This is a genomic window from Nocardia sp. SYP-A9097, assembly GCF_009649815.1.
In the GTDB taxonomy this organism is placed as follows: domain Bacteria; phylum Actinomycetota; class Actinomycetes; order Mycobacteriales; family Mycobacteriaceae; genus Nocardia.
This window is the reverse complement of record NZ_WJIC01000016.1, coordinates 1-184,108: the sequence shown is the minus strand read 5'-3', so window position 1 is coordinate 184,108 and position 184,108 is coordinate 1. Positions and strand designations below refer to the sequence as shown.

Below are 184,108 nucleotides of genomic sequence, written 5' to 3'. Positions count from 1 at the left end.
CAACGCGGTAGCGAGGTCGCCCACCGGGCCGACCCCCTCCACACTCACAGCTCCCACGCTCGAACTCATGTGCTAATTCTACCAACGAAGATCACCCCACGGAACCCGAAAACCCTTCTGAACTGCAAGTTTTCAGAGTATGTTCTGTCCGTTCCGTCCAGTTACCCACGGCTGTAATGGAATTGGACGGGCACTTACCGGGCTCCGAGTTGGCCTGGGGTGACAGCTTCGATCAGAGGCCAGGCTTGGTCCAAGGGGATATCGATCACGTGGTAGCGCTTCTTGCCCGCTGCGGTGGCAGCGGTAATGGTGGCCAGACCGACGCGGCGCTGGAACCAGGACTGGCGGACGGTCCAGCCGATAATGCCGGGGCCTTCCAGGCAATCGCGGTCGCGATCCAGGGAGCCGCTGCGGGTGATCAGCCAGGTTGGGTTGTCCCCGCTGGAGGGCACGACGGTGTGGCCGAGGCCGCGGGCGCGGTCCCAGGCCAATGCGGTAGCTATGACGGTCGCGATCGCCCCAAGGATCCAGGTCCAGGTCGGAATCGATTCTCCCGCAATGGAAAACGCGATGAGAATTGCTGCGGTGATCAGCGGCAGGCTCAGTGCGCGGGTGTATCGGCGGCGGGTGGCGGCGGGTCCGTGATGACGCAGCGCCGCCGTGACGATCGACGGGATGGTGAGGTGGGCTTCGTTCGATGCGGTGCCGGAGTTCGCCGAGGTGGCCGCGCGATCGGTGGCGGAATCTATTGCGGCACTGGTGTCGAGGAGGTGGGCCAGGGTGTGGTCCACGGCGGCGCGCGGGGCCTGGGGGACGATCTTCTGCCGGGATTTGGTGCCCGTCATGATGGTTTCGAGTTCTGCCGCGCCCGCCAGGCGGAGTAGGAGGGGTTCGTTCACTGTCGCGCCGCGCAGGCGGGCCAGGTCGAGGGTGATCTGGCGGGTGGTGAACAGGCCATGGCGGATGTGCAGGGTGGTGCCGTCGTCTATGACCTGTAGGCCGAAGTAGGTGGTGAGGTAGCGGGCGCAGGCGGCCAGGCTGACGAAGGTCACCAGGAAGATGATCAGCAGGAGTACGGCCAGCGCGATGGCTTGTGCGCCACCGTCTTCCACGCCTTGGACGGCACTGGAGTCGAAGATGATGCGGGCGAAACCGTATTGGAACAGCAGGCCGACGATCGGCGTGATGATGGCGAATCCGGTGAGGGAGAGTGGGGCGTAGCGCACCCACTTCGCTTGCCAGTGCGCGATTTCCACCGGTGGGCGGGTGGGCTGCACGGGGGCATCGGTCACCGGCTCGGTGAGCGTGATGCCGTTGTCAGCCGCTGTATCTGCCTGTGGTGCAGTGGATTCCGCACCATTGGGGATTTGCTCGCGGGTGTGCTCCAGCAGTGTGGTGCGCAGTGCGGGTACCAGGCTGGCGTCCAGGGAGTCGAGTTTGAAGCGGTCGCCGCGCTCGGCCTGCTGGCCGGTGCCGATGGACAGTACCGCCAGTCCGAGTGCCCGATGCAGTAGATCGGCTTGGACATCCACCGAGCGAACTCGATTGCGTGGCACCGAGAGTCGCTTGCGCTGAATCAGTCCGGTGCGCAATTCCACATTGTCGGGGGTGATGCGATATGTGGTGGTGAACCAGCGCGTGATGGCGAGTACGACGATGATGCCGACCACGCTCAGGCTCCACATGGGGCTGTCGCTGCGCGCTCCCGCGATGAGGGTGGCCAGTAGCACCGGGATGAAGCGGATCAGTTCGGTAATGGGATGTACCAGTAGCATTCGCCGATCGAGGCGCTGCCAGGACTCGGCCTCGGGCGGACCGGGCATCGGATCGGGTTGTCGCACATCGGAATCCGGGTGGAACGGGTCGGTCACGTGGCGTCCCCTCGATGCCGGGCGGTGATCTCGGTCAGCTGCGTCACCGTCCGCCGGGCATCATCGAGGGCCAGCGCGCTGATATGCACGGCCCCGGCCGAGGACGCGGTGGTGACCGTGACGGTGGCCAGGCCGAGCAGTCGCTCCAACGGTCCGCGATAGGTGTCCACCGTCTGGATGCGGCTGATCGGCGCGACTCGGCTCTCCTGCGTGAACCATCCGGTGCGGGTGTACACCGCCTCGGCGGTGATCTCCCACCGGTGTACCGCGTATCGCCACAGCGGTACCACCAGAATGCTGAATGCCGCTGCCAGCAAGGCGATTACGAGGATGATGCCCTGCCAGTTCCGCCGATGCGGATCCACGATCATCCAGATGATCAGCACGAGAAATGGAAACACCCACGACAGTGCGGCACCGATCGCCCACAGCAGTTTCGCGCGTGGGCTGGGGTGCCAGGCAGGGTCCGCCATGATGCCGCCGGGGGCGGTGCGGAGTTCGCCGGAGGCGGAACGCTCGGACATGCCTGCCAGCTTTGCACGATTCGGGCCTGAATCCCCGGCTATCCCGGCTGAACGGCCTTCGCCATCCCGGCATGCTTTTGGGCCGGGATCCACTGACCGGGGTGGATCCCGGCCAAAAGCGCGCCGGGATGACGAGCGGGTGTGCGGGATGACGAGAAGGTGCGTGCTGCAGGTGCGATGCTTCTTACCGCGGGTGCCCTATTGCGGGGTGATTCGGAAGAGGCCGCTCAAAGTGCCTTGGTACTGCACTCGACCCCGGGCGATTGTGCCGACCATTTGCAACGTGTCGTGAATCGTGGTCGCGCCGATCTGCTGTTCGGTGTCTACCTTGCCGGTGGCGGCGTCGATGACCGTGTACTTGTACGTGTCGGTGACGCCACCGCTGCCGCTGGGCAGGCCCGCGCTACCGGAACCGAAACTGCCGGAGCCGCCGCTGCCGGAGCCCAGGAGCGTGTGGCGGGCGATGGTGTAGATCTTGCCGTCGGCGACCGAGAGGCGGGGGACCGCTGCGGAGGGGACGTTGTCGGTCCACACCACATTGCAACCCGATCCGGTGACATCGATGCGGGTCATGCCGCCGGTGAAGGAGGCGCTGGCGGGTTGGCTGGGTCCGGCGTTCGCGGGGAGTTGCGGGTAGGGGTAGCCGTAGGTGCTGGCCAGGAAGAGGCTGTTGCCCGCGCCGATGGGGGAGTTCTCGGTGCCGTCGATGGCGGGGATCGAGCAGACGGTATTGCCGGTGGCGGTGTCGAAGACCAGCAGTTTTTCCTTGGTGGCGGCATTGTCGGTGATGGCGAGGTATTCGGTGCCGCTGCCGGGGCCGAAGAAGGTCGGGGTCGCGCCGGTGCCCCAGCTCAGCTGGCCGGGTTTGCGCGCCGGTCCGCGATCGTAGGCTTGCCGCCACACCACGTACGGGTTGCCGGTGGGGTCGGCACGCAGTAGGTACAGCGCGTGATCGGTGGCGACGGCGACACCCTGCGGTGCGCTCGAAATGCTGTTGGCCACCGATTCCCCGGGGGCGAGCTCCACGGCCCGTGCGATTCCCGTTGCGGGATCGGCGAATCCGGCCGCACCGTTGTCGGTGGCGAACCAGACGCGGCCGTCGAAGTCCGGCAGTACCGAGGCGACGTGATCGCAGTCCCCGCCGCCGCAGTGGGCCGTAACCGCCTGTGCGATAGGCGTTCTCGACACGATGGAGAGCTTCCACCCGTCACCGCTGCGCTCATGCCCGATGCGCAGCAGTTCTCCGCTGCCGTCCACGGTGACCATGCGGTTCTGCTCGTCGAGGTAGGCGTACACGCCGCCGAGCAGGCTGCCCTTGGTGAGATCCAGTGTGGCGAGGGTGTTTCCGCTGTTCGGATCGAGCAGCAGTAGCTCGGGCGCCCGGTCGGTGATCTTGGTGCACAGTGCCTGTGGAAAGCCGTCCGCGCCCTGCAGAATCGTCGGGCAGGCGGCGGCCTCCTCGTGGAAGTCGGCGCGGATGTTCCCGGTGCCGGGTCCGGCGAGGGGAGTGGCGTCGGAGGATTCGGCGTCGCCGTGCATGGTCGCGGTGCCCACCGGCCCGAGATACGGATTGGCGGGTGGCAGCCCGAAGGCCGCCGAGGCGGAGCTGGTGGCGATGGTCAGCATGAGCGTTGCGCCCGCCGCGGCCGTAATGCCGGCGCGGCCGAATCTCTCGAACACGGGTTCCCCATCTCACGAAACATGATGTGTGTCGTCCTCGGCGGCGATGCCGGGAGTGCTGCATATGAAGGTGAATGCGAATATTCGAATCAAGCGATGCGAGTAATCGTGGCGGATCACCCTAGACACGCCACCGCTGCCCCGCAAGGGTTTGACCCATCAGGCGCATCACCGCGCGCGATCACCACCGGGGTGCGCCAGAATATTCGTGTGCCGCCGGTGGAATAGCCTGCCGTAGCGCCCGGTTGCCCGTTCTTATGGCACCCGAGTCGGATCAGTCGGATGGATGGCGCATGATCGAGGACGTGACGGATCTAGCGAACCCGAGTCTCCCCCCGGCTCCACCCAGTCCCTCGGGTATGCGCCGGGCGTTGCGGCGGGCGCGTGACGGCGCGACGCTCAACCTCGACGAGGCGGTGGTACTGCTCCAGGCGCGGGGTGCTGACCTGGAGGATCTCGCGAAGTCCGCCGCGCGGGTACGCGATGCGGGACTCCGCGAAACCGGTTACGCCGGTGAGACCCTGCCGATCACCTACTCGCGCAAGGTATTCATTCCGCTCACCCACCTGTGCCGCGACAAGTGTCACTACTGCACCTTCGTCACCGTGCCCGGCAAGCTGCGCGCCGAGGGCAAGGGCATGTACCTCGAACCCGACGAGGTTCTCGAAATCGCCCGCAAGGGCGCTGAACTGGGTTGCAAGGAAGCGCTTTTCACCCTGGGCGACCGCCCGGAGGAGCGCTGGCCCGAGGCCCGGCAGTGGCTGGACGAGCGCGGCTACGACTCCACCCTGGACTACGTGCGCGCCATGTCGATTCGCGTGCTGGAGGAGACCGGCCTACTGCCGCATCTGAATCCGGGTGTGATGAGCTGGGCCGAACTCTCCCGGCTCAAGCCGGTGGCCCCGTCCATGGGCATGATGCTGGAGACCACCTCCACCCGCCTGTTCACCGAACCGGGTCAGGCGCATTACGGCAGCCCGGACAAGGATCCGGCGGTGCGCCTGCGCGCGCTCACCGACGCCGGCCGCCTCTCCGTTCCGTTCACCACCGGCATTCTGGTCGGTATCGGCGAGAACCTCACCGAGCGCGCCGAGTCGATCATGGCGATTCGCAAGTCGCACAAGGCATTCGGGCATGTGCAGGAGGTGATCGTGCAGAACTTCCTGGCCAAGCACGACACCGCCATGCGCAATACCCCGGACGCCGATCTGGAGGAGTTCCGCGCGACCATCGCCGTCGCGCGACTGCTGCTCGGGCCGAAGATGCGAATTCAGGCCCCGCCCAATCTCGTATCCCTGGACGAATGCCGCGCGCTCATCGACGCCGGAATCGACGACTGGGGCGGCGTCTCACCGCTCACCCCCGATCATGTGAATCCGGAGCGGCCCTGGCCGAACCTGGACACCCTCGCACAGGTCACCGCCGACGCCGGGTACGTGCTCACCGAGCGGCTCACCGCGCACCCGAAATACGTGCTGGCGGGCCATCCGTGGATCGATCCGCGCGTCTCCCGGCATGTGGCCGCGCTCTCCGATCCGGTCACCGGTCTGGCGCGCGACGTGAATCCCACGGGCTTGCCGTGGCAGGAGCCGGACCATGATTGGGAGTCGGTCGGCCGCATCGATCTCAATACCGCCATCGACTCCGAGGGCCGAAATACCGAGTCCCGCAGCGATTCCGCGCTCGCCAGTGACGGCCTGGGCGCGTTCGGCGACTGGGAGACCATTCGCGAACAGGTGAAGGAACTCGCGGTCGCCGCGCCCGAGCGCTTCGACTCCGATGTGCTCGCCGCCCTGCACGCCGCCGAGCGCGATCCCGCCGGGCTCACCGACGACCAGTACCTGGCCCTGGCCACCGCGGACGGCCCTGCGCTGGAAGCGATTACGGCACTCGCCGATCAGCTGCGCCGCGATACCGTCGGCGATGACGTCACCTACATCGTCAACCGGAATATCAATTTCACCAATATCTGCTATACCGGCTGCCGCTTCTGCGCCTTCGCGCAGCGCAAAGGTGACGCGGACGCCTTCACCCTGAGCGCCTCCGAGGTCGCCGACCGCGCCTGGGAGGCGCATGTCGAGGGCGCGACCGAGATCTGCATGCAGGGCGGTATCGACCCGGAACTCCCCGTCACCGGCTACGCCGATCTGGTGCGCGCCATCAAGCAGCGCGTCCCCGGTATGCATGTGCACGCCTTCAGCCCCATGGAGGTTGTCAATGGGGCTTCTCGCGGTGGTCAGTCCATTCACGACTGGCTGTCCGCGCTGAAAGAGGCTGGGCTGGACACCATTCCGGGCACCGCCGCGGAGATCCTGGACGATGAGGTGCGCTGGGTGCTCACCAAGGGCAAACTGCCCACCTCGGCCTGGGTGGAGGTCATCACCACCGCGCACAAACTGGGTATCCGCTCCAGTTCGACCATGATGTACGGGCATGTGGACAACCCCAAGCACTGGGTCGGCCACCTGCGCGTACTGCGTGGAATCCAGGACGAGACAGGCGGTTTCACCGAATTCGTACTGCTCCCGTTCGTGCACCAGAGTGCCCCGTTGTACCTGGCGGGAGCCTCGCGCCCCGGCCCCACCGTCCGCGACAATCGCGCCGCCCATGCCCTCTCGCGCATCATGCTGCACGGCCGCATCGACAATATTCAGACCAGCTGGGTCAAGCTCGGGATCAAGGGCACCCAGCTGATGCTGAACGGTGGCGCGAACGATCTGGGCGGAACGCTCATGGAGGAGACCATCTCCCGGATGGCGGGTTCGGAACACGGTTCGGCCAAGACGGTCGAGGAGATCACCGAGATCGCCACCGGCATCGGCCGGCCGGTCCGCCAGCGCACCACCACCTACGGTGTGCCGGCGCATCATTCGGCGGCGGTTCCGCTCGCGCTGGGATAGTCCGGCGTGGCGGCCTACGGTGGAGTGCGTGGCGCGGGCCAGAATTAACACGGCCAGCCGAGTTAGGGCAGGCTGCCGGTAGTAATGTTGGCGGGCCGGGATACTGTTTCGCGGGGTATCCCGCAGGTGAGGACAGACTAGGAGAGCGGCAGTGCCGTACATCATCGCTGAACCGTGCGTTGACGTGAAGGACAAGGCGTGCATCGAGGAGTGCCCCGTGGATTGCATCTACGAGGGTGGCCGCATGCTGTACATCCAACCGGACGAGTGCGTGGACTGTGGTGCGTGTGAACCGGTCTGCCCGGTGGAGGCGATCTTCTACGAGGACGACACCCCGGATCAGTGGATCGGCTACGTGAACGCGAACGTCGACTTCTTCAATGAACTGGGTTCGCCGGGCGGCGCCACCAAGATCGGCGTGGTCGATTACGACCCGCCGTTCATTGCCGCGCTACCCCCGATGGCCGCGGAGTAATCTGTGACCGCGCGTGGCCGGGTGAGTGCACTACTACCCGATTTTCCTTGGGACACAATTACTTCCGTGAAGGCGAAGGCCGCTTCGCATCCGGGCGGGCTGGTGGATCTGTCCGTCGGCACCCCGGTCGATCCGGTGGATCCGCTGATCCAGCGGGCGCTTACGGCGGTGGCGGCGGTACCGGGTTACCCGACCACGCACGGCACCCCCGAATTGCGGGAAAGCGTTGTGGCAGCGCTGAAACGGCGCTTCGGGATTACCGGCATCTCACCGGACGCGGTACTGCCGGTGATCGGCACCAAAGAACTGATCGCCGGACTGCCGCGCACGCTCGGACTGGGCGCGGACGATCTGGTGGTGATTCCCGAGGTCGCCTACCCGACCTACGAGGTCGGCGGTTTGCTGGCCGGTACCCGAATCCTGCGCGCGGACAGCGTGATTCAGCTGGGGCCGGAGAAGCCCGCGCTGATCTTCCTGAATTCGCCGTCCAATCCGACCGGCAAGGTGCTCGGCGTCGAACACCTGCGCAAGGTGGTCGAATTCGCCCGCGAGCGCGGCGCGATTCTTGCCTCGGACGAGTGCTATCTGGGCCTGCCCTGGGAGGGCCGGGCCATTTCGGTACTCGATCCCGAGGTGTGCGATGGCGATCACACCGGACTGCTGGCCATCCATTCCCTCTCCAAGACTTCGAATCTCGCGAGCTACCGCGCGGGTTTCGTCACCGGTGATCCGGCACTGGTCGCGGAGCTGCTGGAGGTGCGCAAGCACTCCGGCATGATGCTGCCCTTCCCGATCCAAGCCGCCATGACCGCCGCCCTCGGCGATGACACGCACGAGGCCGAGCAGCGTGAGCGCTACCGCGCCCGCCGCGAGGTACTGCGAAATGCCTTGCTGGCGGCCGGGTTCCGCATCGACGACTCCGAGGCCGGCCTGTACCTCTGGTCGACCCGTGGCGAGCCGTGCCGCACCACCCTGGACTGGCTGGCCGAACGCGGCATCCTGGCCGCCCCCGGCGAGTTCTACGGACCCCGTGGCGCACAACATGTGCGGCTCGCGCTGACCGCCACGGACGAGCGCATCGCGGCGGCCGCTGAACGCCTGACCAGCTGATTTAACCTCCAGCCCCGGGCCGTGATAACGTCTACCGCGTCGCCAGGCCCGATGGTCCGGCTTCGATTATGGCCCTGTAGCGCAGTTGGTTAGCGCGCCGCCCTGTCACGGCGGAGGTCGCGGGTTCGAGTCCCGTCAGGGTCGCAGAAATTTGGAAGGGCGCGAGCATTGCTCGCGCCCTTCCTTTTTGCTGTCTTCAGGTTGCTGTACTTTTTCCTGATTTCCTCAAAAGTGACACACTCATGCTTCACATTCTCTATAACAGGTTCTCATCTGAGTCTCGATGAGGAGCCTGGTCCATGCGCGGTTTTGTGTACGAAAACACTGGTAACAGCAAGTACGGCAGCGGCGTCAGCCGTCGCGGGTTTCTAGCTGCAACAGGTGTCATTTTGGGGACGGCAGTGCTAGCCCGGAAGGTACCCGCGCAAGCGTTGCCGACCAAGCAGCTCGCCGATGGGGACAAGGTGCCGGTGCTCGTCATCGGCTCCGGCTACGGCGGGGCGGTGGCGGCGCTGCGACTGGCTCAGGCCGGGATCGATGTGGCCATCGTGGAGATGGGCATGTCGTGGTCGCAGCCCGGCTCGGACGGCAAGATCTTCTGCAACATGCTCAAGCCGGACGGCCGGAGCTTCTGGTTGCGGACCGAGACCGATCAGCCGGTCAATCACTTCATGGGCGCGCCCTACAACAAGTCCATCTCCAAGTACACCGGTGTGCTGGATTCGGAGCAGTTCAGCGGGATTCGCATCTACCAGGGCCGCGGTGTCGGCGGTGGTTCGCTCGTCAACGGCGGTATGGCGGTCACGCCCAAGCAGGCGAACTTCGCCAGCATCCTGCCGTCCGTGGACGCGGGCGAGATGTACAGCACGTACTACCCGCGCGCCAATACCGGGCTGGGCGTGAACAATATCGACCAGACCTGGTTCGACAGCGCGGAGTGCTATCAATTCGCCCGCGTCGGCCGCAAACAGGCTGAGCGGTCCGGGTTTTCGTGGACCTTCGTCCCGAACGTCTACGACTTCGACTACATGAAACAGGAGCAGGCCAAGACCGCCACCCGCTCCGCGCTGGACGCCGAGGTCATCTACGGCAACAACCACGGCAAGAAGTCCCTGGACAAGACCTATCTCGCCGCTGCCGTCGGCACCGGCAAGGTGGGCATTACGCCCCTGCACGTCGTCACCGCCGTCTCGCCCACCGACGGCGGGTACAAGGTCGAGATGAAGCAGATCGACACCAGTGGCAATACCGTGGCGAGCAAATCCGTTGTGGCACAGAAGGTCTTCTTCGCCGCCGGCAGTGTCGGCACCAGCAAGCTGCTGGTCTCGATGAAGGCCACCGGCAAGCTCGGCAATCTGCCGGACTCCGTCGGCACCGGCTGGGGCAACAACGGCAATGTCATGGTGGCCCGGCAGAACCAGGCCTGGGACGCCACCGGCAGCCTGCAATCGTGTATCCCCACCCTCGGCATCGACAACTGGGCGGACAGCGGCGGCCCGGCCTTCGCCGAGGTGTCGCCCTTCCCGGCGGGCCTGGAAACCTTCGCGAGCCTGTACCTGGCCATCACCAAGAACACCAACCGCGGCAAGTTCACCTACAACTCCGGCACCGGCGGCGTCGACCTGAACTGGCAGACGGCCTGGAATCAGCAGAGCATCGACGCGGCCAAGCGGATCTTCGACAAGATCAACCAGAAGGAAGCCACCATCTATCGCACCGACCTGTTCGGCACCTACAAGACCTGGGGCGATGACCTGGCCTACCATCCGCTCGGCGGTTGCGTGCTCAACCAGAGCACCGACAACTACGGGCGACTGACCGCGTACAAGGGCCTGTACGTCATCGACGGATCGCTTATCCCGGGTATGACCACCGTCAACCCGTTCGTCACGATTACCGCTCTGGCGGAACGCAATATCGAGAACATCATCGCCAACGATCTCGGCTAGCCGGAAGAATTTCGGTGCGTCTACCCCACGGCAGTGGTCTTGCTCGCGTTAGCCTGGGATATGGACGCTGTCACGGTTGTCCCTGCTCCCGCGAACGAACCGGTGCACAGCTACGCACCCGGCTCTCGTGAACGCGCACTGCTGACGGGCAGGCTCGCCGAAATCTCCGCAGGCTCGCTCGACATACCGCTGGTGATCGGCGGCAAACATCAACCCGGAACCGGTGAACGCGCCGACATCGTGATGCCACACCGGCATCGACAGGTGCTCGGCACGTACACCGACACCACCCACGAGGAGGCTGGCGCGGCCATCGCGGCCGCGACCGCCGCCGCCCCGGCCTGGCGGGCGCTACCGTTCGAAGAACGCGCGGCCGTCCTGCTGCGGGCGGCGGACCTGCTCGCCGGGCCCTGGCGCGAAACCATAGCCGCCGCCACCATGCTCGGACAGTCGAAGACGGTGCAGCAGGCCGAAATCGACGCACCCTGCGAGCTGGTGGACTTCTGGCGATTCAATGTGGCGTTCGCCCGGCAGATTCTGGCCGAACAACCGGAATCCTCTGCGGGCGTATGGAATCGGATGGACTACCGGCCCCTGGAAGGGTTCGTGTACGCCATCACACCGTTCAACTTCACCGCCATCGCCGGGAATCTGCCCACCGCACCGGCGCTGATGGGCAATACCGTGGTGTGGAAACCCTCACCTACGCAGACGCTTTCGGCGTATTACACGATGAAGCTGCTGGAAGCCGCCGGTATGCCACCCGGGGTGATCAATATGGTCACCGGCGATGGTGTGCGCTTATCCGAAGTGGCGCTGCGGGATCCGCGCTTGGCGGGCATCCACTTCACCGGGTCCACCGGGACCTTCCAGTACCTGTGGCAGCAGGTCGGGGCGAATATCGGCCGGTATCACGGGTATCCGCGCATTGTGGGGGAGACCGGCGGCAAGGATTTCATCGTCGCGCACTCCTCCGCCGATCCGGATTCGCTGCGCATAGCCATGATTCGCGGGGCCTACGAGTATCAGGGGCAGAAGTGCTCGGCGGCCTCACGCGCGTACATCGCGAAATCCGTCTGGCGGCAAATGGGTGACGAGTTCCTGGCGCAGGTCGGCGAACTCACCTACGGCGATGTGGCCGATCTGACGAATTTCGGTGGGGCGGTGATCGATCGGCGTTCCTACGACAAGAATGTCGCCGCGATCGTTCGCGCGCGGGACAAGGGTCTCGGGATACCCGCCGGAGGCGTGTACGACGATGCCGAGGGCTTCTTCATCCGGCCGACCGTCCTGCTCGGCGATGATCCGAGCGATGAAGCCTTCGCCACCGAGTACTTCGGCCCCATCCTGTCGGTGCACGTCTACGACGACAGCCGCCCGGACGCCTTCACCGATCTGCTCACCACCGTCGACGCCACCTCGCCCTACGGTTTGACCGGCGCCATCTTCGCCCGCGACCGCCAAGCCGTCGAACAGGCAACCACCGCACTGCGATTCGCGGCCGGGAACTTCTATATCAATGACAAACCCACCGGCGCGGTGGTCGGCCAGCAACCCTTCGGCGGGGCGCGCGCGTCCGGCACCGACGACAAGGCCGGGTCCCATCTCAACCTGCTGCGCTGGGTCGCACCGCGCACGCTGAAGGAAACCTTCGTTCCACCAACCGATTACCGCTACCCGCATATGGAGGCGTGATGAACCCGTTGCGACCGGCAATCCTCGCCGCGGCCGATTCACCGCGGTTGAAGCAGGCGGTGACCAGGACCCCGATCACCGCCGCGGTGGTGCGGCGATTCGTGGCGGGGGAGAACCGCGCCGAACTCGCACCGGTGGTACGGGAACTCCTGGACAGCGGGCGCATGGTCAGCGTCGACTTCCTGGGCGAGTACACCACCGATCCGGCCATGGCCGATGCGGCTGTGGCCGAATACATTTCGCTCATCGACCAGCTGGCCGAACTCGATCGGTCACCCGATACCGAGGTGCCGCCGGTGGAGGTCTCGGTCAAACTATCCGCGCTCGGACAATCCCTCGGCGCGGACGGGCCCGCCATCGCCGGCGAGAACCTGCACAAACTCTGCGCCAAGGCCGTCGAATCCCGGGTATGGGTGACCGTGGACGCCGAGGACCACACCACCACCTTCGACACCCTGGCGGCGGTCGAGCAGGCGCGCGCCGAATTCCCGTGGCTGGCGGTTGCCATGCAGACGTATCTGCGTACCGCCGAGGACAATTGCCGGGCCGCGGCGGCCTCGGACACCCGGGTGCGGCTGTGCAAGGGCGCGTATCAGGAACCCGAGACGGTGGCCTATCGCAAGCGGGCGGAGGTGGATGCCTCCTATCTGCGCTGCCTGGATGTGCTCATGCGCGGAGCCTGGCATCCCATGATCGCCTCGCATGATCCGGCCATGGTGGTGGCGGCCCTGACCCTCGCGGCCGAACATCGCCGCAGCCCAGGGGATTTCGAATTCCAGATGCTCTACGGGATTCGCGATGCCGAACAGCGGCGGCTGGTGGACGACGGGCATGCCCTGCGCGTCTACATCCCGTACGGCACCCAGTGGTACGGGTACCTGATGCGGCGTCTCGCCGAGCGGCCCGCCAATCTGGGGTTTTTCCTGCGCGCACTTGCCGGGCGAAGTTGAATTGATACCGCCCCCATAGTCCTGGGCACCGAATTCTTCGGCTCGCGAGCGCTCGTCGGACGGGCTACGGTCGGTCGGTACAGACCGGCTGGTCTTAGGTCACGAGTGGGGGAACATTATGTGCCGCAACGCCTTACTCTCGCCGAGGTAAGGGCGGTGCCATGGCGAGCGTTCCCCGCAAAGCGCACGGAAACCGTCGCCGCCGCTCGGGTAGTCCACTACTGGGGCAACTGCTCACCGCCTCGGTAGAAGCGGCGGCGGATACCGTCGCCATCCGGTTCAACCCCACCGGCACACCCGCCGACCAGCGCGAAATCAGCTACCGGGAACTCGACGCACGCTCCTCGCAATTGGCCCGGGAACTCATCGGGCGCGGGGCCGGACCCGGGGATATGGTCGCGATCGGGATCACCCGATCCATCGAATCGGTACTCGCGGTGTGGGCCGTTGCCAAGACCGGTGCGGCCTATCTGCCCGTCGACCCCGCCTACCCCGCCGATCGGATCGAGTATCTACTCGCCGACTCCGGTGCGACACTGGGGCTGACCATCGGGGCATGCCGGGCCGCACTCGGGGATACCGCGCACTGGATCGAAATCGATGATGCGTTGGCAGCCAAGAGAATTGGGCGATATCCCGCGCATACCATCTCCTACACGGACCGGGTGCGGGCGCTCACCGAACAGCATCCGGCATATGTCATCTACACCTCAGGGTCCACCGGCCAACCCAAAGGCGCGGTCGTCACTCACACCGGGCTGGGCGGATTCGTCACCGCCGGCCACCGGCACTTCGGCATTACGTCGGCCGCGCGGATACCGCAGGTCTGCTCGCCCAGCTTCGACTTCTCGCTGCTCATCGAATTATTGACATTCAATGCCGGAGCGACACTGGTGATCGCGCCACCCGGCGTATTCGGCGGTGCGGAGCTCGCCGAACTGCTGTGGCGGGAACATGTCACCCATGTGCTGATCACGCCCGGCGCACTGGAATCGGTGGACCCGGCCGGGCTCGGCGAGGTCACCAGCCTGGCGGTCGGCGGTGAGGCGCTACCGCCGGAGCTCATTACGCGCTGGGATGCGCCACATCGGAGCTTCCGCAATATCTACGGGCCCACCGAGGCCACCATGATCGTCACCAGCAGTGCGGCATTGACACCGGGCGGGCCGATCGATATCGGCTCCACCTTCGCCGGGGTGGGGTCGTACATTCTGGACGCGCGACTGCGGCTGGTACCGGATGGCCTGGTAGGGGAGCTGTACCTGTCGGGGCCGGCACTCGCGCAGGGATACCACCGGCGGCCGGGACTCACCGCCGGGCGATTCATCGCCAGTCCATTCGCGGTGGAGAACGGGATGGCGGGGCAGCGGTTGTATCGGACCGGGGATCTGGTGCGGCGCAATGAATCCGGGAACATCGAGTATGTGGGGCGCGCGGATCATCAGGTGAAGATTCGCGGGCTGCGCATCGAACTCGGCGAGATCGACAGTGCGCTCATGGCGCACGGGGGTGTGGATTACGCGGCGACCCTGGGCAGGACAATGCCCTCGGGAGACACCGGGCTGGTTTCGTATGTGCTGCTGAGTCCTGGAAGTGATGTCAGCACAGGAGAATTGGCGGCATTCGTGGGGCAATCGCTGCCCGCGTACATAGTGCCCGCCGCCATCGTCGTGCTCGATGAGATTCCGCTGACGCCCGTCGGCAAACTGGATCGGGCCGCACTACCTGAGCCGGTCTTCGCCGGCCGTAAGTTTCGCGCCCCCGCAACCCGCGCGGAAGTCGCTGTGGCACAGGTCTTCGCGGAACTGCTCCGGCCCGATGATCCGGCGGCGCGGGTCGGCGCGGACGACGACTTCTTCGAGCTCGGCGGCAATTCCCTGCTCGCCACCCGTGCCGTGGCGCGCATCGGCAGTGCATTGGGAATGCGGGTGCCGGTGCATCTGCTGTTCGAGGCATCCTCGGTAGCCGCTCTCGCGGAACGGATTTCGAAGGAAGGGGAGCGGGAGCAGTGGCCGGAGCTCGGTTCACTGCCGCGCCCGGAACGGGTGCCGCTGTCCTTCGCACAGCAACGGATGTGGTTTCTCAACCGGTTCGATCCCGAGAATGCCGTCGACAATATTCCGCTCGCGGTGCGATTGACCGGGGCCCTCGATATCGAGGCGCTGCGGGACGCGGCAGGGGATCTCGTTGCACGGCACGAGGTTTTGCGGACCATCTACCCGGATGTCGACGGCGAGGGATACCAGCTCGTGCTGCCGCTCGGGGATTCGCGTGCCGTTCCGGAGCTTTCGCTGGAAGAGGCAGCGGCCGCGGAGATCCCGGGGCGGGTCGCCGCCGTCGCGGCCGCAGGGTTCGATATCACTGTGGCACCGCCAATTCGACTGCGGCTCTTTGGGATTGGTGCTGCCGAGCATGTGCTGGTCGCGGTCATCCACCACATTGCCGGTGACGGCGTCTCTATGGGGCCGCTCACCCGCGATCTGATGACCGCGTACGCCCGGCGCGCTCGCGGCCTGGCACCCGAATGGGCTCCGCTCGCCGTGCAGTACGCCGACTACGCGGTCTGGCAGCGCGAAATCCTCGGCAGCGAGGACGATCCGGACTCGCCGCTGGCGCGGCAGATCGGCTTCTGGCGCGACACCCTCGCCGATCTGCCCGATGAACTCGCACTGCCCTGCGACCGGAACCGGCCGCCGGTCGCCACCTATCGGGGTGGCACCTTCGCCTTCCGGATCGACGACGAAATCTATGCGGCGACACGCCTATTCGCCGAGTCCCGCAATATCACCCTGTTCATGCTGGTGCACGCTGCCTTGGCGGTACTGCTCGCCCGGCTGTCCGGCACCCGCGATATCGCCATCGGCACACCGGTGGCCGGGCGCGGTGCGGCCGAACTCGATGATCTCATCGGCATGTTCGTCAACACCCTCGTACTGCGCACCGCCGTCGACCCGCACTCGGTTTCGAGGACCTGCTCGGAAAGGTCCGTGACGCCGATATCCGCGCCTTCGGGCAGACGGACGTGCCATTCGAACGACTGGTGCAGCTGCTCGACCCGCCCCGCTCACAGGCCCGCAACCCGCTCTTCCAGGTCATGCTCGCCTTCCAGAACATGGCCCCCACCCGGCTCGAACTCCCAGGCCTGAGCGTCACCGGCGCGGACCTCGAGATCCCCTTCGCCAAATTCGACCTGCAACTGACCATGCAGGAGACCTACGACAGCGCCGGCACGGCCGAGGGTTTGGCGGCCGAATTCTCCTACGCCCTGGACCTTTTCGACGAGTCGACCATTGCCGCGTTCGCGCAGCGCTTCCAACGGATCCTCGCCCAGGTGACCGCCGATCCGGACCGCCCGGTGGGGGACCTGGAACTTCTCACCAATGTCGACCGCCACCAGGTGCTGGACAACTGGAATGCCACCGATTTCGACATAGCTGCCATCGCGGGACTCCCGGAAAACGCGCCGCTGAAGCTGGTTTCACTATTCGAAGCGCAAGCGGCGGCCACACCCGAAGCCACCGCTCTCATCTACGAACAACAGCGGCTCACCTACCTTGAACTGTCCCAACGCTCCAACCGCCTGGCCCGCCGTCTGATCGCGGCGGGCATCGGCCCGGAATCCACTGTTGCGCTGGCAATTCGCCGGTCCACCGAGCTGGTAGTGGCCATCTACGCCACCATTCAAGCCGGTGCGGCATATCTGCCCCTCGACCGGGACCAGCCCGCGGACCGTATCAACCACATCCTCGATACCGCACAGCCGCGCATACTTCTGACCGCTGAGGGCGACTTCGCCTCCGGGCGCACCGCGCTGGATATGACGGAGTTGGAACAGGCCGCACAGGATCTGAGCGGTACACCGATTGCCGGCACCGAGCGCAATCATCCACTGCGACCGGACAATACGGCCTACGTAATCTTCACCTCCGGCTCCACCGGCAAACCCAAAGGCGTAGCCGTCACCCACCGCGCCATAGTGAACCGCCTCATCTGGATGCAGGCGCAATACCGCCTTACCCCCGAAGGCGCTGTCCTGCAAAAGACTTCAGCTACTTTCGATGTGTCGGTCTGGGAATTCTTCTGGCCCTTGCAAACCGGCGCACGCCTGGTACTCGCCACACCGGACGGCCACCGCGACCCCGCCTACCTGGCCCGGCTCATGGCCGAAGAACGCATCACCACATCCCATTTCGTGCCGTCGATGCTCGCGGCATTCGTGGTCACGCTGAACAGCGGAACCAATCCCGTCATCCCGGCGCGTTTTTGGCCGGGATCCACTGATGGGGGTGGATCCCGGCCAAAAGCATGCCGGGATGACGAGGGGAAGCCGCCGCCGCAGCAGCTGTCTCAGCTACTTCAACTGCGGCGGGTGTTCGCCTCGGGGGAGGCGCTGTCCGCCGTGACCGCGCGGCAATTCCGTGAGCTCACCGGAGCGCGGCTGCACAATCTGTACGGCCCCACCGAGGCGGCGGTCGATATCACCTATCACGAGGTGGACGACCTCGATACCTCGTCGGTGCCTATCGGTTTGCCCGTCTTCAATACCCGGGTGTACGTGCTGGATTCGCGGCTGCACCCCGTCGCACCGGGGATGGCGGGGGAGCTGTATCTGGCGGGTGTGCAGCTCGCCACCGGCTATCTGGCCAGGCCGGATCTGACGGCGGACCGCTTTGTCGCCAACCCCTTCGCGGTCGGTGCGCGCATGTACCGCACGGGTGACCTGGTGAAGTGGACCGCCTCCGGTGAACTGGAATACCTGGGACGCACCGACTTCCAGGTGAAATTGCGCGGCCAGCGTATCGAACTCGGCGAGATCGAAGCGGCGTTGCTTGCGCGACCGGGCGTCACGCAGGCCGTTGTCATGATGCGCGCGGATTCGCATGCGGGCGATCAACTGGTCGGCTACGTGGTTGCCGGCAACGGTGGCCCGCTGGACGACAACGATCGCGCTGCCCTCCCGGATGAGCTGAAGACAGCTCTGGCACAGTCGCTTCCGTCGTATATGGTCCCGGCGGTGGTGCTCGTGCTGGACGAGTTCCCGCTCAATGCCTCCGGAAAGCTGGATCGGAAGGCGTTGCCCGCGCTGGTCCTCGCCACCAAGGTATTCCGTGCCCCATCGACCCCCATAGCGGAGATCGTGGCGGGCGTATTCGGCGACCTACTCGGCGTCGACCGGGCCGGGGGCGGTGGCGCGGTCGGCGCGGACGACGATTTCTTCGCCCTGGGCGGCAACTCCCTGACCGCCACCCGTGCAGTCTCCCGTATCAATGCGGCCCTCGACACCACTCTCTCGGTGCGCGAATTATTCGAGACGGCAACGGTTTCCGCGCTCGCCGCGCGCATCACGCCGGGTACCGGCGCATCTTCCCGGCCGTCACTGCTCGCCTACGCGCGAGACAACACCGCGACCTCGGTACCATTGTCTCTCCCGCAGCAGCGCATGTGGATTCTCAACCAATTGGACACCGGCTCACCGGCATACAACATTCCCCTGGTCATCCGCCTCACCGGGGACCTGGACTTCGCCGCATTGGGCCGCGCGGCCGAGGACGTCCTGACCCGCCACGAAACCTTGCGCACCCGCTACCCCGAATCCACCCCTGGCGGAGCACCTTTCCAGGAGATCCTCCCGTTCGCCGAGGCATTCCCTGACGGGCTGCGACTGGAGGTGGGTTCCGCCTCGATCGGCTCGCGGGACGATGTGTTCCCTGGCGGCCTGCGGCTCGCGGATCCGAATAGCGTGCGGGCTCGGGTCGCGGCGCTGGTCGGTGCGGGATTCGATGTGGCGGTGGATGTTCCGGTGCGGCTGGCGCTGATCGCCGGTGCCGCCACGGACGAGTATTTGCTGGTGGTGGTCGCGCATCACATTGTGGCAGACGGCGCATCCATGGCCCCGCTCGCTCGGGACCTGATGACCGCGTATCTGGCGCGCACCGCCGGGCAGGAGCCGGCCTGGACCCCGCTGCCGGTGCGGTACGCGGACTACGCCGGGTGGCAGCGGGCCGTTATCGGGGACGCAACCGAGGCGGATTCCATTGCGGCACAGCAGTTTGGGTACTGGCGGGAACAACTGTCCAGCCTGCCCGGCGGGCCGGTGCTGCGGCCGGATCGGCCACGCCCGGCGATCGCGTCGATGGCGGGGGCGACGGTGGAGTTCACCGTAGTCGCGGAGGTGCACGCCGGGCTGAATCGAATCGCCCGCCGCCACCACGCATCACTGTTCATGGTCGTGCATGCCGCGATCGCGGTGCTGCTGGCCCGGGAATCGGGGGAATCCGACATTGTGATCGGCACCGCCATCGCCGGGCGTGGAGAGCGGGCGCTCGACGATCTGGTCGGGATGTTCGTGAATACGCTCGCACTGCGCACCACGGTGGCCGGCTCGGCCTCCTTCGATGATCTGGTCGAGCAGGCCCGCGATGTCGACCTGTCGGCGTTCGCGCACTCCGATGTGCCATTCGAATCGGTGGCCGCGGCCGTCCTGGCCGGTCGATCGTCACCGGAGCCGTTGCTGCAGGTCGCTTTCGGGCTGCAGCACACCGAGCCCGCCGCCCTCGAATTGCCGGGACTGACCGTCGCCGCGCTGCACACCGGACTGACCGCCGCCAAATTCGATCTGCAGATCGGTGTGGAACCACTGCGCGCGGCGAATGGCGCACCGGACAAGCTCGCCGTGGTGTTCTCCTATGCGACAGACCTTTTCGACGCACGAACCATGCGCGAGCTGAGCGATCGCCTGCACCGAATTCTCACCGCCGTCGCCGCCGACCCGCACATTCGGGTCGGTGAACTCGACTTCACAGACGCATTCGAATATGAACCCGTTCAACCGAATACAGCCGACCCGCAGGTTCGAACGCGCGGTGCCACGCTACCGCAGCTGCTGTTCGTGGCAGTGGAGGACGAGCCTGATGATCCGGCCCTGGTTCGAGGTGAGTGGGCGCTGACCTATGCCGAACTCGACGCGCGCTCTTCGCGATTGGCGCGACTACTCGTGGGTCGAGGATGTGGTCCGGGGGCCGGCATCGCGGTCCGCATCGATGGTGGCGTCGAACAGGCCGTGGCCTGGTGGGCCGTGCTCAAGGCCGGTGTGGCGCTGGTTCCGCAGCATCCGGCCGACGAGCTACCGCCGACCGGAGTCGACGTGAAATTCGGTGTGACGGTGGGTGATCCGATATTCACTCCGGGGCTGGACTGGCTGTCTCTGGACGATGCGGGGATCATCGCCGAGCTGTCGGCGCAGTCGGCTCGCCCGGTCACGCACGCGCATCGCACCGAGGTGCTGCACGGTGCTCACACCGCGTTAGCGACTCCCGGCACGCTCGCCCTCACCTATGACGAATTGGCCGACCTGGCCGATCGCATGCGGGTCGAATCCGCGCTGACCTTCGAATCCCGCATCCGTCACACGGGTGACGCGCACGATCGGCTCGCGGTCATCGAACTGGTTGCCGCCGCCGCGGCGGGTGCGGCAATAGTGTTGCCGGACAACGGCATCGACGCACCGCCCGACTAGACCAGCGGGCGGCCGAGGCGACGGCGCCGGCGGGTATCGGCGAGGTAGAAGTTGTAGGGGAACAGCCGGATCACAGTGGGTAGGCGGGTCCAGACGGCGCAGATCAGGCGCAGGAAACCGCTGAAGAAACGTTCGTCGCGGGCCGACCATGTCATGCCCATCTCGTCTCGGAGATGTTGTGGGAGAAGGGCGGTCACGATGAAGCGGTGCAGGCCGCCGAACAGGAATTGCAGCGGATAGGGGAGCATCTTCAGGTCGGTGAGGACATTGAAATACGCACGGGTCGGCTCGTCGATGTGCTTGGTGGCGAGATTCTCCTCCCAGTACGCGTAGAAGGCGTCGCGGGTGGGCGGCCACATCTCCGCGCGCATCTGCAGGGTGGTGCCCAGTCGCGCGCCGTAGCGGTAGAAGGCCTCCGCCACTTCGGGATTCATCGGGCCGCGCATACGGTGGTAGAGGTCGTCCATGCCCCAGTACAGGCAGGCAGCCACCCACAATTGCAGCTTGGGGTCGAAGGCGTTGTACTTCACCGGGCTGGCCGGCTTGGTGTGCACGGTGCGATGGGATTCATTGACGGCCTCGCGGTAGGCGGCGCGGTCGTCCTCGTCGCCGAGCATGGCGACGGCAATATAGGTGAGGGTGGTCCGCAGCCGTTTGATCGGCCGCACCATCACGCTGCCGCTCTTGACGTCGCTCTCCATCACGCCGTATCCAACCGGTTTCAGCGACAGCTGCATGATCACATTGGCCGCGCCGCCGAGGAAGGCGGCCGGCCCGTCGATGTAGTCGCGGACCTGGTCCGGAGTGAGCTCCGCGGGAAGGGGTTCCGGAAACTCGTCGAACTTGCGCAGCGGGGCGGTCATCGTTGACTCGACTCCTCGTTGTCACTCCTCGGACGAGGAGAGTGTGAGAAATTTCTATCCTCACCTTCTCATCGCGGAGTGAGGGTGTCAATGTGCGATGATTGGAGCCTCATCGTATCTTCGCGACTCGAAAGGGGCCGGGACCATGGCCAAGCTGGCCAAACTCCTGCCGCTCGTGCGCGGATCCGGTCCGGAGGACCACAATCAGGCGAAGGTGCTCGACGCCGCACTGGTGGCCTTCCTCGACTTCGGAATCAAACGCACCAGCATGGTCGAGGTCGCCCGCCGCGGCGGCCTCTCCCTCGCCACACTGTATCGGCGATTCGCCGGCAAATCCGATCTGATCGAGGCCGTCGGCCTGCGCCAGGCACGCCAGTTCATCGCCGACGCCGATGCCGCCGTACAGGCCGAGATAGAACGCGACGCCAGCGCCCAGGATCAGATCGTCGCCCTGTTCATCGCCTTCATCGAGGGCCTGCGCGGGAATCAGCTGCTGGAGCGGCTGCTCAAGACCGAACCCGAGACGGTACTGCCGTACCTGACCGTGCAGGGCGCACCCGTCATCGAATTGGGCCGCGATTACCTCGCCGAGTTCATCGCCCGCCTGCAAGCGGAAGGCAAATTGCCGCAATACGATCCGCTGCCACTGGCCGAGATGATCGCCCGCAGCGCGCTGTCCCTGGCGCTGACGCCGCAGACCGTGATCCCCCTGGACGATGAGGCCGCGCTGCGGCGCTTCGCCATCGACCACGTGCTACCGGGATTTCGTATTTTCTGAATCGAATCTGCTGGGCTGCAAAGGTTTTCACACCAGCCGCAGGCCCAGGCGGCGACGCAGTCGCATATCAATGAGATACGCGTTGATCGGGAAGACCCGCACCGGCGTGGGCAACAGCTGCTCGGCCGCGCCGACCGTGCGCAGGATCCGCGCCAGCGCGCGATCCTGCCGGGGCGACCAGGACATCCCCATCTCATCCCGAAGATGTTGCGGCAGTAGGCCGGTGACGAAGAAGCGGTGGACACCGCCGAAGGCCAACCGGGCCGGGCGCGGCAGCATCTTCAAATCGATCAGGTCTTCGAAATAGGAACGTACTCGCGGGTCGATGGAGGTCGCGGCCAGATTCTCGGCCCAATACCGTTCGAACGCAGCATGATTCGCGGGCCACAGCTCGGGCCGCATCTGCAGCGTGGTGCCGAAGCGGGCCGAATACCGATAGAACGCCTCCGCATCGGCCTCGTCCATCGGCCCGTGCATGCGCTCATAGAGATCCGCCGCGCCCCAGTACAGGCAGGCCGCCACCCACAACTGCAGTTTCGGGTCGAAGGCGTTGTATTTCACCGGACTTCCCGCGCGCGACCGCACCTGCTGGTGCGCGGTATCCACGGCCTCGCGATAGGTCGCGCGATCCTCCTCGGTGCCCATCATGGCGACCGCGAGATAGGTGATGGTGGTGCGCAACCGTTTGATCGGATGCACCATCACCTGACCACTGGTCACCGTCGACTCGATCACCCCGTACCCGACCGGCGGATGCGCCAGCTGCATGATCACATTCGCGGCCCCGCCGAGCAGGCCCGCCGCACCATCGACGAACTGCCGGATATCGATGTCCGCCGTACTCGGCTCGCTACCGAACTCCCGCACGGGTATTGGCCTGGTCATCGTCGACCACATCCTCTGGAGTGAGAAGGTTATGCATAAACTGTCTTACCCACTCACCTCGCCTGTCAACCGACTTGCCCACTTCGCACCCGATTCGTGTCCTGTCCGCTCCGGTACCGTTGGCGCGTGTCTTACAGGTCGCCGCTATTGCTGAGCTCGCTGAATCCGGCCGCCGTCGCCGCCGGAATCGATATCCCCGATGCCGTCACCATCGACGGAGTGACCTTGTCGCGCAGTGATCTGCTGGGCGCGGCCACCTCCGTCGCCGAGCGTGTCGCACAGGCCCGGCGGGTCGCGGTACTGGCCCGGCCGACCGTGAAGACCGTGCTCGCGGTGGTCGGCTGCCTGATCGCGGGGGTCACCGTGGTGCCGGTGCCGCCGGACGCGGGCAGCGCGGAACTCGCACACATACTGCGGGATTCGGGCGCGCAGGCTTGGCTGGGCGAGGCTCCCGAGGGGAGTGAACTGCCGGTGGTGCCGGTGCGGGCGCACGCGCGTTCCTGGCACACCTATGCCGAACCCGCGCCCGAGGCAATCGCTTTCATTCTCTACACCTCCGGAACCACCGGGGCGCCCAAGGGCGTGATGCTCAGCCGCCGGGCCATTGCGGCCGGGCTGGACGCGCTCGCGCAGGCGTGGGGGTGGACATCGAATGACGTTCTGGTACACGGACTTCCGCTGTTCCATGTGCACGGCCTCATTCTCGGAGTGCTGGGTCCGCTGCGCGTCGGCAGCCCGCTCGTGCACACCGGCAAGCCGACCCCCGAGGCATACGCCGCCGCACCCGGCACCATGTACTTCGGAGTGCCGACGGTATGGTCGCGAATCGCCGAGACACCGGATGCCGCAAAGGAATTGGCGAAGGCGCGGATTCTCGTCTCGGGCAGCGCACCGCTGCCGGTGCCGGTATTCGAGCGGCTGCGCGAACTCACCGGGCAGGCTCCGCTGGAGCGGTACGGCATGAGCGAAACCATGATCACGCTGTCCACTCGGCCCGATGGGGAGCGGCGGCCGGGATGGGTGGGTACACCGGTGGCCGGAGTGGAGACACGACTGGTGGACGAGTCCGGTCGGACGCTGCCACATGACGGGGAAAGTGTCGGCGGGCTACAGGTTCGGGGGCCGATGCTGTTCGACGGCTACCTGAACAAACCGGAGGTCACCGCCGAGAACTGGACCGAGGACGGATGGTTCAAGACCGGGGATGTGGCCGTTATCGACGCCGGGGGATTCCATCGGATCGTCGGACGCGAATCGGTGGACCTCATCAAATCCGGTGGGTACCGAATCGGGGCGGGGGAGATCGAGACCTCGCTGCTGGGGCATCCCGCCGTCGCCGAAACCGCCGTTATCGGGGTGCCCGATGCCGATCTGGGGCAGCGCATCGTCGCCTACGTCGTATTGCGGGACGGTGCGGACGATGCCGTGCATCAGCAGCTGATCGACCATGTGGCAGGCGAGCTCTCGGTACACAAGCGGCCCCGCGAGGTGCGCGTGGTGGACGCGCTGCCGCGCAATGCCATGGGCAAGGTGCAGAAGAAGCTGCTCGGCTGAGCAATCGCTTGACCTGAACCGCACTCGAGGTCATAACGTCGGGTCCATGATCGCAACATTGACGCCCGCGCAGATCGACTACCTCGGCAGTCAGCGGCTCGGACGGCTCGCCACCATCCGGCCGGACGGGTCACCGCAGAACAATCCGGTCGGCTTCCGCTACAACGCCGACCTCGGCACCATCGATATCGCCGGACACAATATGGGCGCGTCGCAGAAGTTCCGGAACCTCGGCAAAGAGGAACGGATCGCCTTCGTCGTCGACGATGTGCCCTCGGTCAACCCGTGGACCGTGCGGTGCCTCGAAATCCGCGGCACCGCACAGGCTTTGCGCGGCGTCGAAACCTACATCCCCGGCGGCTCACCGGAGCTGATCCGCATCACCCCGGAGCGGATCATCGCCTTCGGCATCGACTAGTCGTTGGCGTGCAGCGCGGCATTCAGCTCGATGCCGGTGCCCTTGCGTGCCACCACTTCCACCGCACCGGTCACCGAATTACGGCGGAACAGCAGATTGTCCCGACCGCTCAACTCGGACGCCTTGATGACCGCGCCGTCCGGCAGCTTCACCTTGGTGCCCGCGGTGACATACAGTCCCGCCTCCACCACACAATCGTTGCCCAGCGAAATACCCAGACCCGAATTCGCGCCCAGCAGGCAGCGTTCACCCAGCGAGATGACCTGCTTACCGCCACCGGACAGCGTGCCCATGATCGACGCGCCACCACCCACATCGGAGCCGTCACCGACCAGCACACCGGCCGAAATACGGCCCTCCACCATGGAATTGCCGAGCGTCCCGGCATTGAAGTTCACGAAACCCTCGTGCATGACCGTGGTGCCCGAAGCCAGATGCGCACCCAGGCGCACCCGATCGGCGTCCGCGATCCGCACACCCGACGGCACCACGTAATCGACCATGCGCGGGAACTTGTCCACCCCGTACACGGTGACCGGGCCACGAGCACGCAGCTTCATACGGGTCAGCTCGAACTCCTCCGGCGAGCACGGACCGAAATTCGTCCACACCACATTCGCGAGCATGCCGAACACACCCTCGAGATTTAGACCGTGCGGGCGCACCAGACGGTGCGAAAGCAACTGCAGACGCAGATAGACATCGTGTGTATCGACCGGCTCGGCGGCCAGATCGGCGATGCTGGTGCGCACCACGACCACCTCGACCCGACGGGCATCATCGGCCCCGGCGGCACCGGCGAACTTGTCGTACTCGATATCGGAGGCGTCCAGACGCTTGGTGCCGGTATCGGTCACCACCCCCAGTTCGGGGTACGGGTACCAGGTGTCCAGGACCGTTCCATTGGAAGTGATGGTGGCAAGGCCGACCGCGACTGCTCCCTGAGTGCTCACGGCAGTAAAGATTACCGGCCGCAGAAATTCGCCCTGAACGGTGCCTTTTTGTGCCATGACGGGCGACATAACGAGAGCGGAGATTACCCTTCCTTTAAGGTGGAGTGGGTGACCATCGATCTGAGCGCCGACCCGATCAACCTCGCTGCCGCTCTGGTGGACATTCCCAGCGTTTCCAGGGACGAAACCCGCATCGCCGATATCGTCGAAAAAGCACTGCGCGAGCAGACCACCGGGTTCGAGATACTGCGGCACGGCAATACCGTGCTCGCCCGCACCACTCGCGGCCTGCCCACCCGGGTCATCCTCGCCGGACACCTCGACACCGTCCCGATCGCCGACAATGTGCCCAGCCGCTTCGAGGTCACCGAGGCCGGCGAAAGACAGTTGTGGGGTTGCGGCACAGTCGATATGAAGTCCGGCGACGCGGTCTTCCTCAACCTGGCCGCCACCGTCGCCGAACCGGTACACGATCTGACACTCATCTTCTACGACTGCGAGGAGATCGCCGCCGAGTTCAACGGACTCGGCCGCATCGAACGCGAACTCCCCGAATGGCTCGAAGGCGATCTCGCCATTCTCGGCGAACCCTCCGGCGGCTGGATCGAAGCGGGTTGCCAAGGGACACTGCGCATTCGACTCACCACCTCCGGCGTGCGCGCACACACCGCACGAGCGTGGCTGGGCGACAACGCAATTCACCGGCTCGCGCCGATTCTGGAACGACTCGCGAATTATCAAGCGCGCGAAGTGGATCTCGACGGCTGCGTATATCGCGAGGGCCTGTCCGCCGTGCGCGTCTCCGGCGGTGTCGCGGGCAATGTGGTGCCCGATATCGCCGAGGTCGACGTGAACTTCCGCTTCGCCCCCGACCGCACCCTCGACGAGGCCACCGAGCATGTGCGCGAAGTCTTTTCGGGCCTCGAACTCGGCTTCGAACGCACCGACGGCGCACCCGGAGCCCTGCCCGGCCTGTCCGCCCCGGCCGCCAAGGACCTCATCGAAATCGTGCACGCGCACGGCAGCGGCGGCGTCCGCGCCAAATACGGCTGGACCGACGTCTCCCGCTTCGCCGCCCGCGGCATTCCCGCCGTCAACTTCGGCCCCGGCAACCCCAACCTCGCCCACAAGCGAGACGAACACCTCCCGGTCGACCAGATCACCCAGGTAACCTCAATGCTCCGCAGCTACCTCACAGGCGACAAAGCCTGACCTCCGGTCCCAATACCGCGAACTCCCGTTACCTTTTTAGTAGTCCTTGAACGAGGGCTACGGTCGCCAGGCCCGGTATGACTTCTTGCCCCTGTCGCTCGCATGATCCGGGGGGTGGTGTCGCCGGCGGAGGCCAAAGACAGGGATGAAAGAAGTGGGGCTGAGAGGGTCGCGCCCCGCCGGAGCGGAATTCCCCCGAGCTCGGAATGACATTCACCCCATGGCGCGGCCCGCCCCGTTTCTGGACTGAGTGGAGCGGGGGAGCGAAGCGGAGGAGCGGAGGGAGGGAAGCGGAGGAGCGGAGGGAGGGAAGAAGCGGGGCTAAGGGGGCCGCGCCCCGCCGGAGCGAAGCGGAGGCCAAAGACACAGTACGGTGGCTGCATGTCTGCTGAGGCTGATATCCCCGGGTCGAAGAATCAACGGTTTCGTGGTCCGATAAGGCTGCGGCGGGATCGGGCGGTCGGGATCGGGACCACCGATCAACACCTCCTGGATGAGCGGGGACCTGCGGATTGGGTGCATACCGATCCGTGGCGGGTGCTGCGTATCCAAGCCGAATTCGTCGAGGGCTTCGGCGCTTTGGCGGAGGTGCCGCGGGCGGTCGCGGTGTTCGGGTCGGCGCGCACCGTGCCGGAGTCGCCGGAGTATCACGCGGGTGTCGCGATCGGTGGCGCGCTGGCGCGGTCAGGGTTCGCGGTCATTACCGGTGGCGGTCCGGGGGCCATGGAGGCGGCCAATCGGGGTGCGTCCGAGTCGGGCGGGTACTCCATCGGGCTCGGTATCGAGTTGCCGTTCGAACAGCATTTGAACGAGTGGGTGGATCTCGGTATCAATTTCCGGTACTTCTTCGCGCGCAAGACCATGTTCGTGAAGTACGCGCAGGCATTCGTCTGTCTGCCGGGCGGTTTCGGCACCCTGGACGAGCTGTTCGAGGCGCTCACGCTGGTGCAGACTCATAAGATCAATCAGTTCCCGATCATCCTGTTCGGCACCAAATACTGGGCGGGACTGGTGGATTGGCTGCGCGAGTCACTGCTCGGCACCGCCAAGATCGCACCCGGTGATATGAATCTGGTGCACGTCACCGACAGTGTGGACGAGGTGGTGAGCCTGGTGCTCGCGGCCGCGGAGCAGCGTGCGGAGATGGATGCCGCCGGAGCTAGGGGAGATCAGTGGTGAGCGAACCGTATTCGGTGTGCGTGTACTGCTCGGCCAGCGTCGCCGATCCCGCCGCACTGGAGCTCGCCAGCCTGGTCGGGGCCGAAATCGGCCGCCGCGGTTGGCAATTGGTCTCCGGTGGCGGACACGTCTCCATGATGGGCGCGGTCGCCACGGCCGCGCGTGCGGCTGGCGCGAAGACCGTCGGCGTCATTCCCAAGAAGCTCGTACACCGCGAAATGGCGGATGTGGAGTCCGATGAGCTGATCGTCACCGACTCCATGCGGGAGCGGAAGCAGGTCATGGATGAGCGTGCCGACGCCTTCCTGACCCTGCCCGGCGGCCTCGGCACCCTCGAGGAGCTCTTCGAGACCTGGACCGGGGCCTACCTGGGCATGCACGACAAGCCGGTGGTCGTCCTCGATCCGGACGGGCACTATCGCGGCCTGTTCGCCTGGTTGGAGGAGTTGCGCGAGCGCGGTTTCGCCGGTCGCGAAGTACTCGACCGGGTGGTGGTGACCGGGGAATTGGCCGCGGCCTTCGAGGCACTGGACCCCGAGCTGTGAACAACGACGCCCGTTCGAAGGTGCGCCTGCTGGATCTGGCGCTCAGCCTGCCCGGTATGACGACGCAGCTGCCGGGTATGGCGCGCAATGCGGTGCACATGCTGGTGAAATCCGATTCGAGGGCGTCGATCGGATTGTTCTTCCAGCGTGCCGCCGCCCGGCACCCCGAGCGCCCGTTCCTGCGTTTCGAGGGTCGCGAATACCGTTGGGGTGAAGCCAATTCCGAGGTCAACCGGTACGCGCGCGTGCTGGCCGAGCGTGGCGTCCAGCGCGGTGATGTGGTCGGCATCCTCATGGCCAATCGCCCCGAGGCGCTGTTCACCGTGCTGGCGGTGGTGAAACTCGGTGCGACGGCCGGACTTCTGAACAGCAATCAGCGAGATGCCGTGCTGCAGCACAGTTTCGGACTGCTGAACTCGGCCCTGGCTGTGATCGGCGAGGAGTGCGCCGACACCCTGGACACCCTCACGGGTCCGCGCCCCGCGGTGCTGTGGTCCAAGGAGCTGGCGACGGCCGCCCGCACCGCCGACGACTCGAATCCGCCTGTGTGCGAACAGATCCGGGGCGGGGAACGCGCCTATCTGATCTTCACCTCCGGCACCACCGGCCTACCCAAGGCCAGCGTCATGACCCATATGCGCTGGACCAAGTCCATGGCGGGTATCGGCGGCCTGGGGGTGCGCCTGAACGGCGGCGACACCCTGTACTGCTGCCTGCCGCTCTATCACAACAACGCGCTCACGGTGGCGCTGTCCTCGGTCATCTCCGGTGGCGCGACACTCGCACTGGGACGCAAGTTCTCGGCGTCGCGGTTCTGGGAGGAGGCCATCGCCAATCAGGCCACCGCCTTCATCTATATCGGTGAACTCTGCCGCTACCTGCTCAATCAGCCCGCCCACCGCACCGACCGCGAGCACACCGTCCGTCTCGCGGTGGGTAACGGGCTGCGCCCGGAGATCTGGGACGAATTCCGAAATCGCTTCGGTATCAAGCGAATCGTCGAGTTCTACGGTGCGAGCGAAGGCAATGTCGCCTTCATCAACGCGTTCACCCTGGACCGCACCGCGGGTTTCACGCCGCTGCCATTCGCGGTGGTCGAATACGACGATGCCACCGGTAGGGCAAAGCGAGCCCCGGACGGCAAGCTCCGCCGGGTGCGCACCGGCGGCGTCGGCCTGCTGCTGGCCAAGGTCACGGCCAGTTCCCCGTTCGACGGCTATACCGACAGTGCCGCAACGGAATCCAAGCTCGTCCGGGACGGGTTCACCGCCGGCGACTGCTGGTTCGACACCGGCGACCTGGTTCGCGATCAGGGCTGGGGCCATATCGCCTTCGTCGATCGTCTCGGCGACACCTTCCGCTGGAAGGGCGAGAACGTCGCCACCACCGAGGTCGAAGGCGCTTTCGACGGTATAGACGCGGTGGTCCAAGCGGTCGTCTACGGCGTGGATATCCCCGGCGCGGACGGCAAAGCGGGCATGGCCGCGATCACTCTTGCCGAGGACGCGGTCTTCGACGGTCGGGTCGCCGCGAAAACCCTCTACGACCGTCTCCCCAGTTACGCTGTGCCCCTGCTTATTCGGATAGTTCCCGAGCTCGAACAGACCTCGACGTTCAAGTCCCGCAAGGTGGAACTCCGCAATCAGGGTTTCACCCCCGACGGCACCAGCACCCTCTACGTCCTGGCGGGCCGCACCGACGGCTACGTTCCCGCCTACGACGGCTACACCGGCGAGGTCGCGGCGGGACGAGCCCCGCGTAGCTGAACGGTCGCGGTCCCGGTCGGCTGCCCAGCAGGGGAGTGACAGCGGTCGGTACAGTCGGGGTCATGTGTGCGCCGTTGCCGACATTGTGCGGGAAGCCGGTGGCGACGGATCGGGCGCTCGTGATGGCGATCGTGAACCGGACGCCGGACTCGTTCTATGACAAGGGTGCGACCTTCAGCGATGAGGCCGCCATGGCCGCCGTCGCGCGCGCGGTCGGCGAGGGCGCCGATCTGGTCGATATCGGCGGGGTGAAGGCCGGACCCGGTAGCGATGTGGATGCCGCGGAGGAGTCCCGGCGGGTGGTGCCGTTCGTGGCGGCTATCCGGCAGCGATTCCCGGACCTGCTGATCAGTATCGACACCTGGCGGGCGGATGTGGCGCGGGCCGCGGTATGCGCCGGCGCGGATCTGATCAATGACACCTGGGCCGGGGCGGATCCCGGACTGGTCGATGTCGCCGCCGAGTTGAACGCCGGAATTGTGTGCAGTCACACCGGCGGCGCAATTCCGCGGACCCGGCCGCATCGGGTGCGCTATGACGATGTTGTGGCGCAGGTCACTGAAACCGTTGTCGCGGCGGCCGAGAATGCGGTCGCCGCCGGGGTTTCGAAAGATTCGATTCTGATAGATCCCACGCATGATTTCGGCAAGAACACGTATCACGGGCTCGATTTGTTGCGGTCTGTGGACGTTCTTGTGAATACCGGATGGCCTGTCTTGATGGCGCTGAGTAATAAGGATTTCATCGGAGAGACTCTTGGTGTCGAGCTATCCGAGCGATTGGAGGGCACATTGGCAGCGACTGCATGGTCGGCCGCCGCGGGTGCTCGAGTTTTCCGGGTACATGAAGTGGCAGCCACCCGACGCGTTGTGGACATGATCGCCGCGATACAGGGCACGCGCCCACCCGCCCGCACCCTGCGAGGTCTGGCATGAACAGCATGAATAGTTGGGTAACGACCAATACCTGGGATCGTCCCGAATGGACCGTCGAGGAGCTGGTGGCCGCCAAGGGCGACCGCACCGTCTCGGTGGTTCTGCCCGCACTCAATGAAGAAGCCACGGTCGCGACCGTGGTGGCCAGCATTCGGCCGCTGCTGGGCACGCTGGTGGACGAACTCGTGGTCTTGGACTCCGGTTCCACCGATGCCACCGCCGAGCTGGCAGCGGCGGCGGGAGCCCGCGTGGTCACCCGCGAACAGGCGGTGCCCGAACTCGATCCCGTACCGGGCAAGGGTGAGGTGCTGTGGCGGTCATTGGCCGTCACATCCGGTGATCTGGTGGCGTTCGTGGACTCCGACCTGATCGACCCGGACCCCCTGTTCGTGCCGAAACTGCTCGGGCCGCTGCTCACGGTCGACGGAATGCACCTGGTGAAGGCGTATTACCGGCGGCCGCTGCGGCAGGGCGCGACCATCGACGACAATGGCGGCGGTCGCGTCACGGAATTGGTGGCCCGGCCACTGCTCTCGGCGCTGCGGCCCGCGCTCTCGAATGTGCTGCAGCCCTTGGGCGGCGAGTACGCGGGCACCAGGGAGCTGCTCACCGCTGTGCCGTTCGCACCCGGCTACGGCGTGGAGATCGGGTTGCTGCTCGATACCCACGACATGCTGGGGCTCGCGGCCATCGGTCAGGTGAATCTCGGTGTGCGCCAACACCGTAACCGCCCGCTATCCGAACTCGGTGTGATGAGCCGGCAGATCCTGGGCACGGTTCTGGGTCGCGCGGGTGTCTCCGACTCGGGTGCGGCGCTGACCCAATTCCCGCTGATCAGTGGTGAATTCACGGCTCAGGCCACGGAAGTCTCACTGGCAGACCGGCCCCCGATGAATACACTCCGGCCCGAATGGGCCGCGGCGTAACAACCTCTCGCCATACCGGCGTAGCCCAACCCGTCATACCGGCGTAGCCCACGAGGGAGTCCGTGCCGGGGTGACGGTCGCGCGCGCCGTTTTCCTCGGTCGGCTATCGGTCGTGGCGGTATATCGGGGTGAGCAGGTCGGCCTCGATGGGCTCGCCGGTGTTGCGGTCGTAGCGGACGCCGACCACCGCCGAGAAGGGGTGGGTGGCCGCGCGTTCGTGCAGGGTCGCCAACCTTGTTGCCAGTAGCCGGATTGCGCCGAGGGAGGCCGGCGGGTGCAGGCCGTCTATGACAAGGACGGTTCCCTTGCCGTCGGGGCGGGGGAGTCTGGCCAGGTATGCGATGTCGTAGGGTTCGGTGCCGCCAGGGCGGTAGACGCGGCGTGCGGCGCGGTCCTCGATGCCGCGGCGAACGCGTCCGGCGCGGGCGACGGTGCGGCGCAGGCGGGGGTCGGCGGCGACCAGATAGCGCAGGCTGGGTGACAATTCGGGTCCGCCGAGCACGATGAGGCCGTCGCGGTCCAGGTCCAGGGGGCGGCCGGGCAGGAATCGCTGGACGGTCGCGGTGAAGCCGAGTTCGCGCAGTAGCTCCACGAGCCGGTGTGGTGCGGCGGCGTCCGGCGCGCCGACCAGGGCGATGGCTCGGGTGGTGCTGCGCACGTCGGGGGTGAGAATCGTGAGTGGCCCGTGTCCGAAGAAGAGTCCTTCGGGTACGGGTCCCTGGGTGCTCACCTGATGGATGCGGGCGCGGGATAGTCCGGCGGCCGCGCCGATTCTGGCGAACGTCCAGCCCTCGGCGTGTAGTTCGCGGATTACGGCGCGGCGGATTCGCGTCAGCTCATTGATCTGCTGCTGCGCCGCCGCCACGCCATCGGTGGCGGCTTTGAGGCGCTCGACCTTGTCTTCGATCGCGAACACCCGTGCCACCTCGTCGGCCGACATGAGCGCAGTCTAGATACCTGAACAGCTCCTGGTGTCTAGACCGCTTGACGTAGTTGGTCTAGGTGGCGTCCGGATCGACCGGTGGACGTTCGTTGCGTTCCAGCGGTTTCTGCGGCTTCGGCATGGCGGATGCTTCGAAACCGCTGCTCGTGGAGCTGACGGGCTTGTCGAAATTGCCCGAGAGGAATGAATCGTCGCCATTGAGGAGGTGTTTGGTGACCAGCGTCTTGGGATTCATACCGCGGAGTTCGTTCAACTGCTCCAGCGGCTTACGGATCTCGTCGAACTCCGGACCCAGCTCATCCTTGAGTTGCTGGGTCGCGCCACTGGCGTAATCACGCACCTGCCGCAGGCTCTGGGTAGTCCAGCGCACGGCCCCGGGTAAACGTTCGGGACCGAGAATCACCAGGGCGGCGACGAGCAGAATCAACAACTCGCCCCAGCTGATATTGCTGAACACAGGTTTATTCTGCCTTATCCGATTCCAGGGTGACCGGCACGTCGACCTCGCGCCCGTCTCGAATCAGTCGCACATTCACTGTCTGCCCGATTTCGTTGGACTGCACCGCGACTGTCAATTCCTCCGGGCCGGACACATCGCGATCGCCGACCTTCACGATCACATCGCCCTCGACAATGCCCGCCTTGGCGGCCGGGCTACCGGCCTGCACATCGGCGACCGCGGCACCGCTCATCACATCATTGGCGACAATCTTGGTCTTGGCGCTCACGCCCAGGCGCGGGTGGAACACCCGGCCGTCGTGAATCAGCGCCTGCGAAATCCGTTTCACCTGATCCACCGGAATCGCGAAGCCCAGCCCCACCGATCCGCCGCTCTCGGACTTGATAGCCGAGTTGATGCCGATCAGCCGGCCCTGCATATCCACAAGCGCGCCACCGGAGTTGCCGTGATTGATGGCGGCATCGGTCTGTACGGCATCGAGGGTGGCATTGGTGTCGGTGCCCTCGCCGCCGACCTTCACCGGTCGGTGCAGCGCCGAGACGATACCGGAGGTGACGGTCTTCTCCAGGCCCAGCGGTGAGCCGATGGCCAGCACATCGTCGCCGACCTTCACATCATCGGAATTGCCGAGCTGAATCACCGACAGGTTCTTCACATCGACCTTGAGCACGGCCAGATCGGATTTGATATCGCGCCCGACAATGCTGGTCGGCACCCGCGTGCCGTCCGAGAAGACCACCTGCAGTTGGGCTTTGCCGCTCTTGTCATTGGCGGCGAGGGAGATCACGTGATTATTGGTGACGATGTAGCCCTGCCCGTCGATCACCACACCCGAACCGGTGGAGCCGGAATCGCCGACCCAGGCGCGCACGGTGACCATCGCGGGCATGACCGCGTCCACGACCTTGGAAATCTGCCCGTGCGACGCATTCGTCGAATCCGTCGACTGCAGCGCCACTTTGCGCGAGGTCAGCGCCGAGGTGGATTCGGCGGTGAGCCGTCCCACCAGGCCACCGGCCAAGCCGATCACCAGCGCGATACCGGTGAGAATGACCAGTGCCTTGGGTGCGACCTTGCTGCCGAACAGCACATCGCGGGCGGAGAGCAGCCGACCCGGCGTGAACGGCTGGGCCACCGGCGTGCTCACGGCGGGGGAGCCCAGGCGCGCAGCGGAATTCGGGTCCCGCCACGGATCGGCGGGTGCGGCGGCCGCGGCCGCTTCGGCCTTGGCCTCGGGATCGCGCTGCAGCACCTCCTCGGATCCGGCGGGGCGGCCGAATGCCTCGGCGAGTACCGCGTCCGGCGGGCGGTTCTGTACCTGCGGGCCGTCCTGTGCGGCGGCCGCGGCAGCGGCGGCGGCCGTGCGCGGGGAGAACGATCCGTGCTGCCCACTCGGGCGGCGGAAGGCGCGCGCGGTGTGCGTGTCGACCTGCGGCCGATAAACCGGTCGCGGCCCCAGGACCGGTGCGTCCGACGGCCTCAGGTTCCCCCGATCGGCCGCCGAATCCGAAGCCTGCGCAGAATTCGGCAGGGTGTTCGCCGCGGGCCCCTCACCCGGAACCGGGCCCGTGTTCTTCGATTCGGTGGTCACCCGATGAACTCTACTTGCGCCACCAGGATGTCCACCGTTTGCTGTCGAACGAATCTTGGCGCAGCCCGACGAAGTTCGCTCCGCGAGCGAAGGTTCCGCGCTCGGTATTCAGCGTTTCCGCCACGGGAAGTTCCGAAAGCGGGATACGGCTGAGTGAATCGTGCAGGCGCATGGGCGCGGAAATCTGATCGGAGGACTGCCGTAGCGCAATGCGGGCCTGTTGCTGGGCGTCCACCTCCGCCGCGCATTCGATGCACACGGAAAGATGATGAGCGGCACGTAGATACGCGTTCATCCGCAATTCGCCGTCGACATACGCGGCAATGGCCTCACTGGCCAGATGCTCGGTCGGGGCGAAACGAGGCGGACGCGGCGTTCTGTCCTCGCCACTCATAAGCTGCACACCCTTCCGGACCACCTCGGCTGCATCGGGAATGCCGGTGCGCGGGCCCACTGCCCGCTCGCTCACCCGGCGTTCTCGGCGGCGGCGAAACGCCGCTCCACTCCATTATGCGCAAGGTGTTCTTTGAGTGCCTGACGTCCTCGGTGGATCCGGCTGCGCACGGTACCCAGCTTGACGCCGAGCGTCGCGCCGATCTCCTCGTACGACAGACCTTCGATATCGCAGAGCACCACCGCGGCACGGAACTCCGGCGCGAGTGAATCGAGCGCGGCCTGTAGTTCCGGGTCGAGGTTGGCGTCGTGATAGACCTGCTCGGGGCCGGGGCCCTCGGACGGCACTCGGTCGTAATCCTCGGGCAGTGCTTCCATACGAATCCGGTTGCGGCGGCGCACCATATCCAGGAACAGGTTCGTGGTGATGCGGTGCAACCAGCCCTCGAAGGTGCCCGGCTGATAGTTCTGCAGCGAGCGGAACACCCGGATGAAGGTTTCCTGGGTCAGATCCTCGGCGTCCTGCTGATCGCCGGTGAGACGGTAGGCCAGGCGGTACACGCGGTCGGCGTGTTCCCGGACCAGTTCGTCCCAGGTGGGCATCATGGTGCGGTCACCGGTGGCATCGAAGGCAGCGGTGCCGCTGAGGGCAGCCGCGTCGAGATCCTCGTCGAACACTGTGGTGCCGTCCAAGGTGATGTCCTGCACGGGCAGGATTGCGGGTTCGCGTGCCGCGTCGACCATGTGGATGGGATTACCTCCTACTCGGGACCTCAATCCCGGTTTTCGTGTACAACCGACCTGGTGGGTCGCGTTGTTCCCGATCGCCGGGGCCGAAGTCGCTGGCCTGACTTGGCAATACTCTTGCCGGTCCCGATGTGGCCGGCATATGTGCTGGCTGAGGGACACCTGAGAAAAATCGCCACACCGGCCGGTCACCGCCGGGCTTTCCCGGTCCCGCGCCATTAGCCTCATAGCCGTGAGCCAGACTCCCGCGGCATCGAACCTGCAGCGCAACCTCGCCTACGTGGAGGAATCCGTCGCCGAGGACGAGATACTCATCGGCGCGCGCGAACGCGCCGTCGAACTCGGCGCGGCCCCTGTACCCCCTTCGGTGGGGGCACTGCTGAGTATGTACAGCCAATTGCTCGGCGCCCGGGCGGTGGTCGAGGTCGGCACCGGGGCCGGGGTGAGCGGTCTCTGGCTGCTCGACGGCATGCGCGAGGACGGCACGCTCACCACCATCGACTCCGAACCCGAGCATCAGCGGGCCGCGCGCGAGGCGTTTCGGTCGGCCGAGATCGCGCCCGCGCGCACCCGGCTGATCAACGGCCGCGCGCTGGATGTATTGCCGCGCTTGGCCGATGGGGCCTACGACCTGGTGTTCATCGATGCCGCGCCGCTGGAGCATCCGCAGTATGTGGCGCAGGCGGTGCGATTACTACGCGAGGGTGGCGCGATTCTGCTGCACAACGCGCTGCTCGGCGGGCGGGTGCCCGATCCGGCGCAGCGTGATCCACAGACGCAGGCCGTGCGCGCGGCGACCCGGGCGATTGCCGAGGATCCGGCGCTGACGAGTGTGCTGATCCCGGTCGGTGACGGGCTGCTCTGCGCCTCGCGCGGGTAGAAAGCGCAGTGCCTCGCGGGTAGAAGGCACGGTGCCTCGCGAGGTCGAAAGTACTGTGCCTCGAAGGGCTGAAAGCGCGTCTGAGCTGCGTTGATTGTTCTCCCCGCGGGGAATTTCCGCATCGCAGTATGCGGTGTCGGAGAAGTCTTCCGCGCGTGTATTTTCCGCGCTCACGTGTATTTCGCAAGCTTTGCGATTTTTATACGGCGCGGGTCTTGCCTTCGGATTGAACGAGTGTTTAATCTATTGAACATGCGTTCAGCCTCTGAGGATCTGACCACCCGGGCCCGGATTCGCGATGCCGCGATCACCACCTTCGGGGAGCAGGGCTTCGGGGTGGGGGTGCGGGCCATTGCCGCCGCGGCGGGAGTGTCGCCCGGTCTGGTCAATCACCACTTCGGGTCCAAGGAAGGGCTGCGCGCAGCGTGCGATGAGCATGTCCGGGAGGTGGTGCGGGCCGCGAAAGTCGAATTCGCACAGCGTCCTTCACCCAATGGGCTGTTGGAACAGATGGCGGAGATCGAGGAATTCGCGCCGCATATGGCCTACCTGCTACGCAGCTTCCAATCCGGCGGGGATCTGCTGATCAGCTTCTTCGAGCACATGGTCGAGGACGTGGAAGGGTACCTGCGCGCCGGGATAGCCGCCGGAACCTACCGGGCCCCAAGGGATTTGAAGGCCACCGCCCGATATATCGCCACCACCAACGGTGGCGGCATGGTGATGTTCCTGCAGCTGTACGCGGCTCAGCACGAAGGCCGCATCGATTATCGAAAAGCCTTGCGCGAGTATGCCGATCACATGACGCTGCCCGCGCTCGAGATCTACACCAATGGACTGCTCACCGACTCCATGATGCTGGACACCCTCACACAGGAGACTCCATGAACGCTCCGGCCACCCCGGCCATCTCGGTCCGGGATCTGCACAAGAACTTCGGCCAGGTGCATGCCCTCGACGGACTCGACCTGGAGGTCGCCGAGGGGGAGGTGCACGGCTTTCTCGGACCCAATGGTTCGGGCAAGTCCACCACCATTCGGGTACTGCTCGGGATCCTGTCCCGCACCTCCGGCGAGGCCGTGGTGCTCGGGCGCGATCCGTGGACCGACGCGGTCGCCCTGCACCGCGATATCGCTTATGTCCCAGGCGATGTCACGCTGTGGCCGTCGCTGAGCGGTGGCGAGACCATCGATCTGCTGGCGCGTATGCGCGGCGGGCTGGATCAGCAGCGCCGCGCCGAGCTCATCGAACGGTTCGAGCTCGATCCGCGTAAGAAGGCGCGCACCTACTCCAAGGGCAATCGGCAGAAGGTGGCGCTGGTTTCGGCCTTCTCGTCCAATGCCCGGCTGTTCCTACTCGATGAGCCCACCTCGGGTCTGGATCCTTTGATGGAGCAGACATTTCGTGAATGTGTGCACGAGGCGTCGCAGCGCGGGTGCACGGTGCTGCTCTCCAGTCATATCCTCTCCGAGGTGGAGGCGCTGTGCCAGCGGGTCACCATTATTCGCGCGGGGCGCACGGTGGAGTCCGGGACGCTCGCGTCCATGCGGCATCTGAGCCGCACCTCCATCACCGCCGAAATGATCGGTGACCCAGGCGATCTCAGCCGGATTCCGGGTGTCGCCGATATCGGCTTCGAGGATCACACGCTGCACTGCCAGGTGGACAGTGAACACCTCGGCGAGCTCATCAGGGTGCTCGGCGATGCCGGGGTGCGCAGCCTGGTCAGTGCGCCGCCGACGCTGGAAGAGCTTTTCCTGCGCCATTATTCGCTCAATGGCGAAGACGCCGCCGCAGCCGGCCGGGACTCCGCCGAATTGCAGAAGGCCGCGAAATGACCACCATCACCGCGCCACGCGCCATCGAAAGGCCGTTGCGGTCAACCGAATTCACCGGCACCGGGCAGATGCTGCGACTGTATCTGCGGCGCGACCGGATAGTGCTGCCCCTGTGGATACTGCTGCTCTCGTTGCCGCTGGGCAGCGTCTATATCAACAGCATTGTCAGCGTGTACCCGAGCGAGGCCGATCGTGCGAGCTTCGCCGATTCGATTCTCTCCAGTCCGGCCCAGTTGGCCATGTACGGGCCGGTGTACAACACCAGTCTCGGGGCGGTGGGCATCTGGAAGGCGGGGATGTTCTACACCCTCGTCGCCATCGCCACGATTCTCACCCTCATCCGGCACACCCGCGCCGAGGAGGAAACGGGCCGTGGGGAATTGGTGGCCGCCACCCGGGTCGGGCGCTACGCGGGGCTCACCGCGGCGCTCATCGTCGGCTACGGCGGTGCGCTGGCCACCGGAGTGATCGGCTTCCTGAGCCTGTCCGGCAGCAAGCTCACCGGCGATGACGCCCGTGCCGGATCGCTGGCCTTCGGACTGGCCCTGGCCGGATCGGGCGCGGTCTTCGCGGCGGTGGCCGCGGTGTGCGCGCAATTGACCACCAGCGCGCGATCGGCGCGCGGTATGGCCTTCGCGGTGCTGGGCGGGACCTTCACCCTGCGCGCCATCGGCGATGCCCGTGCCGGAGCCGGACCCACCAGTCCGCTGGTCTGGTTGTCGCCGCAGGGTTGGTCTCTCCAGGTGCGGCCGTTCGCGGGTAATCACTTCGCGGTACTGCTGCTGCATGTGGCCGTGGTCGTCCTGCTCACGCTGCTCGCGTATTCGCTACTGCGGCACCGGGATCTGGGTGCGGGTCTGATCGCGGAGCGGCCCGGCGCGGCTGCCGCCGGACCGGCGCTGAGCGGTCCGTTCGGGCTCGCCTGGCGATTGCAGCGCGGCACCCTCATCGCCTGGACGGTGGGTCTCGGGTTGTACGGGTTGATCATCGGCAGTGTGGTGCACGGGATCGGCGACGAATTGGGCAGCAGTCAGTCCATCAAGGATCTGATCACCCGGATGGGTGGTTCTGCCTCGCTGGAGAATTCGATGATCACCTACGCGTTCACCATGATCGGTGTGGCGGCGGCCGCGTACTCGGTGTCGGCGGCGCTGCGGCTGTATTCGGAGGAGACCGCCGATCACGCCGAGGCTCTGCTCACCGGTGCGGTGTCGCGAACGCGCTGGGTCGCTTCGCATTTGGTGTTCGCGCTCGCGGGACCGGCACTGGCACTGCTGGTTTCGGGACTGCTCGGTGGAATCGTATACGGGCGCGCGGCCGGTGATATCGGCGGGAAGCTGCCGGGAGTGCTCGGTGCGGCGCTCGTCCAGCTGCCCGCGGTGTGGATTTTCACCGGAATCACGGTGGCGCTGTTCGGTCTGGCACCGCGCTGGACGTCGGTGGCGTGGGGTGTGCTGACCGCCGCCATCGCGGTCTTCCTGCTCGGCGCGATCTCCGGTGCCCCGCAATGGCTCCGCGATCTCGAACCGTTCGAGCATCTGCCCAAGGTGCCCGGTGCCGGGTTCGATGCCGTCCCGGTGCTGATCCTGCTGGTCATCGCCGCCGCGCTGATTGTGCTGGGGCTCATCGGATTCCGCCGGCGCGACCTGCGCTGAACCGTCTCCGGCGGCCGCGAACCGTTGCCCGCGGTTCGCGGCCGCCGTGTGATTTCGGTCAGGGGCAGTGCTGAGGCAGTCGCAGGGGTGGCTTCGGGTGCGCCGCGGGTGGTACCACGAGAGGAGACCGATTTAAGGAGGTGGGGGATGGGACTCGAGGGACTGGTTCTCGGTGTACATCTACCGGCCGGATGGCTGTGGCCCGCGCTGGTGATTTTCGGCCTGGTGGTCTGCACGGCCCTGCTGGTGCTACTGCTGGTCAGCGGCGCGCGATTCGACGATCAATCGCATACGGTGCCTTCGACGCCGGGGCCGTGCGAACCGTTCTGTGGCGCTCGTACCGTCGCGCCGGTGTACTCGAACTGAACGCTCCTGCGCCACAGGAAGATTACAACGGGGCCGCCGCGGATACTCCAGGGAAAAGTGCTATGAGCGAGGTTTTCCATGAGCCAGCGGACTCCGGCGGTGGTCGGTCTGTATCTGCGTGAGTCCGGACAGTGGCGGCGCATTGCCGAATTCCGGCTCACCGCCGACGGTCACGCCAGTTTCCGCGTGGTCGATCCGGTCGAGGGCCTGGTCGCGCGGGTCTGGTATCACCAGGGTGTCGACATTATCGGCGAGGAACGCACCGTCAGGCCGGAGGACAGCCCGGCATTCCTGCGGGCCCTGTTGCAGCCCTTCGGATTCCGTGACTACCGCTTCCGGGACGACACCCACTCCGGACGGCACTCCGCGAATATGCCGCCGCGCAACGGTCATGCCCCGGAGCGGCACGATATCGCCCCTGCCGCAACGGATTCCGACTGCGAGCGCCGCCCCGCCCGTCCCGCCGCCTGGCGCTCCCTCGACGCCGACATCATCCGCTTCTGAGCCCCCGTCATCCCGGCATGCTTTTGGCCGGGATCCACCGCCGCCCATCTACAAACTATTGGCCAGCAGTACGTACTCCGCCGTCGCCTTCTTCCGCACCTGGTCCTGGCTGTCGGCGGTCACCACGCCCACATAGCGTTTGTAAACCACATAGCACCGGTAGGACCCGCTGTGCTGCACGCATTTGGTGTCCGGCACCTTGTCCGGTGCGCTGATCGCGGTCTCGCCGAGGCTGCTGATCAACCCGGCCGTGAGATCGATCCCGCCGCGCGCGTCGCGGGTGCGGAACAGGTATCCGTCCTCGGTGAGCGCCATGGCATCCATCCCGGTATCGGTGACCAGTCGCTGGCGCAGCGCCTCGTCTCCGGCGGGATGGATGAGCATATTCGCGCCGTACACCGCGAAGTTGTCCGGATCGGGTGTGTGATTTTCCCTGTCGGGCACCAGGATTCGAGCCAGCAGCCGATCGGGGTCGACCGGTAGCGCATCGATCTTGTCGGCGGGTGTCGGGGTGAACGCGTCCACCGCCGGTACCTCGGCGTCGAGGGATTTCTTGGCCCAGGACAGCAGATCCGCCTGATCCGCCTTGGGTCGTGAGGCGAAGATGGAGATCACGAACTCCTTGCGCGCCATGACAACACCGATGCTTCCCACACCGGGTCGCCAGTGCGAGAAGGCATCCGGATAGTCCGCGAGGGTCAGTTTCTTGTTCTGGTCCAGCGCCACATTGAAGTCGGCGTCCTCCAACTCCTTCGCCGCCAGCTTGGCATTGTCCGAGGAGGGGAAGCGCAGCAGTCGGATGGTCACGGTGGTACCGGCCGGGTCCGGGGCGTTCGATCCGGCGGGATCGGGCAGATCGGAACCGCTGATGGCGAATCCGGCGATGAAGCCGCGATTCTGCAGTACCGGTTTGGCCGAGGAGGACAGGTGGCTGACGCTCACCACATCGGCGATCTCGGTCAGCACGATGCCACCGCGGCCGACCTTGAGACTCGGATCGACTTTCACCGTCGGGGTCACCGCATCGGCCATCCGCATGGCCTCCAGCATCGGGCCCTTACCGTTCGAATTGCGGTCGTAGGTGTACCGATTCACCGGATAGGTGCCCGCGTCCAGGGTGCGTACATCCATCTCCCCGGCGACGGCGGTCCCCTGCTGCGCGCATCCCGCCAGCGTGGCCGTCAGGGCCAGACAGGTGACCGTGGTGATGACCCTCGTTGCGCGGTTCATGCTCATCCCTCCCGCGCGGCCCGGCGGGGCGGCGCTCCACCCACCGATTTTCGGACCCGGAGAGACCGCTGTCCACCGTTATCCGCGCGTCGCGGACCGGCTCACACCCAGATGCCCTTACCGACCGTGACGACGCCGCCATTGCTGACCGCGAACCGGTCCCGATCGCGATCCAGATCCACCCCGATGATCTCGCCCGCGGAGACGACCACGTTCTTGTCCAGGATCGCGTGCCGCACCACCGCGCCCCGGCCGATCCGCGTGCCGGGCATGAGCACACTGCCTTCGACGGTCGCGCCGTCCTCCACCATCACATTGGAGAAGAGCACCGAATTGCGGACCGTGGCCGCGGACAGAATGCTGCCCGCGCCGATGATCGATTCCTGTGCGAGTCCGCCGTGACCGAATTTGGCGGGCGGCAGGTTTTCGGCCGCGCCGCGAATCGGCCAGTGCCGGTTGTAGAGATCGAAGACCGGGTCCACCGACACCAGATCCATATGCGCCTCGTAGAAGGCGTCGATGGTGCCCACATCGCGCCAGTAGCCGCGACTGCGGTCGGTCGCGCCGGGCACCTCGTTGCCGCCGAAGTCGTAGACGGCGGCCGCGCCCGCGCGCACCAGACTCGGAATGATGTCGCCGCCCATATCGTGGTCGGAGTCATTGTCGTCGGCGTCCGCGCGAATCGCGTCCACCAGCACCTTGGTGGAGAAGACGTAATTGCCCATCGAGGCGAAGGTGACATCCGGATCGTCCGGCGTGCCGGGCGGCTGCAGGGGCTTCTCCAGAAAGCCGGTGATACGCCCGGATTCGTCGGTATCGATACAGCCGAACGCGCTCGCGGTACTGCGCGGCACGCGAATGCCCGCCACGGTGACGCCCGCACCGGATTCGATATGCGCCTGCACCATCTGCTCGGGATCCATCCGATACACATGGTCCGCGCCGAAGACCACGATGTATTCGGGGTCCTCGTCGTAGATCAGATTCAGCGACTGCATGATTGCGTCCGCACTGCCGGTGTACCAGCGCGGGCCCAAACGCTGCTGTGCGGGCACCGGGGTGATGTACTCGCCGCCGAAACCCGAGAGCCGCCAGGTCTGCGAAATATGCCGGTCCAGCGAGTGCGATTTGTACTGGGTGAGGACGCAGATCCGCAGATATCCCGCGTTCACCAGATTCGACAGCACGAAATCGATGAGCCGGTAAGCGCCCCCGAACGGCACCGCCGGCTTGGCGCGATCCTTGGTGAGCGGAAAGAGTCGCTTGCCCTCGCCACCGGCGAGCACGATTCCGAGTACGTGCGGCTGGCTCCTCACACTCGCCAAACTACCGCTCTCGGGAGAACCCCGAATGAACTGTGCCTATCTGCGCCGCCTGCGGCGTCGCGGTTCGCGGCCCTTTCAGGCTCGCTTCCTCACTCCTCCACTCGGCCGCTCCAGGACCGAACCGGGCCGCGAACTGAGTGGGATGCTCTCCGACGGGCTCCGTGCGGGGCGGTGCGGGGCCGTGCGAAGTCCGGCGTCAGCACCGTGGGAGCGGCCGCAGGCTGTAGTTTGAGTCGGTGAGTTACGGCGTGGACAGCGGGCGCGGACTACGAGTCGCGATGATGACCCGCGAGTACCCGCCGGAGGTGTACGGCGGGGCGGGTGTGCATGTCACCGAACTGGTGCCGCGATTGCGGCGACTGTGCGATGTGACCGTGCACTGTATGGGTGTGCCGCGCCCGGATGCCGTGGTGCACCAGGCGGATCCGATGTTGTATGCCGCGAATTCGGCGTTGCAGATGATGTCCGCGCAATTGCGGATGGCCGATGCCTCCGGTGGCTCGGATGTGGTGCACTCGCATACCTGGTACACCGGCCTCGCCGGGCATCTCGCGGCCGAGCTGTACGGGATTCCGCATGTGCTGACCGCACATTCGCTGGAACCGCGACGGCCCTGGAAGGCCGAGCAACTCGGCGGCGGCTACCGGCTCTCCTCCTGGTCCGAGCTCAATGCCATGACCTACGCCGATGCCGTGATCGCGGTGAGCGCGGGTATGCGCGCCGATGTGCTCGCGGCGTATCCGGATATCGATCCCGCGAAAGTGCATGTGGTGCACAACGGAATCGACGCCGAGGTCTGGCATCCGGGTGGACCCGCGGCCGATGCCCGCGACATTCTCGGCGAACTGGGTGTGCGGCGGGATCGTCCGATGGCCGCGTTCGTGGGGCGCATCACCCGGCAGAAGGGCGTCTCACACCTGCTCGGCGCCGCCCGGCATCTGGACCCGGATATCCAGCTGGTGCTGGTGGCCGGGGCCGCCGACACGCCCGCCATGGAGGCCGAGGTGGCCGGTGCGGTGCGCGAACTACGCGATACCCGGGACGGCGTGTACTGGGTGCGGGAAATGCTGCCCACCGAACTGGTGCGGCAAGTATTAGCCGCCGCAACGGTTTTCGTCTGCCCCTCGGTGTACGAACCGCTCGGCATCGTGAATCTGGAGGCCATGGCCTGCGGTACCGCCGTGGTGGCCTCGGATGTCGGCGGTATTCCGGAGGTGGTCGCCGAGGGCGAGACCGGCCGGCTCGTGCACTACGACGAGCACGCCCCCGACGCCTTCGAACGCGCGCTGGCGCACACTGTCAGCCGGGTCGCCGCCGATCCTGTTGCCGCCGCCGATATGGGTGCGGCCGGCCGGGCGCGCGCCATCGCCGATTTCGACTGGAATCAGATCGCCGCGCAGACCGCGAAGATCTACGACGAGGTCCGCAAAATCTAGCGCGGGCGGTAGCTCGAAACAGTCACCGACGCGGTTACTTCGAATGGTTCGGGCAGTGCCGCGATCCGTTCGGCGCGCTGCTGTGCGGCATGGAAAGCCGAGGGGCCCATGGCCGACACATTCGCGATATCGATGTGTGTCAGCGACATTCGATACTCGGCCGGGGTGCGGTCGAGAAGTTCGAAGCGATCACCCAGCGAACCGGCCAGGCGATCTTCTTTTGCCGCATCGACACTCACCATGCCGAGCGGTTCGATCAACTCCGCCAAATGCCGCGGGGTGGGGGTGACGACAATGAAACGGCCATCGGCGGCGAGCACCCGCGCGACCTCTTCGGCATTGCGCGGCGCGAAAATCGACAGCACCGTATCCACCGCGGCATCGCGCAATGGCAGCCCGCGCCAGGCATCGGCGAGCACCGCACCCGCGCGGTCATGTGCGCGAGCGCTGCGCCGGGCAGCCGGTTTCGAGACGTCCAGCGCGATGCCACGGGCCCGTGACACCGCATCCAGAACGGCTGCCAGGTAGTAGCCGGTGCCCGCGCCGATCTCCAGGACGGCGTTCGCGGAGGCCGGGACCGCCCGTGTGATCGCGGTGGCGATCGGCCGGAAGTGATCCGCCTGCTGGAAGGCCGCGCGGGCGTCGAGCATGTCGGGGGTGTCGCCGGTCATCTTGGTGGAAGCGCCGGTGAGCAGGCTGACATAGCCCTGTTTGGCGATGTCGAAACTATGGCCGCGGGGGCAGCGCAGGCTGCGCTCGCGAGCGGTCAGGTCCTGTCCGCACTCCGGGCAGGACAGTAGATCGGCACAGGCGATCAAACGATCGGCCGGGCCGCGGGGGTGTCCGGTCTGAACCGATGCGCCGGTGAGCCGCGACTCCTCGCGTCCTCGACCCGGGGGTTCGGGCGTGCAGCTCCCGAGCGCCCCGAGAGGCGGATTACTCACCGGCACTGGCAAGTCTGGCAACTAGCTGGTGACACTCTTGAGTTCGTCACCCAGTGCCGCAGCTTCCTCCGGTGTGAGCTCGACGACCAAACGCCCGCCACCCTCGAGTGGAACCCGCATGACGATTCCACGCCCTTCCTTGGTTGCCTCGAGGGGACCGTCCCCGGTGCGGGGCTTCATGGCCGCCATCCTCTGCTCCCTCCAGATCTGCGCGGATTTCTGCGCACTTTCATGGAACTCCAGTTGTCACCAACCAGGCAGCCCGCCGACATGTGGCGGGCTACACCATGACCATTCTTCCCTATCGCGGATCGGGGCGGGTACCTGAGTTCCAAAAACCGACCGTTGTGGCGCTCAGGGAGTCCCGACATTCACCCAGCAATCGGCGATGTGATCGTCTACCATCCCGGTCGCCTGCATGAGTGCGTACGCAGTGGTGGGCCCGACGAACTTGAATCCGCGTCGCTTCAGTTCTTTTGCGAGAGCGGTGGATTCGGCAGTGACGGCGGGCACATCGGCCATCGCGCGTGGCCGCTTTCCATGCGTCGGGGCGAAGGACCAGAGCAGCTCGTCCAGGGGTTTGCCGAGATCCTGTGTGACCCGCGCATTGTGGATGCTGGCGTGGATTTTGGCGCTATTGCGAACTATGCCCGGATCGGCCATGAGGCGTTCCACGTCCGCGTCACCGAAACGCGCCACCCGCTCGATCACGAAGTCGTCGAAGGCCGCGCGGAAGGCCGGGCGTTTCCTGAGAATCGTGATCCACGACAGACCCGACTGGAATGCCTCCAGACACACCCGCTCGAACAGCGCGTCATCCCCGTGCACCGGGCGGCCCCACTCCCGATCGTGATAGTCCCGGTACAGCTGTGACCCGTCGGCCCAGCCGCAGCGGATCTTGCCGTCGCTCGGCTCGGTCATCGGGCACCCGGCTCGGCGGAGGCGTCGTCGGTGTGCCCCGGCAGCACCTCCGGCAATGGCGCGGCCACATCGGAGGTCGGCTCCGGTGCCACGCGGCGGGGTACGGGCGTCTCAGCGGGCAATGCCGCACCATTGGAGACGACGACCTCCAACCGCTGATCGCCGGAGACCGCGTGCGCCAGCTGCGATTCGAGTTCGTCGATTCGCGCCGCGAGCCGAGTCAGCGCCCAATCGACCTCACCGGCCTTGTAACCGCGCACCACCTGCTGGAAGCGCAGGGCCCGCACATCCGCACCGCTGATCCGCTCGGCCGGCAGCACGGTGGCCGTGGTTCCCTCCGGTAGCGGCCCGAGCTCCTCCGACCGTCCGAACAGCGCACTGACGACCAGGAACAGCAATGCGGCCACCAAGCCGACGATCAGCACATACAGAAGCAGCGTGAGCATGCTCCCGAGCTTAGGTGCCGACCCGGGCGCGGACACAGTTCGGCCCGGCGGAATTCAGTCGTTTAAATCGAACTGCGAGGACTGATTTCGGCCGGGCCGGGTCTGTTTGTTTACAGGTGGCGGGTGGTGTCGATGCTCAGGGACATGCCTGCCAGGCCGCGGCGGCGGACCGCCAGTTTGTCGGCGATCTCCAGGAGGGCTTTGCCGGAGGCGCTTTCGGGGGCGCTCAGGACGATGGGGGTGCCCTTGTCGCCGGATTCGCGGAGTTCCTGTTCGATCGGAATCTGGCCCAGCAGGGGCACATTCGCGCCGACCGCGCGGGTCAGGTTGTCCGCCACGGTTTGTCCGCCGCCGGAGCCGTACAGCTCCATGCGGGAACCGTCGGGCAGGTCCAGCCAGGACATGTTCTCCACCACGCCCACGATGCGCTGACGAGTTTGCAGCGCAATGGAACCCGCGCGCTCGGCGACCTCGGCGGCGGCCAGCTGCGGGGTGGTGACGACCAGGATCTCCGCGTTCGGGATCAACTGGGCCAGGGAGATGGCGACGTCACCGGTGCCGGGCGGCAGGTCCAGCAGCAGGATGTCCAGATCGCCCCAGAACACGTCGGCGAGGAACTGCTGCAGTGCGCGGTGCAGCATCGGCCCGCGCCACACCACGGGGGTGTTGCCCTGGGTGAACATGGAGATCGAGATGACCTTCACGTCATGGGCGACGGGCGGCATGATCATTCGCTCCACCTGGGTGGGGCGCTGTTCGGTGCCCAGCATGCGCGGTACCGAGTGACCGTAGATATCGGCGTCCAGCACGCCGACCGACAGGCCCTTGGCGGCCATGGCGGCCGCGAGATTCACGGTGACACTGGACTTTCCGACGCCACCCTTACCGGAGGCGACGGCGTACACGCGGGTGAGCGAACCGGGCTGGGCGAAGGGGATGACCGGTTCGGCATTGTCGCCGCGCAGCTTCTTGCGGAGCTCGGTGCGCTGCTCGTCGTTCATCACATCGAGGGTCACATTGATCGCACCCACGCCGGGTACGTCATTGACGGCCTTGGTGACCCGCTCGGTGATCGCGCCCTTCATCGGGCACGCCGAGGTGGTCAGGTAGACCACGATCTCGACCCTGCCGTCCGCGCCGACCTCGACACTCTTCACCATGCCCAATTCGGTGATCGGTTTCCGGATCTCCGGGTCGTTCACCTTCGCGAGCGCGCCCCGCACATCCGATTCCGTTACCACTGGCATAAGGAAAGAATAGGAGTTCGTGCGCGTGTCCTCAGATGCGGGGCAGCTGCGAGGCTCCGGGGGCGACGCCGGTCCCGTACGCCGTCTCCCAGGCCATCACGTTGGCGACGTAGGCCATGGAGTTGTTGTAGCGCAGGATGGCGCGGGTCTGCTGGGCCGGATCGCGCATATCGAGATTGCCCGAGCACAGGTATTTACCGGCGGTGAGGGCGGCGTCGAAGAGGTTCTGCGGGTCCGCGATGCCGTCGCCGTTACCGTCGGCCCCGTAGTGCCGCCAGGTCTGCGGGAGGAACTGCATGGGGCCGATGGCGCGGTCGTAACCGGCGAGGCCGTCGAGTTCACCGCCGTCGGTGTCGTGCACGACATTGTTGCCCCACAGGCTGCCGTCCAGGACGGGGCCGTAGACCGGGTTGATCGGATTGCCGTCCGCGTCGGCTTTACCGCCGAAGGCGTGCGTGGATTCGACGCGGCCGATACCGGCGAGCAGCGACCACGGCATGGCGCAGGCCGGATTCTCCAGGGCCAGAATGCGTTCCGCGTTCTGATAGGCGTTCTCGGCGATACCCGGCATGCCGATCGGACCGGCGGGCAGGGCGGCGGGCACCCGGCCTTCGGGTAGCGCGACCGTCTTCACAATCGGAGGACCAACGGGGACAACCTGTTTGGCCTCGCGGAGTATGGGTTCCGGGGCGGCGACCGGCGCGGCGGCCACCTCGGGTCTGGGTAGGGCTTCGTCGGCCTCGGGCGAAAACTGGTGCTGCAGAGCGGAAGTGAGGCCGCCGATGAGATTGCCGTCGGACGCACCGGTGACGGTGGCGAGGCCCGCGGGTACGAGACTGGTGAGGGCTATGACCGATCCGCGTCGAATCGTCGGAACCGGGGGCTTACGGTGACGTCCCACTTGGTGCTGACCCTCCATTGCCGGCGGTTCTTTGCGAAACCGTTTGACGCAGTGAGGGCCACGCTACATCATTCGAGACCGTTCCGTTACTGCTTCGTAATCAATCTTGATGATTCGATTATGGAAAGAGGGTCAACGGGCAAGCCTTGGACTCCCGGCAAAACGGACGAAAGGTGCGTCGGCAGACAACTGTAACCCCTTGGGCCTCGGGCTCGAGGGGTAACGGCTGCAAAGGATTACGGGACGGCGGGGGCTGCCGGGGCGGGCAGCGGGATGGTGATGCCGAAGGGGAGGGTGATGCCGGGGGCCGGGGTGGTCGGGTCGACCGATTCCGGGGCCGGGTCGACGGGGGCCGCGGGTGCGGGCTCGTCGGTTCTGGCGGGCTGGGCGGGTTCGGGATTCGGCTGCCGGCCCTGGGGCTGGGCGGCCGGATCCTGTTGCTGCGGTTGGGTACAGGTGGTGGTCTGCTCGATCGGCTTGCCGTCGGGGCCGAGCTGTTCGACCTTGTTCTGGTTGGCCTTGTCCTGTTCGCCGGTCTGCAGGCCGTCCTCGGGCTTGGCGTCCGGGTTCACCTCGGTGGCCGGAAGTTTCACGGTCTCACAGGGATTCACGGGCACGACGGGTGCGGGGCAGAAGATGCCGCAGGGAATGGGTGGCAGGCCGGGGATGGTGATCATCACCTGGGTCTGGGTCGCCTGGGTGGTCGAGGGCGGCGCGTCGGTGGTGGTGGTCGTGGCCGGAATATTGACCGACGCCACCGTCATATCCGGTCCGGCGGTGAGGGTGCCGGGCGGGATCATGTCCGCGGTGATGTTCACCGGCGCGGGCATGCCGCCGGTCTTGTACGCGTTCGACCAGCTGAGCACATTGGCCGCGTACGACATGGAGTTGTTGTAGCGCAACACCGCTCGCAGTTGCTGGGCCGGATCGCGTAGATCCAGGCCGCCCGAGCACAGGTACTTGCCCGCGGCGAGCGCGGCGTCGAAGACATTGTTCGGATCGGCGACGCCGTCCCCATTGCCGTCCGAGGCGTAGTTGGCCCAGGTGCCGGGCAGGAACTGCATGGGCCCGACGGCGCGCACGTAGGCGCCGTTGGCGGCCTTGATGACCTCGTTGCCGGGGAGCGTCCCATCCAGTGCCGGACCGTAGATGGGCGAGGTGGTGGTGCCGGCGGCGTCGGTGCGCCCGCCGCTCGCGTGTAGTGATTCGATGCGCCCGATGCCGGCGAGCAGATTCCACGGCAGCCCGCAGCCGGGCGTCGAGGATTCCAGTGCCAGTTCGGCATTGCGGTAGGCGGCCAGTACCAATTCGGGAATGCCGAGTGCGCCGGTGCCGCCGGGCAGTGCGATGTTCTGGAGCTGCACATTGCCGCCGAGCGCGCCGTCGGCGGGCGGGGTCATGGCGCTGAGTTTGCGTGGGGCCTCGGGTGCGGCGGGCACCAGGCCGACGGTCTGATCCGAGGCGGTCGTGACGGATGTGCCGCCCCCGGTATCGGATGCCGCGGCGGCCAGCAGTGCTTCGGGCGCGGCCTGCGGCGCCTCGGTATGCACCGTGGTGTTGGTGGCCGATCCGGCGGTGACCAGGCCCGCGATCAGCAGGGCAGACGCTGTCACCGGTGCAGATATTCTCTTCGCCACCACACAATCCCCTCAGTCGTGCGGCCGGTTCCCGCTGACTACGGCCGCTGGAAGCGGGTGTCTGGGTCGGTCGCTCGGAGCAACGTGATCCAGGTTACCCATCCGTAAGCTTGTTGTGTACAGCTTGTGCGGTTAGTCGCCATCCTTCTGTGGCGAAATTGCGACCTCCGCCCTCTTGCGATCGGTATTCTTCTTGGTTTTCCGTTCCTTGAGGATCTCGCCGTCGGTGGCCAGTTTCTCCAACCTGACCAGCGCATCCTTGACATCATCCAGCTCGCGGCGCAGATAGTCACGGGTTGCCACCTCGCCGACGGCGAGTCGCAGTGCGGCGAGTTCGCGCGCCAGGAATTCGGTGTCGGCCTTTGTCTGGGCTGCCCGGGACCGATCCTCCTCGAGTGCTACGCGGTCGCGGTTGTCCTGCCGGTTCTGTGCCAGCAGGATGAGCGGCGCCGCGTAGGCGGCCTGGGTGGAGAAGGCCAGGTTCAACAGGATGAACGGATAGGGATCCCACTGCAGCCGCAGCGCGAACACATTGAGCAGAATCCAGACGATCACGAGGGCCGTCTGGATCACCAGATAACGGCCGGTGCCCAGGAAGCGTGCGACCTTCTCACTGCTGCGCGCGAGTGCCTCTGCGTCCCAGTCGAATCCGCGGAAACGAGTCTCCAGGGGCGATTCCAGGCGCTGGCGCGCGCTGGGCTTATCGGTGCGGTCGGTCATGCGCGGCCTCCGGTGCCGTCGATCAGCGGAATGCCGTGCACGTCGTGGTTGTCCTCATCCTGTTCGCGCCAATCCTCGGGCAGCAGGTGGTCGAGCACATCGTCGACCGTCACCGCTCCCAATAGATGATTCTCCGCGTCCACGACCGGTCCGCACACCAGGTTGTAGGTGGCGAAGTAGCGGGTCACGACGGTGAGCGGGGCCTCCGGGCGCAATTGCACCAGATCGGCGTCGACAATGCCGCCGACCATGTTCGCCGGAGGTTCGCGCAGCAGTTGCTGGAAGTGCACGCAGCCGAGATAACGACCGGTCGGTGTGGAGGTCGGCGGGCGCACCACGAACGCCATGGTGGCCAGCGCCGGGGTCAGCTCGGGATCGCGAATGCGGGCGAGGGCCTCGGCGACCGTGGTGGCCGGCGTGAGCACCACCGGCTTGGAGGTCATCAGACCACCGGCGGTGTATGGGGCATGCTCGAGCAGTCGCCGGACCGGTTCGGAATCCTCCGGATCCATAAGCGCCAGTAGTGATTCCGCCTCACCCTCGGGCAATTCGCCGAGCAGATCGGCGGCGTCGTCGGGGTCCATCGCCTCGAGCAGATCCGCGGCCCGCTCCACACCGAGCTGTTCCAGCAGCTCCACCTGATCGGCCTCGGGCAACTCCTGCACCACATCGGCGAGTCGCTCGTCGTCGAATGCGGCGGCCACCTCGATACGCCGTTTGCGCGGCAATTCACGCAGCAGATGCGCCACATCGGCGGGCCGCATGCCCTCGAACTGCGTGAGCAACTGGGTGACATCCTGGCCGGGCAGGTTCAATTCGGTCTGGGTCAGCCCGCGCACCTGTCCCCAATCCACCACGTGCACCGCGCCGCGCCGCCCGAATCCGACACCCAGGCGGCGGCGTTCGCGCACCGCGACCCGCGAGACCACGTAATCGCGGGTGCGGGACTGCTCGATACCGAGATCGACCACCACCACATCGGTATCCGCCAGTTGCGGCAGTTCCGGATCGTTGACCCGTACCGTGGAGTCGAGAATCTGCGCCACGGCCAGCATCTCGCTGGCCCGCTGTTCGAATCGCCGCACACTGATGGTGCCGGTGGTCAGGGTCACCGCACCCGGATCGATTGCCTGCACCCGCAGCATCGGCACGAAAATCCGTTTGCGCGTGGGCAGTTCGACGAGGATGCCGAGTACGCGCGGCTGCCGCTGGTCATAGCGGATGGAGATCACCAGGTCGCGGACGCGGCCGATAGACTCCCCGTCCGGTCCCAATACCACCAAGCCCGCGAGCCGGGCGGCGAATACTCTCGTCGCTGCCATAGCTGCCAAGGTTAGTGGGTCCGGGCTGCCCGAAATGTCGCGCCACGGGCGCGGACGTAGAAGGAGTGACTGATGACATCGCGCCGTACCGTGCTGGCCGTCCCCGGCAGCAACCCCCGCATGATCGAGAAGGCCAAGGGGCTGGCCGCCGATGAGGTGTTCCTCGACCTCGAGGACGCGGTCGCGCCCGCCGCCAAGGCGCAGGCGCGCGCCAATATCGTGGCCGCGCTGAACTCCGACGGCTGGGGCGAGCAGATTCGCGTTGTGCGAGTCAATGATTGGACCACCGAGCACACCTACGCCGATGTCATCGCGGTGGTCGACGGCGCGGGTGACCGGATCGACGCGCTACTGCTGCCCAAGGTCACCGATGCCGGGCAGGTACAGGCACTGGACCTGCTGCTGACCCAGTTGGAGAAGTCCAATGGCCTGCCGGTCGGGCGCATCGGTATCGAACCGCAGATCGAGAACGCGATCGGGCTGCGCAATATCGACGCCATCGCCACCGCGAGCCCGCGGGTGCAGACCCTGGTCTTCGGTCCGGCCGACTTCATGGCCTCGATCAATATGCGCACCCTGGTGGTCGGTGAGCAGCCCGAGGGCTATGAACCCGGTGACGCTTATCACCACATCTATATGACGATCCTGCTCGCGGCGCGGGCGCACGGCCTGCAGGCCATCGACGGCCCGTATCTGGCGGTGCGCGATATCGACGGCTTCCGGCGCAACGCATCCCGTACTGCCGCACTGGGTTTCGACGGTAAGTGGGTTCTGCATCCGGATCAGATCGCGGCCGGTAACGAGATCTTCAGCCCACGTCAGGCCGATTACGACCGCGCCGAGGAAATTCTGGACGCGTACGCTTTTCATACGTCGGTCGCGGGCGGAGCTCGCGGGGCGGTCATGCTCGGCGACGAGATGATCGACGAGGCCAGCGCCAAGATGGCGCAGGTGATCGCTGATAAAGGACGAGCGGCGAAAATGACGCGTACCACGCTTTCTCTATGAACGGCGCTGCGTGCCCCCCGCAGATGACGAGAAATAGCATGATGGAGCTATGACGAATCCCTTGGGGAACTCGAGCCGGAACCGGCCGGGCCTACCGACGCCACCGTCGGGGTGGCCGGTCGGGTCCTACCCGACCTACGCCGAGGCACAACGCGCCGTCGACTACCTGGCCGACAATTCCTTCCCGGTGGAGAACGTGACCATCGTCGGTGTCGACCTCATGCAGGTCGAACGCGTGCTCTACCGCCTGACCTGGGGCAAGGTAATCGGCGGGGGTGTGGTTTCGGGCGCCTGGCTGGGCCTGTTCATCGGCCTGCTGCTGAGCCTGTTCTCCTCCAGCGGCGCGATTCTGGTCGGCCTGATCGGCGGCATCGTCTTCGGCGTCATCTCCACCTCCATCCCGTATGCCGCCGCGCGCGGGCAGCGGGATTTCGCCTCCACCATGCAGTTGGTGGCGGGACGCTATGACGTGCTGTGCGATCCGAAGGCGGCCGAACAGGCGCGCGACATGCTCGCCCGGCTGGCCATCTGACCCATGGACCTGATCGATACGGTCCGGGCCGGGTTGCTCGGACATTTCGGAGTGGAGTCCGCCGACGCGGCGTCGGTGACCTTCCTCGGGCTGGAGCCCATCGAGATCCTGCGCGTACCGGATACCGATCTGGTGCACTATGTGACGCTCGGCGGTTCCCGGCATCCCATGACGGATCCGACTGCGGCACTGGCGGATCCGGTGCGCGGGCCGCGCGCGGAGCTGGTGCTCACCCTGCGCGGTGGGGTCGGCGCGGGCGCCGGGCTGACGCGGGCGCTGGCCGTGCTGGTGGCCTCGCCCTCGGTGGAAGGCATTGTGCTGCAAGCCGATGCGCTGCTGGATCTGGGAGAACCGTTGTGGCTCAACGCGCCTTTCACGGCCGTGCTGCTCGGCGACAGTGATATCGCCGCGGTGGAATTGCCGGAACCCGCTGAGCCCGTGCGGTTTCTGACGGCTACCCCGATTACCGCCACCGAGGCGGCCTGGGTGCGAATTCGTGGGGCACAGGCCCTGCGTGACGCCTGGACCGAGGCGAAAATCGATGTGCGCGACGCGGATCGCGCCGCCGCTTCTTTGTAGCGCCCACGACTTTTGTAGTGCCCACTCCTTGCCCCTTCGAGACTTCGAAGGGGCAAGGGAATCCAAGAGTTCGGTTACAGCCAGTTGTTGCGGTGGAAGTTCACATAGAGCAGGCCGCAGAGCAGGACCATGATGCCGAAGACCAGCGGATAGCCGAAGGTCCAGTGTAATTCGGGCATGTGGTCGAAGTTCATGCCGTAGACGCCCGCGATCATGGTCGGCACCGCCGCCATCGCCGCGTAGGCGGAGATCTTTCGCATATCGGTGTTCTGCTGCACGCTCACCTTGGCGAGCGCGGCATTGATGAGGGCGCTGAGGGATTCGTTGAAGTCGATGATCTGCTCGGTGACGGCGGTGTGATGATCGGTGACATCGCGCATGTAGCGCCGAATCTCTTCGGGCAGTGGCAGTTTGGGGTCGTGGGTGAGTAGCTGCAGGGGCAGTGCGAGTGGTTTCACCGCTCGGCGCAGCTCCACGACTTCCCGCTTCAGCTGGTAGATGGCCTCGATGACGATATTGGTGGCCGGGGTGAACACCGCCTCCTCCATGGCGTCCACATCCTCCTCGATGGCGGCGGTGACCTCCACGTAGACATCCACCACATGATCGGTGACCGCGTGCAGCACCGCGCTGGGGCCGAGTGCCAGCTGTTTCGGATCCGCCTCCAATTCCTTACGGAGAGTGCGTAGTTCACCGTGGTCGCCGTGGCGCACGGTGATGACGAAGTCGGGTCCGAGGAACACCATGATCTCGCCGGTGACCACGATCTCGCTGACCGAGTTCAGTTCGTGCGCGTGGTACTGCACGGTGCGCAGCACCAGGAACAGAATGTCGTCGTAGCGTTCGAGTTTCGGCCGCTGCCGGCCGTGTACCGCGTCCTCGACGGCCAATTGGTGCAGGCCGAAGGATTTGGCGACCTTGTTCATCAGGTCGGTGCTCGGTTCGAGCAGTCCTAGCCAGACGAAGCCTTCGCCGCGCTGACGTACCTCGGCCAGTGCCTCGTCGTAAGTGCAGTGCGCCAGCTGCCGTTTGCCGTCCACGTAGACCGCGCAGTCGACGATCTCATTCGCGCCCGGCCGCGGGGCCGGCTGCGGCTTGTCATCGGCGCGTCCGGGCCAGTGGAAGGACGGCAATTGCGGAATCGAGGACACCTGCCGGAGTCTAGTTCGCGCCCATTGCCGGTCCGGTGATCCGCGCGACGGGACCGGCTGCCCGGGACTCGCGCGGCGGCGCGGGCAAGATGGACCCTGTGCGCATCGATCTCCACACTCATTCCACCGCCTCCGACGGCACCGATACTCCGGCCGAGCTGATCCGCAATGCCGCGGCCGCCGGTCTGGACGTGGTCGCCCTGACCGACCACGACACCACCGCGGGCTGGGCGGAGGCGGTCGAGGCGCTCCCGCCGGGCCTCACGCTGGTGCGGGGTATGGAGATGTCGTGTGTGGGCGACGGCGAGGACGGCTGGCCGGTGCCGGTGCACCTGCTGGCCTACCTGTTCGATCCGGCCGATGACGCCTTCGCGCAGGAGCGTGAGCGGCTGCGCGGTGAGCGCACCGTCCGGCTGCGGGCCATTGCCGAACATATGGCGGCGGACGGACTGCCGGTGGATCCGGACGCGGTCATGGCATCGGCGGGTCCGTCGGCGGGGCGGCCACACCTGGCGCGGGCGCTGGTCGAGGCGGGCGTGGTGCCGACGGTCGACGCGGCTTTCCTGGATCTGCTGGCCCCGCACGGCCGCTACTACGTGGAGAAGGCCGATACGCCGTTGCAGCGCGCGGTGGAGATGGTGCAGGCGGCGGGTGGGGTGAGCGTGGTGGCGCATGCGCGGGCCCGCAAACGCGGCCGGTTGCTGGCCCTGGATCACATTCGTGAACTGGCCGAGCTGGGGTTGAGCGGGCTGGAATTGGATCATCCCGATCACAGCGCCGCCGACCGTGCGGTGCTGGCGGGGCTCGCGTCCGAGCTGGGTCTGCTCACGACGGGTTCGTCGGACTACCACGGTCGCAACAAGACCATCCAGTTGGGCGAATTCACCACCGACCCAACACAATTCGAGGTACTTGTGGGCAAATCGAGTGGGGTCCCGGTGATTACGGCATGAAGGTGATCCGGGGCCTGAGCGGGATTGTCGCGGGCGGCACGGTCGTTCTGGTGGCGACTGTGGTCGGCGCGGCGATCACGGGTGCCCAGCGTGGTTTTCCGGGCCCCGGGGCATCCGATGTGGCTTGGCATGTCGGCGCGGCATTGCTGGTTTCGGCCGCGCAGATATTTGCTGACAGGCGTCAAGGAATTGCGTCTTTTTTCGGATGCGCGGTAGTTTTTCTGATTGCCGGATCGCTGCTGTGGGCGCAGTGGTGGAATTGATATACGCATAACGGTTGCGAGTCGTTGAACGGTCCGCGAACATTTGTCGTTATGACCGAATTCGAGACCGATGTGCTCGTGCTGGGAGGCGGTCCGGCCGGTGCCTGGGCCGCGCTCGCCGCGGCGGCGGCAGGTGCTCGAGTTCTGCTGGTGGACAAGGCCCGCTGCGGGTCCAGCGGTCCCACCGCACGCGGTGGGGCGACGCTCTGGAACATTCCGCCCGGGCGGTTACGCGATGAAGCGGTCTCCGACGGCTTCGCGCACGGCGGCGGGCTCGGCGATCCGGAGTGGATGTACCGGGTGCTCGAGGAGACGCACCGGCGTGTCGCACAACTCGTCCACGGTGGACTGCGGGCACACGGTGGGCACGGCGGACCGGCCACCCGAATCCACCTGGACGGGCCGAAATATCTGGGCCGGCTGCGCCGCAGCATGGTCGTCGCCGGAGTCCGAATCCTGGACCACCATCCGGCATTACAGCTGATCACCGATACCGACGGCATGGTCTCCGGGGCGGCGGGGGTGGCGTTGCACGGGGAGTCTCGCGGCTGGGCCGCACGCGCCAAATCGGTGGTCATCGCCACCGGCGGGTGTGCCTTCCTGTCCGGCGGCGCGGGTACCGATGTGGATACCGGCGACGGCCTGCTCATGGGTGCGGAGGCCGGGGCCGAACTCTCCGGTATGGAGTTCTCCAACGCGTATTCGCTACTGCCGACCGGTGTTCCGGGCCATATGCCGGTGTCGGGTCCGGCCTCGGTGTCGGGCCAGCGCCCACCTGGCGCGTTCCCCGCCGATCAGGTCCGGCACTTCGCCACGCTGTACGACGAATCCCGTTCGGTGCTGTGCGACGAGGGAATCGGTTCGCGGGCGCGGGCTTTCGCGGCCATCGCCGACGGTCGCCGCGTCTACGCCGCCCTCGACGATCTCGCCGGCCCGGACGCGGAGCTGGTGCGACTCGACGAACGAGTGCAGTTGCGGGCGGTGCTGGAGGGGACCGTGCGCGGGACCGGTGGCCTGCGGCTGGCCGGACCGGATTGCGCCACAACGGTTCCCGGGCTGTACGGCGCGGGCGATGTCACCACGCGCGAGCCCGTGACCGGCGCGGTCTCCGGATTCGGTGGCCAGCACGGGGCCTGGGCGATGTCGTCCGGGGTGTGGGCGGGACAGGCGGCGGCGCGATTCGCGGGGACCCGGAAGAAGCTCGGCAGGACACGCCCGGTGCCGGGGGTCGGGCTCGGCGATCGGGCGCGGATCGATCCGCGCGCGGTGGTCGGTCTGGTGCAGGAGCACACCCTGCCGCTGCGGCGCAGCTACTGGCGCAGTGACGGGAGTCTGCGCGACAGCATCGGCGAACTGGACGGTATGTGGCCCGGCGTCGAATTCGACCTCGGCGGAAAGGGTGCCGAGCGACTACACGCCCGGCAGGCCGCCGCGCTGCTGGCGGTGGCGCGCTGGACCAAATACAGCGCCCTGGCCCGCACCGAAACCCGCGGTATGCACCGCCGCACCGATCACCCCGGCGTGGCGAGCGATTGGCGCGTCCGGCTGCTCACGGGCGGTCTGGACAGCGTCTGGGTGCGCCCCGAGCGCACCGCCGCGCCGCGTTCCATGCGCGGGCCTGTCGAGAGCGCCGCGCCCGAAGCCTCATGAGTTTCGGTTGGGTGTCGATCTCACCGGATTCCTGCCAATCGGGCGCGACAGCTCACGCCGGCGGGCGCGACCGTGTTGTGACAGTTCTCCGTAGTCGCGGCCGGACGTGCGAGTTTCCCTTAACCTGCGGGTGATTCGGCTCACCTAGGCTTCGTTGATGGTGAACGCGCGCGATGGGCCGGGGGCGATTTGGCGCGTCGTCGACGCTACTGGCAGAATGTGACAACCCCCGGCCGCAGCCGACCGCCCGGCCCGGGGAGACTCGGTGATTACGGTCCGCGACGTGCGGGTCGAGTTCGATCACCCCGGCGCAATCGCCCGGACCACCCGTCCGGTTCCAGCTCGACGATCTGTGCAGCGTTGTGTTGTCTCTTCCGAGACACGCTTCCCGCGATCGGTAATACTTTGTGCGCGTTGCCACAATGTGGTGGCAAGGTCTTCGAAGTGGCCCGCGGTGATGGCCGACGCGCCTGAAAACGAGTATCGAAACCCCCTTATCTATTACCGAACGGTAACCGTCAAACGGTTGAGTCCGCACCGAGATGGAGTGAAATCGTGTCACCCGTGACTGAAGCAGTGAATGCCACCACGGCAAGCCCCGCGACCAATGCTGCGAACCTCTCCGACATCACCACGGAAGAGATTTTCGCGGGCCACCTGGGCGGCAAGCTCTCGGTCGCACTCACCGCCCCGCTGGACACCCAGCGCGATCTGTCCATCGCCTACACCCCGGGCGTGGCGCAGGTCTGCCGCGGCATCCACGCCGACGAGTCGCTCGCCAAGACCTACACCTGGGCCGAGCGCCTGGTCGTGGTCGTCTCGGACGGCACCGCGGTGCTGGGCCTGGGCGATATCGGCCCGCGCGCCTCGCTGCCGGTGATGGAGGGCAAGGCGGCGCTGTTCAAGAAGTTCGCCGGCCTGGATTCCATTCCGATCGTGTTGGACACCAAGGATGTCGACGCGATCGTCGAGACCGTGATCCGGCTGCGCCCGAGCTTCGGTGCGGTCAATCTGGAGGACATCTCCGCGCCGCGCTGCTTCGAGATCGAGAAGCGGCTCGTCGAGGCCCTGGACTGCCCGGTCATGCACGACGACCAGCACGGCACCGCGATCGTGGTGCTGGCCGCCCTCAAGGGTGCGGCCGCGGTGCAGGGTCGCGAGATCGCGGACCTCAAGGTCGTGGTGTCGGGTGCGGGCGCCGCGGGCGTGGCGTGCACGAACATTCTGCTGGCCGCCGGTGTCGCCGATGCGATCGTGCTCGACTCCAAGGGCATTGTCAGCCGCGACCGTGGCGACCTGAACGATGTGAAGGCCGAACTGGCGCAGCGCACCAACCCGCGCAATGTCACCGGTGGCCCGGCCGCGGCGCTCGCCGGTGCCGATGTGTTCCTGGGGCTGTCCGCGGGCACCATTGCCGAGGAGCTCATCGCCTCCATGGCGCCGGAGTCCATTGTGTTCGCCATGTCGAACCCGGATCCGGAGATCCACCCGGAGGTGGCCGCCAAGTACGCCGCCATCGTGGCGACCGGCCGGTCGGACTTCCCGAACCAGATCAACAATGTGCTCGCCTTCCCGGGCGTCTTCAAGGGCGCACTGGATGTGGGCGCACGCCGCATTACCGAGGGCATGAAGGTGGCCGCCGCCAACGCCATCTTTGCGGTGGTCGCGGATGAGCTGGCCGTGGACAAGATCATCCCCAGCCCGCTGGACCCGCGCGTTGCCCCGGCCGTGGCCGAGGCCGTCGGTGCCGCCGCCCGCGCCGAGGGCGTCGCGTAACTCGAGGCTTCGAAGAATAGTTCGGCCCCCGCACCGATTCCGGTGCGGGGGCCGAATTGTATTGTGGCCCAGGTCAGATCGCGGCCGTCGCGGGCGTGGGCTCGAGCTGATCGGCCGGATGTTCGGTCCAGCCGGGCGGGCCGAAAACGTAGCCGAGCCGGCCCCGCCAGGTGTCCGCGCCGCGCACATCACGAACCAGGTTCAGCAATTCCGCGTAGTTGGCCTTGATCGGGTTGTCGGTGCCGATGTTCTTGGTCAGGCCGTACCGGATCGGCTCGGACTTCGCCGCGAAGCTACCGAACATGCGATCCCAAATGATCAGGATGCCACCGTAATTCGTATCCAGATACGGTTGATTCGAACCGTGATGGATGCGGTGATGCGCCGGGGTATTGAAGAGGAATTCGATGGGCTGCCACAGGGTTTCGACCCGCTGGGTGTGAATCGGGAACTGGTAGAGCAGCCCGATGGTCTGCAGCAGGAAGATCATCCACACCGGCAGTCCGACGAGCGCCGCCGGAATCCAGCACATACCGCGCAGCTGCGCCGCGATCGGATGCGCCCACGGCAGCCGAATGGCGGTGGAGAGATTGAAGAACCGGCTGGAGTGATGCACGCTGTGCGAGGTCCACAGCAGCCGGACGCGGTGATCGGCGCGATGCGCCCAGTAGTAGCAGAAATCGGTGACCACCAGGCCGAGCACCCATACCCACCAGTGCTCCGGCGAGAGGTGCAGCGGGGTGAGATGCGCGACCAGCACCACCGTGGAGAACGGGATGATCTGCGCCACAAACGGTTTCACGAACCGTCCGATGGCGTAGGTGGCGATATTCGAGGCGCTGTCCCGCCCGGTCATGGCATCGGCGGGCCGATCCGGGTCGCGGCGATTCGCGATCCACTCGACCAGCATGAGTAGCGCGAACGCCGGCACGGCGTAGATGAACAGGTCTGGGCTCATACGGGCTCCTGGACAGAATTATCTGCGCGGTCGGGATACCTCGACGGTAGTGAGCCGAGCGCGCCGAAACGTCGCGCCGACGGGGGATTTCGCGTCCCCCACACGGGGGATGGGCGGGTGCGCGGGTACCGTCGCGCACAATGCCGGCGGTACTAGATCGGCGGCGAACCGACCAGCCCGGTGGACCGGTCGCGCCCGTGGCGGCCTGCCCTGCGCCGCGGTCTCCGAGGACGAAAGGCGGTGCCGTGCGATGGAGGTGAGTAGATCGCTGGCTCGCCAATCGTTGCTGGTGGCGGTCGTGGCGGCGGCGGTGGACAGCCTGCAATTGGTGCTCTGCGGTGCGTTCGGCGCGGCGCCGGTGGCGGCCGCTTTGCTCGCGACCGGGTTCATTGCCGCGGATCTGGCGCTGGCGGCGACACCGAGTACGCGGTCCGTGTTGGCGACCGCCGTCGCCCAGGTGGTGGTGAAGCTCGCCGCGATGGTGTTCGTGCACCACTACGGCACCACGACACGCATATCGGATATCGGATTCCTGGTCGCGGGGTACCGGGCCGGTGCGTGGCTCACCGGTGCCACGTCGGTGGCGACCGTGCTGCTGCTGGTGGCCGGGTCGACGGTGACGAATCTCCTTGCGGCGGCGTCTGTTTCGCGGGATTGGCGGGTACTGCTGGTGAATGCGGCGACCGGGTTGGTGCCTTGGCTGGTGGGTCGGTACACCACCGCGCGCGGGGCCTATATCGCCGAACTCGAACAGCGGGAACGACTTCGGCAGCAGGAGCAGCGGGCGGCATTGGATCGGGCGCTCTCCGACGAGCGGGCCGCGATCGCCCGAGATCTGCACGATGTGATCTCACATCATGTGAGCGCCATCGGAATTCACGCCGGGGTGGCGCGAATGGCGCTGTCCCGCACCGATGCCGAGGCGGCGACCCGCTCGCTGACCGCGGTGGAGTCCAGTAGCCGATCCGCCATGGTGGATCTGCGACGGCAATTGGATCTGTTGCACGGGCGCGATGACGAAGGTCAGCGGCAGCCCGGGCTCGCCGATATCGATGATCTGGTGGAGCGCGTGCGCGCCGCGGGACTCGATGTGCGCGTGGAGATTTCGGGTCGGCCGCCGGTGCTGCCGGAATCCTTGGACGTCATGCTGCACCGGGTGGTGCAGGAGATTCTGACCAATGCGCTGCGGCACGGGAGTGCGCCCGCGCGACTGGAGATCGGCTACCGGCCGACCCGGGTGGAGATTCGCGAAACCAATCCGATCGGCGCCCTCCCGCCGCTCGGCGGGGGAGTGCGGCGCGGGTTGGAGGGTATCCGGCGGCGGGTGGAGCTCTTCGGCGGCACCGCGCACTCCGGGCCGGACCGCACCGGAAGCCGTTGGGACATAGTGGTTTCGGTACCGATTGGAGCGGCATGAGTATTCGGGTGCTGATCGCCGACGATCACACCATGTTCCGGTCCGGGCTGCGCGCGGTGGTGGATGGGCAGCCGGATCTGGAGTGCGTGGCCGAGGTCGGGGACGGGCGCTCCGCGATCGAGGCGGCGGCGCGGCTGCGCCCGGAAGTGGCGATCCTGGACGTGCGCATGCCCAAATTGGATGGGCTGGCGGCCACGGAAGCCATTGTGGCAGCGGGCGGTACGCGGGTGCTGGTGCTCACCACCTACGACAGTGAGGCGAATCTGTCCCGCGCGCTGGCGGCCGGGGCCAGCGGGTTCCTGTTGAAAAGTCTCCCGCCGGAGGATCTGGTGGCGGCCATCCGGGTGGCGGTGCGCGGCGACGCAGTCATCGATCCGTCCATGACTCGAAGGCTCGCAGTGCGTTTCGCGCAGGAGTTGGCTCCGCCCGCCGAACCCCCGGAGCTTGCACAGCTCACCGCGCGGGAACGGGAAGTCCTGCTGCTGGTCGCCGATGCGCGCAGCAATTACGAGATAGCCGCCGAACTCGGCGTGGGGGAGGAGACGGTGAAAACCCACGTCTCCCGCATTCTCGCGAAACTCGGTGTGCGCGACCGCATTCACGCGGTCGTCTACGCCTACCGCAACGGCCTGGTCAGGGCCTGAGCTGGCAACGGCGGGCATCGATCGTGAAGATCGGTGCCCGCCGGTCGTTTCCGCCGGCGCCGCGCCGCGAGGGCAGTCGCGTCATATCCACCGAACAGGGCGAGGGATTGTTCGGTGGAACGGCGCGTACGGGGTCTACTTGTGGCAGTTGGCGCGGTAGTCGCGCACGGCCTGGCGGGCGTCCTTCAGGGCCTGGGCGTCCTGGGGGTGCGTGGACTTGTACGACTGCCACTCGGCCTTGCGCTGATCCTTGGGCAGCGTCTTGATCTTGGCGACCTCGGCCGCCGCGTCCGGGTGGCCCGAAAGGTACGCCTGCACTTTGGATTTGGCGTCGGCCCGGGCCGCGCTTATTGCCGCCGGGCTGCAATCGGGGCCGTCGGCGGAGGCGACGCCGGGCACCGCCAGTGCGATGGCGGCGAAACCGGCCGCACCGGCGAGAACGGCGGCAATGCTGCGCTTCATACTCACTCCTTCAAGACGAGGATTCTGTCCCCACCGAATCTGCCCTCGCCGGCTGAAGATCCCCTGAATCCGGCGACCTTCTTCAGCCGATCTTCAGCTGTGCGGCAGGCTGAGAACGAAGCGTGCGCCCGGTTGATCGGGTGGTGGTGCAACGCAGGTCAGGTCGCCGCCGTGGGCACGGGCGAGGCCGCGCGCAATGGGCAGACCCAGTCCGGAACCATCGGCTCGGTGGTCACGGGCGGCATCGAGCCGGACGAGACGATCGAAGACGCGTTCGCGATCCTCGGGGGCGATACCGGGGCCGGTATCGGCGACCGACAGTTCGACGGTGCCGCCGAGATCCCGGATATCGACCGTGACGGTCCCGGTGTTCAGACTTGCCTGGCAGGCATTGTTCAGCAGATTGGCCAGGATCTGCGTAATACGCTCGGGGTCGGCCGTAACGGTCACGGAGCCGCCGGTGAGGTGGAAGTCCATGTGGGGGTGGAGCATTCGCATGCGGTCGAGTTGGGCGGTGGCGAGGTCGCGCAGTTCCACGGGTGTGGGGCGCAGTTGCAGCCCGGCGTCGATGCGGGCCAGATCGAGCAGGTCGTCGATGAGCCGGCCCGCCCGGTGCGCCTCGCGGACCAGGAGCAGATGCATGCGCTGACGATCCTCCGGATCGGCATCGGCTGGCTGCTGGATGACGGCCTCGGCGAGGGCGCGAATACCCGCTACGGGGGTGCGGAGTTCGTGGGCGGCATCGCCGACGAAGGTCCGAATGCGTTGTTCGGAGGCGCGAGCGCGAGCCTCGGCGGCGGTCGTGTCGTGCAGCGCGCCCTCGAGGGTGTCCAGCATTTCGTCGAATGCGGCTGCGGTGCGCCCCAATTCGGTATCGGTGCGCGACGGGTTCAGTCGGCGGCCGAGCTGGCCACGGGCGATATCGCGGGCCAGCCGGGTCATGGCGTCCAGGGGTGCGAGCGCGCGTGGGACACCGAACCAGAGTCCGGCGGCAATGACCGCGATGGCACCGGCGGTGGCGATGCTGAGCAGGAAGCCGAGGCGTTCCTGCACGCGGGACAGCAGCGGGGCATCGATCTGCAGGGTGAGGCGGGCGTCGTTCAACTGACCGCCGCCGGTGAGCCGCGCACTACGAGACTTCACCGTACTGTCGTCGGCGTTCTTGCGGGTGAGACTGCCGAAACTGCGCCCGTCGGGTAGCACCAGCCGCGCCCGCACCGATTTGGTGTCCACCCGTGCGATCAATTCGTCGGGTGAAACCCCTTCCTGGGTAAGTGTTTTCGCGAGTTGTACACGATCGGTGAGCATCGCGTTCTCACTGCGATTCACCACCACTGCGAACAGCACGTGCACCGTGAACGCGACCACGATCAGCACCACTCCGGAGACGATTGTGGTGGTGAGGGTGACCCGTCTGCGCAGCGATACGGTCTTCACCGATCGCCCACCCGCAGGGTGTAGCCGAGCCCGCGCACGGTGTGCAGCAGCCGTTCCCCGTGCTCCTCGAGTTTGCGCCGCACCGCGCTCACATTCACCTCGACGAGATTCGGGTCGTAATTGTCGTAACCCCAGACGGCGGTGAGGATTTGGGTTTTGGTGACCACCCGATCCCGATTCCCGGCCAGATAGCTGAGCAGTTTGAATTCGGTGGCGGTGAGCGCCACCTCGGCGTCCCCGCGCCGCACACTCCCGGACTCCACATCGATCACCAGGTCCGCCACGGTGATTCGCGTCCGTGCCCGTCCCATGCGCCGCAGTAGCGCGTCCACCCGCGCCACCACCTCGGCGAGATCGAATGGTTTCACCACATAGTCGTCCGACCCCGCGCGTAATCCGCGCACCCGGTCCTCGACCCCGTCCCGTGCGGTCAGCATCAGCACCCCGGACGCCGATCGCGCCCGCACCGCCTCCAGCAGCGCGAATCCGTCCCGCCCTGGCAGCATCACATCCAGTACGACCACATCGGGCCGGAATTGCGCCAGATCCTGTTCCAGCCGTGCCCCATCCGCCCGCCCGAGCACCTTGTGCCCGGCAGCGCTCAATCCCGCCGCGACGGCGGCGCGGATGGCTTCGGCATCCTCGACCACGAGTATTCGTCCCGCTTGCACCCGGTCATTCTGCGGCCGATCCCTGAGAATCGGCTGACGATCGGGTGCCGCGGAATCGAAACGAGCGCTAGTGCGGCACGGAGACCGCGGCGACGAATTCGGCGAGTTGCTTATCGCTGACGTTCTTGGCCAGATCGGATTCGCAGATCATGCCGATGAGGCGTTTGCCGCCCTTGATATCGATGACGGGCAGCCGCTTGATCTGGTTCCGCTCCATCATGTCCAGCACCGCCGCGAGATCGGTGTCGGCGTCGACCCAGCGCGGTGTGCCCTGGGCGAGGTCGCCGCAGCGAACGCGGGAGGGGTCGCGGCCTTCGGCAATACAGCGGACGACGATGTCACGGTCCGTGAGCATGCCGATCAAGCGGTCGTTATTACAGATCGGGAGTGCGCCGACATCCATATTGCGCATCATTTGCGCGGCGCGATCGAGGGTTTCGTCCGCTGGAATGCACTCCGCCGTGCGGTGCATGATGTCGCGGGCTTTCATGGCTTTCATGCAGACCTCCTGATTAGTGGATGGTGCTTCGGGCCACCTGACATCGTGTCCCAGATCACAGTGAAGGTCAATGCGCGATCGGTCAGCCGATCGGTTACACGGTCTGCGCGACGGTCACGGGAGTGCGGCGCAGCCGGCCCGCGCCGGGCGCCGACAGCCACACCGCGAAGGCCAGGACGGTGTCCAGGGCGAGGGCGAGCGCGGCCACCAGAATCGCTCCGACCAGCACGCGATCGTATTTGTAGAGGCCGATGCCGTCGAAGATGTACCGGCCCAGCCCGCCCAGATTCACATAGGCGGCAATGGTGGCGGTCGCCACCACCTGCAGGGTCGCCGCGCGCAGCCCGGTGAGCAGCACCGGCAGCGCATTGGGCAGTTCGACCCGGAACAGCACCTGGCGTTCCTTCATCCCCATGGCGCGCGAGGCGTCCACGACGCTCGCATCGACATTCGCGATACCGGCGTACGCGCCCGCCAGCAGCGGCGGAATCCCGACCGTGACGAGCGCGAGAATCGGCGGGAACAGGCCCAGCCCCATGAGCAGCACCACGAAGGTGAGCACGCCCAGGGTCGGCAGGGCGCGCATGGCGTTGGCGAACCCGACTATCGCCGCCGCACCGCGATGGGTGTGCCCGACCAGCAGTCCGATGGGCAGCGCGATCGCGGCGGAGAGCCCGATGGCGAGCAGGCTGTACCAAAGGTGTTGGGCGATACGGGTTTCGATACCGGTCGGCCCGCCCCAGTTCGCGCCGTCGGTGAGATAGTGCCAGGCATCGAGGAAAAGGTTCATGCCGCAACACCTTTCGCCCGGCGGCGGGTGCCACCGGTCCGCAGCCACGGGGTGGCGAGTCGCCCGAGTACGTACAGCAGGCGGTCCATGACGAGCGCGAGCACCAGTACCACGATGATGCCCGCCACGATCTCGTCCGGATAGTCGCGCTGATAGCCCTGGGTGAAGAGTTTGCCGAGCCCGCCCACGCCGATCAGCGCGCCGACGGTCACCGTGGAGATATTGGTGACGGCCACCACGCGCAGGTTGGCGACGAAAACCGGTAGGGCGAGCGGGAAGTCGACGGTGAGGGTGCGCCGCAGCCGGGTGTAGCCGATGGCGTCGGCGGCGTCGAGAATCTCGGCGGGCACCGAATCCAGGGCGGCGGGCACGGCGGTCACCAGCAGTGCCACCGAGTAGATGGTCAGTGTGATAACCACATTCAGCGGATCGATGACGGCGATGCCGAGCAGCGGCGGAATAATGACGAACAGGGCCAGCGAGGGAATCGTGTAGGCGATACCCGCGGCCGTGGTGGTGATCCGGCGCAGCCAGCGCGCCCGGTGTGCGATGGCCCCGGCGGGTATGGCGATGACCAGGCCGATGAGCAGCGGTAGCAGTGCCAGGTACAGGTGGGTGCGGGCGTATCCGGCGATCTCCGTGAAATTGTCCAGGAGATACCTCAATTGGCCTTCTCCTCGATGAAGAAGGCGCGATTGCGTTCGGCGTCCTCGGCGGCCCGCTGGCGGGAGAGCTGTTCCAGCACATCCGCGGCCAGGATCGCACCGCGCACCGCACCCGAATCCTGCACCGCCACACCGATTTCCGAGGGCGATGAGATGGCGGCGTCCAGGGCCTGGCGCAGATCGCCGTCCGGCGGGTACAGCGATCCGCCCGCCGCCATATTGTTCGCGAGCGGTTGTCCGGCGCGCACGCCCTCCACACCGGTGGTGTCGATCCAGCCGAGCGGTCGCCGGTCGGGGTCTATGACGAGTCGCCATTCGCCCTTGCCCAGGCGCACCCCGGTGACCTCCTCGGGGGTGATGGTGGCGAGTTCGTGCAGTGGCACCTCGGCGGCGCTGCGGAAGGACAGTTCCCGGTAACCGCGATCGCGGCCGACGAAGCCGGCCACGAAATCCGTTGCGGGCTGGGAGAGTACGTGCCGCGGTTCGTCGTACTGCTGCAGTTTGCCGCCCGCGCCGAAGACCGCGACACGGTCACCGAGTTTGATGGCCTCGTCGATATCGTGCGTGACGAAGACGATGGTCTTGTGTAGTTCGGCCTGTAGTCGCCGCATCTCGGCCTGCAGTTCGGTGCGCACCACCGGGTCGACGGCGCTGAACGGTTCGTCCATGAGCAGGACGGGCGGATCGGCGGCCAGGGCGCGGGCCACGCCGACCCGCTGCTGCTGGCCGCCCGAGAGTTGCGCCGGATACCGCTGCGCCAGTGCGCGATCCAGGCCGACCCGGTCCAAGACCTCGAAGGCGGCCAGTCGGGCCGCGCGGCGGGACTCCCCGCGCAGCACCGGGACGGTGGCCACATTGTCCAGCACGGTGCGGTGCGGCAGCAGTCCGGCATTCTGGATGACATACCCGATGCCGAGCCGCAGCTGCACCGGGTTCAGCTTCGAAATATCCTGTCCGGCGATGGTTATGGTGCCGGTGGTGGGGGTGATCATCCGGTTGATCATGCGCATGGCGGTGGTCTTGCCGCCGCCGGACGGCCCGACGAACACGGTGAACGATCCGGATTCGATACGCAGGTTGAAATCATGGACGGCGACCGTGCCGCCCGGATAGGTCTTGCTGACTCCGCTGAATTCGATGTCGGACACCGTGTTTCCCCCCTCCTAGCCGATCGGCTTGTCGAGTCCCTGCGCCTGCACCCACGCCTTGGCGGCGGCGGCCGGTTCGGTCTTGGCGCTGCCGGAGACGGCGGTATTGAGCGAGATCAGTTCGGCGGTCGTGAGTTTCGCCGACACGGCATTGAGGACGGCGACCAGCTTGTCGCTCTTCTTGGCGGTATTGAACAGCGGCACCACATTTTGTGCGGCGAAGTTGTGCAGTGGATCGGCCAGGGCCACCAGGTTATCGGCGGCGATGGCGGGTGAGGTGGTGAAGATATCGGCGGCGGTCACCTGGCCGTCGGTGAGCGCGCGCACGGTGGCCGGGCCGCCACCGTCGGCGATGGGCACGAACTTGGCGGCCGCGATATCGAGGTTGTAGACCTTCTTCAGGCCGGGCAGACCGCCTGGGCGCTCGGCGAATTCGGCCGGTGCGGCAAAGCTGACCTCGGACGAATGCGCGGCCAGATCGGCGATGGTCTTCAGATTCCATTTGTCGGCGGTGGCCTTGGTGACCACGACGGCGTCGGAATCCTCACCGGGAGCGGGGGTACCGATACCGAGCTGATCGCCGAGCGTCTTGGTGAGCGCGGCATTCACTTCGGCGGGCGAGCTGGCGGTGGCCGATTTGTCCAGATACTGCAGCAGGTTGCCGGTGTAGTCCGGAATCAGGCTGATGGCGCACTGTCGCAGCGCGGGCACGTATGCCTCGCGGCTGCCGATATTCAGCTTGGTGGTGATCTGGAATCCATTGGCGCGCAGTGCTTCCGCGTACACGTCGGCGACGGTCTCGGATTCCGGGAAGTTGGCCGAGCCGACGGTGAGGCTGTCGGTGCCGCCACCGCAGTCGCTCTTACCGCCTAGTGGATTGGAGGAGTCGCTGCCGCAGGCGGAGGCGGCCATGGCCGCTGCCAGCGCCACCGCGGCGGCGAGGATGCGTAGTACGGTGCGGGCGGTGCGCCTGCCGTCGGCGCGCGTGGTGATGAGCGAATGCACTGTCGTCCTTCCGAGCGGGGGCATGCGGGTTTCCCGGCGCGTGGTGGCTTCGGGACAACCGACTTGATTGTCCATACTGCCCGGTTTGCCCCGAGAACGTTGCCTACATCGGGTTGGTTTTGCGGGTGCGCCGCGATGCGAATACGCGCGGTGCGTACCAGCCGGTCGTGCGATTCGCTGGTGAGACACGCTCTGGGCCACCCGATCCCGATTATGGGGCGTTCGCGCGGCAGACTGTTGCGAATGTTCGGCAGCCCATATTCCCGCGCCCCCCGGCGAGCCTCGCTGTCCGCCGCTCTCGCGGTGACGCTCGCACTGTGCGTGGTCGCGTGCGGTAGCGACTCCGCCCCGACCCTGACCATCGGCGCGGGTGATTCGGCGCAGTCGGGTCTGCTCGCGGAAATCTACGCGGGCGCGCTGGCCCGCTCCGGCGCGCACATCGTGGTGCATCGCGGATTGGGTACGCGCGAAGGCCAACTCGCCGCCCTGGATGCCGGCACGGTGCTCGCGTTCGGCGAAGTCACCGGCGATCTGCTCACCGCCCTCGACTCCACTTCGGCGGCAAGCAAACCCGATGATGTCGTCAAGGCCCTCAACAGCGCGCTGCCCGAGGGCTTGATCGTCGGCGATCCGGCGGACGGCACCGATCTGCGCCCCACGGTCGTGGCCGCCGCCACCCGCAGCACCGAATTCCCGTCCTCCCTGAAGGATCTGGCCCCCCGCTGCCCCGATCTCGCGATCGGCGTTGCGACCGGCCCTGCCCTCGACCCCATGCGCGCCCCCTTGAACCCGCTGCGCGATGTGATCCTCCCCTTCCAAACCGTCTACGGCTGCGCCATCACCTTCGCGACCGCCTTTCCGACGGCGGAGGCGGCCCGAAAAGCCTTGTCCACCGGAGCAATCCAACTCGCGGTGCTGTCCGGTCCGCCGTCCTACCTCCCCGACGGTGGAGCCGGCCTGATCGCCCTCTCGGACCCCTCCTACGCCTTCCGCTCCGCCATGGTCGTCCCCGTCATCCGCAAAGCCGCCCTCACCGATCAGCAACTCCGCAAACTCAATTACGTGGCGGGTGAACTCAGCACCACCGATCTCGCCGATATGCTCCGCCGGCTCCGCGACAACCACGCCGACCCCGCCGACCTGGCCCGCACCTGGCTCGACGTCCACTCGCTCTGAAGCCGATGCTTTGCATCTTCGGAAAGCCCGCTTACCGTGGAGGATTCGGGGACGATTCCAATTAGGCGGGTTTGGATTCGATGGTCGATTTGGATACTTGGCCGTGGCCGGAGAACACGCTGCTGGCGCGGTTGAGCCCGCGGTCGCGGCGGGAGTTGCTCGGGCTCGGGCATGAGCGGGAATGCAAACCGGGGACGCTGCTGATGCGGCAGGGGGATCCGGGAAATACCGTATTCGTGCTGCGTTCGCGCGATACCCGGGTTTCGGCGTGCGTGAAGATCACCGCGGCCGCGGGCACCCTGTTCGCGATTCGGGTGAGCGGGGATGTGATCGGCGAATTGGGTGCGCTGACACCCAATTCGGTGCGTTCGGCCACCGCGACCGTGTGCACGGCCACGATCGCGCACTGCATTCCCGGGAATATGTTCCTGACGTTTCTCAACGAGCATCCGGACGGCTGGCAGACCCTGTGCCGCACCATCGCCGATCGGCTCGCCTGGTCCGATCAGCGGCGGCTGGATTTCGGTGGCGGCCCGGTGCGGCGCTGCCTGGCCCGGCTGCTGATGGAGTTCGGCGAATCCTATGGCCGCCCGGTCGAATACGGGCTGGAGATCACCGTGCGGCTGTCCTACGAGGAGCTCGGGAATCTGATCGGCGCGGGAGAGGACGCGGTCGGGCTGGCCATGAAGAAATTACAGGAGGCGGACCTGGTCTGCCTGCGCAATAGACACATCGTGGTGCGTGATCTGGAAGGTTTGCGAAAGTATTCCGGCCTGGTTTGAGAATTCGCTGAAATCTTCGCCGGGGCCGGATTTTTCAGGCGCGGGCACCGTCGCGCCGGTGGCACGCTCGTGGTCTCGATTCATGGACTCACGGGAGGACACCGATGTCGACATCCGAGCAGGAATACGGATGGACCGCGGCCGAGCAGCTCTACCTGACCCTGACCCGCGTGCACAGTCCGCTCGCCGCCGCGCTCATGACCGCGGCGGTTACCGGGTACCGGCCCGAAATCACCTGCCGCGCAATCGAAGAGCCGGCCCTCGCGCCGGTGCTCGACTTCGCGGTCAGTCGCGCAGGGCGTCGGCGAGGGTGGAGTTGAGCGCGAGGGCGGGCAGGGAGTCGACGAGCAGGTCGATAAGGGCTTCGCGGGGGATGGGGGCTTCGCGCAGCCAGGTGAGGGTGGTCTCCTCCACGAAGGCGATCCAGCCCCGCACGGCGAGGGTGAGCCGGGGCATACCCGAATCCGTCACTGGGATGGGGGATTCGGCGAGAATGCGCTGCACCTGGGCGAGGCGGTGGGCGTTCACCATGGCGACGAGTTCGGGGCTGGCGCTGACGGGGCCGCGCAGCAGCGCCATATAGGAGGTGCGGTTCTCGTCCACGTAATCGACGTAGCGCTGGATGGAGTCGCGCAGCATATCCGGTAGTGGCAGTGCGGGATTGGGGGTGGTGCGGGCCAATAGTTCGGCATTGGCGTACGCGATGATCGCGAGATGGAAGTCCTGCAGGGTGGGGAAGTAGTGGAAGAGCAGGCCGTGCGAGATGCCCGCCTGCTCGGCGATATCGCTGACCGAAACGTCCTCCAGTGGACGTTCGCGCAGCATGCGGGCGCCTAAGGTGATCAGCTGCTGACGGCGTTCGTCGGGGCTGAGCCGGGTGCGCTTGGCTCCGGCGTCCGGCTTGCTCACGCTGGCTCCTTCGGTCACGGCACAATCCTACTGAACGTGAGTCAATACTATTGACTCGTACTCAATAAGACCCTACGCTCGGGTATATGAGTCGCAAGGTTACAGACAAAGCTGTCGACGCCCGGCCAGCCCGGCACTCCCGCATCATCATCGTCGGCAGCGGATTCTCCGGCCTCGGGCTGGCGATCCGGCTGAGCCAGCAGGGCCGCCAGGATTATCTCGTGCTCGAGCGCGGCAATGATGTCGGCGGCACCTGGCGCGACAACACCTATCCCGGCGCGGCCTGCGATGTGCCCTCGCAGCTGTACTCGTACTCCTTCGCGCTGAACCCGGACTGGTCGCGCTCGTTCTCCAAACAGCCGGAGATCCAGCGCTACATCCAATCCGTCGCCGCCGAATACGACGTGCGCGACAAGCACATCTTCGACTGCGATATGACCGGCGCGCAGTGGAACGGCGAGACCGCCCGCTGGGAGATCCAGACCAGCCAGGGCGAGTTCACTGCCGATATCCTGGTCTCCGCCGTCGGCGCGCTATGTGAGCCGAACCTGCCGGATATCAAGGGCATCAACAACTTCCGGGGCGAGATCTTCCACTCCGCGCGCTGGAACCACGACTCCGATCTGACCGGTAAGCGCGTCGCCGTCATCGGCACCGGGGCCTCCGCCATTCAGATCGTGCCGAGCATCGCCAAGCAGGTCGCGCACCTGGACGTGTACCAGCGCACCGCCCCGTGGCTGCTGCCGCGCGCGGACCGGCCCTACCTGCTGCCGGAAAAACTTGCCTTCAAACACATTCCGGGCCTGCAGGCGCTCTCCCGCGCCGCCATCTACGCCGCGCGTGAGACCCAGGTGGTCGGCCTGGCCAAATTCCCGCCCGCCATGAAGCTCCTGGAGACCGTGGCGCGCGCCAAGCTGCGCATCGAGGTCAAGGATCCGGAACTGCGCGCCAAGGTCACCCCGAACTTCCGCATCGGCTGCAAGCGCATGCTCATCTCGAACGAGTACTACCCGGCGCTGGGCCGCGACAATGTCGACCTGGTCACCGAAGGTATCCAGGAGATTCGCGGCAACTCCGTCGTCACCAAGGACGGTGTCGAGCGCGAAGTGGACGCGATCATTGTCGCGACCGGCTTCCATGTCACCGATTCGCCCGCGTACGACACCATTTCGGGTCGTGACGGCCGCACCCTCTCCGAGGTCTTCGACGCCATCGGCCAGCAGGGCTACAAGGGTTCGGCCATCAACAACTACCCGAATATGTTCTTCATGCTCGGCCCGAATGTCGGCCTGGGCCACACCTCGATGGTGTACATGATCGAATCGCAGATCAATTACATCGCCGACGCGGTGGCCACCATCGACCTCCTCCGCCTGCGCACCATCGAGGTACGCAAGGATGTACAGGACGAGTACAACGTCGAATTGCAGCAGAAGCTGACCGGTGCGGTCTGGAATACCGGCGGCTGCGCCTCCTGGTACCTCGACAAGCATGGCAACAACACCACGCTCTGGCCGGACTTCACCTTCCGGTTCCGCAGTCTGCTCGAGAAGTTCGATGTATCCGCCTACGAGACTTCAACTTCCGCCCGGTCGGCCGCGTAATTCCCGGCAGGGCCCGACCAATCGAAAGTGGTAACCGTGAGCAACGATGCTTACTTCAGGGACAAGGTCTGCGTAATCACCGGCGCCGGCTCGGGCATCGGCCGCGCGCTGGCGCTGAATCTGGCCCGGCGCGGCGCGAAGCTCGCGCTGTCCGATATCGACACCGACGGGCTCGCCGAGACGGTGCGGCTGTGCGAGAAGTACGGCGTGCAGATCAAATCCGATCGGCTGAATGTGGCTGAACGGGAAGCGGTTCTGCGCTACGCCGACGAGGTCAAGAAGTATTTCGGCAAGGTCAACCAGATCTACAACAATGCCGGAATCGCGCACCACGGCGATGTACTGGACACCGCGTTCAAGGACATCGACCGGATCATGGATGTCGACTTCTACGGAGTCGTCAACGGCACCAAGGCTTTCCTGCCGTACCTGATCGAATCCGGCGCGGGCCATGTCGTGAATATCTCCAGCCTCTTCGGCCTCATCGCCGTCCCCGGCCAGAGCGCCTACAACGCAGCCAAATTCGCGGTGCGCGGCTTCACCGAGGCACTGCGCCAGGAAATGATCATGAGCGGTAAGCCCGTCGAGGTCACCTGCGTGCACCCCGGTGGCATCCAGACCGCCGTGGCCCGCAATGCCACCGTCTCCGAGGGCTTGAACCAGCAGAACCTGGCCAGCCTCTTCGACTCCAAGCTCGCCATGCACACCCCGGAGATGGCCGCCCAGACCATTACCGAAGGCGTGGCGCGCGGTCACGGCCGAGTGCTGATCGGATGGGAGGCCAAACTCCTGGACCTGTTCGTGCGCAGCACCGGTTCGTACTATCAGCGCATTGCCGCGACCGTGCAGAAGCGCTTCCTGCCCTGAGGAAATTGGTTATGCCACAGCTGAATCTGCCGTTGCCCTTCGCGCGCGCGGTGCTCCATCCGATATTCCGGGTCATGCTCAACAAGCGTCTGCCCTTCACGGTGCAGCGCGCGCTGATGGATCTGGGCGCACCCGCGCAGGGCGCGCCACGCGGTACGCACGCCGAGCGGATCCGCCTCGGTGGGCGTCCGGCCGAGCGGGTCACCGCCGGCCCGGCGACCGACACCGCCACAGTGCTCTACCTGCACGGTGGCGGTTATACGGTCGGCTCACCCGCCACCCATCGTCCTATCGCCGGATTCCTGGCGCGTGAAACCGGTTGTCCGGTACAGGTTCTCGACTACCGCCTGGCTCCCGAGCATTCGTTCCCGGCTGCCCTGGACGATGCCGAGGCGGCGTTCCTGGAGCTCATCGCCTTCGGCTATCAGCCCGAACGCATTGCGGTGGCCGGTGATTCGGCCGGTGGCGGGCTCGCGCTCGCGCTCGCCATCCGGTTGCGGGACAAGCACGGCTTGGCTCCGGCGGCGCTGGGTCTCATCGCGCCGTGGGGCGATCCCAATGAGATTCCGGAGCGCACCCGCGATCTGGTCATCAACAAGCCGTGGTCGCGGGCCTGCGCGGCCGCCTATCTCGGCGGCGGTGACGGTCTCGATGTCGGTTACGCGCCGCTGCTCGCCGCTATGCACGGACTGCCGCCCACGTATGTGCAGGCCGACAAGGGTGAACTGCTCCACGACCAGTGCACGCGATTGGTCGCCAAGCTCCGCGCGGCGGGCGTCGAAACCCGGTTCACCGAGACCGACGGCCTCTGGCACGTGTCCCAATTGCAGGCGGCCCTGGTTGCTCCGGCCGCCGCGATCACCCGCGAACTCGGTGAGTTCCTGCGGCAGGCTCTTCGACCTGCGCAAACCCGATCCATAGGATAGGGGTAGAACCGATTGTGGAGCCCGTTCGAACAGGCGATTGGAACCTGTTCGGACGGGCTGCCGGGTGTGACATGTAAGCGTGGCGTAAATTACCCGCGAGTAAACCCACTGTGGAAGGGCAGCGATGCGAGAGTTCGAAGTCCCGGCTACCTACACCATCCCCGAGAACGCCAATATGTCGGACAGTGCGTTCCGGCATGCTGAGAAGACCCCCGACCTGGTCGTCTTCAACACTCCGGATGGTAAGGGCGGCTGGAACGACGTCACGGCGGCCGAGTTCGCGAAGGCCGTGACGGGCGTGGCCAAGGGCCTGGTCGCCTCGGGAATCGAACTCGGAGACCGGGTGGCCATCATGGCCGCCACCTCCTACGAGTGGGTCGTACTGGACTTCGCCATCTGGGCCGCCGGCGGCTGCACGGTCGCGATCTTCGACAGCTCCTCGGCCGAGCAGGTGCGCTGGATTCTCTCCGACTCCGCCACCAAGCTGATCGTGGTGCAGAACGAGAAGCAGCGCGCCACCATCGCCGAAATCGAAGGCGGACTTGATGATCTGAACGAGGTGCTCCAGGTCGACGCTCAGGAAAAGGGCACCGGCGCCATCTCCGATCTTGTCGCGCGCGGCGCGAGCCTCGACGACAGTGTCGTGCACGAGCGTCGGGTCCAGGTGAAGGCATCCTCCCCGGCGACCCTGATCTACACCTCCGGCACCACGGGTCGGCCCAAGGGCGTCATGCTCTCGCACTCCAACCTGTACGCCGAGTCGGCCGCCGACCGCGACATCATGCGCGACTCGCTGGTACCGGGCAACCGCTCGCTGCTGTTCCTGCCGCTGGCGCACGTCTTCGCCCGCGCGGTCGCGCTCGCCGCGTTCGATGCCGGTGTCACCGTCGCGCACACCGCCGACTGGTCCACCCTCGTAGAGCAGTTCGGCCGGTACAAGCCGGACTTCATCCTCTCGGTACCGCGCGTCTTCGAGAAGGTCTTCAACGGCGCCAAGCAGAAGGCGCACGACGGCGGCAAGGGCAAGATCTTCGACTACGCGACCGAGGTCGCCATCGAATACAGCCAGTCGCTGCAGAACGGCGGACCCGGGCTGGTCCTCAGGCTCAAGCACACCGTCTTCGACAAGCTGGTGTTCAGCAAGCTGCGCGAGGCCATGGGCGGGCAGTGCCTGTCTGCGGTCTCCGGTGGCGGCCCGCTCGGCGCGCGCCTGGGCCACTACTTCCGCGGCGCGGGCGTCATCATCTACGAGGGCTACGGTCTGACCGAGTCCACCGCCGCCGTCAGCGTGAACACCCCCGAGCACATCAAGGTCGGCTCGGTCGGCCGCCCGCTGCCCGGTCACGGCGCCAAGGTCGCCGATGACGGCGAACTGCTCATCCGCGGGCCCGTGGTGTTCGCCGGTTACTGGAAGAACCCGGAAGCCACCGCCGACGCGTTCGACGCCGACGGCTGGTTCAAGACCGGTGACCTCGGCGCCATCGACGAACAGGGCTTCATCTCCATCGTCGGCCGCAAGAAGGAAATCCTGGTCACCGCGGGCGGTAAGAACGTCTCCCCGGCCATGCTCGAGGATTCGCTGCGCCAGCACCCGCTGATCAGCCAGGTCATGGTGGTCGGCGACGGACAGCCCTTCATCGGCGCGCTCATCACCCTCGACCAGGAGACGCTCCCGAAGTGGAAGGAGCGCAACAACATTCCGGCCGATATCAGCATGGAACACCTCATCGAGAACCCGGCGCTGGTCGCCGATATCAATGAGGCCGTGGCCGCCACCAACAAGCTGGTCTCGCATGCGGAGGCCATCAAGAAGATTCGTATCCTGCCGGTCGACTGGACCCAGGAGGGCGGCGAGCTCACCCCGAAGCTGTCGCTCAAGCGCAATGTGGTCATGAAGCAGTACGCCGTGGACGTGGACGCGATCTACTCGTAAAACCCTCGGAAGGGCGCTATCGGCGGATAATTCGCCGATAGCGTCCTTTGTCGTGTGTGCCGATGAATTTCCCGGCGGCCGGTCGTCTCAATCCGTGGATGGCCGATCGCCCATCCACAGGGAATCGATCGAGGAGGCAGACATGCCGTCTGTGAATCCGTGTCTAGTTTTCAACGGGAATGCCGAAGAGTCGTTCCACTTCTACCAGTCCGTCTTCGGCGGGGAGCTGATGCTCTCCCGATTCGGTGAGATGGAGGGCAGCGAACGCGTGCCCGACGCCGTCAAGACCTGGATCGCCTACGCGTCGCTGCCGCTCACCGCGGAGAGCGCCCTGACCGGAATGGATTCCCCCGAACCGGTCGAGACCGGGAACCGGGCACAGATGGTCAACCTGGTCGTGGACTCCGCGGCCGAGGCCGAACGAGTCTTCGAGGCCCTGTCCACGAGCGGAAAAGTGGACATTCCGCTGGGCAAAACCCAATTCGCCGAGTCTTTCGCCATGGTCACCGACAAATACTCGGTGCCGTGGCTGATCAGTTTCGGCATGGGGTAGTCCGCCCGGGCGATGTCACCGGAATGTCATTCCCGCCGCAGGTGCACGGGCCGATCCGGGCAGTAGGGTCGGATTCGTGGCCGGTCGTGAACTACGGATAGCCGGCGGCATCGCCGCCGCGGCGGTGACCCTCGGGGTCGCCGAGTTGGTCGCGGTGCTGATCAGCCCGGACAGCACACCCCTGCAGGCGATCGGATCGTCGATTGTCGATCACACCCCGGATGGGGTGCGCGAGTGGGTGATTCAGACCTTCGGCACCAATGACAAACTGGTGCTGTTCATTTCGATGGGTGCGGTCGCGCTCATCGCGGCGGGAATCGCGGGACTGGTCGAGCGGGCGCACCGCCCGATCGGTTCCATTCTCTTCGCCGCCCTCGGCCTGTCCGCGGCGGTCGCGGCGGTCACTCGGTCGCATGCCTCATGGACCTGGGCGCTGCCCTCGCTGCTCGGAGCCTGTGCGGGAATCATGGTGCTGCGCACACTGATTCGCCGCATCACCGATCTCGATGCGGCAGGAGAATCCGCAACAGATACGGAAAAGCCTGCGGCGGAAGTGAATTCGGATACCGCCCTGGAACGGCGACTCGTCATGCGCGGTATCGGCATCGCGCTCGGCGCGGGCGCGGCGGCCGGAATCGTGGGACGCGTTCTCGGCGCGCGCAGACGGGATGTATCCGGGGAGCGGGCAGAGGTGCAACTGCCGCCACCGGCCGAGCCGAAGGTCGCCGTCGATCCGGCGGCGGATCTCCGAATCCCCGGTCTCGCTTCATATCTCACGCCGAACCGCGACTTCTACCGGATCGACACCGCATTGACCGTCCCGCAGGTGAGCAAGGACGATTGGTCGCTGCGCATTCACGGCATGGTGGATCGCGAAATCCGGATCACCTACGCCGATCTCGGCTCCCGGCAGGCCATCGAGAAGCTGGTGACCCTGACCTGTGTCTCCAATCCCGTCGGCGGTGACCTCATCGGCAATGCCAGCTGGCTGGGGTACCGGCTCGATGAGCTACTGGCGGAAGCGGGTCCGCATGCCGACGCCGATATGGTGTTGTCCCGCAGTATCGACGGCTTCACCGCGGGCAGCCCGCTGGCGGTGCTCACCGATGGCCGCGATGCCATGCTCGCGGTCGGTATGAACGGTGAACCGCTACCCACCGCACACGGCTATCCGGCGCGCCTGGTGGTGCCGGGACTGTACGGCTACGTCTCGGCGACCAAATGGGTGACCGAGCTGGAGATCACGAGATTCGATCGCGCACAGGCATATTGGACCCGGCGCGGCTGGTCCGCGCGCGGCCCGATCAAGACCGGAACGCGCATCGACACCCCCGCCGGGGGCAGTAAACCGGCGGCAGGCAAGGTGACGGTGGCCGGTGTCGCCTGGGCGCAGCATCGTGGTATTCGCGCCGTCGAAGTGCGCATAGACAATGGCGAGTGGCAGCCCGCGCGACTGGCCGCCGAACCCTCGGTGGATACCTGGCGGCAGTGGGCCTTCGACTGGGACGCCACCCCCGGCCCGCACACCATCTGGGCGCGCAGCACCGACGGTGACGGTGTCGTACAGACCTCCGATCGCGTGGGCGAGATCCCCGACGGCGCGACCGGATACGCGTCGAACTTCGTGCGAGTCGGCTGAGTCGCGCACCGGTCCTGCACTTTTGATGGCAAGGTGACAACTGATTTCGTGAGGTCCGGGTAACTCATCGGGTACGCCCGAGTCACCGAGAGGCGGAACCGCATGAGTGGAGTTCTCGAATGGGCGCGGGCGGAAAACCTGCAGCCCGAACCGATCATCCTCGATGTCTGGAAACAGCTACCCCGCGAATTCCGCCACCTGGTCGAGGTGGTGAACGGTGATGTGGTGCGCGCCGAACCGTCCTCGCACGCGCATCACAGTGCCGCCCGGCGGATCGGAGCCATGATCGAGGCAGCCGCGGTCGCGCATACGGGGCGCTACGGCGAAGGGGCGCTGTACGTCGGCACCGAGCGGGAAGTGCTGCTGTGGGAGTGGCCGCGGGTCACCCTGCGCCGGCCCGATATCACGCTGTTCAAATGTGCGCCAACGGGTTCCGGTGTCCTGCCGGCCGCGCGGGTGAAGATCGCGGTCGAGGTGGTGTCATCGGTGACCGAGCGCGTCGACACCACCGACAAACAGGCGGAGTACGCGCAGGCCGGCATCCCCTGGTACTGGCTGGTGTATCTGGACGGCGATCATGTCACCGTCATCCAGACCCATGTGCTGGTGCTCGGGCACTACCGGCCGCACCGCCGGCTCACCCCGACCTGCGGAGAAACGTTGATAGACATGCCGATCGAGATCCGCATCGACTGGCCGCGGCTGTACGGTCTGATCTATTGACATGCTGATCTACTGAAATGAAAGAGACGGGCCCCCTTCGCGATTGCGAAGAGGGCCCGCGTGCGGTAGCGGATTATCCCGCCACGTCCGCCTTTTCGAACGAGGTCTCGGCCTTGTTCGCACCCTTGTCATTTCCGATGAACAGCGCGGACGCCACCACACCGATCAACAGAATGCAGCCCGGCAGGATCATGGACTGGCTCAGCGCGGTGCTGATCTTGTCCAGCACCTCCGCCCGCATCTGCGCCGAACCGCCGCCGCCCTCCATCACGGGTCCGCCGGGCAGATGCTGAGCCGCCAGCCGCGACGACATCAGCGCCGCGATAGCCGCCGAACCCAGCACCGAACCCACCTGTCGATTGGTGTTGTACACGCCCGCGCCCGCACCGGCCTGCTGGATCGGCAGATTGTGCGTGGCCGTGGTGGCCAGCGGCGCCCAGATGCAGGCATTGGCGATACCGGCGATACCGCCGATGACCAGGAACAGCGGAATCGAGGTATCCGGCTTCATCAGCGCGGAGAACCCGAAGATGGTCGCGGCGAACACCGCGAAACCGATGGTCGGCAGAATCCGCGGCGCCATCCGATCCGAGATCTTGCCGATGATCGGCGCGAACACGCCGGTCAGAATCGCCATCGGAGCCAGCACCAGCGCCGACTTGGTCGGCGACATACCGTGCACCTGCTGCAGGAAGAAGTAGAACGGCACGAAGGTCGAGGTGATCGCCGCACCCATGGCCGCGATCGCCAGACTCGACAGCGAGAAGTTGCGATCCTTGAACAGGCTCATCGGCACCAGCGGCTCACCGGAGTTGCGTGCCTGATTGACCACGAACAGCGCGAGCACCACCACACCACCGGCGATCATCAGCCAGATCACGGCGTCCCAATCGCGGGTACCGCCCTCCTGAATGCCGAAGACCAGCAGGAACATACCGATCGCGGACAGCGCCACGCCCACGAAATCGAATCCGTGCTCATGCGTCTCCAGTGCGGGCACCAGCCAGACCGCCAGCGCGAACGCGATAATGCCGATCGGCACGTTCACGTAGAAGATCCACTGCCAGCCCTGCCAGTCCACCAGCACGCCGCCCAGGATCGGGCCGACGAGGGTGGCGAGTCCCGCGACACCACCCCACAGGCCCATGGCCGCGCCGCGCTTGTCCGGCGGGAAGGTGCGGGTGATGACGGCCATGGTCTGCGGCGTCATGAGCGCCGCGCCCAGACCCTGGACGGCGCGGGCCGCGATCAGCATCTCGATGCTCGTCGACATGGCGCACCACAGCGAGGCGAGGGTGAAGACGGCCAGGCCGATCAGATAAATGTTCTTGGGGCCGAAGCGATCTCCGAGCCGCCCGGTCACCAGCAGCGGTACCGCGTAGGCGAGCAGATAGGCGGAGGTCACCCAGATGACCTTGTTGATATCGGCGTTCAGGTCCTGTTTGATCGCCGGATTGGCCACCGCGACGATGGTCATGTCCAGCAGGATCATGAAGAACCCGACGACCAGCGCGTATAGCGCCAGCCACGGATTGCGTTGAGCGGACATGGATATGGTTCCTATCTGAGTGAAAGTCTGTGTGGTGGACGGTGATTCGCGGTTGGTCAGGGGACCGCGCCCTTTCGGACGGCGGCGAGGTCCGCCTTGCTCAGGCCCGCGCCCCAATCGGCGCCGAGCCGATCGTCGTCGTCGGGAGTGCGTATCCGCTCACCGGACTCGGTGTCGAAATCGGACCACGGCAGCGCGCCGGACTCCAGATCGTCGATCAGCCGCCGCAGCCAGCCTGCCTCGGTGACATTCATGGCATGCAGATACTCGATGACCATCCAGTAACGCCGAGGCACCTGCTTGGCGCCGACCCAGTCCTGTAGCGCCTCGAATTCGGCGACTCGGCCGTCCACCCAGGTGACGCGTTCGCGCAGGAGAGCGATCACGTCGTCCACCGGCAAATTGTGCGTCTCGGCCAAAGCCACCGGAAAGATCGGGTACTCCTTTGCGGGAGTGCGGAGGATTTCCGTAATCCGGTCGCGGAGATTGTCCCGCCCCGCCGGATTGATCCGATAGGTGGTCCGTTCCGGCCGATTACCGGCGCGATCGGTCCCCTCCGCCATCACCAATTCCTGCTCCGCCAGCCGCGCCACCGTGTGATAGAGCGAGCCGGGTTTGATCTTCACCAGCTCGTCCTCGTGCCGAGTCATCAACAGCTGATACATCTCGTACGGATGCATCGGCCGCTCCTCCAGCAGCGCGAGCACCGCGATCGCCAACGGCGTCAGCGCCACACCCCCTGGCTTCCCCGTCATACCCGCCTCCTGTTCCACCCCAAATATTCCACGTGGAATATACGATGTGGAGCATGCAGAGGCAAGTCCGGCCCCGGCGAGGCAGTCGCGTGAACCCGAACACCCTCGCGCACCAGGGTTTCGGGGGCAGACGGATAACCGGCCGCTCGGTAGGCTGGCGCGGTGGTTAGGGATTCTGTGGCCTCGCATGTGATGCGGTTGCTGGTGGGGGTTGCAGAGGATTCGGGGGTTCCCGAGCATGAGCTGGCATTCATCGAGGGGGTGCGAGGGCCGGGGCTCGATGATGATTTGATCCGGTTTCCCACCTCTTCGCTGCTGCGGGTGTGGGAATTGATTCATGCGGCGGATCCGGTGGGGGGCGGCGCGCGGGCCATCGCGGCGGCCGATCGGGGGAGGCTGCATGTGTGGGATTACCTGGCGAGCGGAGCGCCAACGCTCGCAGCGGGTTTCGCCGATGCCGGAGAATATCTCAGTGCCATCTGCGATCCGGTCGCGCGGATTTCGGTGATCGAGGACGGGGCCCGGCTCACCGTCGGGCATGACAACCTCAGGACCGGGACCGCGGTCGACGCGACCATCAACGAATACGCGCTCGGACTGATACTGCGCCGGGCCAGGGATGCGCGGGGAGACGGATTACGGCCGGTGCGAGTCGATTTCGCGCACGACGCGCCACCGTGGCACCATCACCTCGACGCGGTCTTCGGGACCGGCAATATTCACTTCGGGCAGAGCGGGAATCGGATCACCTTCCTGGATCCCGAATCCGAGCCCGCCACAAAGCCATTCGATCCCGAGCTACAGCGGGTCATGCGCATGTACGCCCGGTCGATCATCGACAGTGCCCGGCCCGCGCCCGGCTGGCGCGACACCTTCCGCAATGCCATCGGCGAGGCATTGGCCGACAGTCACGGGCGCGGCACCTCGCTCGAAGAGGTCGCGCACCGGCTCGCCATGAGCCCGCGCACCCTGCAACGGCGGCTGGCCGAACACGACACCACCTGGCGCGAAGAGTTGGAGGCCGTGCGCTACGACCACGCCACCCGGCTGCTCCGTGAAACCGAACTGTCGCTGCAATCCATCGCGGGCCGCCTCGGCTACACCGACCACCGCACCCTGCGACGCGCCTTCCAACGCTGGACGGGCCAAACCCCCGACGCCTTCCGGCGCGCCGCCTGAACAACTTTCACCGCGCGCCACCGCGACCTTCATCGCGCATTCGCGGCGGCGGCCTTTGCCGCATTGAGCGTCACGGCGACGGCGTTCCAGATGGCGTACAGGCTCACCGCGTACGGCACCCAGGTCGGGTGGTGCACGGCGATCAGAATGATGGTCGCCACCGCCAGCGCGAGCGCGCGATGCACGATTCCGTTGTGCAGCAGGCTCTTCAGAACGGTCGCATTGATGGAAGGCTGGATCGTGGTCACTGTTCCACTCGCTTCTTCAGGGCCGCGTTCAGCAGCTCGAAACTCTTGATCGTGCCGGTGATGGTGCTGCCCAGGAATGGGGTCAGCAACCCGCCGAAATCCTCGGCCTGTACGAAACGTGTTCCGCCGTCCCGCGATTCGAGCGTGAACTTATGGGTGCCGTCGAAGAGCCCGGGCACCAGCACAATGCCCTTCCAGATGACCGCCCGGCCGGGCTCGGCCACCAGCACGCGCGGTGTGAACGTCATGGGCCGTCCGCTCACCGGGTACAGCTTCAAATTCAGTCGCTCGCCGACGGCAAGGGTCCCCGCGGCCTCCCGGATGAAGGGGTTCCATTCCCCGTATGCGGCGAAGTCGCTGAAGACCGTCCACACCTGCTCCGGCGGTGCGTCTATCTGTATCTCGGTACTGATCGATCTCATGAAAATGAGACTAGGAGCGCCACATTCGCGCGAACGGGACTCGATACGCCACCTAGGGGACAAACGACGCCGGGCCGGACTCCCGTGAGGGAATCCGGCCCGGAGCCTTGAAACGGTTGACCTAGACGGTCGGCGCGAATGCCTCGCCGATGATCTCGGCCTGCTCCACCGCGTGCACCTTCGACGAACCCGAGGACGGGGCCGACATGGCGCGACGCGAGATGCGACGCAGCTTGGCGAAGCGAGCCGGGAGGATCTCCGGCAGGTTCAGGCCGAAGAACGGCCAGGCACCCTGGTTGGCCGGTTCCTCCTGGACCCACACCAGATCGGTGGCGCCGGGGTAGCCCTCCAGCGCCTCGTTCAGGCGGAACTTCGGGATCGGGTAGAGCTGCTCGACGCGCACGATGGCGACATCGTCGCGCTTGTTCTTGTTCTTCTCCGCGACCAGCTCGTAGTAGATCTTGCCGGAGGTCAGCAGCACGCGCTTGACCTTCGAACGATCACCGTCGCCGCTCTCGTAGGTGGGCTCCTCGAGCACCGAACGGAACTTGTTGTCGGTGAAGTCCTCGACCTCGGAGACCACGGCCTTGTTGCGCAGCATGGACTTCGGGGTGAAGACCACCAGCGGACGGCGGATGCCGTCGAGCGCGTGGCGGCGCAGCAGGTGGAAGTAGTTCGACGGGGTCGAAGGCACGGCCACCGTCATCGAACCCTCGGCGCACAGCTGCAGGAACCGCTCGATACGACCGGAGGTGTGGTCCGGACCCTGACCCTCGTGACCGTGCGGCAGCAGCAGCACGACCTCGGAGAGCTGACCCCACTTGGCTTCACCGGAGGAGATGAACTCGTCGATGATGGTCTGCGCGCCGTTGACGAAGTCACCGAACTGCGCCTCCCACAACACAAGTGCGTCCGTGTTGCCGAGGGAGTACCCGTATTCGAAACCGACAGCGGCGTATTCGGACAGCGCCGAATCGTGCACCGCGAACCAGCCCGGATTCTTCGACCCGATGTTGTGCAGCGGGGTGTACTCGCCACCGGTCTTGCGGTCGATGATGACCGAGTGCCGCTGCGAGAAGGTGCCGCGACGCGAGTCCTGACCGGTCAGGCGAACGGCCTTACCCTCGTCGACCAGCGAGCCGAAGGCCAGCAATTCGCCCATGGCCCAGTCGATCTTGCCCTCGTACGCCATCTCGCGGCGCTTCTCCATGACCGGCTTGACGCGCGGATGCACATTGAAGCCCTCGGGCGCGTTCACGAACGCGTCGCCGATGCGCTGCAGCACGGTCTTGTCGACCGCGGTGACCAGCGTGGTCGGCATCTGCTGCTCGTCCTCGACCGATTCGGACGGCTCCGGAACGTACTTCTCCAGCTCGCGCACCTCGTTGAAGATCCGCTCCAACTGTCCCTGGTAATCGCGCAGGGCGTCTTCGGCTTCCTTCATGGAGATATCGCCACGGCCGATGAGGCTTTCGGTGTACGCCTTACGCACCGAACGCTTGGTATCGATGGCGTCGTACATGTTCGGCTGCGTCATCGACGGGTCGTCGCCCTCATTGTGGCCGCGACGGCGGTAGCAGATCATGTCGATGACCACGTCGCGGTTGAACCGCTGGCGGTAATCGACAGCCAGCTTCGCAACCCACACACAGGCTTCCGGGTCATCACCGTTCACGTGGAACACCGGCGCACCGATGAACTTCGCGATGTCCGTGGAGTATTCGGTGGAGCGCGAGTACTCCGGCGCGGTGGTGAAGCCGATCTGGTTGTTCACCACAATGTGCACGGTGCCACCGGTGCGGTAGCCGCGCAGACCCGAAAGGTTCAGTGTCTCGGCGACAACACCCTGACCCGCGAACGCCGCGTCACCGTGCAGCATGAGCGGCACGACGGAGAAGCTGCGCGCCTCTTCACCCTTGGTGACGAGGTCTTCCTTGGTGAGCAGATCCTGCTTGGCGCGAACCAGACCCTCCAGCACCGGGTCGACGGCCTCGAGGTGCGACGGGTTGGCCGTCAGCGACACCTCGATGTCGTTGTCGCCGAACATCTGGATGTAGGTGCCGCGCGCGCCCAGGTGGTACTTCACATCGCCCGAGCCGTGCGTGGCGGCCGGGTTCATATTGCCCTCGAACTCGGTGAAGATCTTCGAGTACGGCTTGCCGACGATGTTCGCCAGCACATTCAGGCGACCGCGGTGCGGCATACCGATGACGACCTCGTCGAGCGCGTACTCGGCGCACTGGTCGATGACACCGTCCATCATCGGAATGACGGACTCCGCGCCCTCGAGCGAGAAGCGCTTCTGGCCAACGTATTTGGTCGCCAGGAAGGTCTCGAACGCCTCGGCCGCGTTGAGCCGGGACATGATGTACTTCTGCTCGGCGACAGAAGGCTTCTCATGCTTCTGCTCGACGCGCTCCTGAATCCAGTGCAGCTGTTCGGGATCCAGAATGTGGGTGTACTCGACACCCACGTGGCGGCAGTAGGCATCACGCAGAATCGACAGCACGTCGCGCAGCTTCATGCGCTCCTGGCCGTGGAAGCCCGCGACATTGAATTCGCGATCCAGATCCCACAGGGTCAGGCCGTGCTGGGTGACATCCAGGTCCGGATGCGAGCGGAACTTGTCGTGCACCAACCGAAGTGGGTCGGTATCGGCCATGAGGTGACCGCGGTTGCGGTACGCGGTGATCATCTCCTGGACGCGGGTCGACTTGTCGATACCGCGTTCCTTGATGTCCTTGCGCCAGCGCACCGGCTCGTAGGGGACACCCATGCCGTGGAAGATCTCGTCGTAGAACTCGTCCGAGATCAGCAGGTTGTGCACGGTCCGCAGGAAGTCGCCGGACTCCGCGCCCTGAATGATGCGGTGGTCGTAGGTGGAGGTCAGCGTCATGAGCTTGCCGATGCCGATATCGGCCAGCTGCTCATCGCCCATGCCCTGGAACTCGGCCGGGTACTCCATGGCGCCCGCGCCGATGATCGCGCCCTGACCCGGCATCAGCCGCGGCACCGAGTGATTGGTGCCGATGGTGCCCGGGTTGGTCAGCGAGATGGTGACACCGGTCATGTCTTCGGCGGTCAGCTTGCCGACGCGAGCCCGGCGCACGACGTCCTCGTACGCGGTGTGGAACTGCGCGAAGGTCATGCCCTCGGTGTTCTTGATGGCCGCGACAGCCAGGGTGCGGTTGCCGTCCTTGCCGGGCAGATCGATGGCCAGGCCCAGATTGGTGTGCGCCGGGGTGACCGAGTTCGGCTTGCCGTCGATTTCGGCGAAGTGCCGGTTCATGTTCGGGAAGGACTTGATGCCCTGCACGATCGCGTAACCCAGCAGGTGGGTGAAGGAGATCTTGCCACCGCGGGTACGCGCGAGATGGTTGTTGATGACCAGCCGGTTGTCGATCATCAGCTTGGCGGGGATGGCCCGCACACTGGTGGCGGTCGGGATGACCAGCGACGCCGACATGTTCTTGACGACCGCGGCCGCGGCGCCACGCAGAATCTTGGCCTCATCGGTCGTCGCGGCCTTCGGCGCACCCGTGGTGGGGGCGGCGTTGGAGGCCGGGGCCGGAGTCGTCTGCGGGGCACGCACCTGAGTGGGGGCCGGGGCGGGCGCGGAATTCACGAGCGCTGCGGGCGCGGGGTTCGCGGCAACCGCGTTGTTCGCGACCGAGGTCGGCGTGCTGTTGGTGGATGGCGCCACCGTCGGCGCGGTGGGGGCCGCGGGGACAGGAGCCGCGGCAGCCGGGGCGGGGGTGGCCGGCCGGCCGCTGTTGCCGGTATCGCCGGAGGTCTCCGGCGAGTAATCGGCGAGGAACTCGTGCCAGCTCTCATCGACCGACGACGGGTCTTGCTTGTACTTCTGGTACATCTCGTCGACAAGCCACTGGTTCTGTCCGAACTGGTCTGTTGAGCTGCTCACAGCAGGTGTTCGCCTCATTTCGTTCTTCGCGCTGCGACGTTTGTGACGTGCCCGGCACGGGTAATCGGCGGATGCGCGCCGACGCGCCCCCACTGAGGATATGCCCACCCCTGTTCGCCCACGGGCATGGACTACCACCGAGCGGACACATTCCTTAGTGACGACTCGTCCTCGGCTGAGAATATTCCTTCGGTAGCCTGTGCCGCAGCCCAGAGGTGGGAGTACGCGCCGAGTGTCGAGAGCAGTTCTTCATGGGTGCCGATTTCGGCGATCCTGCCCTGTGCGACAACGGCGATCAGATCGGCCTGCGCGGCGGTCGCCAAGCGGTGCGCGACAATCACCGCGGTTCGGCCGCGCGTCACCGATTCGCTTGCTACCAGCACCGATGCCTCGGCGGCTGGATCCAGGACGGCGGTCGCCTCATCGAGTAGCAGCAGATCCGGTCGCACCAGTTCGGCGCGAGCCAGTGCGATGAGCTGCCGTTGCCCGGCCGAGAGTCCGCGGCCGCGTTCGCCCACCGGCTGGTGCATTCGCAGCGGTAGGGCATTGATGGTGTCGAGTGCGCCGACCGCGGCGGCGGCCGTCTCGATCTCCGCAGCATTCGCAAAAGGTTTGCCGAATGCAATGTTGCTGGCGATGTCTCCGGTGAATAAGTGAGCTTCCTGTGGAACAACTCCCAGCCGCGATCGGTAGTCGGTGAGGCGGTAGTCGCGGATATCGATGCCATCCACGCTGATGGTGCCGTTTTCGGTGGCAATCCGGTGCGGCTCATAGTGATCCGCTATCGGATCGGGTAATTCGGTGCGTTCGTGATCGTGATTTCCGTCATAGGGCATGTCGTAGAGCCGGGCCAGCAGCTTCACAATGGTCGATTTACCCGCGCCGGTCGCGCCGACCAGGGCCAGGCTGGTGCCCGCCGGGATACGCAGGCTGACACCGTCCAGGGCGGGGGTATCGGTGCCCGGATAGCTGAATCGCACTTTGTCGAAGACCACCTCACCGCGCAGGTGGCCGTCGATGACCGCCGCTTCGGCGGGATCCGGGGCGATGGAGGACGGTGTCCGCAGCAGCTCCCGAATCCGCCGCAGGCCGACACGCGCCTGCTGATAACCGTCGAAGAGCTGCGAGAGCTGATAGATCGGGCCGAACAGCAACTCCAGATACAGCACGAAGGCCACCAGGGTGCCCGCCGTGGTGACGCCGTCGGCGACCGCCCGCGCACCCATGAACACCACCGCGGCCAGCGCCAGATCGGCCCACGCGCCGACGAAGGCGAAGAACAGGGAGATGGCCCGTTGCGCCCGCATGCGGCTGATCCGATAGCGATGCGAGTAGCCGGTGAACCGCTCCGACGCGGTGCGCTCATGCCGATTCGCCTGCACCACACGCAATCCCGCCACATTCTCGGCGAAGTCCGCGTTCACGGTGGCCGAGTGTTCGCGGGATTCGGTGTACGCCGCATCGGAGGCGCGGCGGAAGAGCCAGGTGGCCACCAGCAGCGCGGGCACCGAGACGAAGACCACCAGCGCCAGCTGCGCGTCGATCACCAAGAGCGCCACCGCGATTCCGGCCACCATCAGCACGCTCACCAGGGCGTCGGGCAGGCCGGTCTGCAGGAAGGTGGAGAGGGCGTCGATATCGGTGGTCATCCGGGTGAGGATGCGGCCGGAGAGTTCGCGCTCGTAATAGTCGAGCCCGAGTCGTTGCAGATGCGCGTAACTGCGTACGCGCAGGCCATAGAGCACGCGTTCACCCGCGCGTGAACCCCACACCAGTGCGGTGGAGGCGGCCAGCCAGCCGCAGGCCGCCAGCACCGCGCCGATCAGCACCGCCAGGGTCAGCGCGGCACCGTCGTGCTCGGTCACGCCGGAGTCGATCGCATAGCGCACGATCGATGGAAAGGCCACGCCCACAATGGCATCCACCGCGAGCAGCAGTACCGCCGCGATGACCAGCCGCCGCACCGGCCGCATGGCCTTGACCAGTCGGAAGTCGAGATCCGGTGCGCGTAATTCCAGCTGGTCCAGCCCCGGCTGTTCGGTCGCGGGCGGGAGCGAGGTGAGCGACTTGCGCACCTCCGCCGGTGTATCGGGATCCAGCCCGGGATCGGCCTCCAGGCCCACCCGAACGGGCCCGGCGGTAGCGCTCGAGGCGGTAGCGGCGGTAGCGGGCGCGGGGCTGGCGGTTGTGTCCGTGGACGGTGTGGGTGAGGTGGCCGCGGTGGTCAATTGTGTTGCGGCCGAACCTTCCTGCTCGGTGAGTGTGGAATCGGGTGCGCGGCCGGGTGCGGGCAGGCGGATGATGCGGTCGGCGTGTGTGAGGGTGGATTCGCGGTGCGCCAGGATGAGTGTGGTGCGGGACGAATCCGTGGGCAGCGCGGCGAAAATGGCCGCCTCGGTGAGGGCGTCCACGGCGGAGGTGGCGTCGTCCAGAATCAGAATGCGGGGATTCGCCAGCAGGGCGCGGGCCAGGGCAATGCGCTGGCGCTGCCCGCCGGAGAGGGTGAGGCCACGCTCGCCGACCACGGTGTCATAGCCCTTGGGCAGCGCGCGAATGAAATCGTCGGCGGCGGCTTGGATTGCGGCGGTATGGATTTCGGCCTCGGTGGCCTCGGGTCGAGCCAGCGCGATATTGACCGTGATGGTGTCCGACAGCAGGAACGCCTCATCGAAGACCACGCCGACCGCGGCCCGCAGTTCGGTGGCCCGCAGCTCCGCGATATCGGCGTGCGAGTCCTTGCCGTACAGCGTGATCCGGCCCGAGTTCGGTGTATAGAAGCGGGGGAGCAGCAGTGACAGCGTGGACTTGCCCGAGCCCGCCGGGCCGATGATCGCGACCGTCTCACCCGGGGCCACGGTCAGGTCGAAGCCGTCGAGAATCGGTCGATCCGGATCGAATCCGAAAGTGAGGGAGGAGATTTCGATACCGAGCGGCCCCGCGGGCAGCGCCACCGGATGCGCCGGATCGGTCCGCTCCGGTGCACTGTCGATGACCTGGTTGACGCGTTCGGCGGCGGCACGGGTGAGCTGCGCCATCACCACCACCATGGAGATGGTGCGGGTGGCATTGGCCATGGTCGCCACATAGGCGGTGAACGCCAGGAAGGTGCCGAGCCCGATCGAACCGTGCAGCGCCAGCACACCACCCGCGGCGATCACCCCGACCAGTCCGGCCTGCGGAATGGCCGAGAGCGTCGGCCCGAATCCGGCATCGATTCGCGCCGCGCGCATGCGTTCGGCGAAGAGCCGTTTGCCGTGCCGCTCCAGCAGATCCACCATTCGGGCCTCCTGCCCGAACCCCTTCACCACGCGCACACCGGTGACGGTCTCCTCCACATGCTGGGCCAGATCCGAGCCGCGCTGCTGCGCCGACCAGGTGGCCGCGTACAGCTTCGGCCGCACCCGGTAGACGACCAGCGCGAGCACCGGAACCACCAGCAGCGCGGTCAGTGCCAGCAGCGGGGAGAGCCAGAGCATGATGGCGGCGGCGAGCACGAATTGCAGTGCGGCCACCGAGGACCACGGGCCCATCGCGAGCAGGCCCTGCACCAGGGTCAGATCGCTGATGGAGCGGGAGACCACCTGGCCGGTGCGCAGCGCGTCCTGCCCGGGGCCGTCCAGGCGCTGGAGTGCGGAGAGCAGATCAACGCGCAATTCATGCTGGACATCGAGGGCGAGTTTCCCGGCGGCCATCCGGCGTCCGAAGGAGGCGAGGAAGCGGCCCACTGCCAGCAGTGCCAGCAATCCGGCCATGGCCGTGATGATTCGGGTATTCCCGGCGGTCGCGCCGTCGAGCGCACGCTTGGCCAGCAGTGGACCGGTGACCTCCACCGTCGCGCCGAGCACTACCGCGAGAGAGATGGCGGCGAGCAGCCATGGATGCTCGCGACAGCGCTCCCAGAGCCGCCGCAGCCAACCATGACCGTTCGCGGCGCTCGCTCGTTCCACCCCTGACTTTTCCACCCCGGCCTCACCGACCTTCATCGCACTCACCTGATGCCGTAACGACGGCCCTACCCCCAGTTTGTTCCCGGCCACCGACAATCTCGGGGTCGAGGGTGTGTCGGGTGCGCGAAGTAGGACTTCCGCTTGTGCGCGGCGCGGGGGCGTGGTCCGCTTGTACGCATGCCGATTCAGCGTCTCAATCACGCGGTCCTGTTCGTCGCCGAGCTGGAGCGTTCGGTGACCTTCTACGAAGAGGTGCTCGGCTTCCGCCGCCTGCCCGGTGGTTTCCCGGGGGCGGCGTTTCTACAGGCCGCCGGCTCGGCCAATGATCATGACCTCGGCCTGTTCCAGTCGCCGGACCCGTCGATCGCGCATCGCACCGGGCGGGTGGGGCTGTACCACCTGGCCTGGGAGGTCGACACACTGAACGAGTTGCAGCGCATGCGTGCGGTGCTCACGAAAGCGGGGGCGCTGACCGGTGCCTCCGATCACGGCTCCACCAAGGCGCTGTATGCCGCCGATCCGGACGGTATCGAATTCGAAGTGTGCTGGTTGGTACCGGATTCCGCAGTCGAGGAGGAGCTCACGAATATGGCCGCGCCGACCATGCCGCTGGATCTACCGGGGCTCATCGCCAAGTACGGCGGGGATACGCCGGGTGGCCCGCGCACCGATCACGAGGTGTGGCGTCGCCTGTTCGCGGGTCGCTGACCGGGTCTCAGAGGTCGCGGCGGGTGAAGAACCACCATGCCGTGCCCGCCGAGGCCGCGGTCCAGATCAGCAGTACCGCGATGGCGGCCGGGGTGGGCGCGATGAAGTCGCCCTTGGCGTAGGCGCCATTGGTTATCGTCCCGACGGTGGCGGCGATCGGCAGCAGGGTCGCGAACCCGCCGAATCCGATGGCGCGCGCGGTAATCCACACCAGCGGCTCGATTATCGCCACCCCGACCATGACCGCGATCGCCTGTACCGGCGTGCGCAGCAGGAATCCCAGTGCCGCGCCGATCACCGACCAGCACACCGCGGCCAGCGCGACACCGCCGAAGATGGCCACCATATCTCCGGTGAGCTGTACCCGATCACGTCCGAACAATGCGAAGGCGGCCCCGCCGAGCAATTCCGTCCCCAGTACGGTGGCGAATGAAACCGCCGCCACCACACCGAGTTTCGCGCCGAACAGCACATTCCGATCCGGGGTGAACAGTGCGCTGATCCCCAGTGACCGCAGCCGATACTCGTCGCCCGAGGCCACCGCCCCGAGTACTGCCGCCAGCACCACGGCCGCGAGCAAGGCCAGTCCCGGCACGATGGCCGACCACCCCGCCAGGAACATGAACTCGTTCCGCCCCGTGTCGGCAGCCTTGTACACCAGCCCCATCACGGCGAATGCCACCACCGCGTACCCGGCGAGGCTTCCGGCCACGACCCGATTCACCCGCAGCGAGGTGATCTTCCGAACCTCCGAATTGGCCGCCCGCAGTACAGAATCCGGCACAGCGGTCAGAATCATCGAAAGTCCTCTCGTAAACAGCGTGAGCTTCGAATCAACGCGGCATTCCGTACATGTTGGGTGCGGGGTACCGGGAAGGCGCGGGGGTGGTTTGGGTGAGCGCGGCCAGGACCTGGTCGGGGTGGATGTGTTCGGGGGTGATCTCGGTGAGCTGGACGCGGGCCCGGGAGGCGGCCGATTCCAATTGGGCGAGTGAGGCTTCCGCGACCGCTAGGCGGCCGTCGGGGCGCATGACCGCGTCGGTGAAGCCCTGTGCGGCGAGGGTGGTCGCCAGTGCGATCGGGCTGGAGGCCCGGACCAGCAGGCGGTCGGGATGGTTGCGGCGCAGGCGCGACGGGCTGCCCTGGTAGGTGATCTTGCCGCGGTCCAGCACGATCAATTCGTCGGCCACCGGCAATGCGGCGCTGAGGCTGCGGGAGGTGAGCAGGACGGTGCCGCCGCGGCGGGAATGCGCGTGCAGATACTCGACGAGCCAGGCGGTTTCGGCCTGATCGAGTCCGTCGAACGGGTCGTCCAGCAGCAGTAGCGGCGGATTGCCGAGCAGGGCGATGGCCAGGGCGGTGCGGGTCCGCGCACCGGCGGGCAGGGTGCCGGTGCGCTCGTCCGCCAGGGCGTCCAGTCGGGTCAAGGTCAGCAGTTCGTCGACCCGATCGGCGGAAACGCCTGCGGCGGCTGCGAATACGCTCAACTGCTCACGGACCGTGCGCGCCGGGTGCAGGCCGCGCGGGGTCTGCACCGCGCCCAGTACCTGCCGTCCGCGCTGTGCCCCGGAGCCCGGTCCGCCGATGCTCGCGGTACCCGAGGTCGGGGTGAGCTGGCCCAGCAGCAGCCGCAGCACGGTGGTCTTGCCCGCGCCGGGGGGACCGACCAGCACTGCCACCTTGCCCGCGGGTACCACGAAACTCACCTCGTCGACGGCGGTGACGGTGTCGAAACTCTTGCTCAGCCCGGCGGCGGTGAAGGCGAGCGGGCGCGCCTGGCTCACGGCTGCTTGGTCCGGGGTGCGGATTCCACGGCGAGCAGCGGATCGGCGTCGATGACCAGCGGTTGCGGCCAGAACTGCGGCGGTGCGCCGAATGCCTTGCGCGAGTTGTCGATCACGCCGTGCCCGAGCGCGCGGTTGCCGAAACCGCCGATGGCCGCGCCGATTCCGGCCGGAATGATCTTGCCGACCATGAGTGCGCTGCGCTTGGCGAGGAACTGCATGACGAATCGCTTGAGCAGGGTGTCGTTCATACCGCTGATTCCGGGAATCTTGCCCGCCAGCAGCGTGCCCCAGTTCTTGGCGGAGCTGCCGACGCTCTTCTGCACGATCTCCATACCGCTCTCGCCCATGACCACTGCCAGCACCAGGGCGCGGCGGCGGTCATTGTCCTCGGGGGCGACACCGTGCACGGCCGCGACGGCCAGGGTGTAGACGGCGGAAGCCTCCAGGAAGAACGCGGTCTCCGCGCTCATGGCCGCGATCGAGGCCATGGTGCCGACGCCGGGAACCGCGGCGGTCGCGCCGACGGCGGTGCCACTGCCGGTGACCGCGGTCAGATACATCTTCTCGATCCGGGAAATGATCTGCGCGGGTGTCTCGCCCGGATGCCCATCGCGCAACTTCCCCACATACTTCGCGACAGCGGGGGCCTGCACCTGCGCCCCATTGTCGAGCAGCGAGACGACCGCCTTCTCGAGCCCGGCCTTGAACATCGGCATACCCCTTTAAATCGCGCGGTCCTACGACCGAAACTCTATACCGCCTCCCCGCGACTTTTGCCGGTCGCTCGGGTGCCCGGGCAGTTTCGTACCGGGGCTGCGGTCAGGTCGGGGATGGGTTTCGGGGGTCCCCCAGGAGTTACCCCGAAGGTCGCGAAATCAGTGCTTACGGGGGTAGAAGAAGACACATATCGTGGGGTTCGTGGCAGGTGTGTCGGAAGGCGCGAGCGGAGTTCCCGATCCGCGATTGCGCCCCTACGTCCTCGGGTACGAGGGCTATCTACTGCGTGGCTTCACGCCGGGCACGCATGTGGGGATGCCGGGGTCGGCGTTGACGGTGATCATCACGATCGATGAGCCGATCGAGGTGCCGGTGTCCTCGCATCCCGCGCAGCCGGGTGGGACTTGGGACATGTTGGCCAGTGGGCTCACCACGCGACCGTGTGTGATCGCGCATCACGGGTATCAGCACGGGGTGCAGTTGGCACTGACGCCGCAGGGGTGCCGGGCGCTGTTCGGGGTGCCCGCAGCGGCATTGGGCTCCTGGCTGGTCGATTTGCCGGAAGTTCTCGGTGGATCCGCGCGGGAGTTGCGGGAGCGGCTCGCGGGTACGGGGGAGTGGCCGCGGCGGTTCGCGATTCTCGACGAGATTCTGCTGCGGTGTGTGCGGCCGGTGCCTTGGGATGCGGAGCTGACCCACGCCTGGGATCTGCTGGCCGGACCGGATCCGGGGGTGCGGGTGGCGGCGGTGGCCGATGAGATCGGTTGGAGCCGAAGGCATCTCGGTAGTCGCTTCACCGCCGAATTCGGGGTGACACCGAAGGATCTGGCTCGAATCGCCCGGTTCGAGCGTTCACACGCAATGTTGCGTACGCCCGAACCGCCGTCGCTGGCCGAGGCGGCGGTACTTTCCGGCTACTACGACCAGGCGCATATGGCGCGCGAATGGCGCGAACTCGCGGGGCTGCCGCCGTCGGTGTGGCGGGAGCGCGAGGAGTTCCCATTCGTCCAAGACCAACAGTCCGTCGAGGTAGGAGGCTGAGTTCATGACCGAAACGACAACATCAGCAGCTGCGACCGGCACCGTCATCGTGTGGCCGACCCTGGTCTACCGCGACGCCGCGGCCGCGATCGACTTCCTGGAGCGGGCCTTCGGTTTCGAGACCGTCGCCCGCCACACCGACGGCGATATCGTCGCCCACGCCGAATTGGCCTGGCCCGCCGGTGGCGCGATCATGCTCGGCTCCGTCCGCGAGGGCATGGCCCTGGAGTGCCAGCCGCCCGGCGTCGGCTCCGTCTACATCGTCGTCCCCGAGCCGGACGCCCTCTATGCCCGCGCGAAAGCCGTGGGCGCGAACATAACCCGTGAACTCCGTGACGAATCCGGTTACGAATCACGAGGTTTCACCTGCCGCGATCCCGAAGGCGTCTACTGGAGCTTCGGCACCTACGGCGGCGAATCCCGCTGACCTGCTTCAGGCGGGCTGGTGGCCGGTAGGCACTCGCTCTGCCACCGGAGGCGGCGGGGGTGGCGTGCCCTCGCCGAAGGGATTGCCGCCCAGCGCTTCCCGGCCGTGCGGAGTCAGCCAGCCGGCCAGATTCGGGCCCTTGGGGACGATCCGCGTGGGGTTTATATCCGTGTGAACGATGTAGTAGTGCTCTTTGATCTGGGTGAAGTCGGTGGTGTCACCGAACCCCGGCGTTTGGTAGAGGTCGCGGGCATAAGCCCAGAGCACCGGGAACTCGTCCAGCTTCTGGCGATTGCATTTGAAGTGCCCGTGATAGACCGGATCGAAGCGCGCCAACGTGGTGAACAGCCGCACATCGGCTTCGGTAATGGTGTCTCCCACCAGATATCGCTGGGTGGAGAGCCGTTCTTCGAGCCAGTCGAGGGCGGTGAAGAGCCGGTCGTAGGCGGCATCGTAGGCGGTTTGATCGCCCGCGAATCCGCACCGGTAGACGCCGTTGTTGACCTCGGTGTAGACCCGCCGGTTCACCAGGTCGATCTCTTCGCGCAGATCCTTCGGGTAGAGCTGCGGCGCGCCCGCCCGCTGGTATTCGGTCCACTCGGTGGAGAAATCCAGGGTCATCTGGGCGTAGTCGTTGGTGACGACCTGACCGGTCGCGACCTCCACGATCGCGGGCACCGTGATTCCGCGCGGATAGTCCGGATACCGCGCCAGATACGCGTCCCGCAGAAAGTGGATCCCCAGCACCGGATCCACCTCGCCGGGATCCAGATCGAAGGTCCAGCTGCGTTTGTCGTGCGTCGGCCCGCATAGCCCCAGCGACAGCACCGATTCCAGCCCGAGCAGTCGCCGGACGATGAGCGTCCGATTGGCCCAAGGGCAGGCGCGCGTCGCGACCAGGCGATACCGTCCGGGTTCGACCCGATACCCGTCGCGCCCGTCCGCGGTGATCCGCGTGGTGATGTAGTTGGTGTCCCGCTTGAACTCGCCGGGCTCCACGTAAGCGCCGTTCTCCGATTCCGAGGTGGTCACCCGATCAGTCTCGCAGACGGCGGCGCGGGTGGCCGGAGGTCGCCGAGGCCGGTCTTTTCCGGTGAAGTGACGGCGCATACATTCAGTTCATGACCGACTCCAAGCCCACCCGTCTGGAACGTATCGTCACCGAGGGCGGTGCGCAGGCCGCGATCCTCACCATCGCCAATCCGCCGCTGAATCTCTTCGACAACGCGGTATTCGAGGCGATCGCCGCCGATGTCGAGGATCTGACCGCCGATCCGCCGCGCGCGGTGCTGTTGCGGGCCGAGGGCAAGCTCGTCTCGGGCGGTGTGGATGTGCATATCTTCGACGGTCTGTCGGCGGCCGAGGGCGCGCAGCTGTGGCAGGCGTTGTTCGCGCGCATAATTCACCCGCTGGAGGCGTTGCCCTGCCCGGTGATCTTCTCCGCGCACGCGCTGTGCCTGACCGCGGCCTTCGAGATCGCGCTGGCCTGCGACATCATTCTGGCCGCGCCCAAGGCCAAATTCGGTCTGGTCGAGACTGTGGTCGGTCTGACCCCGTCGATGGGTGGCCCGCAGCGGCTGGCCGAGCGCGCCGGTTCGGGTCGGGCCCGCGAATTCGTCATGACGGCCGATCTCTACGACGCGCGGACCATGGCGGATTGGGGTGTGGTCAATGCCGTGCACGAGGATGTCGACACGGCCGCGCACGCTTTGCTGACCAAGCTGGCCGACGGCCCGACACGCGCGCACGCCGCGACCAAGGAGATCGTCGGGGCTTGGCGTTCCGGTGGCGTGGCGCATGCAGACTCGGTGACGCCGCAGGTCTCGGGGCCGCTGTTCGCCACCGATGACCTGCGCGGCGCGGTCAAGAGCTTCCTCGAGATCGGTCCGGGGAAGGCTACTTACACCGGGCGCTGATCGTTTCGAAGCCGTGACGTCTCGACTACGTTTGCCGACAATCCGCCCAAATATGTGATGTGCATCATATAGTCACTGGTGCCTGCAGGCTCGAGGCGCTCGGAGGGACGGATGTCGCAGTTACTGGTCGAATACCCGCACTCGCGAAATGCCTGGTGCGACAACCCTGTTGCGCGCGGCGCCGATGGTGTCCTGCGCTACGGCAACCTGACGCCGGCGCTCACCGAGCTGCTGGATATTCAGGTGCATACGTTTGCCGCGCGTGAGGCGGTGGTCGAGATCGGCGGCCCCCGCCTCACATATCGGGAGCTCTGGTACTCCGCCTCCCGGATCGCAGGTGGATTACAGGAGCACGGAATCGGCTACGGAGACCGGGTCGCAGTAAGACTGCCGGTCGGCGCGCGCTGGGTGCAGGCGTTCCTGGGCGCGCTGCTCTCGGGCGCGGTGCCGGTGCTGGTGCATGACGGGCTCCCGGATGTGGTGGCAGACCGCGTGATTCGTGATTCCGCCGCCGACTACATTCTCGACGGTGGTGGCAGTGCGGCGAATTACCGTGCGGCGCTGCCCGATGGTGCGGCGTTCATCGATGACGGCGCGTCACTGGGTGAGCTGGCGCTGCTCTGCTACACCAGTCCCGGCTCCGAGATCGGGCCGCGCGGCGTGGAGCTGACCAACGAAAACCTTTTGTCGGCAATCCGTTCCGTGGTCGGCGCGCTGGAGCTGCCGTCGGAGGGCCTGCGCAATCTGGTGCTGCTGCCGCTGGCCCATGCCAGCGGATGTGTCGACCAATTGCTGCCCACCTTCGCGGTCGGCGGCACCGTGGTGCTGGCGCCCGATCCGGCGGCCATTGCGAAAACCCTTGTCGCCGAACGAATAGACATGGTCTCCGCGACCCCCAGAATCTTTGCGGGCCTGCTGCCCGAACTCGAGGGCCTGCGCCTGAATCGCGTCCGCCAGGTCTGTAGTGCCGGCCACCGCGCCGAACTCGCCGCCGCCGACCACTCCACCTCGGATTCGGTGGCCATCACCCTCCGCGAAATCTTCCCCGAGGCCCGCCAGTGGTCGGTCTGGGGCGCCACCGAAACCAGCGGTATCGGCCTGGCCCGAGACGATGGCGCCGCCGCCCGCGACGTCCTCGGATTCCCTTTCGGCGGAACCGAACTCGCCCTCTTCGGCCCCCGCGCCGAAACCGGCCTCGGTGAACTCCTCTGCCGCGGCCCGAACGTGGCCCCCCGCTATTGGAACGACCCCCAAACCACCGAATCCCGCTTCACCGGTCCCTGGTTCCACACCGGCAACCACGTCAGCATCGACCCCGACGGCCTGGTCCGCCGCGCCCCCGCCGAGTAACCCGCACCCACCCGCCGACCGTGCACCCAGGGCGGCGATACGTCCCATTCGCCGCCCTGGCTGCACACTCGCGCAGGTCGGCAGCAGTGCGGCTCGCATGCCGAGTGCGCTCGCCGAAGGTTCACCGGAAAACGGTTCTCATCACCGGCGCGACCTCCGGTAAGGCTGTGACGGCGCGGCTCACCGCCGCCTGCGCACACTCGCCGAATTCATTGCGGCGAGTGTGCATTCATGGCGGTGACGCGCCGATCGGTGCCGCCATGAATGCACACTCGCGGGGGTTCACTCGATCATGCGGGCGCGCAGGGCTTGTCGCTGGTCGTCGGTGATGCCGATTTCGGTGAGGTAGCCGTCGATGCCGCCGTACATCTCGTTCATGGTTCTGGTGCCGGATTCGAGGTAGTGCGGGCGGACGCCGAGCAGGTCGTCGGGGAGTTCCTCGTCGGTCTCGCCGGCCATGTAGGCGCGCAGGGTGGGGACGGCGTCATTGCTGAGCAGGTAGTCGGCGTAGACGTCCTCTTCGGTGACCTCGACCGCGCGCAGCAGGGTGGCGATGGCCCAGCCGGTGCGATCCTTGCCCGCGGCGCAGTGCACCAGGGCGGTGCCGGCGAGAGCGCTGTCGGCGAGGGCCTTGATGGCGGTGTGTGCCTCGGGCATGGCGGGGAAGAGCCGGTAGACCTCGAGCATGTGGTCGGCCGCGGTGACATTGCGGCGGGCCTCGTGCGGCGGGGTTTCGCCCATGCGCGGGTCGAAGGGAGTGACGTGCAGGCGGACCTGCTCGGGCAGCGCGTCGTGGCCGATCAGGTCGATTTCGGCGAAGCCGCGCAGGTCGTGTACATCGGTGATGCCGAGTTCGAGGAGCCGGGTGCGGCCTTCGTCATCCAGTCGACTGAGCTGGGCGGAGCGTAGTAGCACTCCGCCGCGCACCTGGGAACCGCCGGTGGTGCGGGCGCCTCCCACATCGCGGAAGTTGAAGGTGCCGGTGAGCAGGAACTGGTCGTGGCGCGCTGAAGTCACCCGATCAGGCTATCGGTGGGCGTCCGAACGCAGTGCGGCGAATGCGTTTGCCGGAGGTGAATTTCGTGTCGTGACCGGCGCGTTGCGAATGCCTGGGCGGTTTCGCGCATGTGGGTTCGGGAACAGTCGCTATCTTCGACAGTACGAGCGTCCGTGTAAAATACCGCTCGGTCCTAATGTCCGCTTTTACCGGGCGATCAAGGAATTTCAGCCTTTCCTTTCGATCGCGAGCGAGTAGCGATTAGGTAACAAAACAATCCTCCGGTACGAAATTGGCTATCAAACCTGGTCACGAACCCAGAAAAAGACGTATCGTTGATACCTGTTGAACGGGTACGCCGGGGTCCTGCTCTGGTGATCAGCGCTGATCTGCACACCCGTTGAGCGAGCCGCGCAAGCGAGATGCGCGAGTTCTTTTTCGCTAAAGGGAGTCGTCGTTGAGCGCTAGTGGAGAAATCGTCCAGGTCGGATCGCGATCGAACATGACCGATGCCATGGCCGAGGCCATCGAGAAGGCCGCCGCATCGCTCGACATCACCGGTAGTCGTGCCCTGCGGGTACTGCTGCACGCGGGCGTGAGCACGCTGTGGCCGATGTTGAAGTCGACGCCGGACCGGCAGTTGAGCGCCTATGAGTCCACCATCGCCGTGCTGCGCCGTCGCTGGGAGGGCGGTCAAACCGTCTGTGTCCCGGATCCGGAGGGTTCGGCTATGTTCCGGCAGTTGGATCAAGAGGTCACCGAGTTCCTGGGCCTGTGCGCGCAGCGCTCGGGTACCCAGTGGCTGGAGCCGGTGGATGCGATTGCCGCATACCTGCTCGCGGTGATTCAGGGCATGGTGCTGCGCTGGCTGGCCGACTGCGATGACGAGATATCGCTCGTCGTGCTGGATGACCTGGTGTCATACCTGTCCACCAAGGCTGTCGACCTCTGATTCGAACGGCCGGGTCCGGGTTCGCCGAATTGCTGGACGCATGACCAGTTTCATGGTCGAATGAAGTGGTGAGCGAACCGTCGCCTATCGCCGGGCTGCACGCGGCCACCGCCGAACTCGATCCGCCGCTGGCCGCCGTCGACCTGGCCGCCCTGCGCGCCAATGCCGCCGACCTGGTGCGCCGCGCACGCGGGGTACCGATCCGGGTGGCCAGTAAATCGGTGCGCTGCCGCGCCGTCCTCGAAGAGGTGCTGGGCAGCGACCTCACCGCCGCCGGCGGCTTCGCCGGCATCATGGGCTATTCGCTGGCCGAGGCCATCTGGCTGGCCGGGCTCGGAGCCCGCGACATTCTGCTCGGGTATCCGACCGTCGATCGGGCGGCGCTGGCGAAGCTGGCCACCGATCCGATGTTGCTGAACGCCATCACGCTCATGATCGACGATATCGATCAGCTCGACCTGATTCGCGCCGCCATCGGCGAAAAGGTCTCTCCCCGTGTGTGTATCGATGTGGATGCGTCGCTGCGCATCGGACCGCTGCACCTGGGCGTGCGCCGCTCGCCGATCCGTACGCCCGATCAGGCCGCGCGGCTCGCCGGTGCGGCCCGGCGGCGCGGATTCGATGTCGTCGGCGTCATGACCTATGAGGCGCAGATCGCCGGGCTGCCGGATTCGAATCCCGCTGTGCGCCTGGTGAAAAAGGCTTCCGCCCTGGAGATCGGCCGCCGCCGCAAGCAGGTCGTCGATGCGGTGCGCAGCGAGGTCGGCACGCTGGAGATCGTGAACAGCGGCGGTACCGGCTCCATCGAGGTGAGCATCTCCGACCCCGATGTCACCGAGGTGACGGCGGGCTCCGGCCTTTACCTCCCAACGCTTTTCGACGCCTACCGCAACCTGGCTCCGCGCCCCGCAATGTATTTCGCCATGCCCGTCCTGCGGCACCCCGCCGACGGCATTGCCACGGTGTACTCCGGCGGCTACATCGCCTCCGGCCCCGCCGGTGCCTCGCGGGTCCCGAAACCGGTGTGGCCCAACGGTTTGAAGCTCATCGGTACCGAGGGCGCGGGCGAGGTACAGACCCCGTTGACCGGCGCCGGCCACCTCGCGATCGGCGACCGCGTCTGGTTCCGTCACGCCAAGGCGGGCGAACTCCTCGAACGCTTCAACGAGGTCCAGCTCGTCGCCGACGGCACCCGCACCCAGGTCCCCAGCTACCGAGGCGAAGGCCGGAACTTCGGCTGAGAACCACCCCGTCCTCCACTGAGACCGCCCCCTCGTAATCCTGACCGCGGTTCTCCGCTCGTCATCCCGGCGTGCTTTCGGCCGGGATCCACGAATTCAGCTCAAACGCGGTCGAGTTGAAGCACCGCTGCCAGGTCGCTGAGTTCCGCGGCAGTCGTAGGCAGGAATTCCGTGAGCAGCGGCGAGCGCACGATGATCGCCGACCACATGGCCCGGGAAATCGCACTGGTCAGCCAGTGCCGCGATAGCAGCGCGCCGATACCGTGTGGCGCGTCCTTGGGCGCGGAGGTCGCCATGGAGACCAGCACCACGGCGGCTTCGCGGCCCTGGAAATGGTCCGCCGTCCCGACCAGCACATCCTCGATCCTGGCGCGGGACAACAGGGTTCGAATGCGCGCCACCTGCGCGTGATACGGCGCGACCACCAGAATGTCGTGCGGATGCAGGCGTCGGGTGACCGCACCGGTCTGCCACGGCAGACCCAGCAGATTGCGCACCTGACGCACGATCTCGCGGGCCTCCTCGGCGGATTCGGTGCTGTTGCCGTGATGTTCGATGGTCACGGTCCGGATACCCGGTGCGATGCCTTCGAGTTCCCTTGCGAGGGTGACGGTTTCGTTCGATCGCAGTCGATTTTCGTAGCGCAGCCGGGACACCGGACCGCAGACGCGCGGATGCATGCGCCAGGTGCGGTCCAGGAAGTATCCGAAGGTGGCGGGCAGGGTGCGGTGCGCACCCACCAGGCGGCCCAGCGCCGATTCGTCCACCGGTTCGGGATGAATGCCGTGCCCGGTGGCGGGCGCGGGATCGCCTACCAGCAGCAGGTTTCGGGCGCACAGTGCGACCGCGACGGTGTCGGCGAGCGGGAATTTCCCGGCGTCGGCGATGACCAGCAGATCGAGACTGTCCCGCGCGATCCGCTCCGGATCGGCGAAGTCATTCGAAAGTCCGCCCACCACACCGCCATTGACGGCATTGTCGAGGAAGCGCTCATATTTCGAGGCGTCGATCGGCAGCCACTCCGGGGCGACGGATTGCGCTTCGGCCTTGGCGACCAGTTCGGGCAGCACGCCCACCTGGACGACCGCGTCCAATACATGTTCGACCGCCGCATGAGTGCGCCCGACCACGCCGACCCGCCACTTGTACCGTGTCACAAGCCTTTCCACCACGCGCGCGGTGGTGTCGGTCTTGCCGGTGCCGGGTGGGCCCTGCACCGCGACATACGAATTCTCCAGATCGAGAATGGCGGCGGTGACGGCGGCGGCGTGATCACCGAAGACCTCCGGCAGCGCTTTGCCCTCACGCAGCCGGGGCGGGCGGCCGCACAGCAGATCGAAGACGGCATTGCCGGGGACCTCGGGCAGGGTCACAAGTAGTTGGTGCGCAATATCTTCGAGCGATTCCTCCAGGTACTCATTGTGGCCGGGCGGGCACGGGGCAATCGCGGTGGGTAGCTCGTCATAGGGTTCGCAGCCCTCGGGGAGTAGTTCGACGACGCGCACCACATCCTCGAAATTGGTGTCCAGAGCGCATCCCAGCACCGTCGCGTGTGCGGCCGCACGCTGTCCGGGCATGGCGGTCATACCGGGTGCGGGCCGGTCGTACAGCGTCAGGACGCGGGTGCCGGGCGGGGGTGCGTTCCCGGTTCCGAGTCTTCCGGTCAGGGTCAGATACCGGCGCATGGGTCGCTGACCGGTGCTGTGCCACTTGGTATCCACCGTGCCCCAGTCGGCGACGAGCACGCCCGGTGTCTCCGCCCACTCCTCGACGGGATGATCCAGGCGATCGTCATGCGCCCAGCGCAGCGGTTGCCGCTCGCGCCGGAAATAGCCGACGGCAGCCGCGGTGAACGCGGCCGCGATCTGTGCCGAACTGCGTTCACGCCCATCGCGATACCCGGTTTCGGCGAATTCCCGCAGGGCCGCCTCCACCTCGTCGGGGCCGGTCTCCCAATAGTCGTAGGACATGCGCCGGGCGGGCTGCACGCCGTGTTCGGTGGCCACCCGCAACAGCCAATCCCGCAGTTGCCGAACGGCTTCCGGTCCACTGCCCGCCAACCCGTCCGTCTGATCCGAGGCGGGTGGGGCGGGTCGATTCGGGGGCAGCTGGCGCAGATCGTAGGAGCGTTCGCCGACGATCATGGCGGCCCGGACGATCGGATAGAGGTCGACCAGGGCCGGAAGTAGTTCCGCCACCACGTCTTCCCCATCGGGGTAGCGTTCGCCGACCGTGCTCAGCAGCGGGCGCAGATTGCCGCGATAGTGGTGGATGTGCAGGTCCGGGTGCTCCCACTGGCGTTCGGTGAGGAAGTCCAGCAGTGCGTCGGCGTCATCGTCCCAGATCGGGATGTCTTGCGCGGCAGCGGAATCGGTCGCGCCGGTGCGAATGGTGAAGGTGTGCACGCGATCCGCGGACCAGTTGGACCAGACCCGCACCCGATCGGGTGCTTCGACGCTCACGAAGAGATCGCCGCGGCTGGGCCGGGGGAGCGCGGCCAGGGCGGCGGCGTCGATCAGGGCGTGCGTGGGTTGACCCGTGCTCTCGCGCTCCAATTGGAGTTCGGCTTGGCGGCGCAGGGTGCTGAAAGCCGGTGCGGGCACACCGCTGACGGTGGCGTCCGCGGCGGCCAGGCGAGCGACGGTGGTGATCCCGGCATCGCGCAACTGCGCACGCGTGGCGGGCCGCATACCCGCCACCAGCAGCAGATCCCGGCGCGTCTCGAGTTCGGCGGTGCAGGCGGGGCAGCGCCCGCACGCCAGAAACCGTCGATCCCCCCACTGCACGGGCAGCAGCTCGCCGAGCTTGTCCGCCAGAATCCGGTTCAGGCGGTCGCGGCGTGCTTGATGGATGACGACGATATCGGCCAGCAAATGCGTACTCGGCACGCCGTCGATCCATAGCCTGGCCTGTGCGGCGGGCCGGAAACCGTACTGCCGCAACGCATCCGCACTGGCGGCGAGGGTCAGCAGAGCGGAAATGCGATGCGGCCGAGTGGTGACGGCCGCGGGCAGATAATCGTATGTCTCGGGGTCATTGCCGCGCACCAGGAAGTCGCATCGGGTCGCGAACGAACCGTCGAAGACGACAGCCCCCGCGACCGCCTCCGCCCGCCCGCGCAGCGCGTCGACCGTCTCGTCATGGGCGGCCCGCAGCGCGGCGACAACCATCGCCGGGTCGGCCGGCCCGACGGGTCGATCCGCGGAGTCGGCGAGTTGACCGTGGGCCCCGGGGATGCGCACCACGCCGGACCCGTACCGGTCACGCAGATCCGCGAGCCGATGTTCGACCGCCGGTTCCCAGGCGTGCGTCAGCACGCCGGGTGCCGGATATCCGATCGACGTCACCAGCCCCAGTTCGGCGTCGAGCGCGCGTAGCAGCGCGAACTCACAACGCGCCGCCGTCACCAGGTCACCGGTGCTACACACGACACGATCACCGAACAGAATCAATCGCGGCCCTCCTGTGTCTCTCCGCCGACACCCGCGACCCGGACACGCGTCATTGCGTGCCGAGTCGCGAACAGCGTAATGACTCCATCTCCCACCCGGTGTTGCCAGGTAGCCCCCGTGCGCCCCATCGCCCGCCCCCAGCCCCACCCGCCCCCGCCCCTATACCCGGGCCACGTTGCGACACAACACGACTCGCGCCCCCTACCACCCTCATCCCCCGGTAGCCCCCCGGAAAGCCCACCAACCACCCCGGCGTGTCGCCCCTCGGATTCCCCCAATTTCCCTCTCCTACCAACCGTCGCCCTGAACGATCCACCGCAACCTGAAAGAGAGCCGACCGTGCACTCATGGTGGCGATTTCCGGCATATCTTCGCCCCGAGTGCACACTCGCCGGAATTCGGCGGTGGCGGAGCGGACCCGCGTTCCGAGCCATGCAATCGACTCCTGGTGGTTCACGCCCCGAGACCTCCTGGGTGTGCCGGCCGATGGGATCTTGCGGATCGGGGTGCGGTGGAGCGCTCGGCCGCGCCGGTGGCCCGAGCGGAATTTCGGCGGTGCGGGGGTGCGAGAATCGGGGGATGCCGTATTTCGATGGCGGCCGTGGGCGGCTGCATTACCGGCGGCAGTCGGTTACAGATGCTTCGGCGCGGGTTGCGTTGTTACCGGGGACCGGGCAGCACAGTGGGCACTATCACCGGTTCGGGCGCGCGCTCGAGAATGCCGGTATCGAACTGTGGACACTCGATACCTCCGGGCATGGGCTCAGCGAGGGTGATCCGGATCGTCCCGGGACACTGCCCGAATTGGCCGCTGACGCGCGGGCATTCCTCGACGCGATCCCGGCCGACTCCATTCCGTGCGTCCTGATGGGGCACTCCCTCGGTGCGGCGACCGCCTTGGCTGCCCTCGATTCGCATACGGCGGCGACTTTCGGTGCGGCCGTGACGCTTTCCGGTTTGATCCTGTGCGGGACGCCGCGCGCGGTGTTGCTGGGTGAACCCCCGAAGTCCGCCAGGGGGAGCGCGACCACCACGGCGAGCGGTCGTGGGCGCGGCGTGCGTCTCATGGGGCCGGCGGGACCTGTTGTGCCGGAGGGGATTCCGGTGCTGGTGGTGCATGGCGTGGATGATCGGCGGGCTCCGATCGAGCCCGTGCGGGAGTGGGCGCGGCACATCGTGGCCGAGTTCCGCGAGTACCCGGATGCGGGGCACGACCTGCTGCATGAGCCGGTGCACGCGGTGGTCAGCGCCGATATCGCCGAGTGGATCGGCAAGGTCGCGGCTCGCTGAGCGGAGCGCGTCAGCGTGCCGAGGGCGTTGGGCGCCTCAGGCGCGAGTGTTAACGAGGTTCAAGACATGATCCCCTCCCACCGTCCCGCTCTCTCTTGCCCCGTCATCCCGGCGTGCTTTTGGCCGGGATCCACACCCGGAGTGGCTCAGCTGATTTCGGTGGATTCCCGCCAAAAGCATGCGGGAATGACGGGGTTGGTCGGCGACATCATGACTTCATCGGTAGAGGCTCGCTGAGGAGCTGGCACTCGGTCGGAAAGCTTGAAGCTGAGGTTGGGCGGGCATTACCCGCGGCACCCGGTCGGCCTGGAGTTCACCCCGGGATGTGGTCTGGTGGCCGGTGATATCGAACCATTCGGGCGGAATGGGGTTTACGGTGCTGGGCGTGCCACTTTATGAATTCGAGGGTAAGCGGCCGACGGTTGATCCGACGGCTTTCATCGCGCCGACCGCGACGTTGATCGGGGATGTGCGGGTCGAGGCGGGTGCGTCGGTTTGGTACGGGGCGGTGCTGCGGGCCGATCTCGCGCCGATCATTATTCGCGAGCGGGCGAATGTGCAGGACAATGCGGTGATCCATGTGCCGGAGAATGTGCCGGTGGAGATCGGTCCGGGTTCGACCATCGCGCATGCGGTGGTATTCCACGGTGCGACACTCGGCGCGGAATCGATTGTGGGCAATGGCAGTACGGTGCTGGATATGGCCAAGATCGGCTCCGGCACCATGATCGCGGCGCATTCGCTGGTCCCGCCGGGTGCGGAGATTCCGGATGGGGTGCTGGCGGCCGGAGCACCCGCGCAGGTGAAGAAGTCCATCGAGGGCACGCCCGCCGAGCTGTGGGTGAAGGTGAACCCGTCCTACTACGCCGAGCTGGCGCAGCGACATCGCAAGGGCATCACCGAGATTCACTGAGCCCCCTGCGCCTCGGCGAGCGGCCGGTACCGCTTCGGCGCTACCGGGATTCGCCGAGCAGCCGCACCACTTCGGCATCGCTGAGTTGGTGGAAGTCCCGGTAGACGCCGCCGACGCCGCCGAGTGCGCGCGGCACCAGCGGGCAGATCACTTCGTCGGCGAGGGCCCGAATCCGATGCAGCGCTTCGGCGGAGGAGACCGGTACGGCGACCACGACCCGGCGTGGCTCGTGCAGTCGGGCGATCTCGCAGGCGGCGGCGACGGTCGCGCCGGTGGCCATGCCGTCGTCGGCGATGATCACGGTGCGGTCTTTCAGGGGAATCGGCGGTTCGGTGCGCAGCACGTGCCGCCGCCGCTCCAATTCGACGCGCTCCAAATCCTCGATATCGGCGAACTGTTCCGGTGTCACCCCGGTAGTGGCGACGACATCGGCATTGAGCACCCGCACCCCGTCCTCACCGATGGCCCCCATGGCCAGTTCCGGCTGCCACGGCACCCCGATTTTGCGTACCAGCAGCACATCGAGGTCCCCGCCGATGGTGTCGCGGATCGCCACCGCCACCGGAACCCCACCCCGGGGCAGTCCCAAGATCAGCGGATCCGCCGCGCGAAAATGCTCGAGCACCCCACCCAGCGCCCGGCCCGCAGCCTCCCGATTCGGGTAGATCATTGCTGCTCAGTCTAGTTCGCGCGCCTGCGGGCGTGGTCCCCCTCGTCATCGCGCGTGGTCCCCTTCGTCATCCCGGCGCGCTTTTGGCCGGGATCCACACGACAAGGGCATCACTCTCATCTGTGGATCCCGGCCAAAAACATGCTGGGATGACGGGGCGTCCTTTGCTGACAGCGCCTACTCGCCTCGGATGGTGAAGCGGCGCAGGGCGAGGCTCGGGTTGGTGGTGCGGACTTGGGTGAGGTCTTCGAGGTCTACTCGTGCGGTGGCTATGCCGGGTTGGTCGCCGAGTTCGGCCAGGACCGCGCCGGTGGGGGCGATGATCATGGAGGCACCCGAGCCGCGGGGGGCTGCCTGGTCGGCGGCGGCGACGTAGATGGTGTTCTCGATGGCTCGGGCGCGCAGCAGGGTCGTCCACTGGTCGACTTTGCCGGGGCCCGGAATCCATTGCGCGGGCAGGATCAGGGTGTGCGCGCCGGCCGCCGCGATGCGTCGAATGCCTTCGGGGAAGCGCAGGTCGAAGCAGGTTTGCATACCGAAGACGATGCCGTTGATGCTGAAGGTGGGCGTCTGGTCGAGCGGTCCGGGCAGGATCACATCGGATTCGCGGGAGCTGAACGCGTCGTAGAGGTGCACTTTGCGGTAGACGGCGGCGAATTCCGCGTCGGGGGTGGTGGCCACCAGCGTGTTGTAGATGCGCCCGGCGGGCTGATCACTGCCGGGCGTCTCGAGTACGCCGGCGACCAGGTGCACACCGAATTCGGCTGCGATACCGCGTAATCCGTTCACGAACGGTCCGGTGAGCGGTTCGGCGGCCGCGACGGCCCGCTCATCCAGGCGCAGCACCGAGTACATGGAGTACTCCGGTGCGATGACGAGTTCGGCCCCGAGTTCGGCTGCGGTCCGGACTTCCGCACGCAGTGCGGTGAGATTGGCCACGGTGTCGGTGCCGGGTGCGAACTGCACCACGGCGATGTCCATGGCCCTTGCGGACGCCGCGCCGGTGCTGGGTTGCGGTTGCGCCTCGGGTTCGTGAACGACGACCGTCGTCGCTCCCGAACTGCCCGGTTCCGGCGTTGTGACCGTGCCGGTTACGTAGTTCCGCACCGGTACGGGTTCGGTGTGACCGAGCCCGGAGGCCGACATGACGGGCGTTGCGGCGGCGGTCGAGGGCGGGTTGTCCGGTTGCACGCGGTCCAGCCTATTCACCCTATGGTCGGACCGACCAGGGTAAGGCAGTAAACTCCTGGTCAATGAGTACCTCACCGGCCGACAGCGTTCCCACTGACGACGAGAGGGACGCGAACGGCCCGTCCTTCGCTGATCTCGGTATCGATGACCGCGTGTTGCGCGCCATCGCCGATGTCGGCTACGAATCGCCGTCGCCTATTCAGGCTGCGACTATTCCGCCGCTGCTCAGCGGTGCGGACGTGGTGGGTCTCGCGCAGACCGGTACCGGTAAGACGGCCGCGTTCGCGATTCCGATCCTGATGGGGTTGGAGGTAACCGGTAAGTCGCCGAGGGCGCTGGTACTGGCTCCGACCCGTGAACTCGCGATCCAGGTTGCGGAGGCGTTCGGCCGGTACGCCACCCATATCCCGGGTCTGAACGTGCTGCCCATCTACGGCGGTCAGAACTACGCCGTGCAGCTGTCCGGGCTGCGCCGTGGCGCGCATGTCGTGGTCGGTACGCCGGGTCGTGTGATCGACCATCTCGAGCGCGGCACCCTCGACCTGACGCAGCTGCAGTATCTGGTCCTCGACGAGGCCGACGAGATGCTGAAGATGGGCTTCCAGGACGATGTGGAGCGCATTCTGCGCGACACGCCCGACACCAAGCAGGTCGCGCTGTTCTCGGCGACCATGCCGCCGGTGATTCGCAAGATCGCCAAGCAGTACCTGCACGATCCGGTGGAGATCACGGTCAAGACCAAGACCTCCACCAACACCAATATCGGGCAGCGCTATGTGATGGTGTCCTACCAGCGCAAGCTGGACGCGCTCACCCGCATCCTCGAGGTCGAGACCTTCGAGGCCATGATCATCTTCGTGCGCACCAAGCAGGCCACCGAGGAGCTCGCCGAAAAGCTGCGCTCGCGTGGGTATTCCGCGGCCGCGATCAATGGCGATATCGCGCAGGCACAGCGTGAGCGGACCATCGGCCAGCTCAAGAATGGTCAGCTCGACATTCTGGTCGCCACCGATGTCGCCGCGCGTGGTCTGGACGTGGAGCGCATCTCGCACGTCGTGAACTACGACATTCCGCATGACACCGAGTCGTACGTGCACCGCATCGGCCGTACCGGTCGCGCGGGCCGTTCGGGTGAGGCGCTGCTGTTCGTCGCCCCGCGCGAGCGTCGCCTGCTCGATGCCATCGAGCGCGCCACCCGCCAGCCGCTGACCGAAATGCAGCTGCCCAGTGTGGACGATGTGAACGCGCAGCGTGTCGCGAAGTTCGGTGACACCATCACCGAGAACCTCGCCTCGTCGAACCTGCCGCTGTTCCGCAAGCTGATCGAGGATTACGAGCGCGAGCACAATATCCCGCTGGTGGATATTGCCGCCGCGCTGGCGATCGGCTCCTACGACGGCAACAACTTCTTCATGGAGCCCGATCCGGAGCCCGCGCCCCGTCGCGAGCGCAGTGACCGCGGCGAGCGTTCCACCTTCGAGGGTGATCGCCGTGAGCGTCGTCCGCGTGAGGGCGGCCCGAGCCAGCACCGGCAGACCGGTGCGGATCTGGTCACCTATCGCATCGAGGTCGGTAAGCGCCACAAGGTCGCTCCCGGCGCGATCGTCGGTGCCATCGCCAATGAGGGCGGCCTGCGTCGCAGCGACTTCGGGCATATCAGCATCCGCCCGGATCACAGCCTGGTGGAACTGCCCGCGGACCTCTCGCAGGAGACCCTGAATGCGTTGAGCCGCACCAGGATCAGCGGTCAGCTGATTCAGCTGCAGCTCGATTCCGGTGCGCCGGGCCAGCGTTCGATGAGCCGCGCCCCGCGTCGCGGACCCAGCGATCGTGAGTTCAAGCGGGCCGATACCCGCCGCAAGCCCCGCACGTAATCGCCACGCGCCCTGCCTCTTTCGCCCGCATCAGCGAGAAAGGGGCGGGGCGCGAGCATTTTACGGCAAAGAAAAGTGCGCTCAGGTTCGAAAGCCTGGGCGCACTCTTGTTTCCACCGTCGTCATTTCGGTGCTTTCACCCTCGTCATTCCGGCGTGTTTTGGCCGGAATCTACCGAGATGTGTTGCTGCACTACGGATGTGGATCCCGGCCAAAAGCACGCCGGGATGACGGAGGGGCTGCGTCTAGTTGTTGTCGCCGGAGCCGGAGCTCGATCCGCTTGCCGAACCGGTATCGGCGGGAGCCTGTGCCGGGGTGGTGGGCGCCTGGCCGGTGGTGGTGGGCGCCTGGCCGGGGGTGGTCGGCGCGGCGGAAGTGGTCGCGGGGACCGGTTCCACGGGCAGGTCGGGGACGGTGAAGAGGCCGACGGTGGGCAGTACCAGGCAGCGTGAGCCCGGGTAGTCGATACTGCCCCAGAGTGAGGCGACCACGGTGCCGGGTCCGGTGTCCACTGTCTTTGCCAGCGACGGGAGGTTGTACTCGGTCATTTCGTCGAGGGGCGTAATCCCGCTGCGGCCGTTGCCGACATTCAGCCAGGCCACGCTCAGCCCGGAGGCGAGCGGCATACCGACGGTGGCGGGTGCGGCCTGGAAGCGCAGGGTTCCGGGCGGTCCCGCGAGACCGGTGTCCGGACCGGCCTGGCCGGAGACGGCGGAGGCGGCGGTCATGGTGAAAGGCAGATTGAATCCGCAGCCGAGGGTGGGCGCCTGATACCCGAACGGTGTGAAGCCGATGTTCTTCAGTCCGGCGGCGGCGACCAGTTCGGCGGTCTTGCCGGTGGTGGTCACCGCGGCCAGCGCGTTCTGATCGGTGCCCGCGGTCTCGGTGAGATAGGCGATGGCGGCATCGACCGGAGTGTCGATCTTCGGCGCGGCGGTGGCGGTGCCGATCGCACCGAGGACGGCCGTGGTGGCGATGGCAGCGACCGCTGCGGCGCGCCGGGGAAGGGTCATGCCGTTCACTCGTGCTGCTCCTGCGAACTCTCGGTACCGGGATTGGTGGCAGGCGACTGCTTTTCACCGCGTATCGCGGCTCGCGTGCACCTGATCTCCCCGGCAACGTACCAGCTCTGTCTGTGCGCCGCCGGGGTGAGGCGGCTCGCGTCTGTGATCCAGTCGTCAACCCCCCGGTTACCGGGGGGTAGGTTTGACCTTGAAACGACAGCGACGCTGGGAGATGCGATGAAACTTGCCCTGTCACCCGACGAGGTGAAATTCCGGGACGAACTGCGCGAGTTCTACCGGACCGAGATCCCGGCGGAGATCCGCGACCGCGTCAAATACGGTCACGAACTCTCCCGCGACGACATTGTCACCACGCACCGGATTCTCAATCAGCACGGCTACGCCACCCCCAAGTGGCCGGTCGCCTGGGGTGGCCGCGACTGGACGCCCATGCAGCTGCACATCTGGGAAGACGAGATGCAGCTGGCGTCCGTGCCGGAACCGCTCACCTTCAATGCCCAGATGATCGGCCCCGTGCTCGCGCAGTTCGCTTCCGAGGAGATGAAGCAGCGCTTCCTCCCGGCTACCGCGAACCTCGACATCTGGTGGTGCCAGGGCTTTTCCGAGCCGGACGCGGGTTCGGACCTGGCCTCGCTGCGTACCACCGCGGTGCGTGACGGCGACTCGTACATCGTGAACGGTCAGAAGATCTGGACCACGCTGGCGCAGTACGCCGACTGGATCTTCTGTCTGGTGCGCACCGATCCGACCGTCAAGAAGCAGGCGGGCATTTCGATGCTGCTCTTCGATGTGAAGACGCCGGGTGTGACCATTCGCCCGATCAAGTTGATCGACGGGGGCCACGAGGTCAACGAGGTGTTCTTCGAGAACGTTCGCGTTCCGGCCGATCAGCTGGTCGGCGAGGAGAACATGGGCTGGACCTACGCCAAGTTCCTGCTCGGTAACGAGCGCACCGGTATCACCGGTGCCGGCCGCACCAAGGTGAAGCTGGGTGTGGCGAAAGAGTATGCGGCACAGATCAAGTCGGGTAGCGGCACGCTGCTCGAGGATCTGGTGTTCGCCTCGCGTATCGCCGAATTGGAGAACGAGCTGCTGGCTCTGGAGCTCACCCTCGCCCGGGTGGTCTCCCAGCCCACCGACGGTAAGCCGAATCCGGCCTCCTCGGTGCTGAAGCTGCGTGGCTCCGAATTGCAGCAGGCCGCAACGGAATTGCTGCTCGATATCGCCGGACCCGACGCACTGCCGGTCGAGACCGCGGGCATCGCGTCGCCGGACTGGGCGCAACGCACCGGTCCGAGCTACCTGAATTACCGCAAGACAACCATCTACGGAGGTTCCAGCGAGGTGCAGCGCACCATCATCGCCTCCACCATCCTCGGATTGTGAGCTGCCGCCATGGATTTCGAACTCACCGATGAACAGGTCATGCTGCGTGACACGGTCCGCGATCTGCTCGCCCGGGCCTACGATCCCGAGACTCGGCTGAAGGTCACCGACACCGAACTCGGCTGGAGCCGCGATGTCTGGGGTCAGCTCGCCGAATTGGGTGTGCTGGGACTGGCTTTCAGTGAAGAGGACGGTGGCGTCGGCGCCGGACCGGTCGAGGTCATGGTCGTCATGGAGGAGGTCGGACGCCGGCTCGCGCCCGAACCGATCCTCGACGCCGTACTGGTGCCCGGTGCGCTGATCGCCGCCGCCGGAACCGAGGCGCAGCGTCAGCGGGTACTGCCCGAGCTGGTCGGGGGCACCAAGCTGCTCGCCTTCGCGCATGCCGAGCCCGGGACGCGCTGGCCCGCAACCGAACTCACCACCACCGCCGTTCCGTCAGGTGACGGGTACGTGCTCACCGGTGTCAAAAACCCGGTACCGCACGGTGATTGCGCGGACGAGCTGGTGGTGAGCGCTCAGCTGCCCGGTGGCGGTCTCGGCCTCTTCCTGGTCGCGGCGAATGCGGAAGGTGTGTCCCGCAAGCCTTTCCGCACCTTCGACGGGCGTCGTGGCGCGCAGCTCGAATTCGCCTCGGCCGCAGCGGAACTGCTCGGCGACAATGCCGACGCCCATACCGCGATCGCGGCGGCGACCGCGCAGGCCCAGGCCGTCCTGTGCGCCGAATCGCTCGGTGCGATGGAGGAGTCGCTACGCCTGACCACCGAATACCTCAAGACGCGCAAGCAGTTCGGCGTCACGCTGTCCAAGTTCCAGACCTTGAGCCAGCGCGCCGCCAATATGTACGTCTCCCTGGAACTGGCCCGCAGTATGAGCCTGTACGCCACCGCCGCGGTAGCCGACGACATCACCGATCCGGTGGTCGCCGCCCGTGCCCGCCTACAGGTGGGCCGCTCCGCCCGGCACATCGGCCAGGAGGCCATCCAGATGCACGGCGGCATCGGTATCACCACCGAATACCCGGTCAGCCACTACGTGGCCCGCCTGACCGCCATCGCCCGCACCCTGGGCAGCGACCTGGAACACCTGCGTATCCTCACCGACCGCGTAGCCGACTACACCCTCGTCGAGTTCTAGACCCCCACAACGAATCTCGCGCCCCGCTCCCTTCCAGGAGCGGGGCGCGACGCGTTCCGCAGGTGTGAACAACCCTCGATGAGGGTGCGCGACATGGCATCGGGGAAAGCTGTGAACGCAGCTGTAACCGGTGCGGGCGAGAACACTCGTAACCGGTGCAGGTGAGAACATCCGCGTTGGCGGGAAGGTGCTGTCGCCTGGGCGTCGGCGGAAGGTGCTGTCGCCCGCGCGTTGTCGGGAATGTGCTGTCACCCGCGCGTCGTCGGGAATGTGCTGTCATCCGCGTTGTCTGGGAGGTGCTGCCACTCGCGTTGTCTGGGAGGTGCTGTCGCCCGCGTTGTCGGGGAGGTGGTGACTCTCTCTCGTCATCCCGGCGTGTTTTTGGCCGGGATCCACCTGAATCGATTGCAGCGCTGCGGGTGTGGGCCCCGGCCAACGCGTGCCGGGGTGGCCGGGGGCGCGGTCGCTAACCGCTCGCGGGTTGGTCGTCCTCGGTGGTGGGGACGGCGATTGCCGGTTCGGTGGTGGGTGGGGTGGTGGGGCGGGTGGATTCCGTTGTGGGAGCGGGGGAATCGGTGGTGGGGCGGGGGCGCGTTGTCGACGGAGAGGTGGTCGTCGGGCGCAGGGGAGTGGTGCGGGAGGCGGTGGTGGGGGCCTCGGGGTCGGGGCTCGCATCCTTGGGGTCGGTGGTGACCGTGGGGATGGGGGAGTGCCGCGGGGGCTGGTCGGCGGCCACCCGCCAGGTGGGCGAGGGCGGGATGACCACCGCGGGGGTGGTGCTGCCGCCCGATTGTGAAACCACCGGGGCCGCTTGCAGATCCGCGTTCAGGGGCGGGGGCGCGACGTAGGTGTCCTGACCGCCGAGGCCGCACGCGCCGATGAGTACCAGGCCGAGCGACACCGCGCCGACAGCGGCCGCGGCGCCGGCCACGGGGGCGGGTAGCCGCCGCCGCGGGGTGGCGCCGCGGCGGTCCGCGCCGGCGTTGCTGCCGTCCATGGGGAGCACTCCTGATTCGTCTCGAGTGGGCTCACCCTAACGGAGGAGGTGGCGCGGGGCCAGGCGGGTGGTCGGTCCGTTTCGTTACCGCCCGCGGCGAATGCGCAAGGCACAACATTATCTCAAACAGCGGTGATTCAGATATCGAATCAGTAAAGTCAGCGTGTTTTGCACACGTGTCGTATGGACATTTCGTTGCCGAGCCGTAATCTGTGTCCAAAGTTACACGTGAGACGCCCGAAATTAGCCGAGAGACGCGCCGAAGGTTCGCCGAACTCGGTGGGCGTCATCGAGGAGTGGATGATGGGTGCATTCTCGACATCCCCGCAGCGCGCGGTTGCGCGATCGGGGGAGCCTGCGGCCACGGAATCGTCGCGATTGTGGACAATTCTGGCCCGTAGCGCCGCATGGCTGATCTTCCTCGGGGGAGTGTTCGGCGCTGTCCTGGGGATCGCGGGTCTACGTGTCGAAATCACCGTCGCGGGACTGATTCTCGCCTGTACGGCCGGGCTGATCCTACTCAAACTGCGCGCCGACGCCGCCGCTACCGAGAAACACTGACGCACTCCGCGCGATAATTCCCGAATTGCCGAACGGCTGCCCCGAATTCACACGCAGCAACTATTCGGCAAACATAAGTCGCGAATGTCCCACGCGGATACCGCATTACTCGGGAAACTCATGGTTGCCTGCGAATAACCCATTCGAATGCGGCGGCCTCGGACCGACTTCCCTCCGCTGTTCGCGAACGATTCGGCTCACCGAGTTCGGCCAGCAATCGTTCCGATATCGGCACCAGCGTCGCCATTGATTCCGGCGTGAACCATTCCGGCCGGGTGGCGAAGAGCAGATCCTCGCTGGAGGTATTGCCGGAGGCACCGGGCGCGAACGGGCAGCCGCCCAAGCCGCCGAGCGATCCGTCAAGGACGCTTGCCCCCGCGGCGAGTGCCGCCAGCGAATTGGCCACGCCCATACCCCAGGTGTCATGCCCGTGGAAGACGATCCGGTGCTCGGCCGTACCCCAGTGCCCCTGCGCGACAACGGCGCTCACCAGTGCGCTCACCTGTCCGGGATGCGCCTGTCCGAGCGTATCGGCGAGCACGATATCGGCCGCCCCGTCGGCGCGCGGATCGCGCGCGATGGCCAGCACCCGTTCCGGATCCACTGGCCCCTCGAACGGGCAGGTGAAAGTCGTTGCCAGACAGAGCTGAATCCGCCCGCCCGCCGCCCGCGCGAACTCGACGGCCGCGGGCATGGCGGCCAGACTCTCCTCGGTGGTGCGGCCGATATTCGCCTTATTGTGCGAATCGGAGACCGAGAAGCAGTACTGGAAGTTCCGCACCCCCGCCGCCGCGGCCTTCTCCACATGTCGCGGCGTCGCCACCCACACCCAGCACCGCGCCAACTCCTCCGCGGTGAGCGCGGCGACCAGCTCGAGCGTATTGGCCATGGGCGGCACCAGATCCGGTCGCGCCATGGACCCGATCTCCAACTCCGGCACCCCCAGCGCCAGCAACTCGCGCACGATCTCCACCTTGCGCCCGGTAGCCAACACCTTCCCGGTCAGCTGCAACCCGTCGCGCAGCGTCACATCCCGCAGTATCGCCTCCATCACAACCCCTTCCGATCGCCCAGTCGGCATATCCGATTCGTCCATGTAAGCGTCCGGCCCACCCGCGAGCCCAGCCGATCGGCGGAAGCCGGTAGCCGATCGTCTTGCGTGGCAGCCTCGAGCGGTTGTGCGGCAGTCCGGACGGAGTGTGCGGCAGTCCGGACCGGGTGCGGGGCAGTCCGATCCGTGCGTGTGCGTGTGCGAGTACCGATCTCGACGCCCGTTGCGCTCGTCATCGGCCCTCGAGTGCGTCGATCTCGTTGTCGGGCATGCCGAGTAGGCCCGACAGCACCTCGCGGGTGTGCTCGCCGAGATCCGGGCCGATATTGCGGATGGGGAGGGACTGCTCGCCGATGACCGGGACTATGCCGGTGAAGCCGACCTGTTTGGGTTCGGGTTCGCCCACGTCCACCGGGAAGTGCTGAATCATATTGCGCGCCTTGTACTGCTCGTCGGCGACGATATCGGCGGCGGTGTAGATGGGGCCGCAGGGGATGGCGGCGGCCTCCAGGAGTTGCAGGGCCTCGTCGCGAGTGTGCAGGCGAGTCCATTCGGCGATGGACGCGTCCAGGCGGTCGCGATTGCGCCAGCGGCCCGCATTGTCTTGCAGCTCAGGGTCTGCCGCGAGGTCCGGGCGGTCGATGACCTGCATATAGCGCTGGAAGATGGCATCGCCATTGCCACCGATAATGATGTTGAAGCCGTCGCTGCACGGGTACGCGTTGCTCGGGGCGATGCCCTCCATCCGCCCGCCGACGCGTTCGCGATTGACGCCGTAGGCGAGATAGTCCGGGACGAGCGACTCCATCACCGACAGGATGGATTCATTGAGCGCGACGTCGATTATGCGCTGCGGCAAGGGAACTCGACCGTCGCTCCGTTCCCGCTGGAACAGCGCCATGACGGTGCCGAAAGCGGCGTAGATGCCCGCGATGGAATCGCCGATGGAGACGCCCACGCGCACCGGCGGCCGATCCGGATCGCCGACGAGTTCGCGCAATCCGCCCACGGCTTCGGCGACGGCCGCGAATCCCGGCCGCTGCGACAGCGGTCCGGTCTGCCCGTAGGCGGAGATGCGGGTGATCACCAGATCCGGATTGGCCGCGTTCAGCACCTCCGGCCCGAGCCCCCACTTCTCCAGCATGCCCGGCCGGAAATTCTCCAACAGCACATCGCACTGCTTGATCAGATCCAGCACGATTCCCCGCCCCGCCTCGGTGCGCAGATCCAGCGTGATCGATTTCTTGTTCCGATTCACCGTCCGATAAAGCATCGAGGTGTCCCCACCGTAGAGCCGCCAATTCCGCAGCTCGTCACCGGTTTTCGGCCGCTCCACCTTGATCACCTCGGCCCCGAAGTCCCCGAGAATCCGCCCCGCCGTAGGCGCGGCCACATAATTCCCCAACTCCAGAACCCGCACCCCATCGAGCGGCCGAATCTCCATCCCCGCATTCTGCCCCACCGACCGCCCTCATCTCGGGAGCCGGGACCCCCGCTCCCACCCCGGCCGAAAGCCCCCCGTTCCCGTTCCCAACACAAACCCAAAGACGCCAGGACGAGAAAAGACAAGAACCCAAAACCCTGGACATGTGATCACCGGAAATTGACCGGGGCAACACGCCGTAGGTGGCCACGGTCAGTTCCCAGTGATCACATGTCCAGCTGGGTGGTGTGGCGTTTTGTCTTTTTCGTCTCGGTTCTGAAGGTGACCACGGCCGGCCGACCAGGCTGGGGCGCGAGTACTCGCGCCTGACCGGTGGCGAAAGTCGGGTACGGCAGGCGAGGTTCCCACTCCGAAAATTCGTGGCCTGCTGCCGAACCCCGCTGGGACAGAGGCGAATCCACCTAAGTCCGCTACGAAGGCCCCGAGTGCGGGCCCGTCTACGCCGCTAAGCCTGCCCGTGTTGCTGCACGCCGGTGGTTAGGCTGCGCGCGGGGGGACTTGCTCGATGATCGAGTAGTGCTCGGCGTTGCCGGTGATGATGGTGCTCTCGTTCCCGTGGATGTCGACGGGGATGTCGCCCGCGAGGGTGATGCGGGTGAGGCGGCGGGGCTGGGTGTCGTAGTCGTCGATGGCGTAGTGCTGGGTGGCGCGGTTGTCCCAGATGGCGACATCGCCGAGTTGCCAGTTCCAGCGAGTGGTGTTCTCCAGCTTGGTGACTCGGTTCTGCAGCAGCTGGAACAGGGCGGCGGATTCGGCGGCGGTGAGGCCGACGAAGTTCTTCACGAAGTGGCCGAGGAGCAGGGCGCGTTCGCCGGTGACGGGGTGGACGCGGACCACCGGGTGTTCGGTCTCGTAGTAGGTGGATTCGAATTCGGCGCGGTACGCCTTGCCCTGATCGTTCGGCGCGTGCGAATCGCTGCGGTCGGCGGCGTAGTCATATGCGTTGGTGTGCCGGGCGCGCAGGTTCTCCACCAGGGCCTTGAGCGAATCGGGCAGGGAGTTGTAGGCGGCGACGGTGGAGGCCCAGGTGGTGGAGCCGCCGTAGGCGGGCAGGTGTACCGCGCGCAGGATGGACGCCTTCGGAATGCGATCCACGAAGGTGACATCGGTGTGCCAGCTATTGGCGCGGCCGTACTCCGAATCGATGGGCAGCGTCTTGACGCCCCTGGAGGTTACGGTCGGATGCGGGGTGGTGGGGGCGCCCAGCAGTTGCGCGAACTCGTACTGGCCGTCCTCGGTCAGATGCTCCTGGCCGCGGAAGAAGATGACCTTGTGCTCATGCAGGGCGTCCTGGATGACCTTGATGGTCTCGGAGTCCAGCTCGCCGCTCAGCCGGACGCCGTCGACGCGGGCACCGATCTTGCTGCCGAGCTTCACCACGGTGGCGGTGGAGGTGGCGTAATCGACGGACATACAGGGCCTTTCGCTCGAACGATTGCTTGCTTCGAGCACACCACCGGGGCTGCGCCTGAAACAGGTTTAGGCGCAGCCGGATCGAAAGCCTGTCAGCCGACCTGTTCGCGTAGGAATGCCAGGTCTTCTGCTACTCCGTCGGCGGGGGTTTCCAGCACGATCGGGGCGTCGCCCACCGCCTTGCAGACCTCTACCAGGAGTTGCGTATCGATGGTGCCGTCGGCGAGATTGGCGTGGCGGTCCGCGCCGGAGTCGAAGGCGTCCCGCGAGGAATTCAGGTGCACCAGGTCGATACGGCCGGTGATGGCCTTGATCCGGTCGACAATGCCGAGTAGCTCCTCACCGCCCGCCCAGGCATGGCAGGTGTCCAGGCAGAAGCCCGCGCCGAAGTCGCCGACGGCATCCCACAACCGGGCGATATCATCGAAATGCCTTGCCATGGCGTGGTTTCCGCCCGCGGTGTTCTCGATGAGAATCGGCACCGCGAACCCGCCCTTGTCCTGCTGGCGTTCGAAGAGCTTGCGCCAGTTCAGGATTCCCTCGATGATCTCGTCATCTTTGCGGACGTGCCCGCCGTGCACGACCAGGCCGAACGCGCCCAGTTCGGCGGCGGCCGCGGCCTGCGCCGCCACCGCGCCGCGCGAGGGCATGCGTAGCCGATTGTTCAGGCTCGCCACATTGATCTGATACGACGAGTGCACCACCACATCGATGGGACTGGCCTTGATCTCCGCCGTCAGTGGATGCGGTGTGGGCTTGTCCCAGCTCTGCGGATCGACCACGAACATCTGGATGACATCGGCCCCCAGCTTGTCGGCGAAGCCGATGGGGTCGCTGTCGAGCCGAACGTGTGCTCCTATGCGCATGCCAGCCACCTTATCGCCGCCCGCCGACAGGAGATGGTGATCACTCCTGTTGCGCTCGAGCGATCCGCGGAGATAGTTCCGTAGGACTCGATTGCGCTATGGTTTCGGTGTTTTCCGGATCGGCCCGAGCACGATCACGCCGATCGTTTGCGGTACGTCGCGCGCTGGTGGGTCCCGGCGCAGGCGTAGGAAGTGGGAGCTCGACATGCTGTCCAGCGGTGATGTGTTTGCGGAATACGTTATCGAGCGGCAGTTGGGGCGCGGGGGCATGGGCTCGGTGTATCTGGCCAAGCATCCCCGGCTGCCCCGGCTGACGGCGCTCAAGCTGTTGAACCGGGAGATGGTGTTCGACAAGGAGGTTCGCGCGCGCTTCGAGCGCGAGGCGGATCTGGTCGCGCAGCTGGACCACCACAATATTGTCACCGTCTACGACCGTGGGCTCGAGGACGGGCAGCTGTGGATCTCGATGCAGTACATCGACGGTGTCGATGCCTCGAGCGTGAATCCGCAGACGCTGCCGCCCGAGCGGGCCGTGCAGATTGTCGCCGAGACCGCCGACGCGCTGGATTACGCGCACCGCAACGAGGTGCTGCACCGCGATGTCAAACCCGCCAATATTCTGCTGGCGCGCTCCACCGGCGGTAAGGGTGAGCGCGTCTACCTCACCGACTTCGGTATCGCCCGGCTGCGTGACGACAGCGGTCAGAACCTGACCCAGACCGGAACCTTCACCGCGACACTGGCTTACGCGTCGCCGGAGCAGCTGACCGGTTCCACACTGGACGGTCGCTCCGACCAGTATTCGCTGGCCTGCACCCTCTTCTGGTTGCTCACCGGTTCCGGACCGTTCTCGGCCACCAATCCCGCGGCCGTCATCCAGGGGCATCTGCAGCAGCCGCCGCCGCCCTTGAGCAGCGCCCGCCCCGGACTGCCGCCGGCCCTGGACATGGTGCTGAACAAGGCCATGGCCAAGCGACCCGAGGATCGTTTCAACAGTTGCGCCGATTTCGCGGCCGCCGCCCGGCAGGCGCTGTCCGCGCCGAGTTCGCCCGCCATGCCGCTGGTGAATCCGCGTACCGCGCCGCCCATGCCGACCCATACCCAGGGACAGCATCCGACGATGGGGCAGATGGGCGCGCCCATGCCCATGACCGGCGGGCAGCTGCCGACGGCGAACGCGCCGATGTACACCGGTGGGCGGCATACCGCGGCGCCCGCGCCGGTTGCGCCCAATCCTTATGCGGCACAGCCGAATACGGCTACGCCTCCGCCGCAGCCGCTGTACGGGCAGACCCGGCCGACGAACCAGTACACCAGTCCACCGCAGTTCAACGTCGGCCAGCCGCAGTACAACTACGGTGGCCCGCCGCCCGGTCAGCCGCCGGTCATGGGGCAGATGGGTGGGCGACCGCCGCAGCCGCCGAAGAAATCCAATGCCGGATTGATCATCGGATTGATCGTCGGCGCGCTGGTGCTGGTCGTTGTCGTGGTGATCGGGCTGGCCGCACTGGGCAGCAAGAGCGATGACACCACGACCACCGGCACCACGACCAGGCCCGCCTCCGGCACGGTGGCCACCTCGGCTTCGCCGGCTTCGGACAAACCGGTCGACTCCTCGGCCATCAGCAAGGAATTCGCGCGCCTGGTCCCCGCCACCAAGAACGGCGACACCGGATACAACGGTGCGACCTGCTGGCTCGCCGATCCCAAGAGCCCGCCGGACAAGTCCGATGGCGAACCCGATTTCGGTGATTGGGCGGTGCAGTGGCGGTGCTTCGGCGGCGGCAACAACGCCGACCCGTTCTACCGGATCTACGCGTATTCGTCTGTGGCCAAGGCACAGTCGGTGGTGAGCTCGCTCGCGCCGGACAAGAAGAGCACCGACAGCAGCGGCGGTAAGGCGTACACGAACTACCAGTTCACCGGCAGCGACCGCCCGCGCATGGTCACCGCCTTCACCGGTGACGGCAATCGCGGCCAGTACCTCATGTACACCGACGGCGTCGTCGGCAGCATCGACGACGTGCTGACCTGGTGGCGCTCGGCACCGTTGAACTGAGTTGTTGCCTGCGCCACGACGGGAGCAGGCAAGGTTGTCGGGCTCGCGGCACGCGGGCTAATGTCCCGTCCGGGTAATCGGATGAAGGGAAACGCGTGCTGCGCAGCGGAGAGACGTTCGCGGGATACCTGATCGAACGTGAGCTCGGCCGTGGCGGTATGGGATCGGTGTATCTCGCGCGGCATCCCAGGTTGCCCCGGCTTGTCGCGATCAAATTATTGAGCCCGGAACTGTTCGGCGACAGTGAGGTTCGCGCGCGATTCGAACGCGAAGGCGATGTGGTCGCGCGGCTGGATCACCCGAATATCGTGCCGCTCTTCGATCGTGGTTTCGACGACGACCGGATGTGGATCGCCATGCGGTACATCGACGGTCTGGACGCGTCCCTGCTGGAATCGGCTAATCTGCCACCGCGACAGGCCATTCGGATTATCGGTGAGACCGCGAAAGCCCTCGATTTCGCGCATCGCAAGGGTGTGCTGCACCGGGATGTGAAGCCCGCCAATATTCTTATCGAACGCGTCGACGGTGAAGAGCGAATCTTCCTGGCGGACTTCGGTATCGCGCGCCTGCGCGATGAGAACACCAAACTCACCCAGACCGGTTCCTTCACCGCCACCCTGGCTTATGCCGCCCCCGAACAACTCTCGGGCCAGCCCCTGGATCACCGCTGCGACCAGTACTCCCTGGCCTGCACCCTGTTTCGCCTGCTCACCGGTGCCGTCCCCTTCGACGCTCAGCATCCGATAGCCATCATGCGCGGTCACCTCGACCAGCCGCCACCGCCGGTCAGCTCGCTGCGCCCCGGTCTCCCGCCCGCCCTCGACGCGGTCATGGCCAAAGCCATGGCCAAACATCCCGACGCCCGCTTCGACTCCTGCACGGCCTTCGCCACGGCGGCTCAGCAGGCGTTGGATGGTGTGCCCACGCAGACCTCCGGCCCGCGTCACCCGATGGCAGGTCAGCCCGCGCCCGGCCAGCGCGGCGGGCCGTTCCCCGGTGGCGTCGGTCCAATGCCCGGCGCTGTATCGAACACGCCTTCAACACCATTCGCGACGCAGGGGAAGTCCGGAGCGACGCAAGGGATGTCCGGAGCGCCGCGAGGAAGGGGCGGAGCGACGCAGGGGCAGCCGGCCCAAGGGCAGTCGTATGCCGCGGCGGGCGCACCCGGCTCGATGGCGGCGCGCCCCAATCCCGCTCCGGGAGCGCCCTATTCGCCGCCGAGCAGGGCTGCCGCCGCGTACGCCCAGTCACATCAGTCGACTGGAGTCACGCCACCCGGCTCCCGTCCGCCCACCAAGGCGATGTCCCGTGCGGAGACGAAGGCCCGGCCCGGGAAGCAGGTCTTCCCGGCGCCGCCGAAGAAGAAGTCGCGGACACGCGGATGCCTGCTCTGGCTGCTGGGTATCATCCTGGTGCCGCTGCTGCTGGTGGTCATTGTGCTGGCGGCGATCGACCGGTCGGGTTCGAACGGCACCTCCGATTCGCCCGCGGTGACCACGGTGCCCAGGGCGGTGTATCCGACCACCGAGGAGTACGTGGAGACCACCACCGAGGCTGAGCCGGAGCCCTCGGCAGGGACCGCCAGCGCGACACCGGAGTACACGACCACGCCCGCGCCGCCGGGCCTCCCCTTCGGCCTGCACTGAGTGGCCTCCTACCCAGGGATGATTTAAGGAATCGATGTGGGTACGGGGGCTGGGGGTGATCCCGGATGGCGTGCGTGCGCCGCGCCCGACACACTGGACAGCATGACTTCGAATGTCTCGGATCCTGTCGGGCTCGTTACGGGCGCGGATGCGGTTGCCGCGCGGGCGACCGACCTGGTGAAGATCTATGGTTCGGGCGATACGCAGGTGCGGGCGCTCGACGGTGTGTCGGCGGATTTCGCCAAGGGGGAGTTCACCGCGATCATGGGGCCTTCGGGGTCCGGTAAGTCGACTCTCATGCACTGCCTGGCCGGATTGGACGCCGCGACGGCGGGCACGGTGCATATCGGCGATACCGACCTCACCAAGCTCTCCGACAAGGGCATGACGCAGCTGCGCCGCGACCGCATCGGATTCGTGTTCCAGGCGTTCAATCTGGTGCCGACGCTGACCGCGCTGGAGAATGTCACCCTGCCGCTGGATATCGCGGGGCGTAAGGCCGATGAGGAGTGGCTCTCGACCGTGCTCAAGCGGCTCGGTCTCAACGATCGCCTCACGCACCGGCCCAGTGAGCTCTCCGGTGGTCAGCAGCAGCGGGTGGCGTGTGCCCGGGCGCTCGCGGGCAAGCCGGACATCATCTTCGGTGACGAGCCGACCGGCAATCTGGATTCCCGTTCCTCCGGTGAGGTGCTGTCGATTCTGCGTGCCGCCGTGGACGAGTTCGGTCAGACCGTGGTCATCGTGACCCATGATCCGCGTGCGGCGTCCTATGCCGATCGTGTGGTCTTCCTCGCCGACGGCCGGATCGTCGACGAATTGCGCTCGCCCACCGCAGATTCCGTGCTCGACACGATGAAGTTGCTGGAGACCGTCTGATGTCCGGTAGTCCGATGCGCAAGGTCGTCTTGCGCAATCTCGCCGCGCACAAAGTGCGACTGTTCCTCACGCTGCTGTCAGTTGTACTCGGGACCGCTTTCATCGCGGGGTCTTTCGTCTTCACCGACACCTTGCAGAGCTCATTCGACGATATCTTCGCCAATCAGGCCAAGGGCGTCGATGTCCGGGTGAGCCCGAAAGAAATCCAGTCCCTGGGCATTCCGAACGAAGTGGTCGACAAGATCACCACCATGGACGGCGTGCGCGCGGTCGCCCCCGGTGTCAATGGCCCGGTGGTGCTGCTCCAGGACGGTAAGGCCGTGCAGACCGGTGGCGCACCGACTTTCGGCACCTCGTACCTGCCGCCGGACAAGGCGATCGCCGAACCGGAGAAGTACATCGACGGTGTCCCGCCCGCCCAATCGGGTGAGGTCGCCATCAACAAGGGTGGCGCGGATCGTGCCGGCCTGCATGTCGGCGACACCACCAAGGTGCTCATCCCGTCCAAGGGCAATATCGATGTCAAGATCACCGGCATCTACGACCTGACGGGCAATACCGGTGGCTATATCAACCTGTACTTCGATGCCATGCAGGCCAAACAACTGTTCACCGACGGCGCGCATGTGGCATTCGTGGATATCGCCGACAAACCCGGTGTGAAGGCCGATGATCTGCGTGATCAGATCGCCAAGGCCTACCCGGATTACAAGGTGCAGGACGGCGATCAGGTCCGCGAGGACCTGAAGAAGCAGATCGGTGACGCACTCAAGTTCATCAACTACTTCCTGCTCGCGTTCGGTGCGATCGCACTGATCGTCGGCACCTTCATCATCTACAACACCTTCTCCATGCTTGTCGCGCAACGACTTCGGGAGTTGGCGCTACTTCGCGCGGTCGGCGCCAGCAGCGGCCAGGTCGGCTGGTCGGTGGTCTCGGAGGCCTTCGTCATCGGATTGGTCGGCAGCGCATTGGGATTGGCCGCCGGTGTCGGTCTGGCGTTCGGTCTTTCGGCGCTGCTCAATGCCTTCGATCTCGGACTGCCCACCGGATCCATGGCGGTGCTGCCCCGCACCGTCGCGGTGGCGCTACTGGTGGGCGTCGTGGTGACGGTGGTGAGCGCTTACGCTCCGGCGCGCCGGGCGGCGACCACACCGCCGGTGGAGGCCATGCGCGAAGGAGCCTCCGCATCCTCCGAGACTCCGCACCTGGGTATCGCCGGTTCGGTGATCCTGAGCTTCTTCGGCTTGTTCGGTGTGTACAGCCTCACGAGGTCCATTCGGACGGTGCTCGAATCCCCGCGGCTGCGACCGGCTTTCGGCGCCGTGCTGACCGTCGCCGGTCTGGTGCTCGTCGTGCTCGGTGCTCGGCACACCGGCGGTAATGCCGCTCTCACGGTCGGAATCGGCGCTCTGGCACTGATTCTCGCGGTGCTGTTGCTGGGACCCACGCTGTCTCAGCCGATTGTCGGCGCGCTCGGTATCCTGGTTCGGCCGTTCGGGCCGGTCGGGCGCATGTCCGTCAATAACGCACAGCGCAACCCACGCCGTACCGCCGCAACGGCTTTCGCGCTCACCCTCGGGCTCATGCTGGTGACCGCGATCGGCATGCTCGGCGCGTCCGCCAAGGCCAGTATCGGCGAGGTGGTCGACAAGGGCGTCAAGGCCGACTACATCCTGCAGGGGCCCACGAACAGCCTGATCGGTGTGCCGCTGGCCGCCGGACCCACAGTGCAGAAGGTGCCCGGCGTCCGGGATGTGGTGCAGTTCCACGGCGTCACCTTCAAGGCCGGTGACGATCAGATGCTCGGCACCGTACCCGAGGGTCCGTTGGACAAGGTGCTCAGCTACGACCTGGTGCAGGGCAGCGGCAATCTCGGTGACAACGGCATCATGCTGTCGGAAACCGAAGCGGGCGACCGCAATTGGCATGTCGGGCAGAAGGTCGACATCACCAGCCTGGACAAGAAGAACTACCAGGTCGAGGTGGTGGGCATCTACAAGGACACCCAGATGCTCGGACCGCTGGTGGCACCCATGGCGCTGTACAACCAGGTGATGCCGGTGAGCTTCCGCACCAACTACATCGTGCTCATCGGCGCGCAGCCGGGCGCGGATCTGAAGACCATGCGCACCGATCTCGAAGCGGCCGTTGATCAATGGGCCATCGTGCAGGTGCAGGACCGCGAGGACTTCAAGGGCGCACAGGGCAAGCAGATCAACACCATGCTCGCGATCCTGTACGGATTGCTCGCGCTGGCGGTGGTGATCGCCATCCTCGGCATTGTGAACACCCTGGCCCTGTCGGTGGTGGAGCGTCGCCGGGAGATCGGCATGCTGCGCGCGGTCGGTATGCAGCGGCCGCAGGTACGGCGCACCATCTACCTGGAATCCATGCTCATCGCCATCTTCGGCGCGGTGGTCGGGGTGGTGCTGGGCCTGGTGCTCGGCGCCGGATTCCTGCGCACGCTCAAGGATCTCGGGCTGGCGACCATTTCGGTGCCGTGGGGTCAGATCGTGCTCATGGTGCTGAGCTCCGGTGTGGTCGGTGTACTCGCGGCGCTGTGGCCCGCGGTGCGCGCGGCCCGCACGCCTCCGCTGGCGGCCATCGCGGACGTATAGCGGAACAAGCCGGGGGACGAGGAATCCGGCCGGTCGCCGAGGGGTGACCGGCCGGATTTCGTTATCTCCGAAGATTTCTCAGCGGTTGTACAGAATGACCGTGACCACCACGATGATCAGCACCAGCGCCACCGTGGTCCCGGCGATAATCCAGCCGATCTGGCTCGAATTACGCTCCGGCGCGGTGTAAACCGGCTGCTGCTTGGACTGCGGCGCGTAATTCGGCTGCGGCACCGGCTGTTTCGGGAACGCCGCACCCGAGGCCGGATTCTGATACGCGGGCGTCGGCGCGACGACCGGATTCTGATACACCGGTGCGGGACGCTGATACCCCTGCCCCGAATTCGGATACTGCGGATTCGGGGCGCCCACCGGATTCTGATACGGCGGAACAGGATTCGACCCCGACATGGGGCGCTGCTGCACCGGCGCGGGAATCACCGGTTGCGGTCGTGCGGGAGTCGGGGGCCGGGGCGCGGCGACAATCGGCTGCGGCCGCACCGGTGTCGGCGGTCGCGGCGGCACCGGCCGGGCGAGCAGGGCCTGATCCACCGCGGCGGAGAACTCCACACACGAGCGGAAACGATCCTGCGGCCGCTTGGACAGTGCCCGGGTGAGCACACCGTCGATGGCACGCGGCAGCTCCGGTCGCAGCGGACTCGCGGGCGGCGGCGGCTGCTGCAGATGCCCGCGAATCACCGCCGCCGGGCTGGTGCCCTCGAATGGCACCACGCCGGTGAGCAATTGGAACAGCGTGCACGCCAGCGCGTACTGATCCGAACGCCCGTCGATGGTGGCCCCGGTCAATTGTTCGGGGGAGGCGTAGGCCAGGGTCGCGGTGACCGTGCCGGTCTGGGTGAGGTGACCGGTGTCGTCCCGCAGCCGGGCGATACCGAAGTCGGTGAGATACACCCGTTCTCCCGCCGCACCGCCCGAGGAGCGCGCCAGCAGAATATTCGCCGGCTTCACATCCCGGTGCAGGACATTGCGGCCGTGCGCGTAATCCAGGGCCTTGGCGGTTTCGGCGATGATCTGCGCGGCCCGCAGCGGCGGCAGCGAAGCCGCCTTGACGGCGGAGGCGTTCACACCGTCGATGTACTGCATGGAGATCCACAGCTGTTCACCCTCGGTGCCGCGGTCGTAGACCGTGACGATATTCGGATGGTCCAGCTGTGCGACCAGGTCGGCCTCCCGAATGAACCGGGCACGAATCTCGTCGTCGGTGAACATTTCCTGATTGAGCAGCTTCAACGCGGTCTTGCGCGGCAGCCGGGGATGCCGGGCCAGGTACACCGACCCCATACCACCGCGGCCGAGTTCGCGTTCTATGACATAACCGGCGAACACATCACCAGAGCGCAAAGTCGAGCCCCCGTTTCCACGAGACAGATCAAGCTGGCAGCCTACTCTGTCTAATTTGCCCTCTGTCTAATTTGCCCTGCGCTTCGCTGCGGGCGGGTTCGCGGGCAGGCGTAGGGAGGTGGATGCCGTGGGAGTCCGGAACCTTCCCTCCCTCCGCTCCTCCGCTTCGCTCCCCCGCTCCACTCAGTCCAGAACCCGGACGGGCCGCGAACCTTTGGGGTGTTGGCTTGGGAGGGGGGCTATTGGCCGTTGGCGTGCATGTTGGCCCAGCGCTGCACGTCTCCGCGGTCCAGGGCGACTGCGAGGAGATCCGGGAAACGATCCGGTGTGCAGGCGAAAGCGGGTACGCCGAGGGCGGCCAGTGCGGCGGCGTTATCGCGGTCGTAGGCGGGGGCGCCCTCGTCCGAGAGGGCCAGCAGGACTACGACCTGGACGCCGGACTCCTTCATGCTGCGAATTCTGCGAAGCATCTCCGCACGTACACCGCCCTCGTAGAGGTCGGAGATGAGCACGAAGAGGGAGTCGGCGGGGCGGGTGATGAGCGATTGCGAATAGGCAATGGCGCGATTGATATCCGTGCCGCCGCCCAGTTGGGTGCCGAACAGGACATCGACCGGATCGGCGAGCTTCTCGGTCAGATCGACCACCGCGGTATCGAAGACCACCAGGGAGGTCTTCAGCGAGCGCATGGAGGCCAGTACGGCCCCGAACACGGACGCGTACACCACACTCGACGCCATGGACCCGGATTGATCGATGGCCAGCACCACATCCCGGCGGACGGCCTGGGCTTTACGCCCGTATCCGACAAGCCTTTCCGGCACCACCGTGCGCTGCTCCGGCAGATAGTTCGCCAGATTCTTGCGAATGGTGCGGTCCCAGTCGATATCGCGCAGCTTCGGCCGCGACACCCGCGCCGCGCGATTCAAAGCACCGCCCACGGCCGCGATGGTCTGCGCCGCCAGCCTGCGCTCGATCTCCCGAACGACCTTCTCCACCACCATGCGAGCGGTCGCCTTGGTGGTCTCCGGCATTACCCGATTCAGGCTCAGCAGCGTCCCGACCAGATGTACATCCGGCTCCACGGCCTCCAAAAGCTCGGGCTCCAACAGTAATTCGGTCAGATTCAGCCGATCCACCGCATCCCGCTGCATGACCTCCACGACAGTGGACGGGAAATACCGCCGAATATCCCCGAGCCACCGCGCCACCTGCGGCGCGGACCCGCCCAGCCCACCGGACCGCCGCCCACTCGCGCCATTACGCGCATCCGCGTCGTACAGCGCCCCCATAGCCCGGTCCATGGCCACATCCTCGGCCGCCCCGAGCCCACCCAACCCGGCCTCGGCCGCGCCCCCTAGCACCAACCGCCAACGCCGCGACTGCCCTTCATCGGTATACATCGGTTCGGTCATCCTGCTACTCCGAGGATTTCGGCGGCGGCGCGAAGCGCGAGTTCGCCGCGGGCGGTGTCGTAGTCGGCACCGGTCTGGGTGGTGGTGGTCGGTGCGCCATTGCGTACGGACTGTGCGATGGCTTGGCGCTCACCGGATTCGAAGGCCCCGAAGGTGCGGCGTAGTAGGGGGAGGGTGGCCACGAATTGGTCTTCGTCGAGGCCGCATAGCCAGGCGTCTATGAGGCTCAATAGGTTTCGGTCGTGGACCAGGAGTAGGCCGCGACCACCGAGGAAGCCGTCGATCCAGGCGGCTTTGTCGGCGGCGCTGTGGCCCACCGAGAGTGCCGCCGACAGTCGGCGGGCGGATTCGGCGGCGTCGATGATCTCGGCATCACAGAGCAGGCGCACGGCCCGGCCCACCAGGGTGCCGTTGATATCCGCGCGATCGGCCAGCGTTTGTAGCGTGGCGAGCCAGGTGGCGGTCGCCCATTCGCTCTCGCGAGCCGAAAGTGCCAGGTGCACAGCGTCTATCAAGGTGCGTAGTTCCGCCGCGCCATCGCCGTCCAATCCGGTGACCGCGCCGGGCAGGCCCGCACAGGCGCGCAGCAGCAGACCGTCGGCCACCCTGGTCAGCGCAGCGCTGTCGGTGCCGCGCACATCGCCGTAACGCAGCGTGCGCAGCAGACCCGGCAGGGCCGCCATCAGGTTCGTGACGTCGTAATCAAGCGCCGCAACCGATTCCAGGCGGGCGATGAGCCCATCGGTCGCGCCGCTCAGATCGGCCAATAGCGCCGATTCCAGCGCGGCGGACACCTGGCCGACGGTGGCCTCCGGATTGGCCGCCGTATCAAGGATTTTCGCCTCCGCGGCGGTGCGGAGGGTGGTGCCCCAGCGCGCCGCTTCGATAATCGCGATGGACAGCTCCGGCCGCCACCGCAGTGTCCAGGTCTCCCGGAAGGTGCCGGTATTGCGCACCTGACTGTCGGTGAGCTGACCCCAGCCGATGCCGAGCAGCCGGAGCCGGTGCAGCAGACGGGATTTCGCGATGCCGCGCTCATTGCGCAGGTCCAGATCAACAATGCTCTCCAGCGCCTGCTGCTTCATCCGCAGCGTTCTGATCTGCGCGCGCAGATCGGCTTCCAGGGGCACGGTGGGCGTGCCCTCCGGCACCGCACCGAGTGCCTCGCCGACCACCATTTCGGAGCTGACCAACCGCAGCATGGTCTCGTCGCCATCGCACAGCACCGCGCGGGTCGCCTCGGTGACCTCGGACAGCCCGGCGAGGGGCCGCTCCCGCAGCGTCGCGAGAGTCTCTGCGAGCCTTACCGATTCGATAATGTGCGCGCTCGACACCGGCAGATCATGCCTGCGCAGCATGCCCGCGACCTTGGTGAGCCAGCGCACGATGGGCTGCTCGGTCTGGGTGAACAGGTGGTGATACCAGCCGGGCGAGGTAATTCCCGCCCCGTACCCGGAGGACGACGCCAGCCGCGAATGCGTCCACGGCACCCAGGTCAGCGTGGTCTTGCCCTTCGGCAGGCCCTTCAGGACGCGGGCATCGGCGGCGGCCGGTCCGAGCCTGCCCGACAGTGCCGGGCCGTGCCAGGCACCGCAGACGATGGCCAGTCGTTGTGCACCGTCCTTCAACGTCTTTCGCATGATCTGCCGCATATGCGCTTCCCGGCGCAGCGTGTGCTCATCGATTACCGCGGTCTCCCGCAACGCGGTCATGGCCTCGTTCACGGCATCGAAAATGTCCGCGTCCGAGGAGGATTCGACTATCGCGTCCCACCAGCGCTCGGCATCGTCGTAACCGCCGGCCTCGGCGAGATCGGCGAGTGGATCGGACCGATCACCCGGCTCGTCCGTCAGCGCCAGTGTCATAGCGGCGGGCAGATCGAAAAACCTCACGCGCACAGTGTTTTCCGCGCCGAATCGCATGGCCTGCCACTCCGGTGAGAACACCGCGAACGGCCACAGTGCGGCCTTGGACGGTTCATCCGGGTGGTAGCCGAGCAGCGCCACCGGCGGTTCCATGCCCTCGGCGGCGACGAACCCGAGCAGTGGATCGGCATCGGCCGGGCCTTCGATGAGAATGGCGTCCGGCGAGAACTTTTCGAGTGCCAGGCGCAGTGAACGCGCCGAACCCGGACCGTGATGGCGGATACCGAAGATCCGGGTCTCCGCCGTCACGGCGGTGGTGACAGTGTTCGTGAACTCACCGCTCATCAGCTCACCTCACGGCAGGCCCGGTAGAAGTCCGCCCAGTCGGCGCGCTGTCGCACCACGGCCTCCAGATATTCGGTCCACACCACCGAATCCGCGACCGGATCCTTGATGACCGCGCCCAGCACCGCGCCGGCGATATCGGCCGGGCGCAGTACGCCGTCACCGAAGTGCGCCGCGAGGGCCAGTCCATTGGTGATCACCGAGATCGCCTCGGCGGTTGAGAGCGTGCCGGACGGCGACTTCAGCTTGGTGCGTCCGTCCTCGGTCATACCGGAGCGCAGTTCCCGGAAGACCCGCACCACGCGCCGCACTTCCTCGGCGGCGGCGGGCACGGCGGGCAATTCCAGTGCGGCACCGAGCTGTTCGACGCGGCGGCTGACAATCGCCACCTCCTCGTCCTCCCCGGCGGGCAGCGGCAGCACCACGGTATTGAAGCGGCGGCGCAGCGCGGAGGAGAGTTCGTTCACGCCGCGATCGCGATCATTGGCGGTGGCGATCAGATTGAAACCCTTGGCCGCCTGTACTTCCGTGCCCAGCTCCGGCACCGGCAGCGTCTTCTCCGAAAGCACGGTGATGAGCGCGTCCTGCACATCCGAGGGGATACGGGTGAGCTCTTCCAGGCGGGCGATCGACCCGGCACGCATGGCGGTCATGATCGGTGAGGGCACCAGTGCGGCATCGCTCGGACCCTCCGCCAGCAGCCTGGCGTAATTCCAGCCGTACCGAATGGCCTCCTCCGGGGTGCCGGAGGTGCCCTGCACCAGCAGGGTCGATCGACCGGAGACGGCGGCCGCGAGATGTTCGGACACCCAGGTTTTCGCGGTGCCGGGCACGCCGATGAGCAGTAGTGCCCGATCGGTGGCGAGGGTGGCGACCGCGACCTCCATGAGACGGCGCGGGCCCACATATTTGGGACTGATCACCGTGCCGTCGGAGAGCGTGCCGCCCAGCAGATAGGTGACCACCGCCCACGGCGAGAGTCGCCAGGACGGCGGGCGGGGACGGTCATCGGCGGCCGCGAGTGCGGTGAGTTCCTCGGCGAAGGCTTGTTCGGCATGCGGACGCAGCAGGGCGTCCTGCTCCTGAATCGTGGTCACTTCAGCTCCTCGAGCATTGCTCTGCGTTGAATGAGGTCATGGGCGAGTTGGTCGAAAGCCTGCTCCCAGTACGGATCTCCGCATTTGCGGGCGATACCGGTCACCAGGTCGGCGGCGGTCACCGGGAAATGCGCGGAGGCCGCGCGGAACAGGGTGCGGTAGGAGCCCGGCACCAGACTGGGCGCACCCGGGCGGTCGGCGCTGAGTTGCGCGCGTTCGAGTAGGAGGCGCAGCACGTGTTCGGCCATCGGGCCGGGCCACGGCTGCGATATGGCGCGCAAGAGTGATTCGATCTCGGCGAGCCAACTGCTGTCCAGGCGGCGCAGATGCCGGATCTGATCGTCCAGGGGTTGCAGGGCGAAGAGTTCGCGCAGCTTCTCACTATCGGATTCGCCCGCCTCCTGGGCGGCGTAGGCGGCGAACAGTGCCTGCGCCCAGGTCGAATCCTGTTGCGCCAGTGCGGCATCGGTCCAGCCGGCGAACATGGGGCCGCGCATGGTCTCGGTCATGGCGGTGCGTACCGCCTGCTCGGGCGGACCGAGCACCCGCTCCCAATGCCGCAGCGGGGTGGCCGCGACCACCCGGTGCAGCCATTCGGCGGACAGATCGGGTGCGCCGTCGGCGCGATAGGCGGTGTAGCCGAAGGAATCTCCGACGCCATCGCGGCGGGCGGCATCGTCCAGGACGCCCGGGCCGGTGGTGGTCAACTCCGGTCGGCGCAGCCGCTTTCCGAAGGTGAGCCAGGCGGCGGCGCGTTCGGTCATGCGCTGCGCGAAATGCGAATCCGGCAGTCGGCCGAGCAGATCGGCGGCCATCCGCCGCACCTCGGCGCGGCGATCATCGAGCGCGGTCTCCAGCAGCGCCTCGTCCATCAGCGAGAGCCCGTCACCGAAAACCGCCAGCAGCTCCGCCTTCCCCGGCCCGGATTCGGTGCCCCAGGTGCCGGCCAGAGCATCGCGCGCGGCAATCGGATCACGATGCCGCAACTGCGCCAGCCACATTCGCCGTTCGGCGGCCCGGCCGTGCGACCACACCGATTCATCTGCCACATCCGCCCGCACCAGCGTGCGCCACCCCGGATGCTGCCCCGCCAGCCAGCGCCCCCGCGCCCCCGCCAACCGCAACAGCGGTTCCCGATGCTGCGCAAGCGCTTTCGCCCGCTCCAGCAACACACTGCACAGCGCGTCCGGAGCCCGAAAATCCCGTGCGTCGGCCGCAGCCAGCCACTCATCCAAGAATGGTGAATTATCGGCCAGCAGCTCCGCCAGCCGTGCCGCGGCGCCCTGAGGCAACCGGAACCGCTCATCATCATCCGCGATGGCAGGCAGCTCCACCCCACCGGTCGCCACCCCACCACGCGCGAAACAGTCTTGGAGCGAAGCGGATTCGAGCAACTCAGCGGCCGGATCACCCATGAGACGGGCGGTCGGGTCCGAGGTCGGGTCGTCGATGAAGCCGTCGATCGGGTCGGTGGCTGGGTTGCCGGCGAGGCCTTCGGCCAAGTCGCTGGTTGGGGCGCTGGCGAGGCCGTTGGTTTGGTTGCAGGCGAGGCCGTCGGTCGAATAGGGAGTCGGGTCGGCGGCGAGGCGGTCGGTCGAGTCCGGGGTGGGGTTGCCAGCCAGGCGGGTGGCCAGCGCCGCGACCGGTGCGGCCAGCGCATTCAGCCCGACTGTCCGGCGCGCCGTGCCGAGGAGTGCGGTGGACACCAATTCGGTGCTCCCGGAATCGGATCCGGACGAGCCGCTGGGGACGCCGTATGAAGTCCCCTCCGCTACACCGATATCCACCACCACCCCGTCGAAGAGCGCGGCGACCGGTACGAGCCCATCGGCGGTCCACTCACCGACCACGGTCAGCGGATACCCGCCCGACAGCCCCAACAGTCGCCAGGGTTCACCGTTGTCGACCGCGACCGCGACCGGCAGCGCCGTGCCATCGGATTCGACTACATGCCAACCGCTTTCGTCGCGGACCGGCACGACTTCGCTCAACACCATCGGCCAGGACCGGATGAACGGGTCGGCTCCCACCGCCCGCGCATGATCGGTGAGCGCGGCGACGATTCCCCATGGGCGTTCGGCAGCGCGGGGCAGGGTGGTGAAGGGGTCGGGAAGGGCGTGGCGGGTGCCCCAGAGGGCGCGGAGCCGGTTCGCGCCGGGGTAGTAGTGGATATCGGCGTCGATCAGGAAGCCCGGGGCGGGGGTGTCCTGCGGGAAGCCGGGGCTGCCGAAGTGGTGGTCGACGATCAGCGCCCACCGGCCGGTGTTCCTGCCCAGCAACCAGATTCGGCGGGTGTGGAGGTTGTCCTCGACCGTGGTGCGGGCACCTACGACCATCCAGGCATCGCGGACGGGAGTCTCGGCGCGGACCGATTCCACCGGGTTCGGGTAGCCGATATGGGTGCGGACGCTGGCTTGCAGGGCGGGGGAGAGATCGTCCAGGCGCTGGTGCGCGGTGGCCAGCAGATGCAGGCGGGCGAATTCGCGCAGCAGGAGCTGCGGCCAGTCGGAACGGGTTGCGGCACGGGGCAATTGGCGCAGCGTGGTGGCGATACCGGGCGCCTGGGCGTCGACCATGCGGGAGGCCACGGTTTCGAAGGCGGTGATCGAGCGGTCCGCCGAAGCCAACCCGGTGCGGATCTGATCGGTGAGCCACATATCCAGATCGGCGAGCCCGGCGGTGACACGGGCGCGACGCTGATCGGTGGTCCCCGATTTGGCCTTGCGCGGCGAATCGGATTCGGGCTCGGCCTTTTTCGCTTCGCGGGCGGCGCGACCGGCCAGCCATTCGCCCGCGAAATCGGCAATGCTGCCGGTAGCTGGAATATCGCCCTCGGACCAGACCAGCAGCAGTGAAAGCGCGTGTTTGCACGGGAACTTGCGGCTCGGGCAGGAGCATTTGTACGCGGGCCCGGCGGTGTCGACGATCGTCTGATACGGGCGGCTACCGCTGCCCTGGCACAGGCCCCAGATCGCGGCGCCGTGCCGTCCGCTGCCGCTCCACTTGCCGCGCAGCTTGCGTGCGGCGGTGAGTGACGCGGCATCCGGAGCCAGCGCCGCGATCTGATCGGCGGTCCAGGCGGTGGTCATCGTGCCCCCTTCCTTCGTTCACCGCATGTCTATCGCAGGGCACCGACAAGTGCGCGGCAGTGGGAATTGCCGATATTTTGCTGCGTGCGAAGGAAAAGACGGTGATTCGCGATGTGAAAAGCGCTGTGCAATAAGCGAATTCGGCGAAACCGGAACCACGCCGGTCGAAGCGGACGACACACCGGTAGGGTGCCCGGTATGTCCCGCGTCGCGATCGAATACTGCACTCAGTGCCGGTGGCTGCTGCGTGCGAGCTGGATGGCTCAGGAATTGCTGACCACCTTCGAGGCCGAACTGTCCGAGGTGGCGCTGGTGCCCGGCGAGGGTGGGGTCTTCCGCATCGCCGTGGATGGCGAGCAGATCTGGGATCGCAAGGCGGACGGCGGTTTTCCCGATATCGCCATCCTCAAGCAGCGAGTGCGGGATCGGGTGGCACCGGGGCGCTCGCTCGGGCATGTGGATAAGAAGGACGCCGGCTGAGGATGTGGATCCCGGCCGAAAGCATGCCGGGATGACGGGGAGGCCGGGGCTGGGTCAGCAGCAGCCTCCGCCACCGCAGCAGCCGCCGCCCGAGGGCATCGAGGGCATCTGGGATGCGGCGGCGGGGATGGCTCCGCCGCGGCTGACCGTTCCGAAGGTGGTCAGTAGTTTGACGGTGTCCGAATGCCCCTGCGGGCAGTCGGCGGGGTCGGACGCCTCCGCCATGGGACGGGACATTTCGAAGCTGTCGCCGCAGCTGCGGCATCGGTACGCATAACTCGGCACCTGCCCAGCGTAGGCGAGGCCCGGCGTATCGGTGGCGGGACCGGCCACTCGATGAGGCGCTGGGACCGAGACCAATGGCGTGGGGCCGGACGTGTACCCGCGCGGCCGAGGCACTGGCGGGCGGCACGCGGGTCACGATCGACCTGCCGTTTCCGATGCACTCGGTACTCTCGATTTACGGAGTACGAGGAGGTGGGCTGTGAGCACTCGAGTCTTCGAGACACTGCCGGACGAGGATATCGATCCGGTCGTAAGGACCGAATACGGCCAGGTCCGGGGTCGGCACGAGGGAACCACCGCCGTATGGCGCGGAATTCCGTACGCCGCGAGTGCCGGCGGACCCAATCGTTTCCGGCCGCCGCAACCCCCGCATCGCTGGGATGGGGTGCGTGATTGCCTGACCTTCGGGGAGATCGCGCCGCAGAGCGCGGGCTTCGTCCCGGTGGATTCCGGGCTGCGCATGGGGGAGGACTGCCTCTGGCTCAATGTGTGGGCTCCGGCCGCCGCCACCGATGAACCACTGCCGGTCATGGTGTGGTTGCACGGCGGCGCGTACTGCCTGGGTACCGCCGCACAGGCCATCTATGACGGGCGCAGGCTGGCCGAGACCGGCGGGCTCATCGTGGTCACGGTGAATTACCGGCTCGGCGCGCTCGGCTTCCTCGATCTGTCCTCGCTCGGCGCGGACTTCGTGCCGAATCTGGGCCTGCACGATCAGATCTTCGCCCTGGAATGGGTGCGCGACAATATCGTGGCCTTCGGCGGCGATCCGGGCAATGTCACCGTCTTCGGTGAATCCTCCGGCGCGGGCTGCGTGACCGCACTGCTCACCTCACCGCGCTCGGCCGGGCTGTTCCATCGCGCCATTGCCGAATCACCGCCCGCCACCACGGTTTTCGGGCCGGAGCGGACGGCGGGAGTGGCGCGGCGCTACCTGGAACTGCTGGAGTTGTCGGAGGCCCGCGCGGGTGAACTCCTGGAACTGCCGATCGAGCGGCTCGTGGCCGCCGCGGGCACGCTCTTCGACGAAGTGCCCACCAAGGAGCCGGGCCGCCTGGCCGCGGTACCGGTGGTGGACGGTGATCTGCTGCCCGCCTATCCGACCGAACGCTTCCGTGAGGGCCGCTCGCACCGGGTGCCGTTGATCATCGGCACCAATCGGGATGAGGCGTCCATGTTCCGGCTGTTCCGTTCGCCGATCATGCCGGTCACGCCCGAGGCGGTGAATGCCATGCTGTTGGGTGTGGCCGCCGAACATCCGGGACTGTCGGCGGAGCGGATCGCCGAAATCGCCTCGGCCTATACGGTTTCCACGTCGCGCGGTGCGCTCGGGCTCTCGACCGATGCCGCGTTCCGGATGCCCGCGCACTGGGTGGCGGAGGCGCATTCGACGCATTCGCCGACCTGGATGTACCGCTTCGACCATGCCACGCCCATGCTCAAGGCGGCCCGGGTCGGCGCGGGACATGCCACCGAATTGCCCTATGTCTTCGGCAATTTCGGCTCCTTCGAACACGATCCGACCTTCTGGCTCGGCGGACGCAAAGTGGCACAGGAGGTTTCGGGCCGCATCATGCGCCGCTGGACCGCCTTCGCCGCGCACGGCGTCCCCGCCGCCATCGACGGCTCCAAACACTGGCCGCCATACAACATCGCCGAGCGCAAAACCCTGGTGATCGACGCCGCCGACAGGATCGTGGAAGACCTTGACGGCGACCGCAATTCGGTCTGGGGCGACCAGGTCGTCGGCTTCTACTGACCGCCCGACCCGGTCTACACCACGGCGGTGGCGCGGTGGCCGAGGTTGACCGGCATTCGGGAGTAGCCGTGCAGGGTGAAGAGCTGCCGGCGCTCCGGGGTTTGGGCGAGGGACAGGTCGGGGAACCGGTCGAAGAGGGAGCGGAGGGCGTGGATGGCTTCCATCCGCGCCAGGCTCGCGCCTAGACAGGTGTGGATACCACTAGAAAAGGTCAGGTGGTCTTTGGCGTTCGCGCGGGTGATATCGAATCGATCCGGATTCTCGAACATCTTCGGATCCCGATTCGCACCTGCGAGAGACAGCACGACGACAGCGCCCTTGTGCATCTTGTTGCCGTCTATCTCGGTGTCGCACAGGGCGATTCGCGCGGTGGTTTGGACGGGTGCGTCGAAGCGGAGCACCTCTTCGACCGCCTGCGGCCACAGTTCCGGCTCCTTGTGCAGCCGCGCCAGCTGCTCCGGATGCGCCAGCAACTGCACCACACCGTTGCCGATGAGATTGACCGTGGTCTCGAAGCCGGCACCCATGAGCAGGCTGGCGGTGGCCTTGAGTTCGTTGTCGTCCAGATTGCCCGCGCTGACCAGGCTGCTCAGAATGTCCTCGCCGGGCTGGGCGCGCAGCTGGGCGATATGCCGGTCCAGGTAGCCGTCCATCTGCATCATGGATTCGGCGGCAATCCGCCACGCCTTCCAGGAGATGCCGATATCCAGCAGTGGACTGGCCGCGTCACCCCACTCCAGGAACTGCGGCCTGGATTCCTGTGGGAAGCCCAGCATTTCGGCGATGATGGCGATCGGCACCTGCCCGGCGAAGTTTGCGATCAGATCGGCCGAACCATCCGAGGGCAGCGCCTCCAGGAGTTCCACGGTCACCGACTCGACGCGATCGCGCAGGCGTCCGATGGCACGTGGAGTGAAGGCCGCCGACACCGATTTGCGCATCCGCGTGTGCTCGGGTGGATCCAATTGCAGCATCGACGGCGCTTCCACCGGATTCGGCGGCAGCGGCGCGGCGGCAATCCGCCGCTTGGCCACCGCGGGCAATTCGAACCCGTTCATCCCGAAGACGCCGAATCGATTGTCGCGCAGGATGGCTCGGCTCAGCTCATAGTCGGCCGTCGCCCAGCCGATCGGGCCGCGGTACATGCGCCCGCGCTCGCGTATCTGCTCGATATACGGGTAGGGGTCGCGCAGGCCGGCCCTACTGCCGACCAGCCGGGCGAACGGGTCACCCCGCCGGGCGTTCAGGCGCAGTGCGTACCTGGGTGATCCCTGTTCCAGCAGCCACCGTAACCGGTATCGCGGGCTCATCATCGCTGACTCCCATCCTCGGATGCTTCCACCGTACGTAAATCCGGTGTGGTGAAGAACATCCCGAAGAGGGAATCGGAAATCCTCCCGTGGCAGGAGTCAGGAACGGTGTGCGGTGACCCGTTCGGTGGCGATGCGGCGCTCGCGGGCGTCCGGGTCCGGGTTCGCGACCTGCACCAATGAGGCTCCGGAGGCGAGAATCGCGACCAGCCCATCGATCAATTCGGCCGGGGTTTCCCACGAGGTTGTGGAGAGCACCCGATCCTCGGAGGTGAAGCCCTGACGCGCAGCGGATTTGCGCGCCTCCTCGAAGACCTCCGACACCGAGGTGCCGTCCAGTGCGCAGCCGATACCGCCGGGCCGGAACTGGTCGCCGTGCACGCGCACGGCGCTCGCGTAATCGGTGACTCCGACCGGCAGATCCCGCACCGGCATACCCATGGGATCCAGCGACAGCGCCGCGACCTCCGGAATATCACCGGCCTCATCGATGCGATCCGCGGTCACCAGCGCCAGTTCGGCATCGGGATCGGCGTGCAGTACCACCTCGACCCCGGCCCACCAGCAGCCCAGCAGCACCGCCGCGGTCTGCCAGTGCGCGGGCAGCAGCACCGCCACCCGGGAACCGGCCGAGAGCCCGAATTCGTCGCGAATCATATTGGCGGTCTTGGCCGCCCAGTTGGCGAGCGTCAGCGCCGATAGCTCGATGCGCGCCCCGGTGGCGTCGTCGTAGTAGGTGATGCGCGGGCCCGCCGGATCGCGGGCGAGGATGGGGTCGAGCACCGCTTCGGTGAGGGTCTCGTTCAGTTCACGCATTTCGGTCCGTTCTTACCGGCATCGATGGGTGGAGCGGGCGGCACCGGGGTCATGGTGGTGGTACTGCCGGTGGTGAAGTCCAGGGTGCTGCCCGTCGCCGAACCGGGACCAGAGTAGTCACTCGCCAACACCACCCGGACCGAGCCCTCCGGCAGTCCGTCCTGTGCGAATACCGGCAGCCCGCCCAGCGCCGCCGCGACCGCTCGCGCCTTCGGGTCACCACCGCTCGCCGCCAGCACCCGGCTGCTCTGGATCGGCCCGCCGATCCAATTGTCCACCGTGCCGGTGCGGAAACCCTTGACGGCCAGCGCCTGTGCCGCCTGCCCTGCCAGGCCGCCGGCACCGCTGGCGTTGTAGACGTCCGCGGTGACGGTGGACGGGTCGATACCACCGGTCTCATCGTGTGAATCGTCCTCGCCGATGGTTTTGGCGACATACTTCTGCACGGCGGGCGGATCGACCCGCACCACCGATTCACCCTTGTCGGTCCAGCCGTTCAGATCCTTCACCGGGATGGTCTCGAACTTCACCTGACCGCCGGACAAATCCTGCAATTGGTGCATGAACGACAACACATCCCAGCCGTTGTCGAGCACGACCGTGCGACCCACCGCGTCACTGAGTTCCTTCAGGCGGCCCGGGCTGGTCAGCGTCTTCGCGCTCAGCACCTGATGCACCAGCTGCGCCATATACACCTGCTGACGCACGATCCGGTCCAGGTCGCCCCGCGGTAGCTCATGGCGCTGCCGTACGAAGCTCAAAGCCTCTGGGCCATTGAGCTTTTGGCGTCCGGCGGGGAAGTCCGCACCCGACATGGGTTCGTACACAGGATTGTTCAGGCAGACATCGACACCGCCGACGGCATCGGTGAGCAGTACGAATCCGAGCAGACCGACCTCGGCGTAATGGTCGACGGTGATACCGGTCAGATTCGCGACCGACTTGATCAGCGCCTGCCGACCGGCAAGGGTCGAGCGCTTATCCGCGTCGGCCTCGGAAACGCCCTTGTCCAAAAGCTTTTGCTGTTCGGTCAGCTTGGTCGCGCCGTACGCCGAATTGATCTTGCCCATCCCCATGCCCGGAATATCCACATACGAGTCACGTGGAATGGAGATGGCGGTCGCCGATTCGCCATTGTTCGGCACCCGGATCAAGACAATGGTGTCGGTATTGAGGCCGACCTCATCGCCCGCGTGCAACATGGCCCGCTCATCCTCGGACAGCGGATTGCCGTGCGCGTCGGTACGGGAGTCGATGCCCACCATGAGAATGTCCACCGCGCCGTCCCGGCCCCCACCCAGGCCGAGATTGCCGATCCGCTCGATGCTGGAAACAAGCTGATCCACACTGTGCCAGCCGAGTCCGGTCACCACGAGAACCAGCACCGCGGCCGCCGCGGCCAATGCACGCAGCGGATTCGCGTGGCGCCAACCGCCCCACGAACCAGACCTTGCGGGGCGGCGCGACGGTAGCGGCGCGGATGCCCTCGTGGGTTGCGACAACCTCGGCTTCCTCTCAGTGCTCGGCCGACCACACCCGAACTCCGGGTCACGTCGATGGAATTCCCCCACTAGGCAGGCTAGACGCGCGGGCAGACATGTCCGTGTAGCCGCGACTCCGTGAGTCGTGCGGCCTCGTGCGCGTATATGCGCGCGAGGCAGTATTGCCGCAGGTGGAGTCGGGTGTACCCGGCACATGCCGGTCATGCCAGACTGACCGCCGTGACTTTTCCCGCCGTGACACCGATCACCGAGCGGCTCGTGGTGACCGGTGCGCGCGGGCAACTCGGGCGCGCACTGCTCGCGCTCGCGCCGGGCGCACGTGGCTACGGGCGCGCCGAACTCGATATCACCGCCGCCGATGCCGTTCGCGCCGTGGTGAATCCGGGTGATGTGGTGCTCAACTGCGCGGCGTATACCGCCGTGGATCAAGCAGAATCGGATGTGGACGCGGCGTTCGCGGTCAATGCCACCGGACCGGCCGTGCTGGCGAAGGTGTGCGCCGAAGTGGGGGCACACCTGGTGATGGTTTCCACCGACTATGTCTTCCCAGGCATTGCCTCTCACCCCTATGAGCCGACCGATCCGACCGGTCCGTCCACTGTCTACGGCCGCTCGAAACTGGCAGGGGAGAAAGCGGTTCTGGAGCTCGACCCGAATGCGCGCGTTGTCCGAACCGCCTGGGTCTACACCGGCCAGGGCACCGACTTCGTCGCCACCATGCGCCGCCTCGAAGCCGAACGCGACACCGTGAACGTGGTCGCCGACCAGCTCGGATCACCCACGTACGCAGTGGATTTGGCCGCCGGCCTGCTGGAATTGGCAGGGCGACTGGGCGACCCGGGAACCCCCGTCGCCCCGGCGCGTCCTTGGCCGGGATCCACCGCGGCGGGCTGCTGTGCGGTAGGTGTGGATCCCGGCCAAAAGCATGCCGGGATGACGGGGAGCTCTCATGCCGGGATGACGGGAAGCGGTGCTGTCTCGCTTCCCGAGTTGCCGCGAATTCTGCACGCCACCAATGCCGGACAGGCCAGTTGGTTCGAACTCGCGCAGGCCGTATTCGCGGGTATCGGGGCCGATCCGGGCCGTGTACTCCCCTGTGGCACCGCCGATTTCCCGAGACCGGCTCCGCGCCCGGCATATTCGGTCCTATCAGGCAAAACGTGGGCCGCCGCCGGGCTCACTCCGCTCCGAGCATGGCAGCTGGCGCTGAACGACGCGCTGTCCGCCATCTCCGACTAGGCTGGGCGTCCGTGAGCCCCTCGGATTCTGCTGAACGGCCGACGCTGGCCGTCGTCACGGTGACCTACTCGCCCGGTGAGCACCTGCAACACTTCATCAGCACGCTAGCCACCGCCACCGGCGAGAAGCCGCAGGTCATTCTGGCCGACAACGGCTCCACGGATGGTGTGCCGGAGCTGATCGCCGATGCCAACGCGCATGTGCGGCTGCTACGCACCGGCGGCAATATCGGATACGGCGGCGCCATCAATCGCGCGGTCGCCGAGATCGATCCGGAGATCGAGTTCATCGTCATCGTGAACCCGGACATTCGCTGGCACACCGACTCCATCGACGAACTGCTCGCCGCCGCCCGCCGCTGGCCGCGCGCCGGCGCCCTCGGCCCCAAGGTGCTGGAACCGGACGGCAGCCTCTACCCGTCCGCGCGCTCGGTCCCCGGCCTGCTCGACGGTGCCGGCCACGCCATCCTCGGTACCATCTGGGCCGGCAACCCCTGGACCCGCCGCTACCGCCAGGAGAACGAACAGATCTCCGAGCGCACCGTCGGCTGGCTCTCCGGTTCCTGCCTGCTGGTGCGCCGCGCCGCCTTCGACTCCATCGAGGGCTTCGACTCCCGCTACTTCATGTACATGGAGGATGTCGACTTCGGTGATCGCATGGGCAGGGCGGGCTGGCACAATGTGTTCGTGCCGTCCGCGGAGGTCACGCACGCCAAGGGACATGCCGCCGGACGCCATCCGGAGACGATGCTCCCGGCGCACCACGCCAGCGCCTACCGTTTCCAGGCAGATCGGCATCCGCACTGGTGGCAGGCCCCGCTCCGGGTCGCGCTGAAAGCTGGACTTGCGATCCGCTGCCGGCTTGCGGTTCGATCCGCACTGCGCGAACGCGACGCTGCGCAAGCCGAGTGAACGGGCGCGACTCACTGATAACCGGACAACAGGGGAGATGATGGCGAACAGCGGCAATGCTGCCGGGTCCACGGATGCGGTGATCCTGGTCGGAGGCCAGGGCACCCGCCTGCGTCCGCTGACCCTGTCCGCCCCGAAACCGATGCTGCCCACGGCCGGACTGCCATTCCTGCAGCATCTGCTGGCCCGCATCGCCGATGCGGGCATCACGCACGTGGTCCTCGGCACCTCCTACAAGGCGGAGGTGTTCGAAGAACACTTCGGCGACGGCTCCGAACTCGGCCTCGAACTCGAGTACGTCTTCGAGTCGGAGGCGCTCGGCACCGGCGGCGGCATCCGCAATGTGCTGCCGAAGCTGCGGGCCGACACCGTCATGGTGTTCAACGGTGACGTACTGGGCGGCACCGACCTCAATGGCGTGCTGGAGACGCATCACACCAGCAATGCCGATGTGACGCTGCACCTGGTCCGGGTCGGCGACCCACGCGCCTTCGGCTGTGTGCCCACCGATGAGACCGGCCGGGTGACAGCGTTCCTGGAGAAGACCCAGGATCCGCCGACCGATCAGATCAATGCCGGCTGCTACGTCTTCCGGCGCGAGTACATCGAGAAGATTCCCTCGGGTCGCCCGGTCTCGGTGGAGCGTGAGACCTTCCCGTCGCTGCTCGCCGAGGGCGCGCACATCCAGGGTCATGTGGATACCTCGTACTGGCGCGATATGGGCACACCCGAGGACTTCGTCCGTGGCTCGGCCGATCTCGTGCGCGGTATCGCTCCGTCCCCGGCGCTGCCGGGGCAGCGCGGTGAATCCCTGGTGCACCCCAGCGCGGGTGTGGCTCCCGGCGCACTGCTCATCGGCGGCACGGTCGTCGGCCGTGGTGCCGAGGTGGGCGCGGGCGCACGCCTCGACGGCGCAATCCTTTTCGATGGTGCCTGCGTCGAAGCCGGTGCGACGGTTGAGCGTTCGATTGTCGGCTTCGGTGCCCGCATCGGTCCCCGCGCCCTCGTTCGTGACGGCGTGATCGGCGACGGCGCGGTAATCGGCGCGCGCTGTGAACTACTACGCGGTGCGCGGGTGTGGCCCGGGGTCGATATCCCCGACGGCGGTATCCGCTTCAGCACGGACATCTGAGCAGTACAACGCGAATCGGCCGCCCCATTGTGGGGCGGCCGATTTCGTATGTGCGGGAGTCGGATTGCCGAGTGTGCAGCTACGGCGGAGTTTTGTCCGAATCCCCGCCATAGCTGCACACTCGCGGGGTCAGCGCTCCCACTTGCCGGGGTTCAGGTGGAACTGGACCAGGGCGGTGGCGTGGCCGTGGCCCATGGCGTGGTCCGATTTGAGGAGGTCCACCAGGGCCTTGTGCGAGGTGACGCCGGTTTCGGTGAGGAGAGTGAACCATTCGTCCACCGTGCGGCCGTAGGTGGCTTCGATCTTGGGGAAGTACGAGGCCGGGCCGTGCGGGTTGGTGGCGGTCATGGTGTCGCTCCTTGTCTGTGTGGTTGTAGGAGAAGACTATTCGGGTGGCCGGAATTCATCGGACGGTGGCGGGGGTCACAGTCGAAGTCGTGATCGGGGCGGTGCGGGGCTCGCGCAGGAGCAGGGCGCCGGTGAGGATCACCAGGGCGGCGGTGAGGCCGTGGATGCCGAAAGCGGCTGCGGCGGAGCCATTGTGGGTCAGTACGGTCAGCATGTCGCCGATGGGGGTGAGGGCCACGACCAGAGTGGTGATGCCCAGGGCGAAGCGCTGGCGGAAGGCGAGCAGGGCCAGGATGATCAGGCCCGAGCTGACGTCGCGAACGCCCTTGATGTTCAAGAAGTCCGCTTCGTCGCCGTGCGGCCAGGCGGGGAGGCCGAAGCCGTCGGCGGCGGCTTCCGGGTTCGTCAGGAAGTTGATGCCGACGTAGATGATGAAGGCCGCGCCGATGAGGGACAGGGCGGTGGCGATGCGGGAGGTCTTCATGACTGGTGCTCCAAAATCTAGCGCTGCTAACTGATGTGGATCACGCTAGATCATGCATGGGTAGTTTGTCTAGCGATGCTAGAGTTCAATGCATGAGCGCCATACAAACCCGTAAGGAACGCGAACGCGCCGATCGACACCAGCGCATCATCGACGCCGCCCGCGAACTGGCCGAGACACAGGGCTGGGACGCGGTCACCATCCGCCGCCTCGCCGACGCCATCGAATACAGCCAGCCCGTGCTCTACAGCCACTTCGCGGGCAAGGATGCCATCGTCGCCGCCGTCGCCGAACAGGCCGCCGCCGAACTGGCCGTCGCCACCCGCGAGGCCCGCGAATCCGCCCCCGATCCGGCCGCCGCACTGGCCGCCGTAGCCGAGACCTACCTCGCCTTCGCCCGGGACAGCGCCGCCCTCTACGACGCCCTGTTCCTACTCCGCACCGACCTGAAATTCGGCCCCGAAGCCCCACAGGCCCTCAAAGACGCCTTCGTCGAACTGCTCCACACCTTCGCCCCCTTCGCCCCGCCGCACGATGTCGAAACCTTCACCGAGGTCGGCTGGTCCGCCCTGCACGGCCTCGCCACCCTGGATCGAGGCGGCCGCCTGCGCCCCGACTTTCGTGCCGAACGCCTGCAAATCCTTGTCGCCCAATGGGTTCGGGCCGACTGACCCGGACGCCGTGAATGGAGTCGCCCCGGGATGACAGGGGATTCTGTGGTGATGAGAAGCACCGTCGCGGTGATCACGGTCTCGGAGGAGGGGGTGGGGTTGCGCATAGGCTGTGAGCATGGCTGACGCGGTGGTGGTCGGGTCGGGGCCCAATGGGCTTGCGGCGGCGGTGATCCTGGCTCGGGCGGGGCTCGGGGTCGAGGTTTACGAGGCGGCCGATTCGATCGGGGGTGGGTGCCGGACCGCGGAGGTGACGCTGCCGGGGTTCCGGCATGATCTGTGCGCGGGGGCGCATCCGATGGCGGTGGCCTCGCCGTTCTTCCAGGCCTTCGATCTGAAGGCGCACGGGGTGGAAATGCTTACCCCGCAGGTGTCGTACGCCCATCCGCTCGACGGTGGGCGGGCCGGGCTGGCCTGGCGGGATCTGGAGCAGGCCGCCGACGGGCTGGGCCGGGACGGCGGGGCCTGGCGGCGACTGTTCGATCCGCTGCTGCGCAAATGGGAAGACCTGGTCGCGCTGATCATGTCGGATATGCGGCATCCACCACTGGATCCGACCGCCATGCTCCGGCTGGATCCGGGCATCGAATTACGGGTCGCGCGCCGCATGGTGGAGCAGTCGACACCGCTGTGGGACTTGCGTTTTCGCGAGGACATCGCCCCCGCACTGCTGACGGGTGTTGCCGCACACGCGATTCGGCCGCCCCGCAGCATTCCGGGCGCCGGCGTCAGCCTGCTGCTCGGCACCCTGGCGCACGCCCGCGGCTGGCCGGTCCCGCGCGGCGGCAGTCAGGCCATTGTCGATGCCATGGCGGACGATCTGCGCCGCCACGGCGGTCGCATAATCACCGGGCATCGCGTGGACTCCATCGACGAATTCGATTCCGTCCGAACGGTTCTGCTGGATCTGGCGCCCGCCGAACTCCAGCGCATCGCCGCGAATCGGCTACCGAGCCGATATGCCAAGGCGCTCAGCAGGTTTCAATACGGCGGCGCGGCCTGCAAGGTCGACTTCGCCCTCTCCGGCCCTGTCCCCTGGCAGGCTCGCGGCTGCGAACGCGCTGGCACCCTGCACCTGATCGGCAGCCGCGCCGAGGCCGTTGCCGCCGAAAAGGCCGTTGCCGCAGGCGATCACGCCGACAACCCCTTCGTACTGGCCATCCAGCCCGGCGTGGTCGACGACACCCGCGCCCCCGCCGGACAGCACACCTTCTACACCTACGCCCACGTCCCCAACGGCTCCACCCGCGATATGACCGAGGCCGTCACCGCCCAGGTCGAACGCTTCGCCCCCGGCTTCCGCGACCTCATCCTCGCCACGAACGTCCGCACCGCCGCCACCATGCCCGCCCACAACGCCAACTACATCGGCGGCGACATCTCCGCGGGCGCAATGACCCTGCGCCAGAGCATCTTCCGCCCCGTCCCCCGCTGGAATCCCTACCGCACACCGCTACCCGGCGTCTACTTCTGCTCCTCCGCCACCCCACCCGGCCCCGGCGTCCACGGCATGAACGGCCTGCACGCCGCCCACCACGCCCTCCACCGAGAATTCGGCATAAGCACCGACCCCCTCGACCTCCTGTCCGCCCGCCCCTGACCCCGCACTCCTCCGCGAGCGTGCACTCATGGCGGTGCGCCATGGCGTGTCGCCGCCATGAGTGCACACTCGGCAAGGTTTACGCTCGCGGAATGGCCGGTTACTCGGGTACGCCGCTGCCCCGCAAGCTCGGGATCAAACAGGAGTCCCGCGTGCTGGTTTCGGGAGCGCCGGCGAGATTCGAACTGGGGGAGTTGCCTCCGGGCGCCGAGGTGCACAGCCGTGCGGGCCGCGGAGGCTATGACGTGATTCTGGGGTTCTGCCCGGACAATGCCACGCTGGTGCGGCAATTCGGTTCGTGGCGAACGCGTCTCGTCACCAATGGTGGCCTGTGGATCGCCTGGCCGAAGAAGTCCGGCGGGATGGTCACCGATCTCACCGAGACCATGGTCCGCGAATACGGTCTCGCGCAGGGGCTGGTCGACAACAAGGTGGCCGCGGTCGATGCCACCTGGTCGGGGTTGCGGTTCGTGGTGCGGGTGGCCGACCGCTGACCCTCACTCCGTCGAAGTGCGGTAGAGATCGGGTTCGATGTAGACGTTGCCTGCGGCTGGAATATCCTGGCGCACACGGGTTTCCGCGTCGCCGGTGAGGGCGGTCAGGCCGACGCCGAGCAGAGCCAGCACCAGGCCGATGAGTGCGCCCGAATCCTCCAGCAGCACAACGGGAAGCTCCGGATTGCGCGTGGTGCGAATGAATCGCCACCAGCTGTTGCGGCCCTCGAGGGGTGCGCCGGCGAATTTGGCAAGCGTGATCCCCGCATCCGCCGCGAATGCCGCGAGAACCGCTTGCCTGCTGCCGGACGCCATGCGGCCCACGTTACCGACGCCCGTCCGTGCCTATTGGGCGTACACGCGCTCCGGCCGGACCCGAATTGTGCTGCGGGTCCGGCCGGTTCGAATCTCGTTCTGGGCTCAGCCCTCGATCGGCTGGGTGCGGTAGAGGTCCGGCTCCAGGTAGATCACCCGGGCGGCGGGGACGGCCACGCGGACGCGGGCCTCGGCGGCGTCGATGGCGGTGGCGATATCGGCGATCTGCAGGCCGGGGACGATGGAGACCTTCGCGGCGACGAGCATCTCCTCGGGGCCCAGGTACTGGGTGCGCAGGTGGATGACGCGGTCGATGGTGTCGGCGTCCACCAGGTTTTCGCGAATCGCGCGATCCTCGTCGGGGGTCGCGCCCTCGCCGATCAGCAGGCTCTGCATCTCTATGATCAGAATGACCGCGATGACGCCGAGCAGGATGCCGATGGAGAGGGTGCCGATGCCATCCCACACCGGTTCATCGGTGATGACGGTGAGCGAGATGGCCGCGAATGCCAGGACCAGGCCGATGAGTGCGCCGGAATCCTCCAGCAGCACCACCGGGAGTTCCGGGTTACGCGAGTTGCGGATGAACCGCCACCAGCTGGCATCGCCCTTGAGCGGCTTGGATTCCCGCATGGCGGTGATGAAGCTGTAGCTCTCCAGCACGATGGCGATGCCGAGAATGCCGATGGCCACGAACGGGCTGGAGAGTTCCTCGGGATGCTGGATCTTGTGGATGCCCTCGTAGATCGCGTACAGCGAGCCGAGCGCGAAGATGACCAGCGCGACCACGAACGAGTAGAAGTAGCGATTGCGCCCGTACCCGAACGGATGCAGCTCGTCGGCATCCTGTTCCGCGCGCCGCTGCCCCAGCAGCAGTAGCCCCTGATTGGAGGTGTCGGCCACCGAGTGCACGGCCTCGGCCAGCATCGACGCCGATCCGGTGATCGCCGCGCCGATGAACTTCGCCACCGCGATTCCGGCATTGGCGCTGAGCGCCGCCAGGATCGCCTTCTTACCGCCACCCGCAGACAATGTGCAGTCCTTCCCGAACCCTGTCCGTTTTGTCGCAAACCCTGCTTGAAGGGGACAGCCTACCGAGACACCCTGCCCGCCATGCAGCCTAGGCCGCACTGAGATCGCAAGGCCCCTCCGTCATCTCGGCGCGTTCCCCTTCGTCGCTGCCGGCGCGATGCTCAGTCCTCGTCGACGGTGGCGCAGAAGAGTTGGGCTGGGCCATCTATGGCCTGGGCGCGGATCGGCCCGTCGGCGGCGGAGATCCAGGCGGCGTGACCGCATTCGACACTGAGTTGGTCGGTGCCTTGGAAGAAGCGGATGGTGCCGTGCGTGCACAGGGCGATGCCGGGACCGGTGTGCGGGATATTCACGGGCTCGGCGCCGGCCGCGAGTTCGTAACGGCTGAGCGCGAATTCGGGGGCGGGGGTGTGGTACTGGAAGACGCCCTCGCCCAGGATTTCCGGCTCGATAATGGGCAGGTCCAGGGGTTCGAAGTCCAGCACGCGCAGCAGTTCGGGGACATCCACGTGCTTCGGAGTCAGTCCGCCGCGCAGCACATTGTCGGAGTTGGCCATGATCTCCACGCCGACTCCGCGCAGGTACGCGTGCAGGTTTCCGGCCGCGAGGAAGAGCGCTTCACCTGGTTCCAGGGTGACGCGGTTGAGCAGTAGCGCCGCGAGGGTGCCCGCATCGCCCGGGTACGCCTCGGCGAGCTCCAGGATGGTGCGCACCTCGGCGGTGAATTCCCTTCGCGCACCGCCGGTTCCGGCATCCCGTTCGGAGAGATAGTGGACGCAGCCGTCCAGCACCTTGGGCAGCAGTCTGCTCAGGCTGGCCTGTGGCAGGGCGATCCAGGTGGTGAACAGGGTGCGCAGTCCGGCCGAATCCGGTTGCGCGGCAAGCAGCTCCGCGAACGACCCGAGTTCGGGCACGTCGAGCGCGCGCAGCAGCCGCACCGTTTTCACCGGCTCGCGGAATCCGGCCAATGCCTCGAACCGGTGCAGCGCCACCACGAGCTCGGGCTTGTGGTTCTCGTCCCGGTAATTACGCATGGGTGAGTCGATCGGCACTCCGGCGTGGTTCTCCCGCTGGAATCCGTGCCGGGCCTGTTCCAGGCTCGGATGCGCCTGTAGCGACAGCGGCTCCTCGGCGGCGAGGACCTTCAGCAGGAACGGCAGGCGCCCGCCGAATTCGCCTGCGACAGCGCCGAGTTCACGCTGCGGGTCGGTATTGACGACCTCGAGTAGCGATTGGCTGTGCCCGTTGATCCGCACCTGTGCGGGATCGGCGGGATGCGCTCCGAACCAGAGTTCGGCTTCCGGATGCGCGGATGGAACCGGTCGCCCGCACAACTGAGCGAGCGCGGTGCGCGAACCCCATGCGTAGGAACGCAGCGCACCAACGAGTTCGTGCACTAGTAGTGTCCCCCGTCGTAGCTACTCGGAGTCGAGGCTGGGCGGGCACCGAGTAGTCGTAGATAAGCGGCCGCCATCTCCAGCCGAAGCGCAAGTACCGCAAGCTGTTCCAGTTCACCGCGCGCACCGGGCGCCGGCTGTCCGGGAGCCAGCGCGAGCTCGGATTCCGCCGCACCGGTCTCCGCGTCCAGATTCACCAGCTCGGCATCGACCAGTCCGGCATCGGAGCCGAAGACCGCGAGCCGCCGCCGTGCCGCCGATTGATCGGTATCGGAGCTGAAGACGAAGAGCCGCACCTGCTCCACCGGAGCCGGACCGTCGAGCTCCTCATCGTGGAAGAGCGGATCGAAGCCCGGCGCGGCCACACCTGCGGCCTGCAGCAGACTGCCGTGCGCCGCAACGGCTTCCGCGAGCGTGACGGCGGTGGTGATCTGCCCGGCCGCGGCCAGTAGTACCTCCGCGCCGTGCGTGGCGAGAATGGCGGCGGCGGGCGAGTCACCCGCGAGCACCATGCGCTTGCGCTGCTGCATACGGGTCGCCAGGGTCTTGGCCGGATTGTGGAACGCCTCGTGCTGCGGTCCGTCGCGCAGCGCCTCGGCATCGAGCAGATCGGCGAGCGAGTTCAATTCGGGCAGCATGGGTCCGGTGCGATTCGGGTCGACCGCGGCCAGCACCGCCATCCCGACCGCCAGATAGCGCAGTAGCCGATTGTGGTCGAGCACCCGCACGCGCGGCGGCAGCATGGTGGCTCTGCCGGCGGCGGCGGCGCGTAGCGGTCCCTCATCGGGAGCGGCGACCACCACCTCCGCCCCGCGGCGCACCGCGAAATCGACGGCCTCGGCCAGGCGTGGATCGCCCGCGTCATCACCGGCGACCAGCACCACATCCAGTGGTCCGACCCACGGTGGAATCGAGGTGGCCGATACCAGCGGCATGCTGGTGCGATCGCCCAGCGCGGCCACCAGCAGACCGGCGGCGCGCGCGGCCCGCCCACTACCGGAGACCAGTACGAGACTGCGTGGGCGTAGCTCCCGCAGCCGGGTGAGCGCATCCTCGGCGAGTGCCGCGGCGGTCGCGCGAACGAGTGCGCCGCCGGATGCGGCAGAGCGCAATGTCCCCCCGGCGTCCGCTGCCTCCAGCGAGGCGACGTCATCGAGATCGAGTACAGGTGTCCCAGCGATCATCGGGCGTTGCCACCTCCCCTCATCGGGTCACCAGACGCTGGTGAATCCAAGCTCTGTGATTCCACTATTCCAGTCAGGCGCGGACGATGCTCAGGATCTCGGTGACGAGTTGGTCTACTTCGTCCTGCGATCGGGCTTCGACGTTGAGTCGCAGCAGCGGTTCGGTATTCGACGCGCGCAAGTTGAACCAGGCGCGGTCGGCGAGTTGCACGGTGACACCGTCCATTCGATCCACCGACTTGGCCCGTTTGCCGAAGGCCTCGAGCACCGCCACGGTCCGCTCCTTCGCATCGGCCACGGTCGAATTGATCTCTCCGGAGGCCGCGTAGGTCGCGTACGCGCACGCGAGTTCGGACATCGGCCGATCCTTCGCACCCAGCACGGCCAGCACGTGCAGTGCCGCCAGCATGCCGGAGTCGGCGCCCCAGAAATCGCGGAAGTAGTAGTGCGCGGAGTGCTCGCCACCGAAGATCGCGCCGGTCGAGGCCATCTGCTGCTTGATGAACGAATGCCCGACCCGGGTGCGCACCGGGGAGCCGCCGAGTTCGGTCACCAGCTCCGGCACCGACTGCGAGGTGATCAGATTGTGGATGATGGTCGCGCCCGGCTCCTTGGCCAGCTCGCGCTCGGCCACCAGACCGGTGATCGCGGACGGCGAGACCGGATCGCCCTTCTCGTCCACCACGAAACAGCGGTCCGCATCGCCGTCGAAGGCCAGGCCGATATCGGAGCCGGTCTTGCGGACGTAATCCTGCAGATCCACCAGATTCTTCGGATCCAGTGGATTGGCTTCATGATTCGGGAAATTGCCGTCGAGTTCGAAGAACAGCGGCTCGACGGTGAACTGCGCCAGCGTGCCCAGTACGGCGGGAACGGTGAAGCCGCCCATGCCATTACCGGCATCCACCGCAATACGCAGCGGCCGCGCGGAGCTCAGATCGACCAGCTTGTGCAGGAATTCGGCGTACGCCGAGAGCAGATCCTGTTCGGTGGCGGTGCCGCGCGGGCCATCGAATTCGGGCACGCCCGAGATGACCTCATCGGAGATGGTGGCCAGCCCGGTGTCCTGACCGACCGGCAGCGCCTTGGCCCGGCACAGCTTGATGCCGTTGTACTTCGCCGGATTGTGCGAGGCGGTGAACATCGCGCCCGGGCACTCCAGATGACCGGAGGCGAAGTACAGCTCATCGGTGGAGGCCAGTCCGATATGCACCACATCGAGACCCTGCGCCTGCACACCGTCCGCGAAGGCGGCGGAGAGTTCGGGGGAGGAGTCGCGCATATCGTGGCCGATGACCACGCGCTTCGCGCCTTCACTCCGCATGAGTCGTGCGAATGATCCGCCCACATCCCGGACGAACGCCGCATCGATCTGTTCACCAACAACTCCGCGGACGTCATACGCCTTGATGACGGCATGCACGGACTCGGCGGAGCGGGGCTCTGTCATGGCACCCACACTATCCCGCCTCCCCGAGCCTTTTGCGCCCGGCTTGGGAGCCGTGGACAGTGGTGCACGCGTACCAGCGGTTCAGTGCCAACCCGATTTTGGGCGTACCCGGCGAGTTACCCCGACCGCGCGAAATCAGTCGTTCCGTTTGTGACATCCGGCGCTCTATCGGCCGCAACTCAATTGGGGGGATCCGGGAGTACCCGTAGGTGCCCGCGTCTACCGGTGCGATTGGGGCGCTGGGTGGCGGGCGGATAGTCGGTGTAACCACGCGGGTCGGGTTCCGGTGTGCGGCGGCGTAATCCGGCTTCGCGAACGGCCTCGGCCAAAGCGGTTAGGTCGTCGTCGTCCGGGGTACTGGAGGAGAACCCGCCCTCATGCTTGACCAGTTCCCAGCCCTTGGGCGCGGTGATCCGGGAGGCATGTGTCTCGCAGAGGTCCCAGGAGTGCGGTTCGGCGACGGTGACCAGTGGTCCGACCACTGCCATCGAGTCCGAATACACATAGGTCAGCGTCGCAACGGCCGGATTCTTGCAGCCTGGACGGCAGCAACGACGCATGGGAATCACGCCATGCAGGGTAACCCTCCGGGCGCGCCGAGGGGGATAGACACGCTCAATGAGGTCGGCCTCACTCGAGTAAGAACCGGTCGGTCCGGGATTCCCGGTGCGCCGCTCCGGGGTTCGCGCGCCGCCGCGCCCGGGCCGCACCGGCTCGCCGGGGCGTTGCGCGAGCGACGCCGAGGCGAATCCAACTCGGCGGTCGTTTGCGGTTAGATTCGAGTCATGACCCGTTCACGAAAGAGGCCGCCAACGGCGCGGTCCGTCATCCGCCGCGGGCGGGGTGTGCGCGGTCCCATGTTGCCGCCGACCGTTCCTGCCCGGCGTACCCGCGGACAGCAGTTCGACCGCCTGGTGTTGGAGGCGTTCGCACCCCTGGAGAGTCGCTGGCACGACCAGCTCACCAAATTGGATATCGCGGTCGACGATGTGCCGAAAATCCGTCCGCTGCACCCTGATTCGGTGACGTGGCCGGATGAGGTCGTAGCCGACGGCCCGGTACCCCTGTCGCGCCTGATCCCGGCAGGGGTGGACCGTTACGGCCAGGCGACCCGCGCCCGAGTTGTCCTGTTCCGCAAGCCTTTGGAGCTACGCGCGGGCGACCCGGACGATCTGGTGGACCTGCTGCGCGAGGTACTCGTCCAGCAGATCGCCACCTATCTCGGAGTCGAACCGGACGTGATAGATCCCGAACCGGGCGAGTAGCTCCGAGGCGTGCGGCGGTACTGAAAACAGCTACCGCTCAACGTGTTTCAGGCTGCTGCGCCGGCAGCGCAGCACGCCTCTCTCAAATGATCCCGCGCTTGAGGCGACGGCGTTCGCGCTCGGAGAGCCCGCCCCAGATGCCGAACCGCTCATCATTGGCGAGCGCGTACTCCAAGCACTCGTCGCGAACCTCACAGCCCAAGCAGATGCGCTTGGCCTCGCGGGTGGAGCCGCCCTTCTCCGGGAAGAACGCCTCCGGGTCGGTCTGGGCGCAGAGCGCCCTTTCCTGCCATTGTTCCGCTTCGGTCATCTGGCGACCGCCGCGTGAAAAGCTGTCGAACGCTTCATCATTGCCCGTGACGATCAGGCTCAGGCGCGGTGGTTCGGGCTGGTACTGCGCACGAGCCCATTGACCGCCCCCCGGCCGTATCGTCATCGGTTCACCCCCCTCGATTCCGTTCCAAGCATCGGCGCAGAAGTCAGGTGCTGCGCCAGCTGTGGAATCGGTTTGCGATACACCGCCTGGAATATTCGACGGGGCCAGCTCATCGGCCATCGCTCCGCCTCCTCACTGTGTGTTAGCGCAGAATGATTAATCCGTCGGAACCGATCCCACCGACGGCCCAACACCGCGACGTAGTCCCGCGGCCATCCCCGAGCTGTTCGCCACTCCGATAGTACGAACGCCTGTTCGAAATGCCGTCCGCGCCTTGAGCTCTCGCGCGGACCCGGAATGACATGCCTGTGATTAGACACGCCGGGCGTGGCGATGGTCAAGCCGCCGAAGCTATTCCGTTACCATCTCGGACCCCCGTCGGCAAGGTTCCCGCAGATCAGACAGCAAATTCACAGCAAATATCCCTCGGGGCATTCTCCGGCCCCAACCGCCTAGGCTGTGCGGATGTGACTCGAGAACAAGCGGATACCGCACCCGGCACCGGTCTGCGGATCGCGGTATTGGTCGGCGGAGTAGGCGGCGCGCGCTTCCTGCAGGGCGTGCGCGCACTGGTCCCCGGGGCCGAGATAACCGCCATTGTGAATGTCGGCGACGACATCTGGATGCATGGGCTGCGTATCTGCCCTGACCTGGACACCTGCATGTACACCCTGGGTGGGGGCATCGATCCCGAACGCGGCTGGGGGCATGCGAACGAGACGTGGAATGCCAAGGAGGAGCTCGCGAAATACAACGCTCAGCCCGACTGGTTCGGACTGGGTGATCGCGATATCGCCACCCATCTCATTCGCACCGAAATGCTGCGTCAGGGGTACCCGCTCTCGGCCGTGACCGAGGCCCTGTGTAAACGCTGGGAACCCGGTGTGAGGCTATTGCCCGCAACCGACGATCGGTCCGAAACGCACGTTGTTATCGGGGACCCGGAGAACCCTGGCGAACGTCGCGCGATCCATTTCCAGGAGTGGTGGGTCCGGTACCGGGCAAACGTAGAGACCCATGGATTCGTGACTATTGGGGCGGATCAAGCAAAACCGGCTCCCGGTGTGACGGAAATCATAGCGTCCGCTGACGCTATTTTGCTGGCCCCCTCGAACCCCGTGGTGAGCGTCGGATCCATCCTGGCAGTACCCGGTATTCGGGGTGCGTTGCGCACCACCGATGCCAAGGTCATCGGCCTCTCCCCGGTGATCGACGGAAAACCCTTGCGCGGCATGGCCGATGAATGCCTGTCCGTGATCGGCGTCGAGACCAGCGCCGAAGCCGTCGGCAACCATTACGGCGCACGGACCGGCACCGGCATCCTCGACGGCTGGCTCATTCACAGCACCGATACCGCCGAGGTCCCCGGCGTCGAGGTGCGCAGCGTGCCACTGCTCATGAGCGATCCCGCCGCCACCGCCGAGATGGTCCGTCAGGCCCTCGATATCGCGGGCGTGAAACCATGAGTGCGACAACGGGAATGCGGTGCGACCTGCCCCGGGCAGCCGTCCGGCGGGCGTGAAACCATGAGCTCGGAACGGAAGACGCCGGATGCCGCGCGCCGGTGCGAAACGCGCCGTGCGCCGTGGACCATCGACCTCGCGGGAGTGGAATCGTGACAACAGAATCGAATTCGCCCGGCAGCGCCGCGCCCGGCGATCACGCTGCCGCCGCGCCCGGCGATCATGCTTCCGGCGGGGAGCTGCGCATCCTGCCGATCGCGGGGCTGCCCGAATTCCGGCCGGGCGACGACATCGCCGAACATATTGCGGCACAAGCGCCTTGGCTGCAGGACGGCGATGTACTGGTGGTGACCAGCAAAATCGTCTCCAAGGTCGAGGGGCGCATTGTGACCGCCCCCGCCGACCCGGACGAACGCGATGCCACGCGCCGTGAACTGGTGCTGCAGGAGGCGGTGCGCGTACTCGCGCGCAAGAACCGCACCCTCATCACCGAGAACAAACTCGGCATCGTGCAGGCCGCCTCCGGCGTGGACGGCTCCAATGTGGAGCAGGGCGAATTGGTGCTGCTGCCGGTCGACCCGGACGCCAGCGCCAAGGCCCTGCGCACCGCGCTCGCCGAACGGCTCGGTGTGCGGGTGGCGGTCGTCATCACCGACACCATGGGCCGGGCCTGGCGCAATGGCCAGATCGACGCCGCCATCGGCGCCTCCGGGCTGCGGGTCATGCACGACTACGACGGCGCGATCGACGGGCAGGGCAATGAACTGCACGTCACCCTCGTCGCCATCGCCGATGAACTGGCCGCCGCGGCCGACCTGGTGAAGGGCAAACTCGGCGCGGTCCCGGTCGCGGTGGTGCGCGGACTCGAATACACCGACGACGGCTCCAGCGCGGTCGATCTGCTGCGCCGCGGTGACGAGGACCTGTTCTGGCTCGGCACCGAGGAGGCCATCGACCGCGGCCGCGGTCAGGCTCTGCTGCTGCGCCGCTCGGTCCGCCAATTCGCCGACACCCCGGTGGAACCCGAGCTGATTCGGGCCGCCGTGGGTGAGGCGCTCACCGCGCCCGCCCCGCATCACACCCGCCCGGTGCGTTTCGTCTGGATCCGCAAACGCGGCCTGCGCGATCAACTCCTCGAGGCCATGGCGGAGAAGTGGTACGACGATCTCGCCGCTGACGGCCTCTCGAACGAACGCGCCGAACGCCGAGTCTCGCGCGGCCGCATCCTCTTCGACGCCCCCGAGGTAATCATCCCGTTCTGCGTCCCCGACGGCGCCCACGCCTACCCGGACGAACGCCGCCGCGCCAACGAATCCACCATGTTCACCGTGGCGGCCGGCGCGGCCGTGCAGGGCCTGCTCGTCTCCCTCGCCACCAAGGGCGTCGGCAGCTGCTGGATCGGCTCCACCATCTTCACCCCGGAGATCACCCGCGAAGTCCTGGGCCTGGCCCCCGACTGGAACCCCTTGGGGGCCATAGCAATCGGCTACCCCCTGGAAGAACTCGTACCCCGCGACCCCCGCGAGCCGGGCATCGGTTTGGTGGAGTTGTGAGCGCGGAGTCGTTGCACAAGTCGGCGGTGGAGTTGCTCGAAACCTGGTCTCCGGCAACGGGTCCGGAGCAGTCGCTGCGGGAGGCCATGCTGGCGTTTCTGGGGTCCGCGCCGCGCGGGTGCCTGCGGGAGCATGCGGCCGGGCATATCACCGCGTCGGCGATCGTGCTCTCGCATGACGAGTCCGAGGTGCTGCTGACCCTGCATCCGCGGGTGGGCCGCTGGATTCAGCTCGGCGGCCACTGCGAGGAGTCCGACGATACGGTGGCCGCCGCGGCGTTCCGCGAGGCCACCGAGGAATCGGGAATCCAGGGGCTGACCCTGGAGCCCGGTCTGTACGGCGCGCAGGCGCACCCGATCAAATGCTCACTGGGCGTGCCCACCCGGCACCTCGACCTGCTCTTCAAGATCAAAGCCCCGGAAGGCGCTGTCCCCGTGCGCAGTTCGGAATCCACCGACCTGCGCTGGTGGCCGGTGAACGCCCTGCCCGCCGACGCGGACGTCCTGCTGCACTGAGGCGGGCGGTCCCGATCTGGGATCGATCATAAGCGTGTCACCTGGGCATATGCCCGCACTCCGGGGTCGTGTTACGGTACGCCGGTAAGACGTTCTCAGGGCGGGGTGGAAATCCCCACCGGCGGTCATGGCGTCCGGCCTATCCGGTGCGCATGAGCCCGCGAGCGCCGCACCATCCACGGATGGTGCGGGACAGCAGATTCCGGTGTGAGCCCGGAGCCGACGGTCACAGTCCGGAGGAAAGAGAACGCGACGGTTCGCACCGGTCCGCGCCGCGGCCGGTGGTGTTCGCGTCGTCATGCCCTGGGTGACAACGCGAACAGGAGAGTCATGTCACCCATCACAGAGTCCACTCGGGTCGCCATTATTGCCGCGCGCTGGCATTCGGAGATCGTGGACAATGCCGTGCGGGCCGCTCGCGCGGGTCTGGCCGAGCGCGGGTACACCGAGATCGATGTCATCGAGGTGCCCGGCGCGTTCGAAATCCCTTTGCAGGCACAGCGTTTGGCCAAGAGCGGGCGTTATGCCGCGGTCGCCGCGTGCGCGCTGGTCGTGGACGGTGGCATCTACCGGCACGATTTCGTCGCCTCGACGGTGGTGCAGGCGCTCATGCGCGTGCAGCTCGATACCGATGTACCGGTGTTCTCGGCGGTGCTCACCCCGCACCATTTCCATGAGCATGAAGAGCATCTGACCTACTACTCGCGGCACTTCACCGTGAAGGGCGGGGAGCTGGCGAATGCCATTGCGGCCACGCTCGCGCTGGACGCCGTTGCGGCTCACTGAGACGGCGCGGTCCCGCACCCTGTAGTCGCGGAGACCAGGGTGCGGGACTGCTGTGCTGCGGCGGAACGGCATTGCGCCGCAGCGATTCCGGTTCCGGCGTTGATCGCGGGCAGCTACGCCGGAACCGAGGTCTTTTCCAGGGGCACGGTGCCCGGATGGTCGTCGACCATGGTGGTCTCGTCGAATGGCAGCTGCCGATCCAAAACCGCTCGCACGCGGGCGGGTTCGATGGTTCCGGTCCAGGTGCCGACGAGCACGGTGGCGACCGCGTTACCCGAGAAGTTGGTCACCGCACGGGCTTCCGACATGAACCGGTCGATGCCGACGATCAGGCCGACACCGTCCAGCAGCTCCGGGCGATGGCTCTGCAATCCACCGGCCAGCGTCGCCAGGCCCGCACCGGTGACACCGGCCGCGCCCTTGGACGCCACGATCATGAACACCAGCAGTCCGAGCTGTTCGGTCCAGGACAGCGGTTTGTGCATGGCATCGGCGACGAACAGCGTCGCCATGGTCAGGTAGATGGCGGTGCCGTCCAGATTGAACGAATACCCGGTCGGCACAACAACACCCACGGTGGAGCGCTCCACACCCAGATGCTCCATCTTGGCGATCAACCGCGGCAGCGCCGACTCCGAGGAGGAGGTGGCCACGATCAACAGGTATTCGCGGGCCAGGTACCGCACCAGCTTGAAGATCGACACCCCGGCCACCGCGCGCAGCAGCGTGCCCAGGATCCCGAAGACGAAGACGGCGCAGGTCAGATAGAACGCCACCATCAGCAGCGCCAGTTCCTTGACCGCGTCCAATCCGGTGCGCGCCACCACATTCGCGATCGCGCCGAACGCGCCGATGGGTGCCAGCCACAGAATCATGGTGAGAATCCGGAACACCAGTTTCTGTACGAGTGCGATACCGCGCAGCAGCGGTTCACCGGTGCTGCCCATGGCCTGGATGCCGAAGCCGACCAGCAGCGCCACGAACAGCGTCTGCAACACCTTGCCGGTGGTGAGTGACGAGACCAGCGTGGTGGGCACGATGTCCTTCAGGAAATCCCAGGTGCCGCCCGCACCCTGCGCGTCCTTCACGTATTTGGCGGTCTCCTTGGCGTGCCCGGCGATATCGAGCCCGCTGCCCGGATGCAGCAGATTGCCGACCACCAGGCCGATCGCGAGGGCCACCGTCGACATGATCAGGAAGTAGCCCAGCGCCATTCCGCCGACCTTGCCGACCTTGGCCGCCGCCCGCACCGAGCCGATACCGAGCACGATGGTGCAGAAGATGACCGGCGAGATCATCATCTTGATCAGATTGACGAACAGGGTGCCGAGTTCGCCGACCGATTTGCCGAAACCCGGTGCCAGCCAACCGGTCAGGATGCCGGCCAGTACCGCCACGATGACGGCCAGATACAACCAGTGCGTGCGATCGCGGCGGGGTGTGGCCGCGGGATCGTTCGATATCGTCGAACTCATTGCTGTCGTGTCCCTTGTCTCCGCGACCGCATCTCCGATGAAGACGGTCGGCCGGTGTGCGCCCGCACACGCGGTTACCGGAAGAATGATGACGCCAGGCAGTGACCCTGGTCACTGTTGCGTAAGTTTTGTTCACGCCGTGCTCCTTGGCGCGGCGATCGGCGCGGAGGCAGAGTGATCGGTCGACTTGGGAAACGCGGAGTATCGGCCCGGCGTCGGCGCTCGGTCGCCGGGCAGGTGTTCGCGGTGCAATTGGTGGTGCTGCTGGTGGTCATCTGTGTCGGCACCGCGCTGGTCGTGCTGCAGACCCGCCGCGCGGCAGACGACGCCACCCGCACGCAGGTCACCGATATCGCGGTGACGCTCGCTCGCTCGCCCTCGATGGTCGCCGCCGTACACAGCCCCGATCCGACGGCCCTGCTGCAACCGGTCACCGAGAGCATCCGTCAGAGCACCGGCATGGATTTCATCGTGGTCATGGCTCCCGACCGCACCCGCTACACGCATACCGATCCGGCCCGTATCGGTCAGCCGTTCAGTGGCACCATCGATCGTGCGCTGGCGGGGGAGACCTTCACCGAGACGTACGCGGGGACGTTGGGCGAGTCCATTCGCTCGGTGACCCCGGTGCGCGATACCGACGGGCGCATCGTCGCCCTGGTGTCGGCGGGTGTCACCCGCACCCATATCGGTGAGCAGGTGCGCGCACAGCTGCCGGTGATTCTCGCGGTGGCCGCCGCCGGTCTGGTGCTGGCGACAGCGGGCGCATTGTTGTTGCGCCGCAGGCTCTTGCGGCAGACTCTCGGACTGGCGCCGGCCGAAATGCGCGCCCTCTACGACCATCACGATGCCGTGCTGCACTCCGTACACGAGGGCCTGCTGGTGTTCGACAAATCGGGGGAGCGCGCCGAGGTGGTCAATGACGAGGCGCGGCGGCTACTGCGATTACCGGACGGTCCGGTCCGCCGGGCCGATCTGCCGATCTCATTGCAACACTTGGGTTCCGGGATGGTGCGGGACGAGATGCATGTGACGCCGGAGCGGGTGCTGGTGGTGAATCAGGATCTGGTCGAACACGGCGGTCGCCGGATGGGCACCGTGGTCACCCTCCGCGATCACACCGAATTGCGGGATGTACTCGGCGAATTGAATTCGGTGCGCGGTTTCGCCGAGGCACTGCGGGCGCAGGCGCACGAGGCCGCGAATCGGCTGCACGCCGTGGTCGCCATGGTGGAGCTGGGCCGCGCCCGGGAGGCGGTCGTATTCGCCACCGCGGAGCTGGAACTCTCGCAGGCGCTCATCGACCGGCTGACCGGTGCGGTCGCCGAACCGGCGGTGGTCGCGCTGCTGCTGGGCAAGGTGGAGCAGGCGGCCGAGTTCGGGGTGGAGCTCACCGTCACCGGTGACACGCTGCTGGACTCCACCGAACCGCTCACCGCGCACGAAATGGTCACCCTGCTCGGCAATCTCGTCGACAACGCCCTCGATGCGGTCGGACGCGACGAGGACGCCTGGGTGGAGGTCACCGTGCGGCGTGACGACAGCGAGCTCTACGTCCGGGTCGCAGACAGTGGGCCGGGCATGTCCGAGGAGCTGTTCAGCCGGGCGACCGAGCGCGGCTACTCCACCAAGACCGACCATCACGGTCTGGGATTGGCGCTGGTACGGCGGCTCGTCGACCGGCACGGCGGCGAATTGCGGGCGCAGCGGGAGCCGGAAGCGGCTGTTATCGTGCGCTTTCCGCGCCCGGCCGGGCGGCGGGCCGTGGATGCGAGTGGGGAGTAGGCGCCGGTGATCAGAGTGCTGATCGTGGAAGACGAACCGGCCATTGCCGAGGCGCACCGCTCCTATGTCGGCCGAGTGCCCGGTTTCGAGGTGGCCGCCGTCGCGCACACCGGGCGGGAGGCGCTGGCCGCCGCGGCCAAGTCGCAGCAAGGCAGCGAGCCGGTCGATCTGGTGCTGATGGATATCGGTTTACCGGATATGAGCGGTCTCGCCGTGGCGGCGGCGCTGGCCGGTCTGCGGCCCCGCCCGGATCTGATTGCCGTCACTTCCGCGCGCGATCTGGCCATGGTGCGCGCGTCCGTGGCACACGGTGTGGTGCTGTACCTGCTCAAGCCGTTCACCTTCGCGGCCTTCCGGGAAAAGCTCGAGCGGTATGTCGAGTATCGGGCGGCGCTGCCGGCGGGCGAGGCGGCGATCTCACAGCAGGAGATCGACCGCGCCTTCGGTGTGCTGCGTACTCCCGATCAGCGGGCGACCTTGCCGAAAGGTATTGCGCCACGGACCATGGAGGAGATCGCCCGGGCGGTGCGCGCGGCGCCGGAGGGGATTTCGGCGGGGGAGGCTGGGCGCGTCGTCGGCGTTTCGCGGGTCACCGCGTGGCGATACCTGGAGCGTCTGGCCGAAGACGGTATAGTCGCGCGGCGAACCGACTATGGCCGCACCGGACGACCGCAGGTGCGTTATCTGCGGTTGCACTGAGTCCCGGGTCGCTATCGGTTTGCCCGAATTGTGCGGTGATCGCCATCACATGGTTAGATGCCCGGTGGGTCCCAGGCCATGCTGTAACAGGGACTTAGTGTGTATATATCTACCTGCGAAGTTCTGAGCTTCCTAGTTAGCGGGGCAAACGTGCAATTGGTCGGCAAACGGTCGGGTTCACCGGATCCCAAACGTTACTTGTGGGTGCTTGGGCTGGTAGCCCCGATGAGCGCGTTTTTGCCGTCACAGCTGGTCTATTGGACCCGCTTGGAGATGCTTTGGTGGATTGGGCCGATCATCGTTCTCGTCGTCATCCCGCTCCTGGACTGGGGCGTCGGCGAAGACGGTTCCAATCCCAAGGACGAGGATTACGAACAACTCTCCAACGACCGGTACTACCGGTGGTGTACCTACATGTTTCTTCCAGTTCAGCTGATCGGCCTGTGTATCGCGGCCGTCATGTGGGCCGGTGACGACCTGTCGGTCATCGACAAGCTGGGTCTCGCGTCCACCCTCGGGTTCGTCAGCGGCATCGGTATCAATGCCGCGCACGAGCTCGGGCATCGAGTCGAGAAGGCGGAGCGGTGGCTGTCGAAATTGGCCCTCGCGCAGTCGGCCTACGGTCATTTCTTCGTGGAGCACAATCGCGGCCACCATGCCCGCGTCGCCACTCCGGAGGACCCGGCCAGTGCCCGCATGGGCGAGACGCTGTGGGAATTCCTGCCGCGCAGTGTGATCGGTGGCTTCCAGTCGGCTATCTCGCTGGAGGGCGCTCGGCTGCGGCGAAAGGGGCTGCGCTGGTGGAGCATTCACAATCATGTGCTGCAGGCCTGGGTCATGACGGTCGTGCTCTTCGGCGCGCTGGTCGCCGGCTTCGGCTGGAAGATCATGCCGTATCTGCTGCTGCAGGCCGTGATCGGCGCCGCGCTGCTGGAAACGGTCAACTATGTGGAGCATTACGGGCTGCTGCGGGGCCGCCGGGCCAATGGCAATTGGGCACGGTGTTCGCCGAGCGACAGCTGGAACAGTGACCGGCTGGTCACCAATATTTTCCTGTTCCACCTGCAGCGGCACAGCGACCACCATGCGAATCCTGGACGCCGGTACCAAACACTGCGCTCGAACCAGGAATCACCGCAGCTCCCGGCCGGTTACGCCACCATGATTCTGCTGGCGCTGTGCCCGCCGCTCTGGCGCCGTGTGATGGATCGGCGGGTGCTGGCCCACTACGACGGCGATATCAGCCGCGCCAATATCCAGCCACGCAAACGCGACCGGATCCTCGCGCAGCACGGAGACGGGATGGCGGCCGCCGCCTGACTCGGCAACCCCCCGGGCTCGTACCGCCGGGGGTGCGAGGCTGCCATCGTGGTGTCGCCTGCGCGCGGCACCGACTAGCCTTACCCGGGGAAGCAGGCCGACCAGGAGAGGCAGATGACGACCGCAGTGAGCAGCATGATGACCGCCGACGTCCGCAACGGGATCGACTACAAGGTGGCGGACCTGTCGCTGGCCGAGTTCGGCCGCAAGGAGATTCGGCTCGCCGAGCATGAGATGCCGGGCCTGATGGCACTGCGTCGTGAGTACGCCGACGCGGCGCCGCTGCGTGGTGCGCGCATCTCCGGTTCGCTGCACATGACCGTGCAGACCGCCGTCCTGATCGAGACCCTGGTTGACCTCGGTGCTGAGGTTCGGTGGGCCTCCTGCAATATCTTCTCCACCCAGGACCACGCCGCCGCGGCCATTGTCGTCGGCCCGCACGGCACCGAGGAAGAGCCCAAGGGCATCCCGGTCTTCGCGTGGAAGGGCGAGTCCCTCGAGGAGTACTGGTGGGCCGCCGAGCAGATGCTCACCTGGCCCGGCGAGCCCGCGAACATGATCCTCGACGATGGCGGTGACGCCACCATGCTGGTGCTGCGCGGCGCCCAGTTCGAGAAGGCCGGCGTCGTGCCGCTCGAGGACGAGACCCACTCGGCCGAGTACAAGGTGTTCCTGAACCTGTTGCGCGCCAGCCTGGTTGCCGACGCCGGCAAGTGGAGCGCCATCGCGGCATCGGTCAAGGGTGTCACCGAGGAGACCACCACCGGCGTGCTGCGGCTGTACCAGTTCGCCGCCGCGGGTGAGCTGACCTTCCCGGCCATCAATGTCAACGACTCGGTCACCAAGTCGAAGTTCGACAACAAGTACGGCACCCGGCACTCGCTGGTCGACGGCATCAACCGCGGCACCGATGTGCTCATCGGTGGCAAGAAGGTGCTGATCTGCGGTTACGGCGATGTTGGCAAGGGCTGCGCCGAATCGCTCAAGGGCCAGGGCGCGCGCATCCAGGTCACCGAGATCGACCCGATCAACGCACTGCAGGCGCTCATGGACGGCTTCGACGTCGTGACAGTCGAGCAGGCCATCGGCGAGGCCGACATCGTGGTCACCTCCACCGGCAACAAGGACATCATCACCCTCGAGCACATGAAGGCGATGAAGGGCCAGGCCATCCTCGGCAATATCGGCCACTTCGACAATGAGATCGATATGGCCGCGCTGGAGCGTTCGGGCGCCCACCGCCTGAACATCAAGCCGCAGGTCGACCTGTGGACGTTCCCCGAGACCGGTCGCAGCATCATCGTGCTCTCCGAGGGCCGCCTGCTCAACCTGGGCAACGCCACCGGCCACCCCTCGTTCGTCATGTCCAACAGCTTCTCCAACCAGGTCATCGCACAGCTCGAGCTGTGGACCAAGCCGGAGGAGTACGACAACGAGGTCTACCGCCTCCCCAAGCACCTGGACGAGAAGGTCGCCAAGATCCACGTCGAGGCCCTGGGTGGCACCCTCACCAAGCTCACCAAGGATCAGGCCGAATACATCGGCGTAGACGTCGAGGGCCCGTACAAGCCCGAGCACTACCGCTACTGATCCAAACCTCGAGTAGCACAACATAATCGGGCCGGTCGCCAATGCGACCGGCCCGACCCTGTCTCAGTTGATCCTGTGCTCCATCGGTCTTCGACGATAGGATCTTGCCGGGCCGCGCAGGCTGGACTCGATCTCTATTCAGATGGTGCCACAGGTGCTGGGCGCGGGCTCGCCATGAACCCGGTCGTTGAGCCACATCAGTGCTTCGGGGGCGCCAAGCACCGCGCTCGACAAATGCTCGGGCGCGGGCACCTGCAGTGTCTGCACTCGAACCCCGGCCGCGCACCAGCGGCGGTCGGTGTTGTCGATCGCGGGGATAGGAATGAGCGGGTCGTATGGTGAGTGCCATTCGAACACCGGTATTTCCGGCACTCCGTTATAGAGTTCCAAGCTGTTCTCCTCCAGCACCGACTGGCCCGCACCGACGTCGAAGCCCGCGGTGTCGGTCGCGTACTCCGCGGCGCTGCCACCGGCGCCGGTGACGATGATCTGGTTGGTGCAGCCATTGGCCATGGAATTGCGGACAGCCAAGCCACGCTCGTTGAGGTACGAGCTGATCGGCAGCCGGTGCGGGTATTCGCGCTCCAGGCCGATTGCCACCGCCATGGCCAGCCCGAAGACCGGGTGTGGGTCGAAGCCCAACACCTGCGCCATCGTCACCATGTTCATCGGGGCACCGCCGATCGCCGCGCCCTCGAGTTTCAGTTCCGGTGCGTACGACGGCTGCAGCGCAGCAGCCCACCCGGTGGCCATGCCGCCACCGGAGTAGCCGGCCAACACCACCGGGCTGTGCCCGGCGGCGAGTTCGGGCAGCCGTTTCGCCGCTCGGACGCCGTCCAGGACGATCCGGCCACCTAGACGCGCCGCCCCGAATGCGAAGTTCGGGCCGAGATGATCCGGCAGTGCGACACTCCAGCCCTGTGCCAGCGCCGCATTGAGAATCGACGCCGTCATCAAGAGATTCGGATCGTTGGCGTACAACAGGTGCGATACCGCACAGCCGGTGCCGAGCGAATTGATGAAGTGCTGATACGACAGTATCGGGGCGTCGGGCTGGTGACCTGGCGGGGTGATGATCGTGGTGGTCGCCGCGATCGGCGCGTCGTCGGAGTTGGTGGATCGGAATTTAACCAGGGTGATGGTGGCGCCGGGAAATACGGCCACTGGTGGCAGTGCTCGCACGCTGAGCACGTCACCGGGCTGGTGTGCCTCCATATCACCTGGGGCGGCGTAGAACGGGTCCGGATCGGGTACCGGATATATCGGTTCCGCTCCAGCTGTCGTTGCCAGCATCAGCGCGAGGAGCGCACCACCGAGCACACTCACAATTTTCGCCGACCTGTTGCCGAGGAAAAGAAGAAACCGACCAGTCACAAGCTCGACCTCCATGATTAGTTCACAGCGTTTGGCAAGCCAGTCCGAATTCAAGTGCGACTATATCGGTGAACTCCTCCGCAGCACACGAAAACACGTTTGCCGGTTATTTGCCGCAATGGCACCCCAGGTCGGTGGATTCAAATGGGCGCTGTTCTGTACGTGTACGTTCGGATCAGCCGGCGCACGGGTCGAGACTCGGCTCCCCAAGTTCACGGCCGCGACCGGAGTGGCTCCGTCGGATAGCTCCACAGTCCCAATGTCACGTAGCGTAAGTGGTGAGTCTGTCCGGTTTGCTTCCGTGGCTTGATATTTCGGTGCTGGTGGGGACATTGTGGCTGGTCATGACCGAGGCTGGGGCGGGGGCGGATCAGGTGTCGTCGGGTGTGTTGGTGAGCGCGGTACACCGCGACGCCGTGGACCGCGCGATCGTCACGTGCGGGGTTGGGACTCGGCGGTCGGGTGGGAAGCTACCCGCGCACGTGACTGCGCATCTGGCGATGCTGACCACGATTATCGACCCGGAGGCCCGCGCCGACGAACTCGCCGCCGTCTACAACGAGGGATGGGAAGAGGAAACCATCAATGACCACCTGAAACGCACCTCCGCGGGTCGGGGAAGATCCTGCGTTCGCGGCTGCCCGACCAGTAGACTCAACCCCGCCCGCCGCCACCGCGACTGCCTCCGCGCGGGTGAAACGCGCCCGCCACAACAACTACCGCGTCAAAACGCACCGAGACCGCCGGCACCGGCCACCCCGACCCGGTCACCATCGAACTCCGCCTGCTCGAACGCTCGCCGGCAACCACCAATACATCCGAATCATCATGCATTGCAACAGAATCCGACCCTCAGGCGGCATGAGCTACGTGGCATTGTATTAAGGCGGAACAAGGATTCAACTGTGCGATGGGTGAAGCAATGGACGGGGCCTGGAGGCTACTTCGGAGGAACTTTGGATGTGCTGGCTGATTGCCAGCAAGGGGATTGGCGGCAACCAAGCCATTTACCCTCGAGTGGATGGAGTCCACCCGACTCGATTGTGAGGCTCGGCGGCGATTCCTTCCACCGCGAGTTGCCGGAGATATTCGACCGCGCAATGATCTCATTGATACGAGCTGGGGAACTGAATCGGTTGCGAGTGCAAGTTGACTACTGGGTTGGATACCGCTCGATCGACTGGCGCTCAGCCGGGCCTGCTCTCGTCGGGTTCTTGGGCGAATGGCAGCACAGATGGCCTGGCATGGTGGTCTCTGTGGGTGCCGGCGAGGCTATGTCCGACTTCTTGGAGAAGGACCCGGGTACCGCCGATTTGTTGATGACACTGCCCCGTCGAATCGAAAGGATCGGCGGGGCAGTCCCGGGATCAGAGGCAGATGTCGATGAGGGGAATCCATTTGCCGCCCTTGAGGGTGCACAGGCCGGCATTGATCAGTTCGCTTGCGCTTGATCCGGTGCCGCCGATATTGCTGGAACCGGATCCGCCGGAGCCGGAATCGGCCGGTGACGCTACTGGGGTGGCGGGTTCCACAGTGACCGGGGCGGCGGTGGCGGTGCCGGCCGCGGCGATGGCGGCGGCTATGGCGAAGGCGCCGACGGCTGCGCGCGGAAGATTGTGTGCGAGGGGGTTTTTCATCAGGTGTGCTCCTTGTCGGTGATAGTGCATCGGACCCTACAAGAAATGAATCGCGCCTGTTTCAGTTCCGCTCGCTTGCGGGCCGATGTAGGTCGTGGCCGGGAGATGCGCACCGGCTGAGCCTGCGCTTATCGGCATTCTGTACGCTCGCGACCATGGGTGCGCTGATTCCGGTAGAAGGGCTCGACGGTGCGGGTAAACGCACGCTGACCGATGCCGTCGTCACCGATCTGCGCGCCCGCGGGCTGCGGGTGGCGACGCTGGCGTTTCCGCGCTACGGCGTCTCGGTGTATGCCGATATCGCCGCCGAGGCGCTACGGGGTCGGCACGGTGATCTCGCGGGGTCGGTGAATGCCATGGCATTGCTGTTCGCGCGGGACCGCGCCGACGCGGCCGATGAACTCTCGAAACTGCTGGCGGACAATGACATTGTGCTGCTGGATCGCTATGTGGCCTCCAATGCGGCCTACTCCGCGGCCCGGCTGGAACAGGATGCCGACGGCGAAATCGTGGCCTGGGTAGCCGAATTGGAGTTCACGCGCTTCGCCATGCCTGTCCCGGATGTTCAGATTCTCCTGGATGTTCCGGTCGAAATCGCCGAGGAACGCGCCCGGCAACGCGGCGCGCAAGACACGACTCGCGCGCTCGACGCCTACGAAAAAGATGGTGGGCTGCAACGCCGCACCGGAACCGTCTACCGTTGCCTTGCCGAAACCAATTGGCATGGAACATGGTGGGTGCATCGGAGCGATGACGATCCGGCAACACTTGCCGCGCGGCTCGCGGAAATCTTTGCTGGATAGGGTTGGATGTGCGCCGACAGGTCACGAGTGTTGGCGTGGCGGCCTGATTGGAGCCGGAGAGGTGACAACATAGTCTTATGAAGCCCAAGATTCTGGTCGTCGACGACGATATGGCTCTCGCTGAGATGCTCACGATCGTCTTGCGGGGTGAGGGATTCGACCCTCACGTCGTCGGTGACGGCACGCAGGCGCTGACAGCGGTCCGGGAGCTGCGCCCGGATCTGGTGTTGCTGGATCTCATGCTGCCCGGCATGAACGGTATCGATGTATGCCGGGTGCTGCGAGCCGATTCGGGAGTGCCCATCGTGATGCTGACGGCGAAGACCGATACGGTCGACGTCGTCCTGGGGTTGGAGTCCGGCGCAGACGATTACATCGTCAAGCCCTTCAAGCCGAAGGAACTCGTTGCTCGGGTGCGGGCCCGCCTGCGCCGCACCGAGGAAGAGCCACAGGAACTGTTGTCCATCGCGGACATCGTCATCGACGTGCCCGCGCACAAGGTGACCCGCGGCGGTACGCAGATCTCGCTCACTCCACTGGAATTCGATCTGCTGGTGGCGCTCGCTCGTAAGCCCCGCCAGGTGTTCACCCGTGAAGTACTGCTCGAACAGGTCTGGGGTTACCGGCATGCCGCCGATACCCGCCTGGTCAATGTGCACGTGCAGCGGCTGCGCGCCAAGGTGGAGAAGGATCCCGAAAATCCGGAGATCGTACTGACCGTGCGTGGGGTGGGCTACAAGGCCGGACCGCCGTGATCGGTGACTCCAGAAACCGCGTTCAGCGGTGGCTGGCGGTAGTGGTGGCCTGGTTCCGCGCCGTAGGTGAGCGACTGGGCCACGTTTGGCGTGGTTCGCTGCAACTGCGCGTTGTCGTGTCCACCCTGACCCTGTCGCTGATCGTGATCACGATTCTCGGAGTCGTGCTCACCTCGCAGATCACCGACCGGCTCTTGGACGCGAAGATAAACGCGGCCGTCGAGGAGATGAGCCGCGCCCGAAACACGGTGCAGGCCACGCTCACCGGCGTACACGACTCCAGTACCCAGCTGGCTCGATTGGAGGATGCCCGCCGCGCCCTGGCCGGGGGCGGCGGCTCCCAATCCGGTGGCGCGGCAGGCAGTTACGACTCCGCGCTGGCCATGGTCGGCGACTCGCAATCCGAGCTGAGTGCCGGGCCGATCCAGGAAATCCCGCCCGAGCTACGGCATTTCGTGCAGGAGCGCCAGGTCAGCTACCAGTTCGCGACGGTCTCCGATCCGGACGGCTATCGCGGCTCGGCGCTGGTCATCGGCAGCCCCGCCGCCGATGTACCGACGCTGGAGATCTATCTGGTCTTCCCGCTCACCAATGAGAAACGCTCGCTGGACCTCATGCGCGGCACCATGCTCATCGGCGGCATCGTGCTGCTGGTGTTGCTCGCCGCCATCACAGCCCTGGTGACGCGACAGGTGGTGCTGCCCATTCGATCCGCGGCGCGCATCGCCTCCCGCTTCGCCGACGGACGACTCAAAGAGCGAATGCTCGTGCGCGGTGAAGACGACATGGCCAGGCTGGCCATGTCGTTCAACGAGATGGCCGAAAGCCTCTCGAATCAGATCACCCAGCTCGAGGAATTCGGAAACCTGCAGCGGCGCTTCACCTCCGACGTCAGCCATGAACTACGCACGCCGCTGACCACCGTCCGTATGGCCGCCGACCTTATCCACGGCTCCAGCGACGACCTCGATCCCGCCCTCGCGCGCTCGGCCGAACTCCTTGTGAACGAACTGGATCGGTTCGAGGGACTCCTCAACGACCTGCTCGAAATCAGCCGCCACGACGCGGGTGTGGCCGAGCTGCAAGTGGAATCGCTCGACGTGCGCATGTGCGCGCGAGCCGCCGTCTCCACCGTGCGGCACCTGGCCAGCGAATCCGGCGTCGAACTTGTCGTCGACATGCCCGAGGAACCCCTTGTGGCAGAGGTTGATCCGCGCCGCGTCGAACGCGTACTGCGCAACCTGCTCGCCAATGCCATCGACCACAGCGAGGGCAAACCCGTCCTCATGCGCATGCGCGGTGACGGCAACGCCAATGCCGTCGCCATCGTGGTCCGCGATCAGGGCGTCGGCCTGCGGCCCGGCGAGGAGAAACTCGTCTTCAACCGCTTCTGGCGTTCGGACCCTTCCCGCATGCGGCGTTCCGGCGGAACCGGTTTGGGCCTGTCCATCAGCGTCGAGGACGCCAACCTGCACGAGGGCAAACTCGAGGCCTGGGGTGAGATCGGCGTCGGCGCCAGCTTCCGCCTCACCCTGCCGCTGGTGCGCAGCAAGAAACTCGGCGTCAGCCCGCTGCCACTGGAACCACCCAAAACCCGCGGCGGCGTCACCGCCGAACAACTTGCCCTGGACATCGGCACCGCCGAATCCACCCAGGACCACTCCGACTCCACCCCAACCGAATCCGAGCTCGCCGCCGCCGACCCCATCGACCCGGCCACCGGCGAACCCTACGAACTCGCCACCGCCGAACCCTACGAACAGTTGACGGTGGGCCCACCCCCCGAAACCGCCCCCGCCACACCGGAATCCGGTGACGGCGCGCAATCCGTGTTACCGCTCGCATCCGGCGATACCCCGCCGGACAGTCCCGATGACACAGTGCTCGCCGACCAAGGGGACGGAAAGCCATGAGGAAACGTAACCCACTGATTTCGCACGAAGTGGGTAACTCCCCAGGCACCTCGCGACTCGGCCGGAAGCTCTACCGCCGGTCCGCGACGGCGGCCTCCCCGCGCCTGACTGTCGGCAAAAGGCGCGGAGAGGCGGGGGAGCCATGAGGTTTGGGCAGTCGCGCCTGGCAAGGGCGCTGGTGGTTGTCGGCTGTCTGATCGGCCTCACCGCCTGCGCCAACCTGCCGGACTCCTCGGCCCCGCAGGCCCTCGGCACGCTGGATCGGCAACCCACCAGTGCCGGTCTGACACCGCCCATTTCGGGCCGCGAACCCGATCAGCTACTCCGCGATTTCCTCCAGGCCACCGCCGACCCCACCAATCGGCATCAGGCGGCCCGGCAATTCCTCTCGCCCGCCGCCAACGCGCGCTGGGACGACGCGGCCGGCACCACCATCGTGGACCGGCCCGACACCCTGCGCGAATCCCGCACCGCCGACTCCGCGACCTACGTGATCCGGGCCCGCAAGATCGGCGAACTCGCCACCGACGGGGCCTACCGGCCCGGCGACGGCACGCTGGAGAACAAGATCGAAATGGTGAATGTCGACGGCGAATGGCGGGTGGACGATCTACCACCCGGCGCCATCATCGAACAGACCGCGTTCGCCAAGTCATACAAGCGGTACTCGCTGTTCTTCTCCAATCTGTCCGGAATGGCCATGGTTCCGGACCTGCGCTGGATCTCCGTGCGCAAAGACCAACTATCGCAACGACTTCTGGGCATGCTCACCGAAGGCCCCCAGGAGACGCTCGCACCCGCCGTGCGCAATCCGCTCTCGGGCGGGGTCACCCTGCGTGGGCCCGTCACCAAATCCAATGGCGAGACCGACAATGTCGGCGTCGGTTCGGGCGGCGTGCAGGTCGACTTCGCCGGAGCCACCACCCTCGACCCGAAAGCCAAGGAGCTCTTGGCAACCCAGGTCGTGCTCACCCTCGCCGGAGCCGAGGTCCTCGGACCGTACTTCCTGCTCGCCGACGGCAAACCCCTCGACGAACGTTACGCCGCCACCGGCTGGAACCGCGCCGACGTGGAGACCATGAGCCCGGATGTCATCGCGCACAACCGCGCCGGATTGCACGCGGTCCGCGACGGCTCCCTGGTCGCGGTCACCGAGAACGGCATCACCGCCGCGCCCGGCTTCTTCGGCACCACACACACCCTGCAATCGGTGGCGCTCTCCCCGGACGGGCAACTCGTCGCCGCCGTCGCCAAATCCGGTCGCCCCGAACCGGAACCGGAGCGCACCCTCATCATCGGCACCTATGACGGGCAGGGCTTCCCGGTCGCCACCGGCGGCACCTTCGCCCGCCCGTCCTGGCCGTCCGACGGCACCTCCGCATGGGCCGTGGTGGACGGCGACCGGGTGATCCGCGCCGTACACGATCGCGGCACCGGCAATGTGTCGGTACAGGATGTCGACATCACCGAATTGACCGCCGCGGCCGCCAATTCCAATGCCCCGCGCGGGCTCATCACCGAATTGCGCATCTCGCCCTCGGGCGCGCGGGCGGCCCTGATCGCCAACGGCAAGGTGTACGTCGCGGTGGTCGCGCCACGGTCCGCCGGCAAATTCGCGCTCACCTCACCACTGCCCCTGGCCGTCGGTTTGAGCACCAACGCGGTCTCGGTGGACTGGCAGACCGACGAACGTGTGATCGTCGCGCGAGAAGGCAATGTGGACCCCGTTGCGGGGGTTCTGGTGGACGGCTCCGGGTTTCAACCACAGACCACCCAGAACCTGACTCCGCCGGTGCGCGTGGTGAGCGTTTCACTCGACCACGAATACGTCGCCGACTCCCGCGCCGTACTGGAACTGACCCGCAATCCCGAAGGCGGCGAATACTACTGGCGCGAAGTTCCGGGACTCGGCGGCAATGCGGTCCCGGTGCTGCCCGGCTAGGCGCACACTGAGGCCATGGGGGAGCTGCTGGATCTGATCCTGCCGCGCGCCTGCGGCGGTTGCGGGATGAGCGGTACGGCATGGTGCGCGCAGTGCGCCGCCGCGCTCTCCGGTCCACCGATCCGGCTGCGCCCCAGGGCGGATCCCGGTGTGCCGTGCTGGGCGCTCGCGCCCTACCGGGGTGCGCCGCGGCGGGCGGTGCTGGCCGCCAAGGAAGAGCGACGCGCCGACTTGGCACACTCACTGGGGGTGGCCCTGGCCAGGGGGCTGGATCAATTACGCGACGGCGCGCGGCCCCTGATACTGGTTCCGGCGCCCACCCGCAGGGTTGCCGCGCGACGCCGCGGCGGTGACCCGGTACTGCGTTCCGCGCACGTCGCGGCGAGTTGGCTGCCCGATTGCCGACTCGCCCGGGTACTGCATATGAGACCGGGTGTGCGGGATTCGGTGGGCCTGAATCGGAGCGACCGCCAGCACAATCTGCGAGGGCGGATCATCGTAGCTCCCGGCTGCCCCGAGAGCGCCAGATTTCCGGCAAATGCCGAGGTAGTGCTCATCGATGACGTGTTGACCACGGGGGCCACGGTGTGCGAATCGACCCGTGCGCTACACGATGCCGGAGTGCGGGTTCGTGCCGCGCTGGTTACGTGCCACGCTTGATTCTTCGAAATTTGCGTGAACACTGGCGGACAGGTCGCTGGCGAACTAGCGTGGCGATCAGACACCCGAACTCGGAGTTTGGAGGTGGCGCCTCGGACAAGATGTGCCGGGCGATTTCGATCGGCACACGTTTCAATCCCGCCGCGTGAGTGATTTGTGCGGCCAGATCCGGGAGGTACGCGTGACGACATCTTCACGACCTTCAGCGAAGACTGCAGACACTGCGGTGCTGCTGGATGATTTCATCCAAGAAGAAGACCAAGCCGCCGGGGCCACCCAGGCGGAGATCGTGGTCAAGGGACGAACCCTCGGCGAGGGCGGTGTTCCCGAACATTTCCGAATTCACGTCGCGGACAAGCTCTCTCGGCTCGAGCGCTTCGATCCCACCATCTATCTGTTCGACGTGGAACTCACCCACGAGCGCAATCGTCGTCAGCGTAAGAACTGCCAGCGAATAGAGATCACCGCTCGCGGCAAGGGGCCCGTCGTCCGGGCCGAAGCCTGCGCGGACAGCTTCTACGGCGCCCTCGAACTGGCGGTGGAGCGGCTGGAGGGCCGGCTACGCCGGCTCAAGGACCGCCGTCGCGTACATCATGGGGACAAGACACCGATCTCGGTGTCCCAGGCGACCGCGGGACTGATCGACGAATCGCTGTTCATGTCACCGAACGGGTCGTCCGGAGCACATGATCACACGGGCGAGGACCTCGAAGGCGAAGCCGGACCGGGTCACGTCGTCCGTACCAAGACCCATCCCGCCATCCCCATGACGGTTGACGACGCCCTCTACCAAATGGAGCTCGTCGGCCACGATTTCTTCCTGTTCCAGGACAAGGAGACCGACCAACCGTCGGTCGTCTACCGCCGCCACGCATTCGACTACGGCATCATCCGTCTCTCGTAGGTGGCAAAAGGAACCAACTGATTTCGGGGGAGGGTAACTCCCCACCCACCTCGAACCGGGCCGCGTGCGTGTCGGCGGCCCGGAACGTTAGTTTCGGCGCTCCCTACGACCGGCAAAAGTCGCGGGGAGGCGGGGCTGTTTTCTTTCTTACCTCGCGGCCGCAGCGCAATTGGCTCCGTTCATAGACCTGGTGCTGCGGCGGCCCAAGATCGAAGAACGCACCAGCGGTGAGGTCATGGGCGAATCCGCCGAGAAAATGGCTCGCATTCATGGGATTTCGCGGGCGGCACAGGACGAGTTCGCGGCGCGGTCACACCATCGCGCTGGGGCTGCCATCGACTTCGGGCGCTTCGACGGTGAGGTCCTGTCGGTGACCACTCCCGAAGGCAAGACCATCACCCGCGACGGCCTGGTCCGGCCGAGTACCAGTGTCGAGAAATTGTCCACGCTCGCACCGGTTTTCGCCAAGGACGGCACCGTCACCGCGGGCAATGCCAGCCCTCTTACCGATGGCGCGTCGGCGGTCCTGCTCATGAGTGAGGAGAAGGCCCGCGCCCTCGGCTTCGAACCCCTTGCCGCCCAAACCCTTTCGGTCGTCTCGGCTCTCGCCAGCACCGACTGGGCCAAACAACGCCTCGACCGGGACACTGCCGTCGGCGAAATCGACCCGGCCACATTGAATATCCACGGCGGCTCGGTTTCCCTCGGTCATCCGTTCGGTGCGACCGGAGCGCGGATGGTCACCACCATGGCGAATGAACTCGCGCGGTCGGGGAAGTCGACTGCGCTGCTGGGCATCTGCGCCGCAGGGGGCATCGGAGCCTCTGCGGTTCCAGAGCGCGTATAGCTATTGCCTCGCCTCGAGGACGGTTTGTACTCGGGGCCTTCGTAGCGGAGACACCAACGGGCGCTTCCACTTTCAGCGCGGGCGATGTCGTGTTGGTCGATTGATCACTGGGAACTGACCGTCGCGACACGCCGGGTGGATTCAAGTGGTGGATGCAACACCCCTGATCTGGAGTGTTGATGAGTCATCTGCCGTTGAAGTCGGTCATGTGTCGTTTCTGGGATCTGATCGGTGCCGGGGCCTCGGTCGTGGCCGCCGGGG

The 184,108-nt window shown here is 66.4% G+C and carries 156 protein-coding genes, 1 tRNA gene, 3 pseudogenes and 1 riboswitch; of the genes and pseudogenes, 86 read left to right on the top strand and 74 right to left on the bottom strand.

Annotation, left to right across the window (positions count from 1 at the left end; genetic code table 11):
• Nucleotides 1-194: 194 nt before the first annotated feature.
• From GFY24_RS27920 to GFY24_RS27910, 3 genes are all read right to left on the bottom strand, one after another.
• Nucleotides 195-1,871 (bottom strand): PH domain-containing protein, encoded by a 1,677-nt coding sequence (locus tag GFY24_RS27920; protein WP_309231430.1) that lies wholly within the window; start codon nt 1,869-1,871, stop codon nt 195-197.
• A complete protein-coding gene (locus GFY24_RS27915) occupies nt 1,868-2,395 on the bottom strand; it encodes a PH domain-containing protein (protein WP_228566704.1) in 528 nt (175 codons plus the stop codon). The genes GFY24_RS27920 and GFY24_RS27915 overlap by 4 nt, the downstream gene beginning before the upstream one ends.
• A gap of 198 nt (nt 2,396-2,593) precedes the next feature.
• Nucleotides 2,594-4,075: a hypothetical protein gene (locus tag GFY24_RS27910; RefSeq protein WP_309231429.1), complete on the bottom strand. Its 1,482-nt coding sequence runs from the start codon at nt 4,073-4,075 to the stop codon at nt 2,594-2,596.
• Nucleotides 4,076-4,368: 293 nt separating this feature from the next.
• Here GFY24_RS27910 and GFY24_RS27905 point away from each other — a divergent pair, with 293 nt between their 5' ends.
• The 9 genes and pseudogenes from GFY24_RS27905 (at nt 4,369) to GFY24_RS43075 (ending at nt 20,670) form a co-directional block, all read left to right on the top strand.
• Nucleotides 4,369-6,975, top strand: a complete 2,607-nt coding sequence (locus GFY24_RS27905) for a bifunctional FO biosynthesis protein CofGH (protein ID WP_153808052.1) — start codon at nt 4,369-4,371, stop codon at nt 6,973-6,975.
• A gap of 151 nt (nt 6,976-7,126) precedes the next feature.
• Nucleotides 7,127-7,450: a ferredoxin gene (gene fdxA / locus GFY24_RS27900; RefSeq protein ID WP_309231428.1), complete on the top strand. Its 324-nt coding sequence runs from the start codon at nt 7,127-7,129 to the stop codon at nt 7,448-7,450.
• 21 nt (nt 7,451-7,471) lie between these two features.
• Nucleotides 7,472-8,560, top strand: a complete 1,089-nt coding sequence (gene dapC, locus GFY24_RS27895; protein ID WP_309231434.1) for a succinyldiaminopimelate transaminase — start codon at nt 7,472-7,474, stop codon at nt 8,558-8,560.
• Between the two features lie 70 nt (nt 8,561-8,630).
• Nucleotides 8,631-8,704 (top strand) — tRNA-Asp (locus GFY24_RS27890).
• A 155-nt stretch (nt 8,705-8,859) separates the two neighbouring features.
• Nucleotides 8,860-10,509, top strand: a complete 1,650-nt coding sequence (locus GFY24_RS27885) for a GMC oxidoreductase (protein WP_153808051.1) — start codon at nt 8,860-8,862, stop codon at nt 10,507-10,509.
• Nucleotides 10,510-10,569: 60 nt separating this feature from the next.
• Nucleotides 10,570-12,204 carry an L-glutamate gamma-semialdehyde dehydrogenase gene (pruA, locus tag GFY24_RS27880; protein ID WP_153808050.1) on the top strand — a complete coding sequence of 545 codons (1,635 nt, stop codon included), beginning with the start codon at nt 10,570-10,572 and terminating at the stop codon, nt 12,202-12,204.
• On the top strand, nt 12,204-13,154 hold the full coding sequence (locus GFY24_RS27875) for a proline dehydrogenase family protein (RefSeq protein WP_153808049.1): 951 nt from the start codon (nt 12,204-12,206) through the stop codon (nt 13,152-13,154). Before pruA ends, GFY24_RS27875 begins: the two co-directional genes overlap by 1 nt.
• 161 nt (nt 13,155-13,315) lie before the next feature.
• Nucleotides 13,316-16,051, top strand: a pseudogene (locus tag GFY24_RS43080) (amino acid adenylation domain-containing protein); the annotation flags it as partial.
• Nucleotides 16,052-16,125: 74 nt separating this feature from the next.
• A complete protein-coding gene (locus GFY24_RS43075; protein WP_255458746.1) occupies nt 16,126-20,670 on the top strand; it encodes an AMP-binding protein in 4,545 nt (1,514 codons plus the stop codon).
• Here the strand turns inward: GFY24_RS43075 and GFY24_RS27865 are convergent.
• Nucleotides 20,667-21,533 carry an oxygenase MpaB family protein gene (locus tag GFY24_RS27865; protein WP_153808048.1) on the bottom strand — a complete coding sequence of 289 codons (867 nt, stop codon included), beginning with the start codon at nt 21,531-21,533 and terminating at the stop codon, nt 20,667-20,669. The two genes, GFY24_RS43075 and GFY24_RS27865, sit on opposite strands and share 4 nt — an antisense overlap.
• A gap of 145 nt (nt 21,534-21,678) precedes the next feature.
• Between GFY24_RS27865 and GFY24_RS27860 the strand changes: the two genes are divergently transcribed.
• Nucleotides 21,679-22,311 carry a TetR/AcrR family transcriptional regulator gene (locus tag GFY24_RS27860; protein WP_153808047.1) on the top strand — a complete coding sequence of 211 codons (633 nt, stop codon included), beginning with the start codon at nt 21,679-21,681 and terminating at the stop codon, nt 22,309-22,311.
• A gap of 27 nt (nt 22,312-22,338) precedes the next feature.
• Here GFY24_RS27860 and GFY24_RS27855 read toward each other — a convergent pair whose 3' ends face one another.
• The gene (locus tag GFY24_RS27855) at nt 22,339-23,196 is read right to left on the bottom strand and encodes an oxygenase MpaB family protein (RefSeq protein WP_153808046.1); all 858 of its coding nucleotides are present in this window, start codon (nt 23,194-23,196) and stop codon (nt 22,339-22,341) included.
• A gap of 126 nt (nt 23,197-23,322) precedes the next feature.
• Here GFY24_RS27855 and GFY24_RS27850 point away from each other — a divergent pair, with 126 nt between their 5' ends.
• Together GFY24_RS27850 and GFY24_RS27845 are read left to right on the top strand one after the other, a co-directional pair.
• Nucleotides 23,323-24,750 carry an acyl-CoA synthetase gene (locus GFY24_RS27850; protein WP_309231427.1) on the top strand — a complete coding sequence of 476 codons (1,428 nt, stop codon included), beginning with the start codon at nt 23,323-23,325 and terminating at the stop codon, nt 24,748-24,750.
• A gap of 46 nt (nt 24,751-24,796) precedes the next feature.
• On the top strand, nt 24,797-25,168 hold the full coding sequence (locus GFY24_RS27845) for a PPOX class F420-dependent oxidoreductase (RefSeq protein WP_153808045.1): 372 nt from the start codon (nt 24,797-24,799) through the stop codon (nt 25,166-25,168).
• On the opposite strand, the gene dapD is transcribed toward GFY24_RS27845, so the two are convergent.
• Nucleotides 25,165-26,121, bottom strand: a complete 957-nt coding sequence (dapD, locus tag GFY24_RS27840) for a 2,3,4,5-tetrahydropyridine-2,6-dicarboxylate N-succinyltransferase (RefSeq protein ID WP_309231426.1) — start codon at nt 26,119-26,121, stop codon at nt 25,165-25,167. The two genes, GFY24_RS27845 and dapD, sit on opposite strands and share 4 nt — an antisense overlap.
• 108 nt (nt 26,122-26,229) lie before the next feature.
• On the opposite strand from dapD, the gene dapE reads away from it, so the two are divergent.
• The 6 genes from dapE (at nt 26,230) to GFY24_RS27810 (ending at nt 32,684) form a co-directional block, all read left to right on the top strand.
• The gene (gene dapE / locus GFY24_RS27835) at nt 26,230-27,333 is read left to right on the top strand and encodes a succinyl-diaminopimelate desuccinylase (protein WP_309231425.1); all 1,104 of its coding nucleotides are present in this window, start codon (nt 26,230-26,232) and stop codon (nt 27,331-27,333) included.
• A gap of 381 nt (nt 27,334-27,714) precedes the next feature.
• Entirely contained in the window at nt 27,715-28,512 is a 798-nt protein-coding gene (locus GFY24_RS27830) for a TIGR00730 family Rossman fold protein (RefSeq protein WP_153808042.1), read from the top strand.
• Entirely contained in the window at nt 28,506-29,057 is a 552-nt protein-coding gene (locus GFY24_RS27825; protein WP_309231424.1) for a TIGR00730 family Rossman fold protein, read from the top strand. The genes GFY24_RS27830 and GFY24_RS27825 overlap by 7 nt, the downstream gene beginning before the upstream one ends.
• A complete protein-coding gene (locus GFY24_RS27820; protein ID WP_309231423.1) occupies nt 29,054-30,823 on the top strand; it encodes a long-chain-acyl-CoA synthetase in 1,770 nt (589 codons plus the stop codon). Before GFY24_RS27825 ends, GFY24_RS27820 begins: the two co-directional genes overlap by 4 nt.
• Nucleotides 30,824-30,885: 62 nt before the next feature.
• Nucleotides 30,886-31,758 (top strand): dihydropteroate synthase, encoded by an 873-nt coding sequence (gene folP / locus GFY24_RS27815; RefSeq protein ID WP_153808040.1) that lies wholly within the window; start codon nt 30,886-30,888, stop codon nt 31,756-31,758.
• Nucleotides 31,755-32,684, top strand: coding sequence for a glucosyl-3-phosphoglycerate synthase (locus GFY24_RS27810; protein ID WP_153808039.1), 930 nt, complete (start codon nt 31,755-31,757; stop codon nt 32,682-32,684). The genes folP and GFY24_RS27810 overlap by 4 nt, the downstream gene beginning before the upstream one ends.
• A 103-nt stretch (nt 32,685-32,787) precedes the next feature.
• Here GFY24_RS27810 and GFY24_RS27805 read toward each other — a convergent pair whose 3' ends face one another.
• The 5 genes from GFY24_RS27805 to sigE all read right to left on the bottom strand — a co-directional run bounded on the left by GFY24_RS27805 (nt 32,788) and on the right by sigE (nt 36,815).
• The gene (locus tag GFY24_RS27805; protein ID WP_153808038.1) at nt 32,788-33,624 is read right to left on the bottom strand and encodes a hypothetical protein; all 837 of its coding nucleotides are present in this window, start codon (nt 33,622-33,624) and stop codon (nt 32,788-32,790) included.
• A gap of 58 nt (nt 33,625-33,682) precedes the next feature.
• Nucleotides 33,683-34,084 carry a Sec-independent protein translocase protein TatB gene (gene tatB / locus GFY24_RS27800; RefSeq protein WP_309231422.1) on the bottom strand — a complete coding sequence of 134 codons (402 nt, stop codon included), beginning with the start codon at nt 34,082-34,084 and terminating at the stop codon, nt 33,683-33,685.
• Nucleotides 34,085-34,088: 4 nt separating this feature from the next.
• Nucleotides 34,089-35,678: a S1C family serine protease gene (locus GFY24_RS27795; protein WP_375336110.1), complete on the bottom strand. Its 1,590-nt coding sequence runs from the start codon at nt 35,676-35,678 to the stop codon at nt 34,089-34,091.
• Between the two features lie 10 nt (nt 35,679-35,688).
• On the bottom strand, nt 35,689-36,072 hold the full coding sequence (locus GFY24_RS27790) for a hypothetical protein (protein WP_153808090.1): 384 nt from the start codon (nt 36,070-36,072) through the stop codon (nt 35,689-35,691).
• 71 nt (nt 36,073-36,143) lie between these two features.
• Complete coding sequence (gene sigE / locus GFY24_RS27785; protein WP_194853043.1) at nt 36,144-36,815, bottom strand: RNA polymerase sigma factor SigE; 672 nt, start codon at nt 36,813-36,815, stop codon at nt 36,144-36,146.
• A 235-nt stretch (nt 36,816-37,050) separates the two neighbouring features.
• Here sigE and GFY24_RS27780 point away from each other — a divergent pair, with 235 nt between their 5' ends.
• From GFY24_RS27780 to GFY24_RS27755, 6 genes are all read left to right on the top strand, one after another.
• Nucleotides 37,051-37,698, top strand: coding sequence for an O-methyltransferase (locus GFY24_RS27780; RefSeq protein WP_309231421.1), 648 nt, complete (start codon nt 37,051-37,053; stop codon nt 37,696-37,698).
• Nucleotides 37,699-37,950: 252 nt separating this feature from the next.
• Nucleotides 37,951-38,586: a TetR/AcrR family transcriptional regulator gene (locus tag GFY24_RS27775; RefSeq protein WP_153808037.1), complete on the top strand. Its 636-nt coding sequence runs from the start codon at nt 37,951-37,953 to the stop codon at nt 38,584-38,586.
• Entirely contained in the window at nt 38,583-39,536 is a 954-nt protein-coding gene (locus tag GFY24_RS27770; RefSeq protein WP_153808036.1) for an ABC transporter ATP-binding protein, read from the top strand. Before GFY24_RS27775 ends, GFY24_RS27770 begins: the two co-directional genes overlap by 4 nt.
• Entirely contained in the window at nt 39,533-41,191 is a 1,659-nt protein-coding gene (locus tag GFY24_RS27765; protein ID WP_153808035.1) for an ABC transporter permease, read from the top strand. The genes GFY24_RS27770 and GFY24_RS27765 overlap by 4 nt, the downstream gene beginning before the upstream one ends.
• A gap of 147 nt (nt 41,192-41,338) precedes the next feature.
• A complete protein-coding gene (locus tag GFY24_RS27760) occupies nt 41,339-41,557 on the top strand; it encodes a hypothetical protein (RefSeq protein ID WP_153808034.1) in 219 nt (72 codons plus the stop codon).
• Between the two features lie 78 nt (nt 41,558-41,635).
• On the top strand, nt 41,636-42,061 hold the full coding sequence (locus tag GFY24_RS27755; protein ID WP_153808033.1) for a hypothetical protein: 426 nt from the start codon (nt 41,636-41,638) through the stop codon (nt 42,059-42,061).
• A 48-nt stretch (nt 42,062-42,109) separates the two neighbouring features.
• On the opposite strand, the gene GFY24_RS27750 is transcribed toward GFY24_RS27755, so the two are convergent.
• Nucleotides 42,110-43,291 (bottom strand): hypothetical protein, encoded by a 1,182-nt coding sequence (locus GFY24_RS27750; protein WP_153808032.1) that lies wholly within the window; start codon nt 43,289-43,291, stop codon nt 42,110-42,112.
• 101 nt (nt 43,292-43,392) lie between these two features.
• Nucleotides 43,393-44,607 carry a glucose-1-phosphate adenylyltransferase gene (gene glgC / locus GFY24_RS27745; RefSeq protein ID WP_309231420.1) on the bottom strand — a complete coding sequence of 405 codons (1,215 nt, stop codon included), beginning with the start codon at nt 44,605-44,607 and terminating at the stop codon, nt 43,393-43,395.
• Between the two features lie 287 nt (nt 44,608-44,894).
• Between glgC and glgA the strand changes: the two genes are divergently transcribed.
• Nucleotides 44,895-46,052, top strand: coding sequence for a glycogen synthase (gene glgA / locus GFY24_RS27740; protein ID WP_153808087.1), 1,158 nt, complete (start codon nt 44,895-44,897; stop codon nt 46,050-46,052).
• On the opposite strand, the gene GFY24_RS27735 is transcribed toward glgA, so the two are convergent.
• From GFY24_RS27735 to GFY24_RS27695, 9 genes are all read right to left on the bottom strand, one after another.
• Complete coding sequence (locus tag GFY24_RS27735; protein WP_153808086.1) at nt 46,049-46,870, bottom strand: putative RNA methyltransferase; 822 nt, start codon at nt 46,868-46,870, stop codon at nt 46,049-46,051. The genes glgA and GFY24_RS27735 overlap by 4 nt on opposite strands.
• A gap of 147 nt (nt 46,871-47,017) precedes the next feature.
• Complete coding sequence (locus GFY24_RS27730; RefSeq protein ID WP_006554284.1) at nt 47,018-47,185, bottom strand: DUF3117 domain-containing protein; 168 nt, start codon at nt 47,183-47,185, stop codon at nt 47,018-47,020.
• A 165-nt stretch (nt 47,186-47,350) separates the two neighbouring features.
• On the bottom strand, nt 47,351-47,917 hold the full coding sequence (locus GFY24_RS27725) for a DNA-3-methyladenine glycosylase I (protein WP_153808030.1): 567 nt from the start codon (nt 47,915-47,917) through the stop codon (nt 47,351-47,353).
• Complete coding sequence (locus GFY24_RS27720; protein WP_153808029.1) at nt 47,914-48,363, bottom strand: DivIVA domain-containing protein; 450 nt, start codon at nt 48,361-48,363, stop codon at nt 47,914-47,916. Before GFY24_RS27720 ends, GFY24_RS27725 begins: the two co-directional genes overlap by 4 nt.
• A gap of 110 nt (nt 48,364-48,473) precedes the next feature.
• On the bottom strand, nt 48,474-49,610 hold the full coding sequence (locus GFY24_RS27715) for an Mrp/NBP35 family ATP-binding protein (protein ID WP_153808028.1): 1,137 nt from the start codon (nt 49,608-49,610) through the stop codon (nt 48,474-48,476).
• Between the two features lie 31 nt (nt 49,611-49,641).
• Nucleotides 49,642-50,511: a lytic murein transglycosylase gene (locus GFY24_RS27710; protein WP_309231419.1), complete on the bottom strand. Its 870-nt coding sequence runs from the start codon at nt 50,509-50,511 to the stop codon at nt 49,642-49,644.
• 236 nt (nt 50,512-50,747) lie between these two features.
• Complete coding sequence (locus GFY24_RS27705; RefSeq protein ID WP_309231418.1) at nt 50,748-52,124, bottom strand: lytic murein transglycosylase; 1,377 nt, start codon at nt 52,122-52,124, stop codon at nt 50,748-50,750.
• 156 nt (nt 52,125-52,280) lie between these two features.
• Nucleotides 52,281-52,868 carry a DUF1003 domain-containing protein gene (locus GFY24_RS27700; RefSeq protein WP_153808026.1) on the bottom strand — a complete coding sequence of 196 codons (588 nt, stop codon included), beginning with the start codon at nt 52,866-52,868 and terminating at the stop codon, nt 52,281-52,283.
• A complete protein-coding gene (locus GFY24_RS27695) occupies nt 52,865-54,190 on the bottom strand; it encodes a magnesium transporter MgtE N-terminal domain-containing protein (protein ID WP_153808025.1) in 1,326 nt (441 codons plus the stop codon). The genes GFY24_RS27700 and GFY24_RS27695 overlap by 4 nt, the downstream gene beginning before the upstream one ends.
• A 72-nt stretch (nt 54,191-54,262) precedes the next feature.
• Here GFY24_RS27695 and GFY24_RS27690 point away from each other — a divergent pair, with 72 nt between their 5' ends.
• The 3 genes from GFY24_RS27690 to GFY24_RS27680 are packed head-to-tail and all read left to right on the top strand — an operon-like array spanning nt 54,263 to nt 56,309.
• Nucleotides 54,263-55,198, top strand: a complete 936-nt coding sequence (locus tag GFY24_RS27690) for a CoA ester lyase (RefSeq protein WP_153808024.1) — start codon at nt 54,263-54,265, stop codon at nt 55,196-55,198.
• A gap of 49 nt (nt 55,199-55,247) precedes the next feature.
• Nucleotides 55,248-55,730: a general stress protein gene (locus tag GFY24_RS27685; RefSeq protein ID WP_153808023.1), complete on the top strand. Its 483-nt coding sequence runs from the start codon at nt 55,248-55,250 to the stop codon at nt 55,728-55,730.
• Nucleotides 55,731-55,733: 3 nt separating this feature from the next.
• Nucleotides 55,734-56,309, top strand: a complete 576-nt coding sequence (locus GFY24_RS27680; RefSeq protein ID WP_153808022.1) for a suppressor of fused domain protein — start codon at nt 55,734-55,736, stop codon at nt 56,307-56,309.
• 74 nt (nt 56,310-56,383) lie between these two features.
• On the opposite strand, the gene corA is transcribed toward GFY24_RS27680, so the two are convergent.
• Entirely contained in the window at nt 56,384-57,451 is a 1,068-nt protein-coding gene (corA, locus tag GFY24_RS27675; RefSeq protein WP_375336115.1) for a magnesium/cobalt transporter CorA, read from the bottom strand.
• A 107-nt stretch (nt 57,452-57,558) separates the two neighbouring features.
• Between corA and GFY24_RS27670 the strand changes: the two genes are divergently transcribed.
• From GFY24_RS27670 to GFY24_RS27655, 4 genes are all read left to right on the top strand, one after another.
• Nucleotides 57,559-58,413: a PHP domain-containing protein gene (locus tag GFY24_RS27670; protein WP_309231417.1), complete on the top strand. Its 855-nt coding sequence runs from the start codon at nt 57,559-57,561 to the stop codon at nt 58,411-58,413.
• On the top strand, nt 58,410-58,676 hold the full coding sequence (locus tag GFY24_RS27665) for a hypothetical protein (RefSeq protein WP_153808021.1): 267 nt from the start codon (nt 58,410-58,412) through the stop codon (nt 58,674-58,676). The genes GFY24_RS27670 and GFY24_RS27665 overlap by 4 nt, the downstream gene beginning before the upstream one ends.
• A 51-nt stretch (nt 58,677-58,727) precedes the next feature.
• Nucleotides 58,728-60,326, top strand: a complete 1,599-nt coding sequence (locus tag GFY24_RS27660; RefSeq protein WP_153808020.1) for an FAD-binding protein — start codon at nt 58,728-58,730, stop codon at nt 60,324-60,326.
• Nucleotides 60,327-60,881: 555 nt separating this feature from the next.
• A complete protein-coding gene (locus GFY24_RS27655; protein ID WP_375336109.1) occupies nt 60,882-62,102 on the top strand; it encodes an NADP-dependent malic enzyme in 1,221 nt (406 codons plus the stop codon).
• Nucleotides 62,103-62,175: 73 nt separating this feature from the next.
• Here the strand turns inward: GFY24_RS27655 and GFY24_RS27650 are convergent, their stop codons facing one another.
• Nucleotides 62,176-63,060, bottom strand: coding sequence for a sterol desaturase family protein (locus GFY24_RS27650; protein WP_153808019.1), 885 nt, complete (start codon nt 63,058-63,060; stop codon nt 62,176-62,178).
• 250 nt (nt 63,061-63,310) lie between these two features.
• Between GFY24_RS27650 and GFY24_RS27645 the strand changes: the two genes are divergently transcribed.
• Together GFY24_RS27645 and GFY24_RS27640 are read left to right on the top strand one after the other, a co-directional pair.
• A complete protein-coding gene (locus tag GFY24_RS27645; RefSeq protein WP_153808018.1) occupies nt 63,311-64,477 on the top strand; it encodes a sensor histidine kinase in 1,167 nt (388 codons plus the stop codon).
• Nucleotides 64,474-65,121 carry a response regulator transcription factor gene (locus GFY24_RS27640; protein ID WP_153808017.1) on the top strand — a complete coding sequence of 216 codons (648 nt, stop codon included), beginning with the start codon at nt 64,474-64,476 and terminating at the stop codon, nt 65,119-65,121. The genes GFY24_RS27645 and GFY24_RS27640 overlap by 4 nt, the downstream gene beginning before the upstream one ends.
• Nucleotides 65,122-65,256: 135 nt before the next feature.
• Here GFY24_RS27640 and GFY24_RS27635 read toward each other — a convergent pair whose 3' ends face one another.
• The 8 genes from GFY24_RS27635 to GFY24_RS27600 form a co-directional block, all read right to left on the bottom strand.
• Complete coding sequence (locus GFY24_RS27635; RefSeq protein WP_153808016.1) at nt 65,257-65,583, bottom strand: hemophore-related protein; 327 nt, start codon at nt 65,581-65,583, stop codon at nt 65,257-65,259.
• Nucleotides 65,584-65,676: 93 nt separating this feature from the next.
• A complete protein-coding gene (locus GFY24_RS27630) occupies nt 65,677-67,020 on the bottom strand; it encodes a HAMP domain-containing sensor histidine kinase (protein WP_309231415.1) in 1,344 nt (447 codons plus the stop codon).
• On the bottom strand, nt 67,017-67,691 hold the full coding sequence (locus tag GFY24_RS27625; RefSeq protein WP_309231414.1) for a response regulator transcription factor: 675 nt from the start codon (nt 67,689-67,691) through the stop codon (nt 67,017-67,019). The genes GFY24_RS27630 and GFY24_RS27625 overlap by 4 nt, the downstream gene beginning before the upstream one ends.
• Nucleotides 67,692-67,758: 67 nt before the next feature.
• The gene (locus GFY24_RS27620; protein ID WP_228566703.1) at nt 67,759-68,190 is read right to left on the bottom strand and encodes a CBS domain-containing protein; all 432 of its coding nucleotides are present in this window, start codon (nt 68,188-68,190) and stop codon (nt 67,759-67,761) included.
• 94 nt (nt 68,191-68,284) lie between these two features.
• Nucleotides 68,285-68,980 (bottom strand): ABC transporter permease, encoded by a 696-nt coding sequence (locus GFY24_RS27615; protein ID WP_153808015.1) that lies wholly within the window; start codon nt 68,978-68,980, stop codon nt 68,285-68,287.
• The gene (locus GFY24_RS27610; protein ID WP_153808014.1) at nt 68,977-69,645 is read right to left on the bottom strand and encodes an ABC transporter permease; all 669 of its coding nucleotides are present in this window, start codon (nt 69,643-69,645) and stop codon (nt 68,977-68,979) included. Before GFY24_RS27610 ends, GFY24_RS27615 begins: the two co-directional genes overlap by 4 nt.
• The gene (locus tag GFY24_RS27605; RefSeq protein ID WP_309231413.1) at nt 69,642-70,793 is read right to left on the bottom strand and encodes an ATP-binding cassette domain-containing protein; all 1,152 of its coding nucleotides are present in this window, start codon (nt 70,791-70,793) and stop codon (nt 69,642-69,644) included. The genes GFY24_RS27610 and GFY24_RS27605 overlap by 4 nt, the downstream gene beginning before the upstream one ends.
• 15 nt (nt 70,794-70,808) lie before the next feature.
• The gene (locus GFY24_RS27600) at nt 70,809-71,705 is read right to left on the bottom strand and encodes an ABC transporter substrate-binding protein (protein WP_153808078.1); all 897 of its coding nucleotides are present in this window, start codon (nt 71,703-71,705) and stop codon (nt 70,809-70,811) included.
• A 336-nt stretch (nt 71,706-72,041) separates the two neighbouring features.
• Between GFY24_RS27600 and GFY24_RS27595 the strand changes: the two genes are divergently transcribed.
• From GFY24_RS27595 to GFY24_RS27585, 3 genes are all read left to right on the top strand, one after another.
• Nucleotides 72,042-72,974 carry a glycine betaine ABC transporter substrate-binding protein gene (locus GFY24_RS27595; RefSeq protein ID WP_194853041.1) on the top strand — a complete coding sequence of 311 codons (933 nt, stop codon included), beginning with the start codon at nt 72,042-72,044 and terminating at the stop codon, nt 72,972-72,974.
• Between the two features lie 80 nt (nt 72,975-73,054).
• Nucleotides 73,055-73,756, top strand: coding sequence for a Crp/Fnr family transcriptional regulator (locus GFY24_RS27590; RefSeq protein ID WP_153808012.1), 702 nt, complete (start codon nt 73,055-73,057; stop codon nt 73,754-73,756).
• A 104-nt stretch (nt 73,757-73,860) separates the two neighbouring features.
• Complete coding sequence (locus GFY24_RS27585) at nt 73,861-74,076, top strand: hypothetical protein (RefSeq protein WP_153808011.1); 216 nt, start codon at nt 73,861-73,863, stop codon at nt 74,074-74,076.
• Here GFY24_RS27585 and GFY24_RS27580 read toward each other — a convergent pair.
• A complete protein-coding gene (locus GFY24_RS27580) occupies nt 74,042-74,665 on the bottom strand; it encodes a TetR/AcrR family transcriptional regulator (protein ID WP_309231412.1) in 624 nt (207 codons plus the stop codon). The two genes, GFY24_RS27585 and GFY24_RS27580, sit on opposite strands and share 35 nt — an antisense overlap.
• Nucleotides 74,666-74,751: 86 nt before the next feature.
• Between GFY24_RS27580 and GFY24_RS27575 the strand changes: the two genes are divergently transcribed.
• The 7 genes from GFY24_RS27575 to GFY24_RS27545 all read left to right on the top strand — a co-directional run bounded on the left by GFY24_RS27575 (nt 74,752) and on the right by GFY24_RS27545 (nt 82,910).
• Entirely contained in the window at nt 74,752-76,269 is a 1,518-nt protein-coding gene (locus GFY24_RS27575) for an NAD(P)/FAD-dependent oxidoreductase (RefSeq protein WP_153808010.1), read from the top strand.
• A 36-nt stretch (nt 76,270-76,305) separates the two neighbouring features.
• Entirely contained in the window at nt 76,306-77,136 is an 831-nt protein-coding gene (locus GFY24_RS27570) for an SDR family NAD(P)-dependent oxidoreductase (protein WP_309231411.1), read from the top strand.
• An 11-nt stretch (nt 77,137-77,147) separates the two neighbouring features.
• On the top strand, nt 77,148-78,062 hold the full coding sequence (locus GFY24_RS27565; RefSeq protein WP_153808009.1) for an alpha/beta hydrolase: 915 nt from the start codon (nt 77,148-77,150) through the stop codon (nt 78,060-78,062).
• A 124-nt stretch (nt 78,063-78,186) separates the two neighbouring features.
• Nucleotides 78,187-79,995 carry a long-chain fatty acid--CoA ligase gene (locus GFY24_RS27560; RefSeq protein ID WP_153808008.1) on the top strand — a complete coding sequence of 603 codons (1,809 nt, stop codon included), beginning with the start codon at nt 78,187-78,189 and terminating at the stop codon, nt 79,993-79,995.
• Nucleotides 79,996-80,137: 142 nt separating this feature from the next.
• Nucleotides 80,138-80,548 (top strand): VOC family protein, encoded by a 411-nt coding sequence (locus GFY24_RS27555; protein WP_153808007.1) that lies wholly within the window; start codon nt 80,138-80,140, stop codon nt 80,546-80,548.
• A gap of 76 nt (nt 80,549-80,624) precedes the next feature.
• Nucleotides 80,625-82,187, top strand: coding sequence for a molybdopterin-dependent oxidoreductase (locus tag GFY24_RS27550; RefSeq protein WP_309231410.1), 1,563 nt, complete (start codon nt 80,625-80,627; stop codon nt 82,185-82,187).
• 102 nt (nt 82,188-82,289) lie between these two features.
• Entirely contained in the window at nt 82,290-82,910 is a 621-nt protein-coding gene (locus GFY24_RS27545) for a Uma2 family endonuclease (RefSeq protein WP_153808006.1), read from the top strand.
• A gap of 73 nt (nt 82,911-82,983) precedes the next feature.
• Here the strand turns inward: GFY24_RS27545 and GFY24_RS27540 are convergent, their stop codons facing one another.
• The gene (locus GFY24_RS27540; RefSeq protein ID WP_153808005.1) at nt 82,984-84,459 is read right to left on the bottom strand and encodes a DHA2 family efflux MFS transporter permease subunit; all 1,476 of its coding nucleotides are present in this window, start codon (nt 84,457-84,459) and stop codon (nt 82,984-82,986) included.
• 56 nt (nt 84,460-84,515) lie between these two features.
• Complete coding sequence (locus tag GFY24_RS27535; RefSeq protein ID WP_194853040.1) at nt 84,516-85,214, bottom strand: PadR family transcriptional regulator; 699 nt, start codon at nt 85,212-85,214, stop codon at nt 84,516-84,518.
• A 162-nt stretch (nt 85,215-85,376) separates the two neighbouring features.
• On the opposite strand from GFY24_RS27535, the gene GFY24_RS27530 reads away from it, so the two are divergent.
• Nucleotides 85,377-86,393, top strand: a complete 1,017-nt coding sequence (locus GFY24_RS27530) for an AraC family transcriptional regulator (protein ID WP_153808004.1) — start codon at nt 85,377-85,379, stop codon at nt 86,391-86,393.
• Between the two features lie 29 nt (nt 86,394-86,422).
• Here GFY24_RS27530 and GFY24_RS27525 read toward each other — a convergent pair whose 3' ends face one another.
• The 4 genes from GFY24_RS27525 to GFY24_RS27510 all read right to left on the bottom strand — a co-directional run bounded on the left by GFY24_RS27525 (nt 86,423) and on the right by GFY24_RS27510 (nt 94,968).
• Entirely contained in the window at nt 86,423-86,641 is a 219-nt protein-coding gene (locus GFY24_RS27525) for a hypothetical protein (RefSeq protein WP_153808003.1), read from the bottom strand.
• A complete protein-coding gene (locus tag GFY24_RS27520; RefSeq protein WP_153808002.1) occupies nt 86,638-87,063 on the bottom strand; it encodes an SRPBCC domain-containing protein in 426 nt (141 codons plus the stop codon). Before GFY24_RS27520 ends, GFY24_RS27525 begins: the two co-directional genes overlap by 4 nt.
• A 121-nt stretch (nt 87,064-87,184) precedes the next feature.
• A complete protein-coding gene (locus GFY24_RS27515) occupies nt 87,185-91,003 on the bottom strand; it encodes a multifunctional oxoglutarate decarboxylase/oxoglutarate dehydrogenase thiamine pyrophosphate-binding subunit/dihydrolipoyllysine-residue succinyltransferase subunit (protein WP_153808001.1) in 3,819 nt (1,272 codons plus the stop codon).
• 113 nt (nt 91,004-91,116) lie between these two features.
• Complete coding sequence (locus GFY24_RS27510) at nt 91,117-94,968, bottom strand: ABC transporter ATP-binding protein (protein ID WP_153808000.1); 3,852 nt, start codon at nt 94,966-94,968, stop codon at nt 91,117-91,119.
• Nucleotides 94,969-95,109: 141 nt separating this feature from the next.
• Between GFY24_RS27510 and GFY24_RS27505 the strand changes: the two genes are divergently transcribed.
• Nucleotides 95,110-95,640, top strand: a complete 531-nt coding sequence (locus GFY24_RS27505; protein ID WP_153807999.1) for a VOC family protein — start codon at nt 95,110-95,112, stop codon at nt 95,638-95,640.
• A gap of 7 nt (nt 95,641-95,647) precedes the next feature.
• Here GFY24_RS27505 and GFY24_RS27500 read toward each other — a convergent pair whose 3' ends face one another.
• Genes GFY24_RS27500 through GFY24_RS27490 form a run of 3 tightly spaced genes read right to left on the bottom strand, consistent with a single transcriptional unit; the run spans nt 95,648 to nt 98,137 of the window.
• Nucleotides 95,648-96,439, bottom strand: a complete 792-nt coding sequence (locus GFY24_RS27500; RefSeq protein ID WP_153807998.1) for an ABC transporter permease — start codon at nt 96,437-96,439, stop codon at nt 95,648-95,650.
• 34 nt (nt 96,440-96,473) lie between these two features.
• Entirely contained in the window at nt 96,474-97,424 is a 951-nt protein-coding gene (locus GFY24_RS27495; protein WP_309231409.1) for an ABC transporter ATP-binding protein, read from the bottom strand.
• A complete protein-coding gene (locus GFY24_RS27490; RefSeq protein ID WP_153807996.1) occupies nt 97,421-98,137 on the bottom strand; it encodes a hypothetical protein in 717 nt (238 codons plus the stop codon). The genes GFY24_RS27495 and GFY24_RS27490 overlap by 4 nt, the downstream gene beginning before the upstream one ends.
• A gap of 208 nt (nt 98,138-98,345) precedes the next feature.
• On the opposite strand from GFY24_RS27490, the gene GFY24_RS27485 reads away from it, so the two are divergent.
• Nucleotides 98,346-99,185 (top strand): helix-turn-helix domain-containing protein, encoded by an 840-nt coding sequence (locus tag GFY24_RS27485; protein ID WP_309231408.1) that lies wholly within the window; start codon nt 98,346-98,348, stop codon nt 99,183-99,185.
• A gap of 4 nt (nt 99,186-99,189) precedes the next feature.
• Nucleotides 99,190-99,612 (top strand): VOC family protein, encoded by a 423-nt coding sequence (locus GFY24_RS27480; RefSeq protein ID WP_153807995.1) that lies wholly within the window; start codon nt 99,190-99,192, stop codon nt 99,610-99,612.
• Nucleotides 99,613-99,618: 6 nt separating this feature from the next.
• Here the strand turns inward: GFY24_RS27480 and GFY24_RS27475 are convergent, their stop codons facing one another.
• Complete coding sequence (locus GFY24_RS27475) at nt 99,619-100,644, bottom strand: glutathione S-transferase C-terminal domain-containing protein (protein ID WP_309231407.1); 1,026 nt, start codon at nt 100,642-100,644, stop codon at nt 99,619-99,621.
• Nucleotides 100,645-100,733: 89 nt separating this feature from the next.
• Between GFY24_RS27475 and GFY24_RS27470 the strand changes: the two genes are divergently transcribed.
• Both GFY24_RS27470 and GFY24_RS27465 read left to right on the top strand, forming a co-directional pair.
• On the top strand, nt 100,734-101,528 hold the full coding sequence (locus tag GFY24_RS27470) for an enoyl-CoA hydratase/isomerase family protein (protein ID WP_153807993.1): 795 nt from the start codon (nt 100,734-100,736) through the stop codon (nt 101,526-101,528).
• A 111-nt stretch (nt 101,529-101,639) separates the two neighbouring features.
• The gene (locus GFY24_RS27465) at nt 101,640-102,878 is read left to right on the top strand and encodes a class I adenylate-forming enzyme family protein (protein ID WP_153807992.1); all 1,239 of its coding nucleotides are present in this window, start codon (nt 101,640-101,642) and stop codon (nt 102,876-102,878) included.
• Between the two features lie 282 nt (nt 102,879-103,160).
• On the opposite strand, the gene GFY24_RS27460 is transcribed toward GFY24_RS27465, so the two are convergent.
• Nucleotides 103,161-103,895 (bottom strand): tyrosine-protein phosphatase, encoded by a 735-nt coding sequence (locus tag GFY24_RS27460; RefSeq protein WP_309231406.1) that lies wholly within the window; start codon nt 103,893-103,895, stop codon nt 103,161-103,163.
• Nucleotides 103,896-104,332: 437 nt separating this feature from the next.
• Between GFY24_RS27460 and GFY24_RS27455 the strand changes: the two genes are divergently transcribed.
• Both GFY24_RS27455 and GFY24_RS27450 read left to right on the top strand, forming a co-directional pair.
• Nucleotides 104,333-104,827 (top strand): TetR family transcriptional regulator, encoded by a 495-nt coding sequence (locus GFY24_RS27455; protein ID WP_228566702.1) that lies wholly within the window; start codon nt 104,333-104,335, stop codon nt 104,825-104,827.
• Nucleotides 104,828-104,895: 68 nt separating this feature from the next.
• Complete coding sequence (locus tag GFY24_RS27450) at nt 104,896-106,068, top strand: amino acid deaminase/aldolase (RefSeq protein WP_309231405.1); 1,173 nt, start codon at nt 104,896-104,898, stop codon at nt 106,066-106,068.
• 101 nt (nt 106,069-106,169) lie between these two features.
• Here the strand turns inward: GFY24_RS27450 and GFY24_RS27445 are convergent, their stop codons facing one another.
• Complete coding sequence (locus GFY24_RS27445; RefSeq protein WP_309231404.1) at nt 106,170-109,496, bottom strand: AAA domain-containing protein; 3,327 nt, start codon at nt 109,494-109,496, stop codon at nt 106,170-106,172.
• 603 nt (nt 109,497-110,099) lie between these two features.
• On the opposite strand from GFY24_RS27445, the gene GFY24_RS27440 reads away from it, so the two are divergent.
• Together GFY24_RS27440 and GFY24_RS27435 are read left to right on the top strand one after the other, a co-directional pair.
• The gene (locus GFY24_RS27440; RefSeq protein WP_153807990.1) at nt 110,100-110,810 is read left to right on the top strand and encodes an alpha/beta hydrolase; all 711 of its coding nucleotides are present in this window, start codon (nt 110,100-110,102) and stop codon (nt 110,808-110,810) included.
• 385 nt (nt 110,811-111,195) lie between these two features.
• The gene (locus GFY24_RS27435) at nt 111,196-111,723 is read left to right on the top strand and encodes a gamma carbonic anhydrase family protein (protein WP_309231403.1); all 528 of its coding nucleotides are present in this window, start codon (nt 111,196-111,198) and stop codon (nt 111,721-111,723) included.
• Nucleotides 111,724-111,763: 40 nt separating this feature from the next.
• On the opposite strand, the gene GFY24_RS27430 is transcribed toward GFY24_RS27435, so the two are convergent.
• Together GFY24_RS27430 and GFY24_RS27425 are read right to left on the bottom strand one after the other, a co-directional pair.
• Entirely contained in the window at nt 111,764-112,393 is a 630-nt protein-coding gene (locus GFY24_RS27430; RefSeq protein WP_153807988.1) for a phosphoribosyltransferase, read from the bottom strand.
• Between the two features lie 177 nt (nt 112,394-112,570).
• Nucleotides 112,571-113,374: a carbon-nitrogen hydrolase family protein gene (locus GFY24_RS27425; RefSeq protein ID WP_153808070.1), complete on the bottom strand. Its 804-nt coding sequence runs from the start codon at nt 113,372-113,374 to the stop codon at nt 112,571-112,573.
• A gap of 272 nt (nt 113,375-113,646) precedes the next feature.
• Here GFY24_RS27425 and GFY24_RS27420 point away from each other — a divergent pair, with 272 nt between their 5' ends.
• Nucleotides 113,647-115,458 (top strand): DEAD/DEAH box helicase, encoded by a 1,812-nt coding sequence (locus GFY24_RS27420; RefSeq protein WP_153807987.1) that lies wholly within the window; start codon nt 113,647-113,649, stop codon nt 115,456-115,458.
• 245 nt (nt 115,459-115,703) lie between these two features.
• Here the strand turns inward: GFY24_RS27420 and GFY24_RS27415 are convergent, their stop codons facing one another.
• Nucleotides 115,704-116,471, bottom strand: a complete 768-nt coding sequence (locus GFY24_RS27415; RefSeq protein WP_375336114.1) for a hypothetical protein — start codon at nt 116,469-116,471, stop codon at nt 115,704-115,706.
• A gap of 228 nt (nt 116,472-116,699) precedes the next feature.
• Between GFY24_RS27415 and GFY24_RS27410 the strand changes: the two genes are divergently transcribed.
• Both GFY24_RS27410 and GFY24_RS27405 read left to right on the top strand, forming a co-directional pair.
• On the top strand, nt 116,700-117,869 hold the full coding sequence (locus tag GFY24_RS27410; RefSeq protein ID WP_153807985.1) for an acyl-CoA dehydrogenase family protein: 1,170 nt from the start codon (nt 116,700-116,702) through the stop codon (nt 117,867-117,869).
• A 9-nt stretch (nt 117,870-117,878) separates the two neighbouring features.
• Entirely contained in the window at nt 117,879-119,006 is a 1,128-nt protein-coding gene (locus tag GFY24_RS27405; RefSeq protein ID WP_153807984.1) for an acyl-CoA dehydrogenase family protein, read from the top strand.
• Between the two features lie 466 nt (nt 119,007-119,472).
• Here the strand turns inward: GFY24_RS27405 and GFY24_RS27400 are convergent, their stop codons facing one another.
• Nucleotides 119,473-120,003 carry a hypothetical protein gene (locus GFY24_RS27400; protein ID WP_153807983.1) on the bottom strand — a complete coding sequence of 177 codons (531 nt, stop codon included), beginning with the start codon at nt 120,001-120,003 and terminating at the stop codon, nt 119,473-119,475.
• A gap of 300 nt (nt 120,004-120,303) precedes the next feature.
• Between GFY24_RS27400 and GFY24_RS27395 the strand changes: the two genes are divergently transcribed.
• Nucleotides 120,304-120,564 carry a hypothetical protein gene (locus GFY24_RS27395; protein WP_228566701.1) on the top strand — a complete coding sequence of 87 codons (261 nt, stop codon included), beginning with the start codon at nt 120,304-120,306 and terminating at the stop codon, nt 120,562-120,564.
• 118 nt (nt 120,565-120,682) lie between these two features.
• Here the strand turns inward: GFY24_RS27395 and GFY24_RS27390 are convergent, their stop codons facing one another.
• The 4 genes from GFY24_RS27390 to GFY24_RS27375 form a co-directional block, all read right to left on the bottom strand.
• Nucleotides 120,683-121,615 carry a hydroxymethylglutaryl-CoA lyase gene (locus GFY24_RS27390; RefSeq protein ID WP_153807982.1) on the bottom strand — a complete coding sequence of 311 codons (933 nt, stop codon included), beginning with the start codon at nt 121,613-121,615 and terminating at the stop codon, nt 120,683-120,685.
• Nucleotides 121,616-121,847: 232 nt separating this feature from the next.
• Entirely contained in the window at nt 121,848-123,059 is a 1,212-nt protein-coding gene (locus tag GFY24_RS27385; protein WP_153807981.1) for a CaiB/BaiF CoA-transferase family protein, read from the bottom strand.
• A 477-nt stretch (nt 123,060-123,536) separates the two neighbouring features.
• Complete coding sequence (locus GFY24_RS27380) at nt 123,537-124,472, bottom strand: TauD/TfdA family dioxygenase (protein ID WP_153807980.1); 936 nt, start codon at nt 124,470-124,472, stop codon at nt 123,537-123,539.
• Between the two features lie 92 nt (nt 124,473-124,564).
• On the bottom strand, nt 124,565-125,338 hold the full coding sequence (locus GFY24_RS27375; RefSeq protein ID WP_153807979.1) for a deoxyribonuclease IV: 774 nt from the start codon (nt 125,336-125,338) through the stop codon (nt 124,565-124,567).
• Nucleotides 125,339-125,543: 205 nt separating this feature from the next.
• On the opposite strand from GFY24_RS27375, the gene GFY24_RS27370 reads away from it, so the two are divergent.
• The 4 genes from GFY24_RS27370 (at nt 125,544) to GFY24_RS27355 (ending at nt 132,543) form a co-directional block, all read left to right on the top strand.
• The gene (locus GFY24_RS27370; RefSeq protein ID WP_153807978.1) at nt 125,544-127,397 is read left to right on the top strand and encodes a serine/threonine-protein kinase; all 1,854 of its coding nucleotides are present in this window, start codon (nt 125,544-125,546) and stop codon (nt 127,395-127,397) included.
• A 95-nt stretch (nt 127,398-127,492) separates the two neighbouring features.
• Nucleotides 127,493-129,046 (top strand): protein kinase, encoded by a 1,554-nt coding sequence (locus GFY24_RS27365; RefSeq protein ID WP_309231402.1) that lies wholly within the window; start codon nt 127,493-127,495, stop codon nt 129,044-129,046.
• 102 nt (nt 129,047-129,148) lie between these two features.
• A complete protein-coding gene (locus GFY24_RS27360; protein WP_153807977.1) occupies nt 129,149-129,922 on the top strand; it encodes an ABC transporter ATP-binding protein in 774 nt (257 codons plus the stop codon).
• Nucleotides 129,922-132,543, top strand: a complete 2,622-nt coding sequence (locus tag GFY24_RS27355; RefSeq protein ID WP_153807976.1) for an ABC transporter permease — start codon at nt 129,922-129,924, stop codon at nt 132,541-132,543. The genes GFY24_RS27360 and GFY24_RS27355 overlap by 1 nt, the downstream gene beginning before the upstream one ends.
• A 78-nt stretch (nt 132,544-132,621) precedes the next feature.
• On the opposite strand, the gene GFY24_RS27350 is transcribed toward GFY24_RS27355, so the two are convergent.
• The 5 genes from GFY24_RS27350 to GFY24_RS27330 form a co-directional block, all read right to left on the bottom strand.
• Nucleotides 132,622-133,905, bottom strand: coding sequence for a serine/threonine-protein kinase (locus tag GFY24_RS27350; protein WP_228566700.1), 1,284 nt, complete (start codon nt 133,903-133,905; stop codon nt 132,622-132,624).
• 239 nt (nt 133,906-134,144) lie between these two features.
• Nucleotides 134,145-135,320, bottom strand: a complete 1,176-nt coding sequence (locus tag GFY24_RS27345) for a VWA domain-containing protein (RefSeq protein ID WP_375336108.1) — start codon at nt 135,318-135,320, stop codon at nt 134,145-134,147.
• Nucleotides 135,317-137,530, bottom strand: coding sequence for a DUF5682 family protein (locus tag GFY24_RS27340; protein ID WP_153807975.1), 2,214 nt, complete (start codon nt 137,528-137,530; stop codon nt 135,317-135,319). The genes GFY24_RS27345 and GFY24_RS27340 overlap by 4 nt, the downstream gene beginning before the upstream one ends.
• Nucleotides 137,530-138,627 carry an AAA family ATPase gene (locus GFY24_RS27335; RefSeq protein WP_309231401.1) on the bottom strand — a complete coding sequence of 366 codons (1,098 nt, stop codon included), beginning with the start codon at nt 138,625-138,627 and terminating at the stop codon, nt 137,530-137,532. The genes GFY24_RS27340 and GFY24_RS27335 overlap by 1 nt, the downstream gene beginning before the upstream one ends.
• On the bottom strand, nt 138,624-141,716 hold the full coding sequence (locus GFY24_RS27330) for a DUF5691 domain-containing protein (protein ID WP_153807974.1): 3,093 nt from the start codon (nt 141,714-141,716) through the stop codon (nt 138,624-138,626). The genes GFY24_RS27335 and GFY24_RS27330 overlap by 4 nt, the downstream gene beginning before the upstream one ends.
• Nucleotides 141,717-141,914: 198 nt before the next feature.
• Between GFY24_RS27330 and GFY24_RS27325 the strand changes: the two genes are divergently transcribed.
• Nucleotides 141,915-142,196, top strand: coding sequence for a SelT/SelW/SelH family protein (locus GFY24_RS27325; protein WP_153807973.1), 282 nt, complete (start codon nt 141,915-141,917; stop codon nt 142,194-142,196).
• A gap of 54 nt (nt 142,197-142,250) precedes the next feature.
• Here the strand turns inward: GFY24_RS27325 and GFY24_RS43070 are convergent, their stop codons facing one another.
• A complete protein-coding gene (locus GFY24_RS43070) occupies nt 142,251-142,433 on the bottom strand; it encodes a zinc ribbon domain-containing protein (RefSeq protein WP_194853044.1) in 183 nt (60 codons plus the stop codon).
• A 247-nt stretch (nt 142,434-142,680) separates the two neighbouring features.
• On the opposite strand from GFY24_RS43070, the gene GFY24_RS27315 reads away from it, so the two are divergent.
• Nucleotides 142,681-144,240: a carboxylesterase/lipase family protein gene (locus GFY24_RS27315; protein WP_309231400.1), complete on the top strand. Its 1,560-nt coding sequence runs from the start codon at nt 142,681-142,683 to the stop codon at nt 144,238-144,240.
• A gap of 14 nt (nt 144,241-144,254) precedes the next feature.
• On the opposite strand, the gene GFY24_RS27310 is transcribed toward GFY24_RS27315, so the two are convergent.
• The 3 genes from GFY24_RS27310 to GFY24_RS27300 all read right to left on the bottom strand — a co-directional run bounded on the left by GFY24_RS27310 (nt 144,255) and on the right by GFY24_RS27300 (nt 147,778).
• The gene (locus GFY24_RS27310; protein ID WP_153808062.1) at nt 144,255-145,550 is read right to left on the bottom strand and encodes a cytochrome P450; all 1,296 of its coding nucleotides are present in this window, start codon (nt 145,548-145,550) and stop codon (nt 144,255-144,257) included.
• Between the two features lie 99 nt (nt 145,551-145,649).
• Complete coding sequence (locus tag GFY24_RS27305; RefSeq protein ID WP_153807972.1) at nt 145,650-146,366, bottom strand: TIGR03089 family protein; 717 nt, start codon at nt 146,364-146,366, stop codon at nt 145,650-145,652.
• Nucleotides 146,354-147,778, bottom strand: a complete 1,425-nt coding sequence (locus tag GFY24_RS27300) for an LCP family protein (protein ID WP_228566710.1) — start codon at nt 147,776-147,778, stop codon at nt 146,354-146,356. The genes GFY24_RS27305 and GFY24_RS27300 overlap by 13 nt, the downstream gene beginning before the upstream one ends.
• A 300-nt stretch (nt 147,779-148,078) precedes the next feature.
• Between GFY24_RS27300 and rfbD the strand changes: the two genes are divergently transcribed.
• From rfbD to GFY24_RS27280, 3 genes are read left to right on the top strand one after another with little or no spacing between them, the layout of a single operon-like run.
• Nucleotides 148,079-149,107 (top strand): dTDP-4-dehydrorhamnose reductase, encoded by a 1,029-nt coding sequence (rfbD, locus tag GFY24_RS42305; protein ID WP_375336113.1) that lies wholly within the window; start codon nt 148,079-148,081, stop codon nt 149,105-149,107.
• Nucleotides 149,108-149,118: 11 nt separating this feature from the next.
• Nucleotides 149,119-150,018 (top strand): glycosyltransferase family 2 protein, encoded by a 900-nt coding sequence (locus GFY24_RS27285; protein ID WP_309231397.1) that lies wholly within the window; start codon nt 149,119-149,121, stop codon nt 150,016-150,018.
• Nucleotides 150,019-150,058: 40 nt separating this feature from the next.
• A complete protein-coding gene (locus GFY24_RS27280; protein WP_375336112.1) occupies nt 150,059-151,150 on the top strand; it encodes a sugar phosphate nucleotidyltransferase in 1,092 nt (363 codons plus the stop codon).
• A 129-nt stretch (nt 151,151-151,279) separates the two neighbouring features.
• On the opposite strand, the gene GFY24_RS27275 is transcribed toward GFY24_RS27280, so the two are convergent.
• The gene (locus GFY24_RS27275; protein ID WP_153807968.1) at nt 151,280-151,498 is read right to left on the bottom strand and encodes a DUF4287 domain-containing protein; all 219 of its coding nucleotides are present in this window, start codon (nt 151,496-151,498) and stop codon (nt 151,280-151,282) included.
• Nucleotides 151,499-151,553: 55 nt separating this feature from the next.
• Nucleotides 151,554-151,982 (bottom strand): DUF4267 domain-containing protein, encoded by a 429-nt coding sequence (locus GFY24_RS27270; RefSeq protein ID WP_153807967.1) that lies wholly within the window; start codon nt 151,980-151,982, stop codon nt 151,554-151,556.
• Between the two features lie 92 nt (nt 151,983-152,074).
• Between GFY24_RS27270 and GFY24_RS27265 the strand changes: the two genes are divergently transcribed.
• From GFY24_RS27265 to GFY24_RS27255, 3 genes are all read left to right on the top strand, one after another.
• Complete coding sequence (locus GFY24_RS27265) at nt 152,075-152,653, top strand: TetR/AcrR family transcriptional regulator (RefSeq protein ID WP_153807966.1); 579 nt, start codon at nt 152,075-152,077, stop codon at nt 152,651-152,653.
• Between the two features lie 118 nt (nt 152,654-152,771).
• A complete protein-coding gene (locus tag GFY24_RS27260; RefSeq protein ID WP_153807965.1) occupies nt 152,772-154,253 on the top strand; it encodes an NAD(P)/FAD-dependent oxidoreductase in 1,482 nt (493 codons plus the stop codon).
• Nucleotides 154,254-154,345: 92 nt separating this feature from the next.
• Nucleotides 154,346-154,747, top strand: coding sequence for a DUF3052 domain-containing protein (locus GFY24_RS27255; RefSeq protein WP_153807964.1), 402 nt, complete (start codon nt 154,346-154,348; stop codon nt 154,745-154,747).
• Nucleotides 154,748-154,831: 84 nt separating this feature from the next.
• Here GFY24_RS27255 and GFY24_RS42300 read toward each other — a convergent pair.
• The 6 genes and pseudogenes from GFY24_RS42300 to GFY24_RS27225 form a co-directional block, all read right to left on the bottom strand.
• Nucleotides 154,832-154,981: pseudogene (locus GFY24_RS42300) on the bottom strand (cation transporter); the annotation flags it as partial.
• A gap of 186 nt (nt 154,982-155,167) precedes the next feature.
• Nucleotides 155,168-156,094 carry a cation diffusion facilitator family transporter gene (locus GFY24_RS27245; protein WP_153807963.1) on the bottom strand — a complete coding sequence of 309 codons (927 nt, stop codon included), beginning with the start codon at nt 156,092-156,094 and terminating at the stop codon, nt 155,168-155,170.
• A gap of 161 nt (nt 156,095-156,255) precedes the next feature.
• Nucleotides 156,256-157,491 (bottom strand): mannose-6-phosphate isomerase, class I, encoded by a 1,236-nt coding sequence (gene manA, locus GFY24_RS27240; RefSeq protein WP_309231396.1) that lies wholly within the window; start codon nt 157,489-157,491, stop codon nt 156,256-156,258.
• A complete protein-coding gene (locus GFY24_RS27235) occupies nt 157,491-158,675 on the bottom strand; it encodes a tobH protein (RefSeq protein ID WP_153807962.1) in 1,185 nt (394 codons plus the stop codon). Before GFY24_RS27235 ends, manA begins: the two co-directional genes overlap by 1 nt.
• Nucleotides 158,676-158,748: 73 nt before the next feature.
• Nucleotides 158,749-160,125, bottom strand: coding sequence for a phosphomannomutase/phosphoglucomutase (locus GFY24_RS27230; RefSeq protein WP_153807961.1), 1,377 nt, complete (start codon nt 160,123-160,125; stop codon nt 158,749-158,751).
• Nucleotides 160,126-160,304: 179 nt separating this feature from the next.
• Nucleotides 160,305-160,685, bottom strand: a complete 381-nt coding sequence (locus tag GFY24_RS27225; protein WP_153808059.1) for a DUF3499 domain-containing protein — start codon at nt 160,683-160,685, stop codon at nt 160,305-160,307.
• Nucleotides 160,686-160,910: 225 nt separating this feature from the next.
• Between GFY24_RS27225 and GFY24_RS27220 the strand changes: the two genes are divergently transcribed.
• Complete coding sequence (locus tag GFY24_RS27220; RefSeq protein ID WP_194853038.1) at nt 160,911-161,390, top strand: metallopeptidase family protein; 480 nt, start codon at nt 160,911-160,913, stop codon at nt 161,388-161,390.
• Between the two features lie 82 nt (nt 161,391-161,472).
• Here the strand turns inward: GFY24_RS27220 and GFY24_RS41260 are convergent, their stop codons facing one another.
• Nucleotides 161,473-161,700, bottom strand: coding sequence for a WhiB family transcriptional regulator (locus GFY24_RS41260; RefSeq protein WP_033089244.1), 228 nt, complete (start codon nt 161,698-161,700; stop codon nt 161,473-161,475).
• Between the two features lie 632 nt (nt 161,701-162,332).
• Here GFY24_RS41260 and cofD point away from each other — a divergent pair.
• The 4 genes from cofD (at nt 162,333) to GFY24_RS27195 (ending at nt 166,143) form a co-directional block, all read left to right on the top strand.
• On the top strand, nt 162,333-163,292 hold the full coding sequence (gene cofD, locus GFY24_RS27210; protein WP_153808057.1) for a 2-phospho-L-lactate transferase: 960 nt from the start codon (nt 162,333-162,335) through the stop codon (nt 163,290-163,292).
• 149 nt (nt 163,293-163,441) lie between these two features.
• On the top strand, nt 163,442-164,842 hold the full coding sequence (locus GFY24_RS27205; RefSeq protein ID WP_375336107.1) for a coenzyme F420-0:L-glutamate ligase: 1,401 nt from the start codon (nt 163,442-163,444) through the stop codon (nt 164,840-164,842).
• On the top strand, nt 164,839-165,357 hold the full coding sequence (locus tag GFY24_RS27200) for an NUDIX domain-containing protein (protein WP_309231394.1): 519 nt from the start codon (nt 164,839-164,841) through the stop codon (nt 165,355-165,357). Before GFY24_RS27205 ends, GFY24_RS27200 begins: the two co-directional genes overlap by 4 nt.
• Before the next feature lie 87 nt (nt 165,358-165,444).
• Nucleotides 165,445-165,610: riboswitch (FMN riboswitch) on the top strand.
• Nucleotides 165,611-165,687: 77 nt separating this feature from the next.
• Nucleotides 165,688-166,143 (top strand): 6,7-dimethyl-8-ribityllumazine synthase, encoded by a 456-nt coding sequence (locus tag GFY24_RS27195; RefSeq protein WP_153807960.1) that lies wholly within the window; start codon nt 165,688-165,690, stop codon nt 166,141-166,143.
• A gap of 113 nt (nt 166,144-166,256) precedes the next feature.
• Here GFY24_RS27195 and GFY24_RS27190 read toward each other — a convergent pair whose 3' ends face one another.
• Complete coding sequence (locus tag GFY24_RS27190) at nt 166,257-167,618, bottom strand: cation:dicarboxylate symporter family transporter (protein WP_153807959.1); 1,362 nt, start codon at nt 167,616-167,618, stop codon at nt 166,257-166,259.
• A gap of 174 nt (nt 167,619-167,792) precedes the next feature.
• Between GFY24_RS27190 and GFY24_RS27185 the strand changes: the two genes are divergently transcribed.
• The 4 genes from GFY24_RS27185 to ahcY all read left to right on the top strand — a co-directional run bounded on the left by GFY24_RS27185 (nt 167,793) and on the right by ahcY (nt 173,012).
• A complete protein-coding gene (locus GFY24_RS27185; protein ID WP_309231393.1) occupies nt 167,793-169,403 on the top strand; it encodes a sensor histidine kinase in 1,611 nt (536 codons plus the stop codon).
• 6 nt (nt 169,404-169,409) lie between these two features.
• Nucleotides 169,410-170,102: a response regulator gene (locus GFY24_RS27180; protein WP_309231392.1), complete on the top strand. Its 693-nt coding sequence runs from the start codon at nt 169,410-169,412 to the stop codon at nt 170,100-170,102.
• A gap of 225 nt (nt 170,103-170,327) precedes the next feature.
• Nucleotides 170,328-171,422 (top strand): alkane 1-monooxygenase, encoded by a 1,095-nt coding sequence (locus GFY24_RS27175; RefSeq protein ID WP_153807957.1) that lies wholly within the window; start codon nt 170,328-170,330, stop codon nt 171,420-171,422.
• 114 nt (nt 171,423-171,536) lie between these two features.
• Nucleotides 171,537-173,012: an adenosylhomocysteinase gene (gene ahcY / locus GFY24_RS27170; RefSeq protein ID WP_153807956.1), complete on the top strand. Its 1,476-nt coding sequence runs from the start codon at nt 171,537-171,539 to the stop codon at nt 173,010-173,012.
• Between the two features lie 138 nt (nt 173,013-173,150).
• Here ahcY and GFY24_RS27165 read toward each other — a convergent pair whose 3' ends face one another.
• Together GFY24_RS27165 and GFY24_RS27160 are read right to left on the bottom strand one after the other, a co-directional pair.
• Complete coding sequence (locus GFY24_RS27165; protein ID WP_375336111.1) at nt 173,151-174,332, bottom strand: lipase family protein; 1,182 nt, start codon at nt 174,330-174,332, stop codon at nt 173,151-173,153.
• Nucleotides 174,333-175,753: 1,421 nt separating this feature from the next.
• A complete protein-coding gene (locus GFY24_RS27160; RefSeq protein WP_153807954.1) occupies nt 175,754-176,023 on the bottom strand; it encodes a hypothetical protein in 270 nt (89 codons plus the stop codon).
• Nucleotides 176,024-176,178: 155 nt separating this feature from the next.
• Between GFY24_RS27160 and GFY24_RS27155 the strand changes: the two genes are divergently transcribed.
• The 7 genes and pseudogenes from GFY24_RS27155 to GFY24_RS27125 all read left to right on the top strand — a co-directional run.
• Complete coding sequence (locus GFY24_RS27155; RefSeq protein WP_153807953.1) at nt 176,179-176,826, top strand: dTMP kinase; 648 nt, start codon at nt 176,179-176,181, stop codon at nt 176,824-176,826.
• Nucleotides 176,827-176,903: 77 nt separating this feature from the next.
• Entirely contained in the window at nt 176,904-177,581 is a 678-nt protein-coding gene (gene mtrA / locus GFY24_RS27150) for an MtrAB system response regulator MtrA (RefSeq protein ID WP_067523012.1), read from the top strand.
• Nucleotides 177,578-179,494: an MtrAB system histidine kinase MtrB gene (mtrB, locus tag GFY24_RS27145; RefSeq protein WP_309231391.1), complete on the top strand. Its 1,917-nt coding sequence runs from the start codon at nt 177,578-177,580 to the stop codon at nt 179,492-179,494. The genes mtrA and mtrB overlap by 4 nt, the downstream gene beginning before the upstream one ends.
• 142 nt (nt 179,495-179,636) lie before the next feature.
• Nucleotides 179,637-181,436 carry an MtrAB system accessory lipoprotein LpqB gene (gene lpqB / locus GFY24_RS27140; RefSeq protein ID WP_153807952.1) on the top strand — a complete coding sequence of 600 codons (1,800 nt, stop codon included), beginning with the start codon at nt 179,637-179,639 and terminating at the stop codon, nt 181,434-181,436.
• 15 nt (nt 181,437-181,451) lie between these two features.
• Nucleotides 181,452-182,096, top strand: coding sequence for a ComF family protein (locus GFY24_RS27135; RefSeq protein WP_153807951.1), 645 nt, complete (start codon nt 181,452-181,454; stop codon nt 182,094-182,096).
• 229 nt (nt 182,097-182,325) lie between these two features.
• Nucleotides 182,326-183,000, top strand: coding sequence for a ribosome hibernation-promoting factor, HPF/YfiA family (gene hpf, locus GFY24_RS27130; protein WP_153808053.1), 675 nt, complete (start codon nt 182,326-182,328; stop codon nt 182,998-183,000).
• 148 nt (nt 183,001-183,148) lie between these two features.
• Nucleotides 183,149-183,847: pseudogene (locus GFY24_RS27125) on the top strand (acetyl-CoA C-acyltransferase); the annotation flags it as partial.
• Nucleotides 183,848-184,108 lie beyond the last annotated feature (261 nt).

Bases quoted from the DNA above. Each gene is read 5' to 3' on its own strand.
- GFY24_RS27915 (WP_228566704.1), bottom strand. From the start codon at position 2,395: ATGTCCGAGCGTTCCGCCTCCGGCGAACTCCGCACCGCCCCCGGCGGC.
- GFY24_RS27905 (WP_153808052.1), top strand. From the start codon at position 4,369: ATGATCGAGGACGTGACGGATCTAGCGAACCCGAGTCTCCCCCCGGCT.
- GFY24_RS27885 (WP_153808051.1), top strand. From the start codon at position 8,860: ATGCGCGGTTTTGTGTACGAAAACACTGGTAACAGCAAGTACGGCAGC.
- pruA (WP_153808050.1), top strand. From the start codon at position 10,570: ATGGACGCTGTCACGGTTGTCCCTGCTCCCGCGAACGAACCGGTGCAC.
- GFY24_RS27875 (WP_153808049.1), top strand. From the start codon at position 12,204: ATGAACCCGTTGCGACCGGCAATCCTCGCCGCGGCCGATTCACCGCGG.
- GFY24_RS27865 (WP_153808048.1), bottom strand. From the start codon at position 21,533: ATGACCGCCCCGCTGCGCAAGTTCGACGAGTTTCCGGAACCCCTTCCC.
- GFY24_RS27860 (WP_153808047.1), top strand. From the start codon at position 21,679: ATGGCCAAGCTGGCCAAACTCCTGCCGCTCGTGCGCGGATCCGGTCCG.
- GFY24_RS27855 (WP_153808046.1), bottom strand. From the start codon at position 23,196: ATGACCAGGCCAATACCCGTGCGGGAGTTCGGTAGCGAGCCGAGTACG.
- GFY24_RS27845 (WP_153808045.1), top strand. From the start codon at position 24,797: ATGATCGCAACATTGACGCCCGCGCAGATCGACTACCTCGGCAGTCAG.
- GFY24_RS27830 (WP_153808042.1), top strand. From the start codon at position 27,715: ATGTCTGCTGAGGCTGATATCCCCGGGTCGAAGAATCAACGGTTTCGT.
- folP (WP_153808040.1), top strand. From the start codon at position 30,886: ATGTGTGCGCCGTTGCCGACATTGTGCGGGAAGCCGGTGGCGACGGAT.
- GFY24_RS27810 (WP_153808039.1), top strand. From the start codon at position 31,755: ATGAACAGCATGAATAGTTGGGTAACGACCAATACCTGGGATCGTCCC.
- GFY24_RS27805 (WP_153808038.1), bottom strand. From the start codon at position 33,624: ATGTCGGCCGACGAGGTGGCACGGGTGTTCGCGATCGAAGACAAGGTC.
- GFY24_RS27790 (WP_153808090.1), bottom strand. From the start codon at position 36,072: ATGAGTGGCGAGGACAGAACGCCGCGTCCGCCTCGTTTCGCCCCGACC.
- sigE (WP_194853043.1), bottom strand. From the start codon at position 36,815: ATGGTCGACGCGGCACGCGAACCCGCAATCCTGCCCGTGCAGGACATC.
- GFY24_RS27775 (WP_153808037.1), top strand. From the start codon at position 37,951: ATGCGTTCAGCCTCTGAGGATCTGACCACCCGGGCCCGGATTCGCGAT.
- GFY24_RS27770 (WP_153808036.1), top strand. From the start codon at position 38,583: ATGAACGCTCCGGCCACCCCGGCCATCTCGGTCCGGGATCTGCACAAG.
- GFY24_RS27765 (WP_153808035.1), top strand. From the start codon at position 39,533: ATGACCACCATCACCGCGCCACGCGCCATCGAAAGGCCGTTGCGGTCA.
- GFY24_RS27760 (WP_153808034.1), top strand. From the start codon at position 41,339: ATGGGACTCGAGGGACTGGTTCTCGGTGTACATCTACCGGCCGGATGG.
- GFY24_RS27755 (WP_153808033.1), top strand. From the start codon at position 41,636: ATGAGCCAGCGGACTCCGGCGGTGGTCGGTCTGTATCTGCGTGAGTCC.
- GFY24_RS27750 (WP_153808032.1), bottom strand. From the start codon at position 43,291: ATGAACCGCGCAACGAGGGTCATCACCACGGTCACCTGTCTGGCCCTG.
- glgA (WP_153808087.1), top strand. From the start codon at position 44,895: ATGATGACCCGCGAGTACCCGCCGGAGGTGTACGGCGGGGCGGGTGTG.
- GFY24_RS27730 (WP_006554284.1), bottom strand. From the start codon at position 47,185: ATGGCGGCCATGAAGCCCCGCACCGGGGACGGTCCCCTCGAGGCAACC.
- GFY24_RS27725 (WP_153808030.1), bottom strand. From the start codon at position 47,917: ATGACCGAGCCGAGCGACGGCAAGATCCGCTGCGGCTGGGCCGACGGG.
- GFY24_RS27720 (WP_153808029.1), bottom strand. From the start codon at position 48,363: ATGCTCACGCTGCTTCTGTATGTGCTGATCGTCGGCTTGGTGGCCGCA.
- GFY24_RS27715 (WP_153808028.1), bottom strand. From the start codon at position 49,610: ATGCCAGTGGTAACGGAATCGGATGTGCGGGGCGCGCTCGCGAAGGTG.
- GFY24_RS27700 (WP_153808026.1), bottom strand. From the start codon at position 52,868: ATGACCGACCGCACCGATAAGCCCAGCGCGCGCCAGCGCCTGGAATCG.
- GFY24_RS27695 (WP_153808025.1), bottom strand. From the start codon at position 54,190: ATGGCAGCGACGAGAGTATTCGCCGCCCGGCTCGCGGGCTTGGTGGTA.
- GFY24_RS27690 (WP_153808024.1), top strand. From the start codon at position 54,263: ATGACATCGCGCCGTACCGTGCTGGCCGTCCCCGGCAGCAACCCCCGC.
- GFY24_RS27685 (WP_153808023.1), top strand. From the start codon at position 55,248: ATGACGAATCCCTTGGGGAACTCGAGCCGGAACCGGCCGGGCCTACCG.
- GFY24_RS27680 (WP_153808022.1), top strand. From the start codon at position 55,734: ATGGACCTGATCGATACGGTCCGGGCCGGGTTGCTCGGACATTTCGGA.
- GFY24_RS27665 (WP_153808021.1), top strand. From the start codon at position 58,410: ATGAAGGTGATCCGGGGCCTGAGCGGGATTGTCGCGGGCGGCACGGTC.
- GFY24_RS27660 (WP_153808020.1), top strand. From the start codon at position 58,728: ATGACCGAATTCGAGACCGATGTGCTCGTGCTGGGAGGCGGTCCGGCC.
- GFY24_RS27650 (WP_153808019.1), bottom strand. From the start codon at position 63,060: ATGAGCCCAGACCTGTTCATCTACGCCGTGCCGGCGTTCGCGCTACTC.
- GFY24_RS27645 (WP_153808018.1), top strand. From the start codon at position 63,311: ATGGAGGTGAGTAGATCGCTGGCTCGCCAATCGTTGCTGGTGGCGGTC.
- GFY24_RS27640 (WP_153808017.1), top strand. From the start codon at position 64,474: ATGAGTATTCGGGTGCTGATCGCCGACGATCACACCATGTTCCGGTCC.
- GFY24_RS27635 (WP_153808016.1), bottom strand. From the start codon at position 65,583: ATGAAGCGCAGCATTGCCGCCGTTCTCGCCGGTGCGGCCGGTTTCGCC.
- GFY24_RS27620 (WP_228566703.1), bottom strand. From the start codon at position 68,190: ATGAAAGCCATGAAAGCCCGCGACATCATGCACCGCACGGCGGAGTGC.
- GFY24_RS27615 (WP_153808015.1), bottom strand. From the start codon at position 68,980: ATGAACCTTTTCCTCGATGCCTGGCACTATCTCACCGACGGCGCGAAC.
- GFY24_RS27600 (WP_153808078.1), bottom strand. From the start codon at position 71,705: ATGGCCGCCTCCGCCTGCGGCAGCGACTCCTCCAATCCACTAGGCGGT.
- GFY24_RS27595 (WP_194853041.1), top strand. From the start codon at position 72,042: ATGTTCGGCAGCCCATATTCCCGCGCCCCCCGGCGAGCCTCGCTGTCC.
- GFY24_RS27590 (WP_153808012.1), top strand. From the start codon at position 73,055: ATGGTCGATTTGGATACTTGGCCGTGGCCGGAGAACACGCTGCTGGCG.
- GFY24_RS27585 (WP_153808011.1), top strand. From the start codon at position 73,861: ATGTCGACATCCGAGCAGGAATACGGATGGACCGCGGCCGAGCAGCTC.
- GFY24_RS27575 (WP_153808010.1), top strand. From the start codon at position 74,752: ATGAGTCGCAAGGTTACAGACAAAGCTGTCGACGCCCGGCCAGCCCGG.
- GFY24_RS27565 (WP_153808009.1), top strand. From the start codon at position 77,148: ATGCCACAGCTGAATCTGCCGTTGCCCTTCGCGCGCGCGGTGCTCCAT.
- GFY24_RS27560 (WP_153808008.1), top strand. From the start codon at position 78,187: ATGCGAGAGTTCGAAGTCCCGGCTACCTACACCATCCCCGAGAACGCC.
- GFY24_RS27555 (WP_153808007.1), top strand. From the start codon at position 80,138: ATGCCGTCTGTGAATCCGTGTCTAGTTTTCAACGGGAATGCCGAAGAG.
- GFY24_RS27545 (WP_153808006.1), top strand. From the start codon at position 82,290: ATGAGTGGAGTTCTCGAATGGGCGCGGGCGGAAAACCTGCAGCCCGAA.
- GFY24_RS27540 (WP_153808005.1), bottom strand. From the start codon at position 84,459: ATGTCCGCTCAACGCAATCCGTGGCTGGCGCTATACGCGCTGGTCGTC.
- GFY24_RS27535 (WP_194853040.1), bottom strand. From the start codon at position 85,214: ATGACGGGGAAGCCAGGGGGTGTGGCGCTGACGCCGTTGGCGATCGCG.
- GFY24_RS27520 (WP_153808002.1), bottom strand. From the start codon at position 87,063: ATGAGATCGATCAGTACCGAGATACAGATAGACGCACCGCCGGAGCAG.
- GFY24_RS27515 (WP_153808001.1), bottom strand. From the start codon at position 91,003: ATGAGGCGAACACCTGCTGTGAGCAGCTCAACAGACCAGTTCGGACAG.
- GFY24_RS27510 (WP_153808000.1), bottom strand. From the start codon at position 94,968: ATGAAGGTCGGTGAGGCCGGGGTGGAAAAGTCAGGGGTGGAACGAGCG.
- GFY24_RS27505 (WP_153807999.1), top strand. From the start codon at position 95,110: ATGCCGATTCAGCGTCTCAATCACGCGGTCCTGTTCGTCGCCGAGCTG.
- GFY24_RS27500 (WP_153807998.1), bottom strand. From the start codon at position 96,439: ATGATTCTGACCGCTGTGCCGGATTCTGTACTGCGGGCGGCCAATTCG.
- GFY24_RS27490 (WP_153807996.1), bottom strand. From the start codon at position 98,137: ATGTTCAAGGCCGGGCTCGAGAAGGCGGTCGTCTCGCTGCTCGACAAT.
- GFY24_RS27480 (WP_153807995.1), top strand. From the start codon at position 99,190: ATGACCGAAACGACAACATCAGCAGCTGCGACCGGCACCGTCATCGTG.
- GFY24_RS27470 (WP_153807993.1), top strand. From the start codon at position 100,734: ATGACCGACTCCAAGCCCACCCGTCTGGAACGTATCGTCACCGAGGGC.
- GFY24_RS27465 (WP_153807992.1), top strand. From the start codon at position 101,640: ATGTCGCAGTTACTGGTCGAATACCCGCACTCGCGAAATGCCTGGTGC.
- GFY24_RS27440 (WP_153807990.1), top strand. From the start codon at position 110,100: ATGCCGTATTTCGATGGCGGCCGTGGGCGGCTGCATTACCGGCGGCAG.
- GFY24_RS27430 (WP_153807988.1), bottom strand. From the start codon at position 112,393: ATGATCTACCCGAATCGGGAGGCTGCGGGCCGGGCGCTGGGTGGGGTG.
- GFY24_RS27425 (WP_153808070.1), bottom strand. From the start codon at position 113,374: ATGGACATCGCCGTGGTGCAGTTCGCACCCGGCACCGACACCGTGGCC.
- GFY24_RS27420 (WP_153807987.1), top strand. From the start codon at position 113,647: ATGAGTACCTCACCGGCCGACAGCGTTCCCACTGACGACGAGAGGGAC.
- GFY24_RS27415 (WP_375336114.1), bottom strand. From the start codon at position 116,471: ATGACCCTTCCCCGGCGCGCCGCAGCGGTCGCTGCCATCGCCACCACG.
- GFY24_RS27410 (WP_153807985.1), top strand. From the start codon at position 116,700: ATGAAACTTGCCCTGTCACCCGACGAGGTGAAATTCCGGGACGAACTG.
- GFY24_RS27405 (WP_153807984.1), top strand. From the start codon at position 117,879: ATGGATTTCGAACTCACCGATGAACAGGTCATGCTGCGTGACACGGTC.
- GFY24_RS27400 (WP_153807983.1), bottom strand. From the start codon at position 120,003: ATGGACGGCAGCAACGCCGGCGCGGACCGCCGCGGCGCCACCCCGCGG.
- GFY24_RS27395 (WP_228566701.1), top strand. From the start codon at position 120,304: ATGATGGGTGCATTCTCGACATCCCCGCAGCGCGCGGTTGCGCGATCG.
- GFY24_RS27390 (WP_153807982.1), bottom strand. From the start codon at position 121,615: ATGGAGGCGATACTGCGGGATGTGACGCTGCGCGACGGGTTGCAGCTG.
- GFY24_RS27385 (WP_153807981.1), bottom strand. From the start codon at position 123,059: ATGGAGATTCGGCCGCTCGATGGGGTGCGGGTTCTGGAGTTGGGGAAT.
- GFY24_RS27380 (WP_153807980.1), bottom strand. From the start codon at position 124,472: ATGTCCGTCGATTACGCCACCTCCACCGCCACCGTGGTGAAGCTCGGC.
- GFY24_RS27375 (WP_153807979.1), bottom strand. From the start codon at position 125,338: ATGCGCATAGGAGCACACGTTCGGCTCGACAGCGACCCCATCGGCTTC.
- GFY24_RS27370 (WP_153807978.1), top strand. From the start codon at position 125,544: ATGCTGTCCAGCGGTGATGTGTTTGCGGAATACGTTATCGAGCGGCAG.
- GFY24_RS27360 (WP_153807977.1), top strand. From the start codon at position 129,149: ATGACTTCGAATGTCTCGGATCCTGTCGGGCTCGTTACGGGCGCGGAT.
- GFY24_RS27355 (WP_153807976.1), top strand. From the start codon at position 129,922: ATGTCCGGTAGTCCGATGCGCAAGGTCGTCTTGCGCAATCTCGCCGCG.
- GFY24_RS27345 (WP_375336108.1), bottom strand. From the start codon at position 135,320: ATGACCGAACCGATGTATACCGATGAAGGGCAGTCGCGGCGTTGGCGG.
- GFY24_RS27340 (WP_153807975.1), bottom strand. From the start codon at position 137,530: ATGAGCGGTGAGTTCACGAACACTGTCACCACCGCCGTGACGGCGGAG.
- GFY24_RS27330 (WP_153807974.1), bottom strand. From the start codon at position 141,716: ATGACCACCGCCTGGACCGCCGATCAGATCGCGGCGCTGGCTCCGGAT.
- GFY24_RS27325 (WP_153807973.1), top strand. From the start codon at position 141,915: ATGTCCCGCGTCGCGATCGAATACTGCACTCAGTGCCGGTGGCTGCTG.
- GFY24_RS43070 (WP_194853044.1), bottom strand. From the start codon at position 142,433: ATGTCCCGTCCCATGGCGGAGGCGTCCGACCCCGCCGACTGCCCGCAG.
- GFY24_RS27310 (WP_153808062.1), bottom strand. From the start codon at position 145,550: ATGAGCCCGCGATACCGGTTACGGTGGCTGCTGGAACAGGGATCACCC.
- GFY24_RS27305 (WP_153807972.1), bottom strand. From the start codon at position 146,366: ATGCGTGAACTGAACGAGACCCTCACCGAAGCGGTGCTCGACCCCATC.
- GFY24_RS27280 (WP_375336112.1), top strand. From the start codon at position 150,059: ATGGCGAACAGCGGCAATGCTGCCGGGTCCACGGATGCGGTGATCCTG.
- GFY24_RS27275 (WP_153807968.1), bottom strand. From the start codon at position 151,498: ATGACCGCCACCAACCCGCACGGCCCGGCCTCGTACTTCCCCAAGATC.
- GFY24_RS27270 (WP_153807967.1), bottom strand. From the start codon at position 151,982: ATGAAGACCTCCCGCATCGCCACCGCCCTGTCCCTCATCGGCGCGGCC.
- GFY24_RS27265 (WP_153807966.1), top strand. From the start codon at position 152,075: ATGAGCGCCATACAAACCCGTAAGGAACGCGAACGCGCCGATCGACAC.
- GFY24_RS27260 (WP_153807965.1), top strand. From the start codon at position 152,772: ATGGCTGACGCGGTGGTGGTCGGGTCGGGGCCCAATGGGCTTGCGGCG.
- GFY24_RS27255 (WP_153807964.1), top strand. From the start codon at position 154,346: ATGGCCGGTTACTCGGGTACGCCGCTGCCCCGCAAGCTCGGGATCAAA.
- GFY24_RS27235 (WP_153807962.1), bottom strand. From the start codon at position 158,675: ATGATCGCTGGGACACCTGTACTCGATCTCGATGACGTCGCCTCGCTG.
- GFY24_RS27230 (WP_153807961.1), bottom strand. From the start codon at position 160,125: ATGACAGAGCCCCGCTCCGCCGAGTCCGTGCATGCCGTCATCAAGGCG.
- GFY24_RS27225 (WP_153808059.1), bottom strand. From the start codon at position 160,685: ATGCGTCGTTGCTGCCGTCCAGGCTGCAAGAATCCGGCCGTTGCGACG.
- GFY24_RS27220 (WP_194853038.1), top strand. From the start codon at position 160,911: ATGACCCGTTCACGAAAGAGGCCGCCAACGGCGCGGTCCGTCATCCGC.
- GFY24_RS41260 (WP_033089244.1), bottom strand. From the start codon at position 161,700: ATGACCGAAGCGGAACAATGGCAGGAAAGGGCGCTCTGCGCCCAGACC.
- GFY24_RS27195 (WP_153807960.1), top strand. From the start codon at position 165,688: ATGTCACCCATCACAGAGTCCACTCGGGTCGCCATTATTGCCGCGCGC.
- GFY24_RS27190 (WP_153807959.1), bottom strand. From the start codon at position 167,618: ATGAGTTCGACGATATCGAACGATCCCGCGGCCACACCCCGCCGCGAT.
- GFY24_RS27175 (WP_153807957.1), top strand. From the start codon at position 170,328: ATGAGCGCGTTTTTGCCGTCACAGCTGGTCTATTGGACCCGCTTGGAG.
- ahcY (WP_153807956.1), top strand. From the start codon at position 171,537: ATGACGACCGCAGTGAGCAGCATGATGACCGCCGACGTCCGCAACGGG.
- GFY24_RS27160 (WP_153807954.1), bottom strand. From the start codon at position 176,023: ATGAAAAACCCCCTCGCACACAATCTTCCGCGCGCAGCCGTCGGCGCC.
- GFY24_RS27155 (WP_153807953.1), top strand. From the start codon at position 176,179: ATGGGTGCGCTGATTCCGGTAGAAGGGCTCGACGGTGCGGGTAAACGC.
- mtrA (WP_067523012.1), top strand. From the start codon at position 176,904: ATGAAGCCCAAGATTCTGGTCGTCGACGACGATATGGCTCTCGCTGAG.
- lpqB (WP_153807952.1), top strand. From the start codon at position 179,637: ATGAGGTTTGGGCAGTCGCGCCTGGCAAGGGCGCTGGTGGTTGTCGGC.
- GFY24_RS27135 (WP_153807951.1), top strand. From the start codon at position 181,452: ATGGGGGAGCTGCTGGATCTGATCCTGCCGCGCGCCTGCGGCGGTTGC.